The following is a 230,686-nucleotide window of genomic DNA, read 5'->3' on the forward strand; positions in this document are numbered from 1 at the left end:
GGGTGGGTCGGCATTGCGGCGGACGAAAGTTGGGATGATGATCTGTTGCGCCGTTATTTGCACCGGATGCCCGGGCTGTATCGGATTCGCGGCACACGGGAAGCGATGGTACAAACGATGGAGTTAATGACCGGCAAACGGCCGTATGTGCTGGAGCATTTCCAATATAAGCATTTGTTGCATGATCCGGACTGGAACGAAGCGTTAAAACCGCTGTACAACGATATGCCGTATAGCTTTCTGGTGCTCGTTCCGCCGGATACCGTCCATTCGGAACGGCAAAAGGAAATGCTTCAGCGCATGCTGCATGAGGAAAAGCCGGTTATGACCGAAGCGGAGCTAGTTGTGTTGGAGCCGCGTATACGTCTAGGTGCACACACCTATTTGGAAATTAATTCGGTACTATCCCGTCCGTCGCGCATGTCCATCGATGAGCAGTCGGTCGTCTCGTACGATACCGTATTGACCGATGGCGGTGAAACCGCAGCAGCAACGTTTCCGTTTCGTTTGGATGAGGCGATTAAGCTGGAACATTGAGCAGTGCCGCTGCCGAACTATACAGCTGGCACTGACATGACCATATAAAAGGAGTTCATGGTATGAGCAATTCTCGCTATTATCCGTTTGAGCGTAACCGTTATTTTTACGGTAAGCTGCTGACGGTCAGAGACTTTGAAGCCGAACAACAGTATACGGTGAACAAAAGACGGCTGTTGAACCGACTGCTATTTGGACCGGGTATCATTACCGGTTTGACCGTTATCATGGTGGATGACAAAACGCTATCGATCCAGTCAGGTGCTGCGCTCGACAGTCTGGGACGTGAAATTATCGTCCCGTCCCCAATTACAACGAGATTGTCGCTGATCGAAGGCTTTGGCAACAATGAATTTATTCGCGATTTGTATCTATGTATCGTCTACAATGAGCGCGGACGTGAGCCGGTGCATGCGCTGGAGCGCGGGCAGGAGCCGGCGTCTACCGATGATCTGAGCGAGCATAATCGCGTGCAAGAAACATTTAAGCTCGTGCTGCGCGAATATTCGGATGAATTGGATCAATACGGCATTATGAGCCTCAAGGAGCGTACGGTCTCTTTTTACAAAGACGATTCGGTGCGCATTCTAATCAAAGGACCGCGTTATGTGGCACCTGGAGAGGAATTCACCTTGCATATGGATGTGGTTAAAGCAAGGCGTGAGGCGCAGGTCATTTTGGATTGTGCACTGGAAAGTGATGGCGTACAGCTAAGCGGTGGTGAACATCGGGTCACGTATAACGATTCCAGCGAAGAAGCCGTGTCGGAATACCGGATCGATAGCCATTTTATCGCGGCTGAAGCGGCAGGCAAGGCGGTCATTCGGATCGTTACGGCGACGGTGCGTGTGGATGGGCGCACGATTCCAGTGCGTGAGGAAATTGTGTTCCCACTGGAAGTGATCGCTGATCCGCAAGGGCGCATCTGGCAAGATTATGTGGAACGTCCGCTCGATGCAGCGTTATCTGAGCGTCCGTCTGTCGTCTGTCTGGCACGTATCAGTTTAACCCGTATCCGTTCCACTTATGCGATTGAAGAAGTGCAGCGTGTCCCTTTTGGCGATTATGTACGCAATCTGTCCGAAATGCAGCGGTTAGGGCTGTTTAATGGCATAATGACCGAGCAGCGACAGGTACGTACGGTAGAAGCGCAGGCGGCACCGCTCGAATCCGATTGGATGCTCGGTTTGCTGGACAAGGAACAACAGGCAGAAGATGTGGCAGTTGCGCCACCAAGCGGTGTGCGCACCGGAACGATTGAATTGTCGCTATCTGGCGGGCGCGGGCATAACGGTTTGTTTGCCAAAGGGGAAAGTATCGTTTCCAACGAAATTCAGCACGGTTTTGGTCCAGGTACGGTGCATTTAACGCTTGCGCTATGCGATCAGGAAGATTCCCGCATTTTTGGCGGCAATCAAGATGTGTTTGACCATACGCCATATGAATCAACATTGCCGCAAGTGAAGCTGGGCACCGTTCAGTATCCCGAAAAGGGCAGCTTTCGAATCGGTGCGCGCGTATTTTCTTCGTCCGGCCCGTCTACATTACAAGTGCGTTGGTGGGCAACACGTGCGATCAATGAAGACGATACAACGAAGTAAACGAATCAAGCGACAATGCCGGTCATACTAGGCAAAATAAACGACAAAAAGCCTACAGCGAGCGATACCGCTGCTCACTCTAGGCTTCAGATCAGCTCTATTTACAATCAGCACCGTGTGTATAAGACAGCTACACAACTGCACAGCAACACGACTAAATCGACGTTACCGATAAGGCGGGAGCGATCAATCGACTGCCCGCCTACTTGGGGAACGATGAGGTTACGGTTGCTTCATCTCATCTGCTACATCGATCACATCAACCGATTGCAAACCGCTCTGATCCTTTTCTTTTCGTCCAAATTCAAAGCCATAGATCACATCATTGTCGATGAAAAAATATTTATGTTTGTTTGGATGGACAGCGCGGTCTTCGTCGGTTTTCTTTTGATTCTCGTCATTGACTTGAGCGTCATACAATTGTTCAGCCAGCCCTGCATCGGTAACAGTCACACGCGAGACGACGGCATTGGTACCTTTGATCGTAATTTCAAAAATAAGATGCAGGTCAGGATAATCAAGATAAGCAGGCTGCAAGCCTTCAGGTACAGTCGGCTGTTCGGTTGCAGGTGTGGAAGGAACCGCTGTACCCGTTGTGGCGGATGCGGAAGTGGCACCCGTTGCAGCTCCGGTGGAAACGGCGCTACCCGCAGCATTTCCAGTAGCAGATGGGTTGCTCGCAGCCGTTCCACCGCTCGCAGCAGCTGAGCCTGTCGCTGACGCAGCACTCCCGGTGCTACCGGCAGCAGATGCACCGTTCGTCGCCGTAGCGGTCGAGCTGCTAGCCGCAGTTGCCGTTCCGCCGGATGCTGTAGTCATCGGGCGCACGGTGGCGGGATCGCCCAGTATATTTTGCACTTCTTTGCGCGACAAGCCGAGGAAACGGGCAGGGTCGATCAAGCCTTTGCTAAAAAAGCCTTTGTATCGAATCAGTTTGTCGGCACCATATAGCGTACCGATGCCGTCGTAGACACCGTTGCGGAACTGTCCATCGTATACCGGATTGCCGCTGCTATCATACGATTTGCCCTGACCATCGTACTTGCCAGCGAGAAAACTGCCTTCATACAGTTTGACACCGCTGGCAGAGCTAACGACGCCTTGTCCCTGGCGTTGCCCGGCGACAAAGCTGCCGACATACATCGGCAACCCTTTGGCATCGTACGTTGTGCCTTGTCCGTTGAACAGCCCGTTTTGAAAGCTGCCTTTGTAACGCAGACTGCCATCATTACGGTAAAGTGTCCCTTCGCCATCGTATTTATCCAGCGCGAAGCCGCCTTCGTATAGCAGTCCAGAACGGGCATTGTACAGCTTACCAGTGCCGCTGCGAAGCTGGCTGGCAAAGCCGCCTTGATACAGAATCGTGCCGTCCGGCTGATATTGAGTCCCTTCGCCATTGTACAGCCCGTCTGCAAACTGACCGCTGTACACACGTTGCCCGGTAGTGTTATAGGCTGTGCCTTCGCCTTGCATACGTCCGCCGGCAAAACCGCCGTCATAACGCAGACCGCCTTCCCCGTAGAGCTGGCCGCTGCCGTCATATTTGCCATCTTTGAAGCCGCCTTTATAGACGAGCTGCTTGTTCTGCGGAGAATCGTATAACATCGCCTGCCCGGTATACGTTTTGGCTTTGCTCGTATTTTCGTACAGTGTGGGCCAACGTCCAAACCAACTGTACGGGAAAAAGATCGCCAGTATGATCAATAGCACCAGCGCGATCGAGATGATCCATAACCATTTTTTGCTAACCCAGTAATTGCCGATACGTTTGTACTGCTTTAGCGTGTGTGGCTTGGCGGTAAGTGACTGTTTGAACCATTCACCAGCTTTGCCTGCTGCTTGTTGGGAGAGCTTTTTAACCGGTTTCCATGCGCGTTCCAACTCGTTTCCTCCTGTTCATGGAATCATCGTATTCATTTGTCCGGGCTGGGTAATGCTGATCACACCGCCCCAGTTACAAAGGCATTTGGAGTCGTTGTTTAAAGCAGGCATATTGGCGATAAGTACGGTAGGCGCACCAGGCAGCCACGGTGCCATCGTCATCGGTATGCACGGCTGTGGCGTAAGTACACCGAGCGCCGCAGCGGTAGCGGCAGCAACGAGCGGATTGGCAAGTGACATGCATGTTCCAAATGGAGCGATATTGACGAATGGCTGATGATCCATAATGTTGGCGGCAGGAACGCCTCCAACAAGCACACGGTTGAGAGGAAGCACGTTCAATACAGACGGAGCGGCTCCAAAGCTGCATTGTAATCCGGCTCCCTGGCATACTTGAATGCCCAATGTTGCATCCTCCTTAGGGGATAGTTGGCTCCTGTGCCGGATGGCATAGAGCATGTCAGCGCGAAGGTGATGGATACGTGGTGAAATGTGTTGAATGTGTAAATTTTACCTTTTTCTATGGTACTATACGGCGCTTGGAAACGGCAATGACGAAGTTGCTAGCTCAATTGCCGAAATGCTCGATTTTGGATACAGGGGGAGTACAAAAATATGAAGCTGTGGCGTAGCTGGGGAGTGATGGTACTGCTGTTGGTGGCGCTATGTGTATGTGCTATTTTCAGTTACCATAATATTCATCTGCTAAGTGAATCGTTGCTGACCAGAACGGTAGCATTGGCGGATGTGAACAATGCGGCAACCGATGATCATGGAAATACATATATACTGGACAAACAACAACGCGTGATCAAGCTGAACAGTGAGGGGAAAGTCACGCTCATTGTGGATGCGCACGAAAACTGGCTCAAACGGACGCTGTTGCCCAACACAAGCGATGAATTTGTACAGCTTAGCATGATCAAAGTCGATGACGAAGGCAATATGTATATTGCACGTAACTATTACTCGCGTGATCGTACCGAGCTTCGCAAAGAGGAAATCGTGCGTTATGCACCGGACGGTACGCCTAGTGATACACCGCTCTATACGCTTCCTCATGATCCGCCGCTGCTCCATACGTATAACAAACTTACGTCCATGCTCGTCAAAAATGGCGTTTTGCGTTTTGCGATCATTACGGATAGCGGATTGACGCTGCATGAGATCAATCTGTCCACTCTTGCAGGGCGCGATCTGTTGCAAGTCGTGATCCCGTCTAACATCGGCGTGCAAAATGTAACCGGTTGGGCGAACGGCAAAATCTTTTTCACCGGCAAAGATGGCTTGGTTTACCGCGCAGGTGTACTTGGCGATTCGGCAACCAAAACGTCACTTTTGCAACGATTGCCGTTACTTACTGTACCTCAGTCGTCTGATAAACAGGCGGAGTTTAATTATAACTATCGACTGTTTTTGTCGCCGGATGACAAACTGTATGTGACCGATATCGGCACCGAGCGTATCGTTCGTTATGCTGGGGCGACAAGCGAACCGGTTGATCAGCTTAAACCGACTATCTGGCTCGATGATAAAATGTTGGCACAACGAGGTTATCCGCTGCATCTGGATGATATTAGTGCGATGGCAATCGGTCAGGCAAATCGAATTACGATCGGTGTTGGCGATACGATGATTCAGGCTAATCCTGATCTAACATCGTTTACAGTCATTAACAATCCGGCGATGTCCGGCTCGCTTGTGTTCAAAATAACTATGATCTGGATATGTACATTTCTAATCTGGATTATATTTGCCTTGTTGTTGCATCATATTTACGTATATGTGATGAAGCGCCATGTATCGATCATGATCAAACAGATGGCTGCCTTTTTACTTGTGCTCACCTGTCTGCTCGCATTTTTTGCACACCATATTATGGAGGTTTCAGTTCAGCAGCTTAAAGATCAGATTCAACAGCAACTGAAAAGTGCCGTTGAAATCAGCCGCGGAAATATAGATGGCGATCTGTTGCTGGCTATCGAATCACCGGAAGATTACGGCAAGCCTGTATTTGAAAAATTGGCGCAGATGAATCGTAAACTATTGCCCAAAGATGAGACGGCATTATACAGTGAGCTGTATATTTATTGGGAAGGCAGATTGTACGTTATGACCGATTACGGTGATCCCGTCGGCCCTTATTTTCCACAGCCGCTAGATCAGCAATTCCGTGAAGCATTGCAAGGCGAAACCGTTCGCAATGACGATACCGATCCACAAGGATCATGGCTATCCGCAGTCGGTCCCATTTATGATAGTAACGGGCAAATTATCGGGCTGCATGAAGTCGGTATGTCCGAAGAATACTTGAACAAAGAAAAGGATGCATTATACAACAAAATGTTCTGGCTGATTGTCATTAGTGCACCGCTGACCGCATTGTTGTTCTCCGTGCTGACCGCGCTGATTCTGTCATCGATCGGCAAGCTACGTGCCGGTGCGATTGAAATGGCGGCAGGTCATTTGGGCACACGCGTGCATATCGGCGGTATCCGTGATGAAGTGAGCGAGCTAGGCGATCAGTTTAATACGATGGCAGCGCAGATCGAACAGCAGATTAACAATATGAAGCTGTTAAGCCAGTCGTATTACCGCTTTGTCCCGCGCTCATTTCTTGATTTCCTCGATAAAAAAGACCTGACCGAAGTGCAGCTTGGCAATCAGGTTGAAAAAGAAATGAGCATGATGATTTGCAGCATTCGCTCCTTTTACCGCTACACAAAAGGGATGGACCCGTCGCAAATTTTCAATCTGATCAATCTGTTTCTCGGCAGCGCGGGACCGCGTATCCGTCATGCCGGTGGTATTGTGAACGATTATGCAGATGCGAGTTTATTCAGCTTGTTTCCGCGCTGGACAGAGGATGCGCTGGAAGCGGCGCTGTCGATCCGGCAACGGATCAATGAGGTCAATACGGACAATGCGGAACGCGGCGAGCGACAGATCGATATCGGTGTTGTAATTCATCGCGGCAGCTTGTTACTCGGTGTCGTCGGTGAGGAGGAACGGATGTCCAATGCGGTCATTTCGGAAGATGTGAATGTAGTGTTTGAGATGGAAAATATTAGCCAGCAACTGGGCGTCTATATTTTGCTCACTGACGAAGTGTACCAAGCGCTGGAACATCCGCAACGCTATGGTATTCGCGATCTTGGCTATATTCAGTCCGGTGCCGACGATGACCATGTGCGGCATCTGTATGAACTGTATGATGGCGACCCAGAACAGCAACGTCTGTTAAAGCAACGTACGACTGCCATTTTTGAAGAAGGCATTCAATTGTATCGTGACGGTCGCTTTTTGGAGGCGCGTGCACTGTTCTTGCAAATTATCCGGCAAAACGGTAGCGATCAGGCGGCAAGGCTATATTTTTATTTGAGTGATACTTATTACAGCGGTGGGACGGATGAAGATTGGAAAGGACAGTTGAAAATTTCGTGATGGGGATGGAGTAAGGAGCAGCGTAAGGGCGCGTAATTGTAGATTCGAGTTATATAAAGTAGCTGAAAATGGAAAAAAGTCGTGCTTTATTCAGTGAATGTTTTACAATAAACAGTAAGATGACAACAACGATCGTTCATTGAGATAAAACATTTTCCGCAACAGTTAACCGGTATATCATATGCATAAAATGAAACGAGTAAACAGGCGCTACCATTCATGCTTATGAACAGGAGGAAGTCGCATGTATGAATCCGAATCATCCCGCAAGCAAACAGCTGCACCGCCAAGCCAAAGCGTACCGCTCCAGCGTGAGCAGGCGTTGCGTTCACCGCAGACGGCTGCACCGTTTACAACAGGTGTAGGCGCATTCAGCAGCGGAACCGGAGCCGCACAGTTGATGGTATTGCAGCAAACGCTTGGCAACAGAGCGACGATGCAGCGAGTACGAGCACAGCAGCAAGAGCTTGCCGCACAAGCAGTTGCGCCGCTTCAGCGCGTCGCCGAGGACGATATGGCAGGAATGGATGAACTGGCAGCGGCGCTACAGTCGGGTGAATTGGAGGAAGCGGCTTCGGATTCGCCTGTCCAGCGCGCCGCAAACGCTGCTACTGCCGACCTGCCTATCCAGCGAACGACCGCTACATCTATAGCTTCCGACTCTACTAGCAGCGCCGCATCCGTCAACCAAACCGGTATGCCGGATGCGCTCAAAAGCGGGATTGAAAACATGTCCGGTATGGATATGTCGGATGTGCGTGTACATTACAACTCGCGCGAGCCGGATAAAGTGAATGCCCATGCGTATGCACAAGGCAGCGATATCCACCTCGCCCCCGGACAGGATCAGCATCTGCCACATGAAGCATGGCATGTCGTGCAGCAACGACAAGGACGTGTACAGCCGACGATGCAGTTGGCGGAAGGTGTGGCGATTAATGATGATGCCGGATTGGAGCAGGAAGCGACGGATTTGGGAGCACGTGCGCTTAGTGAAGGTGTCAAGCAGCGGAAGGCGCTGGTGGAGGGAAACGAATAATTTTATAAACAGGGCGTCTGGACATGCGGCGGTAGCGCGGTTTGTTGAATATAGTTTTGGAACAACAGTGTGATCGGCTTGCGAATAATTGTCATTTTTAACGGAGCAGATGGAAAATGACGAATGAACAAGCGCTATATTCCCATTCTATGGTATACTTGACCTACCAACTTTCCTAAAATGCAGTGAACTTGTTACGATCGTACCGATTTTTAACAGGTATCGCTGCATTTTTGTTACTGCTTTCTTTTACCGTTTAAACTGCTACACAACAGGCGCAATCCTTATTCCGATCCTATTGCCTCACCTTATTTTCGCTCTCCATCCTGAAGCGCCACGCGCTACGAACGCTGCTTCAGCAATAACGATCATCTTCATCCACAGCGTGTATGCAAACGAATGATACGTCGTCTAAGGGCGTAAACGTGGGCATCGTCTACTTTATGCACACTGATCATCCAAACGAATGTCCATCTTTGCATCCCGCTCACCGGACGGCAACGAACGAATCTATTGCGTATAGCACGCGCCCGAATCGGCTACAGAGTAGCCACAGGAGGTCAAACTATGAACTTAACGAACGAACAGGTGATACACGAAACATTTGGAGTCGGACAAGTAGTGGAAAATGATGACGAGCGCATTACAGTTATGTTTGCGCAAAATGTAGGTCGCAAAAGCTTCGTGTTCCCCGACGTGTTCAGCAGCCATTTAAAAATGCGCAAGCCGGACATTCAGGAGACGCTCAACCAAGCTTATGAAATGAAACAAAAGCAGCAGGCAGCACAGTTAGTAGTCGAAAAGCGTGAAGCTGAAGAAGAAGCGGTACGCCTTGCCGAAGAACAAGCGCAAGCGAAAAAAGCGACTCGCAAAAAAGCTACCAAAAAAAGCAGTTAATCTACGAGTTACGATCAACTATATTGAGCCTATAAGCGTATACGTTCCAGCAATCTACAGCATGATGCTTTCGATTAGAAGCCATTATGCTGTTTTTATTTGTTTGTCGCTACGCTACGTAATGGTTGTTGTTATGTAGCCATCGCTGTTTTTATGTGTCACAAAAGGTGAAGCGCAGCAAGCGCTGACAGACAAACGCTAGTTGTACGTAAAGCGCTAATGAATAACGTGCAGTTTCCAAATGTGCAGTTAACAAACTATACTAAAGCTATAATGTATAAAATTTGAATTATATGTCAAATTAAACTGAAATAAGGGTAAGAAATGAATAAGACATCCGGAATGCCGAGCATTGCACAACGACGTGTTGCGCTCGGACGTGTACATGTATGCATTCGCCTGTTTACATCAAGGCAGATTTGCACTCCAGCAGAAAGTATGGAAGTGCTAAGCTATTCCAGTTTGCGTACTCGTAGCTTACACGCAGATTGTGTACACGTCTTAGGCGTTTCTATGTTATTTTGGTTTGCCCAAATGAAACAATTTTGTGTGATCGATACTGGCAATGAACCGCTATTCCTGTCAACGAAGAAAGGAGAATCGATACCCGATGAGCACACCCTCCAATTCCAAACAGCATAACAGACAAGCTTTATTAATTGGTGATTATGGTGATGACGCACCGTATCACCCGCTGGATCAGATTCAAGCGCATATCGACAAGCTAATGCCGGAAGGCTGGGAACTGCATGTTAGTGACGATTATGATCTGTTCGAAATGGAACGTCTGGAAGCGTATGAATTGTGCATCGTGTATACCGATGCATTTAACAAAAAAATTAGCCCACAACATGCCGCAGGCATCATTACATATGTAGCGAATGGGGGCGGTTTGCTAATTCTCCATTGCGGAGTGTCATTGCAAGAAACAAGGTACGAGTTAAAGCAATTGATGGGAGCACAGTATCGCGGGCATGCCGATTACCGCGCATTGGAAATGCACATATCTTCGCCTGCGCATCCGATTATGCAAGGCATTTCCAGCTTTGTGATGGAGGAGGAGCCGTATGAGTTTACATTGCTGCCTGGCGCAGAGCGTACGATTTTGCTCGAATACAGTATGGACGACGAGATGTGGCCGGCTGCCTGGTGTTCAGACTATGCAATGGGGCGCACGGTATACGTGATGATGGGACATCATGCGCCGTCTTTTCAGCAACCGGAATTGCTGCGTCTGCTGACGCAAAGTATGCTATGGGCGGCAGGGAGTAGCAGTGTGTAAGTTTGGAATGATGTTTAAGTCGACTTGGCTCCATCTCTCGATCGGCAGGTCGACATAGGTTAGGGTAGCTTAAAACTGCGCAGTCAGAAATCATTAATGAGTCTGGTGCTACTTCTGTCCCTAATGAACAGTTGATTTTACGGAATGGTCAACAAGCACATAATCGCAACTTTTACTGCTATGATCAACATAAAAGTTACATGATAGGCAGGATTAGGCATATCGACCGAGAACCGTTATACTAGGAACAGATAGATGACGTATGGTCATATGGGCATGAGCCGGTCGCATAAGGTGGATGCTATTGCTTTTAACGTACCGGGGTATGCCCATATGCAGACTGGAAGTGGATTGAACACTTAGTTGTACTCAATTGATGTCAGGAGGAACGGAAATGAGCGATTTGTTCAAAAAAGCATTGTCTCTTGGAATTGGGATGACGGTAGTTAGCAAAGAAAAGGTAGAAAAAGCGGTGAATGATCTTGTGAAACGCGGCGAGCTAGCGCCATCCGAATCGCGCGCACTGGTGGATCGTCTGATGGATCGCGGTGCAGACGAGCAAAACCAGATTAAGGATTGGGTACGTCAACAAGTGCAAAAAGCCCTGACCGAGCTGGATGTGCCGACCAAAGCGACGATAGACCAATTGCAGCAACGCATTACAGTTCTGGAACAGCGCTTGGCTGAAAAGGAACAAGATCAGCCGCAGCCGCCACTAGCCTGAGATGTCTCTCCATATCCGGCATGCCGGGAGGTATAGAGAAATCGCCATGGCGCTGATGCGTCATGGCTTTGGTTATATGGTCGAAGAATTGGGGCTGAACCGGATGCTGGCGATTCCGCTCAAGCTGGCACGTCGGGATGTACACGGTATTCGTACCGTCGGCGAGCGCATTCGGCTCGTGCTGGAAGAACTTGGTCCTACATTTATAAAGCTCGGTCAATTGGCGAGTACCCGCTCAGATTTGTTGCCGGAAAATGTCATTAACGAACTCGTCAAGTTACAGGATCAAGTGCCGCCATTCGCTGCAGAAGAAGCGCGCCAAATTATTGAGCTGGAGCTTGGCTTGCCTATCGAGCAGATGCTGGAAAGCTTTCAGGAACATCCGGTCGCTGCCGCTTCCATCGGACAGGTGCATTTGGGCAAGCTGCACACCGGCGAGCTGGTTGCGATCAAAGTACAGCGACCAGGAGTCGCCCGTATCGTGCAGCGTGATCTGGAAATTTTGCAGGATTTGATCGGTATTGCTAAGCGCCATATGGACTGGGTGTCCCAATACAATATTAGCGAAATTATCGATGAATTTTCCAAATCGATGCGCGCCGAACTTGATTATAATGTAGAAGGACGTAATATGGAACGATTAGGGCAAAATTTCGCTAACAATCGGCGCATTCATATCCCGAAAACGTTCTGGAATTACACCTCTGCGCGCGTGCTAACGATGGAGTTTGTCGATGGCATTCATATGGGCAAACCGGACGAGATCGTACAGCAAGGGTTGCAGTTGTCCGATGTAGCACAGCGACTGGTCGATTCGATGTTACAGCAAATTTTTATCGACGGCTTTTTCCACGCCGATCCGCATCCAGGCAATCTGCTAGCATTGCGGGACGGACGGGTCGCTTATCTCGATTTTGGTATGATGGGTCGGCTGAACAGTGATACGAAAAATGGGCTAGCTGGTTTTGTGATCGCGATGTTGCGCAAAAATACGGACAGCATGGTACGCGCCATTTTACGGCTTGGTTTTGTGCCGGACGATATCGATATTACATCACTGCGCGGCGAGCTGGAACGGCTGCGCGATCAATATTATGATGTTCCTTTTTCCCAGATCGATCTCGGTCAAGCGCTTAATGAAATGTTCTCGATCATACGCACTTACCAGATCGATATTCCGTCCGATCTGGCGCTGCTCGGCAAAGCGCTCATTACATTGGAAGGTGTGATCGAGCGGCTTGACCCGAATTTGAGCATTTTAAAAATGGCAGAACCATTCGGTCGCCGCCTGCTCGGTGAGCGCTATAGCCCCAAACGAATCCGCGAGCGCATTACCGATGGCGCGTTACAAGCAATCGAAGTGCTGACCGATCTGCCACGCCAAACGTCCGAGCTATCGCGTGTGATCCGCTCCGGTAAATTAAAGGTCGAAGTGAATGTACCGGAGCTGGGCGAATTGCTGCATAAGATGGATCAAATCGTCAACCGACTCGCTTTCAGCATCGTATTGCTCGCCTTCTGTATCATTATGGTCGGCTTGATTATCGGCTCATCGCTACGCGATCAATCACCGATCCTATGGGGACTACCCGTAGTCGAAATCGGCTTCATTATCGCCACATTGATGGTGCTCTGGCTGCTGTTTGCAATTTTTAAGTCAGGAAAGTTTTGAGACGCAGTGTGTAGCTGTAGTGATGTGAAGCTATGGTGATGTGTAGTTATAGTGACAGGGGATAAGAAATATACGATACGTAAGGAGGCGCTTGATCTTTGTTTGTACGCAGGCTGCCATGCGCTGTATATAACTGAAAAGTTCTGACAAAGAACGGGTGCGTATTCCCGTTCTTTTTTGTTGTAAAGTTAGGCGAGCTTCATAGTGTTAACTTATTTAAATAGTATGCGCCCAATAAACTTTTCACTTCATAACGCTTACATTTGTAAAATGACTGGCAGTACATGATTGAATTGGGTATAATGAAGTCCTGTCTATACCTACGGCCCTGGCTGTCCTGCGAGAGGAACGCCGATTCAGTTTGCAAACAAGCATGGCATAATGCTTCATTCGATCAGTCCTGTCCGGCAATTGTACACATGCAATCGGATCGCTGCGTTATGCCCGAAAGAGAGGATTATGAATTATAAACAACAATGGTTTGGCAATATCCGTGCCGATGTGCTGGCAGGGATGACGGTAGCGCTTGCCTTGATCCCGGAAGCGATCGGGTTTTCCATTATTGCAGGCGTTGATCCGATGGTCGGTCTGTATGCTTCGATCTGTATTGCGATTGTGATCTCACTTGCAGGCGGACGTCCGGGTATGATCTCGGCGGCAACCGGTGCGATTGCCGTGCTGGTCGGGACGCTGGTCGCGCAGCATGGAGTGGAGTATTTGTTCGCGGCGACGATTTTGGCAGGTGTATTGCAAATTGTGCTCGGTTGGCTGCGGATTGGGCGCTTTATTACGTTTATTCCGCAACCGGTCATGACCGGGTTTGTAAATGCGCTGGCGATCGTTATTTTCTCGGCGCAATTGCCGCAGTTTGTCGGCGCGAATTGGATGATGTACGCGCTGGTCGGGCTAACGCTTGTCATTATTTATGTGCTACCGCTGTTTACGAAGGCGGTGCCAGCGCCGCTAGTGGCGATTATTATCGTGTCGCTGCTAACGTTCTTTTTACAGCTTGATGTGAAGACGGTGGGCGATATGGGCAAGCTGAGTAATGAGCTGCCATTTTTCCATTTGCCGGTAGTGCCGTTGAGTTGGGATTTGTTGGTGACGGTGTTGCCGTATTCGATCTCGATTGCATTTGTCGGTCTGTTGGAATCGCTGCTGACGGCAACGATCGTCGATGAGCTGACCGACACGAAAAGCGATAAAAACCGCGAAGCGAAAGGGCAAGGACTTGCCAACATCGTAAGCGGTCTGTTTGGCGGGATGGCAGGCTGTGCGATGATCGGGCAATCGGTCATTAATGTGAAGTCCGGTGGACGCGGACGGTTGTCTACGTTTATTGCCGGTGCGTTCCTGCTCGTGCTGCTCGTACTGCTGGGCACGATTGTGCGTCAAGTGCCGATGGCAGCGCTCGTCGGTGTGATGATTATGGTCTCGATTGGCACATTTAGCTGGAACTCACTGCGTACGATTCATAAAGTGCCGTTGGCGGAAGCGATCATTATGGTGACGGTCGTCGTCATCGTCGTGCTGACCGATAACCTGTCGATCGGCGTCGGTGTCGGTGTAGTGATGAGCGCGCTGCGTTTTGGTTGGAAAATGTCGCAGCTGCACATTAGCGAGACGCATGATTCGTCAGCCGGGCATCGTGTGTATCAAGTGCGCGGACAGATGTTTTTTGGCACGATGAGCCAGTTTATCGATCATTTTAAGCCACATTTGGATTCGGATGAGGTGACGATCGATTTTGCCCGCTCGCATATTTGGGATCATTCGGCAGTGATTGGCATTAGCAAGCTACGTGACAAATATACAATCGCAGGCAAAATGATTCATATTCGCGGTCTGAATGAAGAAAGCCGCGAGCTGTACGATCGTCTGAACCACGGTACGATTTCATCCGGGCATTGACGGGAAACACAATACACGTTATATTGACGCTAGAGACTATGCCGCTGGCAAAGTCTTCCTTGTTCTGGCATGAGCGCCAGAAGTAACAACCGGAACAGCAATAGCATGTTTTTTTCGTATGAGTATAGTGTGTCTGTCGATATAGACGCTGAAGCATCGGGAATGAACCGATGCTTCTTTTTACGAGCAGCGTTTGCGCTCCAACTGGCCTGAGTCGTACTTCTGTACGGCTGCACAGCAATGTGCGGACGGGCTGCCCAAATTTTATGAGAATAGGTGAAATCATTGACAACTAATTTTAATTCCTTTGACATCTCGTCTGCTGCGGTTGAACTGCTGGCAGCGAACGGCATCGCCCAGCCGACTGAAGTGCAGCAAGCATCGATTCCGTTATTGCTTCAAGGGGAAGATGCGATCGTACAGGCGAAGACCGGTACAGGCAAGACGCTGGCGTTTTTGCTCCCGATTTTTGAAAAATTGAATTTAAATGTAACCGGTGCGCCGCAAGCGCTAATCGTAGCCCCAACACGTGAGCTGGCGCTGCAAATTGCGACCGAAGCGCGCAAGCTTGCCGATGCATATGAAGGTGTGCGCATTTTGGCGGCATATGGCGGTCAGGATGTAGAGCGTCAGCTACGCAAGTTGGAAGGTGGCTGTCATCTCGTCGTCGGTACACCGGGACGTCTGCTTGATCATATGGGTCGCGGTACGCTTGATATGACCAAAATCCGTACGCTTGTACTGGATGAAGCGGATCAAATGCTGCATATGGGTTTCTTAAAAGAAGTCGAGCAGATCATCCTCGCCACTTCGCCTTCCCGTCAGACGATGCTGTTTTCCGCGACGATTCCAGATGGGATTCGCCGGCTGTCCGCACAGTATATGCGCAAGCCGCATGATATTCGTGTCGGCACCGAAGAAACGGTTCCGCTCAACTTGATTCGTCAGTTAGTTGTGGAATGTACGCCACGTGGCAAACTGGCAGCACTGAACGAATATATCGAGCGCGAGCGTCCGTATTTGGCAGTTATTTTCTGTCGCACAAAGCGTCGTGCCGCTAAGCTGAATGAGGAGCTGCAAGAAATGGGCTATGCCTCGGATGAGCTGCATGGCGATCTGTCGCAGAACAAACGAGAGCAAGTTATGAAGGCATTCCGCGATGCCAAGTTGCAATTGCTCGTCGCTACCGATGTGGCGGCGCGCGGCATTGACGTAGAAGGTGTTACCCATGTATTCAATTACGATATCCCGCAGGATGTCGAATATTATATTCACCGGATCGGTCGTACCGGTCGTGCGGGCGGCAAAGGTCGTGCGATTACATTTGTGACGCCGCATGATCGCCGTGAGCTGGAGCAAATTGAGCAAGAAACGAATCAAAATTTGCCGCGCGAAATTTCCCGTACATCGGCACAATCCGAAGATTCCGGTGAGCTGTTGTCCAATGTACGTTCCACCGAGCCGCGCAGCGGTTCCAAGTCGGCTAGTAGCGGCAAAGGCAAGCGCGGTGGCTTCGGTCGTGCAGAACGCACACAGGGCGGCGGTCGCTCTGGCGGCAGACGTACAGGCAGTGCACAAGCTGGTGAACGCGGACGCACAGGTTATGCGCAATCCGGCGAACGTGGCGGCGCATCCGCTTATAATTCGGACGCACCGAAACGTACCGGCAAAAATAAACGTCCGGCAAAATCCGCACGTACTAGTGAGAGCAGCATGACTTCGGCGTATAACGCGGATGAGCCAAAACGCTCAGGTTTCAGTCAGCGCAGTGACAAACCAGCACGCTCCGGCGGTAACGGTACGGCGATGTCACGCCGTACGGATGAACAGGGCAACTTCCGCCGTGACGCATCCAAAGGGGATGCTGTCCAAGGTAACAAAAACTCCGGCAGCGAACGCAGTCGTGAATACGGATCAAGCAATCGCTCCACACGTAGCGGTTCTGAAGGTGGAGGCAACCGTTCTACACGCGGCGGCTCCCAAGGCGGAGATTACCATACCGCACGCGGTGGTTCCCAAGGCGGAGGTAACCGTACTGCACGTGGCGGTTCCCAAGGTGGAGATAACCGCTCCACACGCGGCGGTTCTCAAGGCGGCAGCAATCGCTCCGCACGCGGTGGCTCCGACAATAGACGCGGACGCCGTTAATGGTGTTGGCACGGTCGGCAGCAATCTGCGGCGGACTTGTGCAGTTTATAGGCAGAGCGAAAGGACAGCTATTTCCGGCATGAGCAAACGTATAGTGAAATGATGGATTAGATAATGTCGTCAATCCGTCAACATTGTCATTTTATCGTTCGAAAAGGTTATGTTGCAAATGAAACGAGCCGCATGCAGAGCGCACCCTGACGCAAACTAACCGCATCGAACTGCGTGTAGTGTAGTGTAGTGTAGTGTGAAGATACGCCCTCGTTTGCAATGAGCAAACATGTACCGAGCTGATGAAATTGCTTGCAACAGACAAATATGCGCGAGAATGGTGAACATGTCTGCAATCAACAAATGCGTAATGATCAACTGGTCAGTGTGGCAATATATAGATCGTATAGTTCATGCGAAGGATGCTCTTAGGAGCATCCTTTTTGCATCCGGATATAGGAATGAACATATGAAACGACCGGTAAGCATTAGCTTGTGCTACCTGATGTGATCAACGTGAAACGAATGAAATGATTCGAGATGGGACATATGTCCTTTTCGTAACGACTCGTATGCCTTTTAATGGAAAGGGTTATCGATATGACTATAGCAAGCCAAAGTACAGATCAAATATGGCAGGCAGATCAACGGTGCTTAAGCGCTAAAAACATAAAATAAATACAAACTGGATCAGACGAAATTGGATGGGGACGAAACAACGATTTCCTTCAACAACATCGATCGATACTGCAAAAGGAGGAATACGAAGTGCTAAAAGGAATTTTGTTCGCACTGCTTGGTGGTGCCTGTATTACACTGCAAGGGGTGGCGAACAATCGCATTAGCTATGATATCGGCACATGGCAGGCGGCGACGATCACACAGCTAACCGGCTTTATTTTGGCAGGTATTGTACTTGCATTTGTACGGGACGGAAGCTGGCAAAATATGCGTCAAGTGCCGGCGCTATACTGGTTTGGCGGCGCATTTGCTTCGGTCATTATTTTTAGCGAGGTGACTGCGATTCAATATATCGGCGTTACGTTTACGATTGCGATGCTGTTAATTGCACAGCTTTGTATGACGTTTGTGATCGACAGTAGAGGCTGGTTCGGGGTACTTCGCCGCCAAATTACGATACCGCAATGTATCGGTGTGATGCTGATGATCGCAGGTGTTTTGATTTTAAAATTGTAAGTCATGTAGGCATACGAATATACGGATACGATCGAGCTGTTAACGTGCTATCTGACCATGTTGGCGTCTCGATTCGGCTTAGTTTACATTAAACGCTACGGTTACAGGAGGTAATAGGTATGATAATGGGTATAGTGCTCGCTATTGTGGCAGGCGCATTGGTCAGTTTGCAGACGATTTTTAACAATCAGGTGAATGCGAGAGCCGGTTCGTGGGCGACGACTACACTCGTACTTGGCATGGGTTTTCTCGCTTCATTTAGCGCCAGCCTGATCTTTGAAGGCAGTGCGACTTTTTCGCTACAACATATGAAACCGTGGTACTGGGTTAGCGGTGCGATCGGCGTCGGGGTTGTATTTTGCCTTGTACAAGGTATTCGGCGTCTCGGTCCGACATTTGCGACATCGATCGTGCTGATTGCACAGCTTAGTACAGCGCTATTTTTCGATACGACAGGTTGGCTCGTTGCACAGCAAATTGCGCTCACGCCCGGTAAAATCATCGGCGTACTAGTTATCATCATCGGCATTATCGTCTACAAATTCGGTGATCGTCTGCTCGGCAAAGCCGCACGCAACAAAAAGCCTGCCACGTCGCATACGATGGGACGATGACAGGCACATATACGAATAAATAAAATAGACAGATGATGGACAGATGGTGATCCAAACAGGCTTGCTACGATTGCAGCGATCCTCATAGTCGATAAAGGCGCTGCTGACGAGTCGGTCAGAGTCGATATGCAGCTTTATGACAGATTAGATCGTGTAAACAAAAGTTGACGAGCATAGGCAGAGGCAGGCGGTTTTGACGAACCGTCTGCCTGTTTGCGTGCAGCCCAATGGCAGGGAACTATTCTGCTTCAGTTCTTACTAGAGCAGCGCCATTGACCTAACATCGCTGTTAGCTTAGATGTACTAACATAGTAGTCTGTCTCAAATGAAAATCGTGTTTGAACGTACCTTAACCTATTCATCACCAAGCGATGGTTAGATAGACAAACTGTAAATACACTTAAGACAAACTAATAGTAGGCTAACTGCGCTAAATGTGGAGTTTCATGTCGTATAAGCTTCAAGAAAGTTCATCGTATGATACAGCTACATGTTTATACGTAGCATCGATCGTGTAGCACCTTTAAGCTGCCAAGTTAGTAGGGCGTGTCTTCAAGCTACTAATTTCGCACCGCAAGCGATCGACCTACTAGCTCCAATTTGAAATTGCCTTTACAATCATCTGCAAACTGGAGCGTGTATCATCATAATTACGGTACGTTCCCGCTACTTTAGCGAGCATCCATTGTTGCTCATGCTTACGATAGTGAACCGTCACAGCATTCGGCAGCAAATAGATCAGCTCGTCCGCCAGTTCAAACGACTCCAACTGCATACCAACACCAGTCGCATGCAAAAACAACCCTTCCGGCGCACCGATACCGATCTCGCCACAGTCCGAGCAATCCGCCCATACGTCTATGCTGTCAAACAGATACGTTCCCGAGCATTGAAACGTCATATTAACCGCATGCCCGGCATAATGGAAAGTTAACACCTCATGCTGCCCGTCGCTCCATACTTCGTCCGCCTGCGGTTTGAGTAATGCAAGCGATTCGAGCGCGGGAGCCGTATCATGAGTCAGACAGAGGGGGAGCTTTCCCTGTAATGCGTACTGTTCAATCGGAATCATCGCGATTGCTGCTCTGAATTTGCCATTCATCGGATCACCACTTTCTGTTTAATGGAGTACGGGTATCACAGCCTTATGTAAGGGGGTACGCCGTTATGGACATTATAACGCTTTCTATGTGCAAAAAGCTCCTTTTACATTCGACATACCAACGTGCTCAGCTTGTCTGCTATAGTAGAACATAGCTATACCCGCTCCAAGCTTATTTTTACAGGAGATGGACGTGCGATAGGGACATCATCATGAGCATGGAAAAGCATCATTTGCATGGACATGACTACGCTTTTCTAATCGTATGAACATCACGATGAGCGTTGTAAGCGAGCAATAATTTTAACCGCATCAGCATTAAGCTTATTACGCATAGGATAGTTTCCTTTCATCACCGTCCATTCAATCGAGTGCAATCCAATAGGCAAATGAACATATAACTGTGTAAATTATAATGCCGATATTACTCAAATATGTCGCTTCGTATTCCAATGAACACATAACTGTGTACATCATAATGTGCGATCTCGGTATGTGCAAACATACAATGCAGCGTACGCTTCCATCCAATCCGGTTAGCGAACGCTTTGCGTTATCCTGCACTATATAACAGAACTAAAACCGACCTGATTAGGAGTGAGCGATCGATGAGCATGGAACAAATGGAAAAGTTAAAGAAAAAACTGCCAGAATGGTTGGAAACGAGTCGGCTGCGTACCGGTCAAGGCGATGTGGCAGCCTACATTCCCGAACTGGCAAAAGCGTCGCGTGATACGCTTGGCATTCATATCGCTGATTCGCAAGGTCAAAGTGTGGCGGCAGGCGATTGTGGGGTGCCGTTTACGATGCAGAGCATTTCGAAAGTGTTTACTTTGATTTTGGCGTTGATGGATCATGGTGAAGAAGCGGTTTTTTATAATGTGGGCAAAGAGCCGACCGGCGATGATTTTAATTCGATGATCAAGCTGGAACTGGTCGAGCCGGGCATTCCGTTTAATCCGCTTATTAACGCTGGCGCGATTACCGTTTCGTCGCTCATTGCTGGCGATAGCCCGCAGGAAAAGTCCGAACGTATTTTGCAATTTTTCCGTAAGCTCGCTGGAAATGAGCGGCTGCATTGCAATATGGATGTGTACCATTCCGAACTGGAAACCGGCGATTTGAATCGTTCGCTGGCGTATTTTCTGAAACAAAAAGGGGTGCTCAAAGACGAGGTTGAAGATGTGCTGTCCGTCTATTTCCGTCACTGTTCTATCGAAGTGGATTGCGCTGATCTGTCACGCATGGCGCTTGTACTCGCTTTTGACGGGGTTGATCCACAGAGCGGTGAGAAGCTTATTCCGCGTCGTTACATTCAGATCGCCAAAACATTTATGGTCACTTGCGGCATGTACAACGCCTCCGGCGAATTTGCGATCGATGTCGGCTTACCAGCGAAAAGCGGCGTGTCCGGCGGCATTATGGCATTAGTACCCGGACAATATGGCATCGGACTCGTCGGACCCTCGCTAAATAGCAAAGGCAATAGCATCGCTGGTGTACATTTGCTGGAACGGTTGTCAAAGGAGTTTGATTGGAGTTTGTTTTGAGTAAGTGTCTAGGCATCTGTTCTCATTTTTCATCCTGTACATTCGGCTGGCTTTTTTGTGATTACGGTTGACAAGTGATAATGATTATCAGTATCTTAAATGATATGTACTAAACATGAAGGTATGATGAATATAACAGTTAGGCACTATGGTAACGATACAGCATGACAGATGAACATCTGAAATATCGTATCGACTCGGACATGATTGCGTATCGATTATGTTGTGTCAGTATCGATACGATGTTTGTTGAACCGATGTGGAAAGAGGCTTGTTTATGACTCGCAGTACGTTGGGGAAAGGTCGACACACCTCGCCCAAAGAAGAAATCTGGTCGCGTCCTTATGCAGCGTTGTTGATCATTATTGGCGGGTTGCTCCTGCTAGCACTGGGGCTTGCTTTTTCGATCGCCAAAGGCAGTCGGGCGATTCCGCTGGACGTTGTCTGGCAGGCGCTTGTACATTTTAATCCGAACAATCAAGACCACCAGATTATATGGGAGCTGCGCTTGCCGCGTGCGCTTGCTGGCGCGCTCGTCGGCGCTTCCTTTGCCGTCGCAGGTGCGCTTATGCAAGGCATGACGCGTAATCCGCTCGCTGATCCGGGGCTGCTTGGTATTAATGCGGGCGCAGGATTTGTGCTTGCCATATGTTTTGCTTTTTTCCCGGGGCTTGCGTTTAACCAATTGATTTTGTTTTCGTTTATCGGTGCGGCGATCAGTGTGTCGCTTGTATACGGGATCGGTTCGTTAGCGCGCGGTGGGCTGACGCCGGTGCGACTGGCGCTTGCCGGTGCAGCAGTAGCGGCGATGCTGGTGGCGCTATCGGAAGGGATTGCGCTTTATTTTCGCATTTCACAAGATTTGGCGTTTTGGTATGCAGGTGGGGTCGCTGGTGTGAGCTGGAATCAGGTCGATATTTTGTGGCCGTGGATTACAGCGGCATTAATCGGGGCATTGTTGTTATCGCGATCGATAACGATTCTCAGTCTAGGCGATGATGTTGCCGCCGGATTAGGACAGCGGACCGCCTTGATCCGACTCGGTGCAGTGCTGATCGTGATGGTGCTAGCGGGCGCTTCGGTATCTACCGTTGGTGCGATCGGCTTTGTCGGCTTAATGGTTCCACATGCGGCACGAGCGCTCGTCGGTGTCGATTACAAATGGATCATTCCGACGTCAGCGATTCTCGGTGCGCTGCTGATTGTGTTTGCCGATACGTTTGGCAGACTGCTCAATCCGCCTACCGAACAGCCGGTTAGTGCGTTGATTGCGCTGATCGGGGTGCCTTACTTCTTCTATGTCATTCGGAAGAAAGTAGGGGATCATTTGTGAATGAGACTATTTTCCACCGCAAACGTACATTGCGTACGCTAATGACGTTAATCGTACTGATTGTACTTGCATTTGCGGTGCTGCTCATAAGTATGAATACCGGGTTTACGAAAATGTCGCCATTTGAAGTGCTGCGTACATTGTTTGGCGGTGGCACGGCGCGCGAACAGCTCATCTTGTTCCAATTCCGGCTGCCGCGCATCGTGATCGCGTTGTTAGTCGGAATCGGGTTGGCGGTAGCGGGTGCGATTTTGCAAGGCGTATCGCGCAATGCGTTAGCTGATCCGGGCATTCTCGGCATCAATTCCGGCGCAGGGCTAGCGGTCGTACTGTTCGTTGTAGTCAATCCGCTGCGCGAGTCGGCATCACCGATGCTATTGCCTGTACTGGCGCTCATCGGCGCTTTTGCCGCCGCCGCAGGCATTTATTGGATGGCATATAAAAAGAACAAAGGCATCTCCTCGTCACGCCTCGTACTGTCCGGTATTGCGATGGCAACTGGCATTAATGCGCTGATGATCGTGCTCACATTGCAGCTTGATCCAAACGAATTTAATTTTATCGCTACTTGGCAGGCGGGCAGCATTTGGGGCAGCAACTGGCAATTTGTGCTGGCATTGCTGCCGTGGCTGATTGTGTTGCTGCCAGCGGTACTATGGAAAGCGCGGCAAATGAACGTTTTTTCACTCGGTGACGATACGGCGACCGGACTAGGTTCCTATCTGGGTCGCCAGCGATTATGGCTGCTAGTCATTGCGGTGGCGCTCAGTGCAGCATGTGTAGCGGTTAGTGGTGGCATCGGTTTTCTCGGTCTGCTTGGCCCGCATATTGCCAGACGGCTAGTTGGCCCACGCTATGAACATGTGATCCCGGTTAGCGCGCTGATCGGCGCCGTATTGCTGCTTGTTGCCGATATGATCGGGCGCACGCTGATGGACAATTCGGAAATTCCGGCAGGCGTGATGGTGGCGGTTATCGGCGGCCCGTATTTCTTGTATTTGCTGTCCCGTTCGCGGGCATGATGATAGCGCGCATCATGGTGAATCGTCTGGAGGATCGGCAAAGTTTCGCTGTTACAGCATAGCGGTCACAGTTGCGGGAATACGTGAGCAACAAGCATTTTTTCTAGGACGAGCTGGAGCAAATAGACTAGTAGCTTGTCTTAAGTACATTCAGAATATGTCTTTGTGATCATCGTTTGATCATGAACGTATTGAGTGAGGTACGTTCGAACTTGATTTTTAATGGAGACCATCTACTCGCTATGTCAACGATAAAAGCAGCACAATTTATGGCTGCATCCCGCATTTCAACAATGTAAATAGTCGAGTAGCATGACCGTTTGCTGCATAACTATCGTTTGATTATACTCCGTATTGGAGACGCATAAATTACAGGATCACAAATAAAGCACATTCACAATGACGACAAGTCTGGCGGATCAAGCCGCTAATATAGGATCGGCAGCGATATCGATACGAATCGGTTGCCTGAAAGGGATGGGTAAATATGGTGCGTTTGATGACATCCAAACTGGATATTGCTTACGAGGATCGTTTAATTGTGGAGGATTTGAATATTCAGATTCCGCAAGGGCGCATTACGGCGCTCGTTGGTGCAAATGGTTCCGGCAAATCGACGATTTTGAAAACGATGGCACGGATTATGCAGCCGAAGAACGGTGCGGTGCTGTTGGACGGCAAATCGATTCATAAGCAATCCACACGCGAAGTTGCCAAACAGCTTGCCATTTTACCGCAAACGCCAACCGCGCCGGAAGGGTTGACCGTCACCGAGCTTGTATCGTATGGACGGTTCCCGTATCAAAAAGGCTTTGGCTCAATGAAAGCGGAAGATAAAGAAAAGATCGCTTGGGCGATGGAAGCGACCGGTATGCTTGCTTTCCATGATCGCCCGATCGATCAACTGTCCGGCGGTCAGCGCCAACGTGCCTGGATTGCGATGTCATTAGCACAGGATACCGATATTTTGTTTCTGGATGAACCGACTACGTATTTGGATATGGCGCATCAACTGGAAGTGCTGCAACTGCTCGAAAAGCTAAACGCAACTTCCGGGCGCACGATCATTATGGTCGTACACGATTTAAACCATGCCTCCCGGTACGCCCACCATATGATCGCTATCAAAAAAGGCAAAGCGATCGCAGAAGGCGCACCGACTGAAGTGATGACATGTGATGTGCTGCGCAATGTATTTGGTATCGAAGCCGATATTATCGTTGATCCGCGTAGCGGCGTGCCGCTCTGTTTGCCGTATGCGCTGGAAGGTCATACCGATGAAGCGGTACAGGCGGAGCAGCAAGTGCAGCAGACCCGCCAGCAAGCACCGGTTTTGCAAGCGGTTCGGAATTAGCCGTGTACCAACCCTAAGTTATGCAAGCCACAATCGTGCAGATTGTGGCTTTTTGCTGTTGTATGTTGTAAGGCATATGGACAAATTGCTTTAATAGGCAAATTCAATGCGCTTTTTTATAGTTTATTAGTGAAAATTTGAACAAACTATGAACATCATCCAAACCTATTGCATTGTGACAAAAATCACAATATAATAACATCATAAGGTGAAAACATTCACAACCAACAACTTACACTACAATCTAAGCGATCCAAATCGATCCAAGATGAAGTCAAAGCGAGAGAGGAATGAACGTGTACACTACACTACACTTCATTTCACGCGATGACAGAGCAATTGTAATACACATCACTGTCCCAAGATCGTTTCAAACAACTACCCAACGATCAACAAACAATGAGCAAACGATAGGCAAGTCAGGAGCAGCATGATCTAGCAATCGTAACGGATCATCGCTCTAGCACAGCTGCCAGTAGCTTGAATCATCACAGCTTATCATGTTGCACATTTATAAATGTGAATATATTCACTAAGTAGTTCGCTCATTCCGCCTTGCTGCGTAATGAAGCGACTGCCAGGCTGCATCGTCGGAATGGATGACCAGCTTCACCTAATACAGACACACACAGGAGGAACTAATCATGAAAGTAGCTGTTATCGGATGTACACACGCAGGAACCGCCGCTATCGTCAATACCGCCAAGCTGTACCCGGATGCTGAGATTACCGTTTATGAGCGTAATGACAATATTTCGTTTCTATCGTGCGGGATCGCATTGTATGTAGGTGGAGTCGTTGAAGATGCACAGGGACTGTTTTATTCCACACCACAGCAATTGGCTGAACTCGGTGTAACGACCAAAATGCTGCATGAAGTGACCGCTGTTGATACAACCGCCAAAACATTAACGGCACGCAACTTGAATACAGGCGAAGTGCTGACCGATACATTTGATAAATTGATCGTAACGACCGGTTCGTGGCCGATCATTCCGAAATTTGCCGGCATTGAGCTAAACAATATCGTATTGTCGAAAAACTTCAACCACTCCAACACGATTATCGAAAAAGCGAAAACTGCACGCAATATCGTCGTTGTTGGCGCAGGTTATATCGGTGTCGAATTGGTCGAAGCGTTCCAGATGAACGGCAAACAGGTGACATTAATCGACGCGGAAGATCGTATTTTGAGCAAATATCTTGATCCTGAATTTACCGCACGCACCGAGCAAACGTTAACTGAACAAGGCATTAAGTTGGCGCTGAATGAAAAAGTCGTTCGTTTTACAGGTGAGAACGGTAATGTGAGCACCGTTGTGACCGACCGTGGTGAGCATACCGCTGATATGGTCATTCTGTGCATCGGCTTCCGTCCACAAACCGAACTGCTTGCCGGACAAGTCGATATGCTGCCAAACGGTGCAATTATCGTCGATAACTATATGCAAACGAGCCAAAAAGACGTGTACGCTGCCGGCGATAGCTGTGCGATCTACTACAACCCGACCGGACAACATGCGTATATTCCGCTCGCGACGAATGCGGTACGGATGGGTACACTTGTCGCTCGTAATCTAGTGCAGCCAACGACCGAATATATGGGCACACAAGGCACATCCGGTATTAAAATTTACGAAGACAATATCGCTGCCACCGGTATGACCGAAACGGCTGCACGTATGGCAGGACTGGATGTGGAAACATCGACGATTGAAGATCATTATCGTCCGGAATTTATGCCTACACATGAGAAAGTCACACTGAAAGTCGTATATGAGAAAACTAGCCGCCGCATTCTCGGGGCACAGATTATGTCGCACGCCGATCTAACCCAATCGATCAATACGATCTCGGTGTTTATCCAAGCTCGCATGACCGTCGATCAGCTCGCTTTTGTTGACTTTTTCTTCCAACCACATTACAACAAACCGTGGAACTACTTGAACAGTGTCGGTCTGCAAGCACTGCCTAGTGTAACGGTGAAAGAGCCGGTGAACGTGTAAACGTATAGTAAGCATAAGTTTGGGAAGAATTTTAAGCATGTTAGTTCTGCAAAAGAAACGGGCTGCTGTACGCGTTTAAGAAGTGTTTTACAGCAGTCACGGTTCTCGCTTGGATTCGTGTTATAGATATCGCATTGCAAACAGCTGGACATTCAGCGTTTTTCCTATCAGCCAAAAGCCTGCTTGCCTCAACATGGCAAACAGGCTTTATTTGTGTTGTACAGCTAATAAGACGGCTTACTTGTTGAGTAGGTTTGAACGTATTATAATATGCTCAAATTCAATACCATTACCAACCATAAAAACCAAATATTATAAAATAACGATAGCAACAGCAGAAAATGATGAAAATTATCCTTGATCCTCAACGACCGGAATCACCCCGCTAAAAATAAATCTTGCTTCCCCATTTTAAATTCAAATAATTAAAATAATTGTCTACTTTCGCCTACTACTGCCCGCTAATGTGATGTTTGTTACTTTTTTCACAAAGTTAATCCATTAAAATTGAAATATACGAATAACCGCTGTACAGCGGCGAAAATACAGTGAATTCCTGCCTTTGTGACCGGTTGCTATTCCTGGCTTTATCCTCCCGGCATGACCTGTCCGGCAACGAATTCCGCAAAGGAGAGAACATACATTATGGCTTATTACAAACCGCAGCAAATTGCGCTAAACACGATCGATATCGGGGTGAGCAAAGCGCGCGCAAGCTGGACACAAATGCTAGTGTTAGGCTTTTTGGCGGGGGCGTTTATCGCGCTTGGTTTTCTGCTCGATATTCGGGTCATTGCGAGCATGCCGGCACAATGGGGTAGTTTTGCCAATTTTGTCGGGGCAGCGCTGTTTCCGGTTGGGCTAATTCTAGTGCTCATCGCTGGGGGTGAGCTGTTGACCGGCAATATGATGGCTGTGCCGCTGGCACGGATGGCAGGGCGCATTCGGACGCTGGAAGTGGTGCGCAATTTGACTGCCATTACGATGGCGAATTTGCTCGGTGCGTTGTTTGTGGCGTATTTTTTCGGACATGTGGTCGGTATGACAGAGACCGGACCGTATTTGGCAAAAACGGTGGAGATGGCAGGGCATAAGCTGGAAGGTAGCTTCCTGCAACTGTTTGTGTCCGGCATCGGCTGTAACTGGCTGGTGGCGCTGGCGGTCTGGTTATGTTATAGCGCTGACAACGTTAGCGGCAAAGTAGTAGGTATCTGGTTCCCGACGATGGCATTTGTAGCGATTGGTTTTCAACACGTTGTCGCCAATATGTTTCTGATTCCGGCGGCGATTTTTGCCGGGTATTATTCATGGGGACAGTATGTGATGAATTTTGTACCGGTATGGCTCGGCAATTTGACTGGTGGTGCGCTGTTTGTAGCCTGTGCTTATTTTGTCGCTTATATTCGCCCAATCCAGACGGGCACTGCTACGCCTGCACCTGTAGTGGAAGAAAATGCGCATGCAAGCAAGCCTAATATAGCTGTAGGCGCCGCAACAGGTACAGCAGTGGCGCTACCGCTTCAACATGGCGAACAGGCGCATAACTGAATAAGCGGCAGATTAGCAGCGCTGAATCGGACGAAATAACGTATGACATGGTAGACGTAGCACAATAGAAATGCTTTATTTTGGATCATCCATACTCCGCTATACATTAGCTTGTAGATTAGCTAATATATCGCGGGGGTTATTTTATATATGGGAGCAATGGATGTGAACTCGTTGATGCAAACGTACGGCTGCTCATTTAAAATGTAGCCCTTTCGAATAGTAAAATGACAGGCACGAACATTCGAGAATATCATCTATTATTTTGACCAAGCTAAACATGCAGTTTAATATTATACAGCATAGAACGTACATCGTATGATGCGCGTCTATCGTTCAGCAGATGGAGTCAATCAAACATTATATTTAAGCAGGTCAACGTACTATGTAGTGGATGGTGCCCCATCAACATAAGCTTGCATACACTCCTAAGCCAGCTAACTTTTTTGCATATATTACCATTTAAAACAAACTCAACCCGCCTACCGTTCGTTTCAAAACAGATCATGCGGGTAATAAGTGGATTGATATGTCGCAGAACAAATCAAGAGGTGCAGGATGGAAAAGCGCAGTGAACCTAAATGGAATGAATTGATCGACAAGCAACAACAGCTGGAACAGCAGCTGAATGAGCTTCAGCAACAGCTTACAGTTGAGCAGCAACTTCGTGCACAGGCGGAGCATTCTGCCGAAAATAAGGCGCGGTTTATCGCTATGCTCAGCCATGAGATTCGCACGCCTATGAACGGCATTTTGTCGATGAGCGAGCTGCTGCAAAATACGAGCTTGGATGAGGAGCAGCTTAGTTATTTGCAGGTGCTGCATACGAGCAGTGAATCGCTGATGGCATTAGTGAACAATTTGCTAGATATCGGTAAGATTGAAGCGGGCAAAATGAAGCTAACCCGCGATCCGTTTGATCTGATCAATACGATGGAAGATTTGACGTATGCACTCGCACCGCGCGCTTTTGAAAAAGGGGTGCAGGTGCATTTAAATGTGCATTCAGATATTCCGCTATTTGTGATCGGGGATGCGCTGAAAGTGCGTCAGATTATGATGAATTTACTGCAAAATGCGATCAAATTTACGGATAAAGGCGATATTAGCGTATCGTTGTTTATGCTGCCTAACGATGATCCCGATCGTTTGACCGTCAAAGTATCGGTTGAAGATTCCGGGATCGGCATTCCAGCGGAGCGGCTAAATGATATTTTCAAAATGTATGAACAAATGCATGAGCATAGCGAACGAATGCATCAAGGAACCGGGCTGGGGCTGGCGATTTGTAAACAATTGACCGAGCTGATGGGCGGCACGATTACGGCAGAAAGTTTGCACGGTGTAGGCACATCGGTCAGCTTGACACTACAATTTGAACGTTATACCGATCTGCCTTCGATTCCGTTCAAAGATAATGTGCTACAAGGGTTGCGTATGCTATTGTTGGAGCGCAATTCGATCTGTCGCGGATTGATTAATGATATGCTGCATGAATGGGGCGCACAGGTGACGATCGTTGCCGAAATGGCTGAACGTTTCTTTGACGAGCTGTATTACCATGACTACGATCTGGTGCTAGTCGATCTGGATATGTTGGATCGGGAGCGCTGGATTCGCGAGCGGACGAAAATTCAGAAGCAACCGCTATTTTTGCTAGCACCGCTTGGTGAAAAGGTGGAAGGTGAATTTAGAGATACATTTGAGACGGTGATCACGAAGCCAATTCGTAAAATACATTTGCTGAATAGCATTTTGGCGTTGCAGCAAGGACATAGATAATCTACCGATGACCTGCCTGTGGGCGGGTCATTTTGGCGTTTATACGAGCTGCGCATATAGGAGCTAGGAGCAGCTGATCCGTTCTATTTTTAAACATAAATTCCCCTTCTGTCTCAGTCGAGAAGACGGAAGGGGGAACGTTTACAGCTATCACTAACAATTACCAACAATGAGTATCTGCTTTTAACATTGGTTTTAAGTCTGTTGTATGACTTTATGTATAGAGGTAATGTGTACAAGCTCAAACTATAGATTTAAAACAGTCATCGTATGAGAAAAATTCGAACATGTATGTTTATTTTTGTATCGTAAGCAAGCCTATTGACATCGCAGACGAGCACGTTAACGAGCACAAGAAAAAGTATACATAATGGCAAAATAAACACAAAATGAAATCCGCCATGTCGCGGTTCGGGGGAACGAAACCGTGATATGGCGGATTCCGGGAGTGGTCCATGATATGACAGAGGGTGAGAATGAAGGGGACATCATTCTCGCCAAATGCCGTTACTTATTGTTAAACGAGCGCCGACCAAATGAAACAGCATGCAAATTAAAATAGCAAAAAATTTTTAACAGTTATGTTTTGCCTCATCCGTCCCCATCTTTCGTTCTGCTACATCGTTCCAAAACGGTTGTAGATTCGCTTGTTTATGGCAAATATGAGTATGGCTGAAGTCGGCAATTTGGTGCGGTTATTCAGTTGCGGCAGCCGGGAAACATGCCTGTCGCCACACCGATGCGGTTCCAGCAATTGATCGTATTAATCGCCATCAAAATCGTCATAAACTGCTGCTCATTATAATGCTGCAACACTTCATCATATACGAATTGTGGTACGCCATACTGTGACAATTCGGTCACTGTTTCGGTCAGATGCAATACGGCACGCTCGGCAGCTGTGTAATAGGGCACTTCACGCCATACGCTAAGCAGCGCAATCCGTTCTTCCGTTTCGCCCAGCGCACGTAAATCGCGGATATGCAGATCGAGACAATAGGCACAACGATTAAGCTGGGAAGCGCGAATTTTAATCAATTCATATAGCACCGGATCAATTTGCTGCTCCTTCATAAATTTTTCCATCGTTAACATGAGCCGATACACATCTGGATTCGCTTTGTAATGGTCAAGACGTAATTGCATCGTTTGTCATCCTCCTTAATAGTAGAATGCGGAGCGACTTAGCCCCTATGCTTAGCCACTTCGCATCGTCAGGCTTGCTTGCAGCTGTAGTCGATTTACAAGCAGCCGTCTAAAGGGTAGACAAGTTCGCTTTATCATCTGTGACCATTGAGGAGTAAAATCCGTCCCCAATAGCTCTGCTCGTTGTGAAGGGTAATTATCCGTATATAGCAGTACAACGCGAATCAGTACCGTTCTTCAAAATTGAAATTCAACTTGGTCTGCGTATTGGTCTGCTTACTATCCAATCGTTGTGCGCACTTGGAAAATGCACGGAATGCAGCCTCATTACAATAGCTAGCTTGTTTACAAGGAAGCTTCCGCGTCAATATGCGCCAGTTTAGCCGGGTTGGAGATCATATACATATGCTGTACGTGTCCACCCTGATCCCAGGCAAATGCCAAAATATAAACAATAGCCCCATCGCGCCGTAGTTGCAAACCAGGTGTACCATTGACCGAGACGACCGACCATTGTCCGGTAAAAGCGCCTTTGCTGGCGATGCCTGTCAAAAAAGTAGTAACACGATAACGGGTCAGAATTGGACGTAGCGCTGCGCGTACGTTGCCACCGCCATCGGTATACATCGTTATATCTTCGCGCAGTTTATGGAGCAATGGCGTGAAGTTACCGCTGCGTGCAGCTTCCAAAAACGCTTCTGTAAAAGCAAGTGTACTCTCGTTGTCGAGCGTCTGCGCTTCATTAGCTAGCTGCAAATGCCCGCGAATACGGCTTAACATTTTGCGGCAGGCGACTTCACTTTTGTGCACATAATTAGCGATATCGGCATAATCAAACTGGAATGATTCGCGTAACACAAATACGGCTCGTTCTAGCGGATTCAACTGTTCCAGCATAACCATCACGGCATAACTAATCTGTTCCTGTTGTAACAGCGCTTGCTCCCCATCTAATTCGTGCATAATGGTGGATTGTTGAACGGTTGCAGATGCGCTATGCGTTGCTGGAATCGCAGCAAGATAAGCGACGCAAGCGGCATCGGTATGATCATCGGTCGTTGTATGTGCTGACGACATAAAGTCGTGGAGTGTAGCAGCGTTCCGAGTCCGAGCCGTGGAATAACTAGCATACCCAGCGACATCGGGTTCAGGTAGCCACGGCCCCGGATATAGCTCACGCCGTTTGCGGGCAGATTGCAGCACATTCAAGCAGCGATTCGTTACCGCGCGGATCAGATACGCTTTGATATGTTGTATTTCAGCCAGTTCTTTTGCTGCCAACTGTTCAAATACATCATGTACCATATCTTGTGCCTCACTATACGAACCGATCATTCGATAAGCGATTGCATGTAACAGCGAATAATACCGGGTGTACAATTGTTCTAACTCAAAGGAAGGGCGGATATCCATATTTATTCAACTCCTTATTCATGTAAAGCGGCAATGAATGCGCTTGCTCGTTATAGCTGCTATCAAGCATACTAGAAATTGTGCGTTTTATACGAACAGCTTGACCGTATGCTCGATGCTGAACGGCACGTAAGCCTGCTAGACGTAGTGTGCTTACTATACCGCGTTTGGATGGCGATACAATGAAATGTTATCATCATCATTCAGTCTGTGCAGATGGCGATTCGCAGTTGGTGATGCAATCGATGTAAGCAGTTAGCAAGTCAAGCTATGTAAAAGGAAGCAAACGAACATAAGCGTACGATTAGATGGGCAAATCAATTCATCTAGGCTCATATTCATTATACACCTATCATCACACGTCTATACTGAATACGAGTTTATACTGCTATCAGGAAGGATACAGAAAGGGAATTATTATGCGCTGGCTTAAAACGTATCCACGGGAAATTCAAGTTTTTTTGCTCGCCAGTCTGCTCAATGCGGCAGGTGGGTCTTTAATGTGGCCGCTCGTCACATTGTTTGTGTATCAGGAGCTGGGGCGTCCGATGCAAGATGCCGGACTGGTCGTGTTGCTGCAATCGCTGGGCGGCATTATCGGACAACTGCTAGGTGGTGCGCTGTATCACCGACTCGGTGTGCGTCGTTTGATCGTTGGTTCGTTACTGCTGAACGGTTTGTTTTTGTTCACTTTACCTGCGGTCAGTAGCCATTTTGCGTTATTTATGGTGGCGATGGTGTTCGTCGGGCTGTTTAACTCGATGTCGATGCCAGCGATTCAGGCGTTTATCGGCTTCCGGTTTGCCGATCGGCGTGGGGAGCTATTTAATATCGTATATGTGGCAAACAATATCGGTGTGGCGCTTGGTACGGCATTGTGTGGGGTATTGGCGGATATTTCGTATTATTTATCGTTTATCCTTAACGGGGTGAGCTGTGTTGGGTTTGCTATATTTTTCTTTATTTATCTCGGCAAAATCGGTACAGCCGATCCAGCACATATCGATAACGACAATCCAGGGCGACCGAAGATGGCAGCGGGAGAACGAACAGGCTGGTTGCTGCGGCAGGTGCGCGTGTATTTGTTTATGGGCATCGCGACGATGTTTTTATGGCTGGGCAATTCGATCTGGAATACGGGCGTATCGCCGCATATCGTCAGTTCTGGGCTGCTGATTAGCTATTATAGCTTGCTATGGACGCTAAATGGCGTGTTGATCTTTGCCGGACAACCATTTGTTAATTGGGTACGGCGCTGGTTGGCACGTACCGCTCAAGCGCAGATGACGGCGAGTGCGGTGTTTTATTTGCTCGGTTATATCGTCATCCTCGTCTATCCAGGGTATGCTGCGTTTGTAATCGCGATGGTGCTGACGACATTTGGTGAGATGCTCATTTCACCGGCGATTCCATCCTTTGTGTCGGAACGTACCGGTGCATATGCACCGTTTTATCTCGGTGTAGCTGGTGGGATCGGTGCGGTCGGACGGGTCATTGGGCCGTATGTGATGGGTGTGTTTTACGATGGAGGCGGACTATTGCCAGTGACATGGGTGGCGGTGTTCGCTGCGGTGTTGTCATTGCTATTTTATGTTGTGCATAGTACAGCGCAGCGGCAAGCGGTACAGCTTCAGCCACGCCAGTAAAGAGATAGGCTGGTGGATATAGTGCTAGCAGCGAGTGTAGTAGGCTGTCTCAAATGGAAATTGTGTTTAAACGTACCTTAACCTATTTATCATCAAGCAATGGGTCGATCGATAAACCGTAGATATATTTGAGACAAGCTACTAGTAGTGAGCTGTCTTACTTGATAGCTGATTGAGACTGTCTTAGCTTTCGGCTTTGGACAACAGCGCTGAAATGGCATGTTTATATTAACGCAAATTACGCCAGGCAAAACTTTGGCTCTTTCATGTCATGTTTGCAGGTGGCAGTGTTATAATAATGGCAATCAGGCTGATCTATTCTAGCATTGGATACGGACGGATAAGCATGCATATTCCATCTGTATATCGGTTGTATATCGGTGCACAGCCTGCTGCTAAGGGCACAACCCTTGATGTTTTGTCCGAAAGGAGCGTTGCCATGTCTGTTCCGTTGACTTCCCCAACGGTTATTCGCCTGTCTACGATGAAGGATGCCCGGCAACTTATGCAGCTGGATCAGCTTGTCTGGAATCATTTGAATACACCATCGGTGTTTTATTGCTCGTCCCGGCGTCAATATTTGCAAGCTTGCCCACCAGGTAGTCAGTTAGTGGCGGTGCAGGGAGAGCAGATTTGCGGCTATGTTGGCTTTGGGTATCCGCAATCATTTACCGTGAGTCAGCATGTGTACGATATTCATATTGCGGTGCATCCGGACTACCGTCGCCAGGGCATTGCAGGGCGACTGCTAGATGAGTTATGCCATTATGCGCGCACACAGCATATTCGCAAGCTGACGCTACGCGTGCTGTCCACCAATACAGAAGCCGTCCAGTTTTACGACAAATACGGATTCGTCGAAAACGGACGGCTACAGGAACAATTTTATATTCATGGACGATATGTGGATGACATTTTAATGACGTACTGGTTATAGCCTACAGGTTATAAGGATGCTGGCCGTACACGCTTTTGGTGATCAACTCGGTCAGCTCATCCTTTTGCGCCCGGTATGTATCAGGCGTAATCATTCCATCGATCAGCCGCTGTGTCAACATTTCGTTCATTTGTGCGACCTGCAAGTCAATAATAGCTTGCGGGTTTTTGTGATTGCGCCGTGCCGTATCGGCAAGGCTGCCACCTTGGTACAGTTCATCATAGACATCCTCATCTGAATCGGCGCCGATTGTACTCAAGAACCGGTCTTGCTGTTGCCGAACAACGGAGGAGCCGTTAGACGTCTTAGCGACGGATTGTGCATTAGCCTGCTCTCCAAGCAACAGACTGCTGATCGCGATGCCAAGCAGCAGTGTACTGATCATCCCTTTGCTCTTGCGAACACGGTGATTGATGGTCGTGCGTTTCATATGGATACCTCTCTTTGCTAAGCTTTCATAAATAATGTGTTGCATAGCTATCTTAACCGTGATAGCTTAAATCAAACTTAAATGCACTTAAAGAGAGCATAAAAGTTTAGTTTGCTTAAGCCGGAGCGGTTCACAAAGGTATAGCAGCGATAGCTGTACACGGTTGTCATAATTCAAGTTCACTTCAAACTAAGCTAACAGAAGCCATATATGCAAAACTGCTCTATATTCCCTATACTATAAACAGACGAAGCTTATCGTTTGCAAGTCATACGATAACATGAATACATCGCCGAAAGGGGAATTAGCATGCAAAACATACTGCTCACATGTACTGCTATCGGGATGCTGTTCATCTGTGCAGCTTGTTCCAATACTGGCACAGCAGCCCAATCCGCGCTCAGCGCATCGTCGCCAACTGAAACTGTGATCAATGAAAGTGCAAATAAGGATGGTGAGAGTACAACTGCACAGACAGAAACGACTTCTGCTCGATCCACCGCCATACCCGAAATGTCCACTCAAGCGGAAACTTCTTCCACAGCGACCGCCGACTCCCTTTCAGCCGAACAAAAGCAAAGCTCGGCGGCACATCAGCAGCAAGTAGCGTTTGATCATTATGTAAACGCTCGTTATGGTTATTCGATCGCGTATCCTGCTACATGGACAGCCGGTGAGGAGTCAGACAATGGGGACGGAAAGCCGTTATATGTTGGCAATCCGGATATCGAGATTAGCGTATATGCTGCCAATTATATGAAGGATGTGTCCGATCCATATCATGATGATGATCAACATGTACAGCGCCAGCAGGTTGTTTTGGATAACGGCAAAAAAGGTACACTTGTAATTGGCAAAGAGGGCAAGCAAATACTGTACGATATGGTGTATGTGTCCAAAGACGATGTGGAGTATCATTTCTACGCCAAAGTACGACAGCCTTTTTGGGCTCAACATGCAAAGCTACTGTTGAAAGTTGCCAAAAGCTTGGATGTTCCCGCCGAATAATCGAACATGAACATTGCATTTGACGATCGTACGCAACATCAATCATCTACACAACGTATGATTGGTGATCCAAACAGGCTTATTGTAACTAGCATCAGTCATCGATACAGTATAAATAATGTGCATATGATACATGATCAGTACCGCTTTTTGCAAATAATAAACGTGCCCAAACACCACATGCCTGCGGTTAACCGTCTGAACGTGGTGTTTGGCGTGATGAACAATTAGCGGCAAATTACCGCTTCAGCTTCCATTCCTGCTGCAACATGCCATATACGGCATGATCCGCATAGCCGGCAGGCAGCAACTCTGCTTCACGAATAATGCCTTCCAAAATAAACCCAAGTCGCTCCGGCACGGCTCGACTGCGTATATTGCCGGTCGCACAACGAATTTCTACCCGATGCAAATTGAGCTCGACCAACGCATAATCCAGCATGGCACGCAGTGATGATGTGATCAGTCCATTGCCTTGAAAACGCTCGCCCAACCAATAGCCGATGCCGACCGAGCGATGGTTCCAGTTAATCTCATGAAAGCCGATTATGCCGGCAAATTGACCTTTATACCAGATACCTGCGTTCCAACCGCCATTTTCCATCGCTTGGGTGAGGCTGGCACGGATAAACTCCTCGCTCGCTGCAAGCGAAGTCGTCGCATCGACCCACGGCAGCCACTCACGCAGATAGGCGCGTGATTGATCGATCAACTGATAAATATGCCGCGCATGAGACGGTTCCAATGGGCGCAGCTCGGTTTCTTCATCCAATATGTAGGTGAACATACGGCGTGTCCTCTCTTTCGGTCATTTGGCATAGGCGCACAATCATGAATGGCATGGCGGGCAAAGGACAGCTGTGAGCAGATTGGAGTTGCTTACCATCTGTCTGTTGCCGGCTTGCTTTTATAGATTACCGCCCGCGTCATTTGCGTACGTGTATGATGTATATCGGTGCGTATGCGCATGATAGCCTATTAGCGCGGACGCAGTGTAGTACGCTGCTCTAGCGCATACATATCTTCTTCCATTGCCGCCATCCGTTCATTAACGAGCGCACGGCAGTCCGCCAGCGCCTGATTGTACAGATGCGGACCGATCGTTTTGATGGCAAAATCGAGCACGTGATCGGCGGCAAGCTCACCGATCGTCTCGCCACGCTCCATTTCAAAAAACTGTTGAATGTTTGCAATCATCGTCTCGCGTGTCTCACGAGGCAGTTTGAGCGGTTGCATAGGGCACGCTCCTTTCTGCATTTTATTGTCTATGCTATCGTATTCCAGAGCGGTCGTCAAAAGCGGAAATGCGTGTCACGACACGTATGAATGCGGTATCAGTATATGGATAACAGGCGAACCGCCTTGCCTATGCCTGTATAACCGTTATAATAGATGTATTCGCAACAGAAACTGAACGATGAAAGGTTGATAGGTATGGAGAACTCGAATTTGACTCCTTCTAATTTTATTAAAACAATCATTACCGAAGACCTGAAGTCCGGCAAGGTCAACAAAGTGGTGACCCGCTTCCCGCCGGAGCCGAACGGTTATCTTCATATCGGTCATGCCAAAGCGATCTGGGTGAACTTTGCGCTGGCGGACGAGTTTGGTGGTCAAACGCATTTGCGTTTTGATGATACGAACCCGGCGAAAGAAGATGACGAATACGTACGGGCGATTGAAGAAGATGTGAAATGGCTTGGTTATGAGTGGGACGGCAAATATTTTGCATCCGATTATTTTGATTTTATGTACGACAAAGCAGAGCTGCTTATTACCAAAGGGCTTGCTTATGTAGATGATCAAACTGCCGAGCAAATTCGTGAGACACGTGGAACATTGACCGAGCCGGGCACGAACAGCCCGTATCGCGAGCGCAGTGTCGAGGAAAACCTAGAGCTGTTCCGTCAAATGCGCGCTGGTAAATTTGGTAACGGGGAAAAGGTGCTGCGTGCCAAAGTCGATATGGGCTCCCCGAATATTAATATGCGTGATCCGGTCATTTATCGGATTGCTCATCTGGAGCATCACAATACCGGTGACAAATGGTGCATTTATCCGATGTACACATACGCGCACCCGCTGGAAGATGCGTATGAACATATTACACACTCCCTCTGTACGATAGAGTTTGAAGATCAGCGCCCATTTTACGACTGGGTCATCCGTGAATGTGAAGTGGATGCTGAGCCGCATCAATATGAATACGGTCGCTTGAATGTGGCGCAGACGTTGACGAGTAAGCGTAAGCTGAAATTGCTGGTGGACGAAAATATCGTCGATGGCTGGGATGATCCGCGTATGCCAACGATCTCGGGTTTGCGACGCCGTGGTTATACACCGGAAGCGCTGCGTTCATTTGTGTACGAAACCGGTATTTCCAAAAGCCAAGGCATTATCGATCTGCAAATGTTGGATCATTTTGTCCGTGAAAATTTAAAGCTGACCGTGCCGCGTACGATGGGCGTATTGCGTCCGCTCAAAGTGGTCATCACCAACTATCCGGAAGGACAAGTGGAGATGCTGGATGCCGAAAACAATCCCGAAAATGAAGCAATGGGCACACGTCAAATTCCATTTTCGCGTGAAATTTATATCGAGCAAGATGACTTTATGGAAGTGCCGCCACCCAAATATCATCGTTTGTACCCTGGTAATGAAGTGCGGCTGAAACATGCGTATTTTATTAAATGCAATGATTTCATCAAAGATGAGAACGGCAATGTGGTAGAAATTCATTGTACGTATGATCCAGAAACCAAGAGCGGTAGCGATTTTAACGCACGTAAAGTTAAAGGCACGATTCACTGGGTCGAAGCTTCACAGGCAGTACCGGCGGAATTCCGTCTGTATGAGCCGCTAATCAAGGCGGAGGAAGAAGAACTGGTCGAAGAAACCGCTGGTGGTAACGACGACATTCCGGAGAAAACATTCCTCGATTCGATCAATCCGAACTCGCTCGAAGTCGTACACGGCTTTGTAGAGCCAGGTTTGAAAGAGACGGCTGCCTTTGATCGCTATCAATTTTTCCGGCACGGCTATTTCAGCGCTGATCCTAAATATACGATGCCAGGCGATCCGGTATTTAACTTGATCGTATCGATGAAAAGCTCGTTTAAGCTGCCGAAGGCGTAAGTTAGCGTAGCAGCGATACAGTAAGCGATACAGTAGACGTATGGCTACGATCTTCATTCAACAAGATCGCCTTTTGGATCATGTATAAGCGATAGGACTACGTATCGAACGACTAGCGTACGCTAACGACAGTTGCCTTACATCACTAACGATTAATGAATAACGATGAACGATAAAAGGCGTTATCCCAAATTAGGGATAGCGCCTTTTGATTAGTAACAGTGAGTTTTGGAAAGCATAATCGTCATTTTCCATCATAGATATGGATCATTACCCTTCTTCCTCTGGCAAACGATACCCGGTTCGCCGCACATGCAGCCACATCAATGTAAAGCCGATCGAACCCGTGAGCGACAAAGCGACGCCAGCCAGATACATTTGCTCTGAACCGAAATTTTGGAACAGCCAGCCGCCGAGGAAGCCGGCGATCACACCGGATACACCGCTCCATGTCATCGTATACAGCGCTTGACCAGAGCTGCGGAACGCGTTAGGCACAAACATCATCGTCAGCTGTGTACCGACATAAAAGTAGCCGCCAAACGTAACAGCATGCAGCAATTGAATGAAAATAATCTGAATCGGGCTAACCGCTTCCGCCATCAGCAGCCAGCGGAATGTGAACAACAGGCTAACGATCGCCAGCCAGCCGATCATAAACGATACGTTACGGCGCAAAAAGCGATCAAACAGCAGAAACAATACCGCTTCAAAAATGGACGAAGCAAATACCGCCCAGCCGACCATACTTTTGGAACCGCCCAACTCAATTACATAGAGCGACAGAAACGTACTGTTCATCATATTAGGAATGGACACGAGCACACCGAGTACGATAAAGCCGATAAAATATAAATTGCCGCCAATCTGCTTGAGCGTCGACCAGCTGATTGGAGCCGCCCCGCCTGCGCTCCGCTCTTGTGGCGGCAACAGCACGATCAACAAAATCGCCACTAACAACAGCGCGGTAAACACGATGCCGATGCGCGGTACACCGAGCTGATCAATGACCGGACCAGCTACAATTGCCGTCAGTGCCCAGCCGAGCGAACCGTACAGCCGAAAGCCGCCGAATTTGTAAGGCGTGCCATCGATATAATTTAGAATCAATGTGCTCGATTGCGCAAACATCGGTGTCTGGAAAAAGAAAAAGCAAGTCATTACAATATAGATCAGCGTGTAATTTTGCACATTGAATACGATCTGCACGAGTACTAATGTGCCGATCATCATCGCCAGCAGCACCAAACGGACATTTTGCCAGCGATCACCAAGATAGCCCCAGAATGGATTCGCAAACAACGATACAAATGGCCCGATTGCCATCAATGCGCCAATCTCGCTCTGGCTCATACCGACATCTTGCAAATAAAGCTGAAAGAAACTGGTGAAAATAACCATCGTCCCGTAAATAAAAAACGTATACCAGCGAAGGGTAGCAAAAGGAGATTTGGAGGTTATGGAACTCAAGCTGCGACAATCCTTTCAAGGCGATATGTACTTCACTGTATCATTTGTTGAAAGGGGATACAAACCATTTTACGCCAAATTCGCCTAACTATGGATTACAGTAGCGTCAAAAGCCATTTAATTTGTAAGCGTAATCATAAACCGTTTGGTTTCAGTTGTAGTAAGGTTTATAATAAAGTCGGCAGTTGATTGTAGCATCGATACATAACATAAATCGATTTAGATCGTTCAAAGTTTGGCATCGTCCATGCAGAAGCAAAATAAAGTTGAACGAGCATCGTGCGGAAACAAGCAGGATATGAAGCTGAACGACAATCATGCTTCAACAATACGTTTACAAAGCTGAATAGAAGAAGTGCTTGTGGAGGAGGAACACGGACTGCTCGGTAGCATCGGCAAGCAAGCAGCACACGAAACAAGCATAATAGGCTAACAAGGCAAGCATAGCAATGATATTGCCGTGCACTGATTTTTCACCAGACAGGAGGAATACAGATGAGAATTGATCTTGCAGCTATTTTGCTGGCTGGCGGGCAGTCGCGTCGGATGGGCAGAGATAAAGCATTGCTTGATATCGGTGGCAAACCGGTCATTCAGCGTGTAGCCGATACATTATTGCAATGTACGCCACATGTTTGTCTGGCTGCATCGGATCAGCACAGTTATGACTTTCTTCATTTGCCTGTAGCGGCGGACGATTATCCCGGTTTAGGGCCGCTGGCAGGATTGTACGCGGGCATGAAGCATATAGATGCCACCTGGTACATACTGGCGGCATGTGATATGCCATTTGCCAGCGCCAGTCTGATCCGGTTGATGATGAAAACGGCGACAATGTTCGGTGATAGCAATGTGGAAGAAGGGCAGATTCCATTGGCGCAGGCAGCATTTCCATCGTACGAGGGACGTATACATCCGCTGTATGCTTTGTACCATCGCACAGTACTACCATCATTGCAGACAGCGTTAGAGCAGCGCCAGCTTAAAGTGATGGATTGGCTAGAACAGCACAATCAGGTGGAAATACCGCTCGAACAGTTGCTAAAGGAAGAACAGGATGAGCATGAACGATCGTATGATCTGACACCGTGGTGTCTATACAATATGAATGATCCAGAGGCGTATGAAATGGCAAGACGCCTGTATATTTTAAAACAAATGCCTGGCAACTAAAGCAGCTGCCAGGCATTGTTGACTATTTTATGAACGAATGGGCAAAATGCACATCTCGCTTGTGATATCGGTTACAATGTAGGTAAGCCTAAAACGAATGATCTATTGTCGTTACCGATCATAATATGATCATCAGTGTTCAGTACATTGATTGTAATCATAACGTATTGCGTGCAATAAAGTAGTGAATAAAATCACAAGGAGTGTATTTCAGATGACAGTGAATACGGAAGTAAAGACGAGCATCGATTGGTTGTACAGTCGGGTGATGACGTATCGTTTGTTAAGTGAAATGCTGCAACGTAAGCCAACGCTGTCCAAGCTGATCGAATGGCGCCGTGATGCCGGACGCATTCAGCAGCTGAGTGTTCGTTCGTATTCCTTGCTGTCTGAATTGGAGCGGACATCGCTTGCAGCGATTGTGCAGTCTGCTGCACAGCATAATGCAGCCTATGAGCGTTTGTTAGATGAGCAAAATGGTGAAGATCATCTGCGTGCCGCCCATTATGTATGCGGTGAACAGGAGCCGTGCGGATATGAAGCGATACTGAATTCCGTCTATGCCCATGCAGGTATTACGTTTAAAAAGATGGATCATGAATCGGATGATCATATCGCGATCGAACTGGAATTTATGTCATTGCTTGCCGAGCGATTGGCGGAGAGCGAACAACGTCCGCTGGAGCAAGCTGCTGTTATTCAGGCACAGCTTGATTTTATTGAACATTATTTGCTCATCTGGACAGATAAGCTATGCGCTTGGCTAACTGAAACTGCACCTGGCTCGCTATACGAGCAATGGGCGGCGATGGTACAAGCCTATTTGCAGCATGACCGCGCTGATCTGCGACATTATGCCGGGCAAATTCGCCGGCACGCTTGAACTTTTTACAATCCAGAGCATGAATTGAGCATGGCGAATGTGTGCGGGTCGTATCCAATTTAGCCAATGATGTACGGTAATGCTCATGATGATGTGGAAAACTGGCGCCTGATTGCATCTATACGAATTAGGCGCTATTCGTTATTGCCCTAATTACACAAACTTGGAATAGGTACAAAACCTCTAGGCACAGTATCGATTAATGTGTAACATAATGGATACACATCATTTGAGCAGCTAGTATAAGCTGTCCTTTTCATTATTTTCACTTGCGCTCGTTCAACTTGCGTTGGTTAAATGGTAAACCGTATATGCGCAAATGTTCCAATGGATATATTCATACCGATTTTTCCACATCGGTTTATATTTTTAAATAAATGGAATAAATTTCTTGTAAGCGGATTCAAATCTATTCGGATTGTCTAATGGAGTAATAAAGGAGGTTTGCACCTTGAGCCACTACAAAGAATTACTGCCAAAGATCACCGTCCGATCATTTGATCAGACGAGGGAATTCCCTTCACTTGATTGGGCAAGACAGTATGCGCTAAAGGAATTGGTCCCGCAGGAGATAAATTTTGTCGTCAGCGATCAGCAAACCGGTGAGATTTTTATGGACGTACGTTTTGGAGCACGCACAACGACAATGATCCCCTGAGCCTTAGGCTACAGGGGATTTTTCTATTGCAATCTCATTGCCGATATCGGTAATATCGTCGGTATCGATCCAGCCGGCAGCCGGTTGCAGCGCACAGGCACTGCCACAAGCCGTACCTAACCGCAGCATCGCTTGTGCTCCGCCACCGCGACTGGCGGACACGATCATCCCGGCAATCATCGCATCGCCACTGCCGAGTGCACTTGCAATCGGCAATCGTGGCACCCGTATCCGGTAAAAGGAGCCGGTAGAACGTTCAGCCGCAATCGCACCTTCCGCGCCGAGCGAGATGACCGGCAGCTCGATTCCGTGATCGAGCATGGCGGTTAACGCTTGTTGCAGTCGTTCTTGCCGATTGCTGCTATCCGGTGCAATGCCCGCCCATTCACACGCTTCCTGTTCATTCGGTTTGACCGTATACGGCGTTGCCTTCATTCCATGCATTAACGCCTCACCGCTACTATCGAGCGCAGTACAAGCGCCATTGCGGCGGGCGATCTCGATCAGCCGCACATACACATCCGGCGGACATTGCTGCGGCAAGCTGCCGGAAAATAGCACCCAGCTAGAGCAGGACGCTAGCTCCGCCACCGTTTGTTCCAGCAAATCAAGCTGTGCGGCGGTGACCGCTGCCCCTTGCTCGATCAGTTCGGTTTGCGTGTGACGACTTTCATCCAGTATCGTAATCGCAAGTCGTGTCTCGCCATCGGCTTCGGTAAATCGGCACCCGACCTGTTCTTGCCGTAGCAGCGAAACGAGCTTACGCCCGTTATGCCCGGCGATGAGCCCGGCAGCCGTCACCGGTTCACCTAGCTGACGAATAATGCGTGCCGCATTGACGCCTTTGCCGCCTGGAAGTGTAATCGCGTCTTCAATGCGATGCACCGTATTCGGACGCAGAGCAGGCACCTGGTAAATCACATCAAGCGCCGTATTGAGTGTAACTGTCGTAATCATGCCAACTACTCCTTCAACATTGCAAAGTCATAATCGGATTGGCACGAGTGTCATCGATCGTGCTGTAATGGTCGTCCCGCAGCAAACGGGATACGATCGATCAGGCAATCAGCTTTAAGCCGACCGCTGACGTAATAATCATGGCGATGAACAGGATGCGCAATCCGCTTCTTGCTTCATTATACATGAGCATGCCGACAAGTGCGCCACCGACTGTGCCGATTCCCGTCCATACCGCATAAGCGGTTCCCATCGAAATGCCGTTCATCGCAATCGTCAGACACGAGAAACTGCCCGTAAACGCCACGATCATCATGAGTACATTAACTAGTGAGCGCTTGCGAATGATCCGATTCATCGAAATTACGCCCAACACTTCAAACGCCCCGGCAATAACTAAACTGAGCCAATACATTATGCTTCACCTGCCTTTGCCGCAGCCTGATGATCTTTATCGGTCACAAGCTTCAGCCCGATTACCCCTGCGAGCAACAGTACAATAAGCGCGATCTTCGCCAAGTTTACAGGCTCGCCAAAAATAAACATCTCCGCCGCTACCGTCCCCCCTGTACCAAGCCCGGTAAAAACCGCATAAACCGTACCGACAGGCAACCGCCGTGACGCCTGAATAATCAAATAAAAGCTAATCGTGATCCCGATTGCGGTTAATGTCCATTGTCCAGGTGTAGCAGCATGTTTCAAGCCAGATACCCAGACGACCTCAATCAATCCGCCGATAAATACATACAACCAATTGCGATTCATAATACATGTTACTCCTTTCCTGTCAATCCAGTCCAATAAATCGGCCAAGTCGCATCCAGTCGTTGCACTGAGCGCTGTTCCTGACCGTATAACATTTCCAGCAAAATACCATCCGCACACGTCATATAAGCGCGTGCTGCCTGTACAGCAGACACCGTAATCGTCCGTCGTTCGCTGCGCAGATCGTGCTCCAACAAGCGCACTAACTGCTGTTCGAATGTGTCCAACATATGATAAATGAACGGCAATACTTGCGCTTCCAGCTCTTTCGGCGGGAAAAATGACATGCGCATCACAAACTTGATCGTATCATCTGAATGATACAATTGCTGCATATGTTCCAGCAGCCCATGTAGTTTGTATTCCAGCGGCTTGTTGTGATGCTGTAACATATAGCGCCGGATCGAATGCCGCTGTAGCCGTGCAGCACGATGAAGTACACGCAAAAACAGATCGGCTTTGCTGTTAAAGTGAGCGTAAATGGAAGGCTTTTTAATGCCTGCTTCCGCAGCGATGCGAGCAAGTGAAGCTCCTTCATATCCATCACAGGCAAAATGAGACAATCCGATCACCAACAATTGTTGTTTTACATTCAATATATCCACCTACCTAACGGTCGTTAGGTAAATCATAAAGGAATGGGATTTTAAAGTCAACCTTGTAAATTTAACTGCGATTAGCACTGTATGTTCATCCAATACGAGATTTGGACGCTGTTGGACATAGCGATCGTAATGTCGGGATAAGCTGCAACGATACGAAGCGACAGCTAGAGTGACTTATTTAAAATTGATATCAATTTTAATCGTATGCTGATGTTGGATCGTTCAGCGCTTGGAACAGTCCGACAACGCCAGCCAATTCAGTATAGTTAATGCAGTCGAGTGATTGTGTACACTTTGACATATCCCGTAGAGATTGCTAATGGTCGTTGCTTATTTTTCGTTGAGATCGTTTGCTAGCTACGTATATCCACACATATCCACATAGAGATGGATGAAAGCAGACCGCAATTTCAGCTACCATAAAAAAGAGAGGTCATATGAATCGACCTCTCCTGCAGGCGTGCAAGCATCAAAATGTAGTGAACCCGAGAATAAGCTGTAACCGGTAAGCGATATCTTTGAGCCATGTCGTCTGCTCCTGATACATGCTGAGCGGCATCGTATACTGCTCGCCGTCGTTGTTCCACAGCATATTAAAGTAGCTGTTCACCTGAACCATTAACGGATTTTGATTCGAGGCGCTCATCCATAGATCGTTTTCCAAATTGTAGTCTTTGAGATTGCGTGGGGTAAAGTTGGATGAACCGCCGATAATCAAGTCTTTGCCGCTTGGCTTGTGAATGTACATTAGCTTCGTATGGTACTGCTCATCAGTCGTATTGTACCAGCGAATGCCGATACGTCCGTTCGATTTGTCATTCAGCTCAGCGGCAACTGGGCGGTTCGGAATCCCGATTTTGTCCTGTCCAAATGCGTTTTGGTTCGGGTCCAAAATAAGGCGAATCATCACACCGCGTTCAGCGGCAGCAAGCAGCCGACTCGTCACCTGCCGATCGGCAAGATAAAACATGCCCATCCATAATGTATCGCCTTTTTGCGTATTGCCGATCGCTTCCAGCACGCGATTGTACACTTTGCCTTCGGTCAGATAACGAATTTGGATTTTATCCGAGCTGTTAGCAGGTGCAGTATTGTCCGCCGGTGTGGTAGGGTTGGCAGTACTAGTAGAAGTAGCAGTGCCAGTGCCTGACGCGTGCGCTTCCTCCGTTGCAATCGTAGACGCTATATTTGTGCTATCGTAGTTAGCTATACTTGCACTATCGTAATTATCGGAACTTCCCTGCTGTTGAGCGGTTTGTTTGGTATGAAAGGAGGCAGTGTATGTTTGCTCTGCAGAAGCAGCTGCCGCGTCGTTGTTGCTAGCTTCAACATCATCTGTTGTCGCATGCATAGTTGGCTCATTTCCAGCAGGCGTATTTACAGTTGCTGTATGGCTGGTAGCGCTATCGCTATCCGCTGTGTTCGATGCAGTAGCCGTATAGGTCGGCAGCTTAAGCGAATAGCCGGACAGATCGACAACTGCCTGCTCCGCCTTGAGCAGATCACCGATAATCGCGCCTTGTACTTCAAATGCGACATTGGAATGATATGCGCTCGCATCATGCACATTTCCTGTCGAAACAAGCGCACTGCGATCGGTAATGACCGCCTTGCGATGATTGGCTTTGACGTTAATTAGTTTCAGATAGGAACGAATCGTCACATCCGGTCCGCTCGTTGCCATCGCATTCGGAATCGTGCCTTCGCCCGCCTGACCAAACCATTGGAAAAACGTACGCCATACCGCAGAGTAGAGCGGTGTGGAATCACGCAGTGGATCAACATCGGTCATAATGATGTTAATGCCTGCTTGGCTCATTTTTTCGAGCAATGGATTCGGGCTGGAGTTGTAGTTCGTATTCACTTCATCGGTAATAAACACGATTTGCAAATCAGGCTGCTTCTGTTTGCGCTGAATTAAACGGTTGGCAAGCCCTTCGCTAAGCGGCGGATATTGCTGGCCTTTATGTACATAGTTATTGAACAAAAACATATCGATCACAATAAAATGATTCGCTTCATCAACCATTTGCAAAATGCGATCATAAATATGCCGTTTTTGGGTAAATCGATCCCCTGAGCCAGGCGCTGGATAAGTGAGATCATAATAAAAATTAACATGATCGACCGTATAGAGCGGGCTTTCGTACGACACACCTGCGGGGAGCGGCTTATGGGTTTGATAAATCATCACCGCGATCAGCCATACTACGAGCAAACCGAGCATGAGACGGATGAGCGGCAGGCGCCGTTTGCGTTTATGTTTGCTTGCACGCGATGTATGAATCGGCGGCGAATTGGGAGGGAATGCATTCATGAGCGGCAGCTCCTTTCCAGTCGGTCGATAGGCAAACGATATGCGTACAGCAACCATTGTCGACTGGCTTACTGCAACGACCTTTATAACCATATAACAACAAACTCGTATTTTTGACGCAATGGTCGCTAGCTTCCTGTTTGCCGATGTTCAATATTTGTTCAAAAACAAACGAATTTAATTTGGCAAAATCGGTTCGGTTGAGGTGCAAATCAAGTGTTATTTGTTTATATATACTTTACGGGTATTGGTTCAAATTATACGTATCGTACTTGTCGTATTTTATGTATGACAATTGTTGTCTCCTAGCTCATCATGACATGCAGTTATGTTTACGTTATGATGTAAATCACTATCATTTATCATTTCAGTTCAAGAAGAAGGGGAATGTTATGAAAGCGACTCAATCTGCCCGTAAAGCAGTTATCGTTGGAGCAGGACCTGGCGGACTGGCGGCAGCGATGTTGCTCGCGAGTCACGGGTACGAGGTGGATGTGTTCGAGAAGCAGCCGGTCGTCGGCGGACGTTCCGGTCGGCTAGAGGTTGGCGAGTATCGATTTGATCGGGGCGCAACCTTTCTGATGATGCCGCATCTGATCGAGGAGCTGTTTGCACTGTCCGGGCGCTCGCTGCACAATTATGTGGAGATGCAGGAACTGACGCCGCTGTACAGTTTGCATTTTGGCGATACGGTGTTTAAGCCGTCGCGCAATCGTGAACATACGGCGGAGCAGATCGCGCGTCTGTTTCCGGGCAATGAAGCCGGATATTATCGGTATTTGGAAGAAGAAGATGTGAAGCTGGACAAAGTAATGCCACTGCTGCGCCGTCCTTTTTCCAGTTTGCTCGATTATATGCGCAGCGATGTCATCCGTGCATTGCCAAAGCTGCATTTGAACGATACGGTGTATGGGCGTTTATCGAAATATTTTGATGATGAGCGGTTGAAGCAGGCGTTTACGTTTCAATCGAAATATTTGGGCATGTCCGCTTGGGAATGTCCGGGTACATTTACGATTTTATCTTACCTTGAGCACCGTTACGGCTTGTTTCATCCAACTGGTGGCATTCATGCTGTATTTGAAGCGATGGCAAAAGTGATCTCCGAACATGGCGGACGCGTACATACTTCCAGAGGCGTACAACAAGTCCTGACGGAGAGCGGCAAAGCTACAGGCGTGTTGCTTGAGGATGGCGAGCAGCTTTTGGCTGACCGAGTGGTCATTAATGCTGACTTTGCGACTGCGATGAATCGTCTGTTTGCGCCGGGTGTATTACGTAAATACGCACCGGAACGTCTAGCAGCCAAAACGTATTCGTGTTCGGCAGCGATGTTATATCTCGGTGTCGATGGCGAGATCGATCTGGATCACCATTCTGTGCATTTTTCCGACGATTATCATCGTTATGTGGATGAGGTAACACGTTTCAAAACGTTGTCGGACGATCCGTCACTTTACGTGCACAATCCGTCCAAGCTGGATAAAACGCTGGCACCTGCGGGCAAATCGGCGCTCTATTTGCTTATGCCAACACCGAATTTAAGCGGCGCAACCGACTGGGAAGCGAAGCGTGAAGCGGTCAAACAACAAATGCTGAATCGTGCCGAGCAAATTCCACAATTGCGTCGGTTGCGCACGCGGATTGAGGCAATGGAGTTTTTTACGCCGCTTGATTGGGAGCGCAAGCTGGATGTGTACCAAGGTGCCGTGTTTAATTTGACGCATAATTTAGGACAAATGATGGCGTTTCGTCCGCATAATCAGTTTGAGGAAGTGGACAATGTATGGCTCGTTGGCGGTGGCACTCATCCCGGTAGCGGTTTGCCAACGATTTTTGAATCGGCACGTATTAGCACGGCGATGATCTTTAAGCAAGATGGCGTATCACATACCGATGCGCAAGCTGCGGACACGGTGTTGGCGGGAGTGAAGCAACGATGAGACGTAAACGAATTGCGATCGTTGGTGGCGGGATCGGCGGCTTGACTGCTGCATTATTGCTTAGTCAGCGCGATGTGGATGTAACTATTTTTGAAAAGAGCGATCGTCTTGGTGGACGAATCGCCTTTGAACAACATGACGGGATGGCGATCGATCAAGGCCCGACGATCGTACTGTTGCCGGAGATGCTGCACAGCATTATGGAAGAAGGCGGTATTAGCCGTGAGCGGTTGCCGCTGATTGAATGTGATCCGTTATATCGGATTTATTATGCCGATGGTCGTGTAATGACTAAACATCGCGGTATCGAGCAGCAGACGGAGGAGTTGGAACGGTTGTTTCCCGGTTCTGGCGTGGGCTTTCGTCGTTTTATGCACGATATGCGTCCATTGTTTGCGCGTGGACAAGCGTCCTTTTTGGAGCGGGATTTTCCGAATGCGTCGACGTTTTTCTCACGCAGCAATTTAGCGCTAATGCGCAGTTTGCGTGCATATCGTAATTTGAGTCAGGCGGCAGGCATTTATTTTCGCCAGCAGCAATTGCGTGAAGCGTATTCGCTGCAAAGTTTGTATATCGGCGGCATTCCGGAGAAAACGCCGGGGTTGTACACGATGCTGCCGTATGCTGAGCATGCGTTTGGCGTCTGGATGCTTCAAGGTGGTTATGCGACATTGCCGCGTATAATCGGTGAAGAACTGCATAGCCGTGGGGTTACTATTCGTCTGAATTGTACGGTCAACCATATCGAAGTACGCAATGGTGTCTGTCTTGGTATTCAGGCGGATGGCGAGAAATTGCCGTTTGATGCGGTGCTGTACAATGGTGATTTTCCGTTTATTTATGAGCTACTGACCGATTCGCAGCCTACGCTGAAGCGGCAGCGTCGTCCGTATCAGCCGTCTAGCGGTTGTGTGTTGATCTATGCTGGCACCGATCGCCGCTGGGATGATAAGCTGGCGCATCAGTTCTTTTTGCCGCATGATCTGAATGCTAGTTTGCGTCAAACGTTTGGTGAACGCAAATTGCCTGTACATCCATCGGTGTATGTATTTAATCCGGTGGCGCTTGATCCACAGGCTGCACCAGCAGGGCAAAGTGTGCTGTATTTTCTCGTTCCGGTTACCGATGAACAGGGCATTGCTTGGGAACACGATACCGGCGAGCTAGTTGAACGTGTACTGGCGTTGGTGGAGGAGCGTGGATGGGAAGGATTGCGGACATCGATCACCTGGAAAAAAGTACGCACACCGGCAGATGCCAAACGCAGCGGATTGTATGGCGGAGGCAGCTTCGGCATCGCGCCGATCATTCGCCAATCCGGGGCATATCGTCCACAGCCGCGCCCGTTTCCGTCGATTCGCCGTTTGTACGCGGCAGGAGCATCCGTTCATCCCGGTGGCGGTGTACCGATCGTTATGCAGGGAGCACGGATGGCTGCACAGCAAATGTTAAAGGAGTTGGGAATTTGAAATACGCAACCGAAATGGACCTGAAAAGCTGTGAGGAGATGATTCGTCATGGTTCATCGTCCTTTTATTACGCATTTAGCTGGTTAGCCAGTCCACAAAAGGAAGCGGTTCATGTGATCTATGCTTTTTGTCGGATGATTGATGATAGTGTGGACGAGCCGGAGCGTTCGCCATATACGATTCAGCAGTTGCAGGCGCTGTTTGCGCATTTGGAGCGTGCGGATGGGCATTTTATTTGGCCAGCGCTACGTTGGTTGTTTGACGAGTTTCCTGATTTGTCGCCGGAGCCGTTCAGACGGCAGATGGATGGGCAGACGTATGATCTGACATTTACGCGCTATTCGACGATGCGTGAATTGGAACATTATTGTTATCTGGTCGCCGGTACGGTCGGTGAGATGCTGTTGCCTGTGCTGAAAGGTCAACATAGTGAGCCTATTCGTCATTCCGGCATCGCGCTTGGGAAAGGGATGCAGATTGTTAATATTATGCGCGATATCGGTGAAGATTATCGTCGTGGTCGCCGTTATGTACCGCTGGAGCTGATGAATCGTCACGGGTATAGCGAGCAGGACATGGAAGCAGGCATCGTCAATGAACGGTTTATCGCGATGATGGAAGAACTGCGCTTGCTTGCCGAGCAATGGTTTGCGACTGGGCTGGGCGATTTGGATGAGTATCCGGAGCGCAGCGCATTTACGGTGGAGCTGGCAGCGACATTTTATGCCGGTATTATGGATGTTATTCGTGGCAATGAATACGATGTGTTCACACAGCGGGCGATTGTGAGCGATGAGCGTAAGCTGCATATGCTGATGGCGATTGCACAGCGTCATGGTGTGAGCAAGGACATGTTAAATCGTCCGGCGGTTTCGTAGTATGGGTTGGATATTTTGGATTTGGTATGGCATTGGAGCTGTACTTTTGTTGACGATTGGTGTGCCGCAGATGCTCGATTTCTCAAACGGGTTGTTTCTCGTCTTTTATGCGCTGTACGCCTTGTCTCTCGTACGGCGCAGTCATCCTCAACAGAAACTGTCCGACTGGTCAGTCATAAATCGAGAGATCGTTACTTTGCCGCGGTTGCTGACGGCTGCGGCATTGATGTGGCTAGGCGGCATGGCACTGGAATGGTTAGGTGTCCATACAGGTTGGCCATTTGGCGAGTATGCATACAGCAATATTCTTGGCAGTCTGCTGTTTGGTGTGCCGTGGACGCTTGGGTTTGCGTGGATTGCGGTCGTATCGAGCGGGATTTTGCTGGCGAGTGGGCGGATGATGGCGGATACGATGAGTGCACGTCTGTTACGGGCGGTACAGGTTGGGGTATGGATTATTATTCTCGATCTAGTGCTTGATCCGGTTGCTGATGCACGCGGATTTTGGAACTGGGGCGGTGACGGCGGTTTTTATGGTGTGCCGTGGAGCAATTTTATCGCCTGGTTTATCGTAGGTGGTGTGCTATCGCTGGTGATACCGATCATTCGGCTTAGCCATTCGGTTGCACGGCAAGCGGTGTTTTTGTATCAAGGCATTTTGCTGATGTTCGGGTTGCTTGCCTGGCAAGAAGGGCTAAGCGGTTCGATTGTTGCCGGACTGATCGGCATTGTGCTGGCAGAAGGGAGCTATCGGTATGATCGCCGCCAACAAGTCAGCCGCGTTTGAGCATATGTTTGTTCGCTACAATGATTGGTATTTGCTGCGGCGCAGTTTTCATTCGTTTATGATGCAGGGACAATTGGATGTTGTGCCTGCCGGGCAGCCGGCGGTGTATATGATGAATCATAGTTCCTGGTGGGACGGGCTGCTTGTGTATCATGCGTTGAAACGCACCTCGTCCGCCGAGCATTATATGATGATGGAGCAGCGGCAGCTTGAACGGTACCGCTTTTTTGGCAAAATTGGCGCGTTTTCGATCGATAAGGATAGCCCTGCCGATATTCGGCAGTCGATGCGTTATGGGGGGCAATTGCTCTCGCTTGGACATCGAGTGTGGATATTTCCGCAGGGGGAAATTCGGCATCTGGACACGCGTCCGCTCGGCTTTCGCTCGGGCATTAGCTTGCTGCTGCGTCAATCGTCCGTACATATTCCGGTTATTCCAGTCACATTGTATTATGGATTGTTTCAGCATTCCCGTTTGCAGGCAGGGTTGATGATCGGTCAGCCCATTGTTGAACAATGGCGCGCTTTATCTGCGGCGGTTTGCAGTGAGCGTTTGGAGCAGCAATTGACCGCTCAACTTGACCATCATCGCTCGCTTATGATCGCCACAGCTGGCGAGTTACCAGAAGGGCGCGATCTGATTGCGCGTCGCCGCTCTACCGATGACAAATATGACCAATACCGCAAATGGAGAAAAAGGTGAGCCGATGGAACTGTTGCTAATTGCCATTACATGCTGGCTACTGCTCCAGCTTGCGTTTACGATCTGGAATTTAAGCCAAATGCCACGGCTGGGCGAACCGGTACAGCGTCAGTCGTGGGAGCAGCGATATGATGAATTTCCAGCATCCGTTGTAAGTCGCGCACATGGTGGCAAACCGTTATTGTCGGTGCTTATTCCGGCACGTGATGAAGAACGCAATATTCGCGCTTGTTTGGAATCGATTAGCGCCTGTCGTGCTGACACGATCGAACTGGAAATTTTGGTGATGAATGATCATTCTGAAGATGATACGGAAGCGGAAATTTATAAAGCGATGGCGCACGATGATCGTATTCAATTGTTTCATGGTGGCAAGCTGCCGGAAGGATGGCTTGGTAAATCGTATGCATGTCATCAATTGTCATTACATGCGTGTGGGGAATGGTGGCTGTTTGTCGATGCAGACGTACGGCTACAGCCGGAAGCGCTGGAAGCGGCGATGATGACGGCGCGCGCTCAGCGTACAGGGCTGATCAGCGGCTTTCCGCGCATGGACACCGGCACATGGCTGGAACATATCGTCGTGCCGATGATGGCGTTTATTATCGGGTACCATTTGCCGATTATGATGATTCGGCGTAGTCCAAGACCGGTCTTTCTCGCCGTAACTGGAGCGTGGCTGATGGTGCACCGGCACAGTTATACGCGCAGCGGTGGGCATGCGCATATTTACAATCATATCGTGGAAGATATGGAGCTGGCACGTGCGGTTAAGCAGGCGGGCGATCCGGTTACATTGGCGGATGTGCATCGCCATACATCGGCACGGATGTATCGGAATGCTGCTGAAGTATGGGAAGGGTACAAAAAAAATATTTTTGCCGGTACCGGGCGCAGTCCGTTGCTTGTATTGGGTATTACATTGTTTTATGGGTTGTTATTTGTGTTTCCGCTCGTGGTGCTGATTTGGAGTGTATGTACAGCGCAGTTCGCACTTGCCGGATGGGCAGGAGCGGCGGTGCTAATCGGGATGATCACAAAAGGCATAATCGATCGGTTTAGCGGCAAATCGTGCTGGCTTGGGCTGCTGATGCCGGTTAGTGCGCTCTGTCTGATCTTAATTTTGATAGATTCATGGATCGCCAGTTTGAACGGCAAAGGATACCGCTGGAAAGGCAGGACGTACGGATGAACAGACATGAATCAAGCCGCTCGCGTCGGGCGATTGTAATCGGTGCTGGATTTGGTGGGTTATCGTGTGCGATCGGGCTAGCAACGGAAGGGTATGAGGTAACGGTGCTGGAGAAGCAGCCGACGATTGGCGGCAAGTTACAGGCATTGGAGCTGGACGGATACCATTTTGACCGGGGACCGAGTACGATTACGATGCCGCATGTGTTTCGCAGTGTGTTTGAGCGTGCCGGGCGTCGGATGGACGATTATGTGCAGTTGTATGAGCTGGAGCCGCGTACGCGCAATGTGTTTGCGGACGGGCATATCGTCGATCTGAGCCGGGATGCGGCATATACCGCCGAGCAGATTGCTGCCTTTAGCCCGGAAGATGCGCGCAATTACAGTCGCTTTTTGCAGGAAGCAGGGGCGATGTATGCGGAGGCGGATCGGCAGTTTCTGAATACACTGCTGTTGTCGTGGCGGGATAAATTGAAGCCATCGATGGGGCGCAGCCTGCTGCGTGTGCGTCCGCTGACGACGTTGCAGGCGCTGTTAAAACGGTATTTTCGCCATCCCCATACGTTGATGTTGCTCGGACGCTATGCGACTTATGTGGGCGCTTCACCGTATGAGGCACCGGCGATTTTTGCGATGTTGGCGCATGTAGAAGCGGTCGATGGTGTATATGGGGTGAAAGGCGGGACGAGCCGGATCGTGCACGGGATGGCGCAGCTTGCTGCGGAGCTGGGCGTTACGATAGTAACGAATACCGAAGTGAAGCGCATCGGTGTTAGCGCTGGACGCGTAACCGGAGTCGAGACGACGCGTGGTAATTATCAGGCACCGCTTGTGATCGTGAACGGTGATGTGCTTAGCGCGACACGGATGTTGTTGTCAGAGCAGGAGCGCCCTTCGCTGACTGATCGGCGCATTGAGGCGTATGAGCCGTCATTGTCCGGGTTCGTGACGCTTGCCGGTGTGCCACAGCGGTATGAGCGGCTGCTGCACCATACTGTATTTTTTCCGGAGCATTATAAACCGGAGTTTCAGTCGATCTTCGGTCAGCAGACGGCACCTGTCGATCCAACGTTATACATTTGTCATTCCGGTTATTCCGAGCCGGAGCTAGCACCGGATGGCGGCAGCAATCTGTTTATTCTCGCTAATGCGCCGTATACGTCGGAGCGCTGGAAATGGGGAGAACAGCGAGAAGCATATGGTGAACGGATCGCCGCGCTGCTGGAAAGCTATGGATTGAACGGGATTCGTCATGGCGCGGTGTGGCAGCATTATACGCCGGAAGATATTCAGCGTGATACGTATGCGCATCGCGGGGCGATATATGGCATTTCATCGAATGGGACGAAACAGACCTTTTTCCGTCCAGGCAATCGTAGCCCGGATGTGCAAGGGCTATGGTATGTCGGTGGCACAACCCATCCGGGGGGCGGCACGCCGATCGTTACACTGTCAGGTCAATTGGTAGCACAGCATATTGCCGGGCAGCGATAATGTTGCAAAAGAAAGTATAGGCTCATCTTACGATCCAGCAGCGGATTCGATAGCTGGACACGGTTGTAGCGCTTGGCGGGTAGTTGCATCGTATAAGCAAGCGGGATCGGAATTAGCGGATTGGGGAAAATTGGCAACTATTCGTCTCATCCGGCGCGATACGAATACGGGCAAGCGCACGTTCATTTTCGATGCGAGCAAATCAACAGTGGATGAGAAAAAGACGACGGGTAGATAGGCTATAGCCTACAAGCGACACGTCATTTTGATCGTTGTGAATACGATGATATTCAGAAATGCTATAGGCGAACATACAAGCACTGTTACGGTTAGGATCGGTTGTCCTATCTATGCATGCAAGTATGATGATAATTACAGAACACCTGATGATAGAGTGCCGCAGTTTGGTCTGTATTTGTATTCGTATCGATTGCTGGTATAGTGAACGTATGGACAGCTGCGCTTGCCTTTACAGCAAGCCGAAGCCGCATCGTTTGGGATAATAGCATAAGGAAGGAACAGGAGCAGTGTCCGGTTAATCCGGTGTGTGCTGCCTGTACAGTTATGACGCTTATAGCTATCGCTTTGGATGAACGATTGATCTGTGAAGTATATTTGCAGCAATCCTATGTGTCCAAATAAAGCTAAAGCGAATCGATCATCTACAGCCACAGCATAACATAACAGTTGTACGTCACAGACAGGAAGGAAGCGGATATGACTCATCATCAACCCCAAGAGGGGCATATATCAGATCGCAAAAGTGCACATGTCCGACTGTGCCTGGAAGAAAATGTAGCCGGTGAAGGGATCACGTCCGGCTTTGAACGATATCGGTTTCGCCATCAGGCGTTGCCGGAACTGGATTTTGCCGCGATTGATCTGACGACATCGCTATTTGGTATCGCACTGCGTGCGCCATTGCTGATCAGCTCCATGACAGGTGGCAGTGAGGCGACAGGTCAGATCAATCGGCGCTTGGCACGGACGGCACAGCGCCGTGGTTGGGCGATGGGACTTGGTTCGGTACGGGCGGCGATTGAGCATGACGAGCTGGCTGCCACTTTTAATGTGCGCGCCGATGCGCCGGACATCCCGATTATTGCCAATTTGGGTGCAGTGCAGCTGAATTATGGCTTTGGTGTCGATGAATGTCGGCGTGCGGTCGAGCTGGCGGAAGCGAGTGCGCTCGTACTGCATCTGAACAGCTTGCAGGAAGTGTTTCAGCCGGAAGGCAATGTGAATTTTGCCGGGCTGTTGAAACGAATGGAACGAGTAGCGGCAGCGCTAGATGTGCCGGTCGGGGTAAAAGAAGTGGGCTGGGGTATCGATGGCGACGCCGCTGTACGTCTTGCCAACGCCGGTATGGCGTTTATCGATGTGGCTGGAGCAGGCGGTACGTCATGGAGCCAGGTGGAAAAGTTCCGCAGCCATGATCCGGTACGACGTATAGCGGCGGAAGCGTTTGCCGGTTGGGGGTATCCGACCGCAGACTGTATTCGTGATGTACGAGGGCAATTGCCGGATATGCCGCTAATCGGCAGTGGCGGTTTGTATACCGGTGTCGATGCGGCGAAAGCGATTGCACTTGGCGCCGATTTGGTCGGCTTTGGGCGTTCACTGCTAGGAGCAGCAGTCGAATCGGAGGAAGCGCTCGATCAGGTGCTACAACGTGTGGAACTTGAATTGTCGGCAGCGATGTTTGGCGTGGGCGCGGCTTCGGTGGAACAGCTTCAGCAGACCGAACGGTTGTATCGGATTGATTAATACGCGTATGGTGCGCTGAGCTGAAAAAATTAAAATCGGTGCCATAATTTTGGTTGTCATCGCTGCATTGTTGGTAGTGTATCATGTTGGTACCCATAATAAGCAGCAGTACAAACATTGTGAACTGAAAAATAAATGAACAAAGACGAGATTAGGTGTTCATAGCTTCATCAAGCACATCATTTAAAATCTATTCCAAGCAGCGCCCTTTTCCCGAAACGATGGCGGGAAAAGGGCGCTTTGTCTATGTTACTATCGATCTTCTGTTTAAAATTTAAGCAACCAGTTATTGTGAAACAATAAGCAGCAAATGATTATTAACGGAAAATTTCTGAAAAATTTTGACAAAAATCAACAAATAAAGCTTTTTACTCTACAAAATAAACGGCTTATAGACGATAATAGTTAGGTACTTTGCCCTATTGGACGATGCATCATGAGGAGGACAACAGCATGAGAAAACATTCATTTTTGCGTTTGGGACTGCGCCCCAAGCTATACTTAATTATTTTGGTACCGTTGCTGCTCATCTGCGGATTGACGATGTGGACGACCGAACTGTTAATTCAAAAATCGTCGCTCTCCACATTGCAACAAAGCAATCAAATGCTGGCGACCAATACGATCGCTCAGCTCGACAAAAATGCGATTCAACAAATGTACACCAGTGCTCACCCGGAGCAAACCCCGCAATATAAAGAGCTGCGTCAAAAGCTAAACGATGTGCGGCTGGAAACCGGTGCGCTCTATGTGTACATGTTCAATTATGCGGATCATCATTGGTTTTATACGGTGGATGGCGCGGCGGCTGATGATAATAAATATAGCCCCTACAATGATGAAATGACCTTTAATAGTGACCGTACGACAGCGCTATTAGCAGGACAAACGATCAATACTGATGTCGCAACCGATCCGCAGTGGGGCGATTTATTTTCCACTTTTATGCCGGTTCGAGACAATGCTGGTAAAATAATCGGTTATCTCGGTATCGACATTTCGGCGGAAACGGCCGATTCCGTTTATGCGACTACGATCAAGGAAGCGTACAAGCTCGTAATCCCGATCTTTGCGATTGTATTTGTAATTGCGGTGCTGGCAGCGATGCTGTTTATTCGTCGGATGCTGAAACAAGTGAGCCAGATTAAGCACAGTATGGAAAAAGTAGCCGCTGGCGATCTGACGGTTCCGTCTAAGCGTGTGACCGGTGATCAGCTAGGCGAGATTAGTGATTTGAACAATGCGATGATTCAGCATATTACCGGTATGATCGCAAGCATCCAGCATAGTTCTACCACGCTGCAACAATCGTCCGGTTATATTGAGCAAGTGGCAGGTCGTACACTCCGCCAGACCGAAGAATTATCGCGAGCGATTCAGGAAATTACTAGCGGTGCAGGTCAACAGGCAGAACAGACCGAACAGTCGGTTGAGCAGTCAGCGCGTCTCGGTCATATTATCGATGAAATCGGCACGTATGTGCAGCAGTTTGGAGCGACTGCCGAGCGGTTAACCGATGTGCGTAATACGGTGCTGCATGAGCATGAACTGTTGTTGCAACAAGGTAAGCAAAGCGTAGCGAGTGTGCAACAACTGCAACAGCTATCCAGCACACTAGCAGAACAATCGCGCGCGGCAGCAGGCATTAGCGGACAGGTGCAAGACATCGTCAAACAGACGCAAATTCTTGCGCTCAACGCGTCGATCGAAGCGTCACGCGCTGGTGAAGCGGGCAAAGGGTTTGCGGTCGTTGCGCATGAAATGGGACAGCTTGCTCAACAATCCGGGGAGTCGATTCGGGAAATCGACCGTATTCTCGGTCATTTTGTCGAGCAAATTCGACTCATTCATACCGAGTTTGAGCATAGCTTAACTTCCGCCGAGCAGCAGGCAAAGCGGATTACCGAATGTATGGAATCGTTTGAACCGGTGAGTCGTGTGTCTGAGGATGTACAGCGTCTTGCTCATAATCTGTCTGACAATACAGAGCGGATGCAACATATCCGACGCGACGTAGAGGAGCATCTCACCCATATCGCTGCGACGACGGAAGAAACGTCAGCGATGAGTGAGCAAGTGTCTGCCAGCGCGACGGAGCAGCAGCAATCGGTAGCCGAGCTATCGGATATTTCGGGCAATTTGAACCGGCTGGCGGTCGATTTGAAGGAGCAAGCGGAACAATTCGTCGTTTAATCGTTTGCCACGCCTGAGGTTGTCATATATAATAGTGTGGAAATTCAGAACAGTCTGTCACCAATTCAAATATAGGAGTTGTCAGCATAAATGGCTTTGAAAGCTGGTATCGTTGGATTGCCTAACGTAGGTAAATCCACACTTTTTAATGCAATCACACAGGCGGGGGCGGAATCCGCCAACTATCCATTTTGTACGATTGATCCAAACGTCGGTATCGTTGAAGTGCCGGATGAGCGTCTGGACAAATTGACCGAACTCGTTGTACCGAAAAAGACCGTTCCGACCGCATTCGAATTTGTCGATATTGCTGGTCTCGTACGCGGCGCAAGTAAAGGCGAAGGATTGGGCAATAAATTCCTTGCTCATATCCGTGAAGTCGATGCGATCGTGCACGTTGTACGTTGTTTTGAAGATGAGAATATTACGCATGTCGACGGCAAAATCGATCCGATCAGCGATATCCAGACGATCAATCTGGAATTGGTACTTGCCGATTTGGAAAGCGTGGACAAGCGTATCGATCGTGCGAAGAAGAACATGAAGGGCGGCAACAAGCAATACGCCCAAGAGATCGAAATTTTGGAGCGCGTCAAAGAAGCGCTGTACAATGATATGCCAGCACGTAGCCTCGAGCTGACGGAAGACGAAAGCTTGATCATTCGCGATCTGCATTTGCTGACGATGAAGCCGGTACTGTATGCGGCAAACGTAAGTGAAGACGGCGTAACCGATGCCGACAATAACCCGTATGTGATCCAAGTAAAACAATTTGCCGCTACCGAAAATGCCGAGGTCGTTCCGATCAGCGCGAAGGTGGAAGCGGACATTTCCGAGCTGGAAGACGAAGATCGCGCGATGTTTCTGGAGGAACTCGGTCTGGAAGAATCCGGTCTGAACCGCCTGATCAAAGCGGCGTATCGTCTGCTCGGTCTGTACACGTACTTTACTGCTGGCGTACAGGAAGTACGCGCATGGACGATTCGCAAAGGTACGAAAGCTCCGGGCGCAGCCGGCGTCATCCACAGTGACTTCGAACGCGGCTTTATCCGTGCCGAAGTGGTTGGCTATGATGATCTCGTAAACGCAGGTTCAATGAACGGTGCCAAAGAGCGCGGTCAACTGCGTCTGGAAGGTAAAGAGTACGTTGTGCAAGATGGCGATGTGATGCATTTCCGTTTTAACGTGTAAACTGTGTAACCTATGTACTGGATGAGCGCAACCGTTCCATGTTGCGAAATACGTGCATAAATAAAGCCTGATCGTTACAGCTAGAGGGGATGTAGACATCCATCCGTTGCTGCGCGATCAGGCTTTTTTATATTTTTATAACAGTTTGTTAGGTGTAAAGTAGTCTGAATATACGAAATGTACAATCATCACAGCGAGCCTGATGTGTCAATGATTCAGTGTTTTCATCCCACTCTCGGCATAACGCTCGCCTGCTGCAATGCCTTTGGGCGCGGTGGCATCGATCCGTTTAAGTTCTTCATCGGTCAAATGAACATCGACCGCACCGATATTTTCCAACAGGTATGTCGTCTTTTTCGTACCTGGAATCGGCACGATATCGTCGCCTTGTGCCAGCAACCAGACAAGCGCGAGCTGGGAAGGTGCACAGTTTTTCTCGGCGGCAATTTCGCGGATGCGATCGACCAAATCGAGATTTTTTTGGAAATTATCGCCCTGGAAGCGTGGGGAGAAACGACGATAATCATCTTCCGCTAGATCATCGAACGAGCGAATTTGCCCGGTCAAAAAGCCGCGTCCAAGCGGGCTGTACGGCACAAAGCCAATGCCAAGCTCACGGCATAATGGCAAAATTTCATCTTCCACCTCACGGCTCCATAGCGAATATTCGGTTTGTAGCGCCGAGATCGGGAACACAGCATGAGCGCGGCGAATCGTCTCCGGAGCGGCTTCGGACATGCCGACATAACGAACTTTACCCTCACGCACCAGTTCGCCCATCGCGCCAATCGTTTCCTCGATCGGTACGTTTGGATCAACGCGATGCTGATAATACAAATCGATCACATCGACACCGAGCCGTTTTAAACTTTTCTCACATGCTTCGCGCACATATTCCGGTTTGCCGTTAATGCCTAGATAAGAACCGTCTTCAGCACGCACATTGCCGAATTTGGTCGCAATAACGACTTCATCACGATGCTGACGAATAAATGGACGAATAAACTGTTCATTTTGCCCGTTTCCGTACATATCTGCCGTATCAAAAAAATGAATGCCATGCTCCAATGCAGCATCCAGCGTACGCATCGATTCCTGCTCATTCAGCTCGCCATAAAATTCCGACATGCCCATACAACCAAGTCCAAGACGAGACACAAGCAATCCTTGTTGACCAAGCGCAACTTTTTCCACTTGTAAAACCTCCTTATAACGTAGCGATTGTGTATTGCAACAGACAAACGGACAGATCGTAATGTAATTAGCGCTATGCATAACTGTCCAGCATTCTTAGTATAGATAACCAGTATGACCGGGAGCAAACCGGGTGCTGCCTGCCATCGGTTCGCTGTTTATAAGGAAAAATAATTCCATTTCGCTTATTTAAGCATAGGAAATTACGATATTTTATGCTATAATCAAGAGTCGTAGCCTTGTGTTTTTGTGCATTCGTCATTGGAGTCATGAATCGGCAGAGTGCTGTCAGAAACAAGGTTTTTCTTTTTATATCAATATACACATTGTTAACGATAAGCCGTTTCGGCTACATGTATTCCAAGCAAATGAACAATTAAAGAGGTGGTTACCCGTGTTAGACCGTTTACAGGCTTTGGCAGACCGTTATGATAAATTAAGCGAATTGTTGTGTGATCCGGACGTAGCAAGTGATTCCAAACGTCTGCGTGATTATTCCAAAGAACAGTCGGACCTGCAACCGACGTATGAAGCATATACCGAATACCGTAAAGTGACTGAGGAGCTGGATGCAGCCAAGCAGCTGCAAGGCGAAAAGCTTGATGATGAGATGCGCGAAATGGTGAAGTTTGAGATCGATGAGCTATCCGCACGCAAAACGGAGCTTGAAGAACGGATTCACATTTTGCTGCTGCCCAAAGACCCGAATGATGATAAAAATGTGATCGTGGAAATTCGCGGTGCAGCCGGTGGAGACGAGGCGGCATTGTTCGCAGCCGATCTGTATCGGATGTATACGCGTTTTGCCGATACACAAGGCTGGAAAGTGGAAGTGCTGGATACGAACGTCAGCGATCTGGGTGGTTTTAAAGAAGTGACATTTCTGATTAACGGACGCGGTGCGTATAGCAAGCTGAAGTTTGAGAGCGGTGCCCATCGTGTCCAGCGCATTCCGACAACCGAATCGGGCGGACGGATTCATACGTCCACTTCGACGGTAGCGGTAATGCCGGAAGCGGAAGAACTTGATATCGAAATTCATGATCGCGATATCCGTGTGGACACATTTTGTTCCAGCGGTGCAGGCGGTCAGTCGGTTAATACGACCAAATCGGCGGTACGGGTTACCCATATGCCGACCGGTATCGTAGCGACATGTCAGGACGGCAAATCGCAAAACTCGAACAAAGAAAAAGCGCTGCAAGTGCTGCGCGCTCGTATTTCCGATATGTTGCGGCAGGAAGAAGAAGCCAAATATGCCGGTGAGCGCAAAAGTAAAGTCGGTACAGGTGACCGCAGTGAGCGTATCCGGACGTACAATTTTCCGCAAAGCCGTGTAACCGATCACCGGATCGGTTTAACTTTGCACAAGCTGGATCAAGTTATGAACGGTGAGATTGAAGAAATTGTCTCCGCGCTGACGCTCGCTGAACAAGCTGAGCTGATGGGCAAAGAGGCATAAGCCGTTGAACGTAAATTCATTTACGATGAAGCCGCAACAAAGCATACGAGAAGCCTATGTTGAGGCTTCTTCTTTTTTCAAACAGCATGGCGTGATGGAGCCGGAGTCCAATGCCAAGTTGCTGCTGGAATGGGTGCTTGGTCTGGGAGGCGCAAGTTATTATATGGCATTACCCGATCCGTTTCCCGCTGAGCGTCAGGCGGCATGGGAAAATGCGGTCAAGCGCAAAGTTGCAGGCGAACCGGCACAGTACATTATCGGGGAACAGGAATTTTACGGCGAGGTGTTTGATGTGACACCTGCCGTACTCATTCCGCGTCCCGAAACCGAGCTGCTAGTCGAAGCGGTAGCCGAGCTTGGCGCAAGTTATGACTGTGTGGTAAATGGTGGCAGTTTGGTGCCAGCAACGTCAGAGTTATCGTCTGCTATCGATGCTGCTGCATTGTCAGCAGATGATGGTGTATTTGCAGTGCTAGCAGATGATGCAAAAGATAGAACAGAGCAGCAGCGTCGCCGCTGCGTCTGTGTCGATATCGGTACAGGCAGCGGTGCGATCGCGCTCACATTGGCAAGATTACGCCCTGAATGGGACGTATGGGCAAGCGATATTTCGCCGGAGGCATTACAAGTTGCTCGGCACAATAGTGAGCGTCAAGGCGTATCGATCGGTTGGAAGCAGGGCAATTTGCTGGAACCATTTGCTGGCGCTATAGTCGATATTGTCGTGTCCAATCCGCCGTATATTCCGGATGATGATATCGCTGATTTGCAGCCGGAAGTGCGGGAGCATGAGCCGATGATGGCGCTGGCGGGCGGACCGGATGGGTTAGCGCCGTACCGCATCATGATGGCTCAGCTTGCGCTGCTTGCACAGCAACCGCGTATGGTTGCATTTGAGCTTGGCATGGGACAGGCGCAAGCTGTAGCACAGATGGTACGTGCAGCCGGATATCCGCGAATTCATATTATAAACGACCTTGCAGGCATCGAGCGGCATGTGATCGGAATGCTGGAGTAGGTGTAGGTTTCGCAAGGCTAAAGCGAAAAGGGGACAGAGATGATCACAAAGCTGAAGCGGATCGATTGGACACTTTTTACGATTCTTTTAATATTGATGGCGGCAAGCCTCGTCGTGATCTACAGTGCGACTCATTCGAGTGCGAAGTTTGGTGATTCCACCAGCAAAATGGCGATGTATTATGTGCTGGGATTTGTTGTATTTTTCGTAATGGCTTTTGTAGATTACCGCTTCTGGCTTAAATATTCACTTTATATTTATATGGCCGGTCTGGCGTTATTATTGCTCGTTATGGTAATCGGGAAAACGCTGAACAATGCGCAAGGCTGGCTTAATTTGGGCGGATTGAGCTTACAGCCAGCCGAATTGTTCAAAATGGTGTTGATTATGTTCTTATCGGTACAGCTAGCTAATAAGCGTAAGCTAAAGCTTGGTTTTTGGCGTGATGTGACACCGTTGCTCGGCATTACATTGATTCCATTCGGACTCGTCATGGTGCAAAATGACCTCGGTAACGCGCTCAGCTATGTGATCATCATGATGGCACTGCTCTGGATCGGCAATATGAAATATACGCAGGCGGCATTTATTACATTGCTGGCGATGACGATGGTCGTTGTCGGTATTCGCAGTTATATCGCCTATCACGATCATATCGAAACGTATCTTCAAACGTTAAACCGTGAGCACTGGATGGAACGGATCGATCCGTGGTTAATGCCGGATGAAGCGACGGAAAAAGCGATTTATCATACACGTAATGCGAAGCTGGCGATCGCTTCAGGCGGTTTGAGCGGAGAAGGGTATATGCAAGGTAGCTCGGTGCAGTCGGAGCGTGTGCCGCTGACGTATTCGGATTCCATTTTCGTCGTGGTGGCGGAGGAATTTGGGTTTGTCGGTGCAGCGGTGTTGTTGCTGCTTTATTTTACGCTTATTCACCGTCTCGTGCTCGTATCGCTTGAATGCCGTGAGCGTGCGGGGCCGTATTTGATCATCGGCATTGTGGCGATGCTGCTGTATCAAATTTTTGAAAATATCGGTATGTTTATCGGGCTGATGCCGTTGACTGGGATTACGCTGCCATTTATTAGCTTTGGCGGTACGTCATTGTTGATGAATATGGCGTGTATGGGTTTGGTGATGAGCATTCGTGTACACAATCAGGTGGATACGGATGAGCTGTCAGTGGAGACGACCGAGCGTTATACGAGCCGAGCAGCACAGTGACCGCAAATGTAATTGTAATCGCAGCCGTCATCGTAACGTGATCATAACATACAAGCAGGATGGAAAAGGAGAGCCCGGCGTAGCCTGCGGTTCTCCTTTTTGCCTAGTTTTGCCTAGTCTGTAATTTGCGACAAGGCATAACAGTTGAACTGGTTTCCATACTACTATCTATCGCACATCCATCGCAGTGAACGTATCGGAAATTGTCGTCAGTGTACTGTTCAGCGACGCTTATTCATGTTAATTTTAAAATGATGTCCATTCCTTTATGATCAGGCAAAAAGCATATACTTTACAGGAGTAGGTAAAAGGGTGGACGATTACAGTAGTATAAGAAGAATAAGGCAGTCGTATGCAGACCAAGTTAAATTTCCATTTTAATTATGTAGTGAAACCTTTATCGATAAGAGCTTAAGCCAGGTTAACAACTCAAATTGATCTCGGTCAAGAGCGTAAGAGCGAGCTTATGTAGATAGTGGATACAGGAGGAGCTTTTTGTACACTACAATCGTCAAAAAGGCAATTACAATCGTTATCCATTTGAGTAAAGCTCAAGGTATACAACGTATACCGATGCGATAGTTGAACAGGGATGAAAGGAGGTTGATTGTAATGGAACATCCTATTAAACAAACCGCCGACCATACCGCCTCCAACTCGTCGATGCAGCGCTGGTCGATCAACGACCCGGCAGAAGCCGCCGCGTCGTTGCAGGAGGCGGGCGCTGTGCTGGCATCCGGCGGTATTGTCGCTTTTCCGACAGAGACGGTATATGGACTCGGAGCGGATGCGCGCAATACGGCGGCGGTAGAAGCGGTATTTGCAGCCAAAGGCAGACCGTCCGACAATCCGCTCATCGTGCATATTTCACAGCAGGATCAGTTAAAAGCTTTCGTGCAGCGTGTACTGCCGCTGGAGCAGCAATTGATGGATCGCTTTTGGCCGGGCCCACTGACGATAGTGCTGCCGGTTAGCGCTGCAGCGCTGTCCGCACGTGTGACGGCAGGACTGGACACGGTCGGTGTGCGCATGCCGGATCATCCGGTAGCGCTGGCGCTCATTACCGCGTCCGGCTGTCCGCTCGCTGCGCCAAGCGCCAATCGTTCCGGTCGTCCCAGCCCGACGACGGCAGCACATGTTGCCGACGATCTGGCAGAACGAATCGATGGTATTGTTGACGGAGGCAGCGCCGGTGTTGGTGTGGAATCGACGGTCGTTCAGGTGCAGGAGGACGGCGGTATGTTGATTTTGCGTCCGGGTGGCATTACACGGGAGCAGCTATTGACCGTTGCCGATCATGTGGAGCTTGATCCGGCATTATCCGGCTTGGCGGCAGAGACCGCACCGCGTGCGCCAGGTATGAAATATGCCCATTATGCACCGCAGGGCAATATGAGCATCGTGATCGGCGACAGCTTAAGCGAGGTGACGGCGTTTATGCAGGAGCAGCTCAAAACAGCAAAGGCGCGCGGCGAACGAACTGGTGTGCTTGTATTTGATGAGGACGATACCGCATATGCAGGATCGCTGCGTTTGACGCTGGGCAGTCTGTCTCGACCAGAACAAGCGGCAAGCCGACTGTATGGCAGTCTGCGACAATTTGATGAAGCGAAGATTACGTTTATACTGGCACAGGGCTGTGCCGAGCAAGGGGTTGGGCAGGCGGTCATGAACCGATTGTACAAAGCGGCAGGCGGTCAATTGATCCGGGTATAAAAGCGAGATCATGTTTGCTATAATAACATTCACGGATGAACGCCCCACAGCAGGCAACTTTCGAATGACAAAGGAACGGGAGGCAGGAGCATGCACCATATTTTATTCGTATGTACCGGCAATACCTGCCGCAGTCCGATGGCAGAAGCTTTTATGCGCAAACTGGCAAAAGAACGCGGCATATCAGTTGAAGTTCGTTCCGCAGGTGTAGCGGCAATAGATGGTATGGCTATGTCCAGACATGCGGAAGCCGTCTTGCGTGACCACCACATTCAAGATCACATCACATCATCTTCACTTAACGCCGAGCTACTGGAATGGGCAGACTTAGTATTAACCCTTACTGGAAGCCATAAACAACACGTACTCGCCCGCTTTCCAGCCGCCGCAGGCAAAGTCTACACGCTCAAGGAATATGCGGAAAATGACGAACATGTGCTACATGATCTGGAAGAACTCGATCAACTACATGCCTCTATCGAAATCCGGCGTTCACTAGGCGAGTCGATCCATTCCAGCGATTACGAACGCTTAATTGAAATTCAACAACGCCTGCCAGGCTTCGATATTATAGACCCATTTGGTGGTAGCCGCGACGACTACGAAATCGCTGCCGCCGACATCCGCGCAGCATTGCAAAAATTGCTCGATAAGCTGGAAGCTTATCGTCCACAATAATTACTGCTGCTGCCTCCATTCAGGGAAAGTGTTAAGCCACCTATGCCAGCGCATGCTGCGAGCAGCACTTTACTGCGGGAAGGAAATAAGGGGGAAGGACGGCTTCAGTGTTTACGATGTTCACACACGGGATGCAATGAAAAAGGTGTTTGCGTAGCAAAATACCCTATCTCGTTTGAGCACGGGAATCTACATTCACTCCTTATCGGTAGATTGCTAATCGAGACGGGAGTCTGCTCCTTTATTTCGTACCGCAGTGGTGCCTGCCAAAGCACATCCATACGTGTACAAGCCTTCAACTTTCCTTAGAAAATTTTATATTTTGAGTGGAAACGATGTTGCTTTTACGAAAAACATGCCTTATGATGAAAAAACAAGGACAGATTCGGTGTAACTGGCGACAAGAGTGGAGTTTAACCACGATGGAGCACCGAAACATACGGCCGGTCGCCTGGGCAAAGAGCAGATGCACATGTACAATGTGCGTCATGCTCTTTTTTGTTCTTTGGCGTATTTTACAAACGACTGTCGCCGTTGTCTCATGTCCGCGTTATAATGATAGAGGAAGCGGCAGGCTCTAATCGGTCTGTCGGTTGCACACCGTTAATCCGGACGCTGCACAAGGAGGCTCATATCATGGAGGATAACGAGAAAATCAGCACTATTCGGAGCGATGCTGCCCGTATCGCTCGTGAGGTGGCTGAGGCTGCAAAGCTCGGTTCGAGCCATATACTGGTGCTCGGTGCCAGTACAAGCGAGATTGCCGGACAGCGGATCGGTACATCAGGCACGCTCGATATTGCACAGGAATTGGTCGAAGGCATACGCGATGTTCAGCGGGAGTTCGGCTTTCAGCTAGCCTTTCAATGCTGTGAGCATTTGAATCGTGCGTTGGTCGTTGAGCGCGCGACGCTGGAGCGTTACCGACTGGATGAAGTGGCTGCTGTGCCAGTTCCCAAAGCGGGCGGCTCGATGGCTGCTTATGCGTACAATACGCTGACTGAACCTTGTCTGGCAGAGACGATCGAAGCGCATGCCGGAATTGATATCGGTGAGACGCTGATCGGTATGCATTTAAAACGAGTCGCTGTACCGTATCGTCCTGCTTTACGCTTTATCGGTGAAGCGAGAGTAACAGCGGCGCGTACACGACCGAAGTTGATTGGCGGCGAGCGCGCGGTGTATGCCCCGATGCCTACTGCCCCGGGAACTTGTGATTGATGCGGCGTGTTATTACGCATGACCGCTTGTTATTTTAATTTACGAATAATGAATAATGATCAGGGGGAAATGAACAATGATGGAGCAATTGAGAAACAGCGATCCTGCAGTGCTGGAAGCAATGGGACTGGAACTGAAACGTCAACGCGACAATATCGAGCTGATCGCTTCCGAGAATATCGTAAGCGAAGCCGTTATGGAAGCGATGGGTTCCGTACTGACGAACAAATACGCAGAAGGCTATCCGGGCAAACGTTATTATGGCGGCTGTGAGCATGTCGATATCGTTGAAGATATCGCACGCGACCGTGCCAAAGAACTGTTCGGTGCCGAGCACGTCAACGTACAGCCTCACTCCGGTGCACAGGCGAATATGGCTGTTTATCTCGCTGCACTCAAACCTGGCGACACGGTTCTCGGTATGAATCTGGCGCATGGTGGTCACCTGACACACGGTAGCCCGGTAAACGCATCCGGTCTGCTGTACAATTTCGTTGCTTATGGCGTACGCGAAGACAACTTTCTGATCGATTATGATGAAGTGCGTAAAGCGGCGTTCAAACATCGTCCACGCCTGATCGTCGCTGGTGCAAGTGCATACCCGCGCACGATTGATTTTGAAGCGCTCGGTTCGATCGCGAACGATGTAGGTGCATTGTTTATGGTAGATATGGCGCATATCGCAGGTCTGGTTGCTGCTGGTGAGCACCCAAGTCCGGTGCCACATGCTCATTTTGTAACGACAACGACGCACAAAACGCTGCGCGGTCCGCGCGGTGGTTTGATCATGTGCCGTCAGCCGTGGGCTGCTGCGATCGATAAAGCGGTATTCCCAGGAACGCAAGGTGGCCCGCTAATGCACGTGATCGCTTCCAAAGCGGTCGCTTTTGGCGAAGCGTTGCAGCCTTCATTCAAAACGTATGCACAGCAAGTTGTGAAAAATGCCAAAGTGCTCGCTAATACACTGGTGGCAGAAGGTCTGACGATCGTATCTGGCGGTACCGATAACCATCTGATGCTTGTAGATACACGCAGCGTCAGCATCACCGGTAAAGAAGCAGAGCATGTGCTCGACTCCGTAGGCATCACAACTAACAAAAATGCAATTCCATTCGATCCAACTAGCCCATTCGTAACGAGCGGCATTCGCCTCGGTACACCAGCGGCAACTTCGCGCGGTATGGATGAGGGCGCAATGGAGCAAATCGGCAAAATTATCGCTGCTACATTAAAAGCACCAAAAGATGAAACCGTACTGGCACAAGCGCGCAAAGATGTAGCCGAGCTGACTTCCCGTTTCCCGCTGTACGAGCAAGTGAAATACTAATCGATTAGCCGCTTTAGCCCGCGATCATCCAACAGGGTATCCTTGTTGTGATCGCGGGCTATTTTGCGGTATCGCCTTTTCACGCCGTTCGGTAGTGGTCTGTAGGATCGGCTAGGCGCATTCGTTATTTTCATGTATAATATGACAAAAAAAGGATATTGAGCAATGGGCAGAAATGATAATAAACAGGCTGATTGTCCGCTACAGCGCGGGCTGGCACGATAACATAACGATCGCCTAAAGCCTACAGCTTTTTCCAATAAATTTTTTTGAAAAAATTAAAATAATTTACCCCATTCAAGCCATTTACTATTATAATAGTAAAGACTGGGCGAATTCAGTAGGATTACGTTATCATTTGGAAAATGTAAGCGTTATACTGCTAGATTCGAGAATTGCATGAATTCAGTGGAGTTGCTGGTGAAATTGACCTTAGGTAATGATATAATAGACAAGATTTACGGGGGAAATGGTTTCCCCGGTCCTTGATCGTGTGCAGTATGTCTGTGATTACATATGCAATACAGGGGACTTACTATTGTTATTATTGAACATATACCGGAGGGACAAATCATGGCAAAACTGGTGATATGCGATCACCCTTTGATTCAACACAAGCTCACATTCATTCGTGATGTGAACACGAACACGAAGGAATTCCGCGAGCTTGTCGATGAAGTGGCTACCTTGATGGCGTATGAGATTACACGCGATATTCCGTTAGAGCCAATTCCGGTCGAGACCCCTGTCGTGAAGACAGAAGGTAAAGTCATTTCCGGACGGATGCTCGGTCTCGTTCCAATTTTGCGTGCCGGGTTAGGTATGGTCGATGGCGTCCTGAAATTGCTGCCTGCCGCGAAGGTGGGACATGTTGGTCTGTTCCGTGATCCGCAAACATTGCAACCTGTGGAATATTACGTGAAACTGCCGACAGACGTACAGGAGCGCGAATTGATTGTAATCGATCCGATGCTGGCAACCGGCGGTTCTGCGATTGCCGCAATCGATGTACTCAAAAAGCGCGGCTGTACACAGATCAAGATGATGAACCTGATCGCTGCGCCTGAAGGTGTCAAAGCGGTACAAGATGCCCACCCTGATGTGGACATTTATGTAGCGGCACTGGATGAGCGTCTTGATGATCATGGCTACATCGTACCAGGTCTGGGCGATGCCGGTGACCGTCTCTACGGAACTAAATAAAGCGAGGTATAACCATTATCATGAAGAAGATTAAAGTAATGACGATTTTTGGCGTACGTCCTGAAGCGATCAAGATGGCTCCGCTTATTCTTGAACTTCAAAAACATCCTGAGCATATCGAATCGGTTGTATGTGTAACCGCACAACACCGCCAAATGCTCGACCAAGTGCTGGAAGTGTTCAATATTACACCGGATTACGATCTCGATGTGATGAAGGATCGCCAAACACTGAATGAAATTTCCATCCGTGTGCTGCAAGGATTGGAGCCTGTATTGCGTGAAGCGCAGCCGGACATCGTGCTTGTGCACGGTGATACGCTGACGACATTTCTCGCTAGCTACGCTTCGTTTATGCAACAGATTAGCGTAGGTCATGTGGAAGCCGGGCTGCGTACATGGAACAAAATGTCGCCGTATCCGGAAGAAATGAACCGCCAGCTGACCGGTGTGCTTGCCGATCTTCATTTCTCACCGACCGCAGTGTCCGCAGGCAATCTTCATAAGGAAAATAAGCTTGCGTCAAGCGTGTATATCACAGGCAACACCGTCACGGATGTGTTTCAATATACTGTACAAGCGGATTACACACACCCTGTATTGCAATGGGCAGCAGGCAAACGCCTAATTTTGATGACGGCTCATCGCCGTGAATCACAGGGCGAGCCGCATCGCAATATATTCCGTGCAGTAAAGCGTATTGCTGATGAGTTTGACGACGTGGCGATCGTTTATCCGGTGCATCCAAGCCCGGCGGTAAAAGAGCCTGCTTACGAAATTTTAGGCGCTCATCCGCGCATTAAGCTGATCGATCCGCTTGATGTAGTGGATCTGCATAATTTCTACCCGCATACCCATCTGATTTTGACCGACTCGGGCGGTTTGCAGGAGGAAGCTCCTTCATTTGGTGTGCCGGTGCTCGTATTGCGTGATACGACTGAACGTCCGGAAGGAATCGAGGCAGGTACATTGGAACTGGTCGGTACGGATGAAGCCCAAATTTACGATCGTGCGCGTGCGCTGCTTACCGATGCAGAGCTATATGCTTCGATGAGTGAAGCGGCGAATCCATACGGTGATGGCCAGGCGTCGCAACGGATTGTCAATGCGATTTTGCATCATTACGGTATTTTGGCGGAACGTCCCGAAGAATTTCACACAACGTTCAAAAAAGGCTCGCAAGCTGCCTTGTGAAAAAGCGGATTGCAGTATACAGTGATACTGTAGGGTACGTGCGGTTAATCGCGCAGTATCAAGTAATGATTCGTGAAGACTTTGCGTTAAAGTGCTAAAGTGAAATGGTTTGACAAAGACTTGAACGATTCAGTACAATGAACTGGGATTCCGAGGGTGGAGTGTACGAATGACAGAACAACAACAGCGCAAACCGGACGGTTCATCGCCGTGGAAGGCGGTTGGACTGGTAAGTGCGATTGGCATCGATCTGACTGTGTTTACACTTGCCGGATTCTGGTTCGGCTCCTGGCTAGACCGCCTATGGAATGGTTCTGGAATCGGAATTGCTGTAGGCGTGCTTGCCGGATTGTTTGCAGGAATCGTAGGCATCATTGTCATTATTAAGAAAATAGTGGGGGACCCGAATGAATGAAATACCAAGTTACATTTATTGGCTGACCCGGACCACCTTTGTTTTTCTTGCCCTTTGCTTTACGGCTGTCGCTATTCTTCCGGACTATCGTTCGATTGCTTTTGGTCTGATTGTGGGCGCTGCCGTCAGCTTTGTGAATACAAAGTATTTGGCGCGCAAAGTTCAGAAGATGACCGATGAAGCAGCAAGCGGCAAAGGGAAAAGATTCAAAGGCTTGGGCTTTGCGCAGCGGGCGGCTTTTTCGATCGGGGCTGTTGTTTTGGCGGTCGAATTTCCGCATGTATTCGAGATTCATGCTCTTGCGGGCAGTCTGGTGTTTGCACCGTTTGCGCTTGTCGTTATTGGCTTTATCCTTTCTCGTCGCGAAAATAAGCTAGACTCCGACAACGAAAGGGGTGAAAAAAATGCATGAAGCACCGATAGTTCAAATTGGAGGTTTGCACTTCGACCTGGCTTTAATTTTGACAGTGATTGTAAGTGGTATCATCGTGTTTGCGCTGGCGAAGCTGGCGATTCGCAATCTATCTGTCGAAAATCCAGGCAAGCTGCAAAACTTTATGGAATGGGTAGTCGAATTTGTACAAGGTTTGATTTCCAGTACGATGGATTACAAAAAAGGAAAACCGTTCTTATCGCTCGGTTTGACCTTGATTATGTTCATTTTTGTTAGTAACATGATTGGTCTTCCGCTTGTAATTCCGTTCAAGTATACAGACCCTGCCGCAGCCAACTTCTTCGGTCTGCCACTCACATCGGTTCTCGATGGTCTGGCGTCCGGTAAAGAATATGTGGAAGTCACTTGGTGGAAATCGCCAACCGCTGACGCTGCAGCCGCAATGGGACTTGCACTGATCGTATTCGTTCTAGTTCATTTCCTAGGTATCGTGAAAAATCCGAAGCACTATTTCGGTCACTATTTCAAACCGTTTTTCTTCTTTTTCCCAATTAACCTGATCGAGCAGTTTTCCAAACTGTTGACACACGGAATGCGTCTATTCGGTAATATTTTTGCCGGTGAGGTTCTAATCTCCGTGTTGCTCAAAATGTCCACACTGTGGTTTGGAGCGGGAGCGATCGCTTCGATTCTCGGCTTGATCGTATGGCAAGGATTCAGTATCTTTGTTGGTGTCATCCAAGCTTTTGTATTCACCATTTTGGCTATGGTATACATATCACAATCGCTGGAGACGGATGAGGATCATTAACTCATTATCGACTTTTGCAGGCGGATTTTGAATAGCGTGGTCTGATGGTTTTTTGTAACTGGTTTCACAGTTCGGAAGTTGGATATCCCTTCATACCGGGCTCAACATAAATAATAATTCACACACTCTAAGGAGGATTTTTTCAATGGGAGCATTAGCATTTCTGGCGGCAGCTATCGCCGTAGGTTTGGGCGCATTGGGCGCAGGTATTGGTAACGGTCTGATCGTAAGTAAAACGGTAGAAGGTATCGCTCGTCAACCGGAAGCGAAATCGACGCTGCAAACGGTTATGTTTATCGGTGTAGGTCTGGTAGAGGCATTGCCAATCATCGGTGTCGTACTGGCGTTCATTTTCTACGCTGCTGCATAAACAAAGAACAAATAACTGGCGGGGAAGGCCACAGCCATCCGCGCCTTCTTTTTAGCGTATGTGTGCGTGAAATTATAGGATTCGGATAGTTTCGGGGAAGGAGTGAACTGATTTGCATTTTGAATGGACTAACCTTGTGATCGTAGTTGTTGCGTTTATGATTCTGTACTGGCTTTTAGACCGTTATGCATTTGGTCCGCTGTTTTCGGTGATGGAAAAACGCCGTGAACTGGTCAAGCAGCAGATGGATGAAGCAGCTCAGACGCGTAATCAGGCAACTCAATATGTAGAAGAACAAAAAGCAGCCTTGCTTGAGGCACGCAAACATGCTCAAGATATTATCGAGCAAGCTCGTCTGACGAGCCATAGCCAAGCCGAACAACTGCTGAATGAAGCCAAAGAAGAATCGCTGCGTCTTAAAACGGAGGCTGCACGCGATATCGAAACCGAGAAAAACAAAGCCGTGGCTGCATTGCGCAGTGAAATCGGCGCTGTCTCCGTCCAAATCGCTTCCAAAGTACTGCAAAAAGAAGTTGATCCGAAAGCGCAGGAACAACTCGTTGAGAACTACCTGAAAGATGTAGGGATCAGACAATGAGCCGGGATACTGTAGTATCATCGCGCTATGCGAAGGCACTTTTTGAAGCGGCGTCCGATAGCGGACGTGTTGAGGAGACAGGTCAGGAACTACAAGCCGTTGTTGATGCGCTTGCGGCGGATCATGATTTTCGTAATTTTATCGCGACACCGAATATATCGCTCGCCGATAAGGAGAAAGTGCTGGAAAATGTCTTTACAGGCAAAATTTCCGATGTTCTGCTTCGCACATTGTTTTTGTTGATGGAACGCAGTCGGCATGATCTGTTTCCAGAGTTGCTAAACAACTACAACAAAATCGTAAGCGATACGCTTAATGTAGCGGACGCACAAGTGTATACGCCGTTTCCGCTCACCGAGCAGGAGCAGGCAGAGGTGGCAGCAACTTTTGGTCAATTATCGGGCAAGCGTCTTCGTATACAAAATGTAATTGATGAGTCGCTAATCGGCGGACTCAAAGTGGTCATCGGTGATAAGCTGTATGACGGCAGCGTTTCCGGTAAATTGGAACGTTTGGAAAAGTCTTTTCGGAGATAAGCATAAGAGACAGGAGGGACTGACTTGAGTATCAGACCTGAAGAAATCAGTACATTGATTAAAAGTCAAATCGAGCAATACAAAAGCGATATTGAAGTTGTAGAAGTCGGTACCGTTATCCAGGTAAGCGACGGCATCGCCCGCGTATACGGTTTGCAAAATGCAATGGCAGGCGAATTGCTTGAGTTTTCCAATGGCGTAATGGGGATGGCACTAAACCTTGAAGCTAACAACGTCGGTGTCGTTATCCTCGGCACATATACCGATATCCGTGAAGGTGACCAAGTTAAACGTACTGGCCGCATTATGGAAGTTCCGGTTGGTGAAGCATTGCTCGGTCGTGTTGTTAACCCGCTCGGTCAACCTGTTGACGGCAAAGGCCCGCTCAACGCTACCGAAACGCGTCCAGTTGAAAGTCAGGCGCCTGGTGTTATCGACCGTAAATCGGTTCATGAGCCAATGCAAACAGGTATCAAAGCGATTGACGCGATGGTTCCAATCGGTCGTGGTCAGCGTGAGTTGATCATCGGCGACCGTCAAACTGGTAAAACATCGGTTGCAATCGATGCGATCATTAACCAAAAAGGCCAAAACGTAAAATGTATTTACGTTGCTATCGGCCAGAAGCAATCGACAGTAGCACAAGTAGTGGAAACACTGCGCCGTCACGGTGCTTTGGATTACACGATCATCGTGACTGCATCTGCCTCCGATCCTTCTCCACTGCTGTACATAGCTCCATACGCAGGTTGCGCAATGGGCGAGTACTTCATGTACAAGGGCGAGCATGCACTGATCATCTATGATGACCTGTCCAAACAAGCGGCAGCATACCGCGAGTTGTCCTTGCTGCTCCGTCGTCCACCAGGTCGTGAAGCATTCCCTGGTGACGTATTCTATCTGCATTCCCGTTTGCTGGAACGTGCGGCAAAGCTGAGTGATGAGCGTGGTGGTGGTTCTTTGACCGCACTGCCATTTATCGAAACACAAGCTTCCGACGTATCCGCCTACATTCCGACCAACGTTATCTCCATCACCGATGGACAGATTTTCCTTGAGGCAGACTTGTTTTATGCAGGTCAGCGTCCAGCGATCAACGTCGGTATTTCCGTATCCCGTGTCGGCGGTTCCGCACAGATTAAGGCGATGAAAAAAGTTGCAGGTACACTGCGTCTCGATCTCGCCCAATACCGCGAGTTGCAAGCTTTCGCACAGTTCGGTTCCGATTTGGATAAATCGACACTGTCGCGTTTGAACCGTGGTGCGCGTATGATGGAAATTCTGAAACAGGGCGTTAACCAGCCGCTGCTTGTTGAACAACAAGTTGTAAGTCTGTATACCGCTGTTAAAGGTCATCTGGATGATATTCCGGTTGCCGATGTGCGCCGTTTTGAAGGTGAATTCCTGGCATTTATGGGCAGCCAGCATGAGCATGTTTTGAAATCGATTCGCGATACAAAAGATTTGACTGCCGATAACGAAGCAGCGCTGATCGAAGCGATTCAAGCGTTCAAAAACGGCTTTGCCACAAGCTGATTGTACCTGTAAAGCGAGCATCGATTTTAAAATGAGCGGAGCATGACGCTGTCATCCCGCTAACGATACAATACGGAACGTCCGGCGACAGCTCGTTTTTGCCGGTATTCCTGTCCACACAAGCAGCTTCAGGTCAGGCGGCTACGTATGCCAACTGACCTGCGGCATGTTTGCAGCAGTCACTGTTTAGGATCAGAGTAGGGGCTCCCGCGCCCGGCTTCAGGCTGTGCGGCGGCTGACCGCATGACTTTGAACGGGATTCAAAGGTTAAGGTGGTGAAACCATATGGCTAAAGGTATGCGTGAGATCAAAAGGCAAATCAAAAGTGTCCAGAACACAAAACAGATCACTAAAGCGATGGAGATGGTCGCAGCTTCCAAGTTGCGTAAAGCTCAAGAAAAAGCCGAATCTGCACGTCCTTATTCGGAAAAGTTGCGCGAGGTCGTAACGAGCATCGCTTCCGGCACAAAAGGCATCAAACACCCGATGCTGGATCAGCGTCCGGTGAAACGTGTTGCTTATCTCGTTGTCACTTCCGATCGCGGTCTGGCTGGCGGCTACAATGCCAACATTTTACGTCACGTCAGCAACGAAATTCGCCAGCAGCAAAATGCTGGTCATGAATACGAGCTGTTCGTCATCGGGCGCAAAGGCCGTGATTATTTCCGTCGTCGCGGTATGTCGGTTACCGATACGGTGACCGAGTTGACCGACTTCCCTACGTATGCGGATATTAAATCGCTCGCACAAGGAGCGATTCAAGGCTACGAAGAAGGTCGTTACGATGAATTATACGTATGTTATAACCGCTTTGTGAACGCATTGACACAGACACCAACCTCTGTGCTGTTACTTCCGATGGATACAAGCAGCATGGAGAAAAGTACGCTAGCGGCTAGTTACGAATACGAGCCATCCGCTGAGGAGGTGCTCGCTGAGCTGCTGCCGAAATACGCGCAAACACTCATTTACGAAGCATTGCTGGAAGGCAAAGCAAGTGAGCAGGGGGCACGGATGACGGCGATGGGCAGCGCAACGAAAAACGCTTCCCAAATGATCAACGATCTGACACTCGTTTACAACCGGGCACGTCAGGCGGCAATTACCCAGGAAATTTCCGAGATTGTTGCCGGTGCGAACGCCCAGAGCTAATGTCAGTTTGCACGCTGGTGCACAGCATTCAGAGCTTAAGCTTAAAGGCGACTCGCTGCGCAGGACGCAATGGCGCAGTGTCGCTTAATCCATATTTGTTGTATACAGCAAGTCAGTAGGAGGGAAAACGATAATGAACAAAGGACGCGTTGTAAGTATTCAGGGTCCGGTCGTTGACGTTGAGTTTGAACGTGGACAATTGCCGGAAATTCTGAACGCGCTCAAAGTCGATGCAACACTGGATAACGGTAACAAAATCGACCTGACGCTTGAAGTATCCAACCACCAGGGTGATAACCTCGTGCGTTGTATTGCTATGTCTTCCACCGACGGTCTTGTACGTGGTTTGGAAGTACAGGATTTGGGCGGACCGATCTCCGTACCGGTAGGTAACGTAACATTGGGTCGTGTATTTAACGTACTCGGTCAGCCAATCGATGAAGCGGGTGATGTAGTTGCTGAAGTTCACAACCCAATCCACCGTGAAGCACCAAAATTCGACGAGCTGTCCACACAGGCAGAAATGCTCGAAACAGGGATTAAAGTTATCGACTTGCTCGCACCTTACGCAAAAGGTGGTAAAATCGGTCTGTTCGGCGGTGCCGGTGTAGGTAAAACGGTAACGATTCAGGAGCTTATTAACAACATCGCTCAGGAGCACGGCGGTATTTCCGTATTCTCCGGTGTTGGCGAGCGTACTCGTGAAGGGAATGACCTGTACCACGAGATGAAAGACTCCGGCGTTATTACCAAAACAGCGATGGTGTTTGGTCAGATGAACGAGCCGCCAGGCGCACGTCTGCGCGTCGCGCTGACAGGTTTGACAATGGCTGAATATTTCCGTGATCAAGAAGGTAAAGACGTACTTCTGTTTATCGATAATATTTTCCGTTTCACACAAGCGGGTTCTGAAGTATCCGCCTTGCTCGGACGTATGCCGTCTGCGGTAGGTTACCAGCCAACACTTGCTACCGAGATGGGTCAATTGCAAGAGCGTATCACTTCCACGAAAAAAGGTTCTGTTACGTCGATTCAGGCGATCTACGTGCCTGCGGATGACTATACAGACCCGGCTCCAGCTACAACGTTTGCCCATTTGGATGCAACGACAAACCTGGAGCGTAAAATTTCCGAGATGGGTATCTTCCCTGCGGTTGACCCACTGGCATCCAGCTCCCGTATTTTGACACCTGAAGTTGTTGGCGAGGAGCACTACAATGTAGCTCAAGGTGTACAACGCATTCTGGCGCGTTATCGCGAGTTGCAGGATATCATCGCGATCCTTGGTATGGATGAGCTGAGCGAGGAAGATAAGCTGACCGTATCGCGCGCGCGTAAAATTCAGCGTTTCCTGTCCCAGCCGTTCCACGTTGCCGAGCAGTTTACCGGTATCAAAGGTTGCTACGTGCCTGTTAAAGAAACAGTACGCAGCTTCAAAGAGATTCTGGACGGTAAACACGATGAGCTTCCGGAAGCGGCATTCCTCTTTGTAGGCACAATCGAGGAAGCAGTGGAGAAAGCGAAAACACTGTAACAGAATGCCTGCAAAACGTGAGGAGGGATGAAAGTGAACACGTTTTTACTGGAGATCGTCACACCTGAGCGTTTGGTCTTTTCCGAACAGGTAGAGCGTTTGGTTGCTACCGGCATCGACGGTGATATGGGAGTTCTCGCAGGCCATATTCCAACGGTAACGCCACTGAAAGTGGCACCGCTGGTATTTCAGGCTGGTGGTAAAAGAACAACATTTGCGATTCAAGGTGGATTTCTCGAAGTGCGCCCTGACAAAGTGGTCGTACTGGCGGAAAGTGCTGAAAAATCGAGTAATATCGATGTCGAGCGTGCACGCGCTGCCAAAGAACGTGCCGAACGACGTCTGCACAATCGCCTGGACCAAGATCACATCGATTTCCGTCGTGCTGAGCTTGCGCTACAGCGTGCGATGAACCGTATCAAAGTATCTTCTTCGGGTGAAAACCGCTAATATCAACAAGCCGAACCGTGTGATATGGTTCGGCTGTTTATATTTTAAGACGATAATGATCACAGTAATGTTAACGAATAAGGTGCAAATAAAACGCTATCGCTTATGCAACAGCGATCATCCAGCACTACAAATGGTATCCAGTAAGTAAAAAATCAATTTGTTCGAGTCGCCAAACGAGTGGAAACTGGGTGCTTAGACCCAGTTGGCTAACGATGAGTACGATTATAAAATCAGCATAAGACGGCAAACAAGTTAGAAAAACAGTCAATTATGCGCGAAAAAGCAGTATAATCTATGAATATTTTCAGGAAATCAATAAATATAACAAGAATACGGCGAAATTTGTAAATTTGGGACTGGATTCTTTGCGAAAGGGCAAGTATTATAGAATAGTCCGTGTTAAAGGCTGATTGCTAAGTAATTTTTGTAAGGAGGCTGTGAGCTGATGAATACAGTAGATGCGGGAGCCGCTGTTGGCACAAACGGTTTGCTATCGATTATCATCTCGCTGCTTTGCATAGGTCTTGCATGGTGGGCATTGCAAAACTTTAAGTTTGACCTGCTCGTTCGTCATCCCAAGAGTGCTGCCGGTAAAATGCTTCATTTGCTGCTGGCGATCGTGCTTGGGCATTTTGTATCTGCCTTTTTACTGGATTATCTTCAGTGGACGCAAGCGCTTCGATTCATGTTTTGAACGCGGTGATAACGGTTATAACTGTTTAGGCTTATTTACCGTACTGCGGAATAGCCACTGCAATGCAACAAACTTTTTTTTACTATCGTATCAAGCTGTCACTGGAACACTAATCACAACATCAACTATTAACATTTACATGCAATAGGCATCTTAAAACGGAATCGAATAGCGTAGCACAAGGTTGGCACTTCATATTCAGACAGCAGGATCATCGCCACCGCCCTACTATTCACCACCACTTATTATGCCGTATAAGCAAAATGACGCGCGGAGGGAAACCTAATGAGCAAATTTATCGTCCGCGGTGGCAAGCGATTGACAGGGAATGTCAAGGTAAGCGGAGCTAAGAATTCAGTTCTCCCGATTATTGCTGCCTCTTTACTGGGAGAAAAAGGTGCAAGTATTATTCATGAAGCACCTTCCCTAGACGATGTAATGACAATCAACAAAGTATTGGAATCGCTGGGAGCTGTGGTTACATACCAGAACGAGACGATCCATGTGGACGCTCAGGAATTGTCTTCCTGTGAAGCGCCTTATGAGTGGGTAAGTAAGATGCGTGCTTCGTTCCTGGTTATGGGGCCGCTTCTGACTCGTCTTGGTCAAACCCGTATCTCGCTGCCTGGTGGCTGTGCGATCGGCACCCGTCCGATTGATCAGCATCTCAAAGGCTTTGAAGCTATGGGCGCTCAGATTAATCTGGGACAAGGCTACATTGAAGCCAAATGTGACGGTAGACTGCGTGGAACCAAAATCTACCTGGACGTAGCAAGCGTAGGCGCAACCGAAAATATTATGATGGCTGCGACACTGGCTGAAGGTATCACAACGATCGAGAATGCGGCTAAGGAACCGGAAATTGTAGACCTGGCTAATTTCCTGAACGGCATGGGTGCCAAAGTACGCGGTGCTGGTACAGGTGTAATCCGTATCGAGGGCGTGGAGAAACTTCACGGAACCGAACATACGGTTATTCCTGATCGCATCGAAGCAGGTACGTATATGGTTGCTGCCGCCATCACAGGTGGGGACGTGTATGTTGAAGGCGCGATTGCCGATCACCTCGGCCCGGTTATTGCCAAAATGGAAGAGATGGGCGTCGAGATCACACCGGACGAAAACGGTGTGCGTGTCGTGGCGAATCATCCACTCCGTGCGGTGGACGTGAAAACATTGCCTTATCCAGGTTTCCCGACCGATATGCAAGCGCAAATGATGGCGTTGATGCTCGCTTCCGAAGGAACGTCGATCATCACCGAAACCGTCTTCGAAAATCGCTTTATGCATGTGGACGAGTTTAACCTGATGAATTCCGGCATTCGCATCGAAGGCAGAACATCGATCGTTACTGGTGGTGCCGAGCTAGTAGGCGCCAAAGTATGTGCGACTGATCTGCGCGCAGGTGCAGCTCTCATTTGTGCAGGTCTGATTGCGGATGGTACAACCGAAGTTGGCGGTACACATCATATCGATCGTGGCTATGTACATTTGGCAGAAAAGTTATCCGGTTTGGGTGCTAACATTTGGCGTCTGGAAGAAGAAGAAACGAAAACGGTTGTATCGGCTGCCGCTGTTGAAGAAACGGTCAGCATAAACAAGCCGAAACTGACCGGTGCACCTATACTGAACGTACAGCCAACCGGCGTTTAATCGTCAGTCAGGTACGTGATGGCAATTGTTTTGGTAATGCGCACTGAAACGATTTGTCGCTCATCCACCTTAACGCTGTACTGCTGTATAGAGTGATCGTCTTTTCCGTATAAAATAATGAGGTCGGACATGATGTCCGGCCTTTTTGTATGTAAAATAGGGCATTTCCGAACATTCCCCCCCTTCTTCAACTGATTTGACATATAATATCGTTGAATACACGTATCAAGTATGCTAATTTTAATAAAGATTGACCGTGATGAGAGTTTGACGATCTGAGCATTTGGACGAAATGCGAATTCTGAGATAAATGGCATCCGCCACTGATTCAGACAGCTATGTTGGTGAATTCGCCCTGACGGTGTGGTGATAAGAGACTCTTTTACCGGAAATACAACTTTTGGAGGCTCTTGACATGTTTAGCAAGGATATCGGGATTGATCTGGGTACAGCCAATGTACTCATTCATGTGAAAGGCAAAGGTGTCGTTCTGGATGAACCTTCCGTCGTCACGCTGGAGACAGACACGAAGCGTGTGCTTGCAGTAGGCGAAGAAGCACGCCGAATGATCGGCAGAACGCCAGGCAATATCGTGGCGATTCGTCCACTGCGCGATGGCGTTATCGCTGATTTCGAAGTGACGGAAACGATGCTGAAATATTTTATTAACAAAGTAGGTGCGCGTAAATGGTACAGTCATCCGCGCATTTTAATTTGTGCACCGACGAACATCACTTCAGTGGAACAAAAGGCGATTCGTGAAGCGGCGGAGCGCAGTGGTGCCAAAGAGGTGTTTTTGGAAGCTGAGCCAAAGGCGGCTGCAATTGGTGCCGGCATGAACATCTTCGAGCCGAGCGGCAACATGGTTATCGATATCGGTGGCGGTACGACCGATATCGCGGTATTGTCGATGGGCGATATCGTTACATCGTCTTCTCTGAAAGTGGCGGGCGATAAATTTGACGAAGCGATCATGCGTTATATTAAAAATGAATACAAGCTGATGATCGGTGAGCGTACATCCGAAGATATCAAAATCAGCATCGCAACGGTTCGTCCAAGCGGTGTACAACGTGAGCTTGATATCCGTGGTCGCGATATGGTGTCCGGACTGCCGAAAACGGTCACGATTACAGCAAATGAAGTGCAGCGCGCATTGTCCGATACGATCTCATCGATCGTTAGCTCTGCCAAGCTGGTGCTTGAACAAACGCCACCGGAGCTGTCGGCTGATATTATCGACCGTGGCGTTATTTTGACGGGTGGCGGTGCATTGCTGGACGGTCTGGAAGAACTGTTGTCCCATGAACTGCACGTACCGGTGCTTGTAGCGGAAGACCCAATGCATTGCGTCGTAAAAGGAACCGGATTAATGTTAAACAATCTCGATAAAGTCTCTAAACAAAAGTTCTGAATAAGCCGATATAATACGTAATTGGAATAGCCCGCGCAGCCGGGCAATGATTGTAAATCGTCGTTTATAAGCAAAATGTAAAATAGATTAGCGTTTGTATGGCATTTTTTGAAGGTGAGAGGAGTATCCGGTAATGCTAAGAGGTCTTTATACTGCCGCGTCGGGAATGATTACTCAGCAACGTCGTCATGACACCGTGACCCAGAATATCGCAAACATCAACACGCCAGGCTACAAGCAGGTGGAAAGTATTGAACGTTCCTTTCCGGAAATGCTACTGTCGCTAAGCAATGGTGATGAAGGCAAGACCAATCAGCAGATCGGCAAAATCAACACCGGTGTACTGGCAGAGGAAAGCGTATCAGTCAACGTACAGGGCGATGTGCGCGCTACCGATTCGCCAGGTGATTTTGCAATTGTGTCAGGCATCAATTTGGCTGATCCGGCTACCGGGCAAAATATTCCTTTCGATCCTTCCGGCAAATATGTAGCTGCGAACGGTACAGTCACGTATCGTCCGCAAGCCTTTTTTACCGTGACGAGTAAAGATGGCACGACAGGATATACTCGCGATGGTCATTTTCATCTGAATGGTGCGGGTAATCTGCTCACAACGACAGGCAATCCGGTACTCGGTACAACAGGCAATCCGATTACGTTGCAAGGCTCTATGGATGATTACAATGTGGATTCACGCGGTATCATTACAGCGAAAGCTACAGGTGGAGAAGTTGGACGAATCGGCATTACTGTTGTGAATCAGCCTAACTTAATGACACGTACAGGTGACGGACTGTTTACGGTCAACAATCCGGCTACCGCTGGTGTGCGACAGCTACAGGCAGGGGACAATGTGGAATTGCGTCAAGGTTATCTGGAAGGTTCCACAGTGGATGCTTCCACTTCGATGGTGGAACTGAATGCTGCGCTACGCGCGTATGAAGCGAACCAGAAAGTGATTCAATTTTACGATAAAAGTCTTGATAAAGCCGTTAACGAAGTCGGTCGTGTATAATAACGTGAAGCAACTGTCACTCAAAGGAGGTCAATGATGAACAACTCCATGATCAGCGCTATGGTGGCGATGAGTGGTATTCAACAAAAGCTGGGCGTTGTCTCGGATAATATTGCCAACTCGGATACGGTAGGCTATAAAAGCAAAGATGCGACATTTGAAGATGTATTTACAGCGGTGCAACAACAGCCGGGGGTAGCTTCCAAGTTGCCGGGTCGTATCACAGAGAGTGGATACAATATCGGTTTCGGTTCCCGTATGGGTGAAGTGACCCGCAATATGTCTCAAGGTGAAATGCAAGCTACTGGCAATCCAACCGATTTGGCGATTCAAGGGGATGCGATGTTTCGCGTTAGTGCGGATGGTCAAGCAGGATGGACACGTGAAGGATCGTTTCATTATGTTCCGGTAGCAAATGATGCCAAAAGCGCTTATATGGCTACGGATCAAGGTTATCTGCTGCTGGATGGTGACGGTCAGCCACTGAAAGTGCCTGCCAAAACCAAAATCGATATCGATGATAAAGGTACGATTCGTTCAACCGACGCGAAGGGCAAGGTTACTGTTGTGACCAAGACGGTAACGGTTAACGGTCAGGATGAGCAACGTCCGGTACGTATCGGTGTAGATCGCATTATCCACCCGGAAGGTTTGCAACAAATGGACGGTAATTTCTTTGCACTGCCTGCGAATGTGCAGCGCAATCAGGTCGCTGGTGTAATGTCCGCAGATACCCAGATTCGTCAAGGTTATCTGGAAGGCTCCAACGTCGACCTGAGCAGTGAAATGACAGACTTGATCAACGTACAACGCGCCTATCAGCTGGCGGCGCGTGCACTGTCATCGAGCGATCAAATGATGAATTTGGCGAATACGCTCCGTGCCTAGTCGACGTTCTGCGATTCAGGAAGCAGCTAAGACGCAAAAGGCTGCTCCCAACCGCAAGCTGACCCGCAGACCGGAAGCTTCCGAATCGAAGGAGCGCGAGCAGGAGAAAAAGCCAGCAGCTCCTGTCCGCTCAGCAGGGATGAAAACGTTACAGTTTATGCTCATACTGGTCGGGTTTGCAGCAGCACTGTTTATCGGGATGGCAGTAGGTTATTCTGTGCTCGGTCATCATAGCATGTCCGACGTTTTATATCCGGAAACATGGGTGCATATTTTCCAGCTTGTTTATGCGCCTTAAATGAACCTTTTATTCAAAACTCCTGCTTTTGCAGGAGTTTTATTTTTTATGCCGAAACCGTTATAATGATGTGGAATGCCCTGTCAGGCTTAATGATTGGCTTCAGGCAGAGTCAGCGCTTGAAGCGATGATTCCATACTATGGATTCCGTGTCCTGAATAGACGTCGGATGAGAGGAGTTTTATTTGCATGTACGATATACAGCAAATTCAGGAGATTATTCCACACCGCCCGCCATTTTTACTAGTGGATCGACTGTTGGAACTGGAAGAAGGTAAGCGAGCAGTGGGTATCAAAAATGTAACGATGAATGAGCCGTTTTTCACTGGTCATTTTCCCGGTTATCCGGTTATGCCGGGTGTGCTTATTGTCGAAGCACTGGCACAGGTAGGTGCGGCGGCTATTTTGAAAGTGGAAGCGAATCGCAGCAAGCTGGCAATGTTTGCCGGCATCGACGGTGTACGTTTCCGCGGTCAAGTTGTACCGGGTGATACACTGCGTCTGGAAGTCGAAATTACGCGCATGAAAGCATCGATCGGCAAAGGTCGTGCGGTCGCTACGGTAGATGGCAAAGTCGTTGCCGAAGGCGAAATTATGTTTGCTCTTACCGATCCGGATAAAGCCTAATCGTTAAGCTGAATATACGATTGGATAGGATGTACCATACTAACGTGTAGAGAAGGGAAGGATAAAATGACAACACTTAGCGAACAAGCAAAGCATAACCTGGATCAATGGCTAGGCGATCCATCGATTGACGAGCAGACGAAGCAGGAGCTGCAAAGCCTGGATGGACAAGTATCCGAACTTGAAGACCGTTTTTATAGAGATTTGGAATTTGGTACTGGCGGTCTGCGCGGTGTAATTGGAGCAGGCAGTAACCGGATGAACAGCTATACAGTAGGGCGCGCTACACAGGGGTTGGCTCAATACATTTTGTCGATACATACGGGAACGGATAAACCGTCGGTTGTGATCGCACATGATTCCCGTCATTTTTCGCCTGAGTTTTCATTGGAAGCGGCGCTCGTGCTTGCAGGCAATGGCATCGTAGCAAAGCTGTTCCCTTCCTTGCGTTCCACACCAGAGCTTTCGTTTGCTGTGCGTCATCAGCAGGCAACTGGCGGTATCGTCATTACAGCAAGTCATAACCCGCCGGAGTATAACGGCTACAAAGTATACAATGCGAGCGGCGGTCAGTTAGTGCCAGATGAAGCTGAGCAGGTGATCGAGCAAATTCGCGGTATTTCTTCTTTTGCCAACATTAAGCGTCTGGATCGTGCGGCAGCGGAGCAGCAAGGATTGCTTGTATGGCTCGGTGATGAGCAGGACGAAGCATTCCTAGACACGATTACAGCGATTAGCCCTAACCGTGAACTGCTTGCCGGTGAAGCGGGCAAAAACTTGAACATTGTCTATACACCACTGCATGGTGCAGGCTATCGTCCGGTCAAAGAAGGGCTGAAACGGCTTGGCTTTACGAATGTGACGATTGTTGCGCAGCAGCAAGAGCCGGACGGCAACTTCACTACCGTCAAATCGCCGAACCCGGAAGAACGCGAAGCGTTCACATTGGCAATTGAGCTAGGTGAACAGATCGGTGCGGACATTCTGATCGGTACCGATCCGGACAGCGACCGTATGGGTGCGGTAGTAAAAGACAATGAAGGCAAATATTTTGTGCTTACAGGCAACCAATCCGGCGCGATTATGATCCATTATTATTTAAGCCAATTGCAGGCGCAAGGCAAGCTGCCGACAAACGGTGCAGTGGTGAAAACGATCGTAACGAGCGAGATGGGGGCTGCGGTTGCCGAGCATTATGGCGCTACCGTATACAATACGCTTACAGGCTTCAAATATATCGGTGAGAAAATGAACCAGTTCGAGCAGACAGGTGAACATACTTTCCTGTTTGGCTATGAAGAAAGCTACGGCTATCTTGCTGGCAATTATGCGCGTGACAAAGATGCGGTCATTGCCGCATTGCTGATTAGCGAAGCGGCTGCTTATTACAAACAGCAAGGCAAAACGCTGTATGATGTGCTGCAAGAGCTGTATACGCAATTTGGCTATTTCCAAGAAAGCCTGGAATCGCGCACGCTCAAAGGCAAAGATGGCGTCGCCCAAATTCAAGGCATTATGAACGACTGGCGCGGCAACAGCCCAGCTGAGATCGCAGGTGTGAAAGTGACCGAAGCGCTCGATTATTCGCAAGGCTTAAACGGATTGCCCAAAGAAAATGTGCTGAAATTCATGCTCGAAGACGGTTCATGGTTCTGCCTACGCCCATCCGGTACAGAGCCGAAGATTAAAGTATACTTTGCGGTAAGCGGTAATTCCTTGAGCGATTCGGAAGCACGGATGAACAGGCTCCAACAAGCTGTAATGAGCCGTGTAGACGGTTAATATCATTTTGCCTGCCGGGGGAAATTTGAGAGTAGGCTTTAGTTAAATATCCAGTATATAATAAAGCAGATGAATGAAAAGGTTCCGTTGTCAGACCTGGATTCAGGCAGCGGAACCATTCGTTATGTCCAGCGGCAGTAGCGTTTTTTTGCCGCATGGGGTAACGGAATTATTAAGGAGGTACTTGAGTGGTTCAGAAATGGCAACATTGGAACAATGGTTCTGCAAAATGGTTATGGATACTCGTAATTATCGGTATGGTGGCATCCTTGCCGATCGCATACAGTCGTATTCAAACAGAGCACACGTCCCAAAATGTAGAGTTTGTATTCAACTATCGTGATCTGATTTCTATTGCGTCGTATCAGCCTCATCCCCAGGATTATATTAGGGAGCAGCTGCAATTGCTTAAAAATGCTGGAGTCGGCTCTGTCGCTTTGTATCAAAGTAATCTGCCTGAACTGCAATCCTCCGGTCGACTTCATGTGTATAGTTCTGCGGATGTGGCTAATCGTCAAAATCAGGTGATTCCGCTCAACGACAATTTTACGTATGTTCAATTTACGAGCAAAGAAAACGAGCAGCTGTTGCGCCCGATGTTAGAGCGCGTTTTCACCTCGTTATCTATTCCAGTTTCCTCGTGGACTTATCAAAATCTCCCCGGTATGATCATCCAAACATCAACCGATGATGCAGGTTTGAAGCCGCTTAATCCTGATCCGGTAGCGATGAAGATGCTGCATGATATGGGCTTTCAGATTGTGCCGCGTTTGAACGATGCGTTGCCATACAATCAAGCGGTGATGAGCGAGATGCTGGATGAGTTTTCTACGTATGGCGTCAAAACGATTTTGTTTGACGGTGCTAGCGTTACCGGCTTTAACGATGATATTAAACGGCATACGCTCGCCGCGTTTGCCTCGCTGCTGAACAAGCATCATATCGCGATTGCAGCGATCGAAAATTTAAAAAAACCACAGGATGGATTTAGCAAGCTCGCCTATTTGACCCATTATAATGTGGTGCGGCTGTATTCGCTCAGCCAGGCTGATTCTCAGCTTGATCCGATTACGGTAGCCGACCGTTTTGTACTGGCGAGCAAAGACCGTAATATTCGTATGATGTATCTGAATTTTGCCGTCTCCCGTGATACGACCAAAGCGGCGATGACGAACTCGATCGAGAATGTGATCGCAAGCTTGCAAGATAAAGGCCATGCGATCAAAGATATCGAAAAATACGGCTTCACGATCGGCCCAGCTGTTGCACGTGATGTGCATACATTCCCGCTGGAACGTTATGTAAAACTGATCGTGCTGATCGGTGCGATTGCAGCGATATCGCTGCTTGTGTATTATTTTGTACGCAAATGGACACTCGCTGTATTTGTGCTTGGACTGATCGGCAGCGTCGGTTTGCTTGCTATTCACAAATCATTGCTGCTGGAGCAAGGGGTAGCATTGCTGGCAGCGATTAGTATTCCAACGATTGCGATGATTTATGCCGTGAAAGCGGTAGATCGTCTGTATGAATCCAGAAACAGGCTGACGGTTAGCAACCGGGTAGTACAATCGATACTGCTGTTTCTGCGTACGTCACTTTGGTCGCTCACAGGCGCATTGTTCATTATCGGTCTGCTCGATGACATCACCTACCAACTCGTCATTAACCAGTTCCGTGGTGTCGGTTTGCTGCATTTTGCACCGATTGCATTGACCGCTATTTATATTGCGTTTTACCGTGGTAAAGACAGCTTTGGCATTGCTGGTGTTCGCAAACTGCTCACACGTCCAATTACATTAACATGGGTGATCGTACTCGGCGTCGTCGGAATGATCGGCATGTATTATTTGTCTCGTACCGGTAATGCCGGAACCGTATCGCCGATTGAATTGCAATTCCGTAATGCGCTGGAAGGATTGTTCCACGTACGTCCACGCAGCAAGGAGTTTTTGATGGCACATCCGATCTTTATTGTCGGAATATTTATTGCCGCTAAATATCGTCAAGGAATTTATCTGCTCATTATCGCTTCGATCGGACAATTGTCGATGGTCGATACATTTGCCCATATCCATTCGCCAGTGTTGATCTCGTTAGTTCGCGGTCTGCTTGGTATGGGACTCGGTCTGCTCATCGGACTGGTAGCGATTGTGATCTGGCAAATTATCGAAAGGTGTTGGCATAAATGGGCTCCGTCTCTGTTCAAATCGTAATTTCCGGTTATTATGGATTTCGGAACAGCGGTGATGAAGCTGTACTCAAATCAATTTTGAATTCACTTGCCCAGCAAGGGGAGGCAACAGGCATTCAAATCGTGCCGGTTGTACTGTCTAATGATCCTGAATGGACGGCGCGCATGTATAATGTGCGCTCTGTCCATCGTATGAAGCTGGGCGAGATTCGGGCGCTTATGAAAGAGAGCGATGGATTGATTAGCGGTGGTGGTAGCTTGCTGCAAGATGCAACCGGGCCGCTAACGATTCCTTATTATTTGGGCATTATCCATATCGCGCAGTGGGCACGTAAACCTGTCTTCATTTATGCACAAGGCGTCGGTCCCGTGCAAAAAGGTTTCTTTTTTAAATGGATTCGCAATGTATTTCGCAAAAGCGTCTACGTTTCGGTTCGTGACCAAGAATCGGCTGCATTGCTCGGTCGAATGGGGCTTGATCAAAGCCGCATCGCCGTTGTTGCTGATCCGGTGATGGGATTGCCTTTACCGGATGATGTCGGATCGACGACATCGCCTAACTCATCGTCAGCTCACAATTATGCTGGAGAAGTGAGCGGAGGGACTGGTCATTCCAGTGCGGAAGATGATAGAATACGTGTAGCTGTGGACAGCACGGCACCAACTTCAAATGTGTTCGATGAAACTAACGTCCAGTCTGTACCGCTGATTGGGATTTCGCTGCGATTCTGGGACAAGCAGCGCCGCGAATTGGACGGTATTGCTGCTGCATTACAGCAGCTTGTGCGTCAGCGTAGAGTACAGCTTCGCTTTCTGCCTTTTCATTTGCCTGAAGATGAGCAGGCTTCCGCTTATGTGATCGAGCGGATCGGTGAGCTTGATACATCCGGCAGTACGATCAGCATCGCTGAACAAGTCGTTGATCCACAGCAAATGCTTGCCGAAGTCAGCCGCTGCGATTTAGTACTCGGTATGCGATTGCACAGCCTGATCTATGCCGCGTCTCAACATGTTCCATTGCTCGGCATTTCGTATGATCCAAAGATCGATCAATTTTTGAAGCGGCTTGCCATCGAGCCATCCGGTACGAGTGAAAATGTACAACCGGATCGTTTATTGACACATATGTTGGATGTGCTGGACGCATCAGTGGAATGGAAACGATCCAAAGCTACCTACATTGCAGCGCTCAAGCAGGATGCTGCACAACCAGCACAATTTATCGCTCATTATTTTTTAGAACAAAGGTGATCCTTAGATGAATTCATTCTCTACCGTTCCGACCGTACCGATCTACGGACTGAACGTTTCCAAATTGAATATGGATGATACGGTGCGCCATGTTGAACATCTCGTACAGCAGCGAAAGCCGAATCAGATTATTACAGCCAATCCGATTATGATTATGACCGCGTTGGAGAAGCCGGAATACATGAACGTTATGAAACAAGCCGAACTGCTCGTTCCTGATGGAGCGGGGCTTGTATGGGCAGCATCTACATGCGGACAACCGGTAGCCGAACGGGTGGCAGGGTTTGATCTGCTGCATCGGTTGATGGATGTAGGACAGCGGCATAGCTGGAAAGTTTATCTGCTTGGCTCCTCAGCCGACGTGATTCACGATACAGCCACCAGGTTACAAAGTTTATATCCGGGCACTGTAATTGCTGGCTATCGCGACGGTTTCTTCGGCTCTGAGCAAGATGCTGAAGTCATCGCAGCGATTCGCAAAGCCGATCCGGATTTGTTGTTTGTAGCACGTGGTTTGGAGACGCAGGAGCCCTGGATTGGCAAATACAAACATGAATTAGGCGTACCGATTATGATGGGCGTTGGTGGCAGCTTTGATATTATTTCCGGCAGATCAAAACGGGCACCAGTAGTGTTTCAAAAGATGCGGATGGAATGGTTTTATCGTCTGCTCAAAGAGCCTAGCCGTTATAAACGAATGCTAGTTTTGCCTAAATTTGCTATAAAGGTGCTTAAAGACAAAGAAAGTGTAACAAAAGTGCAGTAAATCATTATTTTTTTTGCAAAAATAGCTGTAAAATCGTCAAAAAAAGCTTGGTGTTTAGATTCGAACGGAGTATAATTGGCTCCGTGAGATAAATTGGGGGTTGAAAAGCCAAATGTTAATCGTTTGTATTCTTGGGTTTGTGCTGGCGCTAGTGTTGGCGCTTGTTCTTACACCACTCGTCAAAAGGTTTGCGGTTCGAATTGGAGCAGTTGACGTTCCGAATGCCCGTAAGGTGCACACGCGTATTATGCCACGTATGGGCGGTCTAGGAATTTTTCTGGCGCTGGTGATTGCATTTTTGGCAGTGTTACCGTTTTTGCCTTTTGAACTTCCTGCCCGTGATGCCAATTTCATGAAAGCCTTCTTTACCGCAGGCTCTATCATCGTACTGATCGGTGTATTGGATGACCGCTTCGAGCTGTCCGCCAAAGTAAAGCTGATCGGACAACTTGTAGCTGCATGTACAGTTGTATTTGGATACGGTATTCGTGTTGATTTTGTAGATATTCCTTTTCAGGATAATTATTTCGCTTTGGAAAACTGGATTTCGATCCCGCTTACGATTTTCTGGATCGTTGGTGTGACGAATGCCATTAATTTGATCGACGGTCTGGATGGACTGGCAGCCGGTGTATCGGCTATCGCGATCGGCAGTATTTTTACGATGTCGCTCATTATGGGCAACTATCCGGTTGCATTACTGTGTGTACTGTTGCTCGGCGCGATTGTCGGATTTCTGTACTTTAACTTCCACCCAGCTAAAATTTTCATGGGTGATACCGGTTCATTATTTCTCGGTTTCAGTCTGGCTATGCTGTCATTGCTCGGATTTAAACAGATCGCTGTCGTATCGTTTATTACACCGCTGATTATTATCGGCGTACCTTTGTCGGATACGTTTTTCGCTATCATTCGTCGCTGGGTACATAAAAAGCCGATCTTTGCACCGGATAAAGGGCATTTGCATCATTGCTTGCGCGAACTAGGACTTAGCCATCGCCAAACGGTGTTGCTCATTTACGGAATTGCTACTTTCTTTGGTGTACTGGCTATTATCCAGTCTTCGGCAGCTATAAATGATGCCAACTGGGTTACGTTTGTTGTCATCTGTGTCATGATGTTTGTAATGCAAATCGGCGCCGAATTAATCGGATTGGTCGGACAAACGAAGCGTCCATTGCTTGATCTGATTGCTCGTCTGCGCGTAAAGCCTGATCCAACGCGCGGAAGTAAGCCATAAACGTTGCTTGCCACTCGGCCATTTCAAAACTAAACACCAAGTATTGATATGGAAAGCCTCCATATTGACGCGTATCGCGTCAATATGGAGGCTTTTTTGCGTGGCAAAAGTACTATAGCGGTCGAAAAAACGAGTTTCTACTATTATATGTATTCCTCTATCGTACTTCATAATGAATAATCGAAAATGGATCATAGTAATGACAAACCGCATTCCGATTACGTTTGCGCAAACATGCAAAAAATCAAGTGCCAAATTTTGTCCATATCTTAACGATTACGCGATTAGCATTACACGTTTTTTCTTGTAATTTCCTAATTTTATTAAAATCTATCCTATCATTGCCGATAAAAAGAGTAGACAGGTTAAGCTCGCCATACAGAGTTAAAGCTGTAAGCGGAACATGAGGAGGAACATTATTTTGAAGAAATTACTATCGATGTTGTTGGCGGTAGTCTTGTTGGCTGGTCTGTTGCCACAAGGTTGGGGCAATAGCCAGGTGTTCGCAGCCAGTACAAAAGGTATCTTTTTTATCTTTCCGAATGAACAGTACGATATTTCAACCCCGCGAATCGCCAATAGTGATCGCCTTACTGTTACAGGTAGCTATAGCAATATCAATACGAACTCGATCACATATGATGTCGAGCAAATTTCCAAAGACGGAAGCAATATAACGGTCATCAACTCCAATAAAGGACTTAGTGGTAATGTGACTGCAAGTACTTCTGGAGGATCAAACTTGACGATCTCCGATATCCCGCTGTTTGCCGGTTTGAACCGTATTACATTTAGAGCAACACAAGGTGTTTCTTCTCAAGTAGCAGAATCGATTTATGTTGATTATCGAAATGGACCTACATTGTATAACCTGACAGCCGTACTCGATAATGATACGGTTGCACTGAAAGAGAATACGCCAGTTGTACTGACGTCAGCCAAAGGTGGAATTAATGACGGACAGCAAACCGCAAATATGTCGCTTAGTGGTTCTGCGCCTAATGCTGCAAAAGTAACGGTACTCGTTAATGGTGGCAGTAGCCGGACATCGATTGTATCGAGTGCGAACAATTATCAGTTTACCGTAGCGCCAATCGCTTTGAAATCAGGTAAAAATACACTAACAATCCAGGCAATTAACGGAACACAAGTATTGGAAACAACGCGTGATGTGACATTCTATAATGGATTGACTACGTTTTATGATACGTATGCTCAGAGCGCACCGGTAGCTATTTCTGCGGATTTATCTTCTTTTCCTGATTATAGCGTCTCGCAAAATTCATTTACCGTAACAGGTAAAGTCGTTGTTCCATTGGTAGGTGGTGTACGCCCTAGCAGTTTGACCGACTATATTAGTTACACATTTAGCGGTGCTGGTGTGCCTAGTAATGCATCGCAAAGTGACTACATTGGTAAAGTAACACCAACTATTATCGAGTCTGCAAGTACAACGGCTTATATTACTTTACAATATACGATTCCAGATACATTAACTACGAATAGTGGTGTGAAACGTACTTTTAATTATGATAAAGGCATCAATCTTTCTATTGGAGCTAACAATAGTTCTAGTGGTGGGTTTGGGTTAACATTGAGAAACAGTGCAGCCGCTTATATTTATAAAGTAAATTATTTGGCAGGATATACAGAAACTACTTCTCAAGATGCAGCACAAGCTATGACGGGAACTACTTTGGATGGAGCCAACATTTTCTCTCTGCCTACAGCGCTTGAAGTGCTGGTAGTAAACGGAGCGGATGATACCCAACTGAATATTACCAAAGTTAAAGACGGCACAGGCGCAGAGGCTGCACTCACGTCAGATAATTTAAATTATACAAAAATTAGCAGTGAGTCGATTGTCCAAACTGTAAATGGCAACTCGCAGCGTATGCAACGATTGCTGTACAGATTGAACAAAGTGCCTGTAAACGGTACGCAGACGCTCACATTTACAGCAACGACAGGAAGTGTAACTACTCCTGAGGTAACCGCGACGATTAACGTTTTGTTTGGTCCTTATGCGAGCTTTAATAAAGCGTATGATGGTATGCTGATTCCCAACAGTCAGAACGTACCTGGCGCGGCGACTCGAATCATTACCAATACACTGGATAACTTTTCTGGTAAATTGCAAAACGTCACAACGCAATCAGACATTCGCTATGCAGATGGTGGCGGCAAGACACAAACCGTATTTTTCTATGTGAATAATACGTTAATACCATTAATACCTGTAAACGGGGCGAATGATCCTAATTTCAAAATTCAAGATATAAACAAAGCATACAGTGCAATGTTCTCTGGTCAAAACGTGATCAAATTAGTGTTTAAAACGGATAAAACATCGTATGAACTTTCTATAAATATTAACTTGGTGCCTACAGATGTGCCTGTTATTCCTGTAAATACGACATTAGGTATTTTCCCATTCAAGTATACAGGGAACAGTGATGCAATTCCGACAGCAGCAGACCCTGCTTTCACAGCGAATGGAACAGCCTATACAACAAAAGAAACTAAATTCAACATTTACGGTACGTTTGACTTTGTTGACTTAGGTAAGAATTTCGGAAGTGTTGACAGTTTGCTAAAAGATAATTCTGCTAATGCGATCAAAAAAGCAAATTATATTTTGGAAATAACAAACTCGACAGGTGCAACAGTCGCAACATGGACACTCAATAATACGTTCACTTCCATATCAGGAGAAACGTTTAATAGTGGTAGTCCTGCTGCAACTGCATCAGGAACAGGACTAAGTGTATTTTATGATTATAATTCCCAGTCGTTTTCTTTTATCGTAAGAGGACAGGATGTTCCCAAAGATGGCAGTCCACTCGTGTACAATTTTACCGTATACAATACCGGTAAAGGTGGACCAAGTTCTTCGGCACGGATGGAAATTAGTCAACAGGTTGACACCTATTCCATTGTTCGCCCGTTACAAGCACAGATGCTGACAAATAGTAACTTTATCGATGTAGTTATTAACTCCAAAACGGCGACATCGGTAGTCATTAACAAACAGACAGCCACAAAAGCTCCATTTTATGTCGATCCTGATGGTAAGGCGATGGGTAATCCGCCAGAGTATCCTGATGCTTATAAGGTGACAGTCACCGATCTGAAACCAAACAAAGATACGAAGATTCCGGTTATTGTAACGATTGCTGGTCAAAAGATCAAAGACGAAGTTGTCGTTCGTTATGTACCAACCAATATTCCGGGTGCCGAATTTATGCAAGTTATGAAAACATCTGCCAAAGTATTTGATGGTGATGTGAATCTGAAATTCCCGACGGGTACGAACTTGATTCGTAAAGACATCGGTACAAGTGCAGATGATAAACGGAAAAATGAAGTATTTTCCGGTAATACGTTATTGTTCGGTATCGGTAATAGCCAGGATGGTGTTATCGACCGCTATAACTTTGAACCGACGCCTACTAATATGGACCAAAAGTTCAAAGTAGGGCAACAAATATTTGTCAATCAGTTTAACAACCATTTTGTAAAGAGCAGTCCAGTGTTCTGGATTGATCCAGGTTTGGCGGATAATTTGGATTCTTCGGATTATGACCCAGTAACGATGGGGCAAAAGCCGTATCAGCCGACTAATTCAAGTGTACCAAGCTTCTATGAACGTGATCCACGCAATGAATTGGTGCCTTCCAAACGCGGAACATTAACATTGTCGTATTCGGACAGTGTGGCAGAGGACGCAGGTAAGCTGGTCACTGTATTCTTTTTCGACCGTTCGCTCGGTAACAGCTCTGGACAATGGGAGAATATTGGTGGAGTCGTTAACGCCAAAGCCCACACGATCACTGTACCATTTGACCGCTTTGGTTATTATGTAGTAGCGAAGTTGAGTTATTCCTACACCGATATCGTACAGCATAGCTATGCACGTGATTATATGGAAGCATTGTTTGCCAAAGGCATTATGAAGGCTACTGACCCGGACAGCTCCTTCGGCGCGGATCAATATATTACACGTGGTGAATTTACACGTGCGATTGTAAGAGCGATGCAGTTGCCGTTTGATTATCAAGGGCCAAAGCATTTTATCGACGTGAGCAGTAATGATTCACAGATTTTGCCTGATGCATTGTATGATTATCGTTATATTGAAACAGCGGCTCGTGCCGGCTTTATTCGGGGTACACAGCCACAAGTATTCAGCCCTGGCGACAGCATTACACGTCAGGATGCTGCGGTTATTATCGCCAAAGCATTGAATCTCAAGCTGCAAACCGATCAAACAAAGATCGATGCTGCATTGCAAAAAGTATTTAAAGATGCTAGCACAGTCGACCGTTATGCAAGAGCTTCCGTATTAGCTGTTGCCAAACAAGGTTTGATTAGCGGTTCTGCGATCGATGGGGATGCCAAGAAAGGCTTCAACTTTACTCCGACAGCAAAAATGCTGCGTTCAGACACAGCTGTCATTTTGGCTAAAGTGATGATCAGCGACAAAAAGCTGCCACCGATGTAATATTGTCTAATCTGATTTACTATTTGTTTTACTGTAATACAGATTTGAAATGATTAAGCAAAAAGAGCTTTCGTCTATTAGACGGAAGCTCTTTTCGTTATTTTTAAACATTTATTCAAAATGGCATTTTTTATTATGACCAGCAACAAACCTTGATACAGCAAGGTTTGTTGCCTATGAATCTATATAGTTTCAAACCATTTTATAAAAAAAACAAAAAAAGTTTAAAAAGCCTGCAACCTTTTTGTAACACACCGCGTCTATAAGTTTGGAAACAGCGAGCGGAGCTGAAAGTTGCATCTAAAAGTTCTCCTGAATCCGACTGTTTAAATAACAACAAACCTGTTTAGGTACTACTTATAGTTATTAAAAAGTAGGTTGCAATCACGGGTGAATGGGCAAAGTTGGAAATGTCTTCAAAAGTATAGTAAGATTAATAAGGTTGTGCTAAAAAAAGTTTTAAAGGCACTGCAACTTTTGAAGAAACCAAGCGTCTATATATACGAACCTGATGAAATGATAGCAAAACACACACTAGCAGGTTGTTGAATGACGATGAACCCTAATGGAATATTCAACAATCCCGATGTGAAAAAATGTCTTTACTGCATCATTGACACAAGTGTATAATACGTTTGGACACTGCGGTCTTTTGATTGGCGAATGTTCCGGTTGCGATTTTCTGTGATTCTATCACAGATATCATCATACAAAAGGATTTGCTTGTACTCGGAAAGGGGGTGTAACGACTGATGAGTGAAAAAATCCATATCAAACAAAAAAACAAAAAAAATGTTTATGATATTCAAGGAGGAGACAAAAAGGTTATGAAAAAGTCTACTAAAAAAGTTATTAACGTTGCAGCAAGCGCAGCTTTGCTGGCGGGTATTGCTCCAGTTGCAGGTATCGTTGCTCCAACAGCAGCACACGCTTCTGGTAGTTTCTCTGTAGTAAACGTTCCAACACTGAGCACTAACTCCGGTACAGTTAGCCTGGGCCGCACGCAAGTTACAATCGACCAAGGTACACTGGGTTCCGTAAGTGGTAACACTTATCGCCTGACTCTTACTCTGCCATCTGGTGTTAGCTTCCCATCGAACTACGATTTCAGTGGTCTGATCAATGGTACAAGCAAATTCACTACTTCTGGCGGTAACAACGTAAACGTAACAGTTGGAGCAACTAGCTCTAAATCCGTAGTTCTGAACATCACAGGTGTTAACCCTAGCGATGACGTTAGCTTCTACGTTAACCTGAACAACATCACTTCCACTGGTCCTAGCACTGGTGACCTGAATGTTACTTACAGTGCTGATCCTTCTAGCGGTCTGCCAACTGGTAACGTTAAAGTTGCTACTGTAGTATCCAGCGGTCAAGTAGCTCTGGAAGCTTCTAGCACACAATCCAGCAGCGACAACTTCACTTTCACACTGAAAGTAACTGAGTCTGTTGCTCAATCCCTGCAAAGCGGTAATGCAATTCGTCTGAAACTGCCTTCCGGTTTTGCTTGGAACGGTACACAAAACGGTACTTTCACACTGCTGTATGGTAACCTGTCCGAAGGTACTCAAACTGCAAACCAAGTGGAATATTCCGTAAACGGTGATACACTGACAATCGCTCGTGCAGCATCCCCAGCAGCTAACCCAGGTCTGACTTACCAAGCTTCTTCGTTCCAAAAAGTATTCGGTTTCTCCGTTACTGACGAAGACCTGGCTAAAGCTGGCGACGTTACTGCAACAGTATCCGGTAACAACAGCGTAAACGTTTCGAACCTGGTTGTTGGTACTTACGGTACTTACGGCGGTGGCGTAACAATCGCTAGCCCAACTACAATCTATGCTGGTCAAGATCAACAAAAAGTTGGCGATATCACAATCCAAGAGTCTGTTGCTGGTTCTTTCGTTTCCGGCCGTACAGTAACTCTGCAACTGCCTGAAGGCGCTGCATGGGAATCCCAATTCGAAGGTCAAACTAGTGGTATTAGTGCAACAATCCAAACTGCTAACGGTTTGACTGTTCCAGCTACTGCTTACACTGGTACTGACGGTCGCACACTGCGTCTGACTTTCAGCAATGGTAATGATGGTAGTGTTATCAACACTTCTAGCAAAGCTGGCAGCATCACGCTGAAAAACGTTGAAGTTGCAGTACGTCCTGGTTACAGCGGCGACCTGAACCTGGTTGTTGGTGGTTCCCAAGGTCTGACTGGTACTGTTAAAGCAGCTACAGTTACTCCTTCGATCTCCCTGACAGCTACTAACGCAACTTACAGCACTGCAATCGGTGATGGCGATGTTGCTACTGGCGATATCGTTCTGAAAGAAGCAGTAGCTGGCGCTCTGACTCGCAGCAATGGTAGCGACGGTCGCGTAGCGATCGAACTGCCTTGGGGCGTAACATTCGACGGTACTCCAACTGTTACTGTAACAAGTGGCGACCTGCGTGTGAACAACGTGTCTGCTGATGTATATCAAAGCTCCAACAATGGTCGTCTGGCTTTCACAATCCAAAACGAAAGCTCGACTCCAAGCACAATCACTATCTCTAACGTAAAACTGCGTATTGACCGTTCCGTACCACAAGGCGCGATCGTTGCTAAAGTAACTGGTCAAGCAGCAGCTTACACTGCATACGCTATCGATGGTAACACTCCTCCAGCATCATGGGGTAGCACTTACCGTTACGCTTCCCAAGCAGAAATCGCTACTGTAGGTACTGCACCAGCTGGTACTACTGACAACTCCGTAAAAGCTGTCTACACAATCGGTAGCACTGCTTACACAGTAAACGGTCAAACGCGTACTGCTGAAGTAGCTCCTTATGTTGAAAACGGCCGTACGTACCTGCCAGTTCGTTATGTAGCAGAAGCTCTGGGCGTATCCCAAGCTAACATCCTGTTCGACAAACCAACTTCGGTTGTTACAATGATCAAGGGTGACCGCGTAGTTCAGCTGAAACTGAACACTAACCAACTGACAATCAACGGTTCTACAATCAACATGGACGTTAAATCGGTAACGAAGTCCAACCGTACTGTACTGCCAATCGCATGGGTTGGTAAAGCTCTGGATGCAGTAATTCAATACGATGCTGCAGCTAAAACTATTACAGTAAACAGCAAGTAATATCTCTGATATTATTGCTAAACAATAGAAGGTAGTCATACCTTCGCTGAGATACCTCGGAGTAGGCAACTGCTCCGGGGTATTTTTATTTGCTCATTTACCTAGCGAAATTCATTTACAATGAAACCTATCGTTTTAAATATGGAGGGTAGCGTAATGAAAAAAAGATCGACCTGGATACTCGCAATCGCAACCATCGGGATTGGAGTATGGGTAGGAAGTGCATTCACAACGGTTAGTAATGCTAGCAGTCAATTAGGATCGGCTGATGACCCGGTAGTAACGAAAAGTTATGTAGATCAACAAATTCAGAAGGCACTCGGGGGGAATTTAAATTCTAGTTCTTCTACTAGCGCTAGCAATAACAGTTCCAACACGTCGAGCGGTAGTAAAAATAATTCAACTGCTCCGTCAGGATCGTCATCCACTAGTTCAAGTACTTCTACAACGAGCCCAAGCACAAGTACTACCACAGGAAACTCAACCACTAACAGCTCTGTAACGGCTGCATCCAATATTAATATCGTTGAACTTGCTCCAGGTAAAACATTACTTGCGAAAGCAGGCACAGAAGTAATTGTACGCCACGGCAATGCCGTAGTATTTAGCCCTGGAGCGAATGGAATTGTTGATGTTACTGCTGGCACTGATCTGGGAGGCGGGCAAATGATTGCAAATAATCATATGTTACTGTTTCCTCGTGACGGTCGCGGTGTAATGGTCGTTTCAAGCCAAAGCTCCAATGCTACACTTATGGTAATTGGAAGCTATGTTGTGCAATAATTTCTTTCGCTTAACGGGTATCTTTACAGGCAAGTAAGCTGCTACATGCTAAAGATACCCTACATACGATATGGAATGATGATCTGTTAACAAACAAGTGTGCTAACGTAGCTGCTATTGTGGAAATGAATAAAAGAGTACACTCCTTTACAGCGTAGAAATGTATATGTAGTACTAGTAGGACTGAGCTCATTAAATAGGCAGTTTAATATTGCATAGTAGAGAGGTTCTGAGGCTACGATTCCAGTGCATCTTTCGTAAGATGGAGTCCATCAGACATTGAATGTAAGCTGGTTAGCACAGTAGTTAAGCTACATGTATAAATATAAGTTAGACGTAATTGTATGCATGAATGAACTACAGCTAGCTTTTGCAATATATTGTAATTTTTTGGATAGGGAAATGAATATGTTAGTGTTTTTTATGCATGCCAATAGCACACTTTATTTTAAATATTGCGAATGATGTTCGCTTATGTAATGTTGCTTGTCTTCTGCTATGTAGTTGATAATATTTTTTCTTATTTTCGAAGATGAGCTTCCATATAAGTACGCTGATTATATTAAACCAACAATACCAACTAGAATAATTGGTTATTATCGTTTGACACCTCTAGCTAAATGGTTTATCATGACCTGTAAGGCTTAGAAAGCGACCTTTTCCATATGGGAAGGGTTCATTTTTTGTGTGGGAGCACGTTAAAAGGCTATAATGCGGTATGCATTCGTCTTACTATCCATGTGGGAGGTTGAGTTTGTGTCGACAATTAAAAAACATTTATTCACATCAGAGTCTGTAACTGAAGGACATCCAGATAAAATTTGTGACCAAATTTCCGATGCTGTGCTTGATGCGTTTTTGGCTAATGATCCGAATGCGCGTGTGGCATGCGAAGTAGCTGTTGCCACAGGTATGGTGCTCGTTATCGGTGAGATCAGCACCAAATCGGAGTATGTTGATATTCCATCGATCGTGCGTAACACGCTCAAAGATATTGGTTATACGCGTGCGAAATATGGTTTCGATTACAATACATGTGCAGTTCTAACTTCTTTAAATGAGCAATCCGCTGATATTGCGCAAGGGGTAAACTCGGCGTTGGAAACACGTGATCCAGAGCAAATGAAGCTGGAAACCGAAAATATTGGTGCAGGCGATCAAGGTTTGATGTTTGGTTTTGCTACAAACGAAACGCCTGAACTGATGCCACTGCCAATCGCGATGTCGCACCGTATTGCTCGTCGTTTGGCTGAAGTGCGCAAAGACGGTACACTCGACTATCTGCGTCCGGATGGCAAAACACAGGTGACGGTGGAATATCAGGATAACAAACCTGTACGCATCGATGCGATCGTTGTGTCCACACAGCATGCAGAAGAAGTGACATTGGAGCAGATTCAAAAAGATATTCGTGAGCATGTTATCGCGCCGATCGTGCCGGCTGAACTGTTGGATGCGGATACGAAATACTTTATTAATCCGACCGGACGTTTTGTTATTGGTGGTCCACAAGGGGATGCCGGTTTGACTGGTCGTAAAATCATCGTAGATACATATGGTGGTTATGCTCGTCATGGCGGAGGCGCTTTTTCGGGTAAAGACCCGACTAAAGTTGACCGTTCTGCTGCTTATGCTGCTCGTTATGTAGCCAAAAATATCGTTGCTGCCGGTCTTGCCGACAAATGCGAAATTCAGCTTGCTTATGCGATCGGCGTAGCGACTCCGGTATCTATCAATGTGGATACATACGGCACAGGCAAAGTAAGCGAAGATAAACTGGTACAGTTGATTCGCAAGCATTTTGATCTGCGTCCTGCCGGCATTATTCGTATGCTCGATCTGCGTCGTCCTATTTATCGTCAGACGGCAGCCTATGGTCACTTCGGTCGTACTGATCTCGACGTACCTTGGGAAAGCACGGATAAAGCACAATTGCTGAAATCTGAAGCTGGTTTGTAAAATGTGATTTAAATACAATTATACATGAAGGAAAATTCCCGCTATTCGTTAAAGTGGAATGTATTCCGGCACGAGCCGCCTGCGCCATGCAGAGCGGCTTTTGTGCAATATACTGTTATTTTTCGGATATACGCACATTATCTTTTTTAAAAGAGTGCATGATCATGCAAAATGATATGAATTGTCTATAATGAAATGAATTGTCTAGGCGGAGCCTAAATCCGATTGTATAGTAAACACTAGTCAAGCTACAATCTCAATGACAGAAACAATGATCAAAACCGTAACTTTTGGCTACAATCGCAGTCTAACTGTATAAGGCATATTCGTTTGTAAAAATAGGTTGGTCGTATACGTATAGGAGAGCATTATACCGCTTGTTGTTGTCTGCAAAGACAGCTAAAGGAATTTTAAGGATAGGGGCGTTTTATTGATGACTGGCAAAACAAAAACAATGCGCAGATGGATGGCATTCACGCTCGCAGGTACATTATTTATTCAACCTGTAGTGGAGCTGGGTGTTCCGGCAGGCTCGTTGTTGGCTACACATACGGCAGCAGCAGCATCGACTACAAAGCTGGATGAAAGCTATATTACGTCTGGTGCCAAATTGCTGCAATATCGTTACAAAACAACACGTTCCGGCAGAAGCGTGACGGTGTTGGCTGATGTGGTACGCGTAGATTTACAAAACCCATATGTGAACCTTGATGTGATGACAGGCAAAGGCGGTAAATTTACGACCCGTCAATCGGTCGAAGGCATGGCTCAAGAAACGAAGGCTGTCGCAGGTGTAAATGGCGACTATTTTAATACAAGTGCAGAAGGTGTACCGATGGGAGCGCAAGTATCGGATGGCGTACTTATGTCGAGCCCTTCGCAATTAAATGGGATGTATGCGTTTGGTGTGACTAAGAATGGTACGCCAATGATTCAGCAGTTTACATTTGAAGGCAAAGTGACGGCGCAAGATGGAGCTACGTTTGATCTAACTGGCATTAATCAGGCTGCTTATATGACAGAGCCGGATAAAACGTATAGCCATATGAACAAAATGTATATTTATACAGATGCTTGGAAAGCGATTGAACGTCCTGCCAACAGTTCCACCACACCGACCGAAGTACTGGTGCAAAATGGTGTAATCACACAAATATCCGTTAACAAAACGATTCAGGAATCGGTGCCAAAAGGTGCGTATATTTTGCGTGCACACGGTACAGCTGCGCAGTTTATCCAGCAGCATATGGCAGTCGGTCAAAAGGTTTCGGCCGATTATGCATTGCGCGTGAAATCAACCGGCAAAACGATCGATCCTACTGATTTGAAAATGATGATCGGCGGACATACAATTTTGGTCGACGAAGGTAAACCGTCTTCGTTTTCGCGTAGTGTCAGCTCAATCGGCGGTAACCGTGCACGTACAGCTGTCGGTTACTCGCAAGATGAACGGTATGCGTATATTATCGCCGTGGAAGATAATGATCACAGTGCCGGAATGTCACTATCGGAATTGCAATCTTTTATGACGTCGATTGGCGTCTGGAAAGGTCTTAATCTGGATGGAGGCGGTTCAACGACACTCGTGAGCAGACCGCTAGGTGAGGACAAAGCAAAGCTGGCGTTTGAGACGGAATATGGCGGCACCACACAGCGTAGTGTAGTCAATGGGCTCGGTGTGTATACAACGGCGCCTCAAGGCAGTGTAAAAGGCTTTAGCATTAGTGGTCCGAAGCAGCTATTGCTCGGGCAGACAGCAACTTATTCAGCTAAAGGATACGATACGTATTACAACCCGATCAAAAATGATGAGATTAAGCCAACTTGGAAAGCAGGCAACAGTAAAATTAAATGGCTCGACGGTCAGTTCCAAGCTGTCAAATCAGGTACAGCTAAAGTGACAGCGACGAGCAATGGCATTAGCACAAGTATGGATGTGGAAGTTGTCGGTGCGGAAGCGATCCAAAGTTTGGCACCTGCCAGCAAAACCGCTTCACTGCAAGCGGGTACGACCATTTCCGTACCTGTAACGGCTACTTTAAAAGATGGCTCCACGTTAACGATTGCACCGGAAATGTTGAACTGGCAGTTTGTCGGTTTTAAAGGCACGGTGAAAGGCGATCAGTTAACGATTAATTCGGTCGATAATGGCGCTACGGTCGGTTATGCGATTGCCCGTTATGATGGATTTAGTACGATGATCGTGTTCGGTACAGGCGGTGGTCAGGCAAGCACATGGGAAGATTTTGAAAATGTTGGCTACGATATTAGCTTCCTCGGTAATCCAAGCAGTGTCACCGGTTCAGCAACCATCACCGAAGGAGCAGACGATCATGCCGGTTCCAAAGTGCTGCAACTCAGCTATGATATGACCGCTGGGACAGGCAAAAAGTATGCATATGCCCAGTTTAACGGCACGGCAGGTAAAACATTAACGCCTGGATCGGCAACGATGTCGATTGATGTGAATAGCGATCAAAGCTATAACTGGCTGCGTGGCGAAATTACGGATGCTAATGGCAAAACGGTTTATATCGATATCGCAAAAAGTTTGAACTGGAAAGGTTGGAAAACGCTCAATGTCGATCTTACCGGTTTGAATATTGCCTATCCGGCAAAATTGAAGCGTCTGTATGTAGTTAATGTGGAAGAAGGACAAGACGAGCGTGCGGCTACCGGAACGATCCAAATTGACAATATTAAACTGACCGGTGCAACACAAGCACCAAGTTTTACGAATCCAACCGGATCGCTCGCGATGACGGTCGGGCAAAAGACAGCAACAATGAACGGCAAAACAGAGTCAATTGATGCAGCACCAATGCTGAAGGACAGCGCCACTTATATTCCGGTAAAATATATTATGGATGCTTTTGGCGGACAAGCGAACTGGGATCAGCCGAATCAAAGAGTGACGATTTTGCGTTCTGGACAGCTTATCGATCTGACGGTCGGACAGAAAAATTATGTGGCAAATGGTCGTTTGCAAACTGCTTCAGTCGCTCCGCTTGTCGTTTCTGGTAGGACTTTAGTCCCGCTCAGACTCGTATCTGAACAACTTGGATTGAATGTAAAATGGGATCAAACAACCAAGACGATTACTATCCAATCATGATAAGTTATAATATGATATAAAAGTATCATATAAATGACTTACAGAAATGGAGAAGATCAAGTGGAGTTCCACGCTGATGCGATAGATCACGTCATTAAGAACGCAACAAATGTAATGGAAAACAGCAAATATCAGATCTTCGAGATTTTGGACACTTCACGGCGTGAGTTGTTGTCGCTGAATACCGAGCTTGAACTGGTATTACGCGAAACAGCAGAGACGATCGAGAAGGTAGACCAGCTTGAGATCGGTTATCGCAGTTCCCGAATCAGACTAACTGAAGTAAGTCGTGACTTTGTGCGGTATAATGAACAAGATATCAAACAAGCCTACGAGAAGGCGACTCAGCTACAGCTTGATCTGATGATATATCGGGAAAAGGAAATGTATTTAAAAGCACGTCGCGATGATTTGCAAAAGCGCGTCAAAAATGTGGAAAACTCCATTGAGCGAGCCGAAAATATCGGCTCGCAAATGGGGGTTGTGCTCGAATATTTGTCCGGTGAGCTCAATCAAGTGACCCGTATTATTGAATCCGCCAAAAATCGTCAGTTGATCGGCTTGAAAATTATTTTGGCGCAGGAAGATGAGCGCAAACGTATTTCCCGTGAAATTCATGATGGACCTGCACAATTGCTGGCAAATCTAGTTCTTAGGACCGAAATTGTAGAAAGAATGATTACAAAGCAGGATTATGCAATGGTACGGGACGAAATAATAGATTTGAAAGCACAGGTTCGTTCCAGCCTGGAAGAAATGAGAAAAGTCATTTTTAATTTAAGACCTATGGCCCTCGATGATCTAGGGCTTATTCCAACTCTGCGGAAGTATGTGCAGGATTATGAGGAAAAAACTCGAATCCGTTCTATTTTTGAAACTAGAGGCAAGGAATACCGGCTTAGTTCCGCAATGGAGGCTGCTATCTACCGGCTAGTGCAAGAGGCACTGACTAATGCAGCCAAACATGCTGAACCGACTTATGTCACTGTTATTATCACGTTTCAGGCTCAGATCGTGAAGCTGACCGTAGAAGACAATGGCAAAGGCTTTAGTCTGGAAAAAGTAGATCAGCGTACCAAAGACCATAACAACTTCGGTCTGATTGGCATGCGTGAACGAGTCGAATTGCTTGACGGCAGAATGGAAATTGAATCTGCTGAAAATCAAGGGACAAAAATTATTATTCATATTCCAACGAATGTGGAAAAGTGAAAGGAGTAACAGGATGGAAAACCATGATTACGGCTCTAAAAAAATTAAAATACTGCTAGCCGATGATCATCAACTGTTCCGCGAAGGGCTGAAGCGTATCCTCAATATGGAGGATGACTTGGAAGTCATTGGCGAATGTGGAGATGGTATTCAGGTACTGGAGTTTTGCAATCATACTCCACCGGAAGTAGTATTAATGGATATTAATATGCCCATTGAAAACGGGGTAGAAGCGACTGAGAAGCTGCGCGAGCTTTTCCCTGACATTAAGGTTATCATTTTGTCGATCCATGATGATGAGAGCTATGTATTTGAAACACTGCGCAAAGGTGCTTCTGGCTATTTGCTCAAAGATATGGAAGCCGAGTCGCTGGTGAATGCGATCCGCTCGGTAGTGGAAGGTCATGCCTATATTCATCCTAAAGTAACAGGCAAGTTGATTCAGCAACTACGCCGGATGACATATGTAAATGAAACAGGCACACTTGCCGACAACAACAATAATGGCGATACAGGTGTGAAATTTGTCGCTGGTGATGATAATCCGCTCACAAGACGTGAAGCAGAAGTGCTGCGTCTGATGGCAGAAGGCAAAAGTAATAAGATGATCGGTGAATACTTGTTCATCAGTGAAAAAACCGTTAAAAACCATGTGAGTAGCATTTTGCAAAAAATGGAAGTTGATGATCGTACACAAGCGGTAATCAACTCAATCAAACATGGCTGGGTAACACTGTAAGCCGAATTTTTGCTCGATCATAGATGTATGTGGATGATATAATGAGTAGATTCAAAGTGAAGCACACTTTCCGTCAAACGGATAAGTGTGCTTTTTTGCGTTGCTAAATAATAAAGGAAAGGAATGAATCGATGGATTCCATCGCTAAGAGCAACAAGCCGTAAGCACATAAATCTAAGGCGTTTACGCAAACTTGGCGTGTTAGGTTGGGCAGCATCTATTGCGGGAAGGAATTAGGGGACGGACTCCGCCTCACACAGGAGTGTATGAAATAGGGCACATAGTCGGTACATCTACATAAGGCAAGCAGAGCCATAATAAACCGATATGGTGCAAAATAGACAGGAGGAATGAAAATGAAACTGGATTTGTATGCGACCGAGCATGAACAAGGCTGGCTGCTGCATGTTTCACTGGATATGCGGGTTGACAGTTTATGGTGGGCTGCCGCCGACAAAAGAAAGAATCCGTGCCAAAGTCTGTGGCAGATCGCCAGCGGACTGCCAGCAAGCTGTGCATTTGCGTGTATGCGCCATTTTAATCGTACTTTTCAGCACAAGATGGAAGATAATGTACAATCTGCGTCACTATCTACGCTGTCAGAGCAAGCTGCTGCGCGTATATTCACTTGTGAAAAAGGAACAGCCAGTGCTGCCATTGTGATGGAGCCAATTAGCCAATGGTTACGTGCTTACATGACTTCAAATTATGCTGGAACGGGATACGCTGAATCCAGGCGATATTCCAGGGAAGCTGTTGCTGTGAACTCAACCGCTGAATTAACGAACTCGTCTGTCTCACTGAACGTCACCGAGCTTGTATTTCCATGTCGTTTATGGAGCAAAGCAGCGAGCTGGAGCGGAAGCGGTAACTATATGCTTTCCTCCTCTGCCAGCGGGCAACTCCAAGGTGATCTGCAACATCATGACTGTAAAAAGCAGCTCACATGCGGAGCAATTGCAATTGCTGGTTTGTTAAATGGAAGGTCTCTTTTATTGCCTGAGCTGCATCAGCTATTGGCAGAGAAAAAGTCACCTTATAGTGTAAGCTGGCGCAGCTGCTTACAGCTTGCTTATTTGCAAAAACATATTCGGCTGCTGGATAGCGTATATTTTCATGTAGAAGCTGAGCGTACCGGACAGCCTTTTTCCCTGCGATCGTTACGCATAAAGCGAAATCACGATACCGGATCATCCGCACCTACACAAGCCGTCTGTCGTCGCTGTGGAAGTGGAACAATCCGTTATACCGCATGTGCTGGTTGTGGCTCTGCCGCCTGCGGGTATTGTGAACAATGTTTAATGATGGGCAGAAGTCGGCAGTGTAGTTTATTAATACAGTCGGTACGCCCACCTATTGCTGTACGCAAAACAGAGCAGCTAGCGATGGAGCCGATGGAGCGCCATCTGGAACAAACTACGCTACACAGCGAGTATGCACTGTACCATACTGCTGTCGCAGCGACACCTTCGCTAACGGCTAATCTGAAGCAGCCAATCCGTCTGATCGATGAGCAGGACGGTAAACATACATCATTATGGAGTAGTGCTGCTGTGCAAATGCGCTGGGGTCTAAGTGAAGCACAGACCGATGCGACTGTGCAGGTGCTTACTTTTTTGCAACACGAGCAGCAGGAACATGCAGTCAATGTCCATTGTTCGACTCCATTGCTGCACATACGCGAGCAGGGCAGAAAAGTTTGGAGGTTATGTAAAGCCATACTGCGGGCAAAGGCGAATCTTCCGCAGTTACATTCCTCTCAGGCAGATGCAGCGCAGATACATATGCAGCTGCCGGAACAACTTGAACAGCAGCCTCATAAACGTAATACGTATGACACATCTGCCAAAGTTAACAAAACGAGTGGACATATACGTTCTGATCGAATAGTGCATCCCCCAACTCGAGATACAGATGATCATGATCACCTATTGCCTCAAAATAGGCTTTGGCAGATGAGTCAGCTGCCGCTGCTGCGTCAATTTCTGCTCTGGGCAGTTACAGGAGCAGGTAAAACTGAAATGATATTTCCATTGATCGAATATACGATTCACAAAGGGCAGCGCGTTTTGATCGCTACGCCAAGACGTGATGTCGTGCTGGAACTTGCCCCACGTTTGCAGCAAGCTTTTCCGAAGCAGCATATCGTCGCCTTATATGGAGGCAGTGCACAACAGTGGGAGCAAAGCGCAATTACGATTGCCACAACGCATCAATTGCTGCGGTATTGTGCTGCATTTGATCTAGTTGTTATCGATGAAATTGATGCTTTTCCTTATGATGGCAATCCAGTGCTCGCTTATGGCGCGTACTGGGCATGCCGTCCGGAAGGAAGATTTGTGTATTTATCCGCTACACCTTCCGCTGAACTACGCCGGGCGATTCGTCAAGAACGGCTTATGCATGTGAAAGTGCCAGTGCGTTTTCACGGTTATCCATTACCAGTTCCAAGCCGAATGCAAGCGAAGCCATTTGTAAATTGGGAGGCAAGTGGCAAGCTACCTTGGGCATTGCTGCAGCACGTTCAACATTCCATCGATCGGGGAGCACAAATATTTTGGTTTATGCCGCGTATCGCCTGGATTGAGCCGATGGTTGTATTGCTACAGCGTCAATTTCCGCTGCTATGTATTGCGGGTACTTCCTCGCAAGACGAACAACGTGCTCACAAAGTGTTGCTGTTTCGAGACCGGCAAATTCGTATACTTGTTACGACGACGATTCTTGAACGCGGTGTAACGATTCCCCACAGCGATGTTTACATTGTAGATGCACATGATCGTGTTTATCCGACAGCAGCGCTCATTCAGATGGCTGGCAGAGCAGGTAGATCAAAACATGATCCGTATGGCAAAGTAATCTTTATCGCTGCACAGTATAATAGAAGTCAACGACAGGCGATGAGCCAGATTCGTTTGATGAACCGTATTGCCCGCAAACGTAATTATATAACAACAGTTAAGGGAAGGAAGTGAACGTATACGTATGCGGCTTGATTGGAATAAGCTATGGCAGTATTTGCATCCACAGCATCAACTGTGCATAAGTTGCAACCGCCCCTTTCATCCGGCATCCGTTTATGCCGGGTTATGTTATACATGTGCATGTCGTATTCCGTGGATTACGAAGCCGGTCTGTCCTGTATGCGGACGAAATATAGATTGTCCAGATTGTCGAAGACAGGAGAGCGATGCAAGGCACTTTTTGCTTAATCGCAGTGCAGTTCGCTATAATACCGATATTCGGAACTGGTTGGCAGCGTATAAATATAGAGGCGATGAGCGTTATGAAGCATTGTTTGGACAGTTGCTTACGGAAGGCTATTATCGATTGCAACTGGAAATGTCTCAAACACATCATCATGTATGGTCTCCTGTCTGGATTACATCCGTTCCGGCAAGCGCCAATCGGTTGCAGGAGCGAGGGTTTGATCAGGCGGCACAAATGGCTTGCAGATTGGCAGCGGAAATAAAACTTCCTTATATGGAGCTATTGCAGCGCAATAAACAGACAGCCAAGCAGAGTGAACAAGGGCGACACCAGCGAATTCGTAGCATGGCAGGAGTTTTTTCCTATACGCCTGTAGCTTGTTCACTTGTCAGAGCAGCATTACACACGCATAATGAACATATTGCTCATCATACGTTTGCCTTTAACATAGCTCTAACTATTTCTGGACGTAAACATTCATTACGTAGGCAGCGGTCATTAATGAATACACAACCAGCACGCGGTACCGTCATTCCGATTTTGCTTGTTGACGATATTTATACGACTGGAAGTACGATCAACAACTGCGCCAGCGCGCTACATGAACTTGCATTACAGATGGATATATCGTTTGCTGTCGTTTCGCTCACTTGCGCGCGTTCGTGAGTAGTTTGCGGTATTATGGAGTAGGAAATGTTTCCGATCTTGTAAATGGTTAGCTATTTGGCTAGCAATGTAAACAATTCGCGAGCAAATCGTTAACAAAACTTTTAATTTATTAAGTAACGCTAATAAAAAGTACGTTTGTTTACGATATAAATAAAGACATCTTCATTTCATAACCTTAGAGTTGGACAACATAGATGGGACAACACTTACAGGAGGCGAGCAGTTCATGAACTTGGGAAATTGTCCTCAATGCGGGAAACTGTATGTACTTAATCTACGGGGGATGTGCAGCGATTGTATTAAGGATATCGAGCGTCAATATGAAGTATGTAGTAACTATTTAAGGGAGAATAGAGGAACAACGATTACGGAATTGTCCGCAGTAACAGAAGTGTCAATCAAGCAGATTTCGATCTTCATTAGAGAAGGACGGATATCGATCGCTAATGCTCCTAATATGGGATATCCATGCGAAGTATGCGGTACGATTATTCGTGACAGCAATATGTGTGATTCCTGCCGATCGCGTTTGACGAAGGATATTCGCAATGCTTATCAGGACAGTGATATTGCCAAAAATAATCAAGCGGATAAGACACAAGGTGCCTATAGAATTGTCGACAAATTCCGAGATAACTAGGAATACCTCCTATTCTCAGTCAAATAACGACATTTTCTGGTACCATTTGAGTGTTGGGACTTGCATAGCTATGCAGGTTTGGGACTTAAGGAACGAAAAATATTATTACACAATTAACCACTTTAAGACTATAAAAATTAAGCGAAAAGTGGTCGATAATCTTAGTAACAATAATTCGGTTGCCTTAATGATACCAGGAATTGCATCATTCCGAATATCACCCAACATTCCTGTTATCGCAAAAAGGACTTCCTAATTTTGAAAAGATGATCCATCTTCCAAAGCAAATAACTCTACGGAGTAGGAACTCTTTCTCAAATTTACTAAGGAGTGTGTAAAAAACTATGAAAATTAACGATACACAACGTGTAGGCGCTGTTAACCCATACCAACGTACAAACGAAGCCAAAGCCGCAGCAGGTGAAAAAAGAGCAACTCGTAAAGACGAAGTATCGATCTCGCCGGAAGCTATGGAAATGTTACAAGCCAATACTGCACAAGCTTCTGCCGATGCAGAGCGTGCGCAAAAAATTCAAAGTTTGAAAGAGCAGGTAGCTGGAGGCACATACAAAGTCGACGCTGGTGCATTGGCTGACAAGCTTCTGCCTTTCCTAAAAGGAACGGGGAATTAATAAATGAGTGGAACTGTGCAGCCGCTGGTGGCTAAGCTAAATGAGCTTAACGATTGCCACCTGCAATTAATCGAACTGGGCGAGAGTAAAAAACGGGCCGTTATTGCCAACCAAATCAACGAATTGATCGCCGTCATGACTCAGGAATCCAAATTGGCTAAACAGGTCGAACAATTGGAAAATGAGCGTGAGCAGCTTGTATATGACTTCCTGCTGGAACGGGGTATCAAGTCCAAGCTGCGGCTTAATTTGACTGAGCTGGCGCGGCTGGTGTTTGATCCCGCAGAGAAACAGCAGTTGCTGGATGCCCGTGCTACGCTGTTCGATACACTGCAACGGTTCCAGCAACTTAATGACCTGAACAAACAGTTAATTCAGCAGGCTTTGGAATATGTGGACTTTTCATTGGAAATGATGGCGCTTGTTCCGGAACAGGAAGCAACTTATCAGCATCCGGCTGAGCGAGCTTATGGCCATACGCGTTCCGGGTTGTTTGATACAAGAGGTTAATATTTAGGAGGGTGCTATGACATCAACATTTCATTCCATTGAAACGGCTCGCCGGAGTATCGCCACAAACACAACGTCGCTGAGTACTGTTTCTCACAATATTGCTAATGCCAATACAGCAGGGTATTCGCGCCAGGTGGTACATACCAGTGCCACGAGACCATTAGAAGCCGTGGCTTTTCGCAATTCAACGAATCCAGGGCAACTCGGTACAGGCGTAGAAGTTACCGCGATCAAACGTGTTCGTTCGATGTTTCTAGATACACAGTTTCGCGGAGAAAACGCTTCGCTTGGAAGCTGGACGACACGATCCGATACATTGAGCAAGCTGGAAAAAGTAATTAACGAGCCATCAGATACAGGCATGCAAACGGTAATGAACAAGTTTTGGAGCGCCTGGTCCAATTTGAGTAAAGACCCGCAAAGCTCAACGAACCAGAAAGTGTTGAAAGAAACAACGCTGGCGTTGACCGATGCGATGAATCAGACAAGTCAGCAGCTTGATGCGTTGAGTTCGGACTTGACTTCCAGTGTTGGTATGGATGTTTCCACAGTGAACTCTTTGCTGAGCACAGTCGGTACGTTAAATCAAAATATTATGAAGATCGAAGCACAAGGTAATGACGCGAACGATCTTCGCGATCAACGCGACTATGCAATCGATCAAATTTCCAAATATGGCAATGTCACTGTGACCGAACTGAACACGGGCTATCAAGTCAATTTTGGCGGTCAACAGGTCGTAGATGGTGCTACCGTTACGCCACTGACAGCTGCCGGTGTACAAACCGCATTCCAAGGCGGCACATTAAACAGTGGCGAAATGTACGGTTTGATGTACTCCAGAGATGTGCATGTAGCGAATCAAAAGTCACAATTGGATCAACTTGCCAATACGCTCGCTAACGGCGAATTTTCCGTAACATTGCCGGCAGGCTCGGTTATTCCTGAAGGAACCGTGCTGAATGGGGTCACCTATTCCGATGCAGCAGGCAACCGGACACTCACTTCAGATTTGACGACAACTGTTAAAGGGATCAACGGACTGCATAAGCTCGGTTACAACAGCGATAGCGAGCAAGGTGGCGATTTCTTCGGTACGACCGACAATAGCGGTACGATTACAGCCGGCAATATTACGTTAAATAAAACATTGCAAGATGATCCAAGCCAAATCGCTTTCTCCTTGCGCACTTCAGGTACAGGAGCAAGTGAGAAAGTTGTCGTCGGTAACGGCGGGCTTGCGCTGCTCATGTCCGAATTGCAAGGTACGAAAATGGACTTTGGCGGTACAGCTCCAACGACAGTGCAGGATTATTTTAACGGTATTGTAGGTCAGTTAGGCGTAAACGCACAAGAAGCGAATCGCCAAACAGATAATGCGCAAACATTGACCGATCAAGTGGACGCTAATCGTCAATCGGTCAGCGGTGTTTCGCTTGATGAAGAAATGTCTGATCTTATTAAGTTTCAGCACGCCTATACTGCATCTTCCCGTTTTATGACTACGATGGATCAGTTGCTTGATCGTTTAATTAATAGTACAGGTCGTGTTGGACTTTGATAAATGAGGAGTAGATAACAATGGCAATTCGCATTACTTCAAATATGGTTTCCAATCAGACACTCAGCAATTTGAACAAAAACAAAAATACGATGAGCGATCTGAGCATGCAGTCTTCAACCGGGCGCAGAATCAATAAACCATCCGATGATCCAGTCGGCACCACGTATGCGCTGCGCTATCGTGCAGAGCTTGCTTCTACCGATCAATATAAAACGAACACCGATGCAGCCAAAAGCTGGCTCGACAATTCCGATACACTGATGCAGCAGTCGACAGACATTATGAAGCGTGTGAAAGAGCTGGTCATTCAAGCCGGTACAGGCACGACAGATGCAAGTGGCTTGAAGGCGATCAAAGATGAATTATCGCAATTAAAAGGCCAAATGGCGGATATCGGCAACAGTCAATTGACCGGACGTTATGTGTTTAATGGCGAAAAGTTTGATCAACGCCCGTATCAACTGGACGCTTCGACCCCATCGTATGCTAGCGTTGTGACCGATCCTGGCAAAGTTACGTATGGTATTAGCGAACAGATTTCGATCGGTGTGAGCACAAGCGGGAACGAGTTTTTTGGTAAACCAGCGGATACCGATAATGCGTTTGCTATTTTCGACCGTTTGGGCAGTGCGATCGATAATATTACGGCAACCGGCAGTAGAGATTATTCCCCCCTTACAAACGAATTGAAAAATATCGAATCCCGTACGACGACGATGGGAGCGGTACGCTCTGAAGTCGGCGCCAAAACAAACCGGGTTGAGCTGGTCAATAGCCGTTTGGAAGATCGGGAAATGAATATAACGAGCCTGCAATCTAAAGTCGAAGATGCCGACATCGCTGAAGTGATGATCAAAGCGACAACAGCTCAAACGCTTTATCAGGCAGCATTGCAAACATCGGCTGCCACAATGAAATTGTCATTGGTTAACTTTTTGAGTTAAAATAGGAAGAACGTGTAATAATTAATAACTTTAAAAGGCTATGGACTACCTCTGTCCGTAGCCTTTTGCTGAAAATAAGGAGGAATATGCAGCATGTCTGATCCACAGCTGAATCCGTCTGTCTCATCTGACGGGGACGATAAAGTATTTACATTTTCCAAAGGTATCCCTGGGTTCCCAGAACTGACCAACTATGTCTATATTCCGCAGGTTGAACCATTTAGCATATTACAGCCGCTTGACCATTCCGAGATTAACTTCATTTTGCTGGACCCATTTGTGTATTTTCCACAGTATGAAATAGCATTGCCGGACGATGTAATCGCAGAACTAGGCATTACGAGTGAAGAACAGGTCGTGGTGCGCAATATCGTATCTTGGAACAAAATGCCGCAGTACCGCACTGTGAATCTGGTAGCACCGATTGTTTTTAATCTGGACAATTTGCGCGCTAAGCAAATCATTTTGCAAAATACGGACTATACGATTCGTCATCCGCTGCAATCAAATCAGTCGGAGGGGGAGGAAGGCTAATGCTCGTTTTATCACGTAAAAAAGGCGAATCGATTATTATCGATGATCAGATCGAAGTTACGATTTTGTCGACGGACGCAGATACGATCAAAATCGGGATTAGCGCCCCTAAAAATATCGATATTTATCGTAAAGAAGTGTATCATGCGATTCAGTTAAGCAATCAAAGCGCCGCTATCAATACAGAGCTGATTCAAGACTTTCTGAATGAAAAGAAAAATAAAGATAGCTGAATTACTACAATAAAAACGATTTGCTTACAAAAATTAATTTAGAAAAATACTAAAAAACTATAACTTAAACAGTTGCAGTGGACGATATATAGTATAGAGCAGGACAGAGGATTACATGTAACAGAAATTCTTGTGACTGACTCAACAACCACATGGATGTGGAATAACCAATTTCAGGGAGGAAAAACCAATGATTATCAATCACAACATTCCAGCACTGAACACAGAGCGTAACTTGAATCTGAACAGTGCAGCAGCAAGCAAAAACATGGAGAAATTGTCTTCCGGTCAACGGATTAACCGTGCGGCAGACGATGCGGCAGGTTTGTCGATCTCCGAAAAAATGCGTGGTCAGATTCGTGGTCTGGAACAAGCACAACGTAACGTACAAGACGGTATCTCATTTGCACAAACAGCAGAGGGTGCAATGAACGAAGTGAGCTCGATGCTCGGTCGGATGAAAGAACTGAACGTACAGAAACAAAACGGTACGTACAGCGCAGGCGACAAATCGAACATCAATGCCGAGTTGGATCAACTGGGTAAACAGATCGATTCGATCATGAGTAACACAACGTTCAACGGTATCCACATTAACAGTGGTAGCGTGAGTGTACAAGCGGATGATGCGAACTTCAAAATTACGATCTCCGGTATTTCGACGAGTGGTTTCAACGGTCTGTCTTCCAGCACATCGCTGTCGAGCGTGAGCACAGCGATTGAGAAAGTAGCAACACAACGTGCGAATCTCGGTGCGGTACAAAACCGTCTGGAATACACATCCAACAACTTGGGTACAACAGTTGAAAACTTGACAGCTGCTGAATCGCGTATCCGTGATACCGATATGGCGAAAGAAATGGTTGCACTGTCCAAAAACAACATTTTGGTACAAGCGGCTCAATCGATGCTGTCGCAAGCGAACTCTGCGCCACAAGGCGTACTGTCCTTGCTGCGTTAATCGTAACCGGCGTGCTTTTGCGAAAGACCCTGATCATATCAGGGTCTTTTTTCTGTTTTGGAGGAATGAATGAGCTGACAGATCGATAATCATCACATATTTTTTTGGATAACTATAACAAAACGGATGCTTACATACGATATATAGTAAAGAATCGGTTTTTAAAGCTAATTTGCTTAAAAATATCGTTTCAGCTAACAACCACATGGATGTGGAATAACCAAATTCAGGGAGGAAAAACCAATGATTATCAATCACAACATTCCAGCACTGAACACAGAGCGTAACTTGAATCTGAACAGTGCAGCAGCAACAAAAAACATGGAGAAATTGTCTTCCGGTCAACGGATTAACCGTGCGGCAGACGATGCGGCAGGTTTGTCGATCTCCGAAAAAATGCGCGGTCAGATTCGTGGTCTGGAACAAGCACAACGCAACGTACAAGACGGTATCTCATTTGCACAAACAGCAGAGGGTGCAATGAACGAAGTGAGCTCCATGCTCGGTCGGATGAAAGAACTGAACGTACAGAAACAAAACGGTACGTACAGCTCAGGCGACAAATCGAACATCAATGCCGAGTTGAACCAACTGGGTAAACAGATCGATTCGATTATGAGTAACACGACGTTCAACGGTATTCACATCAACACTGGTAGCGTGAGTGTACAAGCGGATGATGCGAACTTCAAAATCACGATCTCCGGTATTTCGACTGGTGGTTTCAGTGGTCTGACTTCCAGCACATCGCTGTCGGGCATCAGTACAGCGATCGAGAAAGTAGCAACACAACGTGCGAATCTCGGTGCGGTACAAAACCGTCTGGAATACACATCCAACAACTTAGGTACAACAGTTGAAAACTTGACAGCTGCTGAATCGCGTATCCGTGATACCGATATGGCGAAAGAAATGGTTGCACTGTCCAAAAACAACATTTTGGTACAAGCGGCTCAATCGATGCTGTCGCAAGCGAACTCTGCGCCACAAGGCGTACTGTCCTTGCTGCGTTAATCGTAACTGGCATGTTTTTGCGAAAGACCCTGATATTATCAGGGTCTTTTTGCTTATTTTAAGCAATATGCGTTAAACAAAGGGTGCCGTTAACCGATAATATAAATACATAACCTGATTCTAAAACGATTGTTGTATAAATCATTTAACAAATACATCAGCAAGTGAAGGAGGATATAAAATGAATCCAATCAATAATGTGGGCAGTATGGTTAATATGAATGCATACGCCAACCCTGTTAAAGATGCGACTGCTAGGAGTACCGATCCTTCGACCGATCCAACCGCCGTGGCGCCGATTGCTGCCGTGCCGACTGTAGCGACACCAACAGCACCTAAAAAGGTGGATGAGAACTCTCAAGAAGCAGTGCAAGAGTTTAAAAAGACATTTAATGCGATTCAAGGACCGCCTAAATCGCTGGAAATTTCGATGCATAAAGAAACCCATTCGATTATGATTAAAGTTAAAAACAAAGATACCGGTGAGATCATTCGTGAAGCACCTCCAGAAAAGGTTTTAGATGCGATCGCCAAACTAATGGAAGTTACCGGGATGATTGTAGATAAAAAAATTTAGGGAGCTGAAAAAATGGACGTTACCAGAATCTCCGGTTTAGCAAGTGGAATGGATATCGACTCGATTGTCAAAAAGTTGATGACCGCAGAGAAAATTCCACTCGATAAATTAAATCAGCAACGGCAGCTCGTATCTTGGAAACAGGAGAGCTATCGTGATGTCAGTTCGCAAATGGTTACATTTCTAAATGATAAGCTGGCAAATTTGAGCTTGAGCAGCTCGATCAATGCACAAAAGGCGAACGTAACCGGTGATACATCATCCGTATCGGCATCCGCCAACGGAGCCGCAAATGGTGCATCGATGAATGTGACTGTGTCACAATTAGCAACAGCTACACGCGTGTCTTCCAGTTCAGGTGTCAGTGCTAATGATTCAGATGGAGGCAAAGACGGCTCCAAACTGAAAATGTCGGATGTTACAGGCAATAGCAACAATGGCTCGGTATCGATTAAGCTTGGTAGTGGCACCGCAGTCTCCATCGCTTATAACGCCACCGATACAATTAATGATTTTGTGCAAAAAATCAATACGAGCCAAGCAGGCGTTACGGCTATTTACGATTCCAGCTCTGGCAAAATGTCGATCACAAGCAATTCTACCGGCAACAGCAAAATCACACTGTCCGGTGATTCAAATGGGAATGCGTTTGACGGCTTTAATATTGCCAGCTCTACCGATTCGGATTCTGCCAATAGCGTACTCGGTAAAAACGCTAAGGTGAATATTAACGGTTTGGATATGACGCAATCAACCAATCAGTTTGTCATCAATGGTGTGCAATTGACATTAAATGCGGTGTCGCCTTCCGGACAATCTTCACAAGTTTCGGTCGTTGGCGATACCGATAAATTGGTTAGTTCGGTACAAAGTTTTGTAGATGCATACAATAGTGTGTTGTCACTGATGAACAACAAAGTGGGCGAAGAACGTTATGCTAAATTCCCTCCACTGACAGAAGATCAGAAAAAAACGATGACCGATGATCAGATCAAACTATGGGAAACAAAAGCAAAAAGCGGGATGCTGAAAGATGATGGCATTTTGGAGCAAACGATTTCCAGCATGCGTACAGCGATGGTGCAAGGTGTGAAGTTGGACAATGGCACAACGATCAGTTTTGCCCAGCTCGGCATTTCTACAGGTACGTATGAAACGAAAGGTAAACTGATTTTAGACACCGATAAGCTAAAAGCAGCGCTGGATAACGATCCGAATATCGTCACTAACTTTTTCGGTAATAACAACTCTAGCAGTGCACTCAACAATACGTATACTGAAAATGACGGTATTTTGGCAAGAATGAAAAAAATTACACGTACGTCTTTGGAAAGTATGGCAAGTACAGCCGGTACGTCTAAAGTCAGCAGTGATGCCAATGCTTCGTTTCTGCTCAATAGTTTATTAGGTACACAGCTTAGTTCATTAGATCGTCAAATTACGGATATGACCAGCCGATTGAATGATAAAGAAACGAATTACTATCAAAAATTTACCGCTATGGAAACGGCGATGAACAAATACAATTCGCAAGCGTCTGCTCTGTCGAGCTTCAGATAGGAATAAAGGGGGCCATAAAGTGATTCCATCACCTTATCAAAAATATCAACAAACCCAAGCGCAAACCGCTTCTAAACCGAAGTTGCTAATTATGTTATATGATGGTGCCATTCGTTTTGTCAAAGCAGGTATTGAAGGCATTGAAGAACATAATGTGGAAAAAGCGAACAACAATTTATGCAAAGCACAAGCGATTGTGCATGAATTGATCTCGTCTTTGAATTTTGACTTTGCGATTGCGAATGAGTTGCTGCGTATTTACGAGTATATGCTGCATTGTTTGATCGAATCGAATGTGAAAAAAGATAGCGAACCTGCCAAAGACGTGCTGATCCATCTGAATGATCTGCGGGAAACATGGGTAACAGCTAGCCGTTTGCCTGACGTAGCAACGAGTGTATAATGATGACACACCAGACTGAAGAAAACATGTCGTCACTGCTGGAGCAGTTACACGCCTTGTCTTCTGCAATCGTTGAGCGTTTACAGATCATTAGTGATGAAGAAATTTTTGCTTTTATCGCTGAACGTGGTGTGTTAATCGAAAAGATGGAACTGTATCGCTCCGAGCTGACCGAGCAGCATAAAGCGCAAATTGCCGAACTGATGCAGCTTGACCCGATTATTTTAAATAAAATGAATGAAATCAAGCAAGAAGCAGGTCAATGGCTAGAACGGCAAGGCACGATTCGTACGCAGCAGCATGCGTATCAACAGCATTATGTAACCGACAGTTTTTTTGTAGATCGGCGTAAATAATTGTATTAAATAAATGAGCGCATGTGACCATCAAATTCGAGATCACATGCGCTTTTTGCTATAATTATAAATATTATATTTTGGTAATATTAACAATTCATAAATAATATCCGATATATTAGGATATGTGCACATATTGAACGCCAAGCAACTCAATGATGTTATTGCTGTGTCTATTGAATGCGCGCACACTTATGATATAAGCACTATTCAGTAGATTTGAGCAAGGTTGCCGATAAAAGAATTGAAGTGTTGTCTTGGAGAAGTCTCTTTCAGCATAACGAAAAGATCATACACCAAAGAATGAGGAGATAAAATGATCATAAAAATTAAGAATGCCGTTGAACTTGTTAAAGATAAAGCTCGATATCGGGATATAGTTATATTTGGAAGTGGAAGTGGTGCACAGCATGTGAAATCTTTCTGTGACCATTTCGGAATTAGAATCGATTATGCTGTCGATAACAATGAGCATAGCCAGAAATTTAACGAATCATTAAACTTGGAAGTGAAATCCCCCGCTATTCTAAATCATGCGCGTAAAAATGTGTATGTATTGATTTCCAGTATGTATTATCGTGAAATAAGTGAGCAATTACAATCATTTGACTTAAAAGAGATAGAAGATTTTAGTGATTTTATTCATTTTTCCAATTTGGATCCGAAAGGACGCTACGGTTTTTTTGGCAATTATGCGTCGTATGAAGAAGCGTTGAAGCAATCTACTGGCTATGAGAATCCGATTATTATCGAAAAAATTAAACAATATACGATAACTCATATCAAGAACTTGGAAACAAGACTGGATACTCGTAGTCAACAACTGTTGACAAGTTTTGCCCATATTCAGGCGACTATGCCTAAAAACGAATATCGTATTCTTGACTTTGGTGGTGGTATGGGTGTACATTATTACACGCTCAAAGCCTTTCTTCCTCCAACTGTGCGCTTTCAATGGGTAGTTTTTGAAACACCTTCCATGAGTGCAGCAGGCAAAGAGAACTTTGCGAATGATGAGCTGAGTTTTATTAACAAATCAGAATTGGAATATGCCGCTGCTAGCGGGGAGTTTGATTTTATTATCGCAAGTAGCTTTGTCCAGCATACAGACGATCCTGAAACTTATTTTAATATCATTAAAAGCTTTAACACTCTATTTATATTAATGAATCGGTTACAATTGATTGAACAGGAAAAAGATATTTTATCGGTCCAATATGTAGACCCTACCATTTACGATGCTTCTTATCCGGCATGGTTTTTGGCAGAAAACAAGTGGCTTAACCTGATGCAGCAAGAACACGACATATTGTTTCGCTGGAGTATTCCTGAAGACGAAGCTTATCTTGATCATAAACATAAAGTAATTGGACAGGGAATGCTGTTAAAAGCAAAGGCTGCTGCTCAGGACGGTTGATTCAGTTTGGTGCTGGTTGAAATCAGATACGGCTATCAAGATTAGAATCGACAAATGATAGATGTAAATAGATTTTTAATCGCGATAGGAGAGATTGTAAGATGAATCATTATTGTACACTGTTTGACTCTCATTATTTATCTAGAGGGTTGGCGATGTATGAATCGCTTGTAGAAACAGGAGAAAGCTTCACATTATATGTGTTTTGTTTTGATGAATCATCGTATCGCATAATAACACAATTGAAGCTGGATCACCTGGTCGCGATCTCGTTACAGCAATTTGAAACCGAAGCGCTTTTAAACGTAAAAGGCGAGCGTAATGTGGCAGAGTATTGCTGGACATGTACCCCTTTTGTGATTGGACATGTATTAATGCATTTTGACGTGAGGGAAGTTACGTATATCGATGCCGATCTGTTGTTTTTTCATAAACCTTCTATTTTGCTGGAAGAATTTCGTGCCTCCGGTAGTTCGGTTTTAATCAATCGTCATAAATATATGGCTGAATATGATCAATCCCATATTTCAGGTATTTACTGCGTCGAATTTGTTACGTTTAAAGCAGATCAAAATGGGATGAGCGTGCTGGAGTGGTGGCAAGAGCGATGTCTGGAATGGTGTTATGCACGTGTCGAAGACGGGAAATTTGGCGATCAAAAGTACCTCGATCATTGGCCAGAACAGTTTGAAGGCGTGCATGTGCTGCAACATATCGGCACTGCGGCTCCGTGGAATGTACAGCGTTACCATTTGACTGACGATATGAAGATCGATGGACAAGACCTTGTATTTTATCATTATCATGGTTTCAAATATACAGGCCCTAATCAGTTCAACGTATCTACGATATATCGTATTTCCATGCAGGTGATCACTCATATCTATGCACCCTATATTGAAGCATTGCAGAAGCAAGAACAGCGACTCCAAGCTTATGCTAATGATGCTGTCATTCGTCATCATTATGATACAGTGGAGATGGCAGCACGCTATAACCGGTATTATTTGATGCAAGATCAGTGGCTTAAAAATGTACATCGTCAGCGTTATATCCAGCAGTATTTGCAGGAACGTGGCATTCAGAAAATTGCCATTTATGGTGCAGGTAAATTTGGCGAAAATGTATATGCAGAGCTACAACATTCCAATATACAGGTCGTCTGCTTTATTGATAATGCCAATGCGTATGGTGATATAAACGGAGTTCCAAAAGTGTCTCCCGCTCAACAAGAGCTATTGCAAAATGTAGATGCGATCATTATTACGCCTTTTTACGATGCGATTAATATTTTTATGGATCATTTCAAACAAAAAGAACAGGAACATAAAGTTTTATCGTTAGAAGATATTGTTTTTGCTCTCTCTTAATCGATCTGTTCTAAAATTAATCCGTTATATGAACAATTAAAGCAGCGCATATGATCAGTCCTCTAACTGGTTATATGCGTTTTTGATTGCATAGGCAAAAAGGCTAGTTTTTTTTGCAAAACATTCATAGAAGTTGCCGGAAATCCGATATACTGTTAGGAGAGACAGGCAAACTGGATCAAGTAAAGGGTGGTGTAATTGTGTCTATTTTACAAGCGAATATTGATTTTTTGGCAAGAAAATTTCCTGATGTCATTCAAGCCCTTACAAATGTGGAATTTGATGCTTCCAGTGTATATACAGAACGTGTGGAAAAAGATCAAGATTGGCTTGAGGCGGTACAAGGCTCGATTGAGGACTTTAAGCTGATTTTTATGTATGGTTTTGGACAAGGGTTGGCTGTTATTGATTTGCTTGAGCAATATCCAGATCGTTGGGTATTTTTGTATGAACCTAATATTTCTGTTTTTTACAATGCTATTCAACAATATAATTTGGTCGAGTTGTTTCAACATCCTAGCTTTAAAGGAATTGCGATTGGCGAAGATCAGTTGAAAAAGCTGTTTTCCTCCATTTCCGGTTATATGCAGTATGATCTGGCTTTTGTAGCGCATCGTCATTATCTTGAACATGGTGTAAAACAGTTGTATGATTTAAAGGAAGAATTTGTAAAATATAATGAAACATTTGAAGTGAACCAGCAAACGATGGATCATTTTCGTGTGCAATGGATGAGAAACAGTTTATATCAACTCGGTTCTGTAATGACATCGCCGTTGATCGAATCATTACGAAATGCTTTACGCGGTTGTACGGCTGTAGTTATAGGTTCTGGTCCGTCGCTTCAGCAAGATATAGAATGGCTAAAAAAGTTGAAATCACATGCGCTGATTATTGCGGCAGGTTCCAGTATTCAGGCGTTGAACAAGCATGGTATACAACCCCATCTAACGGTTGTAATGGACGGCGGCGAAGTGAATGACGCAATCTTTTCGGAGCCGGAGACGCTAACTGCGCCTATGTTAATAACATCCACCGCATATTACGGATTGAGTGAAAAAAAGCAGAGTCAGCGCATGTATAGTGTACTGCGGAACGATTTTGTGTCTCATTTTTTTATGGGCGCTTCCAAAGAACAATTTTTGCTTGAGCCGACTTCAACGGTAACAGGAACGGCGATGCAGGCTGCAATTTGTTTAGGTGCAAGTAAGATTATTATGATGGGGCAGGATTTATCGTTTCCGAATAATCAGTTTTATGCAGATGGCATTATACACGCTTATACAAAGTATTTGGAAGAAAAGATTGCTGAAGCAGCGGAAAATCAATGGCTAGTTGAAAATGTGGAAGGTTCACAAAATATAACCAACCGCAGCTTTTTGTTTATGAAAAATGGATTGGAGGAACTTATTGCCGCATTCCCTAATGTGCAGTTTATTAATGCCACTCGCCAAGGTGCGCAGATTGCCGGCTCGATATTTATGCCGGTTGAAGAAGTACTTGAACTGATCCAATCAGAGCAGATGGCTCCACACACAATCGAGCAATTGCTACAACAACAGCTTGAACAACCGTCACATTTGTCAACGCCGGTCAAAGCGGTACAGCAAAAACTGCAAGCGGTCGCGCAAGATTTTGAAGTTGTACACGTCGAATTGAGAAATTTAAAAAAGTTGCTGGATAAAGTGCAGGGCTTAAGCCGCAGCAAACCGCTTAAAGCTCAGCAAACGCTGGAAGAAATCGAAAAAAGCTGGACGTTAATTGTGAATCGCGACTGGTTTGAACCGATTATGGAATGTATTAATCCAATGGAATTGTCCCAGTTTGATAAACAGTTGCCAGCGATCATTACGGAGAAAAATATAATGACCAAATCCAGCTTGATTTATCTTCATCTCGGCAAATTGGTTAATACGATGATGGATACACTAAAAGAACTACATGATATTTTCCAACATTCATTGCAGCGCTTAGAGAACATCAATATGAATTGAAGATAAAGAAGCGGAGGTCGTGGTTGGATGGGCATATATCATCAAAAAAAAATATTGATTACAGGCGGAACTGGAACGATTGGTAATCATTTGATCAAGCAGTTGCTTCAAGATGATCCGCAGGTGATCCGCGTATTCAGCAGAGACGAATACAAACAATATGAAATGGGCATTCAGTTTCAGGAATACGCGCCCAAGCTAAGATTTTTAATCGGAGATGTACGTGATCAAGATCGCCTAATTCGAGCGATGAAAGATATCGATTATGTATTTCATTTGGCAGCGATGAAGCATGTTCCATTTTGCGAATATAATCCATTTGAAGCGGTGCAAACTAATGTGATCGGAACTCAAAATGTCATTCAAGCAGCGATTACAAACAATGTGAAAAAGGTGTTGTTTACGAGCACGGATAAAGCGATTTCGCCTACCAATACGTACGGAGCGACCAAATTAACAGGAGAGCGCCTAATTTCTTCAGCTGAATCGCAAAAAGGTTCCACACAGACGATATTCTCAGCCGTTCGTTTTGGTAATGTGATGGGCTCGCGCGGTTCGGTTATTCCATTGTTTAAGCAGCAAATTTTGGATCAAAAACCGATTACGATTACCGATCCAACTATGCTTCGCTATATGATGACTCCAAGTCAAGCGATTGACCTGATTTTGAAAGCAAATGAGCTGGCTAAAGGCGGAGAAATATTCGTTTTGAAAATGCCGGTAGTGCGGATTGGTGATCTGGCTCATGCATTGATTGAGCAAGTGACCGAAAAGTATAGCATTATGCATCAAACGAAGGTTGAATATGTAGGTCTTCGTCCCGGTGAAAAACAATTTGAGGAGCTTATGACGCTGGATGAAAGAGTAATTGCTGAAGAAAGTGAAGATATGTATACGATTCCTTCCATTTTCAAGCATCGACGTTCTCATGTGGAACAGCAACCGCTTGAATTACCGATGATTCCGGTAGATGAAGCAGTAATTAAGCAATGGCTGCAAGAAGAAAAGCTTGTATAAATGTACAAACTGCGGATGGATAATAGTTACCAATAGAATAAGCTCATACAAGGGGTGTATATATGATCGGGTTTGATAATACAAAAGAAGTTATTCTGTTTGGAGTAGGTTCACTGGGTCTAAAAGTACTGCAACAACTGCAAAACAACGATTATAAAGTTGTAGGTATATTTGATAATGATCCCAACAAGCATGGGACTTATGTAAACGAAATTCCGATTACTAAACCCGAGCATATTACTTTAGCGGATAATCAAAGGATTGTTATTGCCAGTTCTTACTCACTTGAGATTCAACTACAACTTAAACAACAGGGTATTCAATACGGTATACACTATGTTAATTATAATGAGCTGTTTCCTTATATAGAAGGCGGCTTGCCAATGAAGTTTTCTCGGAAAATCGACGAGTTAAGTACAATTGGTGAACCGTGGAAATACAGTATCGATGAAGTAGGCGTTTTAATTAAACAAGACAACCGCATATTAAGAGCCGTTTATAAGCATAGTGAGACAAAAGCCAACGCGATATTAAGCATTATGCAAAAAAAAGATTTTTACAACCATCGTATTATCGACGCTATCGTTACGGATTACAGTACCCCTAACTTTCCACTGATTTTGGCGCATCCGTTTATTCCCATTTGTTCGGACAGCCGCAGTTGGCCGTTTACGATGAAGCGACAAGCGATGGATTTTGTGGCTGAGCTTTTTACCGATTTGCACAAGGAAGGCTTGACGTTAAAAGATGGGCATATTCTTAATCTAACCTATGTGAATCATACCTTTTACTGGATTGATTATGGTTCATTACAACTTGGCACATTAAGTATGCCTACTTTGAAAGAATGGATCGATTCTTTTGTATTTCCGCTCATTTTGATGCGGAATTTGAAAAGTGAAGAATATCGTCTGCAAATGGGACAAGAGATTACTCCATATTTTATGATTCAGTCATTTTTGGATGAAGAAGGTAAAGTATTGATGGCTGACATATACAGTGATGTTGCCTCCCAGCAGGATTCCTATGACGCTCTGCATGCTGTGCATACGTGGATTAACAAGTATTTGAATGATACTTCCATTTATGAAGAAACGGATTGGGATAGCTACCGTCCGCTTAATATGCAGATTAGCGATGATTTTAAAAGAAAAGAATTAGCTCATAAGCATACTGTGATCCAAACCTTTCTGGGCAAGACGACAGGTAATACACTCATCGATCTAGCTGGCAATAATGGTCTGTATTGTATCGAAGCTTATCAAAATCATCGTTATACAGGCGTTTTGACCGATTATGACTATCAATGTATCGATAACGCTTATTTACATTTCCAAAAAGAGAAGATTGATTTTATTCCTTTAGTAAGTGATTTTAATCATTTCCCAGACAATTTATCGTTTATGGGCGAAACGAAATTTGATACAGCGTTATGCCTAGCGTTTATTCATCATTTGATGTTTAGTAATGGCTTTACTTTTGAAAAATTACGCAACAAAATTGTGCAGGTCATTCGTCAGCATCTCATTATCGAATTTGTGGATTGTAATGATGAGTATGTAAGTCAGTGGATCAATCCATTTTTCGAGTGGTATAACCAGACTAATTTTGAACAGGTGTTTGAAGAATGGTTTACAATCGAAGATAAACAACAAATATCCGATTCCAGAACGATTTATTTGATGAAGCTGAAAAGTGAACAATAAACGTGATTGGTGTACAGTCTATATGTGCTGTTGCACCTAGTCAAGTAGTTGTCTGTATAGGTAGCATATATATATCGTTTGTTTAGATCGTCCACAATTGCTGTAAATGGAGCGGTATCAAACAGTGGTTAGCAGAAGAATAGCTTATTTTGACATAAGCTGTTTTTTGTAAAGGGGTTTTAACGTTGGAATTTATTCCGTTACAGGAAGAACATTTGAACCAGGTGCTAAGATGGCGTACGCAGGCGTGGGTAACACGGTATATGTTTACCGATTTGCCAGAAAATGCAACATTGAAAGATCAGACAAAGTGGTTTGCGCAGATCAGTCAGGATGCTACGCAGCGTTACTGGATTATCATTGCTAAAGGCAGACAGGTAGGCGTTATATCCGTTAATGATATCGACCACAAACACCATCGTTGCAGTTGGGCGTTTTATATCGGTGAGCAGGATGTTAGCATGTTAAGTATGTTGCTTGCTCCATATGTATACCGCTATGTGTTTGAAGTGTTAAAATTTAATAAGATTAGCGGCGAGGTTATGGCTGCTAATACTGCGGTTCGCAAAATGCATATGCATTATGGTTGCAAGGAAGTGGGCTGTTTACGTGATCATATTTACAAATACGATACATTTCATGATGTGTATACGTATGAATTGCTTGCGGATGAATGGTTTCATAACAAAAGCAAATATGGAAATAGAATATTGGGTCTTGCGTAAACGAACTATCGCTGCTGTGTAAAGTGGAGGATTAAGCATGAAAATAATCGTGATCATTCAAGCGCGAATGGGTTCTACCCGTTTGCCTGGTAAAGTGCTGATGCCGCTTGGTGATAGCTGTATTTTGGATTATGTCGTACAGCGATGCCGCAAAATCCAACTAGTGGATCATGTGATTGTGGCAACATCGACTTTGGAGCAGGATAATCCGCTGGCAGCATGGTGCGAAGCAAATAAGGTGACCTGTTATCGCGGCTCAGAGGATGATGTACTAGCTCGTTATTATGAATGTGCACATGAATATCAGCCCGATTATGTGATACGCGTTACATCGGATTGTCCATTTGTAGATTATGAGCTGGCGAATGAAACGATCCAGCTTATGGTGAAGCAACCAGCAGATATTATCATTAATCAACAGCAGGAACAATTGACTCGTGGTCTTACGACCGAGTTATTTTCGTTTGCTGCATTACAATGGATGTATGAGCATACAACCGCCGAACGGCATCGGGAACATGTGACGTATTATGCGTATGAATATAGTGAACATTTTAACTATAGTGTGCTGGATGTACCGTCCAAGCTATTACATCCAGAACTTCGGTTGACGGTTGATACGCCTGAGGATTATGAAGTATGCCGTCTAGTAGCAAGTGAACTTGAACATAGTATCGACCGTTCTGCTCAAGAGATTGTCGATTATTTGCTGACTAGACCGGATATTTATCATATTAATGCGCATATCCAGCAAAAACCGGTTGTATAGATAGGGTGACGATCCCGTTGTTGTTTGAAGGCAGGAGGAAAACATGTATACTATTGCAATTCGCGTAGATGCCTCGGTTGAAATCGGGATTGGGCATGTGATGCGTTGTTTGACGCTTGCCCACATGCTGAAGCAATCATCCGACTACTATATTATTTTTGTATGTATGCAACATTTACCGGATTCGGTAGCGAAGTTGATTCGTGAAGCGGGTTATGAACTTGTGCTGATTGCAACAACAGAAGCAGACGAACCACAGTGGCAGCAGGATGCGTATCAAACGCGACAGCAGCTACAACGCTACACGATTCAATGGCTGATTGTGGATCATTACAAGCTCGATTATCGCTGGGAGCGACAATTAAAGCAACATGTGGAACGAATTTTAGTGATTGATGATCTGGCTAATCGTCAGCATGAATGTGAGGCTCTGCTTGATCAGAATTTACATCCAGCGATGAATGAACGATATAAAGAATGCGTGTCGGCGCAATGCCGTCTTTTTTTGGGTCCTGCGAATCTGTTGCTGCGACCGGAATTTACGGAGTTGCGTCCGTATCGGCAGCTTATTACGAACTGTCGGCATATTTTGCTTAATTTTGGTGGAAGTGATCCTACTCATGAAACGGAAAAGTGGTTAAAGGTTTTACTACAGCAGTCTGCGCTAATAGAGCGGCTTCATCTGCATGTGGTAGCTGGACCAGCCAATGTACAAAAAGGACAGATTCGTGAGCTATGTATGTTGTTTCCACAGGCGAATTATTACGAGCAAGCTGAAATGGCAAAGCTGTTACTGAACATGGATGCGGCGATTGGAGCTGGAGGCATTACGATGTGGGAGCGATGCTTTATGGGTGTTCCTGCTGCCGTCATTAGTGTGGCGGATAATCAATTGGAATCTGTCCACGAAGCCGAACGATTACAACTGATCTGGAATTTGGGGAAAAGTGAACATATCCAGTCAGAATCATTTATCGGATGGCTGCAAATGATCATAGATAATATTGACCAGCTTCGTGCATGCCAACATCGTTGTATGAATTATATGCCGTTTGGACAAATAGGGCTACATCCTGTAGTTGCTTATATGAAGGGGGAATTGTGATGGAGTTTCAAATTGGACAGCGATGGATCGGTAAAAACTATAAACCATTTATCATTGCGGAAATGTCCGGTAATCATAATCAATCGCTAGAACGGGCGTTAGAAATTGTAGATGCGGCAGCAGCAGCTGGCGTAGATGCGCTGAAGCTGCAAACGTACACAGCAGATACGATGACACTGGATATTCATGAAGGTGATTTTTTTATCTCCGACGATAACAATCTGTGGCAAGGTACGTCACTATATCGTTTGTATGAGGAAGCGTATACACCATGGGAGTGGCATCAAGCGATTTTTGAACGTTGTCATCAGCATGGCTTATTGGCGTTCAGCACACCATTTGATGAATCGGCGGTTGATTTCCTCGAAACGTTACACGTACCCGCGTATAAGATTGCCTCGTTTGAAAATACGGATATTCAGCTGATTCGCAAAGTTGCCGCTACAGGGAAGCCGATGATTATTTCTACAGGTATGGCTTCGATTGCAGAGCTGGATGAAACGGTACGGGAAGCACGCAAATATGGATGTGAAAATGTGGTGCTGTTGAAATGTACAAGCACTTATCCGGCTACACCGAACAATACGCATATACTTACGTTGCCTCATATGGAACAATTGTTTGGTTGTCCTGTAGGCATGTCGGATCATACGATGGGAGTTGGCGTTTCGGTTGCAAGTGTTGCCTTAGGCGCAACAGTAATTGAAAAGCATTTCACGCTCAGTCGTGCCGATGGTGGCGTGGATTCCGCTTTTTCGATGGAACCGGATGAAATGAAATCGCTTGTGATGGAAACTGAGCGAGCTTGGCAATCATTAGGACAGGTGCATTATGGCCCAACACAGCATGAGCAAGCTTCGCTCAAGCATCGTCGTTCACTCTATGTGTCCGCTGATCTCAAAGCCGGCGACGTATTGACACGTGACAATATAAAGGCGATTCGTCCGGGTCTGGGACTGCCAACCAAATATTTGGATCAGATGCTAGGGCGTCTCGTAAAGCAGGATGTTGCCAAAGGCACACCGTTAACATGGGAGGTCGTTTGAGTGAGACAAGAGCGTATTTTACTGACTGGTGGTGCCGGTTTTATTGGACGTTGGGTAACGAAACGTCTGCTTGATGAAGGGCACGACGTATGGGTGCTTGATGATTTATCGAATGGGCAATGGAGCAATCTGAAAGAGTTTGAACAACAAGCGAATTTCCAAGCCTTTATACAGGGCAGTATTCTGGATGAAGTGTTGTTGAACGAGTTGTTTGAACAGCATCGGTTTACGATCTGTTATCATCTGGGCGCGTCTATCAATGTGCAAGATTCGATTGATGATCCGGGCACAACATTTCGCAATGACACGGTAGGTACATTTTATATATTGGAGCAATGTCGCAAGCATTATACCAAAATGGTATTTATGAGCACCTGTATGGTGTATGATCGCTGTAATGAAGCGAGCGGGATCAATGAGCTGCATCCGACAAAGCCGGCTTCGCCTTATGCAGGTGCTAAAGTAGCAGCGGAAAATATAGTATTGTCTTATTATTACGCCTATGGATTACCAGCGGTTGTTATTCGTCCATTTAACACGTATGGTCCTTTTCAGAAAACGGGTGGTGAAGGTGGCGTTGTGGCGATTTTCCTCAGGAATGATCTGGAAGGACGTACACTGGACATTTATGGCGACGGTACACAAACACGAGACTTGTTATATGTGGAAGACTGTGCCAGATTTGTCGTTGCAGCAGGTTTTAACAGTACGGTGGATGGGCAAATTGTAAATGCCGGTCTTGGCAGAGATATAACGATTAACGAGCTGGCGCTGCTGATCACCGGTGATGAGGCAAAGATCAATCATGTAGAGCATATCCATCCACAAAGCGAAATCCCTAAATTGCTGTGCAATTCAGCTAAAGCGAAACGTTTACTAGGCTGGGAGCCTGAAGTATCGTTGGAGGAAGGGATTTCCAGAACAAGAGCATGGATTCGTGGCGGCGGATTAAATCATTAAGTATGGCAAAGATGGAAAGGGGGAAAACGATATGTCTGCTCATGATCCTAACGAAGCACCCGTACAGCGAACTGCTATGTTGCCCTATGGCCAACAGTGGCTGGATGAAGATGATATTAATGCTGTAGTGCAGGTACTTCGTGGAGACTGGATCACCCAAGGACCGATGATTCCAGCGTTTGAGCAAAAGGTTGCCGATTATGTAGGGGCGACTTATGCAGTTGCATTCACAAATGGAACCGCTGCGTTACATGGCGCTTGTTTTGCGGCAGACATTGGTCCTGGAGATGAAGTAATTACGACACCGATGACCTTTATTGCTAGCAGCAACTGCGTATTATACCAGGATGGCATTCCTGTATTTGCGGATATTGATCCGTGCACATACAATATTGATCCCGATCAAGTGGAAACGTTAATTACGCCGAATACACGTGCGATTATTGGTGTCGATTTTACCGGTCAGCCTGTAGCAGCGGATCGTTTGCGTCAGGTCGCTGATCAGCATGGGCTTGTGTTTATTGAAGATGCTGCGCATTCCATTGGAGCGAGTTACAAAGGAACGAAGGTTGGGAAATGGGCGCATATGACGATGTTCAGCTTTCATCCGGTCAAGCATGTGACAACCGGGGAAGGCGGTGTGATCGTAACCGATGATGAAGCGTATTATCGCAAGTTGGTGCAGTTTCGTAATCATGGAATGACCAAAGAACCGGCTGAATTGCTGAACAATGAAGGCGGATGGTATTACGAAATGCAAACGCTTGGCTACAATTATCGAATGACCGATTTGCAAGCAGCGCTAGGTGTTTCGCAAATGGATAAATTGGATTCGTTTATTGCACGGCGTCGAGAGATTGTGCAGCTGTATCAATCGGAATTGGAAGGGTTAGAGGGCATTGTATTGCCTTATCAAGCACCTGATGCTGAATCAAGCTGGCATTTGTACAGCATTCGCTGGTTACCGGAACAATTCAACTGTTCACGGCGCGAGTTGTTTGACCAGTTACGTAAGCTGAACATCGGTGTGCATGTGCATTATATTCCGGTATATTTGCAGCCCTATTACCAACAGTTAGGTTATCCGAAAGGGTTATGTCTAAATGCCGAGCATTATTATGCTACATGTATGACGCTGCCTTTATTTCCGAAAATGACGGAACAGGATGTTATGGATGTGTGTAAAGCGGTACACCAGGTATATGAGCAGAATAAAGTGCACAACACCTAAGAGACAAACATGTCGCTAAACGATATGTTGAACCTAGTTATGAATCGAATGGAGGAATAGATAATGAATAACGAGCAGAAATTGCAAGCCGCTTTTACGGAAGCACTGGGGTTGCCAGCAAATGCAGATGTGCAACAGTTAACCTATAATAGCATTTCAGAGTGGGATTCGATTGCTCATATGGCGCTCGTTGCCCAATTGGATGATCAATTTGATATTATGCTAGATACGGATGATATTATCGATATTAGTTCTTTTGCCAAAGCGAAGGAAGTGCTTGGCAAATATGGAGTGGACTTTGCATGATGCCTTTGCAAGGCAAGTGCATTTTTATTACAGGTGCTTCGCGCGGGATTGGTCGTCAGACAGCGGTAACATTGGCAGAGCATGGAGCACGGCTTGTTCTTGCTGCGCGCAGTGATGATGCACTGCATACATTGCGGCAAGAGCTGGAACATCGGTATGATGCCGAGGTGTTGACGATCGCTTATGATGTAACGGATGAAGATCAAACAAAAGCAGCTTTTCGGCAGACAAAACAGACGTTTGGTAGCCTAGATGGACTTGTGAACAATGCGGGCATACTGGAAAGCCGATTGCTTGGCATGATGGATGATACGACGATTCAACGGACGTTGCAAACGAATCTGGTAGCGGCTTTGACCCATTTACAATATGCTGCTCGTCTGATGAAGCCAAAGCGTAGCGGCAGTATTGTAAATCTGTCTTCCATTATGGGGCGTTATGGCAGTGAGGGGCATGTATTGTATGCTGCAAGCAAAGCGGGTTTGATCGGAGCAACCGTTTCGGCAGCAAAGGAACTAGCTCCGTATCAAATTCGCGTTAATGCGGTTGCACCAGGCTTTATCGACACCGATATGACAACCGGATTGACAGTGGAAAAGTATCAGGAGCGGCTGCAAAGCATTCGTATGGGGCGGGTAGGTACAGCGATAGATGTCGCCAATCTGATTTGGTTTTTATGCTCTGATTTGTCGGCTTATGTGACAGGGCAAACGATCGGTGTTGATGGGGGGATGATCATCTAATGTTCTGGTCGTTAGAGCGAAACGATATTCCCGCGTTGATTGAGCTTCATACGCAACATGTATTGACCTATGCTGAATTGTACGAGCAAGTACAGTCGTTTGCGGATTCGTTAACACAGCATCAAGCAGACAAAGCACTTGGTATTATTTATATGCGTAATGCAATTCCTAGTATGGTTGCCTATTTGGGAGCTTTGTCTAAACAGGATGCAGTATTGTTGCTGGATGCCAATCTGGCGGAGCCAATTAAGCAGCAATTTGTGGATCATTACAGACCGGATTGGATTTTTGATGAATCGTTACAGCTATATGAATCGGGCGAAGCAACTGATATTGAACAGGAGTTGGCAGTGCTACTGTCCACCTCAGGTTCTACAGGCAATCCCAAATTAGTAAGGCTTTCTTACGCCAATTTGCAAGCGAATGCAGCGTCCATTGCTGACTATTTGCAGCTTAAAGCGGATGAACGTCCGATTACGACATTATCGCCTGCGTATTCCTATGGATTATCGGTTCTAAACAGTCATTTGCTAAAAGGCTGTACGATTTTATTGACCGATGAATCGGTTATTACCTCCACCTTCTGGGATTTATTTCGTCAATATGAAGCAACCTCATTTGCAGGCGTTCCTTATATTTATCAAATGTTGCATCGGCTGCGCTTTCACACGATGGAATTACCGTCACTACGCTATTTTACCCAGGCTGGAGGCAGATTGCCTGACCCTTTAATCGCCTATTTTAACGATTCGGCTCAGGCGCGCCATATTCCATTTTTCATTATGTACGGTCAGACAGAGGCGACAGCGAGAATTAGCTTTGTTCCACCGGATCAATTATCCGCCAAAATAGGCAGCATCGGCATTGCTATACTCGGTGGTAAGCTTCAGCTTGATACTACTACCGGCGAACTCATCTATACCGGGCCGAATGTAATGCTCGGTTATGCTCAGCAACGAGCGGATCTGTCTCTTGGCGATATGCAGCAAGGTGTATTGAATACAGGCGATTGGGCCAGACAGGATGAAGACGGCTATTTTTGGATTCTCGGTCGGATGAAAAGATTTATTAAACTGTACGGATTGCGCATGAATCTGGATGATTTGGAGCGGTTTTTGGAGCAAAGTGTGGCGCTGCCGATCGCATGCAGCGGTAAAGATGAGCAGCTTTTTATTGCGATCGAAGCGACAAGCAGTGATGAACTGTTGCAGATGGTGCGTCAGCAATTGAAGCAGCGATATCGTATTCACCATACGAGCATACGGATTCGTTTTATGGATGAATTACCCCGGCTTAGCAGCGGTAAAGTTGACTATATTCGGTTAGGAAATGAGGTGGAGCAATGATTGACGAGCTATTGTCCGTCGACAATCCGTATCAGCAGCAACGTACGGAAAAGCAAGCGATGCTGCTGGAACAATTAAACGAACTGACCGCATTTCATCATCAGCATTGTATTCCATATCAACGTATTCTTGACAAAACGAATACGCCTATACAGGCTGCACGGCTGGAGGATATTCCTTACTTGCCTGTGCAGCTCTTTAAAATGCTCGATCTGTTTTCATTGCCGGAAGCGGAGCGTTTTAAAACACTTCATTCCAGCGGTACGACAGGGCAGCAAGTGTCCAGCATTCATATTGATCGCACGACCGCGGTATGGCAAACGAAAGCGTTAAATACGATTGTACGCAGCTATCTGGGCAAAACGAGACTACCGATGATTATCGTCGATCACAATTTCCTTAAAAACCGTCTGCAGTTTAGCGCGCGGTCGGCAGGCACGATTGGCTTCTCGCAATTTGGTCATCATCATCTGTATTTGCTTGATGATGAGATGAATGTGCAGGAACACGAGTTGGCGGCGTTTCTGGAACGGTACAGTGGACAGCCGATTTTCCTGTTCGGGTTTACGTTTATCGTCTGGGAATATTTGCTTCAATATTATCGCCGTCACAATCGCAAACTTGATCTGTCCGGCAGCAAGCTGATTCATGGTGGAGGCTGGAAAAAGCTGCAAGAGCAGTCGGTATCGGATGCGGAGTTCCGTCGTCTGTTGCAAGAGCAATTTGGTTTAACTGAAGTGTATAACTATTATGGTATGGTCGAACAGGTAGGATCGATTTATATGCAATGTGAGCAAGGACATTTGCATACGCCTGATTTTGCCGATGTGCTCATTCGTGATCCGCATACTCTGGATGTCGTTCCATATGGCGAACATGGATTGATTCAAGTGCTTAGCATATTGCCGCGTAGTTATCCGGGGCATAGCTTGCTGACGGAAGATATGGGCACTATTCGAGGAGAAGATGATTGTCTGTGCGGTCGTAAAGGGAAATATTTTACGGTAGCGGGACGACTGCCCAAAGCGGAGCTGCGTGGGTGCAGTGATACGTTTACGTTGCAGAGATAAGGCGAGACAGATGGGCATACAATACAGAAAACATGAACACAAGGCAAGCAAAGCGTTATTCGTGCACAACGAGGAGCAATGCTTGCCTTGTTTTGATAAAATCAAATACTTTGGTTAAGTTTAGATCACGTATATCCGATAATACATGTATAAATCATTGAACATAATCGTATGCAGCAAAAGTCGCTCGTCTGCGCGATGAAGTGACTTTTATACACATATATATTAAAAGTATATTCGGAAATTGTGGGGGATTGTTTATGATCGCAGTGATTGGTGGAGCCGGGTATATTGGGTCGCATACCGTCAAATATTTGATCGAACAAGGAGAGCAGGTTGCCGTATTCGATAACTTGTCCAATGGACATCGTGAAATGGTGCATTCGGATGCAGCTTTTTTTCAAGGCGATCTGGTTAATGCGGATGATTTGACGACCTTTTTTGCTCAGTATGAGGTTGATTCTGTTATTCATTTTGCAGCGTTTGCTTATGTGGGAGAATCGGTTGAGCAGCCTGCCAAATATTATCGCAACAATATAAGCAATACGGTCAATTTACTGGATGCAATGCTGGCGTATGGAATCGATAAAATTGTATTTTCTTCAACATGTGCCACTTACGGTAATCCGGTCGAATTGCCGATTACGGAGCAGCATCCGCAACAGCCAATTAATCCATATGGACGAACCAAGTGGATGATGGAGCAAATGTTGGAGGATTATGCGGCGGCGTATGGCTGGCATACAGTTGCTTTGCGTTATTTTAATGCGGCAGGTGCTGATCCAGACGGACAGATCGGAGAGTGGCATGATCCGGAAACGCATTTGATCCCATTGGTGCTGGAGACGGCTTGGGGAAAGCGAGATCGTATTGCTGTGTTTGGGCATGACTTTGATACGAAAGATGGCACCTGTGTACGCGACTATATTCATGTTATCGATCTGGCGGATGCACATTATCGTGCATTGAATTATGTTCGAATCCATGGTGGCAATTTCCATCTAAATTTGGCTAATGGTGAAGGCTATTCCAATTTGCAAATTATTCAAACCGCCGAGCGCATTACCGGACGTAAAATTAATTACCTGTTAACCGATCGTCGTGCAGGCGATCCGGCAATGTTAATCGGTTCAGCAGCACAAGCGGAACAATTACTCGGTTGGAAGCCTGTTTATGCATTAGATGCGATTATTGAAACCGCATGGAACTGGCATACGAAAAATTGGGGGAACGCACATGAGTAAGCGCATATTGGTAACGGGCGGTGCAGGCTTTCTCGGTTCACATCTGATCGATCGCCTGCTTGCGCGTGGTGATGATGTCGTATGTGTGGACAATCTGCAAACTGGCTCATTGAAAAATATTGCTCATGTGCTTGAACGCATTACGTTTGTAGAGCATGATATTGTGCAGCCATTGCCTGAACTGGGAACATTCTCGGAAATGTATAATCTGGCATGCCCGGCAAGTCCGATACATTATCAGGCTGATCCTATCCATACATTTAAGACGAGCGTGATGGGCATTTTGAACTTGTTGGAGCTTGCCAAAAGTCAAGGCAGCATATTATTTCAATCATCCACTTCGGAAGTATATGGCGATCCAGTCGTTCATCCGCAACCGGAAAGCTATTGGGGAAATGTAAATCCGATTGGTATTCGTAGTTGTTATGATGAAGGGAAGCGTGGAGCTGAAACGTTATTGTACGACTATGCACGGATGTATGGCGTGAACATCAAAATCGCACGTGTTTTCAATACATACGGTCCGCGTATGGATGCTGGAGATGGACGAGTGGTGAGTAACTTTATCGTTCAAGCGTTGCGTAATCAACCGTTAACCGTATATGGGGATGGAAAGCAAACACGTTCGTTTTGTTACGTAGACGACTTGATTGAAGGCATTTTGCGTTTGGTCAATGCCCCTGCATCTGTTCAAGGTCCGATCAATCTGGGCAATCCGAATGAGTTTACGATGCTGGAGCTAGCTGAAAAAGTGAAGATGTATACAAGCAATTCAGCTTCATTGCAGTTTAAACCACTACCGCAGGATGATCCAAAGCAAAGACGACCAGTCATTACGGAAGCAGAGCGTTTATTGGGCTGGAAGCCTGAAATTATGCTGGATGAAGGGTTGAGTAGAACGATCGCTTACTTTCAGCAACAGATGGCGGTCAATAGCGATTATAGTTGCTAGTTTAAGGCGGTCATTTGCAGCTATGGCTACAACACAATAGACCGAATAGATCGAATAAATAAAGCATCGCAATATCGAGGCATAAGGTGGTTACAATTATGAACATTACAGTAGTTGGCACTGGATATGTAGGACTGGTAACAGGAGCTGTTTTGGCTGATCTGGGTCACTATGTAACCTGTCTGGATGTAGATACACAAAAAATAGCGTTGTTGAAACAAGGGATATCGCCCATTTATGAGCCGGGCTTGAGCGAGTTGGTGTACGCTAACTTGCAGCGACAACGTATGGTGTTTACGACGGATTATAAAATGGCTTATGAGCAGGCGCAGGTTATTTTTATCGCTGTTGGAACTCCGCAAAATGATGAAGGTGCTGCCGATTTACGCTATGTGGAGCAAGTGATTCATCATATTGCCCAGACTGTAGATCATGATGTTATTGTGGTGATGAAAAGTACGGTGCCGGTTGGAACGAACGATTGGGTAGAAGCGATGTTGCAATCCAATAAACAGTTTGATGTTCAGATTCAAGTTGTATCCAATCCCGAATTTTTGCGTGAGGGATTTGCTTTGCAGGATAGCTATCATGGAGATCGTTTAGTGATTGGTGCCGAGACACAAGCAGCAGGCGATCAGGTGCAATCGTTATTTGCAGGATTGGATGTGCCTGTAGTTCGCACCGATCGTCGTAGTTCCGAAATGATCAAGTATGCGTCTAACGCATTTTTGGCTGTAAAAATTACGTACATCAACGAGATCGCGAATTTATGTGAAAAGCTTGATGTAAATGTGCTGGAAGTAGCCAACGCGATGGGCATGGATAAACGGATTGGGCGTGCGTTCCTGCGCCCTGGTATCGGTTATGGCGGTTCTTGTTTCCCTAAAGATACGGAAGCGATCGCTTATCTTGGCCGACAGCATCACACTCCGCTTACACTTGTGGAGAGCACGATTCAAGCTAATTTCCGGCAACGTGAGCTATTTTTGCAGCAGGTTTTGGATTATTTTGACGGTCATGTGGAAGGTAAAACGATCGCGATGCTCGGTCTTGCATTCAAACCGGATACCGATGATTTGCGTGAGGCGCCTTCTCTGTATTTGTTGGCACAACTGGAACAGCGTGGAGCGATTGTGAAAGCGTATGATCCTGTCGTGAAGCATTTGCAGCAATGTGTAGCTACGAAGGAACTAGCGTTGCAAGGGTCACAGGCTGTATTGCTCGTAACAGAATGGGCGGAGTTTGGCGAGCTTGATTTGGAAGATGTCAAACTGTTTGATGGTCGTTATATGTATAGCCGGCAAAAGCAAAAGGGCGGCGTAGCGTAAAAGCTTTGGTATGCGTATGCAGCAGATGCGCGTATAAATGATAGTACCAGTAGTATCGGGTAAACTTAAAATATAGCCGGATAGGATGAGTATATAGTGAAAACAGCTTTCATTACCGGAATTACCGGACAGGATGGCGCTTACTTAGCTCAATTGCTGTTGGATAAAGGCTACCATGTACATGGGCTGGTGCGACGCTCGTCGATTGAACGTTTTGATCGAATTGAAGCGCAATTACAGCATCCACAATTGAAGCTTCATTATGGCGATATGACCGATTCTTCCAACTTGATCCGGCTCGTATCCGAAATTCAGCCGGATGAAATTTATAATTTGGCGGCAATGAGCCATGTCAAAGTTTCATTCGATACGCCTGAATATACGGCAAATGCCGACGGAATCGGTACGCTTCGTTTGCTAGAAGCGATTAAAATACTCGGTTTAGAGCATAAAACGCGTGTGTATCAGGCATCGACTAGTGAGTTGTATGGTAAAGTACAGGAAACGCCACAATCGGAGACGACGCCATTTTATCCGCGTAGCCCGTATGCGGCATCCAAAATTTATGCGTACTGGATCACGGTCAATTATCGTGAAGCATACAATATATTTGCTTGTAATGGCATTTTGTTTAATCATGAATCACCGTTACGTGGTGAAACATTTGTTACCCGCAAAATTACGCTAGCGGTCGCTGCGATCAAGCATGGCCAACAGCAATGTCTATATTTGGGTAATTTAGATGCGCGGAGGGATTGGGGCTTTGCCGGTGATTATGTGGAAGCGATGTGGCTCATTTTGCAGCAGGAACAGCCGGATGATTTTGTAATTGCCACCGGGGAAACACGTACGGTGCGTGAATTTGTGGAGCGTGCGTTTGCGCAAGCGGATATGCCTGTCGTATGGCAAGGCACCGGCATTGATGAAAAAGGAATTCATGCGATAACCGGAGAGACGCTCGTCGCGGTTGATCCGCAATTTTTCCGTCCGACCGAAGTTGATCTGTTGCTCGGCAATCCGACAAAAGCAAACACCAAACTGGGCTGGCAGCCTAAAACGTCATTTGATGAACTTGTGCAAATGATGGTGCAGCATGATCTGAAGCATTACGAATAGAATCGTTCTGTTAGAAATGAGTGCTGGCTGTATGCAGTCGGTTCATTTGATAAAGCAAAATGATAAAATGATATTGTTCTATTCGAGCCAAGCCAATAATGAGGGAGCATAAGGAATGAAGGTGATTTTGCTTTCGGGCGGCTCAGGTAAAAGACTGTGGCCGCTGTCGAACGATTCGCGCGCGAAACAGTTTCTGAAAGTATTGCGAAATGAAGAAAACGGACAGCTCGAATCGATGGTACAGCGCGTATATCGCCAGCTTAGCAAAGTTGTATGTGAGCAAGATATGATTATAGCGACCAATGCGGCACAGGTAGATATTTTGCGTAATCAACTAGGGCGTATTCCGATCGTAGTTGAGCCAGAACGAAGGGATACATTTCCTGCTATCGCGCTGGCTTGTTCGTATTTATGGTCAAAGCTGGGCATTTCCAAAGCGGAAAGGGTCGCTGTCGTATCGGTTGATGCGTTTGTGAACGATGCTTTTTATCGTCAGGTGGGCGAATTGGGATCGCTATTACAACATACCGGCGCGCAGGTCGCTTTACTGGGCATTAAACCGACCTATCCTTCTTCCAAATATGGCTATATGATTCCGAAAACACATAATGACTATATGCAAGTCGCTCATTTTATCGAAAAGCCGACTGAGGAAAAAGCACAGTTTTTGATCGACTCTGGCGCATACTGGAATAGCGGTGTCTTTGTATTTTCGTTGCAACTGATTTATGACTATTTGCAGGCAGGGCAGTTTCCATATGAATTTGACGAATTGGAAGCAAGTTTCTCGTCATTGCCGCAAAAGAGCTTCGATTATGCCGTTATTGAACAATTACAGCATATAGTGGCACTGACGTATGATGGCGACTGGAAAGACCTCGGTACGTGGAATACGTTAACCGAGCAGATGAGCCAGCTTATTATGGGCAATGGCGGTATGAGCGATGATTGCCATAATACCCACATTATCAATGAGCTGGAATTGCCGGTCAAAGTGTTGGGCGCTTCGAATATGATTGTAGCGGTCAGTGCCGATGGCATTCTGGTGTCCGACAAGCCTGCCAGTTCACGGATGAAAGATATGCTGCATGAAGGGTTGTTCTCGCGCCCAATGTATGAAGAACGAAGCTGGGGCTGGTACCGTGTATTGGATCATGTCAAAAAAGCCGATCAGGAAATTTTGACCCGCAAAATATTCGTACATGCACACCAGCAGATGGACTATGCGCCTCATCATGTACATTCCAAAGTATGGACGATCGTTAGCGGTGTGGCTACGGTAACGATGCATGATGAACGGCAAACGGTTACGGCAGGCGATGTGCTGCATATCCCTGTGAATACAGCTCACTGTCTGTCTGCACGACAAGATATCGAATTGATTGAAGTGCAAATTGGTCTATAGCGGTCTTGCAGCAATAGCCAGATAAGATAGCGTGCAGATCAGTGTGGCAACGTGCGTGAACATCAACGCTATTACTTTGCCAATGTTAAAGTGAAGCGATGGATTAAGGGTGAGACAATGAACAAAGAAGATAAAATTTATGTAGCAGGTCATCGTGGTCTAGTTGGCTCAGCGATTGTAAGCAATTTACGTGCCAAAGGTTATAAACACTTGGTCGTACGTACGAGCAGTGAGCTTGATTTGCGTGATCAACAGGCAGTACAGCAATTTTTTGCCGACGAACAGCCGGATCATGTGTTTTTGGCGGCGGCAAAAGTAGGCGGAATCTGGGCGAATGCGCAATATCCGGCGCAATTTTTGTACGATAATTTGATGATCCAATCGAATGTGATCGATGCTGCGTATCGTAATGGCGTGCAAAAGCTGCTGTTTCTGGGCAGTACGTGCATTTATCCAAAGCTTGCCCCGCAGCCGCTCAAAGAGTCCTATTTGCTGACCGGTGCGTTGGAAGAAACGAATGAAGCGTATGGGATTGCCAAAATTAGCGGTATTAAGCTATGTAACGCTTATAATCGTCAATATGGCACCGCTTATATGAGCGTTATGCCTACCAATCTGTATGGTCCTAATGACAATTTTGATCTGCAAACATCACATGTGCTGCCCGCATTGATGCGCAAAATTCACGATGCCAAACTGGCAGGTGATCGAGCGGTTACGGTATGGGGAACAGGCACACCGCTACGGGAGTTTTTGCATGTGGACGATATGGCGGATGCATGTGTGCACATCGCTGGGCATGTTCAGCCTGAACAAGCAGGTGAATTAATCAATGTCGGTACCGGAACGGAAATTACGATCCGCCGTCTGGCTGAATTGTTATGTGCAGTGATCGGCTTTCAGGGTGAAATCGTATTTGATGAGACGAAGCCGGACGGTACACCGCGCAAGCTGACCGATGTGTCCAAGCTACATGAGCTTGGCTGGACACATCGAATCGAGCTGGAGCAAGGCATTCGTGAAACGTATCAATGGTATGTGACCCAATTGGAGGACGCCAATGAGCGAACGGAAAATTAGTATTATTACGGCATGTTACAATGCGGCGGCAACGATCGAACAGACGATTTGCAGTGTGTTAGAGCAAACGTATGAACAGCTTCAATATATTGTGATCGATGGTCAGTCAACAGATGGTACATTGGATATTATCCGGCGCTATGAGGATCGGATCGATCTTGTCGTCTCAGAACCGGATCAAGGCATATATGATGCGTTCAATAAAGGAGCAAGGCTAGCTACTGGACAATACATTCACTATTTAAATGCGGATGATTATTTGATCAAGCCGGACGTTATCGCACAGGCTGTACAACAGATGGAGCAACAACCAGAGGCGGATATTTATTATGGCGGCATTATGTTCAAAAATGATCGCACAGACTATTTCTCCGTGTTAAATCGTCCGATTTCGTATGACGAATTTGCCGGAGGATTGATGCTTCCGCATCCTGCTATGTTTACGCGCAGAGAAGCGATGCTGGCGGAAGGGTGGTTTGACACCTCATACAAAATCGCTGCTGATTTTGAATTGACGGCGAAAATATTCAAACGTGCTCCCGCAAAGGTCATTCATATTCCCGTATTAATGACGGTGTTTCGGTTAGGGGGCATTTCAAGCCTTGCTAGCAATCAAGCGATGGTAGATGCTGAGGTACAGCGTGTAGCTTCGCTTCATCTGGAGCGCGATATCCAAGCGACTCCAGCGCCGGATAATGCGGAATATTTGAAAATATGGCTGGAAAAAAAGCTGTTTGAGCAACAAAGTATCGCTGATTCGCTGATCGATCAGCAAGTCAAAACGGCAGCTGTGTGGGGGAGTGGTGTTGTGTCTAATTTGCTCGTTGCCGAATTACAGCAACAGGGCATTCATGTAGCTGTCTTAATTGATAATAATGTGCAAAAGCAGGGATTTACGATGAACGATGTAGCTATTCAAGGAGCGGAGTGGCTGCTGACGAATTCGGCTCAGCTCGATGCGATTGTATTTGGATTTGAAGGTCGACATGAACAGAGTGTACGTGCGCAATTGCAGCAACTCGGTATTGGGATTCCTTCTGTTAGCTGGAGAGAGTTATTGGAACGTTAAAGCTTGAATACAGTTGGAGCACAGCGTGGAATACATTGATTATGGATGATGGAGTGATATTGTGGGCGTGGCGATTAGTGCTTTGATGACTGTGTACAATGGCGAGCCATTTATTGCGGAGGCGATCCAATCTGTGCTCGATCAGACGTTTGCCGACTTCGAATTGATCATCGTTAACGATGGTTCGACCGATGAGACGGTGCGGATCATTCGGCAATTTACCGATTCGCGTATTCGTTATATGGAATTGGATATAAGACAAGGAGTAGGCGGTGCTATTTTGGAAGGGCTCAAAATAGCTACTGGGAACTATATCGCTAAAGTCGATGCAGACGATATATATCATAAGGAACGCTTTGCGAAGCAATTTGCCATTTTGCAACATCATGATGAGATTGGTCTGGTGGACGGTTTGTTTGAATATTTTCCAGACAATGATGTCATTCGTCAAAGCGATCGTTTTACACAACTACGTCTGTATGGAGAAGCCGAAAATAATCGTATTGTTGAATCAGCGGATATTTCTAACTATTTATACTGGTTTGTCTGTCTTGTGCATAGTGGGGTAATGTTCCGTCGCAGTCTGCTGAAATTAAGTACGTATCGTCCTCTAAAAGTGGGGGAGGATTACGATCTGTTTTACCGTTGGAATAAGCAAGGTGTGCGTATGTATAAAATACCTGAAGTATTATGTTATGTGCGTGTATCAGATAGCTCCACAACGGTTGCGGAAAAACATAGCATTATTCCGCTTGTGCTGGAACTAAAAGCAGCAGAGATCGATCGTCTCTTTGAGCAATGCAAGGCAGTATTCATTTTTGGAACAGGCGGATTGGCGCAGCAAGTCTACGGTTTGTTGCTTGAACGAGGCAAGCGGATTAGCGGCTTTATTGATCGGGATGAAAGCAAGCACGGATCAACATGTATGGGACAACCGGTATATGGTTGGGAGCAGTTTGATACCGGAGCGTCGAACGGTGTGCTTATTGCCGCTACACCAGTTAAATTTGAATTGGCGGCTATGCTGGAAGCGGCGGGATTTAAGCATTTGGAGCAATATATCGTTATTTTTTAGCCATTAATATAAAGGAGAGACATGATGAATATCCTATTTGCGATCAATGAACAATATGTACAGCATTTTAGTGCGGTACTGGCATCACTGCGCACACATCATGCGGATGTGCAGAACATGAATCTTCATGTGATGTATATGGCTTTGGATGCGTCTGTATGTAAGATGCTGGAGCAACAGTATCCTGAAGCAAATTGGAACTGGCATGATTTGAGTGAGTATAACTTTGCAGATTTATTTGTAAATGCGCATATTTCGTATGAAACGTATTTCCGCGTTATGGCGCCCGAAATAATTAGAGTGGATAAGCTGTTATATTTGGACAGTGATTTGCTTGTACGATCTTCGTTAATAGAGCTGTACCAAACCGATCTGGAACATGCTGCGATTGCGGCAGTACGTGATTATAAAGGGCAGGAGCGTAAGACCGAATTAGGAATTGCAGCGGAATATACGTATGTAAATGCCGGCGTGCTGCTGATGAATTTGAACTATTGGCGTGAACAAGGCTTATCTGCCAAACTGTTGGATTATATTCGGCAAATGGGAGCGAAGTTAAAGTATTGGGATCAAGATGCGATCAATGCGCTTTTACATCAGCATGCAATTCTGCTGGATGATCGCTGGAATGTGCAAGCTTCCAGCTTTGACGCACCGGATATCGATCTTGCTGTGTTACACAATCCGGTCATTATTCATTTTACCGGCGCTGCCAAGCCGTGGCATATTAGCAACCAAAATCCGTTCAAACATGAGTATACTGATTATTTGTCGATGACTTCCTTTCAAGGGTTCGATGTAGTTACACCACAAACGTATCAACTGTTAAAAACGAAAAAACAGCTTTATATTTGGGGGGCAGGTCCAACCGGCAAAGCGGTATACGAGCATTTGCAGCATCCAATCAGCGGATTTATCGATTCTGATCCGGCTAGAGCGGGTACGACATTTGCGGATTTGCCTGTGTTTACATTAGCTCAAATTCCGTACACGGCACATATCGGTATACTCGTTTGCAGCGGCTATTTTAAAGAGATTGCTCCGATTTTGGAGGCGGCTGGTTATACACGCGATGAAGACTTTGTTCATCAAATGTAAATGGACACCGATCGGCAAGGAGGCTATACATGTCCAACGTTTCAATTGTTATGCCCGCTTATAACAGTGAAGCTTATATTGCGCAGGCGATCGAAAGCATTATACAGCAAACATTTCAGCAATTTGAGCTAATTGTGATCGATGATTGCAGTCAAGATGGAACGGTAGCCATTGCCCAGTCATTTGTGCAGCGGTATCCCGATCAAATCCGGTTAGTTCGTCATGATCAAAATAAAGGGGTAGCGGCTGCACGTAATACAGGCATTCTTCATAGTCGTTACGATATATTAATGATGGCAGATACGGACGATATTCAATTGCCACAGCGCTTGCAAATTACGTATGAAACTTTACAGCAGCAGCAAGCGGATGTTATTTTGCATGACTGTTATATGATTGACTCGCTTGGTCATTCATTACAGCGTACAAAAGGGTATCCAGCTGATTTGCGTACCGATAATGTGGTCATAAAACTGCTTGAACGTAATTACTTTTGGACAAGCTTATCGATGTTCCGCAAAAATGAACATATTTATTTTGATGAGCGTTTACCAAGTTCGGAAGATTACGATCTATTTCTAAGGTTGGCGATTCAAGGATATACATTTGTCATTTGCCCTGAGTTGTTAACGGCGTATCGTGTGCATGAACATAATCTATCCGCCAAAGTGGGGATGGCATTGCAAGCGACCCGTTACATACTGAGTAAATTGGATATTCCTTCTCTGTACAGCCAGTTGTGCACACAGCATAGTCAAATGGCTGCTGATGAAGCGATAGCAGCTGTACATTTATGGCTGAATCAACCGGACCAAGCGCTCACATTATTGTGTCGGCATTCCCATTTGTCTTTTAACAGTTCATTTGCATTGGCGATTTGTTATTATAAATTGCATGACTATGAGCGCAGTTTGGCACAATTTGAAAAATTGGCGGAATCGGATAGCGAAGCAAGTAATGCGTCATTATGGAACAATATCGGTGCCTTGAAGATGCTGCTTCGGCATAACCAAGCGCTTGCACTGCCTTATATCGAAAAGGCGCTTGCACTTCGTAGCGATTATCAGGATGCACAGCATAATTGGCAATTGATCGGTTCTGCTCAGACAGACGGTTTACGCGTAACCGAACGTCCGCTGCGACGGGAGATTGTGCATACTGATCATTATAAATTAAGTGAGCATTAAGTTGGAATTACAGGTAGATGTGGGATGAAGATGAGTGTGGTATGCCAATTGTGGAGCCTGATGGGATGCAGCCATATCGTTTGTATCCCTCTTACTGCTTTATGGAAGGGGTTTTTTATAAAATGGATATTATTGCTCCTATAACAGGTACGATAGCCGATGCGGATTGGAAAGTAGCGATCCAACAAGTGGTGAAGCAACGCAATCTGTCTCCTTTTCAACATACAGCGGTTCAATTTTTGGAAGCACTATCCAAGCATATTTTACTAGATCGCTCTATGCGCGCCTATCCGGAATTGATGGCGATGGCACATTGGTTGCGTAAAGCGCATATTATGGAGTTACAACAGCAATACGAACAGCGTACAGCAGGCAAATATGTGTTGCCACGTGGCACGGTTATTCATTTTGCACCGGCAAATGTGGATTCGGTGTTTATTTATTCGTGGATTTTATCGATGCTGGCAGGCAATAAAAACATTATTCGTCTGTCCCGCCGTACGAACGAGCAGACAGATCTATTGCTGCGCAAACTGAACGATGTGCTGGCACGGGAGCCGTTTCAAGCAATTGCCGATCGTACGTTGTTAGTCCGTTACGGCTATGAGCAGGAATATACAGCGTATTTATCGGGAGTTTGTAATGTAAGGGTGTTATGGGGCGGAGATCAATCGGTGCGCACGATTCGCGCGATTCCGCTTGCGCCGAATGCGGTGGAGCTGGTGTTTCCGAATCGCTATTCCAAATGTGTATTGTCTGCGCAGGCGGTGCTGGCGGCGGATGAGTCGTCGATCGCTGGGCTGGGCAAGCAGTTTTACAATGATGCATTATGGTATGGACAGCTTGCATGTTCCTCGCCGCGCGAGCTGTTCTGGATCGGTGAGGCGGAGGCGATCACTGCTGCCAAAGCGCGTTTTTGGCACAGTATGGAGCAAACGATGCAAAAAGAACAATACCAAAACGAACCTGCGCTCAATTTGCTGCGTTTAACGACAGCGGATTATTATGCCGCCCAGCAGCAAACCGTACAGGTGCAGACCGGGTATGCCTCTGCACCTGTACGGGTGGAAGTGAAGGAGCAGAATTTTACACTGCGTGATTTGCACTGCGGTGGTGGATTGTTTTTGGAATACAGTTTGAGTGAGCTGGAACAATTACACAGTCATATTCATGATCGCGATCAAACACTCAGTTATTTCGGTTTTGAACGCCAGCAGCTTGCCGAGTGGGCAATAGGCATTCCGAATCGTGGTGTTGACCGAATCGTACCGGTTGGGCAGGCACTTAATTTTGGCTCGGTATGGGATGGGTATGATCTGTTTATTTATTTTTCAAGGGAAATTGCAATTGGGTAGGTGCTGGGCTGGTGGGATGGTATAGTGTGGACAGGCTGTGCCATCCTATCTAGTTACACAGTTTTCAGGTTCGGATAACAATGAATTTATTTAATATTTGGTAAAATAGTAATTAATAACTAATCCATTAAATTATTTAGTTTATTTGACGATAGTATACATAAGTCAATATAAATTGATCTTATTAAGTTATTTCACTTGAGGGGAACGAAGTGCATGAAATCAAACAGAACGTATCCGATTCGTCACCAAATTGAGCAGTTGAAAGAGCTGGAACAGCAAATCCGAGCTACTTTTGCACAAGGAAAATTGGATCATGTACTTAAGCTCATCAACGATTATGAGCGTATCGCATACAATCCGAATTTGGTGACGTTTAAAGGTAATTATTATGCGCAAAAAAGCGAGTATGAGCATGCCACAGAAATTTTTAAACAAGGCTTAAAAGTGTATCCGTTTCATTTTGACATTAATTTTAATATAGGCATTATGTATGAATTGAGAGCGATGCCGATCGAAAGCTATTATCAATATTTGATTGCTTTTCGCATTAGCGGTACAGAAGAACAAGAAACGCTGGCTGAAGCTGCGATTCATAGACTGCAATCATTTATAGAGCAAGTGTATACGGATCACCAACAGGAACTAGATGATATTACACTGAAAGCACAGTATATTTTGGCAGAAAAGGATTTTCGTGAATTTCCGCTAGATAGTCATCAAAACAGTACGATTAGAAGATGGATGCAAAACAATGCCGAACTAGGGTTTATGACGAATATTTATAACAACTATATGTTTGGTGAGATGAATGCAGAAACCAGATTCAATGCTATGACAGAGACATTACCTGGTCAACAACATGATGACGAACATCAACTTGTGTTAACTGAACCGTCATGGCTACCTGTCACAGTGCTCGATTCCAATAACAAGATCGATTTTGATATTAATGATAACGTGTACTCTTTCTCCGGAACCGATCTACATACGAACTATCATCATTATTTGCGTTTTGATGAACCGGGAACATTAAACATTCGCATGCAGCGCCCTCTATTTATTGGACAACCGATCCCGATCCAAGATCAACCGAAAGCTAAAAAGTTAATATTGAATATTTTTGTCGATGGAATTGCTTATAAATTTCTGGAGCAGCATGGTTTGGAAAATGTAATGCCGGCAACGTTTAACTACTTTAAAGACGGTATGATCGCCAAGCATTGTTATGCGACGAGCGAATGGACGTATCCGAGTGTAGCAACGATGTATACAGGCAAATATACGACCAATCATCATGTGTTTCATCCGGAATTTAACTATGACTTTTCCGGTAACAATAAAATGATGCAGGAGTATTTTAAAGAAGCTGGCTATTATACGGCGCAAATCGGTGGCGATTGGCGCATCACACCGATGCATGGCTATTATAAAGGTTTTGACCGCATATTGTATCAAAACTTTATGGGCGGAATGGATTGCAAAAAAGTAGTGACTGAAGCGATCGAACATTTGGAAGCGTTCCAAGACAAAAATAACTTTTTGTGGCTTTCGATCGGTGATGTTCATCATGTGCCTGATGAAATTGATCAGAACATTATTTTACAGACCCGGCAATCGATTAGCCAGCGTATTAACCGTAGGAAAAAAGGGCAAACGACAGTACTTACTTCGTATGATACGAATAAACATGAAAAGTATGCGATCGAAATACAACGTATCGATCTGTATTTAAATATGCTGTATAACTATTTGCGTTCCCATTATGACGAACAAGATATCGTTGTGATGCTGCATTCGGATCATGGGCAATCTTTCCTGGAAGATTCTCCGCGATTGCTAAATGAACATCGCCGTAGAGTACCGTTTATGGTCAAAGGGATTGCGCATGCTGGCGGTAAGGTAGATGAATTTATCGAAACGGTTGATTTTCTGCCGTCTGTGCTGCATTGGGCAGGATTGGAACCGGCAACCGGCATTGATGGTAAATTGCCGCATTCATTTGGCGGGGAAGCGGCGCGTTCATTTGCTTTTACCGAATCGATTCATCCGAATCAGACATACAAGGCAGCGATTACGGATGCAGATTATGATATTCATTTTGAAAATACTACGCCCATTTCACAAGATGGCATTGTGCATTTGCATGAATATTGTATTCAAGTAATCGAGCGCAGTACAGGCGAAGACGTAACCGAAGCATTGCCAGCAATTACGGATCATTACGAACAAGTCATTTGGCAACATATTAAAACACAGTCCAGTTATGAAGCCCAGTCGATTGGATGAAAAGGAAGATAACGATGATGAAAAAAACGCAATTGCTCAAGCAGATGCTTACGAGTCCTGAGTTGGACTTTATAATGGAAGCCCATAACGGAATGTCTGCGAAACTTGTAGAGGAAGCGGGCTTTAAAGGTATCTGGGGCAGCGGATTGACCATTTCCGCTTCGCTTGGTGTGCGAGACAACAATGAAGCTTCATGGACGCAAGTGATGGATGTGATGGAGTATATGAGTGATGCGAGCAGTTTGCCTATTTTGTTAGATGGTGATACAGGTTATGGGAATTTCAACAATATGCGTCGACTGGTCAGAAAGCTGGAGCAACGAGGTGTTGCCGGTGTATGTATTGAAGATAAACTGTTTCCGAAAACAAATTCATTTATTTCTGGCGAAACACAGCCGCTAGCAGATATGGATGAATTTTGTGGCAAAATCAAAGCGGCAAAAGAAACGCAACTTGATCCTGACTTTTGTGTAGTCGCACGTCTGGAATCGTTTATCGCTGGCTGGGGATTGGATGAAGCGTTGCGGCGTGCCGAAGCGTATCGATTGGCTGGTGCGGATGCGATTCTCGTGCATAGCAAAAAAGCGGACAGCTCCGATATTGAGGCGTTTATGCAACAATGGCAAAATCGCCATCCGATCGTGATCGTACCAACCAAATATTACTCTACCCCAACCGATAAATTCCGCGAAATGGGCGTTAATATGGTCATCTGGGCAAATCATACATTGCGTGCAGCAATTCAGTCGATGCAGCAAACGCTAGCGCAAATTTATCGGGATCAATCACTTATTAATGTGGAAGGCAAAGTAGCCACCGTCTCTGAAGTGTTTCGCATCCAGGGTGCAGACGAATTAAAAGAAGCTGAAAAACGTTATTTGCCTACTTCCGGTAAACAGGTGAACGCGATCATTTTGGCTGCCAGTCAAGGCAATCTGGGCGAGCTGACTAGAGAGTTGCCTAAAACGATGCTGAAAATTAATGGCAAACCGATGTTGACGATGCAAGTCGATGATCTGAATAAAGTAGGCATCAAACATGTCGTCGTTGTGCGCGGATTTGCCAAAGAGAAAATCAACCTCAACAATATTTTGACGGTAGACAATATGGATTTTGCCGAGACCAAAGAGCTGTATTCCCTTTATCTTGCCAGAGAGCATCTGCAAGGCAGTGCTACCGTTATTAGCTATGGCGATATTGTGCACAAAAATTATATTTTAAACGATCTGTTAAACGATGATAACGAGATTACGATCGTCGTGGATGCGGATGCGCAGCTGACGGAAGCGGATCAGGATATGGTCATGACAGATAAGCCGTATTCGCGCAATCTGTATTCCAATACCGTTAAATTGACCGGCATGATGTTATCAAGTGAGACGCAAACATACAATGGGGAGTTTATCGGATTGTGGAAAGCGTCCGGCGACGGTATTCGGATTGTACAGGAAACGCTGGCGTATTTGGCAAAGCGAGCGGATTTTCGTTCGATGACGATGATCGATCTATTTAATGAAATTATTAAACAACATCCAATAGCTGTCAAATTTATTAAAAGTGACTGGCTGGATATCGATTCGATTTTGGATTTGCAAAAGGCGGGTGAACTGCTATGATCGATACGCGATCATTTGGCGAACAGCTCAAACAGTCTGGGTTTCAGTTTTTTACGGGCGTTCCGTGCTCATTTTTAAAAGATTTAATCAATTATGCGATTAATGATTGTGAGTATGTTGGGGCAGCGAATGAAGGGGATGCAGTGGCGATTGCTAGCGGTGCACAACTAGGTGGGCAAAAAGCGGTCGTACTAATGCAAAATTCGGGCTTAACGAATGCCGTTTCGCCGTTGACATCGTTAAATTATACGTTTAAGCTGCCTGTGCTTGGATTTGTTAGTTTACGAGGAGAACCAGGCGTGGCGGATGAACCACAGCATGAGCTGATGGGTACGATAACGACAAAATTGCTCGATTTCATGCAGGTGAAGTGGGCATATTTGTCCGATATTCATGACGAGGCTGTCCAGCAGCTTCAACAAGCGGACGAGTATATTCGCAGCAAGCAAACGTTCTTTTTCGTTGTCAAAAAAGGTACTTTTGGCAAAGTGGCACTTGATGAGCAGCCCAACAGTGTACAAAAACCGTACGCTCACGTCGAATCCGCTCCTTTACCACGACCGACAGTATTGCCTTCAAGATATGAAATGTTGCAAACGGTCAATGCAGCCAAACATAAGCACACGATTCAATTAGCGACTACAGGGCTTACAGGCAGAGAGCTGTTTGAAATTGAAGACGCACCGCAAAATCTATATATGGTCGGCTCTATGGGCTGTATCAGTTCATTGGCGTTAGGATTGTCGCTCGTACAATCCGGCAAAAAGATTATTGCAATCGATGGCGATGGCGCGTTACTGATGCGAATGGGCAATCTGGCAACAGTCGGTCATTATGGCAGGCAAAACCTGCTCCATCTTGTGCTCGATAATGGCTGTCATGACTCGACAGGCGGACAGAATACCGTATCCACCAGTATCGATTTGGCTGCTGTTGCTGCCGCTTGTCGGTATGCCAAAGTGATCGTCGTCGATCGTGCCGAACAATTGGCGCAAGCTATTGTACAATGGCATAAGCAGCCACAACTGACATTTATTCATGCTTTCATTTCGAGAGCGGCTACAGGCAGTGTAGGCAGACCGACTATGAAACCGTATCAGGTCAAAGAGCGGCTGATGGAATATATGGAACGATAGACTGCACAGCAGAACGATTGCAAACTAAATTAGATGTGGTGATAAAAATGGTAAAAACCGCAGTTATTCTCGCCGCTGGCTTAGGCAGCCGCCTCAAAGAGCAAACAACATACAAACCGAAAGGCTTTTTGCAGATCGATGGCTGTCCGATCGTGGAGCGTTCGATTCAACTGTTACGTGAAAGTGGGATACAGCAAATTTGGATCGGCACCGGTTATCTTGCCGAGCATTATGAACAATTGGCACAAAATTATGATGGAGTAGGCTGTGTGTACAATGAGAAATACAGTGAAAGCGGCAGTATGTACACATTGTATCAATTGCGAGCACATCTAAACGAAGATTTTCTGTTGCTGGAATCGGACTTGTTGTATGATCGCGCTGCATTGCTAAATATACAGGCAGATTCGCGCGACGATATCGTATTGGCAAGCGGCAAGACTGAATCGGGGGATGAAGTCTATATCGAGACGGATGAAGATGGTTGTCTGGTCGCCTTGTCCAAACGGCCGGAAGTATTGAACCGCGTTGATGCAGAATTAGTAGGCATTGCGCGTATTTCGAGCGCTACGTATCGCTCAATGTGTCGATGGGCAGAGCAGCAATTTGCCGAGTGCTTAAACGTCGATTATGAGCATGCGCTAGTCGCAGCATCTCGGCAAAAACCGATTGCTGTCAACAAGATCGAAGCATTGATATGGTGCGAAATCGATGATGCCCAGCATTTACAACGCGCCCAAACGATCATTTATCCGCAAATTAAAGCGAGAGAAACAGAGACTAGCTCAAGCGGTATTAAACGGAATATTTTACTAAATCCAGGGCCAGCGACGACAACGGATACGGTAAAGCTGGCACAAGTCGTGCCTGATATTTGCCCGCGTGAACAGCAATTTGGACAGTTGATGAACTGGATTACGACACAATTGACTGCATTTGTCGCTTCTCCGCATACGTATGATACGGTGTTGTTTGGCGGTTCCGGAACGGCAGCGGTAGAAGCGGTCATCGCTTCGGTCATCGGTGAGGGCAAGTTGCTCATTGTTAGCAATGGAGCCTATGGGGAAAGAATGGCTGAAATTGCCGCTGTGTATCGTTTGCATGTGGAAACATTGCACAGCTCACCGATTGAACCGCTCGACTTGGAGCGTATTGAACGTGCATTGATAGCTGGCGAATTTACGCATGTGGCGGTCGTACATCATGAGACAACGAGCGGAATTTTGAACGATATTGATGCGATCGGACAATTGTGCAGCCAATATAAGGCGGAATTGATCGTAGATGCGATGAGTTCGTATGGCGCTGTGCCGATTCGGATGAAAGAAAGCTGTATTGATTATTTGATTTCCAGCTCTAACAAAAACTTGCAGGGGATGGCAGGTATAAGCTTTGTGATCGCGCCTAAAGCAAAGCTAGAACAAAGCATTGCTGCGGTCGGCAAAAGTTATTATTTGAATTTATACAAGCAATATGCGTATTTCAAGCAACATCAACAAATGCGTTTTACACCACCTGTGCAAACATTATATGCGCTCAAACAAGCGGTTGTGGAAACACAGATTGAAGGGATCGAGCGGCGCTATGAACGATATACGCAATCATGGACAGTGCTGATTGAAGGACTGAACGAACTCGGATTACGGTATATCGTTCCGTTGCCGCATCAATCTCATTTGATTACCGCGATTGCTGAGCCAACAGCGGCACATTATCATTTTAATGAACTACATGATTATTTATATGAACGTGGCATTACGATTTATCCAGGCAAAATTGGCAAGCTTGCTTCTTTTCGTATCGCTAATATTGGGGATATCGACCAACAGGATATGCGATTGTTTATAAAACATTTACAAGCGTATATGGCACTCATAAAATAGAACAAGTTTATGCAGAAACGCGCCACATGAACATAAAATGATGTTCTGTGGCGCGTTTCATTCGGCTAAAAACGGTGTATTCGTTCATAGTAGTTCAGCGCCTGAAAACATATGCCCAGTAGGTCGAGAGGATAAAAAAATAAATGTAATATAATTACATGTAAACCTTTACTTTTCCAATTGACAATTTTAAGCCAGAGATGGTATATTCAGAAATGTAGGCAATGTCTTACTTTATTTGATAACGAAGGGAATGTTATTGCATGCAAGGTAAAGTGAAATGGTTTAACGCAGAAAAAGGGTACGGCTTCATCGAAACTGAAGAAGGCGGCGACGTTTTTGTACACTTCTCCGCAATTCAATCTGAAGGCTTCAAGACGCTTGAAGAAGGCCAATCCGTAGAATTCGACATCGTCGAAGGTGCGCGTGGACCTCAAGCAGCTAACGTTATCAAATTATAATCATCCCTAGGCTATTGCCAGCCTTACATAGGTAATCTGATGGTTACATTTGAATAATTAGCTAAGACTCCGGGATGTTTTCCGGGGTCTTTTTCTGGTTAAAGTTAAAGTTGAAACAAACGTTTGACTGCCGAAACTGTATTGTTGAACTGCTGTTTTGCAAGCGTGTAGAGGATGCTAACTGGTTGGTAGCAATTTAGTGTTATTTTGTAATTACCTTTTGTTTATAGCGTTTTGTTAACTAATGATGTATGCGCTTTAAACATTTGCCGCCATCCGTTAACCGTCCTTTTACTTATACCTTACACCTGTGTTATAATTCGAAAAAGGAGGAATGCCACATGAATTTTGCCACTCGAGGTCAGCACTTTGAAGTTACAGATGCCATTAAAGATTATGTGGACAAAAAGCTAAGCAAACTGGAGAAATATTTTGATGCACCGCCCGTTTCCGACGGTATGGTGACGCTTAGTTCCAATCGTGGACGCTTTACTGTAGAGGTAACTATTCCACTCCCAGGATTACTGCTGCGTGCAGAGGATCGTAGTGAAGATATGTACGCTTCCATCGACTCTGTGGTCGATAAACTCGAACGCCAAATCCGCAAGCACAAAACGAAACTGAATCGCAAGTTCCGTCAAAATGACGAGAATTTAAAATCATTTTTCGTTGAAGACCCTACGGCGGCAGCGCTTGCTATAGATGAAGACGCGGATGTGGAAGTGGAAACCGATGAATACGAAATCGTCCGCAACAAACGCTTCCTCCTGAAGCCGATGGACGTTGAAGAAGCTATTTTACAAATGAATTTGATCGGGCATACGTTTTTCGTATTCTCCAATGTAAACACACAGCAGGTCAATGTCGTATATCGCCGTGATGACGGTAAATACGGTCTGATCGAGCAGGAATAATGATCCGCATCATTCCACTCGGCAATATGCTGTGATGGGCAGGGAGATATTGCCCTTTGCTTACCGTGATAGGCAGCATATGCTGCGCTAATCAGCGGGAATGAAATGAATGAATATGATGAATGATGCAAGGTGAGCCTTACCTGTTTCGGCGGGTAAGGCTTTTTTAGTACATTAACGTAGCGGATTATGAAAAAGATGTCATTACGTACATATTTGGCATAGTGGTGCTCATCCTAGAAAATGGAAGAAAGCTCAACAAACAAGTGCATTCGCATGTAAAGTAGAGTATACTGTTTAAAGTGCTACATATGCCTGTTTACTGCGTTATTTACTCGTATAACAACCTTCAGGGCAGGCTGTCGCTCGTCCAGCGGACGGTGATGCATACGCCCTTTCTTGTCGTTGCTCTGAACCCATTTTGCCATTCATTTCTGCATTTGCAGAAACATATCGGGTAAGTTATACGTATGTATAGCAGGGTAGCCTTTTCATAAGTGGATGCATATTGGTTTACGCGGTCGGTAACACGGTCGGCAGTTGTAACCAACTTCATAAGTATAGATGAAGGTACGGGATATGATATTCTTGTGCCGTATCGAGCTGATTTACACCAGCGAGGCGGGATGTACCGTCATGCCCTTTTGTTGCGGGGGTTCCGCGAAACTGGTACAATTTATTGCAACTGAGATTATTGAATAATCCCCGGAAGCGTCGTGTTAATTCCATTATTCAATAATCTATCTCTTTAATTGCGCGAAAGGGGTTAACCATGCTAGGACTCGTTAAAAAAATTTTTGGTGATTCAAACGACCGCGATGTCAAACGGATCATGAAAACCGTAGACATCATCAATAATATGGAAGCGGAATTTGAGGCTCTGTCCCATGAGGAACTTCAGGGCAAAACAGCCGAGTTCCGCGAACGTCTTGAGAAAGGTGAGACGCTTGAGCAGTTGTTGCCGGAAGCTTTTGCCACTGTGCGCGAAGCATCCAAACGCCAGCTGAACATGCGTCATTTTGACGTTCAGTTGATCGGTGGTATCGCTCTGCATGAAGGTAAAATTGCCGAGATGAGAACCGGTGAAGGTAAAACGCTCGTAGGTACGCTGCCGGTATACTTGAACGCGCTTGAAGGTAAGGGCGTGCACGTTGTTACCGTCAATGACTATTTGGCACAACGTGACAGCGTGCAAATGGGTCGTATTTATAACTATCTCGGCATGACCGTCGGTATTAACTTGAGCGGTATGCGTCATGAGGAGAAACAAGCAGCATATGCTTGTGACATTACGTACGGTACAAACAATGAATTTGGGTTTGACTATTTGCGTGACAATATGGTGCTGTACAAAGAGCAAATGGTACAGCGTCCACTGCATTTTTGTATTATCGATGAAGTCGATTCAATTCTCGTTGACGAAGCGCGTACACCGTTGATCATTTCCGGTCAGGCGCAAAAGTCGACCGAGCTGTATTTTGCGGCAGACCGTTTTGTTAAAGCTTTGAAAGCGGAAGACGATTACACAGTTGATATTAAAGTGAAATCGGTAGCACTAACTGAAGCAGGTGTGGAAAAAGCTGAAAATTTCTTCGGCGTTGAAAACCTGTATGACAATAAAAACGTAACGATCAACCACCACGTTGTGCAGGCGCTGAAAGCGAACGCTATTATGCATCGTGATGTCGATTATGTCGTCACCGATGGTGAAGTATTGATCGTTGATGAATTTACCGGACGTCTGATGGCTGGTCGTCGTTATAGCGATGGTTTGCACCAGGCGATCGAAGCGAAAGAAAACCTTAAAGTACAAAACGAAAGTATGACGCTGGCAACGATTACGTTCCAGAACTATTTCCGTATGTACCGTAAGCTGGCAGGGATGACCGGTACAGCGAAAACAGAGGAAGAAGAATTCAAAAAAATCTACGGTCTGGAAGTGTTGCAAATTCCGACCAACCGTACGAATCAGCGTCAAGATGCTCCGGATGTCGTTTACAAAAGCGTACAGAGCAAATTCCGCGCCGTTGTAGACGAGATCGTAAAACGTCACGAAAAAGGCCAACCGGTACTTGTCGGTACGGTATCGATCGAAAACTCGGAGCTGTTGTCCGAAATGTTGAAACGTAAAGGCATCAAGCACCAAGTGCTGAATGCCAAATATCATGCCGAAGAAGCGGAAATTATCGCGCGTGCCGGTCAGCCGAATACGGTAACGATTGCAACGAATATGGCAGGTCGTGGTACAGATATTATCCTCGGTGAAGGCGTAGCTGATGTGGGCGGTCTGCACATTATCGGTACCGAGCGTCATGAATCCCGCCGGATTGATAACCAGCTGCGCGGTCGTGCCGGTCGTCAAGGTGACCCGGGATCGACGCAATTTTATCTGTCACTAGGCGATGAGCTGATGAAACGCTTCGGTGCGGACAATGTGATGAACATGATGGAAAAGCTCGGCTTTGAGGAAGACCAGCCGATCGAAAGCCGTATGATCTCGCGTGCTGTCGAATCAGCACAACGCCGCGTTGAAGGCAGTAACTTTGATATGCGTAAAATCGTCCTGCAATATGACGATGTGATGAACAAGCAGCGTGAAATCATTTACAAACAGCGCCGTGAAGTGCTGGAGTCCGACAACATCCGTGAAGTCGTATTGCAAATGATCAAGCCTTGTATCGAGCGTGTCGTTGAAGTTCATTGTAATGACGATATCCCTGAAAATTGGGAACTGCAAGAAGTTGCCGATTATGTGAACAACAACTTCCTCGTTGAAGCGCAGCATGTGTCTAAACAGGAACTGGAAGAAAAAGAAAAAGAAGAAATGGTCAACTATCTGTTTGAGCGTGTCGAACTGTATTATATGCAGCGCGAGGCGGAAATCGGTGAAGAAACGATCCGTGAGTTTGAAAAGGTCGTTGTACTGCGCGCAGTTGACCGCAAATGGATGGATCATATCGATGCGATGGAACAGCTTCGTCAAGGTATTCACCTGCGTGCTTACGGCGGTACCGATCCGTTGCGTGAGTACCAGTTTGAAGGCTTTGAAATGTTCAATCAGATGATCGCTGACATTCAGGAAGAAGTTGCTGGTTATGTGATGCGAGCGCAAATTCAAAGCGAAAGCCCACAGGAGCGTGAAGCTGTCGTAGATACACTCCAAGTGAGCACGAACAGTTCTTCTGAAGCAGCAGAAAAACGTCCTTCGCGTGAAGAACGTCGTCGCAGACGGAGATAAGTCGAGCTATGTAATGGCACAACGTATTATGAGGTAGTGTCGTGTACACATTGCGTAAACTGTTATGCTGCCGATCGGATAGTCGTATAGAACGACCTGTGCAAGACACTCATAGTTGGCAACCGCCGCTGTGAGTGTCTTTTCGCGGGTAATCGTTAGCTATTGTCTGTATCGATTATCGGTGGTGATGTACAAGCGTGTGCTTTAGTTATAAGCATATACGCGCCTTCTGTGAACGAGCTACATGTGGTAATGTATAATAAGCAAATGGCTCGGATGTTTGCATGGGAGCCGGAAATTTTAAACGAGGTGACGTTCATGATCGAACCAAATGTTAAGCACGATCTGCGTGAAATGGCGCAGAAACTATCTAATCTTAGGGGGTCTCTTTGACTTAGACCTCAAAAATGAGATGATCGAAAACTTTGAGGTGAAAATGTCGGCACCGGATTTCTGGGACGACAATGAATCCGCACAAGCGGTCATCGCTGAGATGAATGCAGTCAAAGGCTCTGTTGATCAGTATAATAAGCTCCAGCAGGAGTATGATGATGTTAGCCTGATGGCTGAACTGGCAGATGAAGAACAAGATGCGGAACTGGCACAGGAAGTAACGACAGGCGTAGCCGCATTGGTGAAAAAGATCGAGGAATTCGAGCTGCAATTGCTGCTGAACGAGCCGTATGATAAGCTGAACGCGATTTTGGAGCTTCATCCTGGTGCAGGTGGTACGGAGTCCCAAGATTGGGCGTCGATGCTGCTGCGTATGTACACACGCTGGGCGGAGAAAAGTGGCTTTAAAGTGGAAGTGATGGACTATTTGCCTGGCGATGAAGCTGGGGTGAAAAGCGTAACATTGCTCATTAAAGGCTACAATGCCTATGGCTACTTGAAAGCGGAAAAAGGCGTACACCGTCTCGTCCGTATTTCACCATTTGACTCGTCAGGTCGTCGTCATACATCGTTTGTGTCTTGTGATGTTGTGCCGGAGATTACGAACGATGCCGAGATCGAAATCCGTACGGAAGACTTGAAGATCGATACGTACCGCGCTAGTGGCGCCGGTGGTCAGCATATTAATACGACCGACTCTGCGGTTCGGATTACGCATCTTCCCTCCGGCGTAGTCGTAAGCTGTCAGACCGAGCGTTCACAGATCAAAAACCGTGAGCGTGCGATGACGATGCTTCGTTCCAAGCTCTACGAGCGCAAAATCGAAGAAGAACGCAAACAATTGGACGAGATTCGCGGTGAGCAGTCCGATATCGCATGGGGCAGCCAAATTCGCTCGTATGTATTCCATCCGTATAGCATGGTTAAAGATCATCGTACCCAAGTCGAAACAGGCAATATCGGTGCAGTGATGGATGGCGAGTTAGACCCATTTATCGATGGCTATTTGCGCAGTCAGTTGAAAATTGAAGTGGAATAGTTGATTGTGAGCAGTAGTATGGCTCGATTGATATAATTGTTGTGCATTATACGATGAAATGAATCTGCAAAATAATAATTAGCATTAGTAGACGTTGTATATGTGAGTATACGGTCGTGCATGAACCCTGAGACTGGCTTCTTTAATCGAAGTGGGTAGCAGGGTTTTTTGTATTGAAATGGTTGCACAATAATGTGTGAAACAGTGATGAAAGCCTAATTTTGCTGCTGTGGCTCTCTCCCGGGTTAAAGTATTACCTGTTTGACGTATGTTCTTTCGCAAATGGTATTTTTAAACTACAATAAAAGCCGCAATCATGTCTCGGTAGCTGTACAAAATCGATGGCATGTAAAGGTGCGATGGAGCATAAAAAGGACGTACGTATATATGGTCTGCTGTGGTATGCCGGTATACGATGCAGCTTGAACAAATGTGAACGATGATGAAGGGTACAGGTGATCAAGGAATGGTAAGTTCATCAATAACGGCAGGGCGCAGGCGGAAGCCGCCGCTCATTCCGCTGACAGGGCCGATTCATAATGCATGGGATACAATGCTGATTGTCGTAGGTGCATTGGTGATGGCGCTGGCGTTTAATCTGTTTTTGCTGCCTAATCATATTGCATCAGGCGGGGTCGCAGGGATTTCGATTATTGCGGCGCAAGTGCTTGGGATTCAGCCGGCGTATACGCAATGGGTGCTGAATATTCCGATATTTATCGCAGGTTATTTGCTGCTGGGTAGACAGTCGAGTATTCGTTCGTTGCTCGGCACGATCGTATTGCCGTTGTTCATTTACATAACGCGCGATATTCCGGCGCCGACGACCAATCCGCTGCTTGGTGCATTGTATGGTGGCATTGGTGTAGGGCTTGGACTGGGCATCGTCTTTCGTGGTCGCGGTTCGACGGGAGGGATGGCGATCCTGGCGCAAATTATGCATAAGCTAACCGGGTTTAGTATGTCGGTTTGTGTGAGTGTGATGGACGGTACGGTCATTTTGCTGGCAGGTATTTTACTAAAACCAGAGCAGGCGTTGTATGCGCTAATCGGTCTATTTGTGACGAGTAAAATGATCGATGCGGTCGAGCTTGGATTTAGCAATTCCAAAGTCGCTTACATCATATCCGATGAGATTGAACCGATGCGGCAGGCGATTTTGAATGATTTGGATCGCGGTTTAACGAAGCTGAACGCCCAAGGCGGGTATACGGGGGATGAGCGCACCGTATTTATGGTCGTTGTCGGGCAAAATGAAGCGAGTCGGTTGAAGACGATTGTGCGCTCGGTCGATCCCGATGCTTTTGTCGTGATTAGCAATGCGCATGAGGTGTTGGGCAAAGGGTTTAAGTTGCCGGGATAATCAGGATAGAGATAGAGATAGGTGATAAGGATAGTAGTGGACTTACTTTAATAGTGGATGGGGACGCTGTTAAACTTGTTTAGGATTAGCCTGCAATGAACTACCTATACCTACATAGGGATAGACACTAAGTAGTAGGCGAAGACGACGGCAGCTATATGATTGTAACTATAGCTATAAGCTGTCCATTTGGATAGGCGGTTGATCATTTGCTTTGCGCAGGCTCGTTTAAACAACGATATAGATATAACAGTATATGCATCAGTTAATAACAATGGAGCGGTACGTTTATGCGGTGACTGTACAGTAATATTACACAAAGAGCACTTTACTTCAAATGGAAGTAGGGTGCTCTTTGTTTGTATAATGCTCCTTTTCTTATGTTGACGACGATATATTGACGATACATTATTGAAGTGTCATGCATCGTCGTTTGTTTATATATGATGCACGCCATCGCTGTTCCAGTAGGCTGAAACGATTGTTCTTGCTTTATCGTCTATCCATCTGAAGGATCAAGTGGCAAGTCGCATGTAGTTTGCGATTTCATAGCTCGCTCGCCAGAGTTGTGACATAAAGCTGGCTGTTGCTGTATGATGATAAAGTATCGATAACAGTATTACGCATAAAATATAAAATAGGCAGATCATTTTGAAAATGCATAGAGCTGTGTGAATACAATTAGCTTTATAGCTTGGAGAACATCATGAATACGCCAAGCATAAAATTAAACCGATAGTGGTAATAGTGTATGAAATACGTATTTATTTTAATATGACACCGCTCTGTCATCGTGTTTGCACCGACCCGCGCCATTGCTCGGTTGATCGCTCCGATCGACCCGCAACAATGTTTGTATTCAAGGTTGTATTTATATTACATCGGATGTATAATAATACACAGCTTATTGATCGGACCAAGCAACAGTGTGTTGGCAAGGCATCAGCCTAACGCTTGCAACCAAACACATGGGCAGGCTCGAAATATGAGCGCTGCTACATATGGACTGAACAGGGGGAATTGTACTTGAGTTCACATCAACTAAAAGTCGCTATCGTAGGTTCCACTGGCTACGGCGGAGTGGAACTGATTCGTTTTTTACAGCATCATCCGCATGTTACGATCACATCGGTCATTTCGGCTTCAAGTAGCGGTAAACCAATCTCAGAGCAATTTCCACATTTGAACAGTATGCTCGATATGGTGCTGGATGGCGTCGACCCGCAGGAGACGGCGAGCAAGGCTGATCTGGTCTTTTTGGCTACACCATCCGGTGTGAGTGGTGAACTGGTGCCGCGTTATTTGGAAGTAGGTCTTAAAGTGATCGATCTGTCCGGTGACTACCGGCTGAAAGATACGGCGACGTATGAGCAGTGGTACAAACATAAACCGGTGCCTACCGATGTGCTTACTGAAGCGGTATACGGATTGTGTGAACTGAAAGGCAATGATGTGCGTGATGTGCGTCTCATTTCCAATCCAGGCTGTTATTCAACCGCATCGCTGCTCGGTTTGTTGCCAGCTGTGCAAGCAGGCTGGGTCGAGCCGGATACGATTATTATCGATGCCAAATCCGGTGTGTCCGGTGCAGGACGTGGTACAAGTTTGACGGCACATTATGCGGAAATGAACGAAAATTTTAAAGCATATAAAGTGAACAAACATCAGCATATTCCCGAAATTGAGCAAGTGCTTGGTGAGGTGGCAGGTCAGCCGGTGCAAGTGACGTTTACGACGCATCTGGTGCCGATGACACGCGGCATTATGAGCACGATGTATATGAAAACAAACGGTCATCATTCGGAGCAGGAGTGGATTGATTTGTACCGTAATTATTATAAAGGGCGCCCGTTTGTGCGTGTGCGTTCGGCAGGGCAATGGCCAGCTACGAAAGAGGTGGCAGGTTCCAACTACTGTGATATCGGGTTTGCGCTCGATGAGCGTACCGGGCGTATGACGGTCATCTCGGTGATCGATAATTTGGTCAAAGGGGCGGCTGGTCAAGCGATCCAAAATTTGAATCTAATGATGGGCTGGGAAGAAAATCTTGGTCTGCAGATGATTCCGGTATATCCTTAAGCAAGCCGGAAATGTTATACAACAGCTATCGTTGTAGCTATCATCATGTGCGTGTACCCCAATTTTATTTATATCGTCGATCAGGGAGTGAGAGAAGATATTATGTCAGCTCAATTGTTTAGACAGATTCAAGGTGGCTCTGTAACTACACCAGCAGGATTTCAGGCAGCAGGTTTGCATTGCGGACTCAAAAAAACGGAGCGTAACGATCTGGGTGTGATCGTGTGTGATGTTCCGGCGGCAGCGGCTGCCGTGTATACAACGAATCTGTTTCAAGCGGCTCCGCTACAGGTGACACGGGACAGCTTGTCCAATGGCACGCTGCGTGCGGTCGTCGTAAATAGCGGTAATGCGAACGCTTGTACAGGGCGACAAGGTGAGCAGGATGCCTATGCGATGCGTGCGGAAACGGCGCGCCAGCTCGGTCTGGATGAACAGGATGTGGCGGTAGCTTCTACCGGTGTGATCGGCGAATTGTTAAAAATGGATCGAGTGCTCTCCGGTATTGAGCGTTTGCCAGAGCAGCTTGGTTATGAGACCGATCATGCCGAAGCATTTTGCCAATCGATTCTTACGACTGATCTGGTCAAAAAAGAAATCTGTGTGCAGGTGGAAGTGAACGGCATCGATGTGCATATCGCTGGAGCGGCGAAAGGTTCAGGTATGATTCATCCGAATATGGCGACGATGCTTGCATTTATGACGACCGATGCGGTCATTCCGGCAGCGGCGCTGCAACAGTTGTTGCGCGATACGACGGATCGTACTTTTAATATGATTACGGTGGATGGCGATACAAGTACGAATGATATGCTCGTCGTGATGGCGAGCGGACATGCAGGCAATCTTGATTTAACACCAGAACATGAAGACTGGGCGGCGTTTGCGGCGGCATTCCGTCATGTGTGTGAACATCTTGCCCAAGCGATTGCGCGTGATGGCGAAGGGGCGACCAAGCTCGTTGAAGTGGAAGTGACCGGCGCGCTCAGCGATCAGTCTGCACGTGCAATTGCGAAGACGGTTATCGGCTCCAGTTTGGTCAAATCCGCTATGTTTGGCGCAGATGCGAACTGGGGACGGGTTATTGCAGCCGTAGGGCGTGCAGGTGAACCGGTCGATGTGAACACGGTCGATATTCGTCTGGGCGATATCGTTGTATTAACGGCATCGCGTCCGGTTCCTTTTGACGAGGAGGCGGCATTGGAGTATCTTAAAGGCGATACGGTAAAGATTGTCGTTGATCTGCATTATGGCGATGGTGAAGCGATTGCATGGGGCTGTGATCTGACGTACGATTATGTGCGCATTAATGCTGCTTACCGTACATAGTAAATGCGGTAAAAGATAGCTAATAATGGACAGTGTATGATATTTTGCCTAGTCAAACTCGTTGTTCATTGTACGTCGTATTAGAAGATTGCTATCACTTGGAAACGTTAATATAGTTTACGTTGTAAACATCACTTTTGATTGGCTATATGGTTAGCCAATGATAAACACTGAAACGGAGGGAATGCGATGACAGGGCAGAAGGCTCAGACGTTTGTAATGAAATGTGGAGGCAGTACGCTAGCTGCATTGCCGGATTCGTTTTTTGCGGATTTGCAGCAAATTCAGGAATCCGGTATACAGCCGGTCATTGTGCACGGAGGCGGCCCGGCGATTTCGGACAATTTGGCAAAGCTGGGCATTGAGACGGAATTTGTCGGCGGCTTGCGTAAAACGACCGAACAGGTGCTGGATGTGGTGGAGATGGTGCTTTCGGGCAGCATCAACAAGCAGATCGTCCGACGAATTCAGGGCAGCCGGGCAAAAGCGATCGGCATCTCTGGTGTCGACGGCGGTCTGATCCAGGCCAAACCGGTTGCCAATTCCGCAGAAGTTGGACTGGTCGGGGATGTTACGTATGTGGAAGCTACGATTATTCGAGCGATTACCGGGCTTGGTTATATGCCAGTCATCGCGCCCGTTGGTGTTGATGCAACAGGGCAGCGGTACAATATTAATGCTGATACGGCAGCAGGTGCGGTTGCTTCGCATCTGGGCGTACCGCGTATGATCGTAGTGACGGATGTGCCTGGTATTATGAAAACGGTCGATGGCGCCAAAGTCGTATTGCCGCAAGTGACGATTGAGGATACACAGCATATGATCGAAACGGGCGAGATTTATGGCGGTATGATCCCGAAAGTAACGGCAGCGGTTGCCTGCATTCAGGGAGATGTACAAGAAGTGATTATTGTCGATGGTAGCGAGCCGGGCATCCTTAGCCGCGTCTTGAACGGAGATGCTGTAGGCACACGTATTGTGCGCCAGACGGTGCTGTAGCGCGACGTAAGGATCGATACGGTGACGATTCATTACAACGATGATCATTCATCAATGATCATCGATTGCCGTAACGATACATCATAAATGTCGTGACCATAACGAACGGTCGCAGTTTGCTTTTATAAAATTAACGATTGAGGAGCGTGACCAGCATGAGCAATCAGCCATCATCAGCGAATACCGAAAGTGCATTATTTCCTTCCTATGCGCGCTATCCGCTTGCATTTGTCAAAGGAAAAGGAAGTTATCTATGGGATGCGGACGGCAAAAAATATTTGGATTTTATGTGTGGACTGGCGGTTACGAATCTGGGACATGCTCCTGACACCGTAACAGCAAAGCTGAAAGAGCAGCTCGATCAGCTCTGGCATACGTCCAATCTGTTCCAGATTCCGAACCAGGAACAGGCGGCACAGCTGTTGACGTCGATGACGTCCGGAGATGCGGTGTTTTTTTGTAACAGCGGTGCAGAAGCGAACGAAGCAGCGATTAAGCTAGCACGTAAATATCAGCAAAAGATTAAGGGCGAAGAACGTTACGAGATCATTACGTTTACGCAGTCATTCCACGGACGTACGCTCGCTACGCTGACGGCGACCGGACAGGATAAAGTAAAAGAAGGCTTTCATCCGTTGCCAGCCGGCTTTATTACGGTGCCACTAAACGATCTGGACGCGCTGCAAAACGTAATCGGCCCGCATACGGCAGCTATTATGTTGGAAATGATTCAAGCCGAAGGCGGCGTGTATCCGGCAAAACTGGAATACGTGCAGGCGGTGGCTGAGCTTTGCAAACAGCATGGTTTGCTGCTCATTATCGATGAAATTCAGACCGGCATGGGACGGACAGGCAAGTTGCTAGCATCACAGCATTATGGCATTGAGCCGGATATTTTCACACTGGCAAAAGGGTTGGCGAGCGGCTTCCCGGTTGGTGCAATGGTCGGAAAAGCGTATTTAAAAGCAGCATTTACTGCGGGTAGTCACGGTTCGACTTTTGGTGGTACACCGCTTGCGACCGCAGCCGTGATCGCCACATTGGAAACGTTACAAGAGCAAGGTGTTGTGCAGCATGCGGCAGAAATGGGCGACTATTTGATGCAGCAATTGCACGACAAGCTAGGCAGCCATCCATTTGTGAGGGATATTCGCGGTAAAGGCTTGATGATCGGGATCGAATGTACGGCGCCGATTAACGAACTGATTTTGGCTGGACAGCAAAAAGGGTTGCTGTTTGTGAGTGCAGGTCCGAACGTTATTCGCCTGCTGCCAAATCTGCTCATTACAAAAGACGAGATCGATCAGGCGCTGGCGATTCTAAGCGAATTGATTCATGAGTATGCACCGGTCGTTGGTACGGCTGGAGCGAACGGCAACTGAACGATACCAATCGAGCCGGATGCCAAGCAAAAACATACATTGGTTGCGGAGTGCCTGACTTGGCATTCCGTACTACACATAGTAAATGACATATTCGCAATGAGGGAGGAATACCGTTGGCAGATACAATACAAACAGGCAAGCTGGAACTGAGCCATTTTAAAGGCAAAGATTTTATTGAGCTTAGCGATTTTACCGCCGAAGAAATTCAATTTCTAATCGAACTGGCGATTGAATTGAAACGCAAGCAAAAGGCGGGTGAAGTATATCGTCCGCTGGAAGGCAAAACGGTAGGCTTGATTTTTGAAAAATCATCTACGCGGACGCGTGTATCGTTTGAAGTTGGTACGTATCAGTTGGGTGGACATGCGCTATTCCTGAGCAAAAACGATATCCAAATGGGACGCGGCGAAACGATTGCTGATACGGCGCAGGTGATGTCGCGTTATTTGGACGGGATTATGATCCGTACGTTTGGGCATAAAAATGTAACCGAGCTAGCTAAATATGCGGACATTCCGGTCATTAACGGATTGAGCGACCTGGGACATCCATGCCAGGTGCTGGCGGATTTCCAGACGATTGTGGAACATAAAGGCAAGCTGAAAGGCTTAAAGCTCGCTTATGTGGGCGACGGCAACAATATGGCACACTCGCTGATGATCGGCGGTGCGCGTGTAGGTCTGGACGTGTACGTAGCAAGTCCGGAAGGCTATGAGCCAGATGCCGAGGTGCTGAAGCAATGTCAGCAGCTTGCCCAAGCAAGCGGCGCGACGATCAAAGTCGTGCGTGATGCAAAGGAAGCGGTAGCGAACGCAGATGTGATCTATACCGATGTGTGGGCAAGCATGGGCTTTGAGGAGGAACAAAAGGTACGTGAGCAGGCATTTGCCGATTATCAGGTAAATGAGCAGCTTGTGAGTCACGCGAAGCCGGATTATATTTTCTTGCATTGTTTGCCGGCACATCGTGGTGAAGAAGTGAGCGCAGGTGTGATCGATGGCGACAATAGCGTTATTTTCGATGAGGCGGAAAATCGTCTGCATGCGCAAAAAGCGATTATGGCGGCATTGATCGGTTAATCGGCATTGAATTAACCTGATCGTTCATAGAGCGAATCCCGCTTCGTATTTCAATACGACTCGGTTCTCGTAAGCGCTAAGGCGGTGCATTAGCTGGTCAACAGACAGAATGCAACAGATTGTTTGGGATGCAGATCAAGTGTTACACCGTCTGCTGTGCAATATTAGGCTACGATCAAAGACGAACATGTCGCCTATACAATGGCATGATCGTGTATAATGACTACATCAAACCAAGACCTTTTGACCGTGTGCGGATGAAGCGTAACGGAGTTTTATATTCCGGCTTCACCGCCCCGGTATCAAAAGGTTTTATAATGGAGGGCATATAAGCAATGGCAAAAGACAAAATCGTTCTAGCATACTCCGGTGGACTGGATACGTCCATCATTTTGAAATGGCTAAAAGAAACATACGACGCCGAAATCATTACGTTTACGGCAGATATCGGACAGGCGGATGAGCTGGACGGTTTGGAAGAAAAAGCGCTTGCTACCGGCGCCTCCAAAGTATACATCGATGATCTGCGCGCTGAATTTGCGGAAGATTTTATCTATCCGATGTTCCAAGCTGGCGCGCTGTATGAAGGTCAATATTTGCTCGGTACGAGCATCGCGCGTCCGCTGATCGCCAAGCGGATGGTAGAGATTGCGCGTGCAGAAGGCGCGATTGCGATTGCCCACGGTGCAACAGGTAAAGGCAATGACCAAGTGCGCTTCGAGCTGAACGCAGCGGCACTTGCACCTGAGATTAAAGTGATCGCTCCGTGGCGTCTGGAGCAATTCCGCGCCGACTTCCCAGGTCGCGCCGAAATGATCGCTTATGCCGAGTCGCATAGTATTCCGGTAACGGCATCAGCAGCGAAGCCGTATTCGACTGACCGCAATTTGCTGCATATCAGCTATGAAAGCGGTGTGCTCGAAGACCCGAACTTTGATGCAAGTGCAGACGATAATAAAGATATGTTCCTGCTGAGTGTATCGCCGGAAGATGCACCGGATCAGCCGGAAATGCTGGAACTGGAATTTGCACAAGGCAACTGTGTCGCATTGAATGGACAGACGCTGACGCCGCTTGAAGTGATGGAAAAGCTGAACGAACTAGGTGGCAAGCACGGGATCGGACGTGTCGATATGGTTGAAAACCGTTTTGTCGGTATGAAAAGCCGTGGTGTGTATGAGACACCAGGCGGCACGATTTTGTTCACCGCTCATCGCAAAATGGAATCGCTGACGATGGATCGCGAAGTGATGAGCTTGCGCGACTCGCTCATTACCCGGTATGCCAATCTAGTATACAATGGCTTCTGGTTTGCACCGGAGCGTCTCGCCCTGCAAGCGCTCGTGACCGAGAGCCAGAAAAATGTGACCGGTACGGTGCGTGTAAAACTGTACAAAGGCAATGTGATCGCAGCCGGTCTGAGCAGCCCGTACAGTCTGTACAACCCGGATATTGCGACGATGGAAGCTGATCCAACGAATGCTTACGATCAAGGCGATGCAGCTGGTTTTATCCAGTTGAACGCATTGCGTCTGAAAGTAAATGCGGGCGTCCAACAAGCAGCAAGCCAAGCGAAGCAAGGAGTGTGACTGGCAACATGAGCAAACTTTGGGGCGGACGGTTTACTAAACAAACGAATCATCTCGTCGAGGAATATACAGCCTCGATTCATTTTGATAAAGCGCTAGCTGAGGAAGACATTCAGGGCAGTTTGGCGCATGTGACGATGCTTGGCAAATGCGGCATCGTGCCTGCCGATGATGTGGAGACGATCAAAGCGGGTCTGAACAAAGTATTGGACAAAATCCGCGCTGGTCAGATTGAATTTTCCGTATCGGATGAAGATATTCATATGAATATCGAAAAGCATCTGATCGAAGAAATCGGCGCGGTCGGCGGCAAGTTACATACCGGACGCAGCCGTAACGATCAAGTTGCGACCGATATGCATCTGTATTTGCGCAATCGCGCCGTTGAGCTGGTTGGTCTGCTGCATGCACTGCAACAGTCACTGATCAATCAGGCGCAAAACAATCTGGATACGATCATTCCGGGTTATACGCATTTACAGCGCGCGCAACCGATCTTGTTCGCGCATCATCTGATGGCATATGTGTCGATGTTCGAGCGTGATATCGATCGCCTGAAAGACAGCTACAAACGCATCAATGTATTGCCGCTAGGCGCTGGTGCGCTGGCGGGTACGACATTCCCGATCGATCGCCATTTGGTGGCGGAACAGCTTGGTTTTGACGGCGTGTACGAAAATAGTCTTGACGCGGTGAGTGATCGTGATTTTATCGTTGAATTTCTCGCTGGTGCATCGCTGATTATGACGCATCTGTCCCGTTTGAGTGAAGAACTGGTGTTATGGAGCAGCACCGAGTTTAATTTTGTCGAGCTGGATGATGCGTTCTGTACAGGCAGCAGCATTATGCCGCAAAAGAAAAATCCGGACGTTGCCGAGTTGGTACGCGGCAAAACCGGTCGTGTGTACGGCAATTTGGTCGGTCTGCTGACTGTGCTGAAGTCGCTGCCGCTGGCGTACAACAAAGACATGCAAGAAGACAAAGAAGGCATGTTCGATACGGTCGCTACATTGGAAGGTGCATTGCAATTGTTCGCACCGATGATCGCTACGATGAAAGTCAATACGGGGCGGATGCGCGAAGCGGTCAACAAAGACTTTTCCAATGCGACCGATATCGCTGACTTCCTCGTCGGCAAAGGCTTACCGTTCCGGCAGGCGCATGAAGTGATCGGCAAAACGGTATTGTACTGCATTCAGGAGGGCAAATATTTGCTCGATCTAAGCCTGGATGAGTTCCAGCAGTTCTCGCCGCTGTTTGACGATACGATCTATCATGTGCTGCAACCGGAGACGGTAGTCAATGCACGTAATGTGTACGGCGGTACGGCAACCGTGCAGGTTGAACAGGCGATCGAACGTGCTGGCAGCAAATTGCAGCATACGACGACTTGGCTGGAGCAGCACGTTTAAGCCAGTTTCAAACTTAAATTAGTCTCGGTCAAAGCGGTAGTAGGCTGTCTCCATTAAAAATCAGGTGCGAATGCACTTCAATGTGTTCATCATAAAGCGATCATACGATCGGCATACGATGAATTAAATTGAGACAAGTTAGTAGTAGTAATAATGGCACATTGTCGTTTCATAATAAGGAGCCGCTGTTCGCATATTCTCTCCATGAGTGATGCGGGCAGCGGTGTTTATGTTTGTTCAAGTACGATCGTGCTGCACCGAGCAATATGATCGATCAATTTCCCCTTGCGTATTATTTGAAAACGGATACAATTAAACTGTAAAATGTTAACGTTAACAAAATTTAAGCTGAGTCCTAATGCGAAAGGAATGAAGATGTATGGCACGCAAGTTTCTGGATGATAACTTTTTGCTGAACAGTGAGACAGCGATTCGCCTGTATCATGAAACCGCCAAACATATGCCGATCATTGACTACCATTGTCATCTTAGCCCACAGGAAATTCGCGAGAACAAAACGTTCAAAAACATTACCGAAGCTTGGCTATACGGTGATCACTACAAATGGAGAGTAATGCGTGCGAATGGAGTGGAGGAACGATACATTACCGGTGATGCCGATGATTACGATAAATTTCTCGCTTGGGCGCGTACTGTCCCACAATTGATCGGCAATCCGCTGTATCAGTGGACGCATCTGGAATTGCAACGCTTTTTTGGGATCGATGAGCTGCTGAATGAGCAAACGGCGCCAACCATCTGGGAAAAGGTAAATCAACAGCTGCAAGGTGAAGGGTTTGGTGCACGCGATCTAATTACCAAGTCGCACGTGACGGTCGTGTGTACGACCGACGATCCGGTGGACTCGCTGGAACATCATACCGCCATTCGTGAGCTAAGCGATTTCCAAACGTTAGTGTTGCCGAGCTTCCGACCGGATAAAGCGCTGGAAATTAACCGCAATACGTTCCGTCCGTGGCTGGAACAACTGAGCGATGTGCATGGCAGCGATGTGCGTTCGTATGACGAGTTTTTGCAGGCGCTGGAGCAACGTGTGCGCTTTTTCCATCAGGCAGGTGGGCGTGTATCAGATCATGCGCTAGATGTGCTCGTTTATGCCGACACAACGCGTGAGGAAGCAAGCCGTATTTTTGCCAAAGCATTGCAGGAAGGCAGTGTGAGCGCCGAGGAGGAAGCGAAGCACAAGTCGTATACGCTCGTGTTTCTCGCAGGGTTGTATCGTGAGCTTGATTGGGCGATGCAGCTTCATATTCATGCACTGCGCAACAACAATACGCCGATGTTCCGTCGCCTCGGCCCGGATACCGGCTATGACGCGGTTAACGATGGCGCGATTGCTGCTCCGCTGGCAGGGCTGCTGAACGCGATCGAAACGGCGGGCGGTTTGCCGAAAACGATTTTGTACTCGCTGAATCCGAATGATTATCCGGTACTCGCTAGCATCGCGGGTAGCTTTCAGGGCGGCGCTACGGCGGGTAAAATCCAGTTCGGTACGGCATGGTGGTTTAATGATCATCGCGATGGCATGATGGAGCAGATGCGTATTTTAGCCAATTATGGCGTGTTGGCACGCTTTGTCGGTATGCTGACTGATTCGCGCAGCTTCCTTTCGTATACGCGGCACGAATATTTCCGGCGGCTGTTGTGCGATCTGCTCGGCAGTTGGGTCGAGCGTGGCGAAGCGCCGGATGATCATGAGCTGCTCAGCGCTATGACAGCGAATATTTGTTATCGCAATGCAGAGCAATATTTTGGCTTCCCGGCTGTTGTGTCGGTGTCTTGATTAAAGCGCTGGCTAACTAACGTGCATAACATAGGTGCGGATGATGTTCAGTAGTAGGTTGGATTGCTTGTTGTGACGATAGAGTCTTCCTGTTGCTATGCATGATGCAGAAGCGGCATAGAAGACTCTTTTGTGTAGTGGGAACAATTGGAGCCAGGCGATGGATGATGATAAGGGTATTGGCATATTGTAGGCTAAGGCATAGGCAAGTGTGCACGCTCATATCGCTATTAAGTTAGCTTGGTGGTGTGTGAATAGTGCCGCTTAAGTCAACGTTTTCACTACAATATCGCTATCTTGTGGCGGAAATAATGTGGTATGGTTAGGTGGAATTGGACGATGAATATTATTGAGGTGAACAGGATGTTGATCCAAGGCGTGAATCATTTGTTGTTTTCTAGGTAATGCAGCAGATTGCGAATACATAGACAGCAGCATATGATTTCCATACAAGTGACGATAAAAGGAAGGTATGCATATGGCATCTACCATTAAAGATATCGCCAAAATAGCGAATGTTTCTCATACGACCGTATCGAGGGCACTGAACAATAGCCCGCTCATCAAAGAGGTCACTAAGCGGAAAATTGTCGAAATTGCGCGTGAGTTGAATTATATTCCGAACTATAATGCGAAAAGTCTAGTGTTGCAGCGCTCGCATACGATTGGTTTGTTTTTCAGCAGTTTGTCGCATGGGACGAGCAGCAGCTTTTTTGCAGATACGATTCGAGGTGTAAACTCGGTAATTGGGATTGAATATAATTTGTTTGTGCGTGGGATCGATGATTATGAAGATTATGGCACGATTCATCCGAAGCGCTTTGATGGCATTATTTTGATGAGTCAGAGTGATGATGATCATGCGTTTATCGAGCATGTGATCGGGCAGGACATCCCGCTTGTGGTGCTAAATCGTCTGATTCCGGACGGTGATTTTGTCAATATCGTATCTAATGACCGTGAAGGTGCGCAGCATGCTGGGGAGTATTTGATTCGGCAAGGGCATCGCCGGATCGCCTTGATCGAAGGGATGAAAGGATTCAAATCCGCCGAGCAGCGGCGCAGCGGCTTTTTGGATGCGATGCAAGCGGCGCAATTATCGCTGCCTGATCAGTATATTGTGCCTGGTCGTTATAGTACAGAAAGCGGCTATCAGGCGATGCAAGCGCTATTGCAACTGGATTCGCCGCCGACAGCGGTGTTTTGCTCCAATGATGATATGGCGATTGGCGCGATGAATGCAGCATTTGAAATGGGGCTTAAAGTGCCGGATGAGCTATCGATTGTCGGGTTTGACGATATTAATTTTTCCATGTATACCAATCCGGCATTAACGACAGTTAAACGCCCGATTGAGCAAATTAGCGCTCATGGTGCAACGAAGATTTTGGAGCGGATTGAGCGGCAGTCTGCCGGAGCGGAATTGATTTTCCTCGGCACAGAGCTGGTGGAGCGTCGTTCGGTGGCGGAGCGAGTGGAATAAAAGCAAGCGGGGAATTATTTTAAAAATTCATAATGACCGGTGGGTCATTCGCATGATAATGTGTTAATAATAACGTATGACGCATTTAGCGGATGATGAATTGAAAGCAGGGAGTGACCATTATGAATTCATTAGCGGCACCAGTCGGTAAAAAGAAGGCGACAGGCTGGATTGTAGCCGGGCTGTTGTTGGGCATATTTATCGCTTCGATCGATAATACGATTGTAGCGACTTCGATTGCGACTATAGTCGGTGATCTGGGCGGGTTTGATCAATTTGTATGGGTAACTTCGGCGTACTTGGTCGCTTCGCTGGCGGGCACGCCGATCTTTGGTAAGCTATCAGATATGTATGGGCGCAAACGTTTTTTTGTGTTTGGTCTCGTGATGTTTATGCTCGGTTCGATGTTGTGTGGGACGGCGCAGTCGATTGTGCAGCTTAGCCTGTATCGAGCGCTGCAAGGAATCGGCGGCGGTGCGTTAGTACCGATTGCATTTACGATCGTATTTGATACGTTCCCACCGGAAAAACGCGGTAAAATGACCGGGCTGCTCGGCGCGGTGTTTGGCATGTCGAGTCTGTTTGGCCCGCTGCTTGGGGCGTACATTACCGAGTATGCAAGCTGGCGCTGGGTATTTTACATCAATGTGCCATTGGGCATTTTGTCGTTGCTACTTATTGTAATCTTTTATCGTGAATCGCTGGAGCGGTCGCGTCAGCGGATTGACTGGACAGGGGCGACGCTGCTCGTCGGTGCGGTCGTTTCGTTAATGTTTGCATTGGAGCTGGGCGGCGGGACGTATGCATGGACATCGCCGTTTATTTTGGGACTGCTGGCGGTTTTTGTAGTTATGGCGGTCGGCTTTGTGTTTGCCGAGCGCAAGGCGGCGGAGCCGATCGTATCGTTTCCGATGTTTCGACAGCGCTTGTTTGCCGGGAGCGTGGCAGCTGGATTTTTTTATGGGGCAGCTTTTATTACGGTTACGTTATACATTCCGATCTATGTGCAAGGCGTAACCGGCGGGTCGGCGGTCAACTCCGGTCTAACATTGATGCCGATGACGATCGGTTCGGTCGTAGCGGCGATGGTCGGTGGGATACTTGTCAATAAAATGACGTTTCGCCGCATTATGATGTTTTCAGCACTCGTCTTTATCGTGGGCATGGTATTGTTAAGCCAGCTTAAAGCTGATACACCGAACTGGATGCTTGTCATTGATTTGATCGTGACCGGTTTTGGGATCGGATTCTCGTTCTCTGTGCTGGGCATTAGCGGGATTCAGGAGTTTGATATTCGCCAGCGCGGTGCGGCGAATTCGACGCTGTCATTTGTGCGTTCGTTAGGGATGTCGGTCGGGGTGACGATTTTTGGACTCATTCAGCGCAGTTTGCTGAACGGACAATTGCAGCAGCAACTTGGCGGTGGCTCACTGCCGGCAGGCATGGATTTGTCACAGGTCGATCCGCGCGCATTGCTGTCACCGCAGATGCAGTCGCACATTCCGACAAGCGTGCTGGAAACGATCCGGCAAGCGCTGACACACTCGGTCGCAAATACGTTTGGCTGGGCGATTGTGCCAGCGGTCTGTGCACTTGTGGCTGTATCGCTGATGGGCGGGGCAAGAGCGGTAACCAACTCACGTTCAAACGGCAAGCAAGCCGCTAAAGGGCAGTCTTCCGCTTAAATACGAATTGAATACTAACAATGGGAAAATAGGCAATCAAAACGTAGCTCAAGCCGCACTATAAAAGGAACGATCGATTTCATGACAAAAATGAAATCGGTCGTTTTTTGATTTGGCGCATATTTTCACGTTATTATAGTACCCAGCAGGTAACGAATTTGTTACAATAGAGATTGTGGAATTATGTCATGCCTGCTGAAATCGGGTTATGCACAGGCTGGATACAAAGCGTGATCACCTAGTCTAACGTATTGACCCTGAACCTGTAATTAGGAAGTGATGAATTGATCGAGATGCAGGACGTATGGAAAACGTATGCGAACGGCGCACACGCGCTGCAAGGCGTTTCCGTCAAAATCGACCGTAATGAATTTGTATATGTAGTCGGACCCTCGGGAGCGGGGAAATCGACATTTATGAAGCTGATGTATCGTGAAGAAAAGCCGACCAAAGGCCAAATTTCGGTCAATGGATTCAATCTTGGCAAGCTAAAGCAACGCAAAATTCCGTTACTGCGCCGCAATATCGGTGTAGTGTTTCAAGATTTCCGCCTATTGCCCAAATTGACCGCTTATGAAAATATCGCTTTTGCGATGGAAGTGATTGAAGCGCCACGGAAACAGATGAAAAAGCGCGTCATGGAAGTACTGGAACTGGTCGGTCTGCAAAGTAAAGCGAACCGTTATCCAGATCATCTGTCCGGCGGTGAGCAGCAGCGGATTGCGATTGCGCGCGCGATCGTGAACAATCCGTCCGTTATTATTGCCGATGAGCCGACAGGTAACCTTGACCCGGAAACATCGTTTGGCATTATGCAATTGCTGGACGAGATTAATTTTCGCGGTACGACGATCATTATGGCAACGCACAACAAAGATATCGTAAACTCGATGCGTCGCCGCGTGCTTGCAATCGAGAATGGACATATTGTACGAGATCAAATCAGAGGGGAGTACGGTTATGAATTTTAGTACCTTCTTGCGACACTTGCGGGAAGGTTTTCGAAGCGTATTCCGCAACGGGTGGATGTCGGTAGCGTCCATTACCTCCATTATTGTGTCTTTGTTAATTTTGGGCGTGTTTATTTTACTCGTTTACAATGTGAATCAGTTGACCGACAAGGCGGATAGCCAAGTGGAGATCAATGTGTTTTTGGAGCTGAATGTGAACCAGTCGCTGCGTGAGCAATTGCAGCAAGAAATTAGCAAAATGCCGGAAGTTAAATCGGTTACGTTTATTCCGAAAAACGAAGGTTTACAAGAACTGCGCCAAAGCCTCGGTGAAGGCGGAGAAAGCTTCCTGGAAGGTTATGCCGAAAATAACAATCCGCTGCCAGATGCGCTGCGCGTGCAAGTCGTAGAAGCGAGCACGGTGCCATTTGTGGCGAAGAAGATTGAAGCGCTCAACAACGAACATGTAGAGCAGCCGATTTTAAAAGTACGCTATGGCGGCGAAACGATCGAAACGCTGTTCAAAGTTACCGATCTGATCCGCAACATCGGACTCGTACTCGTAGCGGCGCTTGCGCTGATGGCGATGTTCCTAATTGCCAATACGATTCGGGTGACAATTCTCGCCCGTCGCCGCGAGATTAGCATCATGAAGCTGGTCGGGGCGACGAATCAGTTTATTCGCTGGCCGTTTTTTATTGAAGGTGCACTGCTAGGTGGAATCGGGGCGCTCGTTACGATTGCGATTTTGTTTATCGGTTATCAGCAGTTGATTAATGCGGCGCAATCGTCGCTCAGTCTGGGCACGCTAGTTACACTTGTGCCATTACAGCAAATATGGGGCTGGCTTAGCGCATTGTTGTTCATTCTCGGTGTGTTGATCGGTATTTGGGGAAGTACGGTATCGATTCGTCGCTTCCTGAAAGTTTAATTTCAAAATTAGTCCTAATTTTTACCAAAAAGGACTGTAGTCCTATAATGAATCCCTACCAGTTGCCGATAAATGAAATGACGTAATTGCTGAGCGCCGGAAACGACTACTTTAACTAACCAACGACATGATATAAAGGATGGGAATAAAAGTTGAAAAAAGCCGCATCAATTATGGCCTCCATCTTATTGGCCGCTGCGTTACTTTCGCCTGCACAGGCATCCGCAGCCAAATCATCAAGTGATATTCAGCAGGAATTGAGAGCTGTAGAAAAGCAGGCGCAAGAAGCGAAACAGCAACAACAGGCTGCCGAGGCAAAACGCGCCAAATCCGCTGCGCTGAAAAAAGCAGCACAGCATGATCTTGGCATCGTACTGACTGCGATTAATGAAGTGAACAGTCAGATTGCCCGTGTGTCGAACGACATTACCAAAACGGAAATGGGACTGCGACAGGCGAAAAAAGACCTGGTTGAAGCGCAAGAGCGGATCAAAGCAAGAGAAGGTATGATTGATACACGAGTGCGTATGATGTACACCGATGGAATGGTGTCATATTTGGATGTACTGATGTCCTCGAACAGTTTTTCCGACTTTGTGGAACGTGCCGATTCGCTGCGTATGATCGTCGATCAAGATCAGGACATTTTGGCACAGCATGAAAAAGACAAACAATTCGTCGTCGTGACGCAAAATAAATTAAAAGCGAACTATGCGCTCGCCAAAGGATTATATGCCGAAAAAGCCAAGCGCAAAGGCGAGCTGGATGCCAAAGAAAACGAAAAGCAGCGCCTGATCGCCAAATATGATCTGCAAATTCAAAATGCTGAAGATACGACTGCCGAACAGGAACAGGCGTTATGGGATTTGGCAGACAAACGCGCGTCATTGTATCGTGAAAAGACAGCCGTTGAAGCACAGGAACGTGCAGCGGCGGCAGCTCGTGCGGCTGCCGAAGCGGCGGCACGCAGCGCAGCAAGTGATAGCGGATCAGGATCATCCGGAGGCGGTGGTGGCTATAGCGGTAGCGGAAACGGTCTGCTAAGTGTACCTGTAGCCGGTGCGCGTTTATCGTCCCCATTCGGTTACCGTACGAATCCGGTAACAGGCATTTACAAGCTGCACGCTGGCGTTGACTTTGCGGCTCCGCAAGGGACGGACATCACCGCCGCTGATGGCGGTACAGTCGTTGTAGCAGGGGCGATGAGCGGTTATGGCAATGCGGTCATTATCGATCACGGAAATGGCATTCAAACGCTGTACGGTCATATTCGCAATGGCGGTGTGATGGTACATGCTGGGCAAAGCGTCAGCCGTGGCGAAAAGATTGCTGAAGTCGGTTCCACCGGTAATTCGACTGGCCCTCACTGTCACTTTGAAGTGCGTGTAAACGGATCGCCAGTTGATCCGATGGGATATTTGTAATACGATTGCGATTCCGGCTGTTCATCGCTATCCCCTATTGGGCGGATAGCGGATGGGCAAGCCGGTTTTAGCTTAGAAAGGCGGTCATACATGATGAGAAAACGCACGGTAGCTCTGCTTGTAGTTGCCATGATGGTGCTTAGTAGCGTGCTGACGCTAGCTATAGTGAATTTGCCATCCTTTGTGCAGAGAGCCTCGATAGGACAGGGCGTACTGGGCGCACTCAGCGGTGGGGGTCTGAACGATCAGGAGAAAAGCAAGCTTAGCACAGTCGCAAGCTTGATCGAAAGCAATTATTATCAAAATGTCGATGAGAGCAAGCTCGTAAACGGTGCGATTAACGGCATGATGGAAGCGCTAGGCGATCCGTATTCCAGTTATATGGATACCGATACCGCGAGTCAATTCAGTGAATCGATCGCTGGTTCGTTTACCGGTATCGGTGCTGAAGTTTCGCAAGACAACGGCAATGTAGTAATCATCGCCCCGATCAAAGGCTCGCCTGCGGAAAAAGCAGGTTTGCGTGCAAAAGACATTATCGTATCGGTTAACGGTGAAAAACTGTCCGGCAATGATCTGAATGCTGCGGTCGCCAAAATTCGCGGTAAAAAAGGCTCGGTTGCCGAGCTGGAAATTCAGCGTGCAGGCAGCAAAGAAACGATGACATTCAAAATTACGCGTGACGATATTTCGCTTGAAACCGTCTATGCGCGTATGACCAGTGATAAAATCGGCGTTATCCAGATTACGCAATTTTCACTGAATACAGCAGAGCGTTTCAAACAGGAGCTGACCAAGCTGCAAGCCGAAGGGATGAAAGGGCTTGTGATCGATGTGCGCAACAACCCTGGTGGTGTATTGTCGGTGGTGGAAGATATGGCATCCCAATTGATCGCCAAAGGCAAACCGATCGTCCAGATTGAAGATCGCAATGGACAGCGCCAGGTGGCAAATTCCACCGGTCAAGCTGTAAACTACCCGATTGCGGTTGTGACGAATGGCGGTAGTGCGAGCGCATCCGAAATTCTTGCTGGAGCGCTAAAACAATCGGCAGGCGCTACGCTGTACGGCGAAACGACGTATGGTAAAGGAACCGTGCAGACGAGCATGGACAATCTGTTCAATGACGGCAGCCTGATCAAAATTACGATCGCCAAATGGCTTACACCGAATGGCGACTGGATTCACAAAAAAGGCATCAAACCGGATGTGCAAATCGCACCACCGGATTATTATACGGTCACACCGATCAATACCGACAATGTGCTCGTATACGATATGAACAATGACAATATCAAAAATGCGCAAGTGATGCTGGCAGGTCTCGGCTACAAAGTTGACCGCAAAGACGGTTATTTTGACCGCAGCACTGAAACCGAAGTCCGTGCATTCCAAACGGCTCAAAAACTGACACCAACCGGCAAAATCGACGCCAAAACAGCTACTGCGCTGGAAGCGGCATTGATCAAGCATATTCAAGACCCACAATATGATGTACAACTTAACAAAGCGATTGCAGGTGTCGAAAAGCAAGTAGGCACAGGCAAATAAGCTAACTTCATCCAAACAAGCGATTCACCAAAATGATCGAAAAGAAGGCTGTGCGCAGCCTTCTTTTTTTGAACATATTTCGATACAATAGAGCAGGTTAGATAAATAAAATGTGACCGCAGGCGCAAAACGATCGATGACATGATATGCTTGTCTTATAATTGCAGTTGGTGAAGTGGAAACGGACAGCGATGGGCTGTTTTTGTAAACAAGCTTGCCTATCCAACAGCATCATTACAGGACATCAATAATAAAATTTGCCTGCGTCGATCTGGTCGTACACAAACGTTACAGTCAAGAGGAGTGAAGGGTGGTGGATATGCTGAGCAATACGCTGCATCTGTTAATGGAGATTGTTGTATCGCTGCTGACGCAGCCGTTTTATTATATATTTTTACTGGCGGTATTGCTTCATTATCGGCGGCAAGGAATATTGGAACGCCGATTGTTTAATATTCGTGTACACATTTACGCCGGACGTGTGTTGCGGACGGTAGTTACAGGTTTGGTAGTCGGTGTGCTAGCATCGCTGCTAATGACCGGAGTCGGTATACATACTTCAACTGAGTTATTATGGTTGCTCGGTGGACTGATTGTCATATTATCGTTGTTCCGACTGCGACTTGCTCATTTGTTGGATGCGCTTGCACTGCTGAGCATTTTGTATGTAATTTTATCGTTTATGTCGGGATGGCAGCCGGTTGGCTTGCTCGGACAAATCGTCGCGGCAATCCGCAATGCTGATTGGGTAGGCTTGTTTACGTTGGCGGTGTTGTTGCATATTGCCGAAGCGGTATTGTTTCGCCTGCAAGCGCCACGTCTGTCTTCACCGATTGTAATCGAAGGCAAGCGCGGCAAAAAGGTCGGAGCATACACAATGGACGTATTTTGGCCTGTACCGCTCTGGTTGCTGGTGCCATCGTTAGGCGGCTGGGTATTGCCGTGGCAGCCGCTATATGGCGGCGATGTATGGAGTGCAGGGGTAGCATTATCGTTGTTACCGGTCATGATCGGTACGAGTGTGCTCACACAAAGCGAGCTGCCGCAGGTGAAAGCAAAAATCATTTCCACGCAGTTGTGGCAAAGCAGTCTGGTGTTAATCATTGTGGCTGTAGGCACGTATTGGTGGCATCCGCTTGCCTTGCTCGGTATCTGGATCGGTGTAATCTGGCGCGAATATATCGTGTATAAGAGCCGCAGGCAGGAAGCGGAGCAAACGCCGATGTATACGCAATCTTTGCGTGGATTGCGCATATTGGACGTCATTCCCGGCAGCCCTGCAGATGAACTTGGCATTCGGGCAGCCGAGGCGATATTTAAAGCGAATGGTGTAAAAGTGCATAGCCCGCAAACATTGCATGCGGCGCTGCGTATTAACCCTGCCTTTTGTAAGCTGGAAATTTTAAATCGAGAAGGCGAAATCAAGTTTATGCAGCGTGCTATCTATGCGGGCGACCATCATCAACTCGGGATGATCTTTGTGCCGGACGATGATGCAGCGGTGACGACGGAAGCACAGCGGCTAAACGCTTTTCACCTATTACGTATGCCGGTTGTAAGCAGACATACAGTACGCAGTACGACGGTTCCGTCGGAGCTTGATCCTGATCATATCATTCGGCAATCAACGCCTGTTGTGGATGGAGAGCCTATCCGCTCACGCATGGTTCGTAACCAAAAAGACAATGGACAGCAACAGCAACAGCAACAGCAACCGCCAGCCGCAAAAACGACAACTGCTAATGATCATGCCGCTGTCGATCATAAGCAGTCTGGTTCATCTTCTTCAGCCAAGCGACCTAGCCTGTCAGCCCAACCGCCGACAGACGATGATATGACAGGATTGCCAAAACGAGGCCGCAAACGAAGCCGTCGCTAACAGCGACTAGTTATACGTGATCATGCACAGTAGCTGGCTATATTAGAAATCATAACAGTTTACAGCGCTATACTTAAATACAAAAAGGGAGACGATGCCGTCAAAGCATCAGCTCCCTTTTTCCGTATGCAACGAGTTCGCCTGTTGTTTAAAATAACACTCTCATCGGAACGCATACATAACCGTGCCAGATTATCCAACGATTGAAACGTCTTAAAAGGTCGTATAACAGCATTCCGTGCGCTGTGTCACGCTCTTGATCAGCATAAACCAACTGCCATAACCGTTCTGACGAAGCTACTCTTGTAACTGCCGCAGCACGATAATTTCTACACGTCGATTTTTTTGCCGCCCTGCCGTAGTGGAGTTGTCCGCTGTAGGACGAGTCGCTCCATAGCCGGCATATTGGAACTTCGCTTGATTGATTTTTTTGACATCGATAAAATAGCGCAATACCGACAACGCACGTGCACCGGACAGCTCCCAATTGTCCTGATAGCGAGAAGCATGCACAATCGGCAAATTGTCCGTATGACCTTCGATGCTGATCGTCGTGTTGATCGATTGGAACAAGCTTGCCAGTCTGGCGAGCGTTCCGAGTGAGCCGGGCTTTAACTCGGCTTTGCCTTCATCAAACAAAAACTGATCGCTCAGCGTAATCGAAATGCCTTGCGGTTTATCAACGACCGTTACTTGTCCTTGTAAATTGTTCGTTTGCACATAGTTTTGGATCACTTTCATCAGGTTCGTAAGCTCACGCTCCTGTTCGCGGAACGCTTGCTCACGGTTAGTCAATGCTTCCTGTCCTTGTCCGTTTTGCTGTCCAGTTTGCCCCTGTTGACCGGATTGACCGCCCTCACTAGTACTTTGCCCTGCCGTACCGGTTACGCCTTTGCCACCGTTCAAAATCGAGTTGGAATGAGGATTTTGAAACGTAAGCTGTAATGATTCGGTTAATACCTTATATTTATCGGAATCGATCTGACTGACCGAATACATCACAATAAAGAAAATAAGCAGCAGTGTGATCAGATCGGCATACGTAATTAACCATCGATCTTTATGATCATGCCCGGTCGGTTTGGAGGAGCGGCGAGAATAACGTCCCATCGTTAGTCCCCTTTCATCGATGCCGGTTTGTTGTCATACCCGTTATCTTGTTCAGTTACGAATGTTTCCAGTTTGCGACGAACGAGCTGCGGATTTTCGCCATTTTGAATCGATAGCATGCCTTCGAGCAGCATTTCCATCGTTTGAATTTCCAGCTCGGCGCGCGCGCGAATTTTGGAAGCGAGCGGCAGGAAGATCAGATTGGCACTAGCTACCCCGTACAATGTTGCCGTAAAAGCGACCGCAATCGAAGCGCCCAGCCCGTTCGGTTCATTCAGACTGCTGAGCACCTGGATCAAACCCATAACCGTACCGATAATGCCCATCGTAGGGGCATAGCCGCCAGCGGAATCGAAAATTTTGGCGTATTGCTCGTATTCCTGCTCGGTTTTACCCATCTCCAGCTCCAAAATTTGCCGGATTACATCGCGATCGGTACCATCGACTACTTGTTGCAGCCCTTCGCGTAGAAAAGCATTTTCGTGCGAAGTCGCTTGTGATTCCAACGCTAGCACACCAGCGCGACGTGCATGCATCGACATATTGACTACATCTTCGATCAATTGCTCATTATCGGTGCGCGCAGGCACAAATACGGTCATAATCGCCTGCGGTACTTTTTTGAGACGGGATGCTGGAAAGCTGATCACCACAGCGGCAGCGGTGCCACCAAATACGATTAATGCGGCAGCACCCTGGATCAACCCACCAGCGTCGCCGCCTTCCCATAAAAACCCCCCAATCAATGCAGCAATGCCTGCAATAATTCCAATAATTGTTGTCAAATCCATGTATCCATCTCCTGTTCTGCATGCGGGAAGCGAGTCTGTAACGGAATATTGTGCACAATGATGTGCGGTAAGGTGTGGCGCTGTGGGAACTGTTTTATTTCAGCCGATCGTATGAAAATAATTGAAAAAAGTGTTGTTTACAGACGTTGTTTCAATTGCATAAACGGTATTCCAAGAGTATAATAGAAGGGAACAAACATTCCTATTTCGATGTCCGTAATGTTAAATGTTGATAGATTTTGGAACATTACCGAACGGTTAGGAAAGATCGTTGTTATATCATTATTTAACCATTTGTAACGTTTGGCAATATCCACTATTTACGAGATTCGTTCATTCGGAATGTGCCGCTTTAGCGAACGCTGGGTAAAGTATACTGTACCAGGCATTCCCGTGTACGATCTCTTTTTTTATTATCGGGCACGCGTAATATATATTTTAGACGATAGGGTGATGCAGGGCAATGAACGATATTGTGGTCAGTTCGAAGAAGTTTGAGATACAGTCGGAATTTTCCCCGCAGGGCGATCAGCCCAAAGCGATTGAAGAATTGGTTGAAGGTGTGCAGCAGGGCAAGAAGCTACAGACGTTGCTCGGTGCGACAGGTACGGGTAAAACATTTACGATCGCACAGACGATCGCTCGTTTGCAGCGCCCGACACTCGTCATTGCACACAACAAAACATTGGCTGCACAGCTTGCGAGTGAGTTTAAGGAATTTTTCCCGCACAACTCGGTCGATTATTTTGTCAGCTATTATGATTATTACCAGCCTGAGGCGTATATTCCGTCTTCAGACACGTATATTGAAAAAGATTCCAGCATTAACGAGGAGATCGATAAGCTGCGTCACTCTGCGACCAGTTCGCTGTTTGAACGCCGTGACGTCATTATCGTTGCGAGCGTATCGTGCATATACGGTCTCGGTTCTCCGAGTGATTACGGCGGTATGCTGCTGTCGCTACGGGTAGGCATGGAGAAGTCGCGCAACGAAATTTTATCGCGGCTAGTGGACATTCAATATCAACGCAATGATATTAATTTTGTGCGTGGTACATTCCGTGTACGTGGCGATGTGATCGAGATTTTCCCGGCTTCACGCGGTGAGCAGGCTGTGCGTGTGGAGCTGTTTGGTGACGAGATTGAGCGCATTACCGAAATTGATGTGTTGACAGGTGAATTGGTTGGCGAGCGCGATCATATCGCTATTTTCCCGGCATCTCACTTTGTTACCAAAGAAGAAACGATGCGGGTAGCGATCCACAATATCGAGCGTGAGCTGGAACAGCAATTGGCTTTGTTCCGTGAACAAGGCAAGCTGCTGGAAGCACAACGTCTGGAGCAGCGTACACGCTACGATCTGGAAATGATGAAAGAGATCGGTTTCTGTTCAGGGATCGAGAACTATTCGGGTCCGCTCACTTTCCGTGAACGCGGTGAGACACCGTATACATTGCTTGATTATTTTCCTGATGATATGCTCGTCGTAATCGATGAGTCCCACGTCACATTGCCGCAAATTCGTGCGATGTACAACGGTGACCAGGCGCGTAAAAATGTGCTTGTCGATCACGGATTCCGCTTGCCGTCTGCACTGGACAATCGTCCGCTTAAATTTGAAGAATTTGAGCAAAAAGTCGGTCAAATGATCTTCGTCTCGGCAACGCCGGGTCCGTATGAGTTGGAACATTGCGATACGATGACCCAGCAGATTATCCGTCCAACCGGTCTGCTTGATCCGATTATTGAAGTGCGTCCAACGAAAGGGCAGATCGACGATATGATCGGTGAGATCAGACTGCGAATCGAGCGTGATGAACGTGTGTTAGTCACAACGCTTACGAAGAAAATGTCGGAAGACTTGACCGATTATTTAAAAGAAGTCGGTATTAAAGTCAGGTATATGCACTCCGATATCAAAACGCTGGAACGGATGGCGATTTTAAGGGATTTACGATTGGGCACATTCCATGTACTCGTCGGCATTAACTTGTTGCGGGAAGGGCTAGATTTGCCGGAAGTGTCGCTCGTGGCGATTCTTGATGCCGACAAAGAAGGCTTCCTACGCGCCGAACGTTCATTGATTCAAACGATCGGTCGTGCCGCTCGGAACTCGGAAGGGCGCGTCATTATGTACGGTGACAAAATTACCGATTCGATGGCAAAGGCGATGCGGGAAACCGAACGTCGGCGTAGCGTTCAGGTTGCTTATAATGAGCAACATGGCATTACCCCACAGACGATTCGCAAAAAAGTGCGCGATGTAATCGAGGCGACCAAAGTGGCGGAAGGCAAAGCGAATTACATGGCTGAAGCGTCCAAAGCCAAAATGTCCAAGCGCGAACGTATCGCATTAATCGAGCGTCTGGAAGGCGAGATGAAAGCTGCGGCAAAAGACTTGCAGTTTGAACGCGCCGCCGAACTGCGTGATGCTGTGCTTGAATTGCGCGCCGAGATGAGCTAAATGACACTCAACATGAACAGACTTTAATTCAAAGGTTGTCGGACATCGATCCCTGTTGCGGGCTTCGTTTCCGACAACCTTTATCATAGATAAATGCCTAATTATCATTATTATCATTGTTTACTAATATTTACCGAAAAGATATCCGTTACCGAACACTGTATGCGACGGGTTCGGGCATAAGGCTCATATGAGGGTACGGAGTTCGCATATTGATTCTTCCGGAAGCACCGGAGTTGGAGGTTGGAGCTTTGCTGAATAAATTTATTGAAATCAAAGGTGCACGCGCACACAATCTGAAAAATATCGATATCCAGATTCCGCGTGATAGCTTTGTCGTACTGACCGGTTTGAGCGGATCGGGCAAATCCTCGCTCGCGTTTGATACGATTTACGCTGAAGGCCAGCGCCGTTATGTCGAGTCATTGTCTGCTTATGCACGGCAATTTCTCGGGCAAATGGATAAGCCGGATGTCGATTCGATTGATGGGCTATCGCCAGCCATTTCGATCGACCAGAAAACGACTAGTCGTAACCCGCGTTCAACGGTAGGGACAGTGACCGAAATTTACGACTATTTGCGCCTGTTGTTTGCACGTGTCGGACATCCGCATTGCCCGGATCATGGAGTGGAGATTACTTCCCAGACGGTCGAGCAGATGGTCGATCGGATTATGGAATACCCGGAACGCACACGGCTGCAAATTCTCGCTCCCGTCATTTCCGGACGCAAAGGCGAGCATAAGAGCGTATTTGCCGAAATTTCCAAACAGGGGTTTGTACGGGTGCGTGTAAATGGTGAATTGCGCGATCTGTCCGAAGATATCCAGCTCGAGAAAAACAAAAAGCATACGATTGAAGTCGTTGTTGACCGGATTGTCATTAAAGACGATGTGACCGCTCGTCTTGCCGATTCGATCGAAATGGCGTTGAAAATGTCGGGTGGTCAACTGCTAGTAGACATTATCGGGCAGGAGGAACTGCGGTTTAGCTCTAATTTTGCCTGTCCGATTTGCGGTTTTAGCATTGAGGAATTGTCACCGCGTATGTTTTCATTCAACAGCCCATTTGGTGCCTGCCCGGAGTGTGATGGACTCGGTATCCGTATGGTCGTTGACCCTGATTTGCTCATTCCCGATCATAGCAAAACGATCGAGGAAGGTGCTTTTCAAGCATGGAGCGGCGGTCTGTCCAACTACTATCCACAATTTCTAAAATCGGTATGTGAACATTACAACATCCCGCTAGACGTTCCGGTAGCAGAGCTGACAAAGGAGCAAATAAATCTGATTTTGCACGGCTCGGACGGACAAAAGATTCGCTTCCGTTATGAAAGCGACTTTGGTCGTATTAAAGAAGCACAGGTTGTATTTGAAGGCATTATTCCGAATTTGGAGCGTCGCTACAAAGACACATCGTCAGACAGCATGCGTGAATATATCGAAGGCTATATGAGCGCCAAGCCGTGCCCGGTATGTAAAGGCAAACGTCTTAAACGCGAAATTTTGGCAGTGACGGTCGACGGCAAAAACATTTCCGATACAACAGAGATGCCGATCCATGATGCGCTTCATTTTTTCCAACATATCCAGTTAAGTGAAAAGGAATTTAGTATAGCACGTCTGATCTTGAAAGAGATCGTTAGCCGTCTCGGTTTTCTCGTCAATGTTGGTCTTGATTACTTGACGATGGCGCGTGCGGCAGGCACATTGTCCGGTGGTGAAGCACAGCGTATTCGCCTTGCTACACAGATCGGTTCCAGTTTGACTGGGGTGTTGTATATTTTGGATGAGCCGAGTATCGGTTTGCATCAGCGTGACAATGATCGGCTGATCAAAACGTTGGAACATATGCGCGATTTGGGCAATACGCTAATCGTCGTTGAGCATGACGAAGATACGATGATGGCTGCCGACCATATTATCGATATTGGGCCTGGCGCTGGCATTCACGGTGGTCAGGTCATTGCAGCCGGTACACCAGCCGAAATTATGGCACATGCCGACTCGCTGACCGGACAATATTTGAGCGGACGCAAATTTATACCGGTTCCATTACAGCGTCGTCAACCGGGCGAGCGCTGGCTCGAAATACGCGGTGCAAAGGAAAATAACCTCAAAAACGTTAACGTCAAAATCCCGATCGGTCTGTTCACGGCGGTAACCGGCGTTTCCGGCTCAGGCAAGTCCACATTGGTGAATGAGATTTTGTACAAAACGCTGGCGCGCGATCTGAACAAAGCGCGTGTCATTCCAGGGCAATATCGCGAAATTCGCGGTTTGGAACATATCGATAAAGTGATCGATATCGACCAATCACCGATCGGACGCACACCGCGTTCCAATCCGGCAACATATACCGGCGTATTCGATGATATTCGCGATCTGTTTGCCCAGACGAATGAAGCGAAAGTGCGCGGCTACAAAAAAGGTCGCTTTAGCTTTAACATCAAAGGTGGACGCTGTGAAGCATGCCGCGGTGACGGGATTATCAAAATCGAAATGCACTTCCTGCCAGACGTATATGTACCTTGTGAAATATGCAAAGGGCAACGGTATAACCGCGAAACATTAGAAGTGAAATACAAAAATCGTACGATTGCCGATGTGCTCGATATGACGATTGAAGATGCGGTCGAATTTTTCCAAAACATGCCGCGTATTCATCGTAAGCTGCAAACGCTGCTCGACGTCGGTCTCGGTTATGTGAAACTCGGTCAACCGGCAACAACGCTGTCCGGTGGTGAAGCGCAACGTGTTAAACTCGCTTCCGAGCTGCATCGCCGCAGTACAGGCAAAACGATGTACATTTTGGATGAGCCGACGACCGGTTTGCATGTGGACGATATTGCCCGCCTGCTGCAAGTGTTGCAGCGTCTCGTCGATTCTGGCGAATCGGTGCTCGTCATTGAGCATAATCTGGATGTGATCAAAACGGCGGATTATTTGATCGATTTGGGACCGGAAGGCGGAAGTGGCGGCGGTACGGTGCTGGCATCCGGCTCTCCAGAGCAGATTGCCAGCGTGAAGAACTCGTATACCGGACATTATTTAAAACCGGTACTAGAGCGTGATACGATGCGCAGTCGTGAGCTTGAAAGCAGTCAAGTATAAGCGTGGAATGAGCACAAATCATGATCAATACTAAGCTTTAATATGCCCGAAAGGATCGTTCGCGTCAAAACGATCCTTTCGGGTTTACATAATGGATACGTAGCAACATACCCGCAATAAATAGTGTCAAAACTGTATCCAAATGAGCCTATCCGCCGATTGTTAGCGATCAAGCAGATATGTTACATTTGGAATACAGGTTTTTACAGAAGCTGCATCTAATTGTGCACTTCCGTCTGTTGCGGTTTATATCCTGTATCAGGATTTATTATAGATGAGTAAGCAACTATAGAAAGGCTGGATGAATTTGAAAAAACTCCATATTCCTGTAACCGCACTCGTTATTGCCGGCGTTACTTTGATTGGCTCTGTACCTTTAGCAGCACCTGCTCTAGCAGCGACTTCCGGTTATACATATAAGGCGCCTCATTTGAGCGCCTCCTCGACCAGTGCTGGTTATACGAAAATTATTGCCCGCATCTCGCCTTCGGTTGTAGGCATTGTTGGCGTACCGACAAAACAAGCTTTTATAGCGGAAAGTGCTGCCAGAGGAGACGATAGTCAATACAATCCGGATGATCCAGGAATCGCGTTTGGCTCCGGTGTAATCATTTCTTCGGATGGATGGATCGTCACAAACGCGCACGTTATTTCCAATATGGAGGATGGAGCCAAAGTCATTACTTCGGATGCAAATGGACAAAATAAAACGTATATCGTACAGGAAGTGTACAGCGATACGATTAGCGATCTCGCGATTGTTAAAATTAATGCAACCGGCTTGAAAACTGCTTCATTTGTATCATCTGTTCAGAAGCCTGAAGTTGGCGAACAGGTTATCGCGATCGGCACACCGTTGTCACTGTCGCTGCGTAATACCGCTACCTCCGGTATTATTAGCGGGGTAAACCGTGCGGTGGATGCAGCGTATTATTTGCTGCAAACGGATGCGGCGATTAACCCAGGCAATAGCGGCGGCCCGCTCATTAATACGGACGGCAAAGTGGTAGGCATTAATACGATGAAATATGAAGCGGTTGGTGTAGACAATCTTGGATTTACGATTCCGGCGGATACGGTTCAATATATTATCAAACAATTATTTGCTTATGGACAAGTTTATCGTGCTTCGCTTGGCTTGGAATTAAAAGAAAGCGATGACGCATTGATTGGGTTACCGACTAATGATGCACTTACTGTCGCTGCCGTTCATTCCGCTTCCGCTCGCAAAGCAGGCATCCAAGCGGGCGATATTTTATACAGCGTAAACGGCAAACGCGTACACACTGTCGTTGACTTAAATGAGATGTTTCGTGCGTACAAAGCGGGCGACAAAGTGAAGCTTGTGATGCAATCGAATGGCGACATTGTAAACCGTACCGTAAAACTCATCCAATCGCAGACGACCGATGCAGTTGTAAAAAGTGACAATCAAGCTGGCGGACAATAATGATCGGGCTGCACCACGATTCCGCAACATCCACTTTTGATTATAGAAATGAGGACATAAAATGAACAAATGGATGCGTATTACTGCAACAGGGATGTTGACTGCGGTAATCACCGCCACTACAGCGTATATCGGAACAGGTTTTGCTTCGGCGGCTGAGTTGCTGGAATTGAAAATTAAAAAGGGCAGTACAGCGGCTACGATTAACGGTGACAAACAGACGATCATTAAGCCGTATGAGGCAGGCGGCACGACGATGGTGCAATTGGGCTTGTTTTCGCGTGCATTTGGTGCCAAAGTGGAGCTGCATGAAAACGATATAATCCAGCTCATTTCAGGCAAACATACAATTATGATGACGATCGGCAGCAAATCGGCAACCGTGAACGACAAAAAAATCGTGCTTCCTGCCGCACCTGTTATGCATGGTGGCACATTGATGGTACCACTTCGTCCGCTCGTGCAAGCGATCGGTGGTAAAATGCAAGTTGTATCCGGACAGATCGTTGTCACATTGTCTGCAGCGGAAGCACAAACTAACAGCAAAGATACCGCAAGCGAACATGCGGACAAAACGCGTGTCGGTAGCAGTAAATATAAATGGTCGATCAAATACCCGGAAGACCTCGTTTACCTCGGCGGCTCCGATGCCAGTGTAGCGAACTTTATGGACACAGGGAGCACGTATTTGCTACAAGTCGCTGTGAAGCCAGATACGGTTACCAGTTCTGTCTACAGCCAGCCTGCACCGGATGATCTGCTGAATGAACTGGTCAACTATATCCAATCACTGTCCGAGACTGTACTTGATCAACAGACTGTCAATGGAGCAAATGGCACGTATGCGCGCGTGATCAGCAGAACACAGGAAGGCTATTTGTCGGAAACGCGTCTGTATGCAGGCAATGGTAATTTGTATTATGTCATGTATGCGGACTCCAAAGCATACTCCTATAAAGATTTCGATGACAATCAGGAGCTGCTGAATTCATTCCAAATGTCTTTTAACGCCAATGACAACAAGTCGGAAGACCTGTCTGCCGGAAGTAAAGGAGAAGCGGATGGACAACCATTTGAAAATGCAGACTACGGCATTTCGGTGACATTGCCATCCGACTGGACGATTAGCGATGATGGAAATGAAGCTTCGAATAAAGATAATTCTTATGCTAAATTTGGCGCCTACGGAACACCGACAGGGCAATCGTTGCAAGATTGGGCGAAACATATTCAAACCTGGTTTGGCGAAAGCTTTGCAGCCGATCATTACCGTTATGTAAGCACAGCCGAGCGTCAAATTGACGGACACCCGGCGATCGTAAATGAAATGCAATATCGTTACAATGACGATCAATGGTATACCGAATATGAAGTTTTGCTGCAAAAAGACGGCTATCGTTATTATTTCGAATATAGCGGACATGCGGATGATCCGCTTGTGCAGTCACAATTTGAAAGCATTGTAAACTCGATGAAAGTTGATTTTGACACGTTGGAGAGCAATTTCGGTCATCTGCCGGTTGATTATTATTCTGTTGATCGTACGAAGCTCGTCACCCGTACATCGCCAACGTATAATTACAGCTTGCAAGTTCCACGGTACTGGACGGATATGGGCAATGATTATACGTCTGCCAACGTAGCTTTTTATTATACAGGCGGCAACTTATCGCTGACGATTAAAAATACTAGTTCATTGGAAAAAGCGGTAGCAGATTGGAAAACAAGCATACAGTCGGCAAGCAGCAGTAGCAAGCCAATCTTGTCCGAAGGACAAGCAGGTACATTTGCTGGCGTGCCATCGTACACATTTACAGTCACATATCCAAGCAGTGATACGCCATACACCGGTACGTACACATTGTTCACCAAAGGCAAACGCACCTTTATTGTGGCGAGTGAAATAAATGATGCGAACAATTCAAGTACACATCAAGCAGAAATAGCTAAAGTATTGTCCTCTTTCACCTGGACGGGCAACTAAATCATCGTTCCACATGCAACGGTTAAACGCCAAAAAGCTGACTTTGCAGAAGCTCATCCTTCTGCAAAGTCAGCTTTTGTTATGACATCGACTATATCGACTGTAGCTCAACATACTAAAACCAAACAGCGGCAAACGAATTCCACTGTAGCTGCAGCTCTCCAGTCATTGCTGCCATCATTACGAGCCTCGGCATACAGCACTTGCCCAGTTTGTTTGTTGTACACCTATCCGCCATCACCGGCAAATGGATCGAGTGCCACATACATAGCGGACAGAGCAATTGCTTGCCAATTGCCTGTAAATTTTCAGACAAATTTAAAGGATACGGTAGATACAAGCATACAGGTCTGGTAAACTGGATTAGAATCATTATAAAGTGTGTGACGTACGTGCTGCGTCTGTGCGCAGGTATTCCATTTTATTATGAAAACGGGCGATAAACCGTGAATAGAGCATTGTCCTTAAACAAGGGCAATTCGGGAGGAAATTAACTTACATGACAGATACAGCATTACAAAGACAGGACGTGGAGCTTCTGGCGCCAGCTGGCGATTGGGACTGCATGCGGGCGGCGGTAGCGAATGGGGCGGACGCAGTCTTTTTTGGCGTGGAAAAATTTAATGCGCGTGCACGGGCGAATAACTTTCGCATGGATGAGTTGCCGGAAATTATGGCGTTTTTGCATAGCTATGGCGTAAAAGGCTTTTTGACTTTTAATATTCTCGTATTTGAAAACGAACTGGAAGATGCGCGTGAACTAATCGATGCTTGCGTTGATGCCGGTGTAGATGCGGTCATCGTACAAGACCTCGGTCTGGTCAAAATGATCCGTGAAATCTCGCCGGATTTCCCGATCCACGGTTCGACACAGATGACGATCACTTCACCGGAAGCGGTTGAATTTACGAAGCCATTTCATATGGAGCGTGTCGTACTTGGGCGCGAGAACAATTTAAAGCAAATTCAGAAGATTGGTGAGCAAGCGCGTTTGCCGATGGAAGTGTTTGTACACGGAGCATTATGTGTATCGTACTCCGGGCAATGTTTAACGTCAGAAATGTGGGGCGGACGCTCAGCGAATCGCGGCGAATGTGCACAGGCATGTCGGTTGCCATATGATTTGATCGTAGATGGTGAACAGAAGATTATGGGCGATGTCACCTATTTGTTATCTCCAAAAGACTTGGCGGCGATCGATATTATGCCGCAGCTGATCGAAGCGGGCGTCACTTCGTTCAAAATCGAAGGTCGTCTCAAATCGCCAACCTATGTTGCCAATGTCGTCAGCAAATACCGTAAAGCGATCGATCGTTATTTTGATGGTGACGATACACCGATCAGCACGGAAGATATTCGTGAACTGCAACAAAGCTTTTCGCGCGGATTCACACATGGCTTTCTGGAAGGGACGAACAACAAACAGCTCGTTGATGGTACATTCCCGAAAAGCCGTGGTGTCTACCTTGGACGTGTGGAAAAGATTTTGCGCGACGGCGTTGTGTGCAGACTGGAAGCTCCGCTTAAGCGTGGCGATGGTATCGTCTTTGATGCAGGCGATCCAACGCAAAAAGAAGAAGGCGGTCGCATTTACGATCTGCGTCGTCAAGGCGTCAAGCTTGAAGGCGAAGCCAACGAAACATGGATCGTTGATATCGTACCCGGTCGCAATGATGTGAACTTAAAGCGTGTGCATGTGGGCGACAAAATTTGGAAAACAAATGACCCGGCACTGGATAAACGGATGCGTCAAACGTACGAAACCGACAAACCATATCGCGTATTCCCGATTCATGTCAAAGCGATCGGTCATGCCGGTCAACCGCTCGTCACCTATTGGACGGATGTGCAAAAAGGCGTGACGATCCGCGTCGATTCCGAAATGGAGCTGGAAATCGCCGCTAAGCGTCCGATGAATGCTGAGCTACTGCAAGAGCAATTCGGTCGTCTCGGCGGTACGATTTTCCAACTCGATGAGCTGGATGCACAATTGCACGGCGATATTATTGTTCCGATGCGCGAGCTAAATGCGATTCGCCGGCAGGCGGTAGAACAGCTGGAAGGCGAGCGTCCGAAACCGCCGGTATATATTAAACGCGATATTGCCGTGATGAATGATAGTGCAACAGCTGCGCCAGCGGTAAAAGGCAGCGAAGCCGTGCTGACTGTACTGTGTCGTAATCTGGATCAAGTAGAGGCTGCGCTGGAAGCGAATGTGGATATGATCTATGCTGATTTCGAATTTATTAAACAATTCCCGGCTGCCGTTGCAGCTGTACGTACAGCAGGCAAAAAGATCGCACTCGCTACACCGCGTATCCATATGCCAGGCGAAAACGGCTACCATGCCAATATTTTACGTTTGCAGCCAGATGCCGTACTCGTACGCAATACCGGTGCACTATATTATTATTTGGCACGTCGTCAGAGCCATCCCAATGAGCAGCATCCGCAGCTTATCGGTGACTTTTCATTGAATGTAGCGAATCATAAAACGGTCGATCTATTCCTGGAAGCTGGTTTGGATATCGTTACACCGTCGTACGATCTAAACATCCAACAGATGGTCGATCTGCTGGGCAACAGCCGTACAGACAAGCTGGAAGTGGTCATTCATCAGCATATGCCGATGTTCCACACCGAGCACTGCGTATACTGTACATTCTTGAGCGAAGGTACAGATTACACCAACTGTGGTCGCCCATGTGAAGAAAGCCGTGTATCGCTGCAAGATCGCATCGGTATGTCCCATCCGGTACGTGTGGATGAAGGCTGCCGCAATACCGTTTACAATGCGATTGAGCAATCCGGCGCCGAGTACTTAAACAACTTCCTTGAGCTGGGCGTACCGAGCTACCGTATAGAGTTTCTGGAAGAAACGCCAGAGCAAGTACTGCAAGTGATCGAACTGTACAGTCAAGCACTGCGCGGTGAAATCAGCGGCACTCAAGTATGGAAAACGTTGAAAGCGACCAACCAACTCGGCGTAACCCGTGGTCAATTGGTGAAATGATAGAGTAGAACAAATTAATATCCTCAACCGGCAGCCTAAATAAGGCAGGATGAATTGAAGTGTTATAGCTGTAATAGATGTAAACGAAGATGTTTAAAACTGCCGTAACTTAAAGTTAAATCATATAATCCCCTCATGGTAGGTAGTGAATAGAGCGCATATTCCAAGCACTCAACCACTGCTGACCGAAGGGGATTTTTACATATTTCTTACACAGCAAATAATGATTCCTGCTTGCACTTTTGTTGGCTGCTCTGGAACATGACGATGCGAATTGTACATAAAACTCAATATGTACACGAACACGATCATATATCATATTCGTTACTCATCTATGCAGACATATACTATTCAAGCTGCTTGGGAACGATAACAAGCCAAATAGGTACATCATGACGGATATGTCTTTATCGGCAATCGGCACTTCTAGTAGGTACGTTTGGGCATGACTGCAATACGGTATCCTTCTACCTTTAGCCTATTTATGCAAGCGATGATGTATCCGCTTTCCTTAAATTGACTATCGTTTTGCTGGGTAAATCGATTCATTATTGGTTAAAATATATCGTGGCCGTATGCAGGCTAATGAAAGGCTGCCTCATGCGCAGATTTACATAGTACCATGAGACAGACCCATCCTATACACGTATTCAACATTAGAAAATGGAGGAATCAATGCCATGAAAATACGAAAAGCGATTATTCCCGCCGCAGGACTCGGAACCCGTTTCTTGCCAGCAACCAAAGCGATGCCCAAAGAAATGTTGCCGATTGTAGACAAACCTACGATTCAATATATTATCGAAGAAGCCGTTGCCTCCGGGATCGAAGACATCATTATCGTAACAGGTAAAGGTAAGCGTGCGATCGAAGATCACTTTGACTATTCATTCGAACTGGAACAAAACTTGGAAGAAAAAGAAAAATGGAAGCTGTTAGACGCCGTACGTCAGCCATCCGAAATGGCGGACATTCACTATATTCGTCAAAAAGAACCAAAAGGTCTCGGACACGCCATTTGGTGTGCCCGCAAATTTATCGGTGATGAGCCATTTGCCGTACTACTCGGTGACGATATCGTCGAATCGGATGTACCGTGTCTGAAGCAGATGATGGATGTGTATGAGCAGCACGAATCGTCGATCGTCGGTGTCAAAGAAGTGCCGTGGGAGCATGTGTCCCGCTACGGTCTCGTTGCAGCTGACTCGATGCCGGACTCGGATCGTTTGTACAAAGCGACCGGTTTGGTGGAAAAGCCGCCACGCGAAGAAGCACCATCCAATCTGGCGATTATGGGTCGCTATATTTTGACTCCGGAAATTTTCGGTATTTTGGGCAATCAGAACGCCGGTGCTGGTGGCGAAATCCAGCTCACCGATGCGATCTCCAAGCTAGGCGAATCGCAAGACATACTCGCCTACCAATTTGAAGGCTTACGCCATGATGTCGGCGAAAAGAGCGGATTTATTCAGACGACCGTGCATTATGCGCTGAAGCATCCGGAGTTGCGTGATTCTACGCTGACGTACTTACGCGAAGTGCTGGCACAAGAGGATGGGAAGTAAAGTCGGATACGTATATACACATTATGAAACCTGCTCTGCTAGTATTAACAATGTAATGGTGGGCAATACATTTAACATATCTGTCTCGGTAAGGCGGCATTGTAGATATCTATCTGCGGCGTGACTTGATTTTCAGCTACCAACTATCCTGTTCATTCATTTAAAATGTATAGATAGGATCATACAAAAGAAGCATGTTTACATAGATTAAATCATCTATGCAGATATGCTTCTTTTATTTAATCGATACAAATATATGTTTGCATTGTATACAATATGACAAAAAAACCGGGAACTTTCTTCATACAGAGAAAGTTCCCGGTTTATACATTAACAAGTGTGCTAATGGTGACTAACGAAAAAATGAATCGCCATCATCTATTGTGTTGCCGTATCATTATTTGCCTGTTGTATACGTCTGACTGGCAATGGCATCAATCTGATCTTTTGCTTTCGGATCAGCTTTAATGACATTCGCATATACCGTCTGATCATTCTGACCTTCTTTTTTGAGTGCAGCCAGATAATAGATAGCGACTTGTTTGTTGGTCGCATCGCTTAAATCGTCCTTCAGACCTCGTTTCAGCACCGTAACAGCTTGTGCATTGTTGCCTTCCATCAAGTAAATCTGACCGACATTCAGTGCCAGTTGAGGCGTAATATCGAATTCACGGCCTTGCAGCTGTCCTTTTGGCAATGTGGTCAAATACTGAATACCATCCAGAACTTGCTGATACGTGTTCAGACCGATTTGGAAATCTTTTTGTTCGGTCGTATAGTCTTTACGTTCATATGCTTGACTGCCCAGTGTGTACGCCTGTGTGATTACATTTTCGTACCAAGAAATATCCCATTTGTATTTCGGCAGGCTGTCTACAGTCAACGCAAAAGCTTTGTCGCTTTCGCCATGAACTTGATACAGATTAATCATCTGTTTAACGATCTCTTTGTTATAAGGTTCACGCTCATGCGCTTTCGTCAGCAACGCGAGGTCTTCATTGTAAAATTGATCGTTTTTCGTTTGCTGGTAGCCTTGTATTAACAAGGAGCTAAGATACACAACCGCTTCCGGATACGTGCTGCGAATCGACAGCGCATCATCAAGCAGTGTGCGATATTGTTCATATGTTGCCTGTGGATTACGGGACAGATTGGTCACTTGCGCTACATCGCTTGCAGCTTGAGCAAACCGGAGTGAAGTAAACGAGATAATGATCGCCGTAATCCCAATCACAACCGTATAAAAGCCACGAATCAGCCCTTCTTTAAGCCGCAAACGTTGCAACGGTTTGGCGATCATCGCCGCCGTCATCCCACCGAGACCGAGATAAACGAGAATCGACATATACGCATAACTAAGGTTAAAGTCGAGCAAACTGTGCAGCAAAATCGAAACGGTAATAATAAAATACAAGAAATGACCTTCACGTACTTTTTGCTCGGATTTAATATAACTGCGAATATACGCGAAGAAAATAAATCCGATAAACAGGATGAAAATGATAAATCCAACCGCACCAACCTCAACTAAATACTGGAAGAAAAAGTTGTGCACCTGACGGCTGACATACGGGTTATTTTGGTACGCTTCAAACGAAGCACCCCAGGCGCCACCACCGCCGCCAAAGATTGGATATTCCCGGAACAGCTTTAACGCATCACGATAAAATGTAAAACGTTCCAGTACACTACTCTGTTGGAAGTTAATATTTTCAAACCGTACCCGAATATTTTCAGGCAGCAAATTACGCAAATTGGTCGCAATCAGCAGCAGCAAGATAATACCACCCAACACCGCTGAGCCGATCGGCAACCAGACGCTTGCAAAACGACGTGCGCCCCAGCCTTCTGTCATACTTTCCAGCTTTGGCGCAACAAACCGCCCAATAACGAGCGCGAGCAGACCGACAATTAGCGATGCGACGAGCAAATACGCCCAGCCTTTGGCAGCGACCGCTCCATCATACTTAGCGATCACCTGCAATCCGATATCGGTGACCGGATTCAAAATGGCAGCTGTTGCCGCACCCGCAATAATCATATAAATGACCCACAAAATTTGCTGTGCCGGACGCAGCATTAGCAGCAAAATGAGCAGTACAAACGGCAGTACGACTAGACCGCCCCGTGACAGTGTCAAAATTAGCGACGAAATAATCGGCACCAGCATAAAGCCGTGCAGCAGGTGGTCATACCACTTTTTCAATCGGCTAACATTAAACAAGCCTGCAAACAGCATTGCCATCAAAAAGGCTGCATATGTATTTGCATATTGGAATACAGACGTCAGACGCCAGCCGTTGGAATCCTGCATAATCGCATCGACGTAGGTTCCATTTTGGACAGCGATCGAGAACCAGCCGACCAGCTTGCCGCCAAGCGGTGCCTGTCCAAACCAGTTAATGAAGCCAAACATAACGATCAGATACGCCGAGCCCATAATTGTCATTTGAATCATTTTGTTGGACAAACGATCCCGCAACATATAGGAGCCAATAATGAAAATAAATGCGTACATCCATTGAATTAGCACCATATTTACGGCATAATGCCAAGAGGCGGCACCAAACATGGAAATCATGTACGAGATGGGCAGCAAAATGATCAATAAAGAGATCATATCGCGCTGATCATCCAATTTCACCTGTTTGTAAAAATAAATCAGTCCCAAAATAATAAGCAAGCCGGACAACGAAACCGCAATAAAAATCGGTCTTTCAAACGTATAACTCAAACCATTAAACAACGCAATCTGAAACGGTGCCCACACTAAAAATAAAATCATACAGATGTTAACGACCCAAAACATGCCATTTCGTTTTTCATCCTCGGTAGACGCTTTAAACTGTTTGCCGTATACTGGATTAGCCAATGTTTTAAACTCCTTTTCGTAAGAGGTACTAGGACATTTTAGCATAGTACCTAATCCTTAATAAAGTAGTATTAATCGATCTTTAAATTTGATATATCAAGGAGAAGATGAATTTAATGAGAGTTTTAATTACTGGTGGAGCTGGATTTATTGGTTCTCATATTACAGATTTGTTGATTGAAAAAGGATATGAGACGTATGTAATTGATAATTTATCTACAGGTAAGAGGGAAAACATAAATAACAAAACTCACTTTTATGAAATGGATATAAGGGATGAACAAAAGATGTCTAGCTTTTTCGAAGAACACAGTATCGATATTGTCATTCATCATGCAGCCCAAGTAAGTGTACAGCAATCATTAAAGAATCCATTAGAAGATTTAAGCATAAACGTGCAAGGCACACTAAACGTTTTATCGAATGCAGTGAAGTATAATGTAAAAAAAATTATATATGCTTCTTCAGCAGCCGTATATGGCTTCCCCCAATATTTGAGCATAGATGAAGAACATCCTATAAATCCCATATCATTTTATGGAATATCCAAACTCACCCCTGAACAATATATAAAGGTTTACGCTAGTATGCATAATATCAAATATACGATATTACGTTATGCCAATGTTTATGGTATGAGACAGGACCCTAGAGGAGAGGGAGGTGTAGTGTCTATTTTTTTAGATAAATTTTTATCTGGAAATACTCCCACTATATATGGGGATGGAGAACAAACGCGAGATTTTATATACGTAAAAGATATTGCTCAAGCCAATTTATTGTCATTAACATCGGCAGATAACATGGTTTTGAATGTAGGGACAAACAAAGAAGTCTCCGTAAATGAGCTATGTAACGAAATCCAACAACTGATCAAAAGCGACCAAAATTCAGTCCATGCACAGCAACGTTCAGGAGATATTGATAAAAGTGTATTATCCAATGAGCTTATGAAATCGATATTTAATTGGCAACCTGAATTTAATTTAAAAGAAGGATTAAAGCAAACTATTGCTTTTTATAAGAAGGAGTTAAGTAATGGGAATTAATAACTTGAAAAATCAGCTTAAATTAACTTTACAACTATCAGCTAATGATTTTAAAACACGTTATTCTGGTTCTTATTTGGGGATCATTTGGGCCTTTATACAGCCATTAATTACCATAGCAGTATATTGGTTTGTTTTTGATGTTGGTTTTCGTTCTGGCAGTCGTGCTGATGGCACACCGTATATACTTTGGTTAACATGTGGAATCATACCATGGTTTTTCTTTTCTGAAGCTTTTATGACAGCATCGAATAGTTTTTTGGAATACAGTTATCTGGTCAAAAAGGTGACTTTTCGAATAGGTACATTGCCGATCGTTAAATTATTATCGGCATTTTACATTCATATCTTTTTTGTAGTTGTTTTAATGTTTATGTTATTTTGGTTTGGATACTATCCTGATGTAACATATATACAATTATTCTACTACCTCATTTGCACATTTTATTTATTATTTGGTCTTTCTTTAATTATGTCCTCTATCGTAGTTTTTGTGAAGGACGCTCTTCAATTACTTGGAATTATTATTCAAATTGGTTTTTGGCTTATCCCAATTGTTTGGTCTCCAGAATTGATATCACCAACTATTATTCAATGGTTTAAATTAAATCCTATGTACTACATTGTTGAAGGATATCGCAATACATTCATTCACCATCAGTGGTTTTGGGTGCATTATAATCAGACAACCTATTTTTGGGTTGTATCTACACTTATAGTAGGGCTTGGTATCTATTTATTTAGAAAAACCAAACCTCACTTTGCTGACGTTTTGTGATAATTAAGGAGGATTCATATGGAAGAATTAACTATAAACCTAAAACATATACAAAAAAAATATAAATTATATTCGAAACCAGCAGATCGTTTAAAAGAGGCATTAAATATAACCAAAAAGAAATATCATACTGAATTTTATGCCCTAAATGATGTATCTCTAAGTGTGGTAAAGGGAGAAACTTTGGGAATCATAGGTAAGAATGGTTCCGGTAAATCTACCTTGCTGAAAATTATTACAGGTGTATTAACTCCTACAAATGGTGAGCGATCAGTAAACGGTCAAATATCAGCTTTACTTGAGTTAGGTACAGGATTCAATCCTGAATATACGGGCATAGAAAACATCTACTTGAATGGTGTAACTAGAGGATTCTCAAAAAAAGAAATGAACGATAAATTGGATCAAATTATTGATTTTGCTGATATTGGAGACTTTATCTATCAGCCAGTCAAAACATATTCTAGTGGTATGTTTGCAAGGCTGGCGTTTGCAGTGATGATCAGTTTTAAACCTGAAATTCTCATAGTCGATGAAGCTTTATCGGTAGGGGATGTATTTTTCCAGCAAAAGTGTAATCGTTATATGAAAGAAGAAATGAGTGGGATTACAAAAATCTTAGTTACACATGATTTAAGCTCTATTGCAAATATGGCTGATCGAGTAATTGTTCTTTCAAAGGGAGATATTGTATTTGAAGGAGAACCATTAAAAGGAATTGAGTTTTATACGAAAGCGATGCATTCTGAGCTTTTTAAAGAGAAACTTGAAGATATTGCTACAAATGCAGGAGTGTTAGAAATTCCTGCTGATTGGAATGTCATTAATATTGATTCACTTGGTGGTGCACAGGACATTTTAATTAAAGCGATAAAATTTAGAGTGAATGATGAAGCATATAAAGGTTATGTCACTGCTGGTGACAGTTTTGAGATCAATATGCTGATTGAATCGCAAAAAGACACTTCAGAATTGATTATCGGCTACCTTGTTAATGATAAGTACGGCAATGCTATATTTGGTGAAAATACGATTGGCTCGAAATTAGAATTAACTAAATTGAACAAAAATGGGAACTATCATGTTAAACTTAACTTGACTTGGCCTGAAGTACAGGAAAATGATTATTTCGTTACATTAGGTCTTGGAGAAGGCTATGATGAAATGAATCATGTCATTCAATGTTGGGCTCATAATGTATTACAAGTGAAAAATATTGCTTTAAATTCGGTGCACGCGATTTTTAATAACAAAATTGAAAGTATTGCAATCAGTAAATTATGAGGAGTGGTTTAATTGACGCTATGGAATTTTAGTGAACCGATATTTGAGTCGGATCGATTGAATGATAAATTAAGAGTGGCTCCTTGGGAAGGACACCGCTTATTTGCCTATGACTATATTCGTTTTGTTAAACCGAAAAGAATAGTAGAGTTGGGGACTCACTTTGGATGTTCATTTTTCGCTTTTTGTCAGTCTGTTAAGGACTTTAATTTAAATAGCAAATTGATTGCTGTGGATACATGGACCGGAGATGAACAAGCTGGATTTTATGGTAACGAAGTCATCGATAAAGTAACTGAGACTGTAAATGTTTATTTCAATCATTTGGATATTGATTTGAAAAGAAAAACATTCGATGAAGCATTAGCAGAAGTAGAAGACAATTCGGTAGAGTTGCTGCATATTGATGGTTTGCATACGTACGAAGCGGTTAAACATGATTTTGAAACTTGGTTGCCTAAATTGAAAGAACAAGGCGTTGTATTTTTTCATGATGTATTCAGCCTTTTAGGATATGGATCTGATATTTTCTGGGAAGAAATCAAGGTAAATTACAATTATATTGAATTTAAACATAGTTGGGGATTAGGGGTTCTATTTCCAAAAGGAGACCATGTATATAAATTTCTTTTAGAGGGAAATATTTCTGATAAGATTGAAATATATACGTATCGAGCAAAATATGAATTTGAAAAATTAAAAACAAATGATCTTAGCAATATGGTTGAGGAAAAAGATAAAGTGATTGATCAGCTTGAAAATATGGTTGCAGATCGTGACATAGCTATAAAAAGTAACGAGGCTCTTATTCAAGATAAAGATACTATCATTGCCAGAATGGATTTGTTAATTAAAGATAAAGAAAATGCTATTGCTGCCATTGAGTATCTTGTAGATGAAAAAGATATGGCAATATCTAGTATGACAAAGATGATTGATGAAAGAGATTCACTTTGTCAAAATTATGAAAGCGAAATTGAAAAACTAAAAACCTTAGCAAGAGAGAATAACAATGAATTTGAACAGTTAAGCAGTTTGAATATTAGAAATACTGCTAGAATTGAGCAACTAAATACTTCTAATATTGAGAATGCTAATATGATTCAACAATTAAAAAAACAAATTTCTGATTTGGAAGATGAATTGAATTACTACCGTAGTAAAAAAATTATATTTAACCTCAAAAAAAGAAAAGTTGAATAAGGAGCTTTTTGCATGATGAGAAATGTAGTGAGTAAAATATTGGAGTCAGGTAGGAAAAAAGTATTTTTCGATATATTTGATACCATTGTTGCAAGAGAAGTAGAACCGGAGTATGTGAAAAAAATATGGGCTAAGCGAGTTAGCGTTCAATTCGAAGAATTTATTAGCTATATTGAATTATATAGATATAGAAATGTTTTGGAAGCTCACTTATGTCAGGTAAATACAGATAATGGAATGGATTCTGAGTTCAATTACAAAAGTCTACTCATGAGTCTGTATGACAAACTTATTGAGGATGGGAAATTGACTAAAAGTGTAACAAAAGATGAGTTTTGCCAAAAAGCAAGCCAGATAGAAATAGAAACAGAGCTTTCTGTGCAAATTATAGATAAGGATTGGATTGAAGCTGTAAAGGAATTAAAGCATCTTGGTCTTGAAATTTATTGTGTATCTGATTTTTATCTGAATAAAGAAATGATTACCGAGCTTTTTGTAAAACATAATATTGACCAATTTATTGATTATTATTATGTTTCAAGCGAGTATTTGCTGACTAAAAGAAGTGGCCGTTTATATAAATATATTTTAGACGAACAAGATTTAAACACAAAAGATATTATTATGATCGGAGATAATCTACATTCTGATTATGATATGCCATCTTCTTTAGGCATGGCAGCTTATCATTTGGATCGTGAGGAGCAACATGCATTTTATAAGGAGTTTATAAATACTGTCAGCAGCAGTCAATATTATAAGCAAGCTATACATTCGCTTGCTGCCAAAACTGCCAGAAAAAGCACGTTTTTGGAAATCGCCTTCTCACTTTTCTATTATCTTTACAGTTTGCATAAAGAACTAGTAATGAGAAATGTGAAAGATGTATTCTTTTTCTCCAGAGAAGGTGAATTTTTGTTGCAACTTTTTGAGATATATCAACAAAAAGAAGGATACAAAAAGGTTCAACATATTAATGCACATTATATGAAAGTATCTAGAAAGGCGACATTTTTACCCAGTCTAAAATCTTTGCAAGAAGAAGATTTCCAAAGATTATTTAGACAATATATTCATTTGTCAATCTATGAATTTTTGTCTAGTTTAAATATGTCCGAAAAAGACATAAAACAACTATCAATTGATCTGAACATGGATATTCATCAGAAAATAGATAATTTCCCTCAAAGCTCTGCATTTGAAAATTTGAAAAACAATTCTATTTTTATTGAAATTTTTGAAAGTAATAGAATAGAGCAAAACCATTACTTTAAAGAGTATTTTGATCAATGCAATGCAGAAAATACCGATACAATCCATGTGGTTGATGTAGGTTGGAAAGGCACGATTCAAGATAATATTTACGAAATTTTCAGAAATAAGAAAATAGAGGGATATTATTTAGGGTTGATTGCTCCAGGTAATATGCATACTGCTAATATGAAAAGAGGATTGCTTTTTTCTTCAATACCTTATAGATCGCCATTTTATGATGTGTTTAATGAGAATAGAGCATTATATGAAGTTATATTGGGAGCCTCGCATGGAAGTGCGAATCGTTATGTGAAAAAAGATGATAAGATAGAAGTTGAAACTTTTCAAACAGAAAAAGAGCAGGAAATATTCTCAAATATCATACAGCCGCTGCAAAAAGAAATTTTAATTGTGTTTAATGAAATTTGCGACATTTTTTGTAGAAAGGATGTTAAGCTAGATGAGTATTTAGCTGACTTTGCGAAAGTACATGCACGTATGACTTTATTCCCAACTAAAAAAGAAATTGATTTCTTTAGTAAGCTTTACCACTACGAAAATTTTGGGGTTTTCGAGTACTCGACGTTTAGCAATAAATCAAAGTTTAGTTTAACTAAAACGATGGTCAATTCTTTGAAATTAGCCAAAAATCCACATCGGATTCTGAGTCAGGGTTTTTGGGGGCCAACTACTCTTCAAAATGCAGGATTAGGTTATTTAATTCCATTGTATGGTCGGTATAAATTCGCTAAAATTTTTAAAAATAACACTCAGAATAATGACAACCATAATGAGAAAAAAGAGAGCAAATTTAAAAAGATACTGAATGAAAAAAATGATGAAATCAAGCATTTATTAGAAATGATTACGGAGCGCGATGAAGCCATCAAAGCGATGACCAAGATGATCGATGATCGTGATGAGGCTATTCAGGCAATGACTAAAATGATTGATGATCGTGATAAGATTATCAAAAATTTTGAAAATAGGTTACCATCCAAAGATTAAAACAACGCATTCTAATTAAAATGTCATTTAAAGGTGTTGTTAAAATGAATATTGTATTTTTATTAGGTTCTGCAGATATTAGCGGCGGTACGTATGTTATTTTTGAACATGCTATAAGAATGATGAATAATGGTGTTAAAGTAACGATTGTTACAGAAGAAGAAGTTAATAAAGAACGTTTACAGTGGCATCCTGAATCCAAAGCATTGAATTGGGAAACCTATAGTAGTATTTCAGACATCAGATTTGATATTTGTATAGCAACATGGTGGCGTACAGTCTTTGAATTACATCGAATTAAAGCCTCCAAGTATGTTTATTTTATCCAGTCAATTGAATCACGTTTTTATAATGATTCAGAAAAACCTCTACGACAACTTGTAGATTCTACCTACACACTTCCACTTTATATGATTACTGAGGCTAATTGGATTAAGGAGTATTTGTATGAGCATTTTAATCAACAAGCTTATTTAGTGCCTAATGGTATTCGCAAAGACATATATAAAGTTACAGGTAAAATGCATGCTGAGCGTAAAGAAAATAAACTGCGTATACTTGTAGAAGGTCCAGTTGATGTAGGTTTCAAAAATGTACCAAAAACGATAGAGCTGTGTAAGCAGTCAGATGCAGATGAAATATGGCTGCTTACTTCTAGCGATATTAATTTTTACCCAGGCGTGGACAAAATTTTCTCAAGAGTTCCAATATTTGAAACACCGGAAATTTATAGATCTTGTGATGTAGTCGTGAAGTTAAGTTATGTGGAGGGCATGTTTGGTCCACCATTAGAGATGTTTCACTGTGGTGGAACGAGTATTACCTATGATGTCACTGGACACGATGAATATATCGTTAACAATGAAAATGGAGTTGTCGTACCAAAAGATAAAGACGATCAAGTAATACGTGCTATAAATATGTTTAAAGATACCGAAAAATTAAACGCATTTAAGCAACAGGCATTGTCTACAGCTGAAAAATGGCCTAGTTGGGAGCAAGCTAGTCAGATGTTTGAAAAAACATTACAGCAAATCAATAGTCGTCAAGACTCATTAAGTTCTCAGGAGCTTAAGCTTAAAAGTGAGTTTTTGTTTAATTGGTATATTATAGCCGAAAATTATAAAAACATGTTTTTGAGCAAACGGGATAATAGAAAAATTATGATTTTAAAAGATAAACTTAAAACGAATTATCCTAAACTGTTTAAATTTTCGAAGAAAATGTATTATCATTATCGAATTATTAAAAATAACCGAAAATGAATATATTTTAAAGTAAGAGGCAAATGCGTCTATATATAAGCTGGCGTGTCTTCAAACCTAATGAAGCCATAATAAAATAGAAGCCAGCTTCAAAAAGGCTTCAAATGTACACGCTAGCTTGTACTATCGTGTGGCTAAGCGACGGTAAGTTTTCAGTTTGCAAAACCTCTACCAACTGGCGTTCTTTGTATCGCCAGCGATCCCAGCTTCGCTGCGTAGTGCGATGGGCGCGGCTAGCAATCACGGCATACGTCTGCTGTTCTTCCAGGAGTTGAAGCAGACGATTCGTGTCCTACGCACGATTCGCAATGACATACGTTCCTTACAGTTCCAACGATTGTAGCAAGTCATAGCCGATGCGACTTTCATAACATTGCCCGCTCGTCGGCGCATACCGAAGGGGATAGTCCAGACCATCGACTACCGCATGAATTAATTGTAGTGGTGATTCCCCTACGGGAGCGTCCGATGGCTTGGTGGAAGCGGCCGAGAGTCGCATCGATCATCACGTGTTCATCATCGGGTTGCATGGAGACTTCCTTCAAAACGGTATCCCAAATCCCCGCCAGTTGCCAGCGCCGAAAACGTGTGTATACCGTTTTCCACGAGCCAGCCGAGGCGGTAAGGTCTCGCCAGGGGGCACCGGATCGGGCGATCCAGATCATCATCGCATTCACAATCATTCGGTTATCTTTTGGGGTGCGTCCTCCTTGTGGTTTTCGTTCAGCAGGTAAAAGGTGGCGGATGGATTCCCATTGGTCATCTCGGATTTCGTATCGATTATTCATACCTTCAGCATAGCAGGATGCTGTCAAGAATGCTGGTTTTTATAGTTTTAGGTGCGGCTTTTTATCTTATATACTGTACTTGCTAACAATCGCTTCAAATATTTGTAAGTTAAAAACTTGACAGTATTCCTATGCGACTCTGAGCCGTGTTTTAATTTGCTCTAGTGTCGGCCTGCGCTGAGCTTGGTTGAAGATATATTCAATCATGTTGTGCTTTTTCTGCAGGCGGTAGCCATGTATCCCATCAATCACGCTTCCATGGCTACGAAACGCACAACACAGTGCAGCAAAGAGAATCGGTAAATATCCGTTAAAGTTCCCGTATATCCATTGGAACGCATTCTATCCACGAAATGTTTGATATGGTGAAAGGCAGGTTTGGAGAAATAAAGCGGAAGCTTCCACTCGTGCCAGTGATTGTTTCAAGGGTTTTCTTTTGTTAAAGTAGGTAGACTTATGAGACATATCTTGTTCTCCTATGCTTGGTGGTACCTCTATTTTACGCATAGGGTCAAGTGTGTCTCTATTTACATTTCATGGAACTAATTTTGGGCAAGTACAGTTATTTATAGTAAAAAAGTAATAACTAGCATGTCTCCAATCTATATTATAAGTTTTTTATTATGCTCATTGGAAGGAGCCGTAGTATGCGCAGCTTGATATTTAAAAGATTACTGAATCATTTAAAGTCGCTTGATACTAAAAAGAGAAATGTTTTGTTCGTTTTGCTTGCTATTGCTTATATTATTACCTTATTTAATAGCAGTAGTTTGTGGGCAGCTAGTTCCCATCAAATTACGATTACGGCTACAGGAGAGAAATCAGCAGACTCTAACGGAACAGAAGTATGGATAACAGAAATTAGTGCTGATGGCCAGCCATTAAATCTTGCCTCATTGAACTTTAATAATAAAAAATGGGAAATTAAAAACGGGAAGTTAGTTTCCTATAGTGGTTTATCCCCGCAACCCGCCTCAACAAGTTTAACATTGCAAGGAAATCATATTGATATTCAATTTTTAAAGCATCCATGGTCTGGAAAAGTAGAAGTTTCGGTAGATAATCAAAAAAATGATTACGATTTGTATTCAGCTATAACAGGTTCTATGAACACAGATTTAAATTTCAAACCACAATTTAATTTCATTGGATTACTTACAGTGACATGTATATTTCTTTTGGCTAGTGGTATTGCATTATCTATTTTTTTCGGGATTTTACATTACAATCATTACAATATAGTTCGAAATAACAAAAAATGGTTTTTGATATATTTTTTTGTTATATTCATTGTTTATTTTATTTCTTATCTGGCTATGTTCCCTGGCAATATGTCTCCTGATTCTGTAGTACAGTGGAGCCAAAAAACATCTTGGCAATTCACCGACCATCATCCAATATATAGTACTTTATATGTTGCATTACTCACATCATTATGGAATTCTCCGGGAGCAGTAAGTTTGTTTCAAGTTTTAATTTTTGCGGCATGTATTTCAATAATATTATGTAAATTTAATAAAATGGGTATTTCAACTCGTATTACTCTATGTATTGCTATTGTATATGCAATCTCGCCTTTAAACTTGTTGATGGTTAATACATTATGGAAAGATGTACCTTATGCTTTAAGTGTATTAATGTTTATATTTGTTTTGATATTAGTTATTGAAGATTTTACATGGATAACATTTAAAAAGAACCAGGCTATATTTATAACTTTAGCGATATGCATCGGTTTGTTGAAACATGAAGGCATTTTCGTAATTGCAGGTTCGATGGTTATTATTGCATGTTTATTAAAAGAACAACGTAAGAAAATAATTATAATAGGTCTTATTTCAATTTTTGCTATTTTCGGTTTGAATTTTGCAGCAAAACAGATTCTTGAAGTCGCTCCCAAACCTTCATGGATGGCATATACTTTGCCTATACAGCAAGTGAAACAACTTTACCTTGAGTCTCCCGATCAATTTAAACGCGAGCAACGCAATGTGTTAAGTCAAATATTTAATGGTGATATCGTAACTCCTGCTAGAGTAGATATGAATTTAAATATTCCATTCACCGCAGTACAAAATAATTTCAATCCGAATAATTTTGAACAAAATAAAAGGGGGTTTTTGTTAATTTGGGTGGAACAATTAGAAAAACATCCGCTGGAAATTTTAAAAATATGGTCAAAGCAAACTTCAATCATATGGAAAATACAACGTGCTCCTGCAGATTCAATGTATGTTGGTGATATAGGCTTTGTATTAGAAAATAATTTGGGACTAAAATCGAATTATATTTTACCTGGCTTGAAAACTTTTATTGAAAAAGAATGGAAAGAACTTATTGCCAACGATAAAATTAGTTGGATGTTTGTACGACCTGCCTTTTATTCGTACCTTTGTCTGATTTTTTGTTGGATATCTGTTTTAAAAAATGGCTGGAAAGCAGTAGTATTAATCGTGCCTGGCATTGCAATTATTGGGGGGCTATCACTGACTATCCAATCTCCAGATACAAGATATTTGTATAGTATATTTCTGATTGCGCCTATTTTATTTTTATACGCTTTGAAAAGTAAAGTTCAAACTAAGGAATAATATACTTTAGCTTCAATGATCTTGATTAAGGAGTTTTTGGATGTTAATTATACTGTTATTGTTAGCCATGCTTTTTAATGTTGGAGCTCAATTGATTTTAAAAGCCGGCATAAGCAAAATTGATATGAGTCGAATCGATTTGGATACGTTGTTTAGAGTAGTTACTTCTTTTTATATTTGGATTGGCGCTTTTGCATACGGCATGAGTTTTATCATATACATCTTTGCATTGTCTAAAGGAGAATTGAGTAAGATTTCTCCTGTTTCGCAGGCGTTGACAATCATTGGAGTAGTTGCTGTATCGATCATTTTTTTCAATGAACCTATCACGTGGTTTAAATTAATTGGTATAATTTTGTTGATTGCAGGAACTGTTATCATTTTTCAATAACCATATTTAAAAGGGGAAATGAATATTTTGAAGTTTGATTACGTTATCTTTGGAGCCGGTATTTATGGTCTATACGCTGCGCATTTGCTGGCTAAAAAAGATACAAATGTTGCAGTAATTGAGTTTGATTCTGCTGCTTTGCAAAGAGCAAGCTTTATTAATCAAGCTCGTGTGCATAATGGTTATCATTACCCGAGAAGTGTGTCAACAGCGGAAAAGTCGGCTCATTATTACGAACGCTTTGTGCGAGATTTTAAATTCGCTATTAATGATCGTTTTTTGAAAATATATGCTATTTCTGCACAGGATTCATTAACGAATGCAGATCAGTTTTTGAAATTTTGTGAATATGTTAATATTCCTGCATCAGAAGTAGCAAATCGCAAATATTTCAACTATGGTATGGTGGAGGCTACTTTTGCAAGCCTAGAGTATACGTATGATGCAAATATAATAAGAGAATGGTACAAAAACGAGCTTGCTCAATTCAAAAATGTTCATATTTTTTACGAAAAGCAGTTGAAGCATACAGCAATAAAGGAAGATCAATTTGAATTGTATTTTGAAGATGATTCCAAAATGATGGCTCCAAAAGTCTTAAATGCAACCTATGCCAGCATTAATCAAATTATTGCTAAATTTGATATGGAGTTATTTAAAACCAAATATGAAATTTGCGAAGTAATTATGACTCATGTATCCAATAATATTAAAAACGTAGGTATTACGGTAATGGATGGACCATTCTTTTCCTTGATGCCTTTCGGAGATAGCGGCTATCATTCTTTAACTTCAGTAGTGCACACCCCGCATGAAGCTTCTCTGAATGAGCTTCCGGAATTTTCGTGTCAGCAATACAATCCAGCATGTACTTCTGTTCAGTTAATGAATTGTAACCATTGTTTTGCTCAACCAAACAGCGCATGGATTCGCATGAATCAATTAGCCAAAAAGTATTTGATCCCTGACATTCAAGTGACCTATCAGAAGTCTCTATTTGCCGTCAAAGCTCTGGTGAGCGCTTCAGAGTTGGATGATTCACGACCGACAGTTATCAAGACATTCTCGGATAATCCTATGTTCACTTCGGTATTTTCAGGTAAATTTAATACGATCTACGATTTGGAGGAAGTGCTGTGAAAGAGCCTGTTTTTGTATCGGTGGTTATGTATGCTTATAATAATGAAGACACTATTTTTGATACTATGCTTAAAATGGAACAGGCAATCAGTTCCTATTTCAAAAATTATGAATTGATTATTGTTAATGACTCAAGCAGTGATAGAACTGTTGAAAAAGCGCGTGAGGCGATCAAGCAAATGTATGGCGATATTACTATTATCAATTTATCTCGAAAACACGGTATTGAATCAGGTATGATGGCTGGCTTGAATAAATCCATCGGTGATTTTGTGTTTGAGATCGAATCTGTGGATGTTGATTATCCGTTTGATGTGCTTTATAACATGTTCAAAACGGCTACCGGCAAAGGTTACGATATTGTAGCAGCTACAAGTGGAAAAACATCATGGAAATCGAGAGTTTTTTATAAAATGTTGAATTCCATGTCTTATTTGAAATTGTCTTTGTCTACCGAAAATATTAGGCTTGTTAGCCGTCGAGCTTTGAACGCTATGCTCAATCTAAAAGAGAAAGTACGGTATCGTAAAGCGCTGTATGAGTTTACTGGATATTCCAAAATATTATTAAAGTACGAACCGTCGAAAATCATTTCCAATAAAAAAATGAATCGTGAAAATTTTTCACTAGCTATCGATGCACTTGTATCTTTTTCTAACGCTGGTTTAAAATTATCACACTATTTATCGATCGGCTTCTTTTTATTTTCTGTTTTTATGGGCAGTTATGCCTTATACAATTACTTCTTTAATAAGTATGTAGTGCAAGGTTGGACGACATTAATGATTTTGATCTCACTTGGTTTTGCAGGGTTGTTTTTCATTACAGGTGTTTTGGGAGAATATATTGCGAGAATATTGATCGAAATACAAAACAGGCCGTTTTACAGTGCTTCTTCTATTGAAACGTACAAAGAAAAAAGAACAGCAGCACCGACAGTACAAGATACGAAACAGATATCCGGTTAATGGAGGAATGAATAGTGGGAAAAACAGCACTTCTTGGTTATAGCGGTTATGTAGGTAATACGTTATTAAGACAAACCGCATTTGATGATTTGTATAATTCTAAAAATATTGATGACATTTCCGGTAAAAGTTATGAACTCGTTGTATGTGCAGCAGCCCCAGCGGTAAAGTGGAAAGCAAATCAGGAACCTGAAGCAGACCTGGCTAATTTACAAGTGCTGATGGAAAGTTTGAAAAAAGTCAATGCCCAGCAATTTGTTTTGATTTCTACAGTTGACGTATATCAAAAACCTATAGAAGTGAGCGAGAAGACTACGATTCATCCTGAAGAGACTGATCCTTATGGTAGACATCGTTTTTATCTGGAACAGTTTGTGCAACAGAATTTTGCAGATGTGCTTATTGTACGTTTGCCTGGATTATTTGGAGAAGGCCTGAAGAAGAATTTCATTTATGACTTGATTCATGATAATCGGTTTGATCTTACTCATAAAGATAGTGGTTTCCAGTTTTATAATATGCGCAATTTGTGGGCAGACATTCAAACAGCGCAACAACAGCAATTGAAAATCGTTAACTTTTCGACTCATCCTGTTAGTGCAGCTGAAATTGCTAATCATGCATTGCAAATGAATTTCTCCAATGTCACGGAAAAACCAGCGGTTATATATAATATGTTAAGTGAGCATGCGGAAATATTCGGCGGAAAAGATGGGTATTTTAAAACAAAAAATCAAATTCTGGAAGAAATAGCCGAGTTTATTCAGCAACAAAAGAGTGAACAATGATAAAAACATCGATTTCGAATATTGCGTGGAATATTGAAGACGATACCGCCGTGCTTCATATTTTAAAGCAATATCATATGTATGGGATAGAAGTAGCACCTACTAAAATTTGGGATGCTCCGTTAAGTGCAACTCGCGAGCAAGCGATTGCATACCGAGAAAAGTGGTCTGCTGCAGGCATTGAACTGGTTGCAATGCAATCGTTATTATTTGGACAAAGCGGTCTGGTTCTGTTTCAAGATTCATTAGCTAGAGAAAAGCTGAAAAGTTATCTATTCAAAATGATTGAAATCGCTGAAAATTTGGGGACGAAAATTCTTGTTTTTGGCTCACCTAAAAATCGATTGGTAGGAAATTTATCATGGGAAGAACAATTGGAAATTGCTGTTCCATTTTTTGAGCAACTTGGTAAAAAAGCTGCAGAACATCAGGTGCTGTTTTGTATAGAGCCTAATGCTAAAGAGTATGGTTGCGATTTTGTGACAAATACGGATGAAGCTATTGCGGTTATTGAAGCTGTTAATCATCCGGGATTCAAACTGCATTTGGATGCAGCTGTAATGACACTGAACAATGAAAATTATCAGCACTGTCTGGAAAAGTCCGCACAACATTTGGCGCATTTTCATGTTAGTGAGCCTTTTCTTGAATTGATCGGGTCTCGCGATACGAATCATGCAGCTATTGCTGATGCTCTTCGCAATATAGACTATGCAGGCTGGATATCCATCGAAATGAAAAATTGTTTATTGGATTCTGACGTAACTAGTGTACAAAAAGCCATCGAGTTTGTAACTCAAATTTATAAATAGAGCGGAGAGTTTTTGATTCATGATGAATAACAATTGGGAAGTGCCTCGATTTACAGAAAAAGAATTTTTTGAGAAAAGAAGCAAATTTTGCTTGTGTATTCCTGTAATTAACGAAGGCGAAAAAATCAAAAAGCAGCTAAGTCGTATGCCCAATCTTGCTGGAAAAGCAGATATTATTATTTTGGATGGTGGCAGTACTGATGGCTCACTTAATGATGATTTTTTGCGTCAAATGAATGTCAGAACGTTGTTGACTAAACAAGATATTGGAAAATTAAGTGCCCAACTTCGTATGGGGTTTGCTTATGCAATCAACCAAGGGTATAAAGGAATTATTACTGTTGACGGAAATAACAAAGATAGTGTGGAAGCTATACTCGAATTTATTATAAAATTGGAAGAAGGCTTTGATTTCGTACAAGGTTCGCGCTATGTGCCTGGAGGAGAAGAAGTAAATACACCACTTATTCGAAAAATTGCGATTAAATTAATTCATGCTCCAGTCATATCAATGTTAGCTGGATTTCGATACACAGATACTACCAATGGATTTCGCGCACATTCCATCCGTTTGTTACAGGATGAACGGTTACAACCATTTAGAAAACAATTTGATACTTATGAGTTACTCGCATATTTATCAGTCAAGGCACCAAGATTAGGTTATAAAGTGAAAGAGATACCTGTAAAAAGATCATATCCTATTGGTAAAGTGCCAACTAAAATCAGTCCTTTGAGAGGTAATCTTTTATTAATGCAAATACTCTTGAATTTGGCATTGAAAAAATATGACCCAAAATAAATATAGCACTGGAGGTTTGAAAGTATGAAAGGGATTATTTTAGCTGGTGGAACGGGTACTCGTCTCTATCCTTTGACTAAGGTAACAAACAAGCATCTGCTTCCGGTGGGCAAATATCCTATGATTTTTCATCCGATCTTCAAGCTGAAGCAAGCTGGAATTTATGACATATTGATTGTTACCGGAAAAGAGCATATGGGCGATGTCGTCAATTTGCTTGGAAGTGGAAAGGAAATGGGTATTACCTTTACATATAAGGTGCAAGACGAAGCCGGAGGCATTGCAGAAGCACTTGATCTGGCAGAGCACTTTGTAAATGGAGATCAAATGGTTGTTATTCTCGGTGATAATGTATTTGAGGATGATATTACACCATTCGTGCAAAATTTTAATAACCAGTCTGTAGGTGCAAAGCTTTTGTTACAACAGGTGGAAGACCCACAGCGTTACGGAGTAGCAGAGCTGGATCAAGACCGTATTATTTCGATTGATGAGAAACCGCAGCAACCTAAAAGCGACTATGCTGTGACAGGTATCTATATGTTTGATAGCCAAGTGTTTGATATGATCAAAACATTGACTCCATCCGGACGTGGAGAATTGGAAATTACAGATGTAAATAATATGTACATTCAACGTAGTCAGCTGTCTTTTGACATTCTCACAGGCTGGTGGACAGATGCGGGTACACATGCTTCATTGGCTAAAGCTAATGAACTGGCACAACATACACTGTATGGTGAACAATTTGGTAAGCTGAAACTGTAGGAGGAGACAATGAAAGCAACATCGTTAAAATTGGAAGGCGCAAAATTATTAACCCCTATTATGCATGGAGATTCTAGGGGTTATTTTATGGAAAGCTATAATGAGCACATGTTGAATGAGTTTGGAATCAAGCATTCTTTTGTGCAAGATAATCAATCTCTGTCTGTAGAGCATGGCGTATTACGGGGACTTCATTATCAACTTCATCCTAAGGCTCAGGCTAAGCTGGTACGTGTCATTGCGGGCGCTATTTATGACGTGATCGTTGATATTCGCCCCGATTCGCCTACTTTTGGTCAATGGCAAAGCTTTATTTTGAGCCAGCATAATCAACGGCAATTGTATATTCCGCATGGGTTTGCTCATGGTTTTTGTACATTGGTTCCTCATACGCAAGTGTTGTACAAAGTGGATCAATATTACTCACCTGAGTATGATCGTGGCATACGCTGGAATGATACGGAGTTAAATATAGATTGGCCAGTAGACGATCCCATTTTATCAGATAAAGATCAAAAGCATCCATTTTTTAAACAAGCGGAATTTAACTAACAGCCAATATGATATTCAAACGAGATTCAGCAACGGCTGGATCTTGTTTATTTTAAAGGAGTGAACGATATGAAACTACTCGTTACCGGTGGTGTCGGCTTTATTGGCAGTAACTTTGTACTGTATATGTTGCGTGAGCATCCGGAATACCACATTATTAACGTCGATTGTTTAACCTATGCAGGTAATCTGGAAAATCTGAAAGCGATCGAAGGCAATCCGAATCACACATTTGTGAAGGCGGATATCGGTGATAATGCCAAAATGGATGAGCTGGTAGCACAAGGCGTTGATGTGATCGTCAACTTTGCCGCCGAATCGCATGTCGACCGTAGCATTTTGGAGCCGGATGTGTTTGTAAAAACGAATGTGCTCGGTACGCAAGTATTGTTGGATGTGGCGAAAAAGCATAACATCACCAAATTTGTACAAGTTTCAACCGATGAAGTGTACGGTACGCTCGGTGAAACCGGTCTGTTTACAGAAGAAACACCACTCACACCAAACAGCCCGTATTCTGCAAGCAAAGCTGGTGGCGATCTGCTCGTGCGCGCTTACCATGAAACATTTGGCTTGCCGGTCAATATTACGCGTTGTTCCAACAACTATGGTCCATTCCAATTCCCGGAAAAGCTAATTCCGCTTATCATCTCCCGTGCACTCGCTGATGAAGCATTGCCGGTATATGGCGATGGGTTGAATATTCGCGATTGGCTGTATGTGGAAGACCATTGCAGTGCGATCGATCTTGTAATCCATAACGGCAAAAATGGTGAAGTGTACAACATCGGCGGCAACAATGAACGTACCAATATTCATATCGTCAAAACGATTTTAGAGCAGCTCGGCAAACCGGAATCGCTGATCAAATATGTGGAAGATCGTCCAGGGCATGACCGCCGCTATGGTATTGACCCAACCAAAACGATGACCGAACTGGGCTGGAAGCCACAATACAATTTTGAATCCGGTATTAAAGCGACGATTCAATGGTATCTTGACAATAAAGAATGGTGGACACGTATTGCATCTGGCGCCTATCAGGAGTATTACCAGCAGCAGTATGGCAGCCGTCTAGGTGAGAAATAATGAAGGTTCTCGTAACGGGTGCTTCAGGGCAACTAGGGATCGATATGGTCTCTTTGCTTCAGCGTAAAGGTCATACCGTGATGGGCTGCGATCGCAGTCAATTGGACATTACCGATTTGCAGCAATGTCAGCAGACGGTGCGTACATTTGAGCCGGAAGTGATCGTGCATTGCGCTGCCTACACAGCTGTCGATGCGGCGGAAACGGACGTGGATGGCGCTTATGTTGTTAATGCGGCAGGCAGCCGTAATATTGCGGTTGCGGCTGAAGCGGTAGGCGCGAAGGTCGTGTACATTAGTACGGATTACGTATTTGATGGACAGGGCACAGCACCTTATCATGAGTATGATAATACCGACCCACAAGGCGTTTATGGCAAGTCCAAACGTGCTGGGGAGGTGCTGACCCAGACATTGTGCAGTCGTTATTTTATCGTGCGCACGTCTTGGGTGTATGGGCTGCATGGCAACAATTTTGTGAAAACGATGTTGAAGCTTGGTCAGGAGAAGCCGGAGCTGAAAGTGGTGCATGATCAGAAAGGCTCGCCTACGTATACGGTCGATCTGGCGGAGTTTATATCCGAATTGATGCTGACCGAAAAGTATGGCATTTATCATGCTTCGAATAGTGGGGCTTGTACATGGTATGAGTTTACTGACGAGATTTTTAGCCAGGCACAGCAAATTGTTGGCATCGATATTATAGCTAAGTTGGAGCCTTGTACTACGGCTGATTTCCCGCGTCCGGCACCACGCCCGGCAAATTCGGTGATGGAACATTTATCGATCCGTACGAACGGGTTTGAAGATATTCGTGATTGGCGGGAAGGACTGACTGCATTTTTGCAAGAGTATAAAAAAGCGCTATAATTCTCCTGAACATTCAATCGTACAATCCGTTTTGCAGTGTAAGGTAGACACAATAGTTGTACATGAAAGCAGGAGTGTGATCATATTATGGATCATACTCCTCTTTTTTATGAAGATAGATGGAAGTCATTGTTTTAACGACGTATCGTGCATATTTACTCAAATTATGCTAACTTTAAGCATGCAATAAGTAATAACAGTGTAATAAACTACGATCTAATGAAGATGAAAAATTTTTTATTTTTGGTTTTATATTTATTTTTTTGTAATATATTTAATTAATAGGATGATTATTACATTTTATCGATGCTAAAATAATCTAAATAGTGATCTATTTTATGAAAAATAAATGAATGTGTTGGAGGGGCATATGGAAAATGATTCGGTAATCAATTTCGATAGTCATCTTATTGAAATTAAACAATTGGGCGATCAACGCGGAAGTCTGGCTGTTTTGCAAGAAATGGATATCGTTCCTTTTCCGATTAAGCGTGTATTTTATATTTATGGCACTGCTGAAGGTATACGGAGAGGATTTCATGCTCATTATAAAACAAGGCAAATATTAATTAGCGTTTCAGGCAAGTGTAAAGTCCATTTGGATAATACGAAAAGAACACAAGAAGTCGAGCTGGATTCACCTACAAAAGCATTATTGTTAGCACCAAACGATTGGCATGAGATGTATGATTTCTCGGCAGATTGTGTTTTATTGGTACTGGCTTCTGAGCTGTATCAAGCAGAGGATTATATTCGAGATTATGATGAGTTTATCAAAGTATATTCGTAGTATTCTCTATACATTTTGCATGTTATGTCCGATAAAATATCATATATGCTAATGGCTATACTTGCATTAGCAACATCATGAAAAATATAAAATATACCTGTTTGCTTGATATGAATTTGAATCGATCAATCAAACGACGCAACTTTAATAAACTATAGAGAATAGGTGTATGGATGATTCAATTTCTTGATCTAAAAAAAATAAACTTACGTTTTGAACAGTCGATCCAAGAGAGTGTGCAGCAAGTATTGCATTCTGGTTGGTATGTGCTTGGTGAACAAGTAAAAAAGTTTGAAGACGCATTTGCACAATATTGTGGTACAAAATATTGTGTAGGAACAGCGAACGGTTTGGATGCGTTAGAACTGATACTTTGTGCATATGGTATTAGTTCAGGCGATGAAGTGATTGTTGCTTCTAATACGTATATCGCATCGATACTTTCCATTTCTGCAAATGGCGCAACCCCAATATTAGTAGAGCCTGAGTTACATTCCTATAATATTGATCCAAGTAAAATCGAAGAAAAAATAACGCTGCATACGAAAGCTATTATGGTTGTTCATCTGTATGGACAAATTTGTAATATGAAGCCGATACGTGAGT

The 230,686-nt window shown here is 45.8% G+C and carries 184 protein-coding genes and 1 riboswitch (2 of these 185 only partly in view); of the genes, 165 read left to right on the forward strand and 19 right to left on the reverse strand.

What is annotated here, in order from left to right; translation table 11 throughout:
• Together U1I11_RS12260 and U1I11_RS12265 are read left to right on the forward strand one after the other, a co-directional pair.
• Window positions 1–537 carry the 3' portion of a phage tail protein gene (locus tag U1I11_RS12260; protein WP_322906414.1) on the forward strand. Its footprint begins 1,569 nt before the window's first position, so only the last 537 of its 2,106 coding nucleotides appear in the window; the start codon falls outside the window, past its left edge; it ends in the stop codon at window positions 535–537.
• A gap of 62 nt (window positions 538–599) precedes the next feature.
• Window positions 600–2,138, forward strand: a complete 1,539-nt coding sequence (locus U1I11_RS12265; protein WP_322906415.1) for a hypothetical protein — start codon at window positions 600–602, stop codon at window positions 2,136–2,138.
• 222 nt (window positions 2,139–2,360) lie between these two features.
• Here U1I11_RS12265 and U1I11_RS12270 read toward each other — a convergent pair whose 3' ends face one another.
• Window positions 2,361–4,019 carry an MORN repeat-containing protein gene (locus U1I11_RS12270; RefSeq protein WP_322906416.1) on the reverse strand — a complete coding sequence of 553 codons (1,659 nt, stop codon included), beginning with the start codon at window positions 4,017–4,019 and terminating at the stop codon, window positions 2,361–2,363.
• Window positions 4,020–4,034: 15 nt separating this feature from the next.
• On the reverse strand, window positions 4,035–4,424 hold the full coding sequence (locus U1I11_RS12275) for a DUF4280 domain-containing protein (RefSeq protein WP_322906417.1): 390 nt from the start codon (window positions 4,422–4,424) through the stop codon (window positions 4,035–4,037).
• Window positions 4,425–4,634: 210 nt separating this feature from the next.
• On the opposite strand from U1I11_RS12275, the gene U1I11_RS12280 reads away from it, so the two are divergent.
• The 10 genes from U1I11_RS12280 to U1I11_RS12325 all read left to right on the forward strand — a co-directional run bounded on the left by U1I11_RS12280 (window position 4,635) and on the right by U1I11_RS12325 (window position 18,938).
• Complete coding sequence (locus U1I11_RS12280; RefSeq protein WP_322906418.1) at window positions 4,635–7,463, forward strand: HAMP domain-containing protein; 2,829 nt, start codon at window positions 4,635–4,637, stop codon at window positions 7,461–7,463.
• Between the two features lie 244 nt (window positions 7,464–7,707).
• Window positions 7,708–8,502, forward strand: coding sequence for an eCIS core domain-containing protein (locus tag U1I11_RS12285; RefSeq protein ID WP_322906419.1), 795 nt, complete (start codon window positions 7,708–7,710; stop codon window positions 8,500–8,502).
• 567 nt (window positions 8,503–9,069) lie between these two features.
• Window positions 9,070–9,399, forward strand: a complete 330-nt coding sequence (locus U1I11_RS12290) for a hypothetical protein (protein ID WP_322906420.1) — start codon at window positions 9,070–9,072, stop codon at window positions 9,397–9,399.
• Window positions 9,400–10,009: 610 nt separating this feature from the next.
• Window positions 10,010–10,681, forward strand: a complete 672-nt coding sequence (locus U1I11_RS12295; RefSeq protein ID WP_322906421.1) for a ThuA domain-containing protein — start codon at window positions 10,010–10,012, stop codon at window positions 10,679–10,681.
• Window positions 10,682–11,075: 394 nt separating this feature from the next.
• Complete coding sequence (locus U1I11_RS12300; RefSeq protein ID WP_322906422.1) at window positions 11,076–11,405, forward strand: phasin family protein; 330 nt, start codon at window positions 11,076–11,078, stop codon at window positions 11,403–11,405.
• Between the two features lies 1 nt (window position 11,406).
• Window positions 11,407–13,077, forward strand: a complete 1,671-nt coding sequence (locus U1I11_RS12305; RefSeq protein WP_322906423.1) for an ABC1 kinase family protein — start codon at window positions 11,407–11,409, stop codon at window positions 13,075–13,077.
• 459 nt (window positions 13,078–13,536) lie between these two features.
• Window positions 13,537–14,988, forward strand: a complete 1,452-nt coding sequence (locus tag U1I11_RS12310) for a SulP family inorganic anion transporter (protein WP_322906424.1) — start codon at window positions 13,537–13,539, stop codon at window positions 14,986–14,988.
• Between the two features lie 285 nt (window positions 14,989–15,273).
• Entirely contained in the window at window positions 15,274–17,136 is a 1,863-nt protein-coding gene (locus tag U1I11_RS12315) for a DEAD/DEAH box helicase (RefSeq protein WP_322906425.1), read from the forward strand.
• A 759-nt stretch (window positions 17,137–17,895) separates the two neighbouring features.
• Window positions 17,896–18,324, forward strand: coding sequence for a DMT family transporter (locus U1I11_RS12320; RefSeq protein ID WP_322906426.1), 429 nt, complete (start codon window positions 17,896–17,898; stop codon window positions 18,322–18,324).
• Window positions 18,325–18,443: 119 nt separating this feature from the next.
• The gene (locus tag U1I11_RS12325) at window positions 18,444–18,938 is read left to right on the forward strand and encodes a DMT family transporter (protein WP_322906427.1); all 495 of its coding nucleotides are present in this window, start codon (window positions 18,444–18,446) and stop codon (window positions 18,936–18,938) included.
• Between the two features lie 589 nt (window positions 18,939–19,527).
• On the opposite strand, the gene U1I11_RS12330 is transcribed toward U1I11_RS12325, so the two are convergent.
• Window positions 19,528–20,040, reverse strand: coding sequence for a hypothetical protein (locus tag U1I11_RS12330; protein WP_322906428.1), 513 nt, complete (start codon window positions 20,038–20,040; stop codon window positions 19,528–19,530).
• 608 nt (window positions 20,041–20,648) lie between these two features.
• Here U1I11_RS12330 and glsA point away from each other — a divergent pair.
• The 7 genes from glsA (at window position 20,649) to U1I11_RS12365 (ending at window position 30,635) form a co-directional block, all read left to right on the forward strand.
• Window positions 20,649–21,590, forward strand: a complete 942-nt coding sequence (gene glsA, locus U1I11_RS12335; protein WP_322906429.1) for a glutaminase A — start codon at window positions 20,649–20,651, stop codon at window positions 21,588–21,590.
• A gap of 277 nt (window positions 21,591–21,867) precedes the next feature.
• Window positions 21,868–22,923 (forward strand): FecCD family ABC transporter permease, encoded by a 1,056-nt coding sequence (locus U1I11_RS12340; RefSeq protein ID WP_322906430.1) that lies wholly within the window; start codon window positions 21,868–21,870, stop codon window positions 22,921–22,923.
• 41 nt (window positions 22,924–22,964) lie between these two features.
• Window positions 22,965–23,945, forward strand: coding sequence for a FecCD family ABC transporter permease (locus U1I11_RS12345; RefSeq protein ID WP_322906608.1), 981 nt, complete (start codon window positions 22,965–22,967; stop codon window positions 23,943–23,945).
• A gap of 487 nt (window positions 23,946–24,432) precedes the next feature.
• Window positions 24,433–25,299: an ABC transporter ATP-binding protein gene (locus tag U1I11_RS12350; protein ID WP_322906431.1), complete on the forward strand. Its 867-nt coding sequence runs from the start codon at window positions 24,433–24,435 to the stop codon at window positions 25,297–25,299.
• 644 nt (window positions 25,300–25,943) lie between these two features.
• Window positions 25,944–27,305 (forward strand): FAD-dependent oxidoreductase, encoded by a 1,362-nt coding sequence (locus U1I11_RS12355; protein ID WP_322906432.1) that lies wholly within the window; start codon window positions 25,944–25,946, stop codon window positions 27,303–27,305.
• A 645-nt stretch (window positions 27,306–27,950) separates the two neighbouring features.
• On the forward strand, window positions 27,951–28,853 hold the full coding sequence (locus tag U1I11_RS12360) for a formate/nitrite transporter family protein (RefSeq protein WP_322906433.1): 903 nt from the start codon (window positions 27,951–27,953) through the stop codon (window positions 28,851–28,853).
• A 558-nt stretch (window positions 28,854–29,411) separates the two neighbouring features.
• Window positions 29,412–30,635, forward strand: a complete 1,224-nt coding sequence (locus U1I11_RS12365; protein ID WP_322906434.1) for an ATP-binding response regulator — start codon at window positions 29,412–29,414, stop codon at window positions 30,633–30,635.
• A gap of 699 nt (window positions 30,636–31,334) precedes the next feature.
• On the opposite strand, the gene U1I11_RS12370 is transcribed toward U1I11_RS12365, so the two are convergent.
• Both U1I11_RS12370 and U1I11_RS12375 read right to left on the reverse strand, forming a co-directional pair.
• On the reverse strand, window positions 31,335–31,781 hold the full coding sequence (locus tag U1I11_RS12370) for a carboxymuconolactone decarboxylase family protein (protein ID WP_322906435.1): 447 nt from the start codon (window positions 31,779–31,781) through the stop codon (window positions 31,335–31,337).
• A 345-nt stretch (window positions 31,782–32,126) separates the two neighbouring features.
• Window positions 32,127–33,194 carry a sigma-70 family RNA polymerase sigma factor gene (locus U1I11_RS12375; protein WP_322906436.1) on the reverse strand — a complete coding sequence of 356 codons (1,068 nt, stop codon included), beginning with the start codon at window positions 33,192–33,194 and terminating at the stop codon, window positions 32,127–32,129.
• A gap of 419 nt (window positions 33,195–33,613) precedes the next feature.
• Between U1I11_RS12375 and U1I11_RS12380 the strand changes: the two genes are divergently transcribed.
• Together U1I11_RS12380 and U1I11_RS12385 are read left to right on the forward strand one after the other, a co-directional pair.
• Complete coding sequence (locus U1I11_RS12380) at window positions 33,614–34,840, forward strand: MFS transporter (protein WP_322906437.1); 1,227 nt, start codon at window positions 33,614–33,616, stop codon at window positions 34,838–34,840.
• Window positions 34,841–35,279: 439 nt separating this feature from the next.
• Window positions 35,280–35,777 (forward strand): GNAT family N-acetyltransferase, encoded by a 498-nt coding sequence (locus U1I11_RS12385; protein WP_322906438.1) that lies wholly within the window; start codon window positions 35,280–35,282, stop codon window positions 35,775–35,777.
• A gap of 1 nt (window position 35,778) precedes the next feature.
• Here U1I11_RS12385 and U1I11_RS12390 read toward each other — a convergent pair whose 3' ends face one another.
• Window positions 35,779–36,207, reverse strand: coding sequence for a hypothetical protein (locus tag U1I11_RS12390; RefSeq protein WP_322906439.1), 429 nt, complete (start codon window positions 36,205–36,207; stop codon window positions 35,779–35,781).
• 309 nt (window positions 36,208–36,516) lie between these two features.
• Between U1I11_RS12390 and U1I11_RS12395 the strand changes: the two genes are divergently transcribed.
• Entirely contained in the window at window positions 36,517–37,215 is a 699-nt protein-coding gene (locus U1I11_RS12395) for a hypothetical protein (RefSeq protein WP_322906440.1), read from the forward strand.
• Between the two features lie 238 nt (window positions 37,216–37,453).
• On the opposite strand, the gene U1I11_RS12400 is transcribed toward U1I11_RS12395, so the two are convergent.
• A complete protein-coding gene (locus tag U1I11_RS12400) occupies window positions 37,454–38,002 on the reverse strand; it encodes a GNAT family N-acetyltransferase (protein WP_322906441.1) in 549 nt (182 codons plus the stop codon).
• A gap of 191 nt (window positions 38,003–38,193) precedes the next feature.
• A complete protein-coding gene (locus U1I11_RS12405) occupies window positions 38,194–38,451 on the reverse strand; it encodes a DUF2164 domain-containing protein (protein ID WP_322906442.1) in 258 nt (85 codons plus the stop codon).
• Window positions 38,452–38,649: 198 nt separating this feature from the next.
• On the opposite strand from U1I11_RS12405, the gene U1I11_RS12410 reads away from it, so the two are divergent.
• Complete coding sequence (locus tag U1I11_RS12410; protein WP_322906443.1) at window positions 38,650–40,350, forward strand: glutamine--tRNA ligase/YqeY domain fusion protein; 1,701 nt, start codon at window positions 38,650–38,652, stop codon at window positions 40,348–40,350.
• A gap of 270 nt (window positions 40,351–40,620) precedes the next feature.
• Here the strand turns inward: U1I11_RS12410 and U1I11_RS12415 are convergent, their stop codons facing one another.
• Window positions 40,621–41,820, reverse strand: a complete 1,200-nt coding sequence (locus U1I11_RS12415) for an MFS transporter (protein WP_322906444.1) — start codon at window positions 41,818–41,820, stop codon at window positions 40,621–40,623.
• A gap of 495 nt (window positions 41,821–42,315) precedes the next feature.
• On the opposite strand from U1I11_RS12415, the gene mobA reads away from it, so the two are divergent.
• The 3 genes from mobA (at window position 42,316) to U1I11_RS12430 (ending at window position 44,534) form a co-directional block, all read left to right on the forward strand.
• On the forward strand, window positions 42,316–42,993 hold the full coding sequence (gene mobA, locus U1I11_RS12420) for a molybdenum cofactor guanylyltransferase (protein ID WP_322906445.1): 678 nt from the start codon (window positions 42,316–42,318) through the stop codon (window positions 42,991–42,993).
• Between the two features lie 214 nt (window positions 42,994–43,207).
• A complete protein-coding gene (locus U1I11_RS12425; RefSeq protein WP_322906446.1) occupies window positions 43,208–43,876 on the forward strand; it encodes a TorD/DmsD family molecular chaperone in 669 nt (222 codons plus the stop codon).
• A 451-nt stretch (window positions 43,877–44,327) separates the two neighbouring features.
• Complete coding sequence (locus tag U1I11_RS12430; protein ID WP_322906447.1) at window positions 44,328–44,534, forward strand: hypothetical protein; 207 nt, start codon at window positions 44,328–44,330, stop codon at window positions 44,532–44,534.
• Between the two features lie 3 nt (window positions 44,535–44,537).
• Here the strand turns inward: U1I11_RS12430 and U1I11_RS12435 are convergent, their stop codons facing one another.
• The 5 genes from U1I11_RS12435 to U1I11_RS12455 form a co-directional block, all read right to left on the reverse strand.
• Window positions 44,538–45,491, reverse strand: coding sequence for a 1-phosphofructokinase family hexose kinase (locus U1I11_RS12435; protein WP_322906448.1), 954 nt, complete (start codon window positions 45,489–45,491; stop codon window positions 44,538–44,540).
• A 100-nt stretch (window positions 45,492–45,591) separates the two neighbouring features.
• Window positions 45,592–45,906: a DMT family transporter gene (locus tag U1I11_RS12440; protein WP_322906449.1), complete on the reverse strand. Its 315-nt coding sequence runs from the start codon at window positions 45,904–45,906 to the stop codon at window positions 45,592–45,594.
• The gene (locus U1I11_RS12445) at window positions 45,906–46,256 is read right to left on the reverse strand and encodes a DMT family transporter (RefSeq protein WP_322906450.1); all 351 of its coding nucleotides are present in this window, start codon (window positions 46,254–46,256) and stop codon (window positions 45,906–45,908) included. Before U1I11_RS12445 ends, U1I11_RS12440 begins: the two co-directional genes overlap by 1 nt.
• Window positions 46,257–46,264: 8 nt before the next feature.
• Window positions 46,265–46,852: a TetR/AcrR family transcriptional regulator gene (locus U1I11_RS12450; protein WP_322906451.1), complete on the reverse strand. Its 588-nt coding sequence runs from the start codon at window positions 46,850–46,852 to the stop codon at window positions 46,265–46,267.
• Window positions 46,853–47,330: 478 nt separating this feature from the next.
• Window positions 47,331–49,178 (reverse strand): phospholipase D family protein, encoded by a 1,848-nt coding sequence (locus U1I11_RS12455; protein WP_322906452.1) that lies wholly within the window; start codon window positions 49,176–49,178, stop codon window positions 47,331–47,333.
• 392 nt (window positions 49,179–49,570) lie between these two features.
• Between U1I11_RS12455 and U1I11_RS12460 the strand changes: the two genes are divergently transcribed.
• The 10 genes from U1I11_RS12460 (at window position 49,571) to ychF (ending at window position 62,794) form a co-directional block, all read left to right on the forward strand.
• Window positions 49,571–51,121 carry a phytoene desaturase family protein gene (locus tag U1I11_RS12460; protein WP_322906453.1) on the forward strand — a complete coding sequence of 517 codons (1,551 nt, stop codon included), beginning with the start codon at window positions 49,571–49,573 and terminating at the stop codon, window positions 51,119–51,121.
• Window positions 51,118–52,590, forward strand: coding sequence for a phytoene desaturase family protein (locus U1I11_RS12465; protein WP_322906454.1), 1,473 nt, complete (start codon window positions 51,118–51,120; stop codon window positions 52,588–52,590). Before U1I11_RS12460 ends, U1I11_RS12465 begins: the two co-directional genes overlap by 4 nt.
• Window positions 52,587–53,468, forward strand: coding sequence for a phytoene/squalene synthase family protein (locus U1I11_RS12470; protein ID WP_322906455.1), 882 nt, complete (start codon window positions 52,587–52,589; stop codon window positions 53,466–53,468). Before U1I11_RS12465 ends, U1I11_RS12470 begins: the two co-directional genes overlap by 4 nt.
• A gap of 46 nt (window positions 53,469–53,514) precedes the next feature.
• A complete protein-coding gene (locus tag U1I11_RS12475) occupies window positions 53,515–54,255 on the forward strand; it encodes a carotenoid biosynthesis protein (protein WP_322906456.1) in 741 nt (246 codons plus the stop codon).
• Window positions 54,224–54,958 (forward strand): lysophospholipid acyltransferase family protein, encoded by a 735-nt coding sequence (locus tag U1I11_RS12480; protein ID WP_322906457.1) that lies wholly within the window; start codon window positions 54,224–54,226, stop codon window positions 54,956–54,958. The genes U1I11_RS12475 and U1I11_RS12480 overlap by 32 nt, the downstream gene beginning before the upstream one ends.
• The gene (locus U1I11_RS12485; protein WP_322906458.1) at window positions 54,927–56,150 is read left to right on the forward strand and encodes a glycosyltransferase family 2 protein; all 1,224 of its coding nucleotides are present in this window, start codon (window positions 54,927–54,929) and stop codon (window positions 56,148–56,150) included. The genes U1I11_RS12480 and U1I11_RS12485 overlap by 32 nt, the downstream gene beginning before the upstream one ends.
• Complete coding sequence (locus U1I11_RS12490) at window positions 56,147–57,643, forward strand: phytoene desaturase family protein (protein WP_322906459.1); 1,497 nt, start codon at window positions 56,147–56,149, stop codon at window positions 57,641–57,643. Before U1I11_RS12485 ends, U1I11_RS12490 begins: the two co-directional genes overlap by 4 nt.
• A gap of 717 nt (window positions 57,644–58,360) precedes the next feature.
• Window positions 58,361–59,410 carry a type 2 isopentenyl-diphosphate Delta-isomerase gene (gene fni, locus U1I11_RS12495; protein WP_322906460.1) on the forward strand — a complete coding sequence of 350 codons (1,050 nt, stop codon included), beginning with the start codon at window positions 58,361–58,363 and terminating at the stop codon, window positions 59,408–59,410.
• Window positions 59,411–59,863: 453 nt separating this feature from the next.
• Entirely contained in the window at window positions 59,864–61,603 is a 1,740-nt protein-coding gene (locus tag U1I11_RS12500; RefSeq protein ID WP_322906461.1) for a methyl-accepting chemotaxis protein, read from the forward strand.
• A gap of 90 nt (window positions 61,604–61,693) precedes the next feature.
• Window positions 61,694–62,794 carry a redox-regulated ATPase YchF gene (gene ychF / locus U1I11_RS12505; RefSeq protein ID WP_322906462.1) on the forward strand — a complete coding sequence of 367 codons (1,101 nt, stop codon included), beginning with the start codon at window positions 61,694–61,696 and terminating at the stop codon, window positions 62,792–62,794.
• Between the two features lie 207 nt (window positions 62,795–63,001).
• On the opposite strand, the gene U1I11_RS12510 is transcribed toward ychF, so the two are convergent.
• Entirely contained in the window at window positions 63,002–63,988 is a 987-nt protein-coding gene (locus tag U1I11_RS12510) for an aldo/keto reductase (protein ID WP_322906463.1), read from the reverse strand.
• Window positions 63,989–64,382: 394 nt separating this feature from the next.
• Here U1I11_RS12510 and prfA point away from each other — a divergent pair, with 394 nt between their 5' ends.
• The 103 genes from prfA to U1I11_RS13025 all read left to right on the forward strand — a co-directional run bounded on the left by prfA (window position 64,383) and on the right by U1I11_RS13025 (window position 191,529).
• Window positions 64,383–65,450 carry a peptide chain release factor 1 gene (gene prfA / locus U1I11_RS12515; protein ID WP_322906464.1) on the forward strand — a complete coding sequence of 356 codons (1,068 nt, stop codon included), beginning with the start codon at window positions 64,383–64,385 and terminating at the stop codon, window positions 65,448–65,450.
• 25 nt (window positions 65,451–65,475) lie between these two features.
• Entirely contained in the window at window positions 65,476–66,468 is a 993-nt protein-coding gene (locus U1I11_RS12520; protein WP_322906609.1) for a N5-glutamine methyltransferase family protein, read from the forward strand.
• A 39-nt stretch (window positions 66,469–66,507) separates the two neighbouring features.
• Window positions 66,508–67,695 (forward strand): FtsW/RodA/SpoVE family cell cycle protein, encoded by a 1,188-nt coding sequence (locus U1I11_RS12525; RefSeq protein ID WP_322906465.1) that lies wholly within the window; start codon window positions 66,508–66,510, stop codon window positions 67,693–67,695.
• Window positions 67,696–68,358: 663 nt separating this feature from the next.
• Window positions 68,359–69,411, forward strand: a complete 1,053-nt coding sequence (locus U1I11_RS12530; protein WP_322906610.1) for an L-threonylcarbamoyladenylate synthase — start codon at window positions 68,359–68,361, stop codon at window positions 69,409–69,411.
• A 90-nt stretch (window positions 69,412–69,501) separates the two neighbouring features.
• Window positions 69,502–70,089: a low molecular weight protein arginine phosphatase gene (locus U1I11_RS12535; RefSeq protein WP_322906466.1), complete on the forward strand. Its 588-nt coding sequence runs from the start codon at window positions 69,502–69,504 to the stop codon at window positions 70,087–70,089.
• Between the two features lie 380 nt (window positions 70,090–70,469).
• Window positions 70,470–70,553: riboswitch (ZMP/ZTP riboswitch) on the forward strand.
• Between the two features lie 172 nt (window positions 70,554–70,725).
• The gene (locus U1I11_RS12540; protein ID WP_322906467.1) at window positions 70,726–71,310 is read left to right on the forward strand and encodes a TIGR01440 family protein; all 585 of its coding nucleotides are present in this window, start codon (window positions 70,726–70,728) and stop codon (window positions 71,308–71,310) included.
• Between the two features lie 76 nt (window positions 71,311–71,386).
• Window positions 71,387–72,637 (forward strand): serine hydroxymethyltransferase, encoded by a 1,251-nt coding sequence (locus U1I11_RS12545; RefSeq protein ID WP_322906468.1) that lies wholly within the window; start codon window positions 71,387–71,389, stop codon window positions 72,635–72,637.
• A 573-nt stretch (window positions 72,638–73,210) separates the two neighbouring features.
• Window positions 73,211–73,840: a uracil phosphoribosyltransferase gene (gene upp / locus U1I11_RS12550; protein ID WP_322906469.1), complete on the forward strand. Its 630-nt coding sequence runs from the start codon at window positions 73,211–73,213 to the stop codon at window positions 73,838–73,840.
• 20 nt (window positions 73,841–73,860) lie between these two features.
• Entirely contained in the window at window positions 73,861–75,033 is a 1,173-nt protein-coding gene (gene wecB, locus U1I11_RS12555) for a non-hydrolyzing UDP-N-acetylglucosamine 2-epimerase (protein ID WP_322906470.1), read from the forward strand.
• 169 nt (window positions 75,034–75,202) lie between these two features.
• Window positions 75,203–75,448 (forward strand): AtpZ/AtpI family protein, encoded by a 246-nt coding sequence (locus U1I11_RS12560; protein ID WP_322906471.1) that lies wholly within the window; start codon window positions 75,203–75,205, stop codon window positions 75,446–75,448.
• Complete coding sequence (locus U1I11_RS12565) at window positions 75,441–75,860, forward strand: ATP synthase subunit I (protein WP_322906472.1); 420 nt, start codon at window positions 75,441–75,443, stop codon at window positions 75,858–75,860. Before U1I11_RS12560 ends, U1I11_RS12565 begins: the two co-directional genes overlap by 8 nt.
• On the forward strand, window positions 75,853–76,653 hold the full coding sequence (atpB, locus tag U1I11_RS12570) for a F0F1 ATP synthase subunit A (RefSeq protein ID WP_322906473.1): 801 nt from the start codon (window positions 75,853–75,855) through the stop codon (window positions 76,651–76,653). The genes U1I11_RS12565 and atpB overlap by 8 nt, the downstream gene beginning before the upstream one ends.
• A gap of 145 nt (window positions 76,654–76,798) precedes the next feature.
• Window positions 76,799–77,023, forward strand: coding sequence for a F0F1 ATP synthase subunit C (gene atpE, locus U1I11_RS12575; protein ID WP_188774165.1), 225 nt, complete (start codon window positions 76,799–76,801; stop codon window positions 77,021–77,023).
• A gap of 112 nt (window positions 77,024–77,135) precedes the next feature.
• Window positions 77,136–77,621, forward strand: coding sequence for a F0F1 ATP synthase subunit B (gene atpF, locus U1I11_RS12580; RefSeq protein ID WP_322906474.1), 486 nt, complete (start codon window positions 77,136–77,138; stop codon window positions 77,619–77,621).
• Window positions 77,618–78,157 (forward strand): F0F1 ATP synthase subunit delta, encoded by a 540-nt coding sequence (locus U1I11_RS12585; RefSeq protein ID WP_322906475.1) that lies wholly within the window; start codon window positions 77,618–77,620, stop codon window positions 78,155–78,157. Before atpF ends, U1I11_RS12585 begins: the two co-directional genes overlap by 4 nt.
• 24 nt (window positions 78,158–78,181) lie before the next feature.
• On the forward strand, window positions 78,182–79,693 hold the full coding sequence (gene atpA, locus U1I11_RS12590) for a F0F1 ATP synthase subunit alpha (protein WP_322906476.1): 1,512 nt from the start codon (window positions 78,182–78,184) through the stop codon (window positions 79,691–79,693).
• 285 nt (window positions 79,694–79,978) lie between these two features.
• A complete protein-coding gene (gene atpG / locus U1I11_RS12595; RefSeq protein ID WP_322906477.1) occupies window positions 79,979–80,845 on the forward strand; it encodes an ATP synthase F1 subunit gamma in 867 nt (288 codons plus the stop codon).
• A 133-nt stretch (window positions 80,846–80,978) separates the two neighbouring features.
• Entirely contained in the window at window positions 80,979–82,379 is a 1,401-nt protein-coding gene (gene atpD, locus U1I11_RS12600) for a F0F1 ATP synthase subunit beta (RefSeq protein ID WP_322906478.1), read from the forward strand.
• Window positions 82,380–82,412: 33 nt separating this feature from the next.
• Window positions 82,413–82,829 (forward strand): F0F1 ATP synthase subunit epsilon, encoded by a 417-nt coding sequence (locus U1I11_RS12605; RefSeq protein WP_322906479.1) that lies wholly within the window; start codon window positions 82,413–82,415, stop codon window positions 82,827–82,829.
• A gap of 448 nt (window positions 82,830–83,277) precedes the next feature.
• Window positions 83,278–83,526 carry a DUF1146 family protein gene (locus tag U1I11_RS12610; RefSeq protein WP_322906480.1) on the forward strand — a complete coding sequence of 83 codons (249 nt, stop codon included), beginning with the start codon at window positions 83,278–83,280 and terminating at the stop codon, window positions 83,524–83,526.
• A 285-nt stretch (window positions 83,527–83,811) separates the two neighbouring features.
• Window positions 83,812–85,179, forward strand: coding sequence for a UDP-N-acetylglucosamine 1-carboxyvinyltransferase (murA, locus tag U1I11_RS12615; RefSeq protein ID WP_322906481.1), 1,368 nt, complete (start codon window positions 83,812–83,814; stop codon window positions 85,177–85,179).
• A 415-nt stretch (window positions 85,180–85,594) separates the two neighbouring features.
• Complete coding sequence (gene mreB / locus U1I11_RS12620; RefSeq protein ID WP_322906482.1) at window positions 85,595–86,593, forward strand: rod shape-determining protein; 999 nt, start codon at window positions 85,595–85,597, stop codon at window positions 86,591–86,593.
• Between the two features lie 133 nt (window positions 86,594–86,726).
• Window positions 86,727–87,608: a flagellar hook-basal body protein gene (locus U1I11_RS12625; RefSeq protein ID WP_322906483.1), complete on the forward strand. Its 882-nt coding sequence runs from the start codon at window positions 86,727–86,729 to the stop codon at window positions 87,606–87,608.
• Window positions 87,609–87,641: 33 nt separating this feature from the next.
• Window positions 87,642–88,496 (forward strand): flagellar hook-basal body protein, encoded by an 855-nt coding sequence (locus U1I11_RS12630; RefSeq protein ID WP_322906484.1) that lies wholly within the window; start codon window positions 87,642–87,644, stop codon window positions 88,494–88,496.
• Window positions 88,489–88,794: a DNA-directed RNA polymerase subunit beta gene (locus U1I11_RS12635; protein ID WP_322906485.1), complete on the forward strand. Its 306-nt coding sequence runs from the start codon at window positions 88,489–88,491 to the stop codon at window positions 88,792–88,794. Before U1I11_RS12630 ends, U1I11_RS12635 begins: the two co-directional genes overlap by 8 nt.
• A gap of 189 nt (window positions 88,795–88,983) precedes the next feature.
• The gene (gene fabZ, locus U1I11_RS12640; protein ID WP_322906486.1) at window positions 88,984–89,421 is read left to right on the forward strand and encodes a 3-hydroxyacyl-ACP dehydratase FabZ; all 438 of its coding nucleotides are present in this window, start codon (window positions 88,984–88,986) and stop codon (window positions 89,419–89,421) included.
• Window positions 89,422–89,487: 66 nt separating this feature from the next.
• Complete coding sequence (locus U1I11_RS12645) at window positions 89,488–91,203, forward strand: phospho-sugar mutase (protein ID WP_322906487.1); 1,716 nt, start codon at window positions 89,488–89,490, stop codon at window positions 91,201–91,203.
• A 188-nt stretch (window positions 91,204–91,391) separates the two neighbouring features.
• The gene (locus U1I11_RS12650) at window positions 91,392–93,419 is read left to right on the forward strand and encodes a DUF5693 family protein (protein WP_322906488.1); all 2,028 of its coding nucleotides are present in this window, start codon (window positions 91,392–91,394) and stop codon (window positions 93,417–93,419) included.
• A complete protein-coding gene (gene csaB / locus U1I11_RS12655) occupies window positions 93,392–94,648 on the forward strand; it encodes a polysaccharide pyruvyl transferase CsaB (RefSeq protein WP_322906489.1) in 1,257 nt (418 codons plus the stop codon). The genes U1I11_RS12650 and csaB overlap by 28 nt, the downstream gene beginning before the upstream one ends.
• Window positions 94,649–94,655: 7 nt before the next feature.
• Window positions 94,656–95,414: a WecB/TagA/CpsF family glycosyltransferase gene (locus tag U1I11_RS12660; RefSeq protein ID WP_322906490.1), complete on the forward strand. Its 759-nt coding sequence runs from the start codon at window positions 94,656–94,658 to the stop codon at window positions 95,412–95,414.
• Window positions 95,415–95,526: 112 nt separating this feature from the next.
• The gene (locus U1I11_RS12665; RefSeq protein ID WP_322906491.1) at window positions 95,527–96,654 is read left to right on the forward strand and encodes a glycosyltransferase family 4 protein; all 1,128 of its coding nucleotides are present in this window, start codon (window positions 95,527–95,529) and stop codon (window positions 96,652–96,654) included.
• A gap of 421 nt (window positions 96,655–97,075) precedes the next feature.
• A complete protein-coding gene (locus tag U1I11_RS12670; protein WP_322906492.1) occupies window positions 97,076–101,158 on the forward strand; it encodes an S-layer homology domain-containing protein in 4,083 nt (1,360 codons plus the stop codon).
• A gap of 752 nt (window positions 101,159–101,910) precedes the next feature.
• Window positions 101,911–104,286 carry a copper amine oxidase N-terminal domain-containing protein gene (locus U1I11_RS12675; protein ID WP_322906493.1) on the forward strand — a complete coding sequence of 792 codons (2,376 nt, stop codon included), beginning with the start codon at window positions 101,911–101,913 and terminating at the stop codon, window positions 104,284–104,286.
• 156 nt (window positions 104,287–104,442) lie between these two features.
• Window positions 104,443–105,069 (forward strand): hypothetical protein, encoded by a 627-nt coding sequence (locus U1I11_RS12680; RefSeq protein ID WP_322906494.1) that lies wholly within the window; start codon window positions 104,443–104,445, stop codon window positions 105,067–105,069.
• Between the two features lie 738 nt (window positions 105,070–105,807).
• Entirely contained in the window at window positions 105,808–107,028 is a 1,221-nt protein-coding gene (gene metK, locus U1I11_RS12685; protein WP_416235618.1) for a methionine adenosyltransferase, read from the forward strand.
• Between the two features lie 433 nt (window positions 107,029–107,461).
• Window positions 107,462–110,143: a stalk domain-containing protein gene (locus U1I11_RS12690; protein ID WP_322906496.1), complete on the forward strand. Its 2,682-nt coding sequence runs from the start codon at window positions 107,462–107,464 to the stop codon at window positions 110,141–110,143.
• A 60-nt stretch (window positions 110,144–110,203) separates the two neighbouring features.
• The gene (locus tag U1I11_RS12695) at window positions 110,204–111,355 is read left to right on the forward strand and encodes a sensor histidine kinase (protein WP_322906497.1); all 1,152 of its coding nucleotides are present in this window, start codon (window positions 110,204–110,206) and stop codon (window positions 111,353–111,355) included.
• Window positions 111,356–111,368: 13 nt separating this feature from the next.
• Window positions 111,369–112,094, forward strand: a complete 726-nt coding sequence (locus U1I11_RS12700) for a response regulator transcription factor (protein ID WP_322906498.1) — start codon at window positions 111,369–111,371, stop codon at window positions 112,092–112,094.
• 356 nt (window positions 112,095–112,450) lie between these two features.
• Window positions 112,451–115,069, forward strand: a complete 2,619-nt coding sequence (locus U1I11_RS12705; protein WP_322906499.1) for a helicase-related protein — start codon at window positions 112,451–112,453, stop codon at window positions 115,067–115,069.
• 10 nt (window positions 115,070–115,079) lie between these two features.
• Entirely contained in the window at window positions 115,080–115,970 is an 891-nt protein-coding gene (locus tag U1I11_RS12710; protein WP_322906500.1) for a ComF family protein, read from the forward strand.
• Between the two features lie 229 nt (window positions 115,971–116,199).
• Complete coding sequence (locus tag U1I11_RS12715; protein WP_322906501.1) at window positions 116,200–116,613, forward strand: TIGR03826 family flagellar region protein; 414 nt, start codon at window positions 116,200–116,202, stop codon at window positions 116,611–116,613.
• Window positions 116,614–116,957: 344 nt separating this feature from the next.
• Entirely contained in the window at window positions 116,958–117,245 is a 288-nt protein-coding gene (gene flgM, locus U1I11_RS12720) for a flagellar biosynthesis anti-sigma factor FlgM (RefSeq protein WP_322906502.1), read from the forward strand.
• A gap of 3 nt (window positions 117,246–117,248) precedes the next feature.
• Entirely contained in the window at window positions 117,249–117,755 is a 507-nt protein-coding gene (locus tag U1I11_RS12725; protein ID WP_322906503.1) for a flagellar protein FlgN, read from the forward strand.
• Between the two features lie 16 nt (window positions 117,756–117,771).
• Entirely contained in the window at window positions 117,772–119,319 is a 1,548-nt protein-coding gene (gene flgK / locus U1I11_RS12730; RefSeq protein ID WP_322906504.1) for a flagellar hook-associated protein FlgK, read from the forward strand.
• Window positions 119,320–119,339: 20 nt separating this feature from the next.
• Complete coding sequence (flgL, locus tag U1I11_RS12735) at window positions 119,340–120,266, forward strand: flagellar hook-associated protein FlgL (RefSeq protein WP_322906505.1); 927 nt, start codon at window positions 119,340–119,342, stop codon at window positions 120,264–120,266.
• A 93-nt stretch (window positions 120,267–120,359) separates the two neighbouring features.
• On the forward strand, window positions 120,360–120,800 hold the full coding sequence (gene fliW, locus U1I11_RS12740) for a flagellar assembly protein FliW (RefSeq protein WP_322906506.1): 441 nt from the start codon (window positions 120,360–120,362) through the stop codon (window positions 120,798–120,800).
• Window positions 120,800–121,033: a carbon storage regulator CsrA gene (csrA, locus tag U1I11_RS12745; RefSeq protein ID WP_322906507.1), complete on the forward strand. Its 234-nt coding sequence runs from the start codon at window positions 120,800–120,802 to the stop codon at window positions 121,031–121,033. The genes fliW and csrA overlap by 1 nt, the downstream gene beginning before the upstream one ends.
• Before the next feature lie 190 nt (window positions 121,034–121,223).
• Window positions 121,224–121,994, forward strand: a complete 771-nt coding sequence (locus U1I11_RS12750) for a flagellin N-terminal helical domain-containing protein (RefSeq protein ID WP_322906508.1) — start codon at window positions 121,224–121,226, stop codon at window positions 121,992–121,994.
• Window positions 121,995–122,237: 243 nt separating this feature from the next.
• Entirely contained in the window at window positions 122,238–123,008 is a 771-nt protein-coding gene (locus tag U1I11_RS12755; RefSeq protein ID WP_322906509.1) for a flagellin N-terminal helical domain-containing protein, read from the forward strand.
• A 181-nt stretch (window positions 123,009–123,189) separates the two neighbouring features.
• A complete protein-coding gene (locus U1I11_RS12760; protein WP_322906510.1) occupies window positions 123,190–123,585 on the forward strand; it encodes a flagellar protein FlaG in 396 nt (131 codons plus the stop codon).
• A gap of 12 nt (window positions 123,586–123,597) precedes the next feature.
• Window positions 123,598–125,145, forward strand: a complete 1,548-nt coding sequence (gene fliD / locus U1I11_RS12765) for a flagellar filament capping protein FliD (RefSeq protein ID WP_322906511.1) — start codon at window positions 123,598–123,600, stop codon at window positions 125,143–125,145.
• Between the two features lie 19 nt (window positions 125,146–125,164).
• Window positions 125,165–125,548 carry a flagellar export chaperone FliS gene (gene fliS, locus U1I11_RS12770; RefSeq protein ID WP_322906512.1) on the forward strand — a complete coding sequence of 128 codons (384 nt, stop codon included), beginning with the start codon at window positions 125,165–125,167 and terminating at the stop codon, window positions 125,546–125,548.
• A complete protein-coding gene (locus tag U1I11_RS12775) occupies window positions 125,548–125,904 on the forward strand; it encodes a hypothetical protein (RefSeq protein WP_322906513.1) in 357 nt (118 codons plus the stop codon). The genes fliS and U1I11_RS12775 overlap by 1 nt, the downstream gene beginning before the upstream one ends.
• A 316-nt stretch (window positions 125,905–126,220) precedes the next feature.
• Window positions 126,221–127,321: a methyltransferase, TIGR04325 family gene (locus tag U1I11_RS12780; RefSeq protein WP_322906514.1), complete on the forward strand. Its 1,101-nt coding sequence runs from the start codon at window positions 126,221–126,223 to the stop codon at window positions 127,319–127,321.
• Between the two features lie 101 nt (window positions 127,322–127,422).
• Window positions 127,423–128,691, forward strand: coding sequence for a nucleoside-diphosphate sugar epimerase/dehydratase (locus U1I11_RS12785; protein WP_322906515.1), 1,269 nt, complete (start codon window positions 127,423–127,425; stop codon window positions 128,689–128,691).
• 200 nt (window positions 128,692–128,891) lie between these two features.
• Complete coding sequence (locus tag U1I11_RS12790) at window positions 128,892–130,685, forward strand: motility associated factor glycosyltransferase family protein (protein WP_322906516.1); 1,794 nt, start codon at window positions 128,892–128,894, stop codon at window positions 130,683–130,685.
• A 27-nt stretch (window positions 130,686–130,712) separates the two neighbouring features.
• The gene (locus tag U1I11_RS12795; protein ID WP_322906517.1) at window positions 130,713–131,702 is read left to right on the forward strand and encodes a UDP-N-acetylglucosamine 4,6-dehydratase family protein; all 990 of its coding nucleotides are present in this window, start codon (window positions 130,713–130,715) and stop codon (window positions 131,700–131,702) included.
• A 62-nt stretch (window positions 131,703–131,764) separates the two neighbouring features.
• Window positions 131,765–133,408, forward strand: coding sequence for a hypothetical protein (locus U1I11_RS12800; RefSeq protein WP_322906518.1), 1,644 nt, complete (start codon window positions 131,765–131,767; stop codon window positions 133,406–133,408).
• A gap of 185 nt (window positions 133,409–133,593) precedes the next feature.
• Window positions 133,594–134,133: a UDP-4-amino-4,6-dideoxy-N-acetyl-beta-L-altrosamine N-acetyltransferase gene (gene pseH / locus U1I11_RS12805; RefSeq protein ID WP_322906519.1), complete on the forward strand. Its 540-nt coding sequence runs from the start codon at window positions 133,594–133,596 to the stop codon at window positions 134,131–134,133.
• A 37-nt stretch (window positions 134,134–134,170) separates the two neighbouring features.
• On the forward strand, window positions 134,171–134,902 hold the full coding sequence (locus U1I11_RS12810; protein ID WP_322906520.1) for a glycosyltransferase family protein: 732 nt from the start codon (window positions 134,171–134,173) through the stop codon (window positions 134,900–134,902).
• Window positions 134,903–134,945: 43 nt separating this feature from the next.
• Entirely contained in the window at window positions 134,946–136,007 is a 1,062-nt protein-coding gene (pseG, locus tag U1I11_RS12815) for a UDP-2,4-diacetamido-2,4,6-trideoxy-beta-L-altropyranose hydrolase (RefSeq protein WP_322906521.1), read from the forward strand.
• A complete protein-coding gene (pseI, locus tag U1I11_RS12820; RefSeq protein ID WP_322906522.1) occupies window positions 136,007–137,053 on the forward strand; it encodes a pseudaminic acid synthase in 1,047 nt (348 codons plus the stop codon). Before pseG ends, pseI begins: the two co-directional genes overlap by 1 nt.
• Complete coding sequence (locus U1I11_RS12825; RefSeq protein WP_322906523.1) at window positions 137,054–138,013, forward strand: dTDP-glucose 4,6-dehydratase; 960 nt, start codon at window positions 137,054–137,056, stop codon at window positions 138,011–138,013. It begins immediately after the preceding gene.
• A gap of 31 nt (window positions 138,014–138,044) precedes the next feature.
• Entirely contained in the window at window positions 138,045–139,244 is a 1,200-nt protein-coding gene (gene pseC, locus U1I11_RS12830; protein ID WP_322906524.1) for a UDP-4-amino-4,6-dideoxy-N-acetyl-beta-L-altrosamine transaminase, read from the forward strand.
• Between the two features lie 63 nt (window positions 139,245–139,307).
• A complete protein-coding gene (locus U1I11_RS12835) occupies window positions 139,308–139,550 on the forward strand; it encodes an acyl carrier protein (protein WP_322906525.1) in 243 nt (80 codons plus the stop codon).
• Window positions 139,547–140,293: an SDR family NAD(P)-dependent oxidoreductase gene (locus U1I11_RS12840; protein WP_322906526.1), complete on the forward strand. Its 747-nt coding sequence runs from the start codon at window positions 139,547–139,549 to the stop codon at window positions 140,291–140,293. The genes U1I11_RS12835 and U1I11_RS12840 overlap by 4 nt, the downstream gene beginning before the upstream one ends.
• The gene (locus tag U1I11_RS12845) at window positions 140,293–141,639 is read left to right on the forward strand and encodes an AMP-binding protein (protein ID WP_322906527.1); all 1,347 of its coding nucleotides are present in this window, start codon (window positions 140,293–140,295) and stop codon (window positions 141,637–141,639) included. The genes U1I11_RS12840 and U1I11_RS12845 overlap by 1 nt, the downstream gene beginning before the upstream one ends.
• Window positions 141,636–142,709 (forward strand): LuxE/PaaK family acyltransferase, encoded by a 1,074-nt coding sequence (locus tag U1I11_RS12850; protein ID WP_322906528.1) that lies wholly within the window; start codon window positions 141,636–141,638, stop codon window positions 142,707–142,709. Before U1I11_RS12845 ends, U1I11_RS12850 begins: the two co-directional genes overlap by 4 nt.
• Window positions 142,710–142,969: 260 nt before the next feature.
• Window positions 142,970–143,953, forward strand: coding sequence for a UDP-glucose 4-epimerase GalE (gene galE / locus U1I11_RS12855; RefSeq protein ID WP_322906529.1), 984 nt, complete (start codon window positions 142,970–142,972; stop codon window positions 143,951–143,953).
• Complete coding sequence (locus U1I11_RS12860; RefSeq protein WP_322906530.1) at window positions 143,946–144,905, forward strand: UDP-glucuronic acid decarboxylase family protein; 960 nt, start codon at window positions 143,946–143,948, stop codon at window positions 144,903–144,905. The genes galE and U1I11_RS12860 overlap by 8 nt, the downstream gene beginning before the upstream one ends.
• Before the next feature lie 98 nt (window positions 144,906–145,003).
• Entirely contained in the window at window positions 145,004–146,233 is a 1,230-nt protein-coding gene (locus U1I11_RS12865) for a UDP-glucose dehydrogenase family protein (RefSeq protein ID WP_322906531.1), read from the forward strand.
• Window positions 146,234–146,329: 96 nt separating this feature from the next.
• Complete coding sequence (gene gmd, locus U1I11_RS12870) at window positions 146,330–147,349, forward strand: GDP-mannose 4,6-dehydratase (RefSeq protein WP_322906532.1); 1,020 nt, start codon at window positions 146,330–146,332, stop codon at window positions 147,347–147,349.
• A 115-nt stretch (window positions 147,350–147,464) separates the two neighbouring features.
• Complete coding sequence (locus U1I11_RS12875; RefSeq protein WP_322906533.1) at window positions 147,465–148,754, forward strand: sugar phosphate nucleotidyltransferase; 1,290 nt, start codon at window positions 147,465–147,467, stop codon at window positions 148,752–148,754.
• A 117-nt stretch (window positions 148,755–148,871) separates the two neighbouring features.
• Entirely contained in the window at window positions 148,872–149,834 is a 963-nt protein-coding gene (gene fcl / locus U1I11_RS12880) for a GDP-L-fucose synthase (protein ID WP_322906534.1), read from the forward strand.
• Window positions 149,815–150,903 (forward strand): glycosyltransferase family 2 protein, encoded by a 1,089-nt coding sequence (locus U1I11_RS12885; RefSeq protein WP_322906535.1) that lies wholly within the window; start codon window positions 149,815–149,817, stop codon window positions 150,901–150,903. The genes fcl and U1I11_RS12885 overlap by 20 nt, the downstream gene beginning before the upstream one ends.
• Before the next feature lie 61 nt (window positions 150,904–150,964).
• Window positions 150,965–151,978, forward strand: coding sequence for a glycosyltransferase (locus U1I11_RS12890; RefSeq protein ID WP_322906536.1), 1,014 nt, complete (start codon window positions 150,965–150,967; stop codon window positions 151,976–151,978).
• A gap of 21 nt (window positions 151,979–151,999) precedes the next feature.
• Window positions 152,000–153,076 (forward strand): glycosyltransferase family 8 protein, encoded by a 1,077-nt coding sequence (locus U1I11_RS12895; protein ID WP_322906537.1) that lies wholly within the window; start codon window positions 152,000–152,002, stop codon window positions 153,074–153,076.
• Window positions 153,077–153,105: 29 nt separating this feature from the next.
• Complete coding sequence (locus U1I11_RS12900; protein ID WP_322906538.1) at window positions 153,106–154,263, forward strand: glycosyltransferase; 1,158 nt, start codon at window positions 153,106–153,108, stop codon at window positions 154,261–154,263.
• A 122-nt stretch (window positions 154,264–154,385) separates the two neighbouring features.
• The gene (locus U1I11_RS12905) at window positions 154,386–155,618 is read left to right on the forward strand and encodes an acyl-CoA reductase (RefSeq protein WP_322906539.1); all 1,233 of its coding nucleotides are present in this window, start codon (window positions 154,386–154,388) and stop codon (window positions 155,616–155,618) included.
• A gap of 216 nt (window positions 155,619–155,834) precedes the next feature.
• Entirely contained in the window at window positions 155,835–157,907 is a 2,073-nt protein-coding gene (locus tag U1I11_RS12910; protein ID WP_322906540.1) for a sulfatase-like hydrolase/transferase, read from the forward strand.
• 14 nt (window positions 157,908–157,921) lie between these two features.
• Window positions 157,922–159,523, forward strand: a complete 1,602-nt coding sequence (gene aepX, locus U1I11_RS12915) for a phosphoenolpyruvate mutase (protein WP_322906541.1) — start codon at window positions 157,922–157,924, stop codon at window positions 159,521–159,523.
• A complete protein-coding gene (gene aepY / locus U1I11_RS12920; RefSeq protein WP_322906542.1) occupies window positions 159,520–160,659 on the forward strand; it encodes a phosphonopyruvate decarboxylase in 1,140 nt (379 codons plus the stop codon). Before aepX ends, aepY begins: the two co-directional genes overlap by 4 nt.
• A gap of 47 nt (window positions 160,660–160,706) precedes the next feature.
• Window positions 160,707–162,542 (forward strand): 2-aminoethylphosphonate aminotransferase, encoded by a 1,836-nt coding sequence (locus U1I11_RS12925; protein ID WP_322906543.1) that lies wholly within the window; start codon window positions 160,707–160,709, stop codon window positions 162,540–162,542.
• A 263-nt stretch (window positions 162,543–162,805) separates the two neighbouring features.
• The gene (locus tag U1I11_RS12930; RefSeq protein WP_046216421.1) at window positions 162,806–163,003 is read left to right on the forward strand and encodes a cold shock domain-containing protein; all 198 of its coding nucleotides are present in this window, start codon (window positions 162,806–162,808) and stop codon (window positions 163,001–163,003) included.
• Between the two features lie 341 nt (window positions 163,004–163,344).
• Entirely contained in the window at window positions 163,345–163,917 is a 573-nt protein-coding gene (gene hpf / locus U1I11_RS12935) for a ribosome hibernation-promoting factor, HPF/YfiA family (RefSeq protein ID WP_322906544.1), read from the forward strand.
• A 772-nt stretch (window positions 163,918–164,689) separates the two neighbouring features.
• The gene (gene secA, locus U1I11_RS12940) at window positions 164,690–167,155 is read left to right on the forward strand and encodes a preprotein translocase subunit SecA (protein WP_322906545.1); all 2,466 of its coding nucleotides are present in this window, start codon (window positions 164,690–164,692) and stop codon (window positions 167,153–167,155) included.
• A gap of 318 nt (window positions 167,156–167,473) precedes the next feature.
• Window positions 167,474–168,587, forward strand: a protein-coding gene (gene prfB / locus U1I11_RS12945; RefSeq protein ID WP_322906546.1) for a peptide chain release factor 2 whose coding sequence is annotated in 2 segments (ribosomal slippage) — window positions 167,474–167,545 and window positions 167,547–168,587 — 1,113 coding nt in all. Because the reading frame shifts where the segments join, the coding sequence is not laid out codon by codon here.
• Between the two features lie 466 nt (window positions 168,588–169,053).
• Window positions 169,054–169,950 carry a YitT family protein gene (locus U1I11_RS12950; protein WP_322906547.1) on the forward strand — a complete coding sequence of 299 codons (897 nt, stop codon included), beginning with the start codon at window positions 169,054–169,056 and terminating at the stop codon, window positions 169,948–169,950.
• A 1,026-nt stretch (window positions 169,951–170,976) separates the two neighbouring features.
• Window positions 170,977–172,029, forward strand: a complete 1,053-nt coding sequence (gene argC / locus U1I11_RS12955) for an N-acetyl-gamma-glutamyl-phosphate reductase (RefSeq protein ID WP_322906548.1) — start codon at window positions 170,977–170,979, stop codon at window positions 172,027–172,029.
• 102 nt (window positions 172,030–172,131) lie between these two features.
• Window positions 172,132–173,358, forward strand: a complete 1,227-nt coding sequence (gene argJ, locus U1I11_RS12960; RefSeq protein WP_322906549.1) for a bifunctional glutamate N-acetyltransferase/amino-acid acetyltransferase ArgJ — start codon at window positions 172,132–172,134, stop codon at window positions 173,356–173,358.
• A 189-nt stretch (window positions 173,359–173,547) separates the two neighbouring features.
• Complete coding sequence (argB, locus tag U1I11_RS12965; protein ID WP_322906550.1) at window positions 173,548–174,357, forward strand: acetylglutamate kinase; 810 nt, start codon at window positions 173,548–173,550, stop codon at window positions 174,355–174,357.
• A 155-nt stretch (window positions 174,358–174,512) separates the two neighbouring features.
• A complete protein-coding gene (locus tag U1I11_RS12970) occupies window positions 174,513–175,739 on the forward strand; it encodes an acetylornithine transaminase (RefSeq protein WP_322906551.1) in 1,227 nt (408 codons plus the stop codon).
• Window positions 175,740–175,855: 116 nt separating this feature from the next.
• Complete coding sequence (gene argF, locus U1I11_RS12975) at window positions 175,856–176,821, forward strand: ornithine carbamoyltransferase (protein ID WP_322906552.1); 966 nt, start codon at window positions 175,856–175,858, stop codon at window positions 176,819–176,821.
• Window positions 176,822–177,156: 335 nt separating this feature from the next.
• A complete protein-coding gene (locus U1I11_RS12980) occupies window positions 177,157–178,410 on the forward strand; it encodes an argininosuccinate synthase (protein ID WP_322906553.1) in 1,254 nt (417 codons plus the stop codon).
• A gap of 8 nt (window positions 178,411–178,418) precedes the next feature.
• Window positions 178,419–179,822 carry an argininosuccinate lyase gene (gene argH / locus U1I11_RS12985; protein WP_322906554.1) on the forward strand — a complete coding sequence of 468 codons (1,404 nt, stop codon included), beginning with the start codon at window positions 178,419–178,421 and terminating at the stop codon, window positions 179,820–179,822.
• A 379-nt stretch (window positions 179,823–180,201) separates the two neighbouring features.
• Window positions 180,202–181,626: a glucuronate isomerase gene (gene uxaC, locus U1I11_RS12990; protein WP_322906555.1), complete on the forward strand. Its 1,425-nt coding sequence runs from the start codon at window positions 180,202–180,204 to the stop codon at window positions 181,624–181,626.
• Between the two features lie 478 nt (window positions 181,627–182,104).
• The gene (locus U1I11_RS12995; protein ID WP_322906556.1) at window positions 182,105–183,109 is read left to right on the forward strand and encodes a LacI family DNA-binding transcriptional regulator; all 1,005 of its coding nucleotides are present in this window, start codon (window positions 182,105–182,107) and stop codon (window positions 183,107–183,109) included.
• 122 nt (window positions 183,110–183,231) lie between these two features.
• Window positions 183,232–184,794: an MDR family MFS transporter gene (locus tag U1I11_RS13000; protein WP_322906557.1), complete on the forward strand. Its 1,563-nt coding sequence runs from the start codon at window positions 183,232–183,234 to the stop codon at window positions 184,792–184,794.
• Window positions 184,795–185,078: 284 nt separating this feature from the next.
• Window positions 185,079–185,765, forward strand: coding sequence for a cell division ATP-binding protein FtsE (gene ftsE / locus U1I11_RS13005; RefSeq protein WP_322906558.1), 687 nt, complete (start codon window positions 185,079–185,081; stop codon window positions 185,763–185,765).
• Window positions 185,755–186,675 (forward strand): permease-like cell division protein FtsX, encoded by a 921-nt coding sequence (gene ftsX / locus U1I11_RS13010; protein WP_322906559.1) that lies wholly within the window; start codon window positions 185,755–185,757, stop codon window positions 186,673–186,675. The genes ftsE and ftsX overlap by 11 nt, the downstream gene beginning before the upstream one ends.
• Window positions 186,676–186,827: 152 nt before the next feature.
• Window positions 186,828–188,099: a murein hydrolase activator EnvC family protein gene (locus U1I11_RS13015; RefSeq protein WP_322906560.1), complete on the forward strand. Its 1,272-nt coding sequence runs from the start codon at window positions 186,828–186,830 to the stop codon at window positions 188,097–188,099.
• A gap of 90 nt (window positions 188,100–188,189) precedes the next feature.
• Window positions 188,190–189,650 (forward strand): S41 family peptidase, encoded by a 1,461-nt coding sequence (locus U1I11_RS13020; RefSeq protein ID WP_322906561.1) that lies wholly within the window; start codon window positions 188,190–188,192, stop codon window positions 189,648–189,650.
• Window positions 189,651–189,969: 319 nt separating this feature from the next.
• Entirely contained in the window at window positions 189,970–191,529 is a 1,560-nt protein-coding gene (locus U1I11_RS13025) for a PDZ domain-containing protein (RefSeq protein WP_322906611.1), read from the forward strand.
• Between the two features lie 297 nt (window positions 191,530–191,826).
• On the opposite strand, the gene U1I11_RS13030 is transcribed toward U1I11_RS13025, so the two are convergent.
• Window positions 191,827–192,639: a flagellar motor protein MotB gene (locus U1I11_RS13030; protein ID WP_322906562.1), complete on the reverse strand. Its 813-nt coding sequence runs from the start codon at window positions 192,637–192,639 to the stop codon at window positions 191,827–191,829.
• A gap of 2 nt (window positions 192,640–192,641) precedes the next feature.
• Window positions 192,642–193,430 carry a flagellar motor protein gene (locus U1I11_RS13035; protein ID WP_322906563.1) on the reverse strand — a complete coding sequence of 263 codons (789 nt, stop codon included), beginning with the start codon at window positions 193,428–193,430 and terminating at the stop codon, window positions 192,642–192,644.
• Window positions 193,431–193,893: 463 nt separating this feature from the next.
• Between U1I11_RS13035 and uvrB the strand changes: the two genes are divergently transcribed.
• The 6 genes from uvrB to galU all read left to right on the forward strand — a co-directional run bounded on the left by uvrB (window position 193,894) and on the right by galU (window position 207,019).
• Window positions 193,894–195,894, forward strand: coding sequence for an excinuclease ABC subunit UvrB (gene uvrB, locus U1I11_RS13040; RefSeq protein ID WP_322906564.1), 2,001 nt, complete (start codon window positions 193,894–193,896; stop codon window positions 195,892–195,894).
• A gap of 251 nt (window positions 195,895–196,145) precedes the next feature.
• On the forward strand, window positions 196,146–199,007 hold the full coding sequence (gene uvrA, locus U1I11_RS13045; RefSeq protein WP_322906612.1) for an excinuclease ABC subunit UvrA: 2,862 nt from the start codon (window positions 196,146–196,148) through the stop codon (window positions 199,005–199,007).
• A gap of 301 nt (window positions 199,008–199,308) precedes the next feature.
• On the forward strand, window positions 199,309–200,457 hold the full coding sequence (locus tag U1I11_RS13050) for a S1C family serine protease (protein WP_322906565.1): 1,149 nt from the start codon (window positions 199,309–199,311) through the stop codon (window positions 200,455–200,457).
• Between the two features lie 61 nt (window positions 200,458–200,518).
• Window positions 200,519–202,441 (forward strand): stalk domain-containing protein, encoded by a 1,923-nt coding sequence (locus U1I11_RS13055; protein ID WP_322906566.1) that lies wholly within the window; start codon window positions 200,519–200,521, stop codon window positions 202,439–202,441.
• 499 nt (window positions 202,442–202,940) lie between these two features.
• Entirely contained in the window at window positions 202,941–205,454 is a 2,514-nt protein-coding gene (locus tag U1I11_RS13060) for a U32 family peptidase (RefSeq protein WP_322906567.1), read from the forward strand.
• Between the two features lie 680 nt (window positions 205,455–206,134).
• Entirely contained in the window at window positions 206,135–207,019 is an 885-nt protein-coding gene (galU, locus tag U1I11_RS13065; RefSeq protein WP_322906568.1) for a UTP--glucose-1-phosphate uridylyltransferase GalU, read from the forward strand.
• 397 nt (window positions 207,020–207,416) lie between these two features.
• Here galU and U1I11_RS13070 read toward each other — a convergent pair whose 3' ends face one another.
• A complete protein-coding gene (locus tag U1I11_RS13070) occupies window positions 207,417–209,891 on the reverse strand; it encodes a Wzy polymerase domain-containing protein (RefSeq protein ID WP_322906569.1) in 2,475 nt (824 codons plus the stop codon).
• A 116-nt stretch (window positions 209,892–210,007) separates the two neighbouring features.
• On the opposite strand from U1I11_RS13070, the gene U1I11_RS13075 reads away from it, so the two are divergent.
• The 7 genes from U1I11_RS13075 (at window position 210,008) to U1I11_RS13105 (ending at window position 218,075) form a co-directional block, all read left to right on the forward strand.
• Window positions 210,008–210,940 (forward strand): SDR family NAD(P)-dependent oxidoreductase, encoded by a 933-nt coding sequence (locus U1I11_RS13075; protein ID WP_322906570.1) that lies wholly within the window; start codon window positions 210,008–210,010, stop codon window positions 210,938–210,940.
• Window positions 210,930–211,718, forward strand: a complete 789-nt coding sequence (locus U1I11_RS13080; RefSeq protein ID WP_322906571.1) for an ABC transporter permease — start codon at window positions 210,930–210,932, stop codon at window positions 211,716–211,718. Before U1I11_RS13075 ends, U1I11_RS13080 begins: the two co-directional genes overlap by 11 nt.
• Before the next feature lie 18 nt (window positions 211,719–211,736).
• Window positions 211,737–213,002 (forward strand): ABC transporter ATP-binding protein, encoded by a 1,266-nt coding sequence (locus U1I11_RS13085; RefSeq protein WP_322906572.1) that lies wholly within the window; start codon window positions 211,737–211,739, stop codon window positions 213,000–213,002.
• A 12-nt stretch (window positions 213,003–213,014) separates the two neighbouring features.
• Window positions 213,015–214,205: a class I SAM-dependent methyltransferase gene (locus U1I11_RS13090; protein WP_322906573.1), complete on the forward strand. Its 1,191-nt coding sequence runs from the start codon at window positions 213,015–213,017 to the stop codon at window positions 214,203–214,205.
• Window positions 214,206–214,217: 12 nt separating this feature from the next.
• On the forward strand, window positions 214,218–216,467 hold the full coding sequence (locus tag U1I11_RS13095) for an HAD-IA family hydrolase (RefSeq protein ID WP_322906574.1): 2,250 nt from the start codon (window positions 214,218–214,220) through the stop codon (window positions 216,465–216,467).
• Between the two features lie 44 nt (window positions 216,468–216,511).
• Window positions 216,512–217,732 carry a glycosyltransferase family 4 protein gene (locus U1I11_RS13100; protein ID WP_322906575.1) on the forward strand — a complete coding sequence of 407 codons (1,221 nt, stop codon included), beginning with the start codon at window positions 216,512–216,514 and terminating at the stop codon, window positions 217,730–217,732.
• A gap of 157 nt (window positions 217,733–217,889) precedes the next feature.
• Window positions 217,890–218,075, forward strand: a complete 186-nt coding sequence (locus U1I11_RS13105; RefSeq protein WP_322906576.1) for a hypothetical protein — start codon at window positions 217,890–217,892, stop codon at window positions 218,073–218,075.
• Window positions 218,076–218,097: 22 nt separating this feature from the next.
• On the opposite strand, the gene U1I11_RS21665 is transcribed toward U1I11_RS13105, so the two are convergent.
• Window positions 218,098–218,520 carry a transposase gene (locus U1I11_RS21665; protein ID WP_416235619.1) on the reverse strand — a complete coding sequence of 141 codons (423 nt, stop codon included), beginning with the start codon at window positions 218,518–218,520 and terminating at the stop codon, window positions 218,098–218,100.
• A gap of 647 nt (window positions 218,521–219,167) precedes the next feature.
• Here U1I11_RS21665 and U1I11_RS13110 point away from each other — a divergent pair.
• The 13 genes from U1I11_RS13110 to U1I11_RS13170 form a co-directional block, all read left to right on the forward strand.
• On the forward strand, window positions 219,168–221,111 hold the full coding sequence (locus U1I11_RS13110; RefSeq protein WP_322906577.1) for a DUF6020 family protein: 1,944 nt from the start codon (window positions 219,168–219,170) through the stop codon (window positions 221,109–221,111).
• Window positions 221,112–221,151: 40 nt separating this feature from the next.
• Window positions 221,152–221,502, forward strand: coding sequence for an EamA family transporter (locus tag U1I11_RS13115; protein ID WP_322906578.1), 351 nt, complete (start codon window positions 221,152–221,154; stop codon window positions 221,500–221,502).
• Between the two features lie 18 nt (window positions 221,503–221,520).
• Entirely contained in the window at window positions 221,521–222,642 is a 1,122-nt protein-coding gene (locus U1I11_RS13120) for an FAD-dependent oxidoreductase (protein ID WP_322906579.1), read from the forward strand.
• On the forward strand, window positions 222,639–223,610 hold the full coding sequence (locus U1I11_RS13125; RefSeq protein WP_322906580.1) for a glycosyltransferase: 972 nt from the start codon (window positions 222,639–222,641) through the stop codon (window positions 223,608–223,610). Before U1I11_RS13120 ends, U1I11_RS13125 begins: the two co-directional genes overlap by 4 nt.
• A gap of 14 nt (window positions 223,611–223,624) precedes the next feature.
• Entirely contained in the window at window positions 223,625–224,398 is a 774-nt protein-coding gene (locus U1I11_RS13130) for an NAD-dependent epimerase/dehydratase family protein (RefSeq protein ID WP_322906581.1), read from the forward strand.
• Window positions 224,395–225,210 carry a sugar phosphate isomerase/epimerase family protein gene (locus U1I11_RS13135; protein ID WP_322906582.1) on the forward strand — a complete coding sequence of 272 codons (816 nt, stop codon included), beginning with the start codon at window positions 224,395–224,397 and terminating at the stop codon, window positions 225,208–225,210. Before U1I11_RS13130 ends, U1I11_RS13135 begins: the two co-directional genes overlap by 4 nt.
• Window positions 225,211–225,229: 19 nt before the next feature.
• Window positions 225,230–226,012, forward strand: a complete 783-nt coding sequence (locus tag U1I11_RS13140) for a glycosyltransferase family 2 protein (protein WP_322906583.1) — start codon at window positions 225,230–225,232, stop codon at window positions 226,010–226,012.
• A 24-nt stretch (window positions 226,013–226,036) separates the two neighbouring features.
• On the forward strand, window positions 226,037–226,780 hold the full coding sequence (locus U1I11_RS13145; RefSeq protein ID WP_322906584.1) for a sugar phosphate nucleotidyltransferase: 744 nt from the start codon (window positions 226,037–226,039) through the stop codon (window positions 226,778–226,780).
• 9 nt (window positions 226,781–226,789) lie between these two features.
• On the forward strand, window positions 226,790–227,332 hold the full coding sequence (gene rfbC, locus U1I11_RS13150) for a dTDP-4-dehydrorhamnose 3,5-epimerase (protein WP_322906585.1): 543 nt from the start codon (window positions 226,790–226,792) through the stop codon (window positions 227,330–227,332).
• Window positions 227,333–227,401: 69 nt separating this feature from the next.
• Complete coding sequence (gene rfbB / locus U1I11_RS13155) at window positions 227,402–228,421, forward strand: dTDP-glucose 4,6-dehydratase (protein WP_322906586.1); 1,020 nt, start codon at window positions 227,402–227,404, stop codon at window positions 228,419–228,421.
• Window positions 228,421–229,290 (forward strand): dTDP-4-dehydrorhamnose reductase, encoded by an 870-nt coding sequence (gene rfbD, locus U1I11_RS13160; protein ID WP_322906587.1) that lies wholly within the window; start codon window positions 228,421–228,423, stop codon window positions 229,288–229,290. Before rfbB ends, rfbD begins: the two co-directional genes overlap by 1 nt.
• A gap of 370 nt (window positions 229,291–229,660) precedes the next feature.
• Window positions 229,661–230,080, forward strand: a complete 420-nt coding sequence (locus U1I11_RS13165) for a sugar 3,4-ketoisomerase (protein WP_322906588.1) — start codon at window positions 229,661–229,663, stop codon at window positions 230,078–230,080.
• A gap of 173 nt (window positions 230,081–230,253) precedes the next feature.
• On the forward strand, window positions 230,254–230,686 hold the beginning of the coding sequence (locus U1I11_RS13170; protein WP_322906589.1) for a DegT/DnrJ/EryC1/StrS family aminotransferase. 665 nt of this gene lie beyond the right edge of the window; only the first 433 of its 1,098 coding nucleotides appear in the window; the start codon lies at window positions 230,254–230,256; its stop codon lies off the right edge, out of view.

This window comes from Paenibacillus campi (assembly GCF_034659835.1).
In the GTDB taxonomy this organism is placed as follows: Bacteria; Bacillota; Bacilli; order Paenibacillales; family Paenibacillaceae; genus Saccharibacillus; species Saccharibacillus campi.

Coding starts and splice junctions, on each gene's coding strand:
- U1I11_RS12390 (WP_322906439.1), bottom strand. CDS start 36,207: ATGAAACGCACGACCATCAATCACCGTGTTCGCAAGAGCAAAGGGATG.
- U1I11_RS13165 (WP_322906588.1), top strand. CDS start 229,661: ATGGAAAATGATTCGGTAATCAATTTCGATAGTCATCTTATTGAAATT.
- U1I11_RS12895 (WP_322906537.1), top strand. CDS start 152,000: ATGATGAATATCCTATTTGCGATCAATGAACAATATGTACAGCATTTT.
- U1I11_RS12725 (WP_322906503.1), top strand. CDS start 117,249: ATGAGTGGAACTGTGCAGCCGCTGGTGGCTAAGCTAAATGAGCTTAAC.
- U1I11_RS13115 (WP_322906578.1), top strand. CDS start 221,152: ATGTTAATTATACTGTTATTGTTAGCCATGCTTTTTAATGTTGGAGCT.
- U1I11_RS12705 (WP_322906499.1), top strand. CDS start 112,451: ATGAAACTGGATTTGTATGCGACCGAGCATGAACAAGGCTGGCTGCTG.
- U1I11_RS12460 (WP_322906453.1), top strand. CDS start 49,571: ATGAAAGCGACTCAATCTGCCCGTAAAGCAGTTATCGTTGGAGCAGGA.
- U1I11_RS12795 (WP_322906517.1), top strand. CDS start 130,713: ATGGGCATATATCATCAAAAAAAAATATTGATTACAGGCGGAACTGGA.
- U1I11_RS13075 (WP_322906570.1), top strand. CDS start 210,008: ATGAGAGTTTTAATTACTGGTGGAGCTGGATTTATTGGTTCTCATATT.
- U1I11_RS13030 (WP_322906562.1), bottom strand. CDS start 192,639: ATGGGACGTTATTCTCGCCGCTCCTCCAAACCGACCGGGCATGATCAT.
- U1I11_RS12675 (WP_322906493.1), top strand. CDS start 101,911: ATGAGTGAAAAAATCCATATCAAACAAAAAAACAAAAAAAATGTTTAT.
- U1I11_RS12455 (WP_322906452.1), bottom strand. CDS start 49,178: ATGAATGCATTCCCTCCCAATTCGCCGCCGATTCATACATCGCGTGCA.
- U1I11_RS12645 (WP_322906487.1), top strand. CDS start 89,488: ATGACAACACTTAGCGAACAAGCAAAGCATAACCTGGATCAATGGCTA.
- U1I11_RS12810 (WP_322906520.1), top strand. CDS start 134,171: ATGAAAATAATCGTGATCATTCAAGCGCGAATGGGTTCTACCCGTTTG.
- U1I11_RS12295 (WP_322906421.1), top strand. CDS start 10,010: ATGAGCACACCCTCCAATTCCAAACAGCATAACAGACAAGCTTTATTA.
- uxaC (WP_322906555.1), top strand. CDS start 180,202: ATGGCACGCAAGTTTCTGGATGATAACTTTTTGCTGAACAGTGAGACA.
- mobA (WP_322906445.1), top strand. CDS start 42,316: ATGAGAATTGATCTTGCAGCTATTTTGCTGGCTGGCGGGCAGTCGCGT.
- U1I11_RS12850 (WP_322906528.1), top strand. CDS start 141,636: ATGATTGACGAGCTATTGTCCGTCGACAATCCGTATCAGCAGCAACGT.
- U1I11_RS13135 (WP_322906582.1), top strand. CDS start 224,395: ATGATAAAAACATCGATTTCGAATATTGCGTGGAATATTGAAGACGAT.
- argJ (WP_322906549.1), top strand. CDS start 172,132: ATGTCAGCTCAATTGTTTAGACAGATTCAAGGTGGCTCTGTAACTACA.
- atpD (WP_322906478.1), top strand. CDS start 80,979: ATGAACAAAGGACGCGTTGTAAGTATTCAGGGTCCGGTCGTTGACGTT.
- U1I11_RS12950 (WP_322906547.1), top strand. CDS start 169,054: ATGGTAAGTTCATCAATAACGGCAGGGCGCAGGCGGAAGCCGCCGCTC.
- U1I11_RS12560 (WP_322906471.1), top strand. CDS start 75,203: ATGACAGAACAACAACAGCGCAAACCGGACGGTTCATCGCCGTGGAAG.
- metK (WP_416235618.1), top strand. CDS start 105,808: ATGTGGGAGGTTGAGTTTGTGTCGACAATTAAAAAACATTTATTCACA.
- fcl (WP_322906534.1), top strand. CDS start 148,872: ATGAACAAAGAAGATAAAATTTATGTAGCAGGTCATCGTGGTCTAGTT.
- U1I11_RS12355 (WP_322906432.1), top strand. CDS start 25,944: ATGAAAGTAGCTGTTATCGGATGTACACACGCAGGAACCGCCGCTATC.
- secA (WP_322906545.1), top strand. CDS start 164,690: ATGCTAGGACTCGTTAAAAAAATTTTTGGTGATTCAAACGACCGCGAT.
- U1I11_RS12775 (WP_322906513.1), top strand. CDS start 125,548: ATGATGACACACCAGACTGAAGAAAACATGTCGTCACTGCTGGAGCAG.
- flgM (WP_322906502.1), top strand. CDS start 116,958: ATGAAAATTAACGATACACAACGTGTAGGCGCTGTTAACCCATACCAA.
- U1I11_RS12690 (WP_322906496.1), top strand. CDS start 107,462: ATGACTGGCAAAACAAAAACAATGCGCAGATGGATGGCATTCACGCTC.
- U1I11_RS13120 (WP_322906579.1), top strand. CDS start 221,521: ATGAATATTTTGAAGTTTGATTACGTTATCTTTGGAGCCGGTATTTAT.
- fliW (WP_322906506.1), top strand. CDS start 120,360: ATGTCTGATCCACAGCTGAATCCGTCTGTCTCATCTGACGGGGACGAT.
- csaB (WP_322906489.1), top strand. CDS start 93,392: ATGGGCTCCGTCTCTGTTCAAATCGTAATTTCCGGTTATTATGGATTT.
- glsA (WP_322906429.1), top strand. CDS start 20,649: ATGAGCATGGAACAAATGGAAAAGTTAAAGAAAAAACTGCCAGAATGG.
- U1I11_RS12480 (WP_322906457.1), top strand. CDS start 54,224: ATGATCGCCGCCAACAAGTCAGCCGCGTTTGAGCATATGTTTGTTCGC.
- U1I11_RS12925 (WP_322906543.1), top strand. CDS start 160,707: ATGGTAAAAACCGCAGTTATTCTCGCCGCTGGCTTAGGCAGCCGCCTC.
- flgL (WP_322906505.1), top strand. CDS start 119,340: ATGGCAATTCGCATTACTTCAAATATGGTTTCCAATCAGACACTCAGC.
- fliD (WP_322906511.1), top strand. CDS start 123,598: ATGGACGTTACCAGAATCTCCGGTTTAGCAAGTGGAATGGATATCGAC.
- atpE (WP_188774165.1), top strand. CDS start 76,799: ATGGGAGCATTAGCATTTCTGGCGGCAGCTATCGCCGTAGGTTTGGGC.
- U1I11_RS12970 (WP_322906551.1), top strand. CDS start 174,513: ATGAGCAATCAGCCATCATCAGCGAATACCGAAAGTGCATTATTTCCT.
- U1I11_RS12525 (WP_322906465.1), top strand. CDS start 66,508: ATGATCACAAAGCTGAAGCGGATCGATTGGACACTTTTTACGATTCTT.
- U1I11_RS12375 (WP_322906436.1), bottom strand. CDS start 33,194: ATGGATATCCGCCCTTCCTTTGAGTTAGAACAATTGTACACCCGGTAT.
- U1I11_RS12625 (WP_322906483.1), top strand. CDS start 86,727: ATGCTAAGAGGTCTTTATACTGCCGCGTCGGGAATGATTACTCAGCAA.
- U1I11_RS12325 (WP_322906427.1), top strand. CDS start 18,444: ATGATAATGGGTATAGTGCTCGCTATTGTGGCAGGCGCATTGGTCAGT.
- U1I11_RS12425 (WP_322906446.1), top strand. CDS start 43,208: ATGACAGTGAATACGGAAGTAAAGACGAGCATCGATTGGTTGTACAGT.
- csrA (WP_322906507.1), top strand. CDS start 120,800: ATGCTCGTTTTATCACGTAAAAAAGGCGAATCGATTATTATCGATGAT.
- U1I11_RS12490 (WP_322906459.1), top strand. CDS start 56,147: ATGAACAGACATGAATCAAGCCGCTCGCGTCGGGCGATTGTAATCGGT.
- murA (WP_322906481.1), top strand. CDS start 83,812: ATGAGCAAATTTATCGTCCGCGGTGGCAAGCGATTGACAGGGAATGTC.
- U1I11_RS12330 (WP_322906428.1), bottom strand. CDS start 20,040: ATGAATGGCAAATTCAGAGCAGCAATCGCGATGATTCCGATTGAACAG.
- U1I11_RS12365 (WP_322906434.1), top strand. CDS start 29,412: ATGGAAAAGCGCAGTGAACCTAAATGGAATGAATTGATCGACAAGCAA.
- U1I11_RS12840 (WP_322906526.1), top strand. CDS start 139,547: ATGATGCCTTTGCAAGGCAAGTGCATTTTTATTACAGGTGCTTCGCGC.
- U1I11_RS12280 (WP_322906418.1), top strand. CDS start 4,635: ATGAAGCTGTGGCGTAGCTGGGGAGTGATGGTACTGCTGTTGGTGGCG.
- U1I11_RS13000 (WP_322906557.1), top strand. CDS start 183,232: ATGAATTCATTAGCGGCACCAGTCGGTAAAAAGAAGGCGACAGGCTGG.
- pseI (WP_322906522.1), top strand. CDS start 136,007: ATGGAGTTTCAAATTGGACAGCGATGGATCGGTAAAAACTATAAACCA.
- U1I11_RS12910 (WP_322906540.1), top strand. CDS start 155,835: ATGAAATCAAACAGAACGTATCCGATTCGTCACCAAATTGAGCAGTTG.
- pseG (WP_322906521.1), top strand. CDS start 134,946: ATGTATACTATTGCAATTCGCGTAGATGCCTCGGTTGAAATCGGGATT.
- galE (WP_322906529.1), top strand. CDS start 142,970: ATGATCGCAGTGATTGGTGGAGCCGGGTATATTGGGTCGCATACCGTC.
- U1I11_RS13050 (WP_322906565.1), top strand. CDS start 199,309: ATGAATTTGAAAAAACTCCATATTCCTGTAACCGCACTCGTTATTGCC.
- U1I11_RS12845 (WP_322906527.1), top strand. CDS start 140,293: ATGTTCTGGTCGTTAGAGCGAAACGATATTCCCGCGTTGATTGAGCTT.
- U1I11_RS12380 (WP_322906437.1), top strand. CDS start 33,614: ATGCGCTGGCTTAAAACGTATCCACGGGAAATTCAAGTTTTTTTGCTC.
- U1I11_RS13145 (WP_322906584.1), top strand. CDS start 226,037: ATGAAAGGGATTATTTTAGCTGGTGGAACGGGTACTCGTCTCTATCCT.
- U1I11_RS13140 (WP_322906583.1), top strand. CDS start 225,230: ATGATGAATAACAATTGGGAAGTGCCTCGATTTACAGAAAAAGAATTT.
- U1I11_RS12865 (WP_322906531.1), top strand. CDS start 145,004: ATGAACATTACAGTAGTTGGCACTGGATATGTAGGACTGGTAACAGGA.
- pseC (WP_322906524.1), top strand. CDS start 138,045: ATGTCTGCTCATGATCCTAACGAAGCACCCGTACAGCGAACTGCTATG.
- wecB (WP_322906470.1), top strand. CDS start 73,861: ATGAAGAAGATTAAAGTAATGACGATTTTTGGCGTACGTCCTGAAGCG.
- U1I11_RS12405 (WP_322906442.1), bottom strand. CDS start 38,451: ATGCAACCGCTCAAACTGCCTCGTGAGACACGCGAGACGATGATTGCA.
- rfbB (WP_322906586.1), top strand. CDS start 227,402: ATGAAACTACTCGTTACCGGTGGTGTCGGCTTTATTGGCAGTAACTTT.
- ftsX (WP_322906559.1), top strand. CDS start 185,755: ATGAATTTTAGTACCTTCTTGCGACACTTGCGGGAAGGTTTTCGAAGC.
- U1I11_RS12905 (WP_322906539.1), top strand. CDS start 154,386: ATGGATATTATTGCTCCTATAACAGGTACGATAGCCGATGCGGATTGG.
- U1I11_RS13025 (WP_322906611.1), top strand. CDS start 189,970: ATGCTGAGCAATACGCTGCATCTGTTAATGGAGATTGTTGTATCGCTG.
- U1I11_RS12755 (WP_322906509.1), top strand. CDS start 122,238: ATGATTATCAATCACAACATTCCAGCACTGAACACAGAGCGTAACTTG.
- U1I11_RS12345 (WP_322906608.1), top strand. CDS start 22,965: ATGACGTTAATCGTACTGATTGTACTTGCATTTGCGGTGCTGCTCATA.
- upp (WP_322906469.1), top strand. CDS start 73,211: ATGGCAAAACTGGTGATATGCGATCACCCTTTGATTCAACACAAGCTC.
- U1I11_RS12875 (WP_322906533.1), top strand. CDS start 147,465: ATGAAGGTGATTTTGCTTTCGGGCGGCTCAGGTAAAAGACTGTGGCCG.
- U1I11_RS12485 (WP_322906458.1), top strand. CDS start 54,927: ATGACCAATACCGCAAATGGAGAAAAAGGTGAGCCGATGGAACTGTTG.
- U1I11_RS12700 (WP_322906498.1), top strand. CDS start 111,369: ATGGAAAACCATGATTACGGCTCTAAAAAAATTAAAATACTGCTAGCC.
- U1I11_RS12340 (WP_322906430.1), top strand. CDS start 21,868: ATGACTCGCAGTACGTTGGGGAAAGGTCGACACACCTCGCCCAAAGAA.
- ychF (WP_322906462.1), top strand. CDS start 61,694: ATGGCTTTGAAAGCTGGTATCGTTGGATTGCCTAACGTAGGTAAATCC.
- U1I11_RS12360 (WP_322906433.1), top strand. CDS start 27,951: ATGGCTTATTACAAACCGCAGCAAATTGCGCTAAACACGATCGATATC.
- U1I11_RS12800 (WP_322906518.1), top strand. CDS start 131,765: ATGATCGGGTTTGATAATACAAAAGAAGTTATTCTGTTTGGAGTAGGT.
- U1I11_RS12710 (WP_322906500.1), top strand. CDS start 115,080: ATGCGGCTTGATTGGAATAAGCTATGGCAGTATTTGCATCCACAGCAT.
- U1I11_RS12900 (WP_322906538.1), top strand. CDS start 153,106: ATGTCCAACGTTTCAATTGTTATGCCCGCTTATAACAGTGAAGCTTAT.
- rfbC (WP_322906585.1), top strand. CDS start 226,790: ATGAAAGCAACATCGTTAAAATTGGAAGGCGCAAAATTATTAACCCCT.
- U1I11_RS13085 (WP_322906572.1), top strand. CDS start 211,737: ATGGAAGAATTAACTATAAACCTAAAACATATACAAAAAAAATATAAA.
- U1I11_RS12290 (WP_322906420.1), top strand. CDS start 9,070: ATGAACTTAACGAACGAACAGGTGATACACGAAACATTTGGAGTCGGA.
- galU (WP_322906568.1), top strand. CDS start 206,135: ATGAAAATACGAAAAGCGATTATTCCCGCCGCAGGACTCGGAACCCGT.
- U1I11_RS12410 (WP_322906443.1), top strand. CDS start 38,650: ATGGAGAACTCGAATTTGACTCCTTCTAATTTTATTAAAACAATCATT.
- U1I11_RS12565 (WP_322906472.1), top strand. CDS start 75,441: ATGAATGAAATACCAAGTTACATTTATTGGCTGACCCGGACCACCTTT.
- U1I11_RS12780 (WP_322906514.1), top strand. CDS start 126,221: ATGATCATAAAAATTAAGAATGCCGTTGAACTTGTTAAAGATAAAGCT.
- U1I11_RS12300 (WP_322906422.1), top strand. CDS start 11,076: ATGAGCGATTTGTTCAAAAAAGCATTGTCTCTTGGAATTGGGATGACG.
- U1I11_RS12285 (WP_322906419.1), top strand. CDS start 7,708: ATGTATGAATCCGAATCATCCCGCAAGCAAACAGCTGCACCGCCAAGC.
- U1I11_RS12930 (WP_046216421.1), top strand. CDS start 162,806: ATGCAAGGTAAAGTGAAATGGTTTAACGCAGAAAAAGGGTACGGCTTC.
- U1I11_RS12835 (WP_322906525.1), top strand. CDS start 139,308: ATGAATAACGAGCAGAAATTGCAAGCCGCTTTTACGGAAGCACTGGGG.
- U1I11_RS12760 (WP_322906510.1), top strand. CDS start 123,190: ATGAATCCAATCAATAATGTGGGCAGTATGGTTAATATGAATGCATAC.
- flgK (WP_322906504.1), top strand. CDS start 117,772: ATGACATCAACATTTCATTCCATTGAAACGGCTCGCCGGAGTATCGCC.
- U1I11_RS13110 (WP_322906577.1), top strand. CDS start 219,168: ATGCGCAGCTTGATATTTAAAAGATTACTGAATCATTTAAAGTCGCTT.
- U1I11_RS12585 (WP_322906475.1), top strand. CDS start 77,618: ATGAGCCGGGATACTGTAGTATCATCGCGCTATGCGAAGGCACTTTTT.
- U1I11_RS12520 (WP_322906609.1), top strand. CDS start 65,476: ATGAAGCCGCAACAAAGCATACGAGAAGCCTATGTTGAGGCTTCTTCT.
- U1I11_RS12995 (WP_322906556.1), top strand. CDS start 182,105: ATGGCATCTACCATTAAAGATATCGCCAAAATAGCGAATGTTTCTCAT.
- aepX (WP_322906541.1), top strand. CDS start 157,922: ATGATGAAAAAAACGCAATTGCTCAAGCAGATGCTTACGAGTCCTGAG.
- atpG (WP_322906477.1), top strand. CDS start 79,979: ATGGCTAAAGGTATGCGTGAGATCAAAAGGCAAATCAAAAGTGTCCAG.
- U1I11_RS12400 (WP_322906441.1), bottom strand. CDS start 38,002: ATGTTCACCTACATATTGGATGAAGAAACCGAGCTGCGCCCATTGGAA.
- U1I11_RS12860 (WP_322906530.1), top strand. CDS start 143,946: ATGAGTAAGCGCATATTGGTAACGGGCGGTGCAGGCTTTCTCGGTTCA.
- U1I11_RS12395 (WP_322906440.1), top strand. CDS start 36,517: ATGCAAAACATACTGCTCACATGTACTGCTATCGGGATGCTGTTCATC.
- U1I11_RS12350 (WP_322906431.1), top strand. CDS start 24,433: ATGGTGCGTTTGATGACATCCAAACTGGATATTGCTTACGAGGATCGT.
- U1I11_RS12785 (WP_322906515.1), top strand. CDS start 127,423: ATGAATCATTATTGTACACTGTTTGACTCTCATTATTTATCTAGAGGG.
- rfbD (WP_322906587.1), top strand. CDS start 228,421: ATGAAGGTTCTCGTAACGGGTGCTTCAGGGCAACTAGGGATCGATATG.
- U1I11_RS12535 (WP_322906466.1), top strand. CDS start 69,502: ATGCACCATATTTTATTCGTATGTACCGGCAATACCTGCCGCAGTCCG.
- U1I11_RS12545 (WP_322906468.1), top strand. CDS start 71,387: ATGATGGAGCAATTGAGAAACAGCGATCCTGCAGTGCTGGAAGCAATG.
- U1I11_RS12435 (WP_322906448.1), bottom strand. CDS start 45,491: ATGATTACGACAGTTACACTCAATACGGCGCTTGATGTGATTTACCAG.
- U1I11_RS12750 (WP_322906508.1), top strand. CDS start 121,224: ATGATTATCAATCACAACATTCCAGCACTGAACACAGAGCGTAACTTG.
- U1I11_RS13100 (WP_322906575.1), top strand. CDS start 216,512: ATGAATATTGTATTTTTATTAGGTTCTGCAGATATTAGCGGCGGTACG.
- U1I11_RS12500 (WP_322906461.1), top strand. CDS start 59,864: ATGAGAAAACATTCATTTTTGCGTTTGGGACTGCGCCCCAAGCTATAC.
- U1I11_RS13020 (WP_322906561.1), top strand. CDS start 188,190: ATGATGAGAAAACGCACGGTAGCTCTGCTTGTAGTTGCCATGATGGTG.
- U1I11_RS12680 (WP_322906494.1), top strand. CDS start 104,443: ATGAAAAAAAGATCGACCTGGATACTCGCAATCGCAACCATCGGGATT.
- U1I11_RS12665 (WP_322906491.1), top strand. CDS start 95,527: ATGTTAATCGTTTGTATTCTTGGGTTTGTGCTGGCGCTAGTGTTGGCG.
- aepY (WP_322906542.1), top strand. CDS start 159,520: ATGATCGATACGCGATCATTTGGCGAACAGCTCAAACAGTCTGGGTTT.
- atpB (WP_322906473.1), top strand. CDS start 75,853: ATGCATGAAGCACCGATAGTTCAAATTGGAGGTTTGCACTTCGACCTG.
- U1I11_RS13095 (WP_322906574.1), top strand. CDS start 214,218: ATGATGAGAAATGTAGTGAGTAAAATATTGGAGTCAGGTAGGAAAAAA.
- U1I11_RS12540 (WP_322906467.1), top strand. CDS start 70,726: ATGGAGGATAACGAGAAAATCAGCACTATTCGGAGCGATGCTGCCCGT.
- U1I11_RS21665 (WP_416235619.1), bottom strand. CDS start 218,520: ATGAATAATCGATACGAAATCCGAGATGACCAATGGGAATCCATCCGC.
- U1I11_RS12465 (WP_322906454.1), top strand. CDS start 51,118: ATGAGACGTAAACGAATTGCGATCGTTGGTGGCGGGATCGGCGGCTTG.
- U1I11_RS12885 (WP_322906535.1), top strand. CDS start 149,815: ATGAGCGAACGGAAAATTAGTATTATTACGGCATGTTACAATGCGGCG.
- U1I11_RS12630 (WP_322906484.1), top strand. CDS start 87,642: ATGATGAACAACTCCATGATCAGCGCTATGGTGGCGATGAGTGGTATT.
- U1I11_RS12385 (WP_322906438.1), top strand. CDS start 35,280: ATGTCTGTTCCGTTGACTTCCCCAACGGTTATTCGCCTGTCTACGATG.
- fabZ (WP_322906486.1), top strand. CDS start 88,984: ATGTACGATATACAGCAAATTCAGGAGATTATTCCACACCGCCCGCCA.
- mreB (WP_322906482.1), top strand. CDS start 85,595: ATGTTTAGCAAGGATATCGGGATTGATCTGGGTACAGCCAATGTACTC.
- hpf (WP_322906544.1), top strand. CDS start 163,345: ATGAATTTTGCCACTCGAGGTCAGCACTTTGAAGTTACAGATGCCATT.
- U1I11_RS13060 (WP_322906567.1), top strand. CDS start 202,941: ATGACAGATACAGCATTACAAAGACAGGACGTGGAGCTTCTGGCGCCA.
- U1I11_RS13080 (WP_322906571.1), top strand. CDS start 210,930: ATGGGAATTAATAACTTGAAAAATCAGCTTAAATTAACTTTACAACTA.
- U1I11_RS12445 (WP_322906450.1), bottom strand. CDS start 46,256: ATGAATCGCAATTGGTTGTATGTATTTATCGGCGGATTGATTGAGGTC.
- U1I11_RS12440 (WP_322906449.1), bottom strand. CDS start 45,906: ATGTATTGGCTCAGTTTAGTTATTGCCGGGGCGTTTGAAGTGTTGGGC.
- fni (WP_322906460.1), top strand. CDS start 58,361: ATGACTCATCATCAACCCCAAGAGGGGCATATATCAGATCGCAAAAGT.
- U1I11_RS12660 (WP_322906490.1), top strand. CDS start 94,656: ATGAATTCATTCTCTACCGTTCCGACCGTACCGATCTACGGACTGAAC.
- U1I11_RS12310 (WP_322906424.1), top strand. CDS start 13,537: ATGAATTATAAACAACAATGGTTTGGCAATATCCGTGCCGATGTGCTG.
- U1I11_RS12265 (WP_322906415.1), top strand. CDS start 600: ATGAGCAATTCTCGCTATTATCCGTTTGAGCGTAACCGTTATTTTTAC.
- uvrB (WP_322906564.1), top strand. CDS start 193,894: ATGAACGATATTGTGGTCAGTTCGAAGAAGTTTGAGATACAGTCGGAA.
- U1I11_RS13055 (WP_322906566.1), top strand. CDS start 200,519: ATGAACAAATGGATGCGTATTACTGCAACAGGGATGTTGACTGCGGTA.
- argH (WP_322906554.1), top strand. CDS start 178,419: ATGAGCAAACTTTGGGGCGGACGGTTTACTAAACAAACGAATCATCTC.
- U1I11_RS12610 (WP_322906480.1), top strand. CDS start 83,278: ATGAATACAGTAGATGCGGGAGCCGCTGTTGGCACAAACGGTTTGCTA.
- U1I11_RS12530 (WP_322906610.1), top strand. CDS start 68,359: ATGCAGCGCTGGTCGATCAACGACCCGGCAGAAGCCGCCGCGTCGTTG.
- U1I11_RS12715 (WP_322906501.1), top strand. CDS start 116,200: ATGAACTTGGGAAATTGTCCTCAATGCGGGAAACTGTATGTACTTAAT.
- U1I11_RS13035 (WP_322906563.1), bottom strand. CDS start 193,430: ATGGATTTGACAACAATTATTGGAATTATTGCAGGCATTGCTGCATTG.
- U1I11_RS12980 (WP_322906553.1), top strand. CDS start 177,157: ATGGCAAAAGACAAAATCGTTCTAGCATACTCCGGTGGACTGGATACG.
- argB (WP_322906550.1), top strand. CDS start 173,548: ATGACAGGGCAGAAGGCTCAGACGTTTGTAATGAAATGTGGAGGCAGT.
- U1I11_RS12305 (WP_322906423.1), top strand. CDS start 11,407: ATGTCTCTCCATATCCGGCATGCCGGGAGGTATAGAGAAATCGCCATG.
- U1I11_RS12370 (WP_322906435.1), bottom strand. CDS start 31,781: ATGCAATTACGTCTTGACCATTACAAAGCGAATCCAGATGTGTATCGG.